Origin of the sequence: Streptococcus sp. oral taxon 431, assembly GCF_001553685.1 — a bacterium.
Taxonomy (GTDB): Bacteria; Bacillota; Bacilli; order Lactobacillales; family Streptococcaceae; genus Streptococcus.
This window is the reverse complement of the sequence record NZ_CP014264.1, coordinates 70,001-300,686: the sequence shown is the minus strand read 5'-3', so window position 1 is coordinate 300,686 and position 230,686 is coordinate 70,001. Positions and strand designations below refer to the sequence as shown.

The following is a 230,686-nucleotide window of genomic DNA, read 5'->3' as shown; positions in this document are numbered from 1 at the left end:
AATTTCTTGAAAATAAAGGCTCATAACAATAAGCATAAAGGCTTGCATAACAAATGAAATGATAAGGCTACTAATAAGATAAGACAGTTGCAAGCCCCAGCTCCCTAAGTCTGTCAAAAAGAGATCCTGATCCACTTGATTTTCACGGTCTTGTACCATCTGGGTCAAAGCTGTAAAACTGGTTGTAATCCCAGTCACAGCCAAGGTTCCACCCATCAGCCAGTTATTTAAAAGGCTCTTATTATCAGGAAGTTGGGACCAGGCATCCATCAAATTTTTCTGCAAAAAAATGATATAGAGTAGAAAGGAAATCAAAGCTCCCAGTAATGAGAAAAAGACTCCTGAACGATTACGAAAATACAACAAAAAATCACGTTTTAATAAGGCTAACATTAGCGCACCTCTCTTCCTGTAAGGGCTATGAAGGCATCATCCATAGTTCCTGGACGAAATTCAAAGCTAGCAATCTTCTCACGAACTTGGGTCAAATAATCAATAGCTTCCAATTGGCTCTTAGGATAAAGACTATACTCAAACTCATTTTCCTTTTCCACAGGCATATTTTTAGGTAAGAATTTCTCCACCTGCTTGTCTTTAAAACAAATTTTTAAAAGATTGGAAGCGTACTCACTTTTAATTTCAGCAGCAGAACCTTGGGCAATAACCTTTCCATGATCTATAATATAAAGTTGATCTGCCTCATCTGCTTCATCCAGATAATGAGTCGTTAAGATAATAGTCATCCCTTCATCTCTTTGTAGACGATACAATAAATCCCAAATGGATTTGCGAGTCTGAATATCTAGTCCAGTCGTAGGCTCATCTAGAAATAAAATATCGGGATTGGATAGGAGAGCCCGAGCAATGTCAACTCGACGTTTCTGTCCTCCTGATAAAGTTCCATAAAGTTGTTTCTGAAAAGCAGTCAACCCTAGTTGATTGATTAAATCTTCCACACGACCACCTTTAATCCCCTTATACTGCTGGGCACGAATGGCTAGGTTTTCTTTGACCGTCAACTTTTCATCCAATACACTTGCTTGAAAAACAACTCCAATCCTAGTATTGGGCGCATAGATGATTTGACCATTAGTTGCTCGTTTAAGTCCGATTAACATTGAAATCGTGGTCGATTTACCAGCCCCATTAGGTCCTAAGATTGCGTTAAAACTTCCTTTTTTAAACTCTAAATTTATATCTTTTACTGCTGTATGGTCTCCATAGTTCTTAGTGAGGCCTTTTGCTTGTAAAATCATATTTCCTTCCTCCTTTTTACACCTTCAGTTTAACAAAAAGGAAAAAGAAAAAATATAGTTTGGTGCTATGTGGTCGAAATGGATGATTATGTGGTCAATTCTACCTTAAAACTTCTGCATTTGAACATAAAAAAAGCCACCTGATTTGGTGGCTTCTTTAGGGAGATTATTATGAAAAAGAAAAGTTTAGGATTTCTATTAAATAAAGTTAGGAGGTCTTTACTTAATGATTACATGATACATGAGTAAACTTAAAGTTAACTTAAGATAAAAGAATTATTGTAAGTTTTTTCGATCCACCCAAATCATTCCTGTACAATCATAAGTAGATAAGGTTTCAAACCCCAGAGAACGGTAAAAACCCAAGTTTTTTTCTGTCTGTTCAGTCGCTAGTTGTATTTGGTAGGCATCCTTATAGTCAGCTAAGGCTTGTTTCATCAAGTTACTACCAATTCCTTGGCGCTGATAGCTAGGCAAAACAATCAAATCCTGGACAAAAACGGATGAAAAACCGTCTCCAACCAGACGCACTAAACCAACGATTTCCTCACCATCACGGGCAAGATAAGTCGCTAGCGAATGAGACAAGGCCTGCTCCAACATCTGTGGCTGATTGGTATAGTTTGTCCAACCAACTGCCTGATAGAGATGTAAAACGTCATCAATTGAAACAGAGGATTCTTTTGTAATCTTAATCATAGCAAACCTTTCTAACATTCTCTAAGAGATTTCAACTGATGGCCTTCTTCATCAAAATTCTCAGATTTTAACCACGCTTCAAAACGTGCTTTAACCTTTGGCCAGTCCTTATCGATCATAGACAACCAATCCGTATCTCTGGTGCGACCTTTATAGATAACAGCTTGGCGGAAGGTCCCTTCATAGACAAATCCCAAACGTTCTGCTGCTTTTCTAGATGGAAGATTGAGGGCGTCGCACTTCCACTCATAGCGACGATAGTTGAGTTCTTCAAAAACATAACGAGCTAGCAAATAGTGAGATTCTGTTCCCATCTTGGTCTGTTTGAGAGCCGGAGAAAAGGTCACTGCGCCAACTTCAATGGTGCGATTGGCTTGGTCAATACGCATGAGAGAAAAAGTCCCCAACGCCTTTCCAGTCACTTTATCGATAATCGTATAATAGAAGCGATCCTTGCGCTCAATCATCTGCTTCAAAGCTACGATTAATTCTTCGAGATTCTCTACTGGTGGTTGAAAGAGATAGGTCCACATCTCACGAGGACTATCTGGGCCATAGACAGCCAGCAAATCCTCTGCATGCTTTTCCACCGATAGAGCTTCTATAATCGTATATCGCCCTTCTATCCGAACAAGTGAAGGCAAAACTCCAGGTGTATCATCTACAGGTTCACCAATCATCTGACCGTATTCATTTACTGGCATAGTTTTCTCCTTATCTCACTCTTATAAGTTTAAAGATGTGAATAGTATATCACATCTCACAGGTAATCTACAAAAAATCCTCCAGATTCTACTCTGAAGGACTTTTAAATTTATTTCGTTACGATATTTACAAGCTTGTTAGGTACACTAATCACTTTCACAATTTCTTTACCTTCGATCTCTGCTTTGACTTTGTCATCAGCCAGAGCTACTTCTTGCAGCTCTTCGCGTGATAGATCTTTAGCGACCATGAGTTTAGCACGGACTTTTCCTTTGATTTGAACGACGATTTCGACTTCGTCTTCAACCAATTTGCTTTCGTCCCATGTTGGCCAAGCTACGTAAGAGATAGACTCACCTGTTGCTGCGACGGTTTGCCAGAGCTCTTCTGCCAAGTGAGGTGCAAATGGTGCGATCAATTGGATAAAGCCTTTGGCGTAGTCTACATAGAGTTTGTCTTCCTTGTTAGCTGCGTTGACAAAGACCATGAGTTGGGCGATGGCTGTGTTGAATTTCATAGACTCGATTTGCTCTGTAACAGATTTAACGGTTTCGTTGTAAACCTTGTCAAGAGCGCCATTGTTTTCCGCAACAATTTCTTTACTTGTAATCAAACGGTAAACACGGTCAAGAAATTTACGGCTTCCTTCCAATCCTTCTTCAGACCAAGCGATGGAAGCATCGAGTGGTCCCATAAACATTTCATAGACACGAAGGGTATCCGCACCGTATTGTTCCACCACATCGTCTGGGTTGACAACGTTCTTGAGGGATTTAGACATCTTGGCTGGTGCTTGCTCCAACTCTTCCCCTGTTTCCACATGGAAGAAGGAACCGTCACGTTTTTCAACCTTGTCAGTTGCCACAAGTGCGCCACGGTGGTCACGGTAGCTTGTTCCCAAGATCATTCCTTGGTTAAAGAGTTTTTGGAATGGCTCCTTAGTTGGAACAACACCGAGGTCATAGAGGAATTTGTGCCAGAAACGAGCATAAAGCAAGTGAAGAACGGCATGCTCCGCACCACCCACATAGATATCCACTGGCAACCATTGCTTGAGGAGGTCCTCATCAGCCAATTTCTCTGTGTTGTGTGGGTCGATATAGCGAAGGTAGTACCAGCTTGAACCAGCCCATTGTGGCATGGTGTTGGTCTCACGACGACCTTTAACACCATCTTCACGAGTCACTTCCAGCCAGTCTGTCAAATTGGCCAGTGGGCTTTCACCAGTACCTGAAGGGCGGATGTCCTTGGTTACCGGCAAGACAAGTGGGAGTTCACTTTCTGGAACGGCTGTTGAAGTTCCATCTTCCCAATGAATGATTGGAATTGGTTCACCCCAGTAACGTTGACGGCTAAAGAGCCAGTCGCGGAGACGGTAGGTAACCTTCTCTTGTCCACAGCCTTTTTCTTCCAACCAAGCCACAATCTTGGCAATAGCGTCTTCTTTGTTGAGTCCATCTAGGAAGTCTGAATTAACGTGAAGGCCATCCTCTGTGTAGGCAGCTTCTTCAACATTACCTCCTTCAAGTACTTCGACGATTGGAAGGTCAAATTGTTTGGCAAATTCCCAGTCACGTTGGTCGTGGGCTGGTACGGCCATAACTGCACCTGTACCGTAGCTAGCAAGAACGTAGTCGGCAATCCAGATTGGAATTTCTTTACCGTTGACAGGGTTGATTGCATAAGCACCAGTCCAAACCCCTGTTTTTTCCTTGGCAAGGTCTGTACGAGCCAAGTCTGATTTAAGGCTAGCTTGGTGTTTGTAATCAGCCACAGCCTCAGCTTGTTCAGGACTTGTGATGGCAGCTACCAAGTCATGCTCAGGAGCCAGAACGGTGAAAGTCGCACCAAAAAGGGTATCAGGGCGAGTGGTAAAGACGGTGAATTCTTTGTCAGTTCCTTTCACCTTGAAAGTGACATTGGCACCAGTTGATTTACCAATCCAGTTGCGTTGCATGTCCTTGATAGACTCTGGCCAGTCAAGGTCATCCAAGTCAGTCAGCAAGCGCTCCGCATAGGCAGTGATTTTGAGCATCCATTGGCGCATTGGTTTGCGGACAACTGGATAGCCACCACGCTCAGATGTTCCATCTGGAAGAACTTCTTCGTTGGCAATAGCTGTTCCTAGTTCCTCAACCCAGTTTACTGGCACTTCCGCTTCATAGGCCAATCCTTTTTCGTAAAGCTTGGTGAAGATCCATTGTGTCCATTTGTAATAGTTTGGATCTGTTGTGTTGACTTCACGATCCCAGTCGTAAGAGAATCCAAGCGCATTGATTTGGCGTTTGAAGTTAGCAATGTTTTCAGCCGTAAATTCCGCTGGGTCATTCCCTGTATCCATAGCATATTGCTCTGCAGGCAAACCAAAAGCATCCCACCCCATTGGGTGAAGGACGTTGTAGCCTTGGGCACGTTTGAAACGGCTGAGGATATCGGTCGCTGTATAGCCTTCTGGGTGCCCTACGTGCAGACCTGCTCCAGATGGATAAGGGAACATGTCCAATGCATAAAACTTCGGTTTTGAAGCGTCTGTTCCTGTCTTAAACGTGTGATTGTCAGCCCAGTATTTTTGCCACTTAGGCTCGATTTCTTTATGATTGTAAAAACTCATGCTGTCTCTCCAATTTTCGTGATGCTCCTATTATACCATTTTTAGGGGAATTTAGTCTCTTTCTTTTCAACTCTTTTCTCTTTTCACCTTGCCTTCCATTTTTAATACTGCTATACTTACTTTAGCAAGCTCTTTATAAGAGGTGATTTATGGCTCATTCTTTCAAACATTCTCTCCAAAAAGAGATTCTTCACCGTAGTTCTTTGGCTGCTTTAGCGACCTCGTTTTTACTCCTCATTCTCTTGTTTGGTTTTTCCTATTTCCTTCAAAAGCAACAGCTCACCAAAGACACTCAACAGATTGTCCAACATGTTCGTAATATGAAACAAGCGAACTATCAATTATTGGAGACCATGAATCAAAAAATGGTCCCAGAATTTTTAGAGGGTAAACACACTGACCGAGAACTCTTTAGTCTATTTTATGAAACAAAAGCTCAACTAAAACTCAGTTCTGATTTTATCATCCTTGATAACACAGGAGAACTGCTCTTTAGTACCAATCGCAACCATCAAGAAACTATTTTAGCTCCTTATTATTTAAAATTGTTAATTCAAAATCCGATTCAAGGAGCCATTACAGAAAAGGTTGCTTTGTCAATAGATAAGCAACATTACGCACTATTCATTATGCCTATCGTTCAAAATCAACGAGTTAAGGCTTATAGCATTTCTTTTGTAAATGAAAATGAATTTGTGTCCAGTATCCCTCTCATCAATTCAAAATACGCCATTACAGATACTTTTGGAAACATCTACTCTAGCAATACCAATCAATTTACACAATCGACTCTGGAAAAATTTGATGAAAAGTTACTCCAATCTAAAACCCATTGGTATGTTGAAAATCCACTTCTGATTGAAAAACGTAAAATTGAACCGATTTTCTCAATCTACGCCTTTCAATCTTTCTTTCCCATTCCGAGTTTACTAGGGCTTGCTTCTGTCTTAACACTCTGTATCTTTCTGTTATACTTCTGGCAAGCGAGACGAATTGCTTATAAAATTGCGACGCATAATGCCGGCCCTATTGAAAGTCTAGTCTATCAACTGCAGGAAATCCCTAAGAAAAAGGACAAGAAGCTGATCCTCCAGACAGGAGACGAATTTGAACTGATTGCTGAGAAAATCACCGATATGCTCCAAGAGTTGGATGAGCTCCATCAAAAGATGTTGACCATTGAGAAGGAAAAGTGGATCTTTGAAAGAAAGATGCTGGAAGCTCAGTTTAATCCTCACTTCCTCTACAATACCTTGGAAACCATTAAAATCACGAGTATGATTGATGCTAGTATTACTCAAGAACTTATTCAAAATCTCACGCGCATCCTGCGATATAGTGTAACTGAACTAGAAAAAGAAACGACTCTTGGACAGGACCTAGAGATTATCGAAGCTTATCTGAAAATCCATCAGATTCGATTTGAACATTTTTCTTATCAGATTGACTGTTCTGAGAATCTACATTCCCAAACTATTCCGAAACTTTTCCTATTACCACTTGTGGAAAATGCTCTAAAATACGGAAGGCAGTATCGTATCGACCTTGCCATCTCTATTCAAATCACTCAAGAGCAGGAAGCACTGACCTTTATCGTTAAGGATAATGCTGGTGGTCTAACCAAACAAGAACGTCTACATATCTTAGAATCCTTGGACAGCCCACATACACAGCACGGTATTGTCAATAGTTACAAACGATTGAATAACTTTTTTGAAAATGTAGAATTAGATTTGGGAGTCAACTCCAAAGGGGAAACCTGGGTAAAATTTGTCACGAAAGGAAGAACGCATGTTTAAGTTAATCATTGTCGAAGACGAACACCTGATCCGAAAATGGCTTGAAATCGCCGTAGACTACTCAGCCTTAGGTATTCAAGTCGTTGGAACTGCAAGTCACGGACAAGAAGGCATGGAATTGATTCAAAAAGAGAAGCCACATATCGTCCTGACAGATATTACCATGCCCATCATGGATGCTTTTATGATGTTTGAAGCGACTCGTTCACTCTCTTATGAAAAAGTGATCCTCTCAGGATATAATGATTTCCAAAATGCTAAAAAGGCTATGCAATTCGGAGCAGTGGACTTCCTCCCAAAACCCATAAATGTCGCAGAATTAACAGAGTGTTTAGAAAAAATAACTCTGCGCCTCAAGATGGATCAACACCAAACCAATCCATTTTTACAAGACTATCAGACTTTTGTAACATCTCTTCAAAAAATCAATCCTCAAAACCAATTGATCCAACAAATTCTCGAATTTGTGCACCAACACTACTCCCAACACTTTACCATTTCTACCATTGCAGAGAATCTAGGTTATAGCGAAAGTTATCTCTACAAGGTTATCAAGGAGGATTTTCCTATCACCTTGAACGAATACATTCTTCAGTATCGTTTAAAACAAGCCGTTGAAAAGATGAGCCAGTATCCTGATTCTCCTCTTAGTCAAATCTCTGAACAAGTCGGCTTCTCAGACTATAAATATTTTGGTAAAGTTTTTAAGAAATACTTTCATATCTCTCCAAAAGAGTTAAAATCCATTGGAAGAATAGTTTAGACACTATTCTTCTTTTTTGTAGAGAATTTTACCCCATTAGGATAGAATTTTAAGTTTTAAAAACGCTTTCATTGCTTTACAATAGAGGTAACAAAACTATGGAGGTATCCATCATGAAAAAGAAATGGATGTATTATGCTGCGTGTGGACTTGCTATTTTTGGGCTAACCGCCTGCTCTTCTGACGACGCTTCGGGAGAAAAGGCAACTGAAAATGGAGGAAGCGATACTCTAGTAGTCTACTCCCCAAACTCAGAAGGATTGATTGGAGCAACTATTCCTGCTTTTGAAGAAAAGTATGGCATCAAGGTTGAACTCATTCAAGCCGGAACAGGTGAACTCTTTAAGAAACTAGAATCTGAAAAAGAAGCCCCTGTGGCAGATATCATCTTTGGTGGTTCCTATACCCAATATGCTACTCACGGAGAACTTTTTGAAAATTACGTATCAACGGAAAACGATAATGTAATCAAAGAATATCAAAATACAACTGGTTACTCAACTCCTTACACATTAGACGGTAGCGTTTTGATCGTCAATCCTGACTTAACTAAGGGGATGAATATTGAAGGTTATAGCGACCTCATCAAACCAGAACTCAAAGGAAAAATCGCAACTGCTGACCCAGCCAACTCTTCTAGCGCCTTTGCTCAACTAACAAATATGTTGCAAGCACAAGGTGGCTATACAGATGACAAGGCTTGGACTTATGTCAAAGATCTCTTTACTTTGATTGATGGTAAGATTGGCTCTAGTTCATCTGGTGTTTACAAGGCTGTAGCAGACGGAGAAATGGCTGTTGGTCTTTCTTACGAAGACCCCGCAGTGAAACTTCTAAACGACGGAGCAAACATCAAGGTTGTTTATCCAAAAGAAGGTACTGTCTTCCTACCGGCTAGCGCTGCTATTATTAAAAACGCTAAGAACATGGAAAACGCTAAGAAATTTATCGATTTCATCATTTCTCAAGAAGTCCAAGACACCCTTGGTACAACAACCACTAACCGTCCTGTTCGTAAAAATGCTAAAACTAGCGAAAATATGAAACCAATCGAACAAATTAAAACACTAACTGAAGACTATGACTATGTCATCAAAAATAAATCAGATATCGTTAAAAAATACAACGAAATCTTTACAGATATTCAATCTAAACAGTAAAAGAGGTTGACCATGAGTGAGATCAAGATTATTAATGCCAAGAAAATTTACCACGATGTAGCTGTTATCGAAAACCTAAACGTTACTATTCCTAAGGGGAGCCTTTTCACCCTCCTTGGGCCTTCAGGATGTGGGAAAACAACCTTGCTTCGTATGATTGCAGGTTTCAATAGCATCGAAGGAGGAGAGTTCTACTTCGACGATACTAAAATCAATAACATGGAACCTAGCAAACGAAACATTGGGATGGTTTTCCAAAACTATGCGATTTTCCCACATTTGACAGTGCGTGATAACGTAGCGTTCGGACTCAAGCAAAAGAAAGTTCCAAAAGACGAACTCATCGAACAAACAAATAAATACCTTGAGTTGATGCAAATTGCCCAGTATGCAGACCGAAAACCAGATAAACTTAGTGGTGGTCAGCAACAACGGGTTGCCCTAGCACGTGCCTTGGCAGTTAATCCTAGCGTTCTCCTCATGGACGAACCCCTCAGTAACTTAGATGCCAAACTTCGATTGGATATGCGTCAGGCTATTCGTGAAATCCAACACGAAGTTGGTATTACAACAGTCTACGTAACTCACGACCAAGAAGAAGCTATGGCCATTTCTGACCAAATCGCCGTTATGAAAGATGGTGTTATCCAACAAATCGGACGCCCGAAAGAACTTTACCACAAGCCAGCAAATGAATTTGTCGCAACCTTTATTGGTAGAACAAACATAATCCCTGCTCGTTTGGAAAAGCAAGCTGACGGAGCTTACATCGTCTTTGAAGATGGTTACTCTCTTCGTATGCCAGCATTAGACCAGGTGGAAGAACAAGCTATTCATGTCAGCATTCGTCCTGAAGAATTTATTCGTGACGAAAATGGACCAATCGACGGTACAATTAGTGATAGTGTCTATCTTGGACTCAATACTGAATACTTCATCGAGACAGGGTTTGCTTCAAAAATCCAAGTAAGTGAAGAATCTACATTTGAAGAAGATTTGAAAAAAGGAGATCGCGTTCGTTTGCGTATCAACACTCAAAAACTCAATGTCTTCTCTGAAGATGGTTCTCGCAATCTCATAAAAGGAGTCGGCCATGGAGCGTAAAAAACTAAATATCTGGACTGCGTCTTCCTTCTTCATCTTCCTTACTTATCTTGTTTTTCTGGTCTATCCAATTGTTACGGTATTAAAACAGGCACTGGTACATGAAGGTCATTTCTCATTAGAAAATTTTGTGACTTTCTTTAGCAAGTCTTACTATTCTGAAACCCTTATCAACAGTTTCAAGGTTTCTGTAACTGCCACAATTACCTCTGTCGTTGTTGGTACCTTGCTAGCTTATCTTTTTTCTATGTATGATTTCAAGGGAAAGAAGTTTTTACAAATTTTAATCATCATTGCATCCATGTCAGCTCCCTTTGTAGGTGCCTATTCTTGGATTCTACTTCTTGGTAGAAACGGGGTTATCACAAAGTTTCTAACCAACACACTTCACTTGCCAGGTCTTGACATCTACGGTTTCAAAGGTATTGTGCTTGTCTTTACACTTCAACTCTTCCCTCTCGTCTTTCTTTACGTAGCTGGGACTATGAAGAGTATCGACAACTCCCTCTTGGAAGCTGCTGAAAGCATGGGATCTTTCGGTCTAAAACGAATTGTAACAGTCGTTTTACCTCTCTTGGTTCCAACCTTACTAGCAGCTGCACTCCTCGTCTTTATGAGAGCCTTCTCGGACTTTGGTACTCCGATGTTGATTGGTGAGGGATATCGTACCTTCCCGGTATTAATCTATACTCAGTTTATCAGTGAGGTAGGAGGCAACTCTGCCTTTGCATCAGCCTTAGCAATTATGGCGATTACAATCGCCCTAGTTATCTTCCTCATCCAAAAATACGTTTCAAATCGCTATAGTTTCAGTATGAACTCGCTTCATCCAATTGAACCTAAGAAAACGACAAAAGGGAAGATGGCTGCTATTTATGTGACAGTTTATGGCATTATCTTATTCTCTGTTTTGCCTCAAGTTTACTTGATTTATACATCCTTCCTGAAAACATCTGGTATGGTTTTCGTCAAAGGATATTCACTAAACAGCTATAAGACTGCCTTTAGCCGTATGGGATCTGCTATTTTTAATACCATTCGTATCCCTCTCCTTGCCTTGGTTCTCGTTGTTGTCTTTGCGACCTTCATCTCCTACCTTGCAGTTCGCAAACGCAACCTATTTACCAACTTAATCGATAGTCTTAGTATGGTACCTTATATCGTACCCGGAACTGTACTCGGTATTGCCTTTATCTCTTCATTCAATACAGGCCTCTTCGGAAGTGGTTTCCTGATGATTACTGGAACAGCCTTCATCTTGATTATGTCCTTATCTGTCAGAAGACTTCCTTATACCATTCGTTCTTCAGTTGCAAGTTTGCAACAAATTGCTCCTAGTATCGAAGAAGCAGCAGAAAGCTTGGGAAGTAGCCGTCTCAATACCTTTACTAAAATCACAACCCCAATGATGCTTTCAGGGATCATCTCAGGAGCAATCCTTTCATGGGTAACAATGATTTCAGAACTTTCAACTTCGATTCTCCTATATAATGTAAAAACTAGAACAATGACCGTAGCTATCTACACTGAAGTACTTCGTGGGAATTATGGTGTGGCAGCAGCCTTGTCTACTATTCTCACTATCTTAACAGTTACTTCCTTGTTACTATTTATGAAAATTTCTAAAAATAACAGCATTACGCTCTAGTTTTTTTCCTACTAAAACAGCCAATTCCCCCTGGCTGTTTTTTATATCTCCACTTTTGATTTTCCCGAATCATCACCTTCGATAAATACAGATTCCTATCAATAGGACATATCTTAGCTAGTTATATAGATGCAAGATGGGGCTTTTTATGGTAGAATATAGGAAAGTGCTTTCTCAGAAGGAGGAAAATATGGACAAACAAACCATCGCTGTTTTAGGGCCTGGTTCTTGGGGTACTGCCTTGTCACAAGTTCTTAATGACAACGGACACCAAGTACGTATCTGGGGAAATATTCCTGACCAAATTGATGAAATTAATACACAACATACTAACAAACGCTATTTTAAGGATACTGTATTAGACGAAAAAATTGTTGCCTATCATGATTTGGCAGAAACCTTGAAGGGGGTTGATGCCGTCTTGTTTGTGGTGCCAACCAAGGTGACCAGATTGGTAGCTCAACAAGTAGCTGCTGTTTTGGATCATAAAGTAGTGATCATGCATGCTTCAAAAGGCCTTGAACCCAATAGCCACAAACGTCTTTCAACCATTCTAGAAGAAGAAATCCCTCAAGAGTTGCGTAGTGAAGTTGTGGTTGTATCTGGCCCTAGCCATGCAGAAGAAACGATTGTACGTGATATTACCTTGATTACGGCTGCTTCTAAAGATTTACAGACTGCTCAATATGTTCAAAAACTCTTTAGCAACCACTACTTCCGCCTTTATACCAATACAGATGTGATCGGAGTGGAAACAGCTGGTGCTCTTAAAAATATCATTGCCGTTGGTGCAGGTGCCCTTCATGGACTTGGATTCGGGGATAATGCAAAAGCTGCTATTATCACGCGTGGTCTGGCAGAAATTACTCGTCTGGGGGTTAAACTTGGAGCAAATCCATTAACTTACAGTGGACTTTCTGGGGTTGGAGATTTAATCGTTACCGGAACTTCTGTCCACTCACGTAACTGGCGTGCAGGAGATGCTCTTGGGCGTGGCGAAGCCTTGGCAGATATCGAAGCAAATATGGGAATGGTCATTGAAGGTATTTCAACAACCAAAGCTGCCTATGAATTGGCACAAGAACTTGGAGTTTATATGCCAATCACCCAAGCCATCTACCAAGTTATTTATGAAAATGTTAATATTAAGGATGCCGTTTCTGAACTCATGAGCAATGAGTTCAAGGCAGAGAACGAGTGGTCTTAGTCACCGTTAGAAAGGAAGCTCATGAAGCAAAAAGTTAGAAAAGCCGTTATCCCTGCTGCGGGACTTGGAACTCGTTTCCTACCTGCAACTAAAGCTTTGGCCAAAGAAATGTTGCCAATCGTAGATAAACCAACCATCCAGTTTATCGTTGAAGAAGCTCTTAAATCTGGAATTGAAGATATTCTTGTGGTAACAGGAAAGTCAAAACGTTCTATCGAAGATCATTTCGACTCAAACTTCGAGTTAGAATACAACCTCAAGGAAAAAGGAAAAACCGACCTTTTGAAACTAGTTGACGAAACAACTGGTATGCGTCTTCACTTCATCCGTCAAACACACCCACGTGGACTCGGAGATGCCGTCTTACAAGCCAAAGCTTTCGTTGGAAACGAACCCTTTGTGGTCATGCTTGGAGATGACCTCATGGATATCACAAATGACAAGGCCGTTCCATTGACCAAGCAGCTCATGAATGATTATGAGAAGACTCACGCTTCTACTATTGCCGTAATGCCTGTCCCACACGAAGAAGTTTCTTCATACGGTGTTATCGCTCCTCAGGGAGAAGGAAATGACGGTCTTTACAGTGTTGAAACCTTCGTTGAAAAGCCAGCACCTGAAGACGCACCAAGTGATTTAGCTATTATCGGTCGTTACCTTCTCACACCTGAAATTTTCGGCATCCTCGAAAGTCAAAAACCTGGTGCAGGAAATGAAATTCAACTAACAGATGCTATCGACACCCTCAACAAAACTCAACGAGTATTTGCTCGTGAGTTTAAAGGTGCACGTTACGATGTCGGAGACAAGTTTGGGTTTATGAAGACTTCCATCGAATACGCCCTTAAACATCCACAAGTCAAAGACCACTTGAAGGACTACTTGATTGATCTTGGAAAAGAACTTTCAGGAGAAAAATAAACAATTTGTCAAACAGTCAGATTTAACTTAAATCTGGCTTTTTTGATATCTAAATCTCAAGACCCAATCCCTATCCAAAGCCCTGTTCTAAGCCTAATTTCTTGCAAGAGATGCTTTTATGGTATAATAATAAAGAGTGAGGAATTCTATGAACAAACATGTAACAAGAATCAAACAAAAAGGACTGGCCTTACTTGGGTCTCTAAAATTAACAATTTCTAAAATGAATACAAAGAAAAAGAGTGGAAAAAATTCTAAGAAGAAAAAGCAAACGCAAACACCATTCGATATCTGGACTTTATTTTCAAAAATTTTACTTGGAATAAAGGCAACTTTTAACACACTTTTCATCCTAGCTTTTATTGGCGGTCTCCTTGGAACAGGGGTTGCCTTGGGGTATGCTGTTTCTCTCTTTGATCAGGTTAGTGTCCCTCAAACAGAAGATTTGATCAAGCAGGTCAATAATATTTCATCCATCTCTGAAATCCGCTATGCAGATGGTTCCATGATTAGCGCTATCGAAAGCGATCTACTTCGCACATCTGTATCATCAGATGCCATTTCAGATAACCTCAAGCAAGCTATCGTTGCAACCGAGGATGAACACTTTGCAGAGCACAACGGTGTCGTTCCTAAAGCGGTTATTCGTGCCAGTCTAGGAAAATTCATCGGACTTGGCTCTTCCAGTGGAGGATCTACCCTAACACAACAGCTCATCAAACAACAAGTAGTTGGTGATGCTCCTACGCTTGCCCGTAAAGCCAGTGAAATCGTTGACGCCTTGGCCTTGGAAAGAGCCATGAGCAAGGACGAAATCCTAACCACCTATCTCAACGTTGCTCCTTTTGGTCGTAACAATAAAGGTCAAAATATCGCAGGGGCTCAACAAGCTGCCAAAGGGATTTTTGGGGTGGATGCAAGCAAACTAACCATTCCTCAAGCGGCTTTCCTAGCAGGTTTACCACAAAGCCCTATTTCCTACTCACCTTATGAGTCTACTGGGGAGATGAAGAGCGAAGAAGATATTGAACTCGGTATTAAGCGCTCAAAAGATGTTCTCTACAATATGTATCGAACAGGAGTCCTCAGCCAGGAAGACTATGAAACCTACAAGGATTATGACATTAAGCAAGATTTCTTGCCAGCAGAAAATGCCAGCGTAACTTCTAAAGGCTTCCTCTACTTCACTGCACTCGATGAGGCTACCAAGATTATGTATGATTATCTGGTGCAAAAGGACAATGTTTCTGACCAAGAACTACAGAACGAATCTATCCGAAAATCTTATCAAGAATTGGCTGAAAAAGAAATCCAAAACGGTGGTTACCGAATTACAACTACCATCGATAAAACGATTCATACTGCTATGCAAAATGCCGTAACAAACTACGGATACCTTCTAAATGATAGCTCGGGTCAACCTGAAGTCGGGAATGTCTTGATGGACAATCAAACTGGTGCGATTTTAGGGTTTGTAGGTGGACGAGATTATCAGACCAATCAAAACAATCACGCCTTTGATACCAAGCGTTCCCCTGCCTCTACTACCAAGCCACTCTTGGCCTACGGTATTGCTATCGACCAAGGGCTTATGGGAAGTGCTAGCATCCTCTCAAACTATCCAACAAACTTCTCTAACGGAACTCCGATTATGCATGTCAACAGTCCTGGAACAGCCATGATAGACCTTAAAGAAGCTCTCAACTATTCTTGGAACATCCCAGCTTACTGGACCTACAGAATGCTCCGTGAAAAAGGGGTTGATGTCCGTTCTTATATGGAAAAAATGGGTTATGAAATCCCAGAATATGGCATTGAAAGTCTTCCTATGGGAGGAGGAATTGAAGTTACTGTAGCCCAGCACACCAATGGCTACCAAACGCTAGCTAACAATGGTACCTATCATAAGAAATACATGATCTCAAAAATTGAGAAAACGAGTGGTGAGGTTCTCTATGAACATCAGGCTAAACCCATCCAAGTTTACTCTAAAGCTACTGCAACCATTATGCAGAGTTTGCTAAGAGATGTGCTTTCATCTCGAGTCACTACAAGCTTCCAAACGGATCTGACTTCTATCAATTCCAGTCTAGCAGGTGCTGACTGGATCGGAAAAACTGGTACAACCAATGAAGAAGGGGATATGTGGCTAATGGTCTCTACTCCAAGATTAACCCTTGGAGGCTGGGTTGGACATGATGATAACAGCCCTCTAGCCCAGGGAGCTTACTACCGCAATGCAAAATATATGGCTCATTTGGTAAATGCCATCCAGCAAGCATCTCCCTCTGCTTGGGGTTCAGAACGTTTCAAACTCGATTCAAGCGTCACTTCATCACAAGTCCTCAAATCAACTGGTCAAAAGCCAGGAAAGGTGACTATCAATGGGAAAGAAATTAATCTAAGCGGAGAAACGGTGACTAGCTACTGGGCTAACCAAGCTGGCGCACCGACTACCACTTATAAATTCGCTATTGGTGGAAGCGATTCTGACTACCAAAATGCCTGGAACACCATTTTAGGAAGTCTGCCAAAAGTATCTTCTTCCTCATCAAACAATAGCAGTAGCAGTAACAGTAACAATAACAACAATAATAGTAATAATCGTAATAATACTTCTAATAGTAACGGGAACAATAATAGTAGCTCTAGTTCCAATAACAGAAGTAGCAATCAACGGCGCTAACTAGCACAATCATTGAGAGTGGGAAAGAAATGATTTTCTCAACTCTCTTTTTTCTTTCTTCGTTTCATGGTACAATAGCAATATGAATAAATATCAAAAGAATATTTTTAAGGGAACCATTTATTCTCTCCTATCTGGCTTGATCTGGGGGATCTGCGGAATTTTAGGAGAGTACTTTTTTTCACATTATCAAGTATCTTCAGGGTGGATTACTTCTATGCGTCTACTCGTCGCTGGTAGTTTCGTAATCGTCTTATCTAGTATAAAACTCCGGTTCCAGCTCTTCGAGATCTGGAAAAATCGAAACAATTACCTTCCTTTTCTGGCCTATGCTATCTTAGGAATCTTCTCCGTTCAGTATTTTTTCTATCTCTGTGTGGAGTACTCCAACGCTACAACTGCAACCATCCTACAATTTATCAGTCCTGTCTTTATCCTCTTTTACAATCGCATCATCTACAAGAAAAAAGCTTCTAAAAGTGCTATTTTTTATGTCTTGGTCGCTATGGTTGGGGTCTTTTTGATGGCTACCAAAGGCGATCTCTCTAAGTTATCCATCACTCCTATCGCTTTATTAACTGGACTTCTCAGTGCACTAGGTGTCATGTTTAATGTCATCTTACCCCAACGCTTTGCTAAAAAATACGGTTTTGTGCCTACTGTTGGCTGGGGAATGATTATCGCTGGGATTTTTAGTAATTTTCTCTACCCTGTTTATAAGATTAGCTTTCAGGTTGATGCCATCAGTATCTGTATTTGTTTGACTATTGCCTTTTTGGGAACAGCCTTTGCTTTCTTCCTATCGATGAAGGCTGTCTCGCTCGTTTCTCCCTTGGTGGTGTCAGTCGTCAGTGCAAGCGAACCTTTATCATCTGCTATTCTAAGCGTTCTCTTTCTAGGTTTAGTCTTGGATGGGTATCTGCTACTGGCTATGATTTTGATTATCATCCCAATGATCTTTCTATCCATTGAAGAATCAAAAAACAAAATGAAAGAATCTTCTTTTAACACTTAAGGCTTCAAAATTGAAGCCTTTTTTGGTAGAATAGTAAGCATTACAAAGAGTGAGGAGACACCTATGACTGCTACAAAAATGAATGCACAAGAAATTATCCAATTTATCGCCAATGCTGAGAAAAAGACAAGCGTAAAAGTGACCTTTGAAGGACAACTTGCTGGAGCTATCCCTGCCTCTGTTATCAAGCTTGGGAATGTTCTTTTTGGAGACTGGAAAGATATCGCTCCACTTCTTGAAGGACTTACAGAAAACAAGGACTATGTTGTTGAACAAGACGCTCGCAACTCCGCTGTACCTCTCCTTGATAAACGCGACATCAATGCTCGTATCGAGCCAGGCGCTATCATCCGTGACCAGGTTGAGATTGGCGACAACGCTGTTATCATGATGGGGGCTGTTATCAATATCGGTGCTGAAATCGGTGCTGGTACTATGATTGATATGGGAGCTATTCTGGGTGGACGTGCTATTGTCGGTAAAAATAGCCACGTTGGTGCAGGTGCTGTTCTTGCAGGCGTTATCGAGCCAGCTAGTGCAGAGCCTGTCCGTGTCGGTGACAATGTTCTCATCGGTGCTAACGCTGTGGTTATCGAAGGTGTTCAAATCGGTAGCGGTTCTGTTGTTGCAGCAGGTGCCATCGTCACTCAAGATGTCCCAAAAAATGTTGTGGTAGCTGGTGTTCCAGCTCGTGTTATCAAAGAAATCGATAGCCAAACCCAACAAAAAACAGCGCTAGAAGATGCGCTTCGCACCTTGTAATTAGTAACAGAGGCGGAAATATTTCCAGCCTCTTTATCGTATCAGTAGAAGGAAATTAGATATGTTAGATTTAATTCAAACTCGACGCGATCTTCACCAAATTCCTGAGATTGGTTTAGAAGAATTCAAGACTCACGCTTATTTACTCAATATCATTGAGAAATTAATAGCTGGTAAGGATTTTGTTCAGATTCGTACTTGGCAAACAGGTATTTTAGTGTATTTACAGGGAAGTCAGCCAGAACGTACCATCGGTTGGCGGACAGATATCGACGGACTCCCAATCGTTGAACAAACAGGTCTTGCCTTTGCCTCTCAGCACCCAGACCGTATGCATGCTTGTGGGCACGACTTTCACATGACCATTGCTCTAGGAAGTCTCGAACGTGCTCTAGAAAACCAACCTAAAAACAATCTCCTCTTTCTCTTCCAACCTGCCGAGGAAAATGAAGCAGGTGGCATGCTCATGTATGAAGACGGCGCCTTTGGCGACTGGTTGCCTGACCAATTCTATGGGCTTCATGTCCGTCCAGACCTAAAGGTTGGTCAGATTGCGACCAATACCCATACACTCTTTGCAGGAACTTGCGAAGTCAAGATTCGCTTCAAGGGTAAAGGTGGTCACGCTGCCTTCCCACATCAAGCAAACGACGCTCTGGTTGCAGCTAGCTATTTTGTCACTCAAGTTCAATCGGTTGTCAGCCGTAATGTTGATCCTATCGAGGGAGCTGTCGTCACTTTTGGTGTTTTTCAAGCTGGGACAACCAACAATGTCATTGCTGATACAGCCTTCTTGCATGGAACTATCCGAGCTCTTACACACAACATGAGCCTCTTGGTGCAAAAACGTGTCAAAGCCATCGCTGAAGGTGTTGCAGCTGCTTTTGATATGGAAGTGGAAGTTGAACTCAAGCAGGGAGGTTATTTGCCAGTCGAAAACAACCCTGAATTAGCCCGTGAATTGATGACCTTCTTTGATGAAAAAGAGGGAATTGAACTAATCGACATCGAACCTGCCATGACAGGAGAAGACTTTGGTTATCTTCTCTCCAAGGTTCCTGGTGTCATGTTCTGGCTTGGAATTGATAGTCCCTATGCTCTTCACCATCCACAGATGAGTCCTAAGGAAGAAGCTCTGGCAATTGGAGTCGAGGCTGTATCAAGCTTTTTAGCCAAGAAAGCTGCGGAGTAAACTATGAAAAAAAGCTTACGCAAGCAGGTCTTGCAAGAACTCAAATCTCTGTCAACCGAAGAAAAGGAAGTCATGGACGTTTGGTTGACTGAGCAACTACTTCTACATCCCTTCTACAAGGAAGCAAAAACCATCGCCACTTATCTGTCTTTTCCTCATGAATTTCAGACAGCTAGACTCATTGAACAGGCTCAAAAAGATGGGAAGACACTCCTCATTCCCAAAACCTATCCACATGGGAAAATGGACTTTGTTCTATATGAACCAGAGAAACTCGAAAGAAATTCTTTTGGACTTCTTGAACCTCAAGGAGATTTCACTATCCTTGAACCCTCTCAGATTGACCTGATTCATGTTCCTGGTTTGGCTTTCAATCCTTCTGCTTATCGGATTGGCTACGGTGGTGGTTATTATGATCGCTACTTAGAGCATTTCCCAGGCCACACCATCAGTACACTTTATTCTTGTCAGATTCAGGACTTCCAGCCTGATTCACATGATATTCCCGTTGAGGAGGTACTTATCTATGAAAGAGATTTTTAATCGTCGGTATCCTGTCACGAGCTTCTTTCTACTCGTGACAAGCCTGGTTTTCATACTCATGTTTCTAACCAGTGGTTTCAACTATACCAGTGCAGCCACCTTATATCAGTTTGGAGCTATTTATCCTCCTGCTATTAAAGCCATGCCTGAGCAGATATGGCGTTTATTCTCAGCAACCTTTGTTCATATTGGCTTGGAGCACTTTTTAGTCAATATGCTATCCCTCTACTTTTTGGGGCGTCAGATGGAGCAAATCTTTGGCTCCAAACAGTTTTTCTTTATCTATCTCTTATCAGGTATGATGGGCAGTCTCTTTGTCCTAGTTTTTAGTCCTAATACCATTACCGCGGGGGCTTCAACTGCTCTCTACGGAATGTTCGCTTCTATTGTCGTTCTTCGTTATGCTTCACGCAATCCCTACCTCCAACAACTTGGTCAATCCTATCTCTCCCTCTTAGTCATCAACCTAGTAGGTAGTGTCTTAATCCCTGGAATCAGCCTTGCTGGACATGTGGGTGGTGCCGTGGGTGGTGCATTGCTGGCTATCGTCTTCCCAGTTCGAGGAGAACGAAAGATTTACAGCCCAGGCCAACGGGGGCTTGCAACCCTAGCCTTTATTGCTTTATCAGCTCTACTACTTTTTATCGGACTATTCTAAGAACAAGAAAAACCATTGGAAGTTCTCAAATTGAGAAGTTTCAATGGTTTTTTGAATCTATTTGAAAAGTAGTTTAAAACCCATTATTGTCACTGAGTTCTTTGAACCAGTGGCCTGATTTTTTCAAGCGACGTTCTTGTGTTTCTAAGTCAAGCTCGACCAAACCATAGCGGTTTTTATAGCTGTTGAGCCATGACCAGCAGTCGATAAAGGTCCAAATCAAGTAGCCTTTACAGTTGGCACCGTCTTCGATGGCACGATGAAGCTCACGAAGGTGACCTTTAACAAAGTCAATACGGTAATCATCCTGAATCATTCCATTCTCACGGAATTTATCTTCACCTTCAACGCCCATCCCATTCTCTGTCAACATCCACTCGATATTGCCATAGTTTTCCTTGATATTTTGAGCGATATGGTAAATCCCTTGCTCGTAGATTTCCCAGCCACGGTGTGGATTGATTTTACGACCAGGCATGACGTAAGGCTCATAGAAATGTTCTGGCAAGAGCGGACTGTCAGGATGCTTAGCAAAACGTGGCGCCATGACACGCAAAGGTTGGTAGTAGTTGACTCCAAGGAAATCGACTGTGTGCTCACGAATAAGTTCCAACTCTTCGGCCGTGTACTCTGGTAACAAGTCATGCTCAGCCAAAATTTCCACTAACTCTTCTGGATATGCTCCTAAAACAGACGGATCTAGGAAAGATTGTGCCTGAAAGAGGTCGGCAATGCGAGCTGCTTTGACATCCGCAGGATGTTGACTACGTGGATAGGCTGGAGTCAAGTTGAGGACAATTCCAATCTTAGAATCAGGTAATACTTCATGACAAGCCTTAACTGCAAGAGTGCTGGCTAGTTGGGTATGATAGGCAACCTTTACTGCTGCTTTGGCATCTACCTTATGAGGATAATGGGCATCATAGAAATAGCCGAACTCTACAGGAACGATAGGTTCATTGAAGGTAATCCACTGATCTACCAAGTCTCCATAAGTTTCAAAACAGAAACGCGCATAGTCTTCATAAGCTTTAATGGTTGCCTTATTTTCCCAACCATCGCCATCTTCTTGAAGGGCAAAAGGCAAGTCAAAGTGATAAAGATTGACTAAAAGACGAATGCCCTTAGCCTTGATGGCTTCAAAGACCTGGCGATAGAAAGCCACACCCTGAGGATTGACTTCCCCACGCCCCTGTGGGAAAATACGTGACCACTGGATAGAAGTTCGAAAGGCTGTGTGGCCAGTTTCTAACAATAGTTCGATATCTTTTTCCCAATTTTCATAAAAGGTCGATGTTTTGTCTGGTCCAATCCCATTGTAGTAGCGATTTGGTTCTACTTGGTACCAATAATCCCAGAGATTATCTCCCTTTCCGTCACCAGGCACTCGCCCCTCTGTCTGTGGCCCAGAAGTTGAGGAACCCCAGACAAAATCCTTTGGAAATTTTAGCATAGCACTACCTCTTTTTACGATTTTAATGTTTACTTTCTCTCATTATAAAGAAAAAACAAGGCAAAAACTAGTTACATTTTTGTCTTGTTTTTCTTCTGATTATAGATTTTATTTGTTTGTTAGGATTTCAAGAGTTTCAAGCAAGTTATCTGCGTGAACTTCGATTGTATCCCCTGTCGCCTTGATCTTGACTTCTACGATACCATCAGCTGCTTTCTTCCCAACAGTGATACGGATTGGAAGACCAATCAAGTCGCTATCGCTGAATTTAACTCCGACACGTTCGTTACGGTCATCTGTCAAGACTTCGTAGCCTTTGTTGACCAAGGCTTCTTCGATACGATTAGTCAATTCAAGACTTGCTTCATCCTTGACATTAACTGGAATCAAGTGTACATCAAATGGTGCCAATTCTTTAGGGAAGTTGATTCCCCAAGCGTAACGGTATTCACCTTTTGGAGTTTTGTTAACAAAGAGGCGAGCGTGTTGCTCCATAACTGCTGAAAGGAGACGGCTGACACCGATACCGTAGCAGCCCATGATGATTGGCACGGCGCGACCATTTTCATCCAAGACATCTGCACCCATACTTGCTGAGTAACGAGTACCCAGTTTAAAGATGTGACCAATCTCGATACCACGCGCAAAGTTAAGAACACCTTGTCCGTCTGGAGAAATTTCTCCCTCACGAACTTCACGGATATCCACATACTCGGCAGTGAAGTCACGACCTGGGTTTACACCAGTCAAGTGGTAGCCATCTTCGTTGGCACCAACAACAGCATTGCGGCTATCTTGTACCTTGCGGTCTGCGATAATCTTGACATTTTCTGGAAGATCTACTGGGCCAAGTGAACCAAAGTCCGCTCCCAACAATTCTTTCACTTCTGCCTCAGTTGCAGGTTCCAAGAAATCTGCTCCAAGGTAGTTTTTCAATTTGACTTCATTGAGCTGGTCATTGCCGACAAGTAGTGCCACAACCGGCTCCTCATCTGCGATATAAACCAAGGTCTTGATTGTTTGCTCTTCAGAGACATTCAAGAAAGCGGCAACTTCATCAATCGATTTAACACCTGGTGTTTCCACGCGAGCCACTTCATCTTCAGTCACAACACGATTGCTTGGTTTGTACTCGTTGGTTGCCATTTCCAAGTTAGCTGCATAGCTTGATTCACTTGAGTAGGCAATGGTATCTTCACCAGAAACCATCCATTTCAGCAATTCTGCCTTGATTTCTTCTTGCACTTCTGAAGGAATTTCGTCAAATGATGCGACAGACTTATCTAAAACTACCCAACGGTCAAGGTCTGTACGAGCAGGTGTGATGGCCATAAACTCTTGGCTATCCTTACCACCCATGGCTCCACCATCACCGATGATGGCTTTGAAGTCCAAACCACTACGAGTGAAGATACGCTCATAGGCTGCCTTGTACTCATCATAAGTTACATCCAAGCTATCGTAGTTAGCGTGGAAGCTATAACCATCTTTCATGATGAACTCACGCGTACGAAGAAGTCCATTACGTGGACGTTTTTCATCACGATACTTAGGCTGGATTTGATACAAGTTCAAAGGTAATTGCTTGTAAGACTTGACAGAATCACGGACAATAGCTGTGAAGGTTTCTTCGTGAGTTGGACCCAAGATAAAGTCTGACTTCTCACGGTTTTTCAATTTGTACAAGTCCTCACCGTAAGTTTCATAACGACCAGATTCACGCCAAAGATCTGCACTAAGAAGGGCTGGAGCCAACATCTCAACAGCACCAATCTTGTCAAACTCTTGACGCATGATCTTCTTAGCTTTTTCGATAACACGGTTAGCAAGTGGTAGGTATGAGTAAACACCTGCTGATACTTGACGAACATAACCAGCACGCAACATAAGGGCGTGACTGATAACTTGAGCATCGCTTGGCATTTCGCGAAGCGTTGGGATAAGCATTTTACTTTGTTTCATAATGACTCCTCTATTTCTTAAAAGAAGGTACGCATGATGTCGTTCCATGTCACGGCGAGCATCAAAACGACCATAATGACAACTCCGACCAGAGTGACATAGGTTTCAATTTCTTGTTTTAGTGGTTTGCGGCGAATAGCCTCAATAATATTGAGCACGATTTTTCCACCATCGAGCGCAGGGATTGGAATCAGATTGAAAATTCCGATATTGATGGAAATCATAGCCAAGAAGTACAAGACATTTTCCAGTCCGTTCTTGGCAGCATCGCTACTTGCCTTAAAGATAGCAACAGGACCGCCTAGTTTATTCAAATCAGGTTGGAAAATCAAGCTTTTCAAAGCATTGAGAATTCGCAAGGCTGAATCAGCTGCAGTTGTAAATCCACCCATAAACATAGACCAGATATCTGATTTGAGCCTTGGCTGAACACCCAGTATATAACGACCTTGGCTTTCTTCAGGTGTCACACTCACTTGTTTTTCAGTTCCATTTTCAGAAACCGTCACATCCAAAACGGGCGCTGTTTTGTCCTTGGTTTCTGCATCGACCGCCTGAATCAAATCTGACCAGTTTGAAATCTCATAACTGCCGACTTTAGTGATTTGGGCCGTATTTTCAACACCAACCTTAGCCAAAGCGCTATCTGGAATAATACTGAAATTGTTCGTTTGCGTATCACGAACACCACCTTGCATGAAAATCAAAATCCAAAAGACGATAACTCCTAAGATAAAGTTATTCATAGGACCAGCAAAGTTGGTGATCAATTTGCCCCAGACAGTCGCATTTTGATATTGGACGTCTAGGGGAGCGATACGGACTTCCGTTCCATCAGCTTCCACAATGGTTGCATCATGGTCAACTGAGAAAGTCTTTTCCTCTTCCAAGACCAAGCCTCTAATAAAGAGTTTATCCTCAAAATCAAACTGAGTGACCTGCATGGGTAAAGCAGTCTGGTCAACCTTTTTCCCAGAGAGATTGATACGCTTGACCTTACCATCCGCTGCCAATGTTAGACTTGCAGGGGTTCCAGTCTTAATCTCTGTCGTATCTTCACCCCAACCTGCCATCCGAACGTAACCACCCAGTGGCAGGAGACGAATAGTATAAGCAGTCCCATCTTTTCCGATATGGGCAAAGATTTTGGGACCCATTCCAATGGCAAATTCACGCACGAGAATGCCAGACTTCTTGGCAAAGTAAAAATGTCCGAACTCGTGAACCACCACGATAATCCCAAAAACTAGGATAAATGTTAGTAATCCTATCATTTAATTTCTATTTACCTTTCCTTAAAATAAGCCAAAGAGGTGCATAATCGGGAAAACAGCCAGCATGCAATCAAAACGATCCAGTACCCCACCATGACCTGGGATAAACTTGCCTGAGTCTTTGACACCAAAGTGACGTTTCATAGCACTTTCGATCAAATCCCCCAACTGACCAGCTATACTAAAGAAAATAGCAAAGACCATCATTTTGTAAATCCCATAAGGTAAAGCAACGGTACTATCAACTAGCATAAAGATTAAGGTTACGAGCATAGCAGCCAAGATACCTCCCATAGCACCCTCTATGGTCTTGTTAGGGGAAACTCTCGGAGCTAGCTTTCTCTTACCAAACTTCATCCCTACCAGATAGGCGCCACTATCGGTTGCCCAGACCATACAAAGTCCCAAAAGCGCCTTATCCAAACCTGCAATACGAGCATCGACCAAAGCATTAAAGCCAAAGCCAACATAAAAACTCATGGCAATCGGAAAAACAGCATCCTCAATGGTATAGTTCTTGCTAAAAACTGTTGCTCCTAGCAAGATGAGAATCACGACACTATAAGCAACAACGTTCCCATCCACGGGCAAAAACTTCAGGTAGTTTTCCAAAGGAATAGTCAGAAAAAAGGTTGCTAGTAAAGTCAAGAGCCCTTCAGGCGTCATGGTATTTAACCCCTTCATACGAAGCAACTCATGTACTCCCAACATAGCTACAATCCCCATGGCAATCTGGAGCCATAAGCCGCCAATCGCCAAGATTGGGATAAAGATAGCCAAGGCCAAGATAGCAAAAAGGGTTCTCTTTTGTAAATCCTGTATCATAATATCTCCTAAACTCCTCCAAAACGACGGTTGCGACGATTGTACTCGATGATAGCTTCTTTCAAGGCTTCCTCATCAAAGTCAGGCCACAAGACATCCGTGAAATAGAGCTCGCTATAAGCAGCCTGCCATGGCAAGAAATTACTCAAACGAAGTTCACCACTGGTCCGAATAATCAAATCAGGATCCCGCAAAACTTTTGGCAAATGACCCGTAAAGAGGTATTCCCCAATCAATTCCTCTGTGATATCACCATGATTAATCTTAGCATCTAAAACATCCTGTGCAATCAACTTGACCGCTTGTGTAATCTCAGCTCGTCCACCATAATTAAGGGCAAAATTGAGAATCAAGCCTGTATTTAACTTGGTCAACTCCTCTGCCTTTTTCAAGGCATCAAAAGTCTGCTTCGGCAAACGATCAGTCTCCCCAATCATTTGAATCTTCATGTTCTTCTGATGCAATTCAGGAACAAACTTATCATAGAATTCAACTGGCAGGTTCATGATAAATTTGACTTCCTGATCTGGACGTGTCCAGTTTTCAGTTGAAAAGGCATAGACTGTCAAGGCTTTGACACCCATATCACTAGCAGCAATAGCTACCTTTCTCAAAGCATCCATCCCAGCCTTATGGCCAAAGACTCGTGGCTGCATCCGTTTTTTAGCCCAACGGCCATTCCCATCCATGATCACACCGATGTGGTCTGGCACCATTGTCGGGGTTTCTGTTGCTTTATCTTTTTTTAAAAATCCAAACATGATTGTATTCCTATTCAAAAATCTATCGTTTCATTATACCATATTTTTCACTTTTCTTCTATTATTGCCTATCATTCTACGGCGAAATTTCCCATATATCTCCTATATTTCCAGTATATCAAGCCTTGCAATTCATAAAGAAAGTTGATACAATAAAACCATAGAGATTCGATCCTTGTTCAGCCACAGGGATTTTTTATTGAAAGGATTTTATCATGTCAAAGACACTCCAACGTAAAAAACAATTGAGAAACAGCCTCCGTCGCTCAGGTGCATTTTCAAACACTGTAAACAAGGTTGTCGAAGAAACAAAAAAAGTTGTAAAACATGCTGAAAAAGCAGCAAGTGATGCAGGTAAAGCTGTCTCTAAAAAGGTTGAAAAAACTGTAGAAGCAACCAAAGAGCAAGCTCAAAAAGTTGCTACTTCTGTAGAAGATTTCGCAGCCAACCTAGGTGGACTTTCAGTTGACCGCGCTAAGACTTTCTACGATGAAGGTATCAAGTCTGCTGCTGACTTCAAAAACTGGACAGAAAAAGAACTCCTTGCCTTGAAAGGAATCGGTCCAGCTACTATCAAGAAATTAAAAGAAAACGGCATTAAGTTCAAGTAATCTTTCTTGTTCCTTGCTTTTCCGTCAAAAACTTGTTAAAATAAAGCCATTAGAGGTGTTTTGAGTCCCACATTTTACAGAAAGTGGCGGTGCTGAGAAGTCCACAAATGTGTCAAAACTGGTTGCTAATGGATGAAATTTAAAAATGAAATATAAATGTCTTTTTGTTTAAAAGACGAGAGATGCGGGCATCTGCCCGAAATTGGGTGGTACCGCGGATTAACACATTCGTCCCTGTCAGATTAATGACAGGGGCGATTTTTATTTTGCACCCCTAGCAAAGGAGGTTGTCATGAAACAATCTTTTAACACCAGTAAGCTCTACTATGGTTTTCCAATTTTCATCTTGGGATATCAGGACCAGAACTTTGGGCACAATATCACGACCTGCAGTTCCTCCTATAGCTTGGGAGATTGGCTCGTCATCGGTGTTGGTGCTGAGGAAAATGCAGCAGACCAGATTAAGCATTATCAGAAATTCACTGTGAACATCCCTGACGAAAACCTCATGCTTGAGATGGAGCAGGCTGGCTTTATCAGTCATCGGGAGAAATTGAAACACCTGGGGCTTGACTATGAGATTTCTGAACGAACTCAGGCACCGATTTTAGAGGCTTGTCCAGTTGTTTTGGATTGCCAGGTAGATCGGATTATCGAGGAAGATGGCATCTGCCATATCTTCGCCAAGATTCTCGAGCGACTAGCTGATCCAGAGCTCTTGGATGACAAGGGACATTTTAAAAATGACCGTTTTGCGCCGACTTACTTTATGGGGGACGGCCACCAGCGCGTTTATCGTTATCTAGATGACCGAGTCGATTCCATGGGAAGCTTTATTAAGAAAGCGAGGCAGAAGAATGACAAGAGCAGCATTACCTGAACGAACCGAAACGGAGCGACTGGTATTGCGAGCCCGAACAGTGGCGGATGTAGAGGATATCTTTGACTATGCCAGTCGTCCAGAAGTCTCTTACCCAGCAGGTTTTCCACCTGTCAAGACCTTGGAAGATGAGATTTATTACCTAGAACATATCCTTCCCGAGCGCAATCAAAAGGATAATCTCCCAGCAGGCTATGGAATTGTGATTAAAGGGACCGATACAATCATTGGTTCTGTCGATTTCCCCCATCGCCACGAAGATGATGTGCTAGAGATTGGCTATGCCTTGCACCCAGACTATTGGGGCCGCGGTTATGTTCCTGAAGCGGCGCGTGCCTTGATTGACCTAGCTTTTAATGAATTGGGTCTTCACAAGATTGAATTGTCTTGCTTTGGTTACAACCTTCAAAGTCAACGTGTCGCTGAGAAGCTTGGTTTCACCCTCGAAGCTCGCATAAGAGACCGCAAAGATGCCCAAGGCAATCGCTGTGATGATTTGAGATACGGATTGCTGAAGAGTGAGTGGGAGGCGGATTGATGCATGTTTTCATCATTGGAGCTCCAGCCTCAGGGAAAATGACCATTGGTCAGGAACTTTCAAAACTCACCGGTGCGACTCTCTTTTTCAACCATCAACCAATAGATTTCGCACTCGAAATCTATCAGGATTTTACGGAAGAAATGTGGGAATTTGTTCGTAGCGTTAACTTTTCTTTTCTTGGAATAAGCGCCAGGCATCATCGGTCGGTGATTTTAACAGGCGTAACTGATTTTTCAAATCAATACCATCTGATGTATTTGAAGGACATTCAAGATTTGTTAAATGAGTATCATCAAGAGATTCTTTTTGTTGAATTGGAAACAAGCCTTGAAGAGCGCTTACGTCGAAATCGGACGGAGAATCGGTTAAAGTATAAACCCTTGAAACGGTATTTTGAGGTATCTGAAAGAGAGATTTTAGAGACTGATAAAACGAATCAACTTAATTCTCAAAAGCAACCGAGTGCTCTTCACCACTACCTGAAAATTGATAATACGAATCTGTCTGCAGAAGAAGTCGCAAAGCAGATTCAAGAAAAAATGAAAACAATAGAGAAAGGACAAACACATGTCTAAAGAACTTTCACCTAAATACAATCCAGCCGAGGTTGAGGCTGGACGTTACCAAAAATGGCTTGACGAAGATGTTTTCAAGCCTTCAGGCGATCAAAAGGCTAAGCCTTATTCAATCGTGATTCCACCACCAAACGTGACTGGGAAACTTCACCTTGGTCACGCTTGGGATACGACTTTGCAAGATATCATCATCCGTCAAAAACGCATGCAAGGCTTTGATACGCTTTGGCTTCCAGGGATGGATCACGCGGGGATTGCGACTCAAGCTAAGGTTGAGGAGCGCTTGCGTGGTGAGGGCATTTCCCGCTATGACCTTGGTCGTGAAAAATTCCTCGATAAGGTTTGGGAATGGAAAGACGAATATGCCACTACTATCAAGGAACAATGGGGCAAGATGGGGCTCTCTGTAGACTACTCTCGTGAGCGTTTCACGCTTGACGAAGGTTTGTCAAAAGCGGTTCGCAAGGTCTTTGTGGACCTTTACAAGAAAGGTTGGATCTACCGTGGTGAATTTATCATCAACTGGGACCCAGCAGCTCGCACAGCCCTTTCTGATATCGAGGTGATCCACAAGGACGTCGAAGGTGCCTTCTACCACATGAACTACATGCTGGAAGACGGCTCACGCGCCCTTGAAGTGGCGACCACTCGTCCTGAGACTATGTTTGGAGACGTTGCCGTTGCGGTTAATCCAGAAGACCCACGCTACAAGGACTTGATCGGTAAAAACGTTATCCTTCCAATTGCTAATAAACTCATCCCGATCGTTGGAGACGAGCACGCAGATCCTGAATTTGGTACTGGTGTCGTGAAAATTACACCTGCCCACGATCCAAACGACTTCTTGGTTGGTCAACGCCACAACTTGCCGCAAGTCAACGTCATGAACGACGACGGAACTATGAATGACTTGGCCTTCGAATTCGCAGGTATGGACCGTTTTGAAGCTCGTAAGGCGGTCGTTGCTAAGTTGGAAGAAATCGGTGCCCTTGTTAAAATCGAAAAACGTGTCCACAGTGTTGGTCACTCAGAACGTACAGGTGTTGTGGTTGAACCACGCTTGTCAACGCAATGGTTCGTCAAGATGGACCAATTGGCTAAGAACGCTATTGCCAACCAAGACACAGAGGACAAGGTTGAATTCTACCCACCTCGTTTCAACGACACTTTCCTTCAATGGATGGAAAATGTCCACGACTGGGTAATCTCTCGTCAGCTCTGGTGGGGTCACCAAATCCCCGCTTGGTACAATGCTGAGGGTGAAATGTACGTCGGTGAAGAAGCTCCAGAAGGCGACGGATGGACTCAGGACGAAGATGTCTTGGACACTTGGTTCAGTTCTGCCCTTTGGCCATTCTCAACCATGGGCTGGCCTGATGTCGACTCAGCAGACTTCAAACGTTACTTCCCAACTTCAACCTTGGTAACAGGTTACGACATCATCTTCTTCTGGGTGTCTCGTATGATCTTCCAATCATTGGAATTCACTGGCCGTCAGCCATTCCAAAACGTTCTTATCCACGGTCTTATTCGTGACGAGCAAGGACGCAAGATGTCGAAATCCCTCGGTAACGGAATTGACCCGATGGATGTCATCGAGAAATACGGTGCCGATGCCCTTCGTTGGTTCCTTTCAAACGGTTCTGCACCAGGTCAAGACGTCCGCTTCTCTTACGAGAAAATGGATGCTTCATGGAACTTCATCAACAAGATCTGGAACATCTCTCGCTATATCCTTATGAACAATGAAGGCTTGACCCTTGAGCAAGCAACTGCCAATGTCGAAAAAGTTGCTAACAAGGAAGCTGGAAATGTCACAGACCGCTGGATTCTCCACAACCTCAATGAAACCATCGGAAAAGTCACTGAAAACTTTGATAAGTTTGAGTTTGGTGTGGCTGGTCACATCCTCTACAACTTCATCTGGGACGAGTTTGCGGACTGGTATGTTGAGTTGACCAAGGAAGTCCTCTATAGCGATAACGAAGAAGAGAAAGTCATCACACGTTCTGTTCTCCTTTACACTTTGGACAAGATCCTTCGTCTCCTTCACCCAATCATGCCATTTGTGACAGAGGAAATCTTTGGACAAATCTCAGAAGGCTCTATCGTCACAGCGGAATACCCAACTGTCAACCCAGCCTTTGAAGACCTTGCGGCCCACACAGGTGTCGAAAGCCTCAAAGACTTGATCCGTGCCGTTCGGAATGCGCGTGCGGAAGTAAACGTAGCACCAAGCAAGCCTATCACCATCCTTGTTAAGACAAGTGATAGCGACTTGGAAGCTTTCTTTAACAGCAATGTCAACTACATCAAACGCTTCACAAATCCAGAACACTTGGAAATCGCATCAACCATCCCTGCGCCTGAACTGGCTATGTCAAGTGTTATCACAGGAGCAGAAATCTACTTGCCATTGGCAGACCTCCTCAATGTCGAAGAAGAACTTGCTCGTCTCGACAAGGAACTCGCTAAATGGCAAAAAGAACTGGACATGGTCGGCAAGAAGCTCTCTAACGAACGCTTCGTAGCCAATGCCAAACCAGAAGTCGTCCAAAAAGAACGCGACAAACAAGCCGACTACCAAGCTAAATACGATGCGACAGTCGCACGTATTGATGAGATGAAGAAGTTGGTGAAATAAACACAGAAACACGGTGGTAAGCCGTGTTTTTTGGTATAATGAATGTGTTAAAAAGAATAGAAAAGAGAATGTCTATGCCAGAAGGCGTTACTTTATTTCAAGATACTTTGATCAAATCTTTAAAGTTTGGCTTTATTGATAATGTAAAATTTCAAGAAGGGGGATACTCTCCTCAAATTTTAATCAATGACCCAGAGTCTAAGCGTTATGTATTGAAGGATATTCAAGAAGAATTATCAAAATGCCAAGCCTTTTATATTTCTGTAGCATTTATTACTCAATCAGGGATTGCTCTGATAAAATCCCAATTATCTGATTTAATGGATAAAGGAATAAAAGGTAAAATTCTGATCTCTCCTTATCTTGATTTTAATGATCCAGTTGCAATGCAAGAATTACTCAAGTTAAAAAATGTTGAAGTTCGACTTACTCCAGAGAGTCTACAGATGCATGCTAAATTTTATCTTTTTGAGCATGAGGGGAAACAAGTTCTTATTTCTGGAAGTTCAAATTTAACTCATAATGCATTGAAGATCAATTACGAGTGGAATATAAAATTAACTTCAACTCACAACGGGGAGTTAATTCAAGCTACTAAAAAAGAATTCGAAAAAATTTGGAAAAAATCCGATATTTTAACAGTAGAGAAGATTGATTCTTATGCTAGAAAGCGTAAGAAAACAATTCTAGTGGAGCAGATTCGAGAAGAGGAGATAGCAGAATATCAGGTATCAAGCATTGAACCTAACAAGATGCAAAAAGAAGCATTGAAAGGTCTGCAGGCTATTCGCGATTCAGGGAAAAAGAAAGCTTTAGTTATCAGTGCTACAGGGACAGGGAAAACATATTTATCAGCTTTTGATGTTCAACAATTTGAACCGAAAAGAATGCTCTTTATTGTTCATAGGGAACAAATTCTCCAAAAATCTTTAAAGGATTTCCAAAAGGTTCTACAGTTCCCGGAATCAGAAGGTTTGATTTATCATTCTGGAGCAGATTTGACAAATAAGAAGTATATTTTTGCGACGATTCAAACATTATCCCGTGATTCACATTTGAATTTATTTACAGAAAATTATTTTGACTATATTTTAATCGATGAGGTTCATAAAGCTGGAGCTGATTCATACAAAAAAGTGATGGCGCATTTCAATCCAGAATTCTTTTTAGGAATGACTGCAACACCTGAGAGAACAGACGGGCAAAATATTTATGAACTATTTGATTATAATATCGCCTATGAAATTCGTCTACAGGATGCTCTTGATAATGACATGCTTTGCCCATTTATTTATTTTGGGGTAAAGGATATTGAGATAAATGGACATCTAATCGATGAAAAGACAAATATATCAAACTTAACATCTAACGAACGTGTTAAACATATTCTTCAAAAAATTGATTTTTATGGCGTAAGCGGAGAAAAAGTAAAAGGGTTGATATTCTGTTCCTCTAAACAGGAAGCACATGAGCTATCTTTAAAATTGAATCAACATGGAAAAGCTTGTCGAGCATTGACAGGCGATGATAATATTGAAACACGAAATGAGGTAGTTTCTCAACTCGAAAAGGGTCAACTAGACTATATTTTAACAGTGGATATTTTTAATGAAGGGATTGATATTCCTTCTGTCAACCAAGTGGTCATGTTAAGAAATACTCAATCTAGTATTGTTTTTGTTCAACAACTGGGACGTGGTCTTCGTAAACATGATAGTAAAGAATATGTCACGATCATTGATTTTATTGGTAATTATAAGAATAACTATCTAATTCCAATCGCTTTATTTGGTGATAAATCAATGAATAAAGATAATTACCGAAGAGAGCTAAGAGAGCCTAATATCTTAAATGGTCTAACAACTATCAATTTTGAAGAAGTGGCTAAAGAACAAATCTTTAGGTCTATTACTAATACATCCTTATCAAATATGAAAATATTACAGGAAGCATATAAAGACTTAGAAAATAAGTTAGGTCGTTCTCCTTTGCTGGTTGATTACTTAAACTATAACAGTATTGACCCCTTAGTTTTCTTTGAGAATACTCAGTTTAAAAATTACATTGATGTTATAAATAAATTCTCTAAAAATAATATCGTTTTATCTAAAAATGAAATTACTTGGTTAAATTTTTTGACTTTTGAGGTACTGACTGGCAAACGAAAACATGAATTAATTCTCTTATGTCATTTATTGAAAGACGGTAACATATCAAAAGAACATTTTATTTCTATTCTGAGAGATGAGAATTTACCGAATGATGCAAAAACTATTTCCTCGGTAGAGTCTGTTCTAAAATTAACTTTTTTAAAAGCACAAGAAATCAAGAAATTTGGAACCGACCCACTATTAATCTGTACTGATTTTGAATATATCTTGCAAGAGGAATTTGCCCAGTTATTAAAACGAGATGAGTTTAGGCATGCTGTGGAAGACATTATTCAAGCAGGATTGCTCAAATCTATAGAGTATCCATATATATTTACGATCGGTCAGAAATATTCTCGACGTGATGTTGCAAAACTGCTCAATTGGTCAAAAGACGAACCGCCATTAAATATTGGTGGTTACAAGATTGATAAAGCAACGAATACTTGTCCAATTTTTATCACATATCATAAGAATGATGAAATCAATGATACCATTAAGTACGAAGATGAACTTTTGAATGAGTCAACATTAAAATGGTTTTCTAAGAACAAGCGAACACTAGAATCTCCAGATGTAAAGGCTATTCTAAATTCACCAACTAATGGTTTAGATTTGAAATTATTTATAATTAAGGACGATGCAGAAGGAGGAGATTTTTACTATCTAGGAAATTTAAAACTAATTCCTTCGTCAGTCGAAGAAATGGTACGTCCATTAGAAAAAGGTGATGAAAGTATTGTAACTATGCAATTTAAACTTGATAGTCCGGTTTCCGACACTCTCTATCGTTATATTACAAACAAATAAGAACATGGTTTTATTCCATGTTCTTATTTGTTTGTTAATAATTCTACAGCTGGACGGTCAACTGGAGCCCAGTTGAGAGTATCTAGTTCATCGGGAGCTAACCAAGTTGAATTTTGGTGTTCAAGCAACTCTAGATTCCCTGATATCAGCTTTGCATGATAGGTCTTCATGACAACTGTCCCAAAATCATAATCATATGAAGCTTCATTGATATAAGAAATAATTTCAATTTCAGAATTTAGCTCTTCTTTAATTTCACGGACTAAAGCTTGTTCAGGAGATTCTCCTATTTCTAATTTCCCACCCGGAAATTCCCAAAAACCTCCCAAACTTTTACCTTCAGGTCTTTGTGCACAAAATATTTTACCATCTCGTTCTATGGCTGCTGCAACAACATTTATTATTTTTTTTGACATAAGTTATCTCCGATAATTTTCCCTTTCTCTCCCCCTCACAACCAGCCTTCTTCTTCGGCAGTTTTGGCTGCTTCGGTTCGGTTGCTTGCGCCTAGTTTGGAGAGGATATTGGTCATGTAATTACGGACGGTGCCGTTTGAGAGGTAGAGCTTATCCGCAATTTCTTGGTTGGACAGCCCCTGTGCAACTCCATGCAAAACAGCGACTTCTTGCTCGGTCAAGGGATTGGGATGGGTCATCATGACTTCCATCAGCTCTGGAGAATATTCCTTGCGTCCCTCTAACACCGTATGCAGGGTTTGCATGAGTTCGGCGATGCTTCGCTCTTTCAAGACATAGGCGTCGACTCCTGCTTTGACCGCTCGTTCAAAATAACCTGGGCGTTTAAAGGTCGTAACGATGACCACCTTGGTTTCAGGCACTTCTTCTTTGATCCACTCAAGAGCTTCTAATCCCGTCTTGACTGGCATTTCGACGTCTAGGATGGCAATATCTACTGCTTCTTTCTCCAAAACCTCGATAGCCTCGGCTCCATTTTTCGCCTGCAAGACAGTCTCCACATCTGGTTGGAAACTTAAGAGCTGGCACATGGCGTCTCTAAGCATACTTTGATCTTCTGCGACTAATACTTTCATCTACTTTCTCTCCTTATAAGGCAGATGCACGCGCACCTCTGTGGGATCTTTCAAACTGATCAGCTCTACTTGACCTGAGAAGGCTGCTGCACGGTCACGGACTGTATGGAGTTCATTTCCTTTTACAGTTGCAAATCCTTTCCCGTCATCTCTAACTGTCAGGACCAATTCCTGATCTGTACGTTCCAGTTTTAGATAGGCTTTTTCAGCTCTGGCATGCTTGATGATATTGGTCGCCAATTCTAACAAAATCATAGCAGCTGTCGACTCCACATCTTGGGTCAAACTAGCCTTGTCCAATTGATTCTCAATTTGAACCTCAATGCCAGCAATTTCCAGCATCTTCTTAACAGTCTCAAGTTCTGAAGCTAGGGTCCGTGATTTCAGATTTTCCACGATAGTTCGCACTTCATTCATGGAATCCTTGCTGATCTGGTGGATTTCTTTTAATTCCTTTTCCACCTGTGGGTAAGCCTCCATCTGAAATAACTGCAAGGCTAAATCTGTCTTGACACTCAGCATAGCAAAAGTATGTCCCAGACTATCATGCAAATCCTGACCGATACGACTACGTTCATTTTCAGCAAGCAATAGATTTATCTGGGCATTTTGCTTAGCCTGAGCTTCTTTCAAATCCTCCACAATACGAATCCGAATCAAACCAAAAGTCATTAAATCTACAAAAGCAAGAATTACAAGTAGATAGAATAGAAACTCAACTTCGATTCTCTGAAAAATCAAAAGTTGGCCCACAACAAGGACTTGAGCAAGAAGAAAAGTCCAGACATGTAAAGACTTTAAACCACTTACGCTGAAATGATAACTTAAGAGATTGGATAGGAAAAAGAAAAACCAGATATAATTAACAGTAACAAAGGCAGTATTCCCAACTACATAAGTCAGCATGATCCCCCAGAAAAGCCAAGATAGGCGCTGGCTCTTAGTTGTTAAAATACCCAAATACGCCACTACAAATAGAATATCAATCAATAAATGCCAGGCAGAAAGCCACCCAGTCACTACAGGTAGGATGGGGAAAATCATAAAAATTAAACTGACCCAAAACATATAATGTATGCTTTTCAGTCTTTCAAGCATTAAGCATTCTCCTTATGACCTTGAAGGTAAATGGTCAAACCAAACAAAACAGCTGAAAAAATAAGTAGATAAACTGTGGCTGATAGATTGATGCCACCCTCATTTAAGAAGGTCTTGATCAATTCCATCAACTGATAGCTTGGTAGGCGCTTCCCGATTGCTTGCATCCAGTCTGGAAATAAAGAGACAGGCATCCAGAGTCCGCCTAAAACAGCCAAGCCAAAGTAAAGAAGATTGCCCACGACAGACATCAGCTGACTGGACGGCAAGAGAGTCAGGGTCAAGCCAAGTGCTACAAAGGCAACACTTCCTACTATCAGCAAGAACGCAGCCCCAATCCAGTTTCCAAGAGACATATCCACACCTCTTACAAAATGCCCAACTGAGAAAACAACCAGGATTGAGACCAAATAATCAACCATCATACTTGTTATCTTTGATAGATAATATTCTACCATATTTACAGGGCTATGACGTAATATTTTCTGCCAGTTGTTGATCTTGTCGGTATGTAAAACAACTGGGAATGAAAAGATAGCTGTCGACATCATGGAAAAAGCTGTCATGGAGATGAGATAGTCGCGCATAAAATTAGCCGGTCCACCTGGTGTTTCCTGGTACATGCCTGAAAAGAATAAATAGAAGGCTGTCGGCATCCCTACTGATAATAAATAATAGACTAGTTGTCGTTTGGTCAATAGAAATTCTATCTTGTTTAGTGCAATCCATCGTTTCATCTTAGTCATCTCCCTTCTGTGTTTCTTCAAAGATTGTATCTAGCAAACTACGATTATTGACTTCAATTTCTTGTATGCTACATCCTGCTTGAACTAATAGTTCCCAGAAAGAGTCTGCTTCGCGTGTGACTACTTGTAGGGCATCTTGTTTTTGTGACCAGTTTTCAACCAAGTTTGACTGTTCGATAACTTCTTTATATGCTAGAGGAAGGATAAAGTGCTTTTCAATCTCCTCACTACGCATGGCTAGAGGTGTTGTATCGCGAATCAACTCTCCCTTATTCAAGACCAAGATTCGGTCCGCTGTATGCTCTACCTCTTCGATGTAATGGGACGAATAGAGAATGGTGACTCCCTGCGCTTTTAGATCCTGAACAATTTCCCAAAAGCGTTGACGGGTTGAGGTATCCATGGCAGCAGTCGGCTCATCTAAAAAGACAAGCTTTGGTCGCCCAATCAAGGTCAAGACAAAAGAGAAGAGACGCTTTTGCCCACCTGACAATTTTTCTGCCAATTGCTCTTTTTGTTGCTGGTCAAACTGCAATAGTTGATCGATCTCCTGATTGCTCAAGGGATTTGGATAAATACTTTGAAAGAAAGCAATCAACTCTTTGACCTTTAATTTCTGAACGATGACATTTTCTTGAGGGAGATAGGATCTAGTGTAGTCTAACTGAGAACTCGTCACTGGCAAGCCTTGGATGGATACTTGACCGCTGGTGACCAGTTTATCTCCAAGCAAACAGTCCAAGAGTGTGGTCTTCCCAGCACCATTGGGACCAATCAAGGCGACGCATTCACCTTCAGCTACCTCAAAGGAAATATTCTTCAAAATAGCCTTGCCCTTGATGTTTTTATTTAGGCTTTCTACCTTAATCATGTTCATGATACTCTCCTTTCAGCCACTCCTTTCCCATCGGAAAGGCGATAAAAATCATAAATCCTAATCCCCAGGCACCGCGAATGGCTTGGTGAAGGAAGGCTTGATCAAACCACCCTGTAAACATTTCGACCAACCATACCACTAGTGACAGTCCAATAAAGAGATAGAGAATCGCTTTTTTCATTTTTCAAACTCCTTTTTCACATCTGAGACCAATTTCAAGCCTTCTCGGATCAACCAAGACATGATTCCAAAGCTTGCAAACAACTCCCAAGGAAAATGATAGAAGCTTTCATCCAATCCTGAGAACATGAGATAAGTCATGACTCCTGCTGCTACTAAACTCATTGCGACAATTACTTTATGTTTCATTTTTTCTTCCTCCATTTGATACATCTAGTATAATTCTTTGAAGGTAGAATCACTAGAAGCTTCTGTCATGAGGAGATATGACAAATGTCATTAAAAATGATGGAACAGAAATTACTAGATTGGATTGATTTTCTAGCGCCAATCAGCTACTGGGGCCAAAACTCATTGCAAACCAAAAAGATCGGGAATCTTTTCCCGACCTCTTTCGTTTTCTATTTCATTCTTATTCCACACTGAAAAGATATGGATACACGGGTTGTTGACCGTGGTGGATTTCTACTTCAACATCTTCGAATTCTTCTGCGATTTCTTGGGCGATTTGGTTAGCTAATTCTTCGCTTCCATCTTCACCGATATAGAAGGTTACGATTTCACTGTCTTCATCCAACATATGTTTCAAGGTTTCAGTCAGAGTTTGGTGCATATCAGGGTTTGATACGAGGATCTTACCATCTACCATACCTAGATTGTCATTTTCATGGATTTCCAAACCATCGATAGTCGTGTCACGAACGGCTGTTGTTACACTACCGCTGACAACATCGCCAAGAGCTGCAGTCATGCGTTCTTTATTTTCTTCGATAGACTTACTTGGATCGAAGGCAAGAAGACTAGTCAATCCTTGAGGAAGAGTACGTGCTTCTACCACTACTGCTGGTTGTTCCAATACCTCTGCAGCAGATTGTGCTGCCATAAAGATATTTTTGTTGTTTGGCAAGAAGATGATGTTGCGAGCATTCACTTGCTCTACAGCCTTGATAAAGTCTTCTGTCGAAGGGTTCATGGTTTGTCCACCTTCGATAACATAGTCCACACCTTGAGCACGGAAAATGTCTGCCAAGCCTTGTCCAGCTACTACTGCGATAAGGGCGTATTCTTTTTCTTCAGCTGGTTTGCTGACTTGAGCTGCTTCTTTTTCCACTTGTGCTTCGTGTTGGTTACGCATGTTATCGACTTTAACCTTAACCAAGCTACCATATTTAAGACCTTCTTGCATAACAAGACCTGGATCTTCTGTATGGACGTGAACTTTAACGATTTCATCGTCGTTAACAACGAGTAATGAATCCCCAAGTTCGTTCAAGTAGTTACGGAATTCTTCGTAGTCAAACTCTTTAGCATAAGTTGGGCCTTGTTTAAGAGCAACCATGATCTCCGTACAGTAACCAAAGGTGATGTCTTCTGTTGCCACATGTCCAGCTACAGACTTGTGGTGTTCAGCATTGATCATTTCACTCATATTCGCTGGAGTCGCTACAAAGTCTTCAGACGCACTATATTCACCAGTAAGAGCTGAAAGGAATCCTTCATAGATGAAGACCAAACCTTGACCACCTGAGTCCACAACACCAACTTCCTTCAAGACTGGAAGCATGTCTGGAGTCTTAGCAAGGGCTGTTTTAGCTCCTTCCAAGGCTGCACGCATAACCTCAATAGCATCGTCTGTCTGCTCGGCTTTTTTCTTAGCACCGATGGCAGCACCACGTGATACAGTCAAGATTGTTCCTTCAACTGGCTTCATAACAGCCTTGTAGGCTACTTCAACACCAGATTGGAAGGCAAGAGCTAGGTCTTTTCCTGTTAACTCTTCTTTGGTTTTGATGGCTTGTGAGAATCCGCGGAAAAGCTGAGAAGTGATAACTCCTGAGTTCCCACGCGCACCCATCAACAGACCTTTAGCCAAGATACTTGCAGCCTCACCAACTGTTGAAGCTGGTTTGTCTGCTACTTCTTTAGCACCATTTTCGATAGTCATTCCCATGTTTGTTCCTGTATCTCCATCTGGAACTGGGAAGACGTTCAATGAGTTGACATATTCGGCTTGCTTGTTCAAACGAGTAGATGCAGCCTGTACCATTTCTTGAAATAAGCTTGTAGTAATATTTGACACGATTATTCTCCTACAACTTTGATATTTTGAATATAGACATTCACAGTTTGAGCAGTGATGCCAAGTTGGTTTTCCAAACTAAAGCGTACACGCTCTTGGATGTTTTTTGAGACTTCACTAATCTTAGTTCCGTAGCTCAACACGGTATATACATCAACTGCAATGCTACCATCTTCGGCCGCTTTTACAACGACACCTTTAGAATAATTTTCCTTCCCAAGAAGGGCTTGGAAATTATCTTTGAGGGCTTTCTTACTTGCCATACCGACCACACCAAAAATCTCAGTTGCTGCACCACCTACAACGGTAGCAATCACTTCATCTGTTAGTTCGATTTGACCATCTTTTGTATTAATTTTTACAGTCATTTTTTCTACCTCAACTAGTTGATACTCTATTTTATCATATTTCAAGCCAAGTGTAAAAGCAGAATACTGTATCGGCGGATATTTGCTCCTTTGACGAGACTTTTTGAGCTTAGAGCAAAAGAAAAAGACCTGATGGCCTTTTACTCTTTATTAAACGCGTTCTACTTTACCTGATTTCAAAGCACGAGCTGAAGCCCAAACTTTTTTAGGTTTACCATCGATAAGTACAGTAACTTTTTGAAGGTTTGGTTTTACGGCACGTTTTGTTTGGTTCATCGCGTGTGAACGGTTGTTTCCTGATACAGTCTTACGACCTGTAAAGTAACATACTTTAGCCATTTGTGTTTTCCTCCTATTAGATCTAATATAGCGGATGTGCTAGCACCACATACTGTACTATGTTATCACACTTTCTCTTTTTTGGCAAGGGTATTGGAAGATTTTTTTATTTAACGTAAACAACTCCTAGTTTCCCAAAAGCTACATCTCCACGGATAATCAAAGTTTTGCTGGTTGGGGCTACAGGGGCATCTGCCTTGGCTGCTCCACAAAAAGTCTCTACCTTTAGATCTACTCTCCAGTGTTGAGGCACGTAGATAACTGCATTCCCAAAACCGACTTCGATATTCAGAGTAGCAAAATCACCTAACATCTCTGCATTGTCATAATAGATTTTGGCATTCCCAAATCCGACTTCAAACTCGTCTTCTACCAATTCTTGGTCTTGCTTGTAAAATGTACCCGCCCCAAAAGCGACTTCCTTGTCTGTCAGAATGGTCTTTTCACCGTCATACCACCATTTTTTTCCATTCCAAGTTCTGTTAGAATGAGTGAGTGCGCTGACACCCATTACGATTAAAATACTTGCCCAGAACAATGACTGATTGGGAATCGGTAAAATGTCATAAAAATGATTAGCAATCATGAGGGCCACTAGGGCTGTAAAAGTGGCTGATGTCAGATGACGACGAAGCAAAGCTTCAATTGATTGATAGGCAAAAAATCCAATACCAATCAAAGGCCAGATATGCCCTCCCAGAGAAGGGATTCCAAAATTCCCCTGTAACAACACTAAAGCTGCCAATACTAGCAACACAATACCAAATGCTTTCTTTTTCATGTTCTTACCTCATGTTTCTTAGATTTTCTTTTAGGAGGGATTGGTAGTGCCGTGACACGTGCACCTCCTTGTGGGTCTGATAAAAGGAAATAGTGCCTGTCCCTGAAAAGGACTTGTCAACCGAGTAAACTTGCCGAATATTAGCAATGGTCGACTTGGATACCCGACTGAAATAGCGGGGGAGAATGGACTCCAACTCATAAAGCTTGAGTCGAACCTCATAGGCTTCTTTCTGGGTATGAGCGTAAATCTTGCTACCTTCCGTCTCAAAAAAGAGAATTTCTGACAAGTCTAAGTAGTACTCACCCGTCCCCTTGTAAAAAATCAACCTAGGAGCCTTGGTTTCTTGCAAGAGTCGTTGCAAGTCAGCTATTTCATCTGTCAGGGCTGCAGCCTTGATGACAATCTCTGTCTCAGTTAATTCACTATCAATCTCGATTCGTAACTTCATCCTATCTCCTTTCTGCATCTACTATACCAAAGGCCAGAAGACTTTACAAGGGCAAAAAAGCAAGTGGTCACTTTTGACCCGTAAGTGGTTACGAGGCCTAGCCCACTTGCTTTGCTTTTTAGAAAATAAAGAAAAGAATTCCCCAGAGGAGGCCACAGGCGTAGCCAACTAAAACATCCTTGGGATAATGAACACCACCTAAAACCCGCACAAAGCCGAGAAGAGCTGATAAGACCAACAAAACCAACCCCACAGGCAGATTTGCATGCAGGCAAGCCATGGAAATAATGGTTGCTGAAAAGACGTGGCGACTAGGCATTGAATTCCCAGAGCTGTCCTTGTCTAATAGTGGGACAATTCCCCAAGTTTCATAAGGACGCGGTTGATTGATCCACTTACGAACTAGCGTCAATAGGACAAAGCCAAAAGCTGGCACCAAGATATAAGTATATAAGGCTTGTCCCATGCCCTTACTTATAAAGTTTGTTCCCAACAAGGCCATGTAGGCTACTGGCATTAGGACTGTCATCATGCGATTAAAAACTCGCATCAATTGTAATAGCTGTGGATGACGAAGGAGACTTGATTTCCTTTTATCGTACCACTCTTGATAGTTTTTCATATCTATTTCTCATACTTTTCTAGGACCTGCTGGACTGTTTTCCCCTTGGCAAGCCAGTCCACTAATTTGTCCAGACGGCGGATTTCCTGTAATCGCAATCCGTTTAGGTACATAAGACGGTGCCTGTCGAAAAAAATCTCCGTAGGTAAGGTCCCTATTCAGACAAGCAAGGATGGCACTCACTTCATAACCTGTCAGCCAACTGGTCACTTGGTGAACGGACTCTGCCCTTCCACCCTTTCTCTCAACCTTTGCAATCAAGGCTGGATAGACAGTTGAAAATTTCATATTGTATAATTTATGACTCATACTTTCCTCTTTCTATTATACCAGTATAAAGAAGAAAAAGAAGGCCGTCAAGCCTTCTTTGGTTTTATTCTTCTACTTCATCTTCTGTAAATTGACTATTGTAGAGGTCAGCATAGAAACCACCTTGAGCCATAAGCTCTTCATGATTGCCTTGCTCGATGATGTTTCCGTCCTTCATGACCAGAATCAAGTCAGCATTGCGGATCGTTGACAAGCGGTGGGCAATAACAAAGGATGTGCGTCCCTCCATCAAACGGTCCATGGCTTTCTGAATCAACTCCTCTGTACGTGTATCGACTGAAGAGGTCGCTTCGTCCAGAATCAAGAGTGGAGAATCTTTGAGAAGGGCACGAGCGATGGTCAAGAGCTGTTTCTGCCCGACTGACAAGGTCACTGTATCATCCAAAACAGTATCGTAGCCATCTGGTAAGGTTGTGATAAAGTGGTGGATTCCTACTGCTTTGGCTGCTTCAATCACGCGCTCTTCACTAATCCCAGTTTGATTATAAATGAGATTGTCTCGAATAGTTCCTTCAAAGAGCCAGGTATCCTGCAAGACCATTGAAAAGGCATCATGCACTTCCGAGCGTTTCATATTCTTGGTATCCACACCATCGATGCGAATGCTTCCCTTATCAATCTCATAAAATTTCATCAAGAGATTGACTATGGTAGTTTTCCCAGCTCCAGTCGGCCCAACAATAGCAACCTTTTGCCCTGCATGAGCTGTCGCTGAAAAGTCGTGAATGATCGTTTTTTCAGGAGTATAGCCAAAGGCAACTCTGTCAAAGACCACTTGACCCTTCATGTCGGTTAATTGTCTTTCCTTATGAGACTCGTCTTCCATCTCAGCTTCTCCTAGAAACTCAAAGACACGGGTCATAGCTGCACTAGCCTGTTGTAAGCTGGTAATCCCTTGTGCAATCTGTGATAAGGGTTGCGAGAAGGTTCGAACATAAACCATGAAGGCTACAATAATCCCGATACTGATATACCCTTCAAGAGCCAAGGCAGCACCGACGATAATGACTAGAACATAACTAAAGTTGCCTACAAAGACCATGGCAGGCATCATAATTCCAGAGATAAACTGAGATTTCCAGATGCTATCATGTAGATTCTGATTCAAACCTGCAAATGTATCTTTTGTTGGTTCAACAGCATTATAGCTGGTCACCACATTGTGGCCAGAGTACATTTCTTCCACATAGCCATTTACAGCTGCTAGGCTATTTTGTTGAGCTTTAAAGTAGCCCTGCGACTTGGCCATAATTACGGAAACCGCCGCAAATCCAACAAGGGTTGAAACAACGGTTACCAGTGCCAAAATCCAGTTCATACCAAACATAGTAATCAAAACAGCAATCAGTAAAAAGCCAGCTGAAAGAACTGTCCCAAGGCTTTGGTTAAGAGACTGAGCTGCTGTATCAACGTCATTAGTCACACGAGAAAGGGTGTCCCCTTGAGAATGACGGTCAAAATAAGCAAGTGGCAAGCGATTGATTTTCTCAGCAATAGCTGTCCGCAAACGTTTTGAGAAATGTTGGATACTAGTTGAAAAAATGTAAGCTTGCGTATAGTTCAGGATAATCCCAAGCACATAGAGGATAACCAAAAAGCTAGCAATACTTGAGACAGCCTCTAGGTCAATCTCTGTCATTAACCCATCTGAAATCAAATTGGTAATTTCTTTGATCTTAGTCGGTCCATAAACCGTGATAATACTTGAACAGATAGCCGCCACAACTGCGACTAGTAGAGGAAGTTGGAGACCTGCTAGAAAAGGTCTACACTGTTTCCATAAGGACATTTTCTTATTTTCCATGTTCCAATTCCTCCTTCGATAGTTGTGAATAGGCAATTTCTTGGTAAACTTCATTGTTTGCAAGAAGTTCCTTGTGGGTGCCTTGTCCCACGACTTTACCTTGATCCAAGACTAAGATCAGGTCTGCATCCATAATGGTTGAAATGCGTTGGGCAACGATTAACTTGGTCATGGATTGTGTTTTTTCAGCTAATACTTGACGCAAGATACGGTCTGTCTTGTAGTCCAAGGCTGAGAATGAATCATCAAAAATGAGAATCTCTGGTTTACGAGCCAAGGCGCGTGCAATGGCCAGACGTTGTCTCTGTCCACCTGAGAAATTAGTCCCGCCTTGAGCTACTTCTGAAGCTATACCTGCTTCCTTATCTTCTATAAAATTTTTAGATTGAGCCAATTCCAGAGCTTGCCACATGGCCGTCTCACTTAGTGGCGTTTCTTGACTCTTACCAAAGTCGAGATTGCCCTTAACATCTCCAGAAAAGAGCACAGCTTTTTGAGGGATATAGCCAACTTTATTACGCAAATCTTCTAAGTCATAATTCTGAACATTGACGCCGTCTACTAGGATTTCTCCATCTGAAACATCGTAAAAACGTGGCAAGAGGTTAACAAGTGTCGATTTACCAGAACCAGTTGAACCAATAAAAGCAATGGTTTGCCCTGCTTCTGCCTTGAAGCTGACATGCTCCACAACTGCTTCTGAGTTGTTAGAGTAGCGGAAGGTTACGTCGCGGTATTCTACTTGACCAATTACAGAAGAGTTTGCTGTCTGTGGGTGACTAGGATTTTCAATAGTGGAATGAAGGTCCAAGACTTGATTGATACGACCTGCAGAAACCAAGGTACGAGGAAGAACGATAAAGAGAGCACCCATGAGTAAGAAGCCCATTACCACTTGCATAGCATAGGACATGAAGACCACCATATCGCTAAAGAGTGGTAGACGCTCTGTCAAGCTAGCGTCGTTGATAAGATAAGCACCAATCCAGTAAATGGCAAGGACCAAGCCGCTAGAAATCGCCATCATAATAGGATTCATAATAGCCATTAAGCGACTGACAAAGAGATTGATTCGTGTGACTTCATCATTGGATTCTTCGAATTTCTTATCTTGGTATTCCTCAGCATTGTAAGCACGAACAACCCGAATCCCAGTCAAACTTTCACGGGTGATACTATTGAGTTTATCTGTCAATTTTTGGATGACAGATTGTTTAGGAAAGGCCAGAGTCATGAGAACAGTTGTCATCAGAACATTGACGATAACGGCCACCACTACTGCCCAGATCCAGTATTCTGACTTGCCAAGGATTTTCCCAATAGCCCAAAGCGCCATGATTGGTCCGCGAGTGACTACCTGAAGTCCCATGGTAAAGAGCATCTGAATCTGCGTGATATCATTAGTTGTCCGAGTCAATAGACTGGGAATTGAAAAACGTTTAATTTCTGTCTGGGAGTAATCCAAAACACGATTAAAAATATCGCTTCGTAGATGAGCCGTATAGGATGCTGCAACTCGAGCGGCAAAAAATCCAACTGTTACAGATGATAGGAAGGCTAAGAATGACAAACCCATCATCTTAGTTGCTGGCGACCAAAGGTCTCCCAACTCCGTACCTGGCGTTCCGAGTAATTCTGTTATTTTTGAAACGTAAGTCGGTACTTCTAACTCTAGATAGACCGAGCAACAGGTAAAGAGAACAGTTATTAGAATCATGCCCCACTCTTTTCCTGTGATACGCTTAGCGAGTTTCTTCATTCTTACCTCCTATTTTTTCTACATTTGCTTGTAGTTGGCCCATGACTTCTTCAAAAATAGCGAGATTCTCTTCGGAAATGCCATCAAGCAAACTACGGTTCATTCGATCAAAGAATGATTTGATTTGTTTCATCTGAGAGCGTGATTTTTCCGTCAAGTGAACAAATTTCGCCCGTTTATCACTTGGACTCACCTCCAGCTCTACCAAACCATTTTGCACCATACGCTTGACCAAATTACTAGCAACTGACTTGGTAATATTGAATTCTTGTTCAATATCCTTGATGAGTGTTAATTCTTGTTCATGCTCACGACGATCTAAAAAACGAATGACCTGCCCTTGCGGACCACCCATAAATTCAATACCACAACGCTTTGCTTCCTTTTGCACCATCAGATGTAACTGGCGACCAAAACGTTTAAAGACCAACATCGGTTTATCCATGCTATCTCCCTTCTAAATAAAAATAGTTCTCTTGAGAACAATTAAGTTCTCATGAGAACTATTTTATCATTTTCAGAAAAGATGTCAAGAAAAAAGTTTCTATGAGAACTATCTCGGTATAAATTGACATCAGCTCTTATTTTATCTATAATAAACACTATCTCACACGAACACAAATCCAGTTTACTAGAAATGAGTCATTCACAAATGAAGCAAAAAGAACAGAAAATCTTAGGAATCCTTGCCATCATCTTTGGAACCCTGGCCCTTCTTGGTTCTTGGATACCTATTGTAAACATCCTATCATTTTTCCTTGCCATTGCCTCTTTGATTTTAGGAATTTTTGGCATTGTCCTCAATCTCAGAAACCGTAAAACATTGGCTATTATTGGAACAACCTTAGGTGTTATTTCCATTGTCATTGTTTTGATAATTCAAGTTCTATCTACTAATATCTTTACTGACCTTGCCAGAACCTTTAGTCACCCCTATAGAAACATCACTTTTTCAACTAATGCTGGGGAGTATGATGAACTTCCTGATAGTAGTACAGCTGAGGAAGATGACGAAGAGGATACCGAATTCTTCACTTGGAGTCAGGAACAGTTCGATGCCTTGATAGAAGGGGACACTTCTGATAGCGGGAAGGGAGGTAGCAACTACAAAGATATTATCAGGAAACACGGAATCCCAGATTCAGAAACAGATTCAATTATGGGAGACTATGAAATAAAAAGAATCACCTATCTCTCCATCAGTTCAGATCCTAAGACAGTTGTGCTCACGTTCGTAAAACAAGAAAATGGCCAGTTTCTTCTGATCCGTAAATTCGCCATCGGACTAGATCGCAAAGAACAATCTGATTCTGGAGTGAAAGTTTAACATAACTAAAAAGGTACTGGGAATAGCAATCGGTAGACCAAGTCTCGATTTCTAAACCCCAGCACCAGGATATTTCCACAATCCATTGGATTATGGACAATTATAGATTACTAATAACGTTTTGAGCAAAAGAAATTTTTGTCTCTTTCCTGCCCCTTTTATCATCACAGGATAAACAAACCCCTTGAAAACACTGAATTTTCAAAGGGGTTATTTTTATTCTTAGAATCCATCTACGTTTGTGTAGATTTTTTGTACGTCTTCGTCGTCTTCAAGGACTCCGTAGAGTTTTTCAAATGTTTCCAAATCTTCACCTGACAACTCAACTTCTGATTGAGGAATCATTTCCAATTCAGTTACTTGGAATTCTTCAATACCAGATTCACGCAAAGCAACAATAGCCTTGTGAAGGTCAGTTGGTGCAGTGTAAACAGTGATTGTTCCTTCTTCTGCTTCTACATCGTCTACATCGACATCTGCTTCAAGCAAGAGTTCAAAGATAGCGTCAGCATCTTCACCTGCAAAGACGATAACACCCTTGTTGTCAAAGAGGTAAGATACAGAACCTGAAGCTCCCATGTTTCCACCGTTTTTACCAAAGGCAGCACGCACGTTGGCAGCTGTACGGTTAACGTTTGAAGTCAAAGTATCAACGATCAACATAGAACCATTTGGTCCGAATCCTTCGTAACGTCCTTCTGTAAAGGTTTCGTCTGTATTTCCTTTTGCCTTATCGATTGCTTTATCAATAACGTGCTTTGGAACTTGTGCTTGTTTAGCACGGTCGATAACGAATTTCAAAGCAGTGTTTAGTTCTGGATCTGGCTCACCTTTTTTAGCTGCTACATAGATTTCTACACCAAATTTTGCATATACTTTAGAGTTAGCTCCATCTTTAGCCGTTTTCTTGGCTACGATATTGGCCCATTTACGTCCCATTAGGAATCTCCTTTTTTTACATTTTAATCTTTCTTATTATAACACAAGTCTAGCTGATTTTCACTAGAGGAAATGGATTTTCTTTTGTAAAGCAAGCTAGGATTTCCCGCCGGCTGCCAAGATTTTCTTGCCTTCTTTGATCCATGGATGTTTGGAAAGTGAGAAGTAAAGTTGAGCAGTCATAACTAGCCAGAGAAGGGGCTCACATAGAATCACACCTGTATAGCCTGTCCAAGGAATAATCCAAGCCACAAACACGATTTTCCCAAATAACTCGATAAAGCTAGATACGAGAGGTAGGAACTTTTGACCTAGCCCTTGTAAGCTATTCCTATAGATCAATAAAAGACTCAAAAATGGATAGAATACAGAACTGATGCGTAGGTATAAAGTCCCATTTTCAATCAAGTAGCCGTCTGTCGAACTTGCCAGGAAAGAAACCAGAGAAGGACTTGCAAAAAATAGGAAAATACAGGCAAAGCTCGCCCAAGCCATACTGATATAACTCCCTAGTCGAAGACCGTGAACAATACGTTCTGGACGTTTTGCCCCAAAGTTTTGAGAGATAAATGTGGTCATAGAGGCTGAAATAGCCGTCATTGGCAATAAGGCAAAGGCCATGATTCGGCGTGCTGCCGTCTGAGCGCTGATAATGACTGCTCCAAAACTATTGACAGAGGATTGCAAAATAACACTTCCGACAGAGACGATTGAACCCATCAAGCCCATGGCTAGCCCCTGCTCCAAAAGATCAATATAGAGAGCCTTATTCCATCTGAAATCTTTCCACCTAGGAAGGAGCTCTGGAACACTCTTTCGGATATAGAGATAACAAAGGATAGCTGACAAGCCCTGGGAGATAATGGTTGCAAGACCAGCAGATTGAACACCTAACTGCAGTTGTGTAATAAAATATAAATCTAGAATGACATTAACAATGGCTGAAAAGATAAGAAAAGCAAGTGCTGCAAGGCTGTCACCAATCGAGCGTAGTAATCCTGCAAAGAGATTATAAGCAAAGCTAACTCCCACACAGCTGACAATCATGGAGATGTATTCATAAGACTGGGGGAGAATCTCTGTAGGAGTTTCCAGATATTGGAGAAGTGGATAGAGGCCGACAAATCCTATCGCCATAACAATCACACTTAAAAGGGCTCCTAAGATCCAAGTGGCTGCGACAGCTTCTTTAATCTTCGAAAAGTTACGGGCTCCATAATAGCGGGCAATCACCACTCCCATTCCATTGCCAACTCCGAGAGCAAAACCGATAATTAAGTCAAAGATAGCCGTTGTTGCCCCAACAGCCGCCAAGGAGTCTGGCCCTAGAAAACGTCCAACAATCAAAATATCAGCCGTATTATAAAGTTGCTGAAAGATATTGGACAGTAAAATCGGTAATGCAAAACTAATTAGCGCGGGAAGGATGGGACCATGAATCAGGTCCACCGTTGATTTTTTATTCATAAGGCTTATTATATCAGCTTTCTAGTAGGGGAACAAGAGAGTTTGGATAAGAAAGCGTTGCCTATATACAGACAATCTGGTATAATCATGACAGAAAAGGAGGTTAGGTATGACCTTAACCAGCCAGTTAATTACAGATGTATTCCCAGATCTTGAAAAAGTTGACCAATTAAACAAGGAAGCCTTTCCTGAAGAAGAAAGGGTACCTTTGGAAGAATTTTTACGTTACCAAGATAGGGATGACGCTCACTTTTTCGCTTTTTATAACGAGGAAGAATTTGTTGGCTTCGCTTTTGCTATTGCCAATCAAAAAGCATTCTACATCAGCTTTTTTGCCATTATGCCCCATCTCCGCAGTCATGGCTACGGGAGAGAAATTATTGACAAACTCATTGATTTTTACCAGCGCACCATGATTCTTGAAGTGGAGCGTTTGGACGAAGACTGCGATAACCTCGAACAGCGAAAAGCTCGCATGGAATTCTATAAACAAAACGGCTTCAAAACAGCCAATGCTTTTTTGGAGTACGAAGGTCTTAGTTTTGAGATTCTATATCGTGGTGACCATTTTGATGAAGAAGCCTACCGTGATATCTTTCAAAAATTACAAGAAGAAAATTATTTTGACTTCCACATCGAGTACCGTCGCTTTAGTGAACACTAGTCTGGATGGCAACCTTGAGTCTCCATTAAAGATTTGTAATTTTCTCTGTAACCAATATACAATCACCTGCACTACAGGTGATTTTTTGTGATTCCGAAATAAGATGAAAACTTGGAAAAAATTATCACCGCATATCACAAATAAGAGGCTAGGACTTTTGTCCCAGCCTCTTATTTGTCTTTGGATTGTCGAGCAAGACGCAGTGGTTGAGTGGGCTCTACTACGCTGATTTCATCAGCTTTTACAGCCCTACTCAACTTTGCGGAGGTGGGACGACGAAATCGAATTCTAACGAATTACCGATTTCTGTCCCACTCTCTTATCATGATTTGTCTCATAAAGATGCACTAAGTTTACGCTTCTGTTCCTGCTTCAGGCATAATAACCCATAGAATGATATAAGCGAGCACTCCTGAACCACCTAACAAAGTGAAGAGGATCCAAAGTGCACGAACCAATGTTTGGTCCATATCTAAGTAGTCAGCAAGACCTGCACAAACACCAGCAATTTTTTTATCTTGAACATTACGAACTAAACGTTTTTCCATAATAATCTCCTTATACTAATTTTTCTTTTGATTTATTTTATCATCAAATCAAATCTTTTTCAATAGTCTTTCTACTTTTTATCAGAAGATGCTAGTTTTAGCAAACCATATACTCTCATTGTTTCAGTTCTTTATACTCTTCGAAAATCAAATTCAAACCACGTCAGCTTCGCCTTGTCGTATATATGGTTACTGACTTCGTCAGTTTCATCTACAACCTCAAAGCAGTGCTTTGAGCAACCTGCGGATCGCTTCCTAGTTTGCTCTTTGATTTTCATTGAGTATTAGTCCACGATAACAGAAAAAGTGGGGATTCCTCCACCACTTTTACTTTTTAATCTTCAATTTCGATTTCAAGATCATCGCCAAGGTCAAGAGTCACTTCTTGATTAGCTACTTCTGATTCCACAGGTGCAACTTTTTCATCGGCCACTGCATCATCTTCAATCAAGCCAAACTTGACACGAACTTGGTGGTCAATCTCGTCAAAGATTTCTGGGTGATCCGCCAAGTATTTCTTAGCATTTTCAGAACCTTGTCCGATTTTTTCGTCTTTATAAGAGTACCATGCTCCTGCTTTCTTGATGATGTCAAGATCACTTGCAATCTTCAAAAGCTCACCAGTTCTTGAAATCCCTTCACCATACATGATTTCAACAAAGGCTTCTTTAAATGGTGGAGCCACCTTGTTTTTAACAACCTTAATCTTGGTTTCCTTACCTACGCTCGTATCTTTTTGGTCACCAGTTCCCTTGATTTGTGTGCTTCCACGAACATCCAAACGGACAGAAGCGTAAAATTTAAGGGCACGTCCACCAGGAGTTGTTTCTGGATTACCAAACATAACCCCTACTTTTTCACGCAATTGGTTGATGAAGATAGCAATTGTCTTTGTCTTGTTAATAGAAGCCCCGAGTTTACGCATAGCCTGGCTCATCATACGAGCTTGAAGACCAACGTGGCTATCTCCGATATCCCCATCGATTTCCGCACGAGGCACAAGAGCTGCAACTGAGTCGATAACAACAAGGTCAACCGCACCTGAGTCAATCAATTTCCCAGCAATTTCAAGACCTTGCTCCCCTGAGTCTGGTTGTGACAAGAGCAATTCATCGATATTAACTCCAAGCGCTGCTGCATAGGCTGGATCAAGAGCGTGCTCTGCATCGATAAAGGCAGCAATTCCGCCTTCTTTTTGGGCTTGCGCTACCGCATGAAGGGCTACTGTTGTCTTACCTGATGACTCTGGTCCGTAGATTTCAATGATACGTCCCTTTGGATAACCACCTGATCCAAGAGCAATATCCAGAGCCAAAGATCCTGAACTCATCACTTGGACTTTTTGCTCTGCACGTTCACCCAAGCGCATGATTGATCCCTTACCAAAGTCTTTTTCAATTAATTTAAGGGCATCATTCAAAGCTTTTTCACGATCAGCACCAAATTTTTTGCCAATTTCGTCTAATTTTTTTGTTGGTTTTTTCGCCATTTTGTTCTCCTATATTCTAATAGTCCTAAGACCTTCTTCTATTATAACAAATCTCCAGCACTTAATAAAGCTTTGCGAACTAGGTTAAAGGCATGTAGGACTGCAATTTCTCGCACATCTGCTCTACTTCTACCTGCGATATTTGCCTGGATAACTTCTGTACCCGAAGCTTGTGCCAAAGCGATAAAGACTGTACCTGCTGGATGTCCTTCTAGGCTGTCTGGTCCAGCCACTCCTGTCAAACTAATTCCAAAATCTGACTGGGTTTTGATGCGCGCCTGTTCAGCCATTTTTTCAGCAGTAAAAGCCGATACAACTCCATATTTTTCCAATTCAGCCTGTGGAATATCAAGCATTTTTGCTTTTTCTTCAAGGCTATAAGTCACAAAACCACCTTTAAAAATAGCAGATACACCTGAAAATTCTGCCAAAGTAGCTTGAAAAAGACCTGCAGTCAAGCTTTCTGCTGCAGTGATGGTTTTCTTTTGCTTTTTCAACTCTTCTACTACCAGGCTAGCCAAGCTGGTTTCTTCCCCATAGCCATAGCAAATTTCTCGAAGTAAAACACCCTCAAAGGTTTCTCTTTCAAGGATTTTTTGTTCTAGAGCATCTAGAACACGATCCGCTTCTTCTTGACTCTTAGCCTTGGTCGATAAGCGAAGGGTCACTTCCCCAGTTTTAGCATAAGGTGCTAAGGTTGGATCTGTCTGCTGGTCAATTAAATCTGATAGAATGGTTACTAACTGGCTCTCGCCAATCCCAAAGAAACGCAGCACACGTGAATAGAGTTTAGAGCCCGTTGTCAATCTCGGAAGCAGCTCATTTAAGACCATAGGTTTCAATTCACTTGGAGGTCCTGGTAGAACGACGTAGGTTACCCCAGCCACTTCAATCATGCCACCTACTGCTAGCCCTGTTTCGTTTGGTAATGGAGTTGAACCTTGAACGATTTGAGCCTGGCGTTCATTATTTGGAGTTCGAGCATAGTCTGGTCGGTGAGCAAAAAAGTCATCCAGCTTAGCCTGAGCCTGAGGATCAAAAGTCAAGTCACGTCCTAAAAATTGGGCTAAAGTTTGCTTGGTCAAATCATCTTCCGTTGGCCCCAAGCCACCTGTTAAAATAACTAGACTACTGCGATTCTGAGCAATTTCTAACAAGGATAAGAGACGAGCCTCATTATCTCCTACGGCCGTCTGAAAATAGACATCTACACCGATTTCAGCCAACTTTTCAGACAAGAATTGCGCATTTGTATTGACAATCTGACCTGTCAAAATCTCTGTTCCAACAGCTATAATTTCTGCTTTCATTTTTTCCTCCTACTTACCTATTCGGATTTCTTTGAAAAAATCGCAGGATAATTCCTACGATTTGATGAATAGTTTCCTATTATTCTAATTCTTCTACTGCAACACTAGTAGATTGAGGCAACTGACCCTGACCATAAAGATTCTCATACAAGACTACATTAGTCTCCAAATTCGTAACCTCTGGTTGCCCGAGCGAACGGCGTAAAAGATTTTGCATCTCTAACATATGCTCAGATGTCACGATTTGGTAAGATGTCCCTTGAAGCATTGCATCCTCTCCACGCAATTGTTGAGACTCAATATTTTTAAATGAATCTTGATAACCCATCAACTGAGGAATCGTTGTCGTTGTAATTTCGATATTTGTCTGCATATTATCGCTAAGAGCCTTCAGAATCTCTTGATAGTGACTCACACTATTCAAACTAAGAATCTTCTCGACAACTTTTTGAATCACTTCACGCTGACGTTTTTGACGACCATAGTCTCCTTCTGGATCCTGATAACGCATACGTGAATAAACAAGGGCTTCTTCACCATTTAGCTTCTGTTCGCCAACACCGATAGAAATCGTATTAAATGGTTCCTGATCTTGGATAGAGATTGGGAAACCTAGAGTATTGTTCACTGTAATACCACCCACAGCATCAACCATTCTTTGAAGTCCATGCATATTGACCATCACATAGCGGTCGATATGGATATTCATCATTTTTTGAATCGTTGAAATAGATAACTCTGCTCCACCATTGGCATAGGCGGCATTGAGTTTAGCCTCTATTACACTACCATCTGGTTGCTGGATTTGTGTGAGAATATCACGCTCCAAACTCATCATGACTGTCTTCTTAGTTTTAGGATTCACTGTGACCAAAATCATCGAATCACTATTACCCGCCCATGGATCTGTACGTTCAACATTCCCTGTGTCCACGCCCATAAGCAAAATCGTCAGAGGTTCGGTCGCTTCAATGACCTTGGTTTCTTCACCGATTTTTTTATAGGTTTTAGCCAAAGTCTGTGTACTCTGTTGGTAGATTGTATAGGCATAAGCTCCCACACCAAGTACTGTCACAAGAACAAAGCCTAAAAACATTCCGATTATCTTTTTTGCCATACTTTTATTCATCTATCAGTTGACCCATCAGGTAAACATCTAGAAACTCTCCTCCTTCTATACAAGCGCCACGTTCCTGTAATCCTTCTATGATAAAACCCATTTTTTCATATAGATGCACCGCAGCAAGATTTCTTTTTTGAACTGTCAATTGTAGACGTCGAATACTACCACTTGATTTGGCCCATTCAATAGCTTCTTCCATCAGGACACTACCGAGACCATTTCCCCAGTAAGCTTTTTTTATTCCTAAAAAGACATCTCCAATATGACGGACTCGCGGACGTTGATCAGCTGTTATATTGATGATTCCTACTAACTCATCATTCAAAAAAGCGAGTAGGGTAATTTGATTATCCGACTGGGCCTGCTTATCCAAAAAATGTTGCATCTCAGACCCACTCATTGCAATCCCATTTTCATCCAGACTGGTAAAATTAGACTCTTGACCAATCTGATCCAAGAGAGCAATGACTTCTGAAGCATCCTGGGTTTCCGCTTCACGGATTAAAAGATCATACTCCATCCGTCAATCCTTTCAAAAGTTCTGTTGCCCTTTGACCGTGGGTATGAAAGACAACTTCACGGCCCTCATCTTTTTTTAGGATTTCTAACTCCAGATAATCTGAAGGGAGATCCTCACCCAATAGATGTCCCCACTCAATAACCGTTACACCTGATCCAAAAAGAAATTCGTCCAAGTCGATAGAATCTGCATCCCCTTCGATACGATAAACATCCAAGTGATACAGGGGTAGACGTCCTTCATATTCTCGAACAATGGTATAGGTAGGACTCTTAATCATTTGATGAATGTCCAATCCTTTAGCTAGACCTTTTGTTAGTGTTGTTTTCCCAGCACCTAATTCACCAGTCAAAATCAATACATCATTTTTTTCTAACAAGTGCCCTAGCTTTTCCCCAAGTGCAATCAACTCATCTTCATTTTTTGTGTACATGTACTTATTATACCAAAAAGTTTTATTTTGTGATATTTCCATCAACAAAAAAAGAGGAGACTCCCCTCTTTTTTTAGTTTTTGTCATTAGTTAAGAGCCATACTGATGTAGTTCAAGATAAACAAGGCATCCAAAATCCAAATCATGACATGTACATCTTTCACTTGACCTTTGACAACCTTCGTCAAAGTATAAGTTAAGAAACCAACGGCAATCCCTTGTGTAATTGAGTAGCTGAATCCCATAAAGATAGATGTGAAGAAAGCTGGAACAGCTTCAGCCATATCATCCCAAGGAATGTTTTTCAAGTTAGAGAGCATCATGATTCCGACAATAATCAAAATTGGTGCTGTCGCTGCTGAAGGTACAATAGCAAGAAGTGGGCTAAAGAAGCTAGATAGGGCGAAACAGATAGCAACAACTAGAGCTGTCAAACCTGTACGTCCACCAGCACCAATACCTGCTGCTGATTCGATATAAGTCGTAACGTTTGAAGTACCTGCAATGGCACCTACTGAAGTTGCAACCAAATCAGAGTAAAGAGCTTTATCCAATTTAACTGATTCGTGGTTTTCACCACTTGTCGCAATGATACCAACTTTTTCACCAGTACCGATAAGAGTACCGATAGTATCAAAAATATCTGTCAATGAGAAGGCAAGAATGGCCATCAAGGTTTCTGGCAAACGAGAAGTGTTTGAAATCAGAGATCCCAATCCTTCTGAACCAAGAGCAGCACCAAACAAAGTTCCTAGATCGTTAACTGCTGATGAAAGATTGTTGCTTGCAAAGTCAATGCTAGACAAATCAACAAGACCAACAGCAATCGCAAGAACTGTCGTTGTCAAAATAGAAAGGATGATACCGCCTTTGATCCCCTTAACAACGAAGAAGATAGTAATGGCAAGACCTGCAAGAGCTACCAAGACAGCTGGAGTGTTGAAGTCTACCAATCCTGGAACAGCTGCTGAGTTTGCAGTAAGTGCTGCTTGAGCCTTATCTGCTCCTTCACCTGCTACTGTATAAGTACCCGGGTCAATCGAGAATTTCAAGAGACCAGCATTCTTAATCCCAACATAAGCAAGGAAAACCCCAATACCAGCTGAAATCGCTGAACGAAGAGTTGTAGGAATAGACTCAATGATCATTTTACGAACATTGGTCAATGTAATAATCAATGAAATAATCCCACAAATGAAGACCATCCCAAGCGCTTCTTGCCATTTATAACCCATCCCAAATACGACGGTAAATGTGAAGAAGGCATTGAGTCCCATACCTGGAGCTTGCGCATATGGTAAGTTAGCATAGAAGGCCATCATCAAAGTCCCCACAACAGAACCGATGATTGTTGCCAAGAACACACCTTGAACAGGCATTCCTGTTTGTGAAAGCATTTGAGGGTTTACAAAGAGAATATAACTCATTGCAAAGAAAGTTGTTAAACCAGCAAGCACCTCTGTACGAACATCTGTCCCGTGCTCTTTTAGTTTAAATAGTTTGTCCATTTTTAATCTCCTTTGTCATTTTACGAACAATACTACCATTATATCATCAATCATTCATCTTTTCAAGATGTTTTTTCTAGTTTTAAAAATTCTTATGAGATATTATACTCTTTATTTTCGCTTATTATCAGCTTTTCTAGTCACTTTCTGATATAATAGAAAACATCTTATCTGAAACTAGATTCGGGAGGATTTTATGACTAAAAAAATGATTGCCGTCGATTTGGACGGAACCTTGCTCAACTCTGAAAGCAAACTTTCTGATTTTACTATTGAAACGATTAAGAAAATCTCTAAAAAAGGCCACCAAGTTGTTATCGCAACTGGTCGCCCTTATCGTATGGCTAAAGATTTTTATGATCAGCTTGAACTTGAAACGCCTATGATTAACTTCAATGGTTCGCTCACTCACCTGCCTGGTAAGGTTTGGGAGCATGAAAAATGCCTGACTGTTGATAAAAAATATCTCTTAGATATGGTTCAACGAAAAGAGAAAATCGAGGCAGACTTTATCGCTGGTGAATACCGTAAAAAGTTTTACATTACGGCTCCAGACAAAGAGATTGCCGACCCTAGGTTGTTTGGTGTTGAAAACTTCAGACCTGAAAATCAATTTAATTCCGAACTTGTCACCAAGAATCCTAACTGCATTTTATTGCAGACTCGTGCAAGTGACAAATATGCACTAGCTGAAGAGATGAACAGCTTCTACAAGCACCAACTCAATATTAACACTTGGGGTGGCCCTTTGAACATTCTCGAATGTACTCCCAAAGGAGTTCACAAGGCCTTTGCCCTCGAATATCTTCTCAAGGTCATGAATATAGACAAACAGAATTTGATTGCCTTTGGTGACGAACATAATGACCAAGAAATGCTTTCTTTTGCAAGTAAAGGCTATGCCATGAAAAACGCAAATCCTGCTCTGTTACCTTTCGCAGACGAGCAATTACCATTGACCAATGAAGAAGATGGCGTCGCTCACTTTTTACAGGAACGATTTCTTTAATTTCACTCATTCTATACTTTTGGGGTAGGCATTAGCTACCTTAAGAGTATGGAATTTTTTTGAGCTCAAAGTCAATAAAAAAAGGATTTGAATCCGTCTTTTACAGATCCAAATCCCAACAAATGATGTCTATTTCTTTAAAACGATACGATCTGAAGCCTCACGGTCCATGTCATCGATAATAATCTGGTTCTCTTCTGCCACATAAATCTTGATATCGTCTCCAATAAAGACTCTCTGATTTTCTGGTTCAAAGGTCACCTTCTTCACCTCTTGATCTCCGTTCGCTTCAACTTCTGTCCACGTTCCGGTATTTCCAGTGACTACAAGAGTAATGCTATCACCCTCGTCTTGTCCCTTGTAGGTCCCATCTATATTAGTAGTTGTGTCAGTCTTTGCACTAGTAGTAGAACTAGAAGTACTGGTTTCTGATACTTGACTAGTGCTCACTTCAGAGCTAGGACTTGCTTGGGATGACGGCGCCGACTTCGTTGTTGGCGAACAAGCAACTAAGAGACTAAGACTTGCCACAGTAGCAAGAGAAAGTGTAAATTTTTTTAGTGACATAATGTCTCCTTTCTTTCAGGAGCTAAAGGCAGAAAAACTGCAGAACTATTCTACTTATACTATATCAAATAAAGGAAACAAGGTCAATCAAGCAACTATGTTTTTATAAGGTAGGCACGAACTTCAGATATAAAATAGAGGGAACCTGTAACAAACAGTAAGTCTTTCTCACCTGCAGACTTTTCAAAATCATCTATAAAGTCTCGATAGGAAGCAACTCTATGATAGTCGCTCAAATCTTTCTCCTCCAAAGATCCCTGATAGTCAAAGCTCGTCACATAGAGAGATGTATCAGGTAAATGATCTGTCAGATAACCAAGCATGCCACTGTAATCTTTACGCTTTAAAGCTCCAAAAAGGATTTGAGGTTGATATCCTTGCTGAATTTTTTCCTGGATAAATTCAACCAATCGTTCTAAAGCTGGTAGATTATGGGCTCCATCCAGATAGGTATGCTCCGTAACAACTTCTAGCCTCCCAGCCCAGCTGGTTGTTTTCATAGCAAACCGGACAGCTTTCTCATTGACCTTTTCACCTCTCTCTGTCATAAACAACAGAAATGCTTGCAAAGCAAGGGCGGCATTTTCCTCTTGATAAGCTCCTTCCAAACCTAGTTTTAGTCGGGACAAGTTCGCAATAGAAGAAGAAAAATGACCATTCTTGAAAGAAAAATCTCGGTCAGCTTGGTAGAGAGTTACATCTAAATCTTCTGCTATCTTTTGACAAACGAGCTGGGCTTCAGGAGCTAGATTGGCAACAACGGCTGTCTTTCCTGGCTTAAAAATTCCTGCTTTCTGTTCAGCGATTTCTTCCAGACTATTGCCCAAGGTCTCCTGGTGATCTAGGCCGATTGATGTAATAACTGCAATCTCTCCAGTCACCACATTAGTCGTATCAAGTAAGCCACCAATTCCAACTTCTAATAGAACTAGATCCACCCCTTGTTCTTTAAAGTAAAGCAAAGCAATCACGGTTAACATCTCAAAAAAAGACAATTGATCATGTGTCTCTAGAAGTCTTTGCTCCATTTCCTTAACTTGATTTGCCAAACGGATAAAGTCTGCGTCCGATATGGGTTGATCATTGATACAAATCCGATCATGGATGCTAACAATATGGGGTGAAGTAAAGGTCCCCACCTTCTTACCATGAGAAACAAAGAGTTCTCTCATAAAGGCAATGGTTGACCCCTTGCCATTAGTTCCTGTAACATGGATAATAGGATAGGCTTGCTCAGGGTTTTCCAGCAAGTCTACCGCTCTCTGCATACGCCCCAAACCTGATCTAAAGTTTAAACCGATTCGACTATGAAGCCATTTTTCTACTTCAAACACGCTTAATCTCCTTAATCCTTAACAAAAAAGCGAAGATTCTCTTCGCTTTTTACTTCATTAGCTAGTATTTAATTCTAGTATGGGAGAAAAATATCCCCCGGACTTACCAGTTCTCTCTTATTTCAAGGAACTGGGCTGATACAGTCTCCCAGACTTACTTACGGTCTTTATTTTTAGCGTAAGGGTAAAAATGTTCCCCGAACGTTCCTGCTTTTTCTTATTTCTAGAAGCAGGGCTAAAAACATCCCCCGGACTTACTGACGGTTTTTATTTTTAGCGTCAGGCTAAAAACGTCCACTGGACGTTCCAACTCTCTCCAGTTTCTGGGAGTTGGGGTAAAAACATCCACTGGATGTTTTTACTCCTCCATAAAGCTGTTGAAGACTTCTTCAATCATGTTCCATTCATCTTCTGAATCTTCAGGGATTGGTTGCAATTCGCCTTCTGTTCCATCTTCGTTTTCGATGAATGAGTATGCTTGGATTTCAACTTCGCCGTTTTCATCCTCTTCTGCGTTAACTGGTACAAGAAGGACATAGTTTTTACCAAATTCTTCTTTTCCGTCAATAGTCAAAAGGATTTCAAACAAGGTTTCATTTCCTTGCTCATCTACAAGTGTAATAAGTTCACGTTCTTCGTGATCGTGGTTGTGATCGTGTGACATAGTTTCTCCTCTGTCTTAAAATTTTCTATCTAAATAATTTTGCAAAATCAATTGAGCGGCTAATTTATCAATAACTTTTTTACGCTTATTGCGACTAATATCCGCTTGCTCAATCAACATACGCTCTGCAGCGACCGTAGTTAGGCGTTCATCTTGATACTCTACTGGTAGACCAAAGAGTTCTTCTAGTTTAGCACCATAGGCTTGACTGGCTTCCACGCGCGGTCCGCTGGTATTGTTCATGTTTTTAGGCAAACCAACAACAAAACGGTCTACCTTATAGGTTTCAACGAGTTCCTTGAGGCGTTCAAAACCAAACTGACCTTGATCTTCATTGATTTGGATGATTTCAAGCCCTTGTGCCGTAAAACCTAACGGATCGCTAATCGCTACTCCTACCGTTTTGGAACCAACGTCCAATCCCATAATTCTCATAGATTATAGATCGACTCCTTGTCCTTTAAGGTAGTAGCGAACCAATTCTTCAACGATTTCATCTCGCTCATACTTACGGATTTGATTTCGTGCATTGTTATAACGAGGAACGTAAGCTGGGTCTCCACTGAGAACATAGCCCACGATCTGGTTAATAGGGTTATAGCCCTTTTCATTCAAAGAAGCATAGACATCTGTCAATGTTTCACTGATTTCTTTTTTATTGGAATCGTCCAATTTAAAACGTACGGTTTCTTCAGTAAATCCCATTCTAACACCCTCTTTCCTTAGAATAGTACTATTATAGCACATTCGCGGTCGTTCTACAAATCACACAGTCTGATTCTGCTGATTTTCTCTAACTTTTTACTGGACTGTTGCCCCATTTGCAACACGATTAGCAATATAGTCCTCTGGTTCGTTTTTCAATAGATTTTCCAGTCCAACATTCTTTAAGTATTCGTTTTCACTTGCTTTTTTGAAATCCAGTGTTTGGAAATCATAGCTAGTCTTGGTTTCCATTTCTTTCTCATTTAAAAGAGTCGTTTCAATGGTAAAGCCTGAAATTTTTCGAGCCGCTTGAACAGACTCATCCTTGTCCTCAGCTTCTTTTAGAGCTTTTTTAGCTTCATCTAATCCTCGCTCAGAAATATAATTTTTTAAATCTTCTGATACAGGACGCTTTTGCTGAATGGTCAAGCTTAAAAATTGATTGCCTTTGTAGGTAATGATTTGAGTTTGCTGTGCTCCACTCTCATCAGCTGGCAAAACCAAGGTCTTGGTAACAACTGTATTCTTGCTTGCATTTTCTAATACGGGCAAGGTAGACTGTAGGGCTTCTTGAGAACTCTCAGTAGTTGAAGCTGCTGTTTCTTTTTTCTGACCACATCCAACGAGCAAAAATAGTGCTGCGAATGTTCCAATGACTAACTTTTTCATAAATCCTCACATGTTATCCAATTTAAATATTAGAGAAGGCCAGGAGTCACTCCCAGCCTTGATGTTTTATAGAGCCGCACGTAAACGCGCTTCTGCATTTTCCACATTACGGACAGAGCGTGGCAAAAAGGCACGGATATCGTCTTCTTTATAGCCAACCTGTAGGCGTTTCTCATCTACAAGAATCGGACTTTTCAAGATACGTGGTGTTTCCATGATTAGGTTGAGCACTTCATTGACACTCAAATCTTCGATATCAACACCAAGAGCCTTTGCATAACGATTTTTCGATGATACGATACTTGCAATTCCATTGTCTGTTTTTGTCAAAATATCAAGTAGTTCTTCTCTCGTGATTCCTTCCTTACCGAGGTTTTGTTCTTTATAACTTAACTGGTGGGCATTGAGCCAGGTCTTCGCTTTTTTACAGCTAGTACAACTTGAGACTGTATAAATTTTGATCATGTACCTACCCCTTTCGCTACATGTTACTATCAGTTTAGACTATTATACCATAAAAAACATCGGACTTGCGACCTATTTTTAAAAAATTTTAACTTTTTTGGCAATTTTTGAACTTTTTTCTTGACAAAATACGAACTATAACCATTCTTTATATTTCTTAATGTAAAACTTCTTAATAACTGTAACGCTAAACATATACAAGAAAATAATACAGATTAAGAATAAGAAGTAAGGACGCCCTAAGGGTGCTAGACGAAGAATATTTACTAGCGGTCCATAAGGTAGACTGGTTACGAAAAAGGCTGCAACCAGTGTCATCAAAATCACAAGCCAAGCTGGTCTGCTTTGTACAAAAGGAACTTTTGCTGTACGAAGCATATGGATAACCATGGTTTGAGACCACATAGATTCGATGAACCATCCTGTTTGGAACAAGATAATAAACTGAAGGGCAGATTCTGACCCATGAACATAATGATGGCCAGTCACCAAAGGAACAATGATAAAGTAGAGGAAGATAAAGGTCAAAATATCAAAGACAGATGAAATTGGTCCCATCCAAACCATAAATCGCGTAATGGATTTTGCTTCCCATGTATGGGGTTGTTTGAGGAAGTCTTGATCCACATTATCAAATGGCAATGCCACACAAGACAAATCATAGACTAGGTTTAGGACAATGAGATGAACAGGGGCCATTGGTAAAAATGGCAAGAAGATACTCGCAACAAGGAGTGAGAAGATATTCCCAAAGTTTGAACTAACGGTCATCTTAATATATTTGGTCATGTTGGCGTAGACCTTACGGCCTTCAACGATACCAGTTTCAAGAACCATGAGATCCTTGTCTAGCAAGATAACATCCGCTGTTTCCTTGGCGATATCGACTGCTGTATCTACAGAAATACCGACATCTGCCACCTTCATGGATGGAGCGTCATTAATACCGTCCCCCATATAACCAACACCGTGACCATTTTTCTTTAACTGTAGAATAATCCGCGCTTTTTGATCAGGTGACAATTTAGCAAAGACTGTTACTTTTTCAACCATTTCTGCCAATTCTTGGTCTGTCATTTGATCAATGTCAGCACCTAAGAGCATATGTTCAACGTCCAATCCAACCTTTTCACAGATAGCTTGGGTTACTTTTTCGTTATCTCCAGTTAAAATTTTTGTTCTGACACCATGCTCAAGCAAAGCTTGGATAGCAGGTGCTGCAGATGGTTTTGGTGGATCCAAGAAGGCAAGGTAACCCGTAAGGATCATATCACTTTCATCATCCACAGCATAGGCATAGTCTTCACGTAAACCTGATTTGTAGCCAACACCTAAGACACGCAAGCCTTGACGGTTTAATTGACCAACTTCTGCCAGTACTTCTTGGCGAATCCCCTCCGTAATAGGGATTATTTCTCCACGATATTCCACATGTGTCGAAATATTCAACATTTCTTCTAAAGCGCCTTTGGTCACCATACTAACAACATTGCTGTCATCTTTGACGATAACACTCATACGTCTGCGCTCAAAGTCAAATGGAAGCTCGTCAATTTTTTGAAAACTGATATCTAGATTTTGTAGGATAGCGTGTTCTTTGGCTTCTTTTTCAGTTCTACTGATAATGGCACGGTCCATCAAGTTTTTCAAACCTGTTTGGAAATGTGAATTTAGATAAGCTCTTCTTAAGACCGCCATATCCAAATCACCATGGATATCCAAGGGATATTCTAAGACAATCTCATCTTGCGTTAGAGTTCCAGTTTTATCCGTACAAAGGATATCGATTGCTCCTAAGTCTTGGATAGCATTGAGTTTTTTGATGACCACCTTTTCCTTGGCCATGATAATGGAACCTTTGGCCAAGCTAGCTGTGATAATCATTGGAAGCATTTCTGGTGTAAGGCCGACACCCACGCTCAAGGCAAAAACTCCTGCCTCTAACCAGTCTCCATCGGTCAATCCATTTGCGAAAAACACAATCGGAACCATGACAAGCATCAAGCGGATCAAGAGCCAGGAAATGCTGTTCATTTCACGTTCAAAAGAAGTTGGCTCATCATAGGTGTTGAGAGTTTGCTCAATAGCTCCCATCATGGTGTCATCACCAACTGCTAGAACCATAGCTGTCGCACTTCCTGAGATAACGTTTGTTCCCATAAAGGCCAAGGATTCTGCTTCTAAAAGGCTATCTATATTTTGACCAGTGGCTTTATTTAAAGCTAGCTTTTCAACTGCATCACTTTCTCCAGTCAAACCTGACTGTTGAACGAAAAAGTCACGGGATTCAAATAAGATAACATCTGCTGGAATCATATCTCCAGCGCTCAATTTCACGAGGTCTCCCACAACCAACTCATCGATTGGCAACTCTTGTTCAAGACCATCGCGAATAACAGTTGCAGTGTTGACAATCATTTTTGAAAGATTGGTTGTCGCCTTGTCGCTCCGCAACTCTTGGACAAAACGGATGCCTCCTGAAATCAAAACCAAGACAACGATAATAATAGAGGTCGTAGGGTCCTCTTGGCCAGGTTTGGCAAGCCAAACGTTTGTAACGAGAGAAATAAAGGCAATCACAAGCAAAATGATTGTGAAAGGATTGATAATGGACTCATAAATCTTTTTAAAGATGGAATCCTCTTGGCCCTTGGTGATGGTGTTTTCACCATATAAGTCACGGTTTTCTTCAACTTGTTCTGAATCTAAGCCTTTTAAACTTGTATGGTAAAAAGCTAGACTCTCTTTAAATGGAGTTTGAATAGCTGCTGCTAGTCTTTCTTTTGTAGTTTTCATTGGTTTCTCCTATCTGTATGAATGGTGATTTCATACACAGGGACCAATCACTTTATAAGGACAGAACGACACAAATCAGCGATTGGCTGTGTATGTGCGGTTCTGGATGATCGTCAATTTGCATCGTTTGTCTCCCTTCTTTGTTCTAAAACAGCAGAAAGTCCTGCCATAAAATGGCAGGACTAAAAAACTTATCATCTGTTTTCGTTCAAGCTTTAACTCCATAGGGCGATGAAATGAGCTTAGTCTTAACCTTCGCGACCAGGACTGTTGACCAACGAGTAGTGTCTCCACTGCTTTGCGGTAGTCATCCGTATCCCTATGGTAGCCTCACCTACCGTTTTCGCCTTTCAGTATAAACCTTTAACTAGTAAAAGTCAACGATTTATCTTATTTTTCTTAGATTACGATTAATTCTTTTGGAGCAAGGGTTAATAACTCACAACCTGTATCTGTAATCAGGATATCATCTTCGATACGAACCCCGTATTTACCTTCAATATAAATACCAGGTTCATCAGTCAAGACCATACCAGATTTAATAACTTCTTTAGAAGTTTGACTAAAGTAAGGTTCTTCGTGGATATCAAGTCCGATGCCGTGCCCGATACCGTGAGTAAAGTATTCTCCATAGCCTGCTTCCACAATGATATCACGAGGGATTTTATCAAAGTCACGGAAACCTAAGCCATTCTTAGCTTGGTCTATCAGAGCTTGATTGGCCTTCAAAACGGTGTTGTAGATTTCTGCTTGTTCATCACTGACATGACCTAGGTAGATAGTACGAGTCATATCACTGACATAGTGGTCGTAAAGGCAACCGAAGTCCATAGTAATAGCTTCACCTAGTTCTACTGGCTTGTGCATTGGGTGGGCATGGGGTTTAGAAGAGTTGATCCCACTAGCTAGAATCGTGTCAAAAGACAAACCAGCAGCGCCTAATTCACGCATACGGAAGTCCAGAAAGTTGGCAATTTCAATTTCTGTCTTACCTGGCTTGATAAAGTCAAGAGCATCGTGGAAAGCTTGGTCTGAGATGGAACAAGCCTTACGAATAGTCGCAATCTCTGTCTCATCCTTAATCATACGAAGGACTTCAACAAACTGTGTCTGTGGAACTAGTTCTAAACCTTCAAAGGCGGTTTGCATGCGATGGTAATAAGAAACTGAAACCTCATCTTCAAATCCGATACGAGAAAGACCCATATCTTTTGCAATCTTTGCGATAGTTGCCAACTCATCACGTTCTGCAAAAATCTCAAAACCAGTAACTTCTTGTTTGGCTGCAATGATATAGCGGGCATCTGTCACTAAGACCTGACGGTCACGACTGATAAAGACTGTCCCATTTGAACCCCAAAATCCTGTCAAATAGTAGACATTTTTAAGGTTATTGATAATGATTCCATCTAGTTCTTTTTCTTGCATTTTATCTAAAAATGCTTGCACACGTTTATTCATGATGTAACTTTCCTTTCAAATACTGTCCTGTATAGCTAGCTTCATTGGCAGCTACTTCCTCTGGTGTTCCTGTTGCGATAATAGTCCCGCCACCAACACCACCTTCTGGTCCTAAGTCGATAATATGGTCTGCTGTTTTGATGACGTCCAGATTGTGCTCGATCACGAGAACTGTATTTCCATCATCGACAAAGCGAGACAAAACGGTGAGTAATCGAGCGATGTCCTCAGTATGCAAACCAGTTGTCGGCTCATCTAAAATGTAGAAAGACTTACCTGTCGAGCGCTTGTGGAGTTCGCTAGCCAGCTTCATACGCTGAGCTTCTCCACCAGAAAGTGTCGTAGCTGGTTGTCCCAAGGTCACATAACCTAGACCAACATCTTTGATTGTCTGGAGTTTGCGTTGAATTTTTGGAATGTGTTTGAAAAATTCTACCGCATCGTTGACGGTCATATCCAAGACTTGCGAGATATTCTTTTCCTTGTAGTGAACTTCTAGGGTTTCACTATTATAGCGAGTCCCATGGCAGACTTCACAAGCTACGTATACATCTGGCAAGAAATGCATCTCAATCTTGATAATCCCATCACCCGAGCAAGCCTCGCAGCGACCGCCCTTAACATTGAAACTGAAACGCCCCTTTTTGTAACCACGGATCTTGGCTTCATTTGTCTGAGCAAAGAGGTCTCGGATGTCATCGAAAACACCTGTATAAGTAGCGGGATTAGACCTCGGTGTTCGTCCTATTGGACTTTGGTCAATGTCTATCAGACGGTCGATATGCTCGATTCCTGTAATAGTCTTAAACTTCCCAGGTTTGTCTGAATTGCGATTTAATTTTTGAGCAATGGCTTTTTTGAGAATACTGTTAATGAGGGTCGACTTCCCTGAACCAGAGACTCCTGTCACCGCAATGAATTTCCCGAGAGGGAAGCGAGCAGTGATATTTTGTAGGTTGTTTTCACGCGCTCCCGTCACTTCGATAAAACGACCATTACCGACACGACGCTCTTCTGGCACTGGAATGGCACGTTTGCCTGACAAGTACTGACCTGTGATAGACTTGCTGTTGCGAGCCACTTGCTTGGGCGTTCCTGCGGCAACAATCTCTCCACCAAAGACCCCTGCACCAGGACCGACGTCGATCAGATAATCAGCCTCTCGCATGGTATCTTCATCGTGTTCTACCACGATGAGAGTATTCCCTAAATCCCGCATCTTTTTCAGACTGGCGATCAGGCGATCATTGTCCCTCTGGTGAAGACCGATGGACGGCTCATCTAGGATATAAAGAACACCTGATAGATTAGAACCAATCTGAGTCGCCAAGCGAATACGTTGGCTCTCCCCACCTGATAATGTTCCTGCTGAACGAGAAAGTGTCAGATAGTTAAGTCCGACATTATTAAGGAAGGTCAAGCGGTCCTTGATTTCCTTGAGAATGGGACGAGCAATAATCGCTTCATTTTCAGACAAGGTCAGCTGGCTCACCAAGTCCAAGTGGTCTGCGATAGACAGGTCTGAAATTTCTCCGATATGTGGCCCTTGCTCGCCACCCACACGGACAGACAAGGCCTGGTCATTGAGGCGATAACCGTGACAAGTGCCACAAGTTAGCTCATTCATGTAGAGCCGCATCTGGGTGCGAGTGTAGTCACTATTAGTTTCATGGTAGCGACGTTTGATATTATTGACAACTCCTTCAAAAGGGATGTCGATGTCACGAACTCCGCCGAATTCATTTTCATAATGGAAATGGAATTCCTTACCATCTGAACCATAGAAAATGAGATTCTTATCCTCCTCTGACAAGGCCTCAAAAGGCGTATCCATGTCCACTCCGAAGGCTGTCATAGCTTGTTCTAGCATATTTGGATAATAGTTAGAAGAGATAGGATTCCAAGGCGCTAAGGCTCCCTCACGAAGAGTCTTGCTAGCATCTGGTACGACTAAGTCCGTATCAACCTCTAGCTTGATCCCCAAACCATCACACTCATTACAAGAGCCAAAAGGTGCATTGAAGGAGAAGAGACGAGGTTCTAGCTCTGGAACCGTAAAGCCACATACTGGACAAGCGTAGTGTTCTGAGAAGAGCAACTCAGAGTCACCCATGGTATCGATAATGACATATCCTTCAGCAATACGGAGGGCTGCTTCAATCGAATCGAAGAGACGACTACGGATACCTTCTTTGATAATGATACGGTCTACCACCACATCGATGTTGTGTTGCTTATTCTTTTCAAGGTCAGGAATTTCGGTCACATCATAGACAACCCCATCGACACGGACACGAACATATCCATCCTTTTGAATCTTTTCAATCAACGTCTTGTGTTGCCCTTTTTTCTTACGAATGACAGGCGCTAAAATCTGCAGACGCTGGCGCTCTGGTAATTCCAAAACCTTGTCTACAATCTGTTCAACAGAAGAAGCCTTGATAGCCCCATGTCCATTGATACAGTAGGGTGTTCCTACACGAGCATAGAGGAGACGTAGGTAGTCGTTGATTTCCGTCGTTGTCCCAACCGTCGAACGTGGATTTTTACTGGTCGTTTTCTGGTCAATGGAAATGGCAGGGCTGAGACCGTCGATAGAGTCCACATCTGGCTTTTCCATATTGCCCAAGAACTGACGAGCATAGGCTGACAGACTTTCAACGTAGCGACGTTGCCCTTCTGCATAAAGGGTATCAAAGGCTAAACTAGACTTTCCAGATCCAGATAGTCCCGTCACCACAACTAGCTTGTCACGCGGAATTTCCACATCTATATTTTTTAAATTATGGGCGCGTGCCCCATGGATGACAATCTTATCTTGCATATTACTTCTTTCTAGTTCATTGTTGCTTTCCATTATACCAAAAAAAGTGAAATTCTATTACCAAAAAAGCCGATTTTGTAGTATAATAGTACGGTGTCAAAAATCACTGAAACACGGATTAGATTAGGAAAGGATAAGAGATATGAAGCAGATCTTTCTCTCGACTACAACTGAATTTAAAGAGATTGATACGCTCCAGCCGGGCACTTGGATCAATCTCGTCAATCCTACTCAAAGCGAATCGATGGAAATCGCCTCAGCCTTTGATATTGATATCGCCGATCTCCGTGCACCGCTCGATGCGGAAGAGATGTCACGTATCACCATCGAAGATGAATACACCTTGATTATCGTAGACGTCCCAATAACAGAGGAAAGAAATAACCAGACCTACTACGTGACCATTCCCTTGGGGATTATCCTCACAGAAGAGGCTATTATTACCACTTGCTTGGAGCCTCTACCACTTCTTGATGTCTTTATCAATCGTAGGCTTCGAAATTTCTATACCTTCATGCGTTCGCGCTTCATCTTCCAAATCCTATACCGCAATGCGGAGATTTACCTAACCGCCCTCCGTTCAATCGAACGTAAGAGTGAGCAGATTGAGAGTCAACTTCACAAATCTACTCGAAACGAAGAATTGATCGAACTCATGGAGTTGGAAAAGACCATCGTCTACTTCAAAGCTTCTCTGAAGACAAATGAGCGCGTGATTAAAAAATTGACCAGTGCGACTAGCAATATCAAGAAATACCTTGAAGATGAAGATCTACTTGAAGACACCTTGATTGAAACGCAACAGGCCATCGAGATGGCGGATATCTATGGAAACGTCCTTCACTCTATGACAGAGACCTTTGCCTCTATCATTTCAAACAACCAGAACAATATCATGAAAACCTTGGCCCTCGTGACCATCGTTATGTCTGTGCCGACCATGATTTTCTCAGCCTACGGAATGAACTTTAAGGATAATGAAATTCCTTTAAACGGAGAACCGCACGCTTTCTGGCTCATCGTCTTCATCGCCTTTGCTATGAGTGTTTCTCTCACTCTTTACCTCATCCATAAAAAATGGTTCTAAACAGGAGTTATTATGTCACAGATTGATTTAAAAGAATTAACAAAGAAAAACCAAGAATTTATCCATATTGCAACCCAGCAATTTCTCAAGGACGGGAAAACCGATGCCGAAATCAAGGCTATCCTTGAAGAAGTCATTCCTCATATCCTTGAGGAGCAACCAAAAGGAGTGACAGCTCGTTCTATCTACGGAGCACCAACTCACTGGGCTCATAGTTTCAGCGAAAAAGAGCAATACGAAAAAGAACATCCAAAAGAAAACGACGATCCAAAATTGATGATGTTGGATTCAGCCCTTTTCATCACAGGATTATTTGCAGTAGTTAGCGCCTTGATGAGCTTCTTCTCGAACCAACCTGTGGCCTACGGATTGGTAACACTTATCAGTGTAGGAGCCTTTGGTGGAGTTGCCTTCTATCTTCTCTACCACTTCATTTACCGCTACTACGGACCAGATACTGACCGTAGCCAACGCCCACCATTCTGGAAATCACTTTTGGTTATGTTAGCAACCATGTTTGCCTGGGTCTTCATCCTCTTCTTGAGTAATTTCCTTCCACAAGCCATCAACATCAGCTTACCACCTCTTGTTTTGTTGGTGATTGGAGGAGCTCTCCTTGCCCTACGTTTCTACCTCAAGAAACGTTTCAACATCAAGAGCGCAAGTGCAGGACCAGCTAGATATTAAGATAAACAATAAAAGTAGTGTGTTTTGTAGACAGACTACTTTTTTTGTAGTTCCAAATCATTTTTCGATTCTCAAAAGAAGTAAACACATTTTCTAAAAACGTTCTAATGTAAAGTCTTTCCTTAGAATCCCGAGGTTTTGTCCTTGAATCCAAGTTGTTTTTCTGTTATACTAATAAAGTAATAAGGAGAAGTATATATGACTAAACAGAGAATTAATCAAATTGTTGGTTCAATTGGTGCCTTTATCGGAATTATTGTATTTATAGCCTACATCCCCCAAATTTTTGCCAATTTACAAGGAAATAAAGCTCAACCATTCCAACCTTTATCAGCAGCTGTTTCTTGCTTAATCTGGGTCATTTATGGATGGACAAAAGAGCCTAAGAAAGACTGGATTCTAATCATTCCAAACTCGGCTGGGGTTATCCTTGGCGGACTGACCTTCCTTACTGCTCTATAAGAATACAACTACTATAAAAAGCAACCACACGATTGGTTGCTTTTTTACTACTTTCGTGATCTAAAAGCCATTTTCTGATTCTAATTCTTGTTGTTTCTCCTCATCTTTTGTGATACAATAGCATCAATTTATTTCTAGGAGGATGAGATATGGTTTCTACTATTGGTATTGTTAGTTTGTCTAGTGGCATTATCGGAGAAGACTTTGTCAAACACGAAGTGGACTTGGGTGTCCAACGTCTCAAAGATTTGGGACTCAATCCTATCTTTTTACCCCATTCGTTAAAAGGCTTAGACTTTATCAAGGACCATCCTGAAGCGCGTGCGGAGGATTTGATGCAAGCCTTTTCTGATGATAGTATCGACATGATCCTATGCGCCATCGGTGGAGATGATACCTATCGTTTGTTGCCCTACCTTTTTGAAAATGACCAACTAGAAAAAGTTATCAAACAAAAGATTTTTCTTGGTTTCTCAGATACAACCATGAACCATCTCATGTTGCATAAACTAGGTGTTAAAACTTTTTATGGTCAATCCTTTTTAGCAGACATTTGTGAATTAGACAAAGAAATGTTAGCCTATAGCCTTCACTACTTTAAAGAATTGATTGAGACGGGAAGAATCTCAGAAATCCGCCCTAGTGACGTTTGGTATGAGGAACGAACTGACTTCAGTCCCAAAGCTCTAGGAACACCTCGTATCAATCATACAAATACTGGTTTTGACTTGTTACAAGGAAATGCCCAGTTCGAGGGAGAAATCCTCGGTGGTTGCCTCGAATCTCTCTACGATATCTTTGACAACTCTCGATACGCAGACAGCACGGAGCTCTGCCAAAAATACAAACTTTTCCCTGACTTGTCAGACTGGGAAGGAAAGATCCTCTTGCTAGAGACAAGCGAAGAAAAGCCTGAGCCAGAATATTTCAAAAAGATGTTGCAGACTTTAAAGGAAACTGGGATATTCGAGGTCATCAGCGGACTCTTGGTCGGAAAGCCAATGGATGAAACCTTTTATGACGACTATAAGGAAGCACTACTGGACATCATTGACAGTAATATCCCGATTGTCTATAATCTGAATGTCGGCCATGCGACACCAAGAGCAATTGTTCCCTTTGGAGTCCACGCGTATGTAGACGCAACGGAGCAAGTCATTCGCTTTGACTATAACAAAGAAAGCTGAGATGAATTTCTCAGCTTTTTCTCATTATCATTACTGGCATTTTCATCACATACTACTGATAGCTAAAATGATCAAGGAAAGGCTGTTGCTTAACATATGAACCAGTAAGGGATAGTAGATATTCTCCTTTTCTTTCACATAAATAATTGAAAAGGCCAGGCCACCACCTAGATAACCGACTGAACCGACCCACTCGGATAAGTTTAAATTATGCATATGACTCAGGGCAAAGATAAGTCCTACCAGAATAATGCTTAGTAAATCTGGCAACTGTTTCTGCAAGTGATGCAATAAGAGCTGACGGAAAAAGAGTTCTTCCACCAAAGGTCCAATGATGCAGGCGAAAACTGCTATCAGTAGTGGTTGCTCTTGAAAGGTAATTTGAATATTCGACTGGTTTAGACCTTGTCCGACCAGCCCGAAAAACTGCCTCAACAACTCTGATACAAATCCAAAGGCAACAGTCATCAGAATGAGAAAGAGCCATCCTGTTAAGACGCCAAAGAAGAATTTTCTTTTAGCCTTTCTAATCTCTTCCCACTTTTGGAGCAATAGGGACTTAAATAAGAAGCAACCATACACAAACATGATGGTATAGACTAAATATGTCCCTGCAGAAGAAGGTAATGGAGCATCAAATACTCGTATACCATCAAACACAAAAAGGACTGTATAGAGAATCGCAAAAATCAGAATTCCCTTATATTTGTTAGACATCATTTAATTCCCCTTCCATTCACAATCATTCTCATGGTCATCAACTAGCCCTGCAGCTTGTAGAAAGGATAAAACAGCGACTGGTCCTGTGAACTTGAAGCCACGTTTTTTGAGTTCCTTGGATATTTTTTCGGACAAAGGCGTTTTGGCTGGTGCTTGACTGTAGTCCGGGATATCATTAACTATGATTTTCCCATCTACAAAAGACCAGAGATAAGCATCAAAAGAGCCATACTCTTTCTGAACTTGTAGAAAGGCCTGGGCATTAGCTCGCGTCGCAAAAATCTTGGCGCGATGACGAATGATAGCTGGATTTTCTAACAAAGATTCCAGTTCTTCATCCGTCATGTCTGCAACAGCTTGAATTTGGTAACCATGAAAAACTTGACGGAAGGCTTGGCGTTTATTGAGTACCGTTTCCCAAGATAAGCCTGCCTGATAAGTCTCCATACAGAGCAACTCAAAAAGCGCTCGGTCATCATGGAGGGTCTGGCCCCATTCCTCATCGTGGTAGGCTACATATAGAGGGTTGTTCATTTTAACCCAACCACAGCGTTTTGGCATAGACTTCTCCTATTTCACCAACATCTTAAGGGCAGATTTGATGTAGTTTTCAGCTGTATCAGTCGTTCCTTCAAAGAATTTCTTGATTTTCTTAAGCTCGGTCGCCTTGTAGCCCAATGCCAACATGGCTTCCATGGCTTCTTCCAATTCTTGGTTGTCACTACTAGATGGAATTGTAGCCTTAGCAGGGAGGTCATCACCTGCCACAGCCACCTTACCTTCTAAGTCCAAGAGCATCTGTTGGGCTGTTTTCTTCCCGATTTTAGGGAACTTGGTCAGGTAGGTTATATTCTTGGTCTCGATGGCTTGAACAAGCCCTGCATTGTCATCAGCTGCAATAATGGCAAGAGCTGATACAGGACCAATGCCTGACACCGAGATCAAGCTGAGAAAGAGTTTTTTCTCGTCTTCTGAACGAAAGCCGTAAAGCAGGTGAGCATCTTCGCGAACAACTTGATGGACATAGATTTGCGCTTCTTGATTGACTTGTCCTGAGTAAGCATAGGGGTTAGCCACGTGCAAAATGTAGCCGATCCCGTTAGCTTCTAGAACAATGTATTTAGCAGTAATTTTGGTAATAATACCCTTTAGATATTCGTACATAATTTTCCTTTAAATTTAGTATTTCCCTAGTTCGCGTAGGCTTGTATGATTTTCTTGAATGCGACGGAACATCTTTTCCATATCTGACTTGGTAAAGTGGACCAAAACAGGGCGTCCGTGTGGACAGTTGTAGGGGTTGTCACATTGGGAAAGCTGATAGAGGAGTTGTCTAGCCGAGTGATCATCGATACGGTGGTTAGCCTTGATAGACCTCTTGCAGGACATCATAATGGCTAGTTCAGCTCGGTATTTCTTGATTGAAACTTCCTTGGTCAAGAGGAGCATGTCGCACATCTCATAGATTCCAGATTCAATTTCCTCCTCTGCCATCCAAATGGGATGTTCGCGCAAGATAAATTGATTCTCCCCGTACTCTGCTAGAAAGACGCCAACTTCCTCTAAAAGAGACATTCTTTCCTTGAGGCGAAGGGAATCATCCGCAGGAAATTCAAAGATATAGGGCACTAGGAGTTGCTGCTGGCTCTGGTCAACATTGCCAATACTTTCGCGATACTCCTCATACTTAACCCGCTCCTGAGCTGCGTGTTGGTCTATGATGTAAAGCCCATCTCTACCTTGGGCAAAGAGATAGGTTCCATGCATCTGACCGAAAAATTCCAACTCCGGAAAGCTTGAAGATTCTTCTCGCTCCAGCTTGTCATAAGCCTTATCCAAATTAGCCATATCTAACTCAGGATGATCCAGTTGGTCGTAACTGATAGACTTTCTCTCTGCAAAATGCAGTTTTGCTGGTTTGGTCAGCTGATCCAAGGTTTCCTTAGCGAAGAGGTTCAAATCCTGTCTTTCTTCAGTCAGATTCACCTGATGGTCTGCTACCTCAGCTTGAGGCGGTCTTGTCAGCTCCGTTTGCTCGTAGTAAAGATTATTTTCTTTAAGCGGGAGAATGGTTTGCTCTACTTTTTCACGATTGCGTACGGTAGACTTTGCCAGATTTTCCAAGGCATCTGGAATCAAGGTCTGTTCCTTGAGACTCTTTGCGATAGCTTCTGAAACCAGTGCCATCAGCTCTCTTTCCTTAGAAATACGCACCTCTTGCTTGGTCGGGTGCACATTGACATCTGCTAGATAAGGATCGATATGGATGTGAATAACAGCTAGCGGAAAACGCCCCACCATAAGCTTGCTGCCGTAACCATCTAAAATGGCACGATTGAGCAGGAAGTTTTTGATATAACGACCATTGATAAAGAGACTGATATAGTTACGATTAGCCCGTGTCAATTCCGGCAAGGACACAAAGCCTGAAATTTCAAAGTCTAGGTCAGAATTCTCAATCTCAACCATTTTTTTAGCACTGGCTAAACCATAAATTCCAGCAATGGCTTGGCGGAGTTGACCCGTACCAGCTGTTCGTGTCATTTCCTTGCCATCACTAATTAGACTAAAGGAAATCTCAGGATGGGCTAGCCCCAGACGATTGACAATATCGATGATATGAGACAACTCTGCCTGCTGGCTCTTCATATACTTGAGACGAGCTGGTGTGTTAAAAAAGAGATCCTCCACACAAACCTTGGTCCCAACAGGACTAGTCGCAGGGATGATTTCTTCTACTTCTCCCCCACGAGCTACTAGCTTAGTCCCGTGACTTGCACCCTCTACTGCAGTCAAAAGAGTCAGAACACTGACAGAAGCGATAGAGGGCAAAGCTTCACCACGGAAACCGAGCGTACGAATCCGAAAAAGATCTGCCTGATTCTTAATCTTACTGGTTGCATGACGACGGAGAGCCAACTCGACTTCATCGTGGGCAATCCCGTGACCATTATCGGTAATTTGGATTTTCTTAAGACCAGCTTCTTCGATCTCAACGATAATCTGGCTAGAACCAGCATCGATAGCATTTTCAACCAACTCTTTAACTACGCTGGCAGGACGTTCGATAACTTCTCCTGCCGCAATCTGGTTGGCCAAAACCTCTGGCAATTCAATAATATGAGACATCTTTCAGCCCCTTTCTTAACTGTTTTTATCTATTTCTCTGAAAATAATACTCTTCAAAAATCAAATTCAAACCACGTCAGTCTCGCCTTGCCGTACTCGAGTACAGCCTTCGGCTAGCTTCCTAGTTTGCTCTTTGATTTTCATTGAGTATAAGCTAGTGCTATTATACCATATTTCACTCGTTTCCAAAAAAGTCCAAGCAGCAACTTTCTTCCCGATTTTACTAGGTTATTTGCCAAGTTTGTGGTAAAATAGGTAGAAACAATATTTTAAAAAGGAGAAAAGACACATGCACATTTTTGATGAGCTAAAAGAGCGTGGTTTGATTTTTCAAACGACTGATGAAGAAGCTTTGCGTAAAGCCCTAGAAGAAGGTCAAGTTTCTTATTATACTGGCTACGATCCAACTGCTGACAGCCTTCACCTAGGTCACCTTGTCGCAATCTTGACAAGTCGTCGTTTGCAGCTAGCAGGTCACAAACCTTATGCGCTCGTTGGCGGTGCTACAGGTCTCATCGGAGATCCGTCCTTCAAAGATGCTGAGCGTAGTCTCCAAACAAAAGACACAGTAGAGGGCTGGGTCAAGTCTATCCAAGGACAACTTTCTCGTTTTCTTGACTTTGAAAATGGTGAGAATAAAGCTGTCATGGTCAACAACTACGACTGGTTTGGCAGCATCAGCTTCATTGACTTCCTCCGTGATATCGGAAAATACTTCACTGTCAACTACATGATGAGCAAGGAGTCTGTGAAGAAACGTATCGAAACTGGGATTTCTTACACTGAGTTTGCCTACCAAATCATGCAAGGGTACGACTTCTTTGTCCTTAACCAAGAGCACAATGTAACCCTCCAAATCGGTGGTTCTGACCAGTGGGGAAATATGACTGCTGGTACAGAGTTGCTTCGTCGTAAGGCTGACAAGACCGGTCACGTCATCACTGTCCCACTCATTACAGACGCAACTGGTAAGAAATTTGGTAAATCTGAAGGAAACGCTGTTTGGCTCAACCCTGAAAAGACTTCTCCATACGAAATGTACCAATTCTGGATGAATGTCATGGATGCTGACGCTGTTCGCTTCTTGAAGATCTTTACCTTCTTGTCACTTGATGAGATTGAAGACATCCGTAAACAATTCGAAGCAGCACCACACGAACGCTTGGCTCAAAAAGTCCTCGCTCGTGAAGTTGTGACTCTTGTCCACGGTGAAGAAGCCTACAAAGAAGCCCTTAACATCACTGAACAACTCTTTGCAGGAAATATCAAAAACCTTTCTGTCAAAGAACTCAAACAAGGACTTCGTGGCGTGCCAAACTACCAAGTACAGGCAGACGAAAATCACAACATCGTTGAACTTCTCGTATCTTCTGGCGTGGTTAACTCAAAACGCCAAGCCCGTGAAGATGTCCAAAATGGAGCTATCTACGTCAACGGCGACCGTATCCAAGACCTTGACTATGTCTTAGGGGATAACGATAAGTTAGAGAACGAACTGACTGTTATCCGCCGTGGTAAGAAGAAATACTTTGTATTGACTTACTAAATTGTTAAACATTTACCTATAAACAAAGGAGTTAACCTCGATAAAGGTAACTCCTTTTTGCTGTGAATAGTCCCCACCTATCCCTTAATAGACAGGCTACGCAGTACAATGCGTAAGGTTGTTAGATTATGTAAGATAGAAAGATTTGAAGGGCTGAGCCAGTTAAACAAGCCAAAGCCAATCAAACTACTATTTACGACAACGGTATCTTGAATATTCTTCTTGATGAGTGTTTGCAAAGATGATGATAGCGAATCCAACTCTTGGAAGAAATCCAAACGATTATCTAACAATAAGATATCGCTCATCTGCTTAGAAATATCTGCACTCTCATTCATCACCACACCGATATCTGATAGGGTTAGAGCCGCTGAGTCATTCAATCCATCTCCAACCATCAAAATAGTGTGACCTGCTTTCTGCAGTTCCTCTACTAACTCAAATTTCCCATCAGGTTTTAAGTCTGTATAGACCTGATCAAAGGGCAAGTCTTTGACTAATTCCTCTGTTCTAACCAAGGTGTCCCCTGTTGCCAGAATCAATTTTTTCCCTTGTGCCTTAAGTTTCTCCAAGGCTGCCTTTGCTTCTTTTCTCAAAGGAGTATGAATACAGAACATTCCAATCAATTCATTCTGGTAGGCTAAGAATAAGAGATTGTAGTGACTCTTGTATTCTTCAATTAAAGCATTTTGTTCTGAATTGATATGAATTTGCTCATCCTGCATCAAAACATAATTCCCAATAAGAACTGGTTGCCCATCTATATGAGATTTGATCCCCTTGCTTGCGATATATTGGAGTTTCCCATGCATTTCCTCATGTTCAATTCCCTCTATCTCAGCTTGCTTGACGATGGCATTAGCAATAGGATGATAAATGTGTTCCTCAAGACAGGCACTGATTCTGAGAATATCTTCCTCACTATAGTCCCCAAAAGGTAACACCTTTTCAACTATAGGATAACTAGTTGTGATTGTTCCCGTCTTATCAAACAAGAAAGTATCAACTTCCAGATATTTCTCCAGAACATCTCCATCCTTAATCACCATTTCACGGTTCAACCCCTCTTTGATAGCTGTCAAATAAGCTACAGGAGTAGAGATTTTCAAAGCGCAGGAGAAATCAACCAATAGGAATGAAATAGCCTTAGAAAAAGAACCTGTCAATAGGTAAGTCAGCCCAGCCCCCAAGAAATTATATTTGACGACCTTGTCCGCCATCTTGATGAAATAGCGTTGTTTCGTTTTCTTGTTTTCTTCAGATTTCTTCATCAACTCAATCAGCTGTAAAATACGGCTGTTCATCTGATTATCGGTTACACGAATGCGTAGCTCCCCAGTCTCCAAGACTGTGTTTGCACAAACCAAATCAGACTCTCTTTTTTCAACTGGAAAACTCTCTCCCGTCAAGGAACTTTCGTTGACCATACCTAAACCTGAAACTACTTGTCCATCAAACAGAATTTCATTTCCTTGAGATAGGACCAAGACATCTCCTATTTGAACATCGGAACTCTTGATACTAACGACCGTATCGCCCTGTACCAAGAATACATCGCTCTCTTTTGCAAGAAGACTCTGCTCTAAATCTGTTGCAGTTTTTTTCAAGGACCACTGATCTAAATGATTCCCCAAATCAAGCATAAACATGATGTTGCTGGCAGTCTTGGATTGGTTCATAAACAAAGACAATAAAATAGCCGAACAGTCCAAGACCTCCATCGTTAGTTCCTTACGCGCTAGTGTTTGATAGGCTTCTCTAATATAGCCAAAAGCCTGATAACAAGTCCATATATAGCGAATAGGATACGGCACAAAACTACGAAAAAGTATACGCTTAATCGCTGCACCTGAAACAATAGAATAAGCACTCTCTTCTCTACGAATGGGAAGAGTCATCAACTCAGAAACTTTCCCTTTATCAATTCTTTTTAAAAAGGCTTCTGCATTATCTAATACAGAAAAGCCTTCTTTTATGCGTAGAGTAAAGTGCTGTTGATCCATGTAAAACTGGATAGACTCAATCCCCTTTTCATCTCTCGCCAAGGAACGAAGATAGTCTTGAATATCCAAGGTGAGTGAAAAAGAAGATGATAGTCGGATATGTTGGTATCCTCTATGTAGCACTTTAAAAGACATATTATTCTCCTATAAGGCTATCTAATTGCTCTTCTTTTTTCTCTTGCTCGTACAAATATTTGGCATCTTGCAAGACATCGTCTCCATGTTGTTTCACAACAGAAACAGATGCATCTAGCCCGTCTTTCAACTTGTAAGCCTTAGCCAAAGCTTTAGAATAACCTTTTTTAGCTTCCTTACTTGCCAAGATTTTCAAACCAAGGGTACCAAATGCGACACCACCCAAAAAGAGTGATGATTTTTTCGCAACTTTTGCAACGGTTAGTACTTCTTTTAACATACTTATTCCTCCTTATCATTATTATATAGCAATTTAGATATAAAAGCAATTTTATTTTATAAATTGGAGAATTATACTCAATGAAAATCAAAGAGCAAACTAGGAAACTAGCCGCAGGCTGTACTTGAGTACGGCAAGGCGACGTTGACGTGGTTTGAATTTGATTTTCGAAGAGTATTAGTTTTATTTCTACTGAATCTCCCATCTACTTACTCCTAAAGTTGCTTTCATTTGCCTCTTTTGATACACTTAAACTATGAATACAAACCTCAAACCCAAACTCCAGCGTTTTGCTTCTGCTAGCGCTTTTGCCTGTCCCGTCTGCCAAGAAAACTTGACCTTGGTAGAATCTAGTCTCAAGTGCACCAATCGCCATTCTTTTGACCTAGCAAAATTAGGCTATATCAATCTAGCACCACAAATCAAGCAATCGGCCAACTACGACAAGGAAAATTTCCAAAATCGCCAACAAATCCTAGAAGCTGGATTTTATCAGGCTATTTTAGAAGGTATCTCCGACTTACTAGCCACTAAACCATCTGCAAAAACTGTCTTGGACATCGGTTGTGGCGAAGGCTTCTACTCTCGTAAACTCCAAGAAAGTCACTCTGATAAAACCTTTTATGCCTTTGATATTTCAAAAGATTCGGTCCAAATCGCTGCTAAAAGTGAAACCAACTGGGCAGTCAACTGGTTCGTTGGCGACCTGGCTCGTCTTCCTATAAAAGACGCTAGCATGGATATCCTACTTGATATCTTTTCGCCTGCCAACTACGGTGAATTTCGTCGCGTTTTATCTCAAAACGGTATCTTAATTAAGGTCATTCCTACAAAAAATCACCTTAAAGAAATGCGCCAAATAGTACAGGACCAGCTGACAAAGAAGGACTATTCCAACCAAGATATCAAGGTACACTTCCAAGAATATTTCAGCATCCAATCTATCCAGGCTGCTTCCCTGACCAAATCCATCACCGCAGAGCAAAGACAAGCTTTACTCAGCATGACACCCCTCCTCTTTCACGTTGACCAAAGCAAGATTGATTGGAGCCAACTGACAGAGATTACCATCGAAGCAGAGATTCTGGTCGGAAAAGCACTGTAAATAAATTTTTGAGATACTACAAAGCCCGCACCTCTTCTTGAGATGCGGGTTTAAAAAACGATTTTTCACTGTCTTTCCGAAAAGTATAAAAAATTTTTACCTCTCCATTTATTTTCGATTTGAAATGACAAATTTATCAATAAATAGCAAGTGATATAAGGCAAGTGATGTCCCATAACAACATCCATGAAAAGAGATTTCTTGATGAGTCAGTGGAAACGAAGAACTATTACCCGTCAAGAGGCATGCTCCAATTACAAAAAGAATCCAAAATAAATCAGTCCATTTATATTTTGAAAAATATTTTTTCCACATAAAAACACCCTCTTTCTTTACTATAATACTATTATAATACTATTTGTAAACGAATACAAGAAATTTGAGGTACAGCTAAGAAGAACCTTAGACTTAATCAGCCTTCTTAGTGTTCTCTAGGTTTGATTTTTAAGGCTAGAAATTATTGACAAATTATTTTTTCTTTTGAGACCAGTCAACCTCAAGTCCATAACATTAAAAAAAAAGCGAATTTCAATTGAAACTCGCTTTTTTTGCTAGATAGTGTAATAACTATTAAATTGTATATCTTAGTTCAAGTGCCAGATATCTTCGTTATACTGAGCGATTGTACGGTCAGATGAGAAGAATCCTGCTTTAGCAATGTTAACGATGACTTTATCCAACCATGCGTCACGGTCTTCGTAGTCAGCAAGCATTTGCTCTTTCACTTTGATGTAGTCTTCCAAGTCAAGAAGAGTCATGAACCAGTCTTTGTTGATTAATTCGTTATAAAGACGTTCCAAACGTTCAATCTTACCAACTGCAAGAACAGCGTCGCTCACGATAAAGTCAACCAATGGTTTGATCGCTTTACGAGCGTAGAATTCGCTTGATTTGTAAGCTGATTTTGCGTAAAGGTCGATAACAGTTTCTGAATCTTCACCAAAGATGTAGATGTTTTCGTCTCCAACCAACTCAGCGATTTCCACGTTAGCCCCGTCCATAGTACCAAGAGTCAAAGCTCCGTTCAACATGAATTTCATGTTACCAGTACCTGAAGCTTCTTTAGAAGCAAGTGAGATTTGTTCAGAGATATCACACGCTGGAATTAAGAAGCTTGCTGCAGTAACGTTGTAGTTTTCAACCATTACCACTTGCAAGTGTGGAGCTACTGCTGGATCGTTGGCAATGACTTCTGACAAGCAAAGGATCAAGTGGATGATGTCTTGAGCGATAGTGTAGGCAGGAGCTGCTTTACCACCAAAGAATACTGTGATTGGACGAGCAGGGATGTTACCAGCCTTGATGTCCAAGTATTTGTGGATGACATACAAAGCGTTCATTTGTTGACGTTTGTATTCGTGAAGACGTTTGATTTGGATATCAAAGATAGAGTTTGTATTGATTTCCACACCTTGGTGCTCTTTCAAGTGACGAGCCAATTTACGTTTGTTGTGAGCTTTGATGCTTTCCAATTTTTCTTTGACAGCAGCCTTGTCTTCGTATGAAAGAAGGTCTTCCAATTTAGAAGCTTCATGGTGCCATTCGCGTCCAAGGATTTCATCCAAGTAGTGAGACAAGCTTGGGTTAGCATGCATAAGCCAACGACGGAATGTGATACCGTTTGTTTTGTTGTTGAATTTTTCTGGGTAGATGTCGTAGAAAGCTTTCAACTCTGAGTTCTTCAAGATTTCAGTGTGAAGAGCCGCAACCCCGTTTACGCTGTATCCGTAGTGGATATCCATGTGAGCCATGTGAACACGTCCGCTCTCATCGATGATTTGAACAGCTGGGTCTTTGTATTCTGCTTTCACACGGCGATCCAATTCTTTGATGATTGGTACCAAGTGAGGAACCACTTCTTCCAAGAATTCAAGAGGCCATTTTTCAAGGGCTTCAGCAAGGATTGTGTGGTTTGTGTAAGCAGTCATGCTACGAACGATAGAGATTGCTTCATCAAGTTCGATACCACGTTCAGTCAAAAGACGGATCAATTCAGGAATCACCATTGATGGGTGAGTATCGTTGATTTGTACAACTGCGTAGTCAGCAAGGTCGTGCAAGTTGCTTCCTTTTTCGATTGCTTCATCGATGATCAATTGTGCACCGTTTGAAACCATGAAGTATTGTTGGAAGATACGGAGCAATTCACCTTGTTTGTCGCTATCGTCTGGGTAAAGGAAAAGAGTCAAGTTGCGAGCGATGTCTGTCTTATCAAAGTTAATGCCATCTTCAATGATAGATGAATCAACTGAATCCAAGTCAAACAAACGCAAGCGGTTTTTCGTAGCAGTTTTGTAACCAGGTACATCGATATCGTAAAGAGTAGATGTCAATGTAAAGTGTGCAAATGGCACTTGGTAACTACGGCTTGAGCGAACCAACCAGTTTTGGTCAGTCAACCAAGCGTTAGGAATAGTTTCTTGTTGGTTGTTTTTAAGCACTTGTTGGAAAAGACCAAAGTGGTAGTTCAAACCAACACCGTCACCGTTCAATCCAAGTGTAGCGATTGAGTCGATAAAGCAGGCTGCCAAACGTCCCAAACCACCATTACCAAGTGATGGTTCCAATTCTACTTCTTCGATTTCGATCAACTCTTTACCTGCGTCAGCAAGTTCTTTTTTAACTTCGTCATAAAGACCAAGGTTAATCAAGTTGTTTGACAAGAGTTTACCAATCAAGAACTCAGCTGAGATGTAGTAAACTTTTTTCTTACCAGTGTTCACTGGTTTTTGGCTGCTTGCAAGTTTGCTGTAGTTAAGAAGAGCAAGGTAAAGCTCCTCATTGCTACATTCTGCGATAGATTTATTGTAACGATTTTGTACAAATTCTTTTAATGGTAACATTTTTATGTCTCCTGATAATGTCTTATTTCTTTAATTCTACCAAATTTTCATTGATACGGCGATAAATTGTAGTCAAGTCAAGCAAAGTTTCTTCGACAGCAGGAGTCAATTGATCCGCTGTCATACGCCATGACCAGTTTCCACCAAGAGTAGATGGGAAGTTCATACGAGCTGAACCATCCAACTCTAGCAAATCTTGCATAGTTGCAATCGTCATGAAACTTACTGATGCGAAGGCTGTACGAAGCATAGCATGCACCACTGTTTCGTACTCTTTACGGTTTGTGTAGCGTGCCATGTACTCACGAGTTGGATCATCAATCTCATCACGGTACCAACCAAGAACAGTGTTGTTATCATGTGTTCCTGTGTACATAACAGAGTTAGCTGGTGCCAAGTGTGGGCTATCGATACTTTCGTCTTCTGGATTGAAGGCAAATTGAAGAACCTTCATTCCTGGGAAGCCAGTGCGTTCACGTAGTTCAATAACTTCATCAGTCATGAAACCAAGGTCTTCAGCGATGATGTTCAAGTCACCAAGTTCTTCTTTAACCGCTGCAAAGAGTTTGTAGTCAGGTCCTTTCACCCATTTACCAGGTGCCGCGGTTTCAGAACCAGCTGGGATTTCCCAATAAGACTCAAATCCACGGAAGTGGTCGATACGCACGATATCGTAGATTTTAAAGCTTTCACGCAAGCGTTCAATCCACCATTTGTAGCCATCGCGATCCATTGCTTCCCAGTCATAGATTGGGTTACCCCAAAGCTGACCAGTCGCAGAAAACTCATCTGGTGGGCATCCTGCGATGCAAGTTGCTTTCCCGTTTTCATCTGTTTTAAAGAGGTGTGGATTTGCCCACATATCGCTTGAATCTTCAGCAACATAGATTGGCATATCCCCAACAATCTCGATGTGGTTTTCATTAGCGTATGCTTTCAATTTCAACCATTGTTGGAAGAAGAGATATTGGGTTACTCGGTGGTAAACAAGTTTGTCAGCTAATTTCTCACGGTAGCTTTCAAGAGCAGAAGCTTTACGAGCACGAATGTCTGCATCTGGCCACTCTGTCCAAGCCAAATTATCAAAATGCTCTTTAATAGCCATATACTCTGCAAAAAGTTCAAGCCATGATTGGTTGTCTTGAGCAAATCTTTCGAAGTCTTTCACATCTCCAACTTCAAGGAAACGTTTGACTGCTTTTTCTAGAAGGGGACGACGTGCATAGTAAATTTTAGCGTAGTCAACTTCAGTTGGGTTGCTACCAAAGTCAATCCCTTCAAGATCACTAGCTTCCAAGAGACCTTGCTCAACCAAGATATCAAGATCGATAAAGTGAGTATTACCTGCAAAGGCTGAGAAAGATTGATAAGGAGAATCTCCGTAGCTGGTTGTTCCTAAAGGAAGGATTTGCCAGTAGCGTTGCTTTGTACGAACCAAGAAGTCAACGAAATCATAGGCGCTTTGACCAAATGATCCGATTCCGTATGCTCCTGGAAGTGATGAGATGTGCATCAACACACCACTTTGACGTTTCTTCATAATAGCACCTCAAGTGTTTTTTTATTAATTGTTCAAATTTGTGCGCAAACGTTTGCGCTATGTAAAGTATAACCCATTTCTAAAATAAATGCAAGCGTTTTTAAAAAAACTTTTTATTGTTTAATCTTTTTTGACAAACTTTCAAGTTACTATATTCTTATTTTTTCATCTCCTATTAAATTTCCTCTAAATCATGCAATCGTTTCCCTTCAATTATTTTTGAATCGAAATTTACACGATTACATCTTTCTCTTCTATTATACAAACAATTTTAGGAATTAGCTAGTAACAAGCTTTTTAAATTTTTTTCTAAAAAAAGACTTGCAACCGTTTTCTGTTTGTGCTATACTAAAGTCATAAGGGAAAACGTTTGCGTTTCCTCGAAATTAAAATTTGTTATTCTTTAGGAGGAATACACTATGTCAACAAAATTCATGAAGAGCGCAGCTGTACTTGGTACTGCTACTCTTGCTAGCTTGCTTTTGGTAGCTTGCGGAAGCAAAACTGCTGATAAAGCGGCTGATTCTGGTTCATCTGAAGGTAAAGAACTTACTTTATACGTTGAAGACCAATATAAAGCATTTGCTGAATCAGCTGCACAAGCTTACGAAAAAGAAGCTGGAGTAAAAGTTACTATCAAAACAGGAGACCAAATGGGTGGTCTCGATAACCTTTCTCTAGATAACCAATCTGGTAAAGCTGCTGACGTTATGATGGCACCATACGACCGAGTAGGTAGCCTTGGTAAAGACGGACAACTTTCAGAAGTGAAATTGAGCGACGGTGCTAAAACAGATGATAAAACTAAATCTCTTGTAACAGCTGCTGACGGTAAAGTTTACGGTGCTCCTGCTGTTATCGAGTCACTTGTTTTGTACTATAATAAAGACTTGATTAAAGAAGCTCCAAAAACTTTTGCTGAATTAGAAGAACTTGCTAAAGATAGCAAATATGCCTTCGCTGGTGAAGATGGTAAAACAACTGCCTTCCTTGCTGACTGGACAAACTTCTACTATGCATACGGACTTCTTGCTGGTAACGGCGGTTACGTATTTGGCCAAAACGGTAAAGATTCTAAAGATATCGGACTTGCAAACGAAGGAGCTATCACTGCTATCAACTACGCTAAAACTTGGTACGAAAAATGGCCTAAAGGTATGCAAGATACAGAAGGAGCTCCAAACCTAATCCAAACTCAATTCCAAGAAGGTAAAACAGCTGCTATCATTGATGGTCCTTGGAAAGCTCAGGCCTTCAAAGATGCTAAAGTAAACTACAGTGTTGCGACTATCCCAACTCTTCCAAACGGTAAAAACTATGAAACATTCGGTGGTGGTAAAGCTTGGATCATCCCATCAAGTACTAAGAACCTTGAAGCTGCTCAAAAATTTGTAGACTTCCTTGTTTCAACTGAAGAACAAAAAGCCTTCTACGATAAAACTAACGAAATCCCAGCTAACACTGAGGCTCGTTCATATGCTGAAGGTAAAAACGATGAGTTGACAACAGCTGTTATCAAACAGTTCCAAAACGCTCAACCAATGCCAAACATCCCTCAAATGTCAGCTGTTTGGGACCCAGCTAAAACAATGCTATTTGAAGCTGTAAGTGGTAAGAAAGATGCTAAGACAGCTGCAAACGATGCTGTAACATTGATCAAAGAAACAATCAAACAAAAATTTGGTGAATAAAAAATTTGTTCAAGGGGGGTGGAATTCAAATCCCCCTTTGAATTTATCAATAGAAAACATATATAGTTTAGGTTTTAATTAGAAACCAGTATCCTATGAAAGGAGTTATTATGGAAAAGCAACAACCTAGTAAAGCAGCACTGCTGTCTCTCATTCCTGGGTTAGGACAGATTTACAACAAACAAAAGGCAAAAGGTTTTATCTTCCTTGGTGTAACCATCGTATTTGTCCTTTATTTCCTAGCACTTGCAGCCCCTGAATTGAGCAACCTCATTACTCTTGGTGACAAGCCAGGTCGTGATAATTCCCTCTTCATGCTGATTCGTGGTGCCTTCCATTTAATCTTTGTAGTCGTTTATGTACTCTTTTATTTCTCAAATATTAAAGATGCACATACTATCGCAAAACGTATTAACAATGGAATTCCAGTACCACTTACGCTAAAAGATATGATCAAAGGAATCTATGAAAATGGCTTCCCTTACCTCTTGATTATTCCATCTTATATTGCCATGACCTTTGCAATCATCTTCCCCGTTGTCGTAACCTTGATGATTGCCTTCACAAACTATGACTTCCAACACTTGCCACCAAACAAATTGTTAGACTGGGTTGGTTTGACTAACTTCACAAATATCTGGAGCTTGAGTACCTTCCGTTCAGCCTTCGGTTCTGTTCTTTCTTGGACTATTATCTGGGCTTTGTCTGCATCAACTTTACAGATTGTAATCGGTATCTTCACAGCTATTATTGCCAACCAACCATTCATCAAGGGGAAACGTATCTTTGGTGTTATCTTCCTTCTGCCTTGGGCGGTTCCAGCCTTCATCACTATCTTGACATTCTCAAACATGTTCAACGATAGTGTTGGTGCTATCAATACCCAAGTTATCCCTCTCTTTGCTAAGGTTCTTCCATTCCTCGATGGAGCTCTTATCCCTTGGAAAACAGACCCTACTTGGACTAAGGTTGCCTTGATTATGATGCAAGGTTGGCTTGGATTCCCTTATATCTATGTCCTTACTCTCGGTATCCTACAGTCTATTCCAAACGACTTGTATGAAGCAGCTTATATCGACGGTGCAAACGCTTGGCAAAAATTCCGCAACATCACTTTCCCAATGATCTTGGCTGTTGCGGCACCTACTTTGATCAGCCAATACACCTTCAACTTCAACAACTTCTCTATCATGTACCTCTTCAATGGCGGTGGTCCTGGTAGTGTCGGTGGTGGTGCTGGTTCAACCGATATCTTGATCTCATGGATCTACCGTTTGACAACGGGTACATCTCCTCAATACTCTATGGCGGCAGCTGTTACCTTGATTATCTCTATCATTGTCATCTCAATCTCTATGATTGCCTTCAAGAAACTACACGCATTTGATATGGAGGACGTCTAAGATGAATAACTCAATCAAACTCAAACGTAGACTGACTCAAACCCTTACTTACCTCTACTTGATTGGCCTTTCAATCGTGATTATCTATCCACTGTTGATTACTATCATGTCAGCCTTCAAGGCAGGTAACGTCGCAGCCTTTAAACTCGATACTAACATCGACTTCAATTTTGATAACTTCAAAGGGCTCTTTACAGAAACCTTGTACGGTACATGGTACCTCAACACTTTGATCATCGCTTTGATCACTATGGTTGTACAAACAAGTATTATCGTACTTGCTGGTTATGCCTATAGCCGTTACAACTTCTTGGCTCGTAAACAAAGTTTGGTCTTCTTCTTGATTATCCAAATGGTGCCTACAATGGCTGCTTTGACTGCCTTCTTCGTTATGGCCCTCATGTTGAATGCCCTTAACCATAGCTGGTTCCTCATCTTCCTCTACGTTGGTGGAGGTATCCCTATGAATGCTTGGTTGATGAAAGGTTACTTTGACACCGTGCCAATGTCTCTTGATGAGTCTGCAAAACTTGATGGTGCAGGACATTTCCGCCGCTTCTGGCAAATCGTTCTCCCTCTTGTTCGTCCAATGGTTGCTGTACAAGCACTCTGGGCCTTCATGGGACCTTTCGGAGACTATATCCTCTCTAGTTTCTTGCTTCGTGAAAAAGAATACTTTACAGTTGCCGTTGGTCTACAGACCTTCGTTAGCAATGTGAAGAACATGAAGATTGCCTACTTCTCAGCAGGTGCTATCCTCATCGCTCTTCCAATCTGTACACTCTTCTTCTTCTTACAAAAGAACTTCGTTTCAGGACTTACAAGCGGTGGCGACAAGGGGTAATATACCCCCGCCACCCTTTTTCATTTTTGAACTTGTACATCGATTGTCTGGTGAGAAACAAGAGCTTACTGAGTTTTCCTTGTTAGTTAGTGAATAAATCATGACAAACATTTACTTTTACCAAGGATTCTGCTCCCCCGCTTGAAATAAAAACCATTTCTCTATATAATACTCGTATAGAAAAATGCCTATAGAAAGAGATTTATGCTACCATATCCATTTTCTTATTTTAATAGTATTTGGGGATTTCGTAAGCCCCTCTCTCATCGTTTCGGTCTAAACTGGTTTCAACTGATTTTTACCAGTGTTTTCTTGATTAGCTTGTCTATGGTTCCTATTGCCATCCAGAACAGCTCTCAGGACACCTATCCTTTAGAAACCTTCATCGATGATGTCTACGCTCCTCTGACGGACGATGTCGTACAAGATTTAGCTGCAAATACTCAGATTAATGATGGGAAGCTGAGCTATACTGGTTCAACTCCTCATCTAGCTTCTGTTCAAATCGGAGACGCTTCTAGTTCAAACTTTCCTGAAGAATTACTTCTTAACTTTGAACCTGAGCAACTCGTCATCAGTAAGCAAGGAAAAGAATTGACTAGCATTCGCTATCATGCGATCACGACCGATAGTTTCCAAAGCAAGGAAAGCTTAACACAAGACATTTCTAAAGACTGGTATCAACAGAATCGTATCTATGTTAGCCTCTTTCTTGTGTTAGGTTCTAGCTTCCTCTTCGGACTTAATTTTTTCATCGTTGCTCTAGGTTCTAGCCTCTTGCTCTACTTTACGAAAAAATCACGTCTCTTTTCATTTAAAAGCTATAAAGAGTGCTATCATTTCATCTTGAACTGTTTAGGATTACCAACCTTACTTGCCATGATTCTCGGTCTCCTAGGCCAAAATATGGCAACTTTAATTACTGTTCAAAACATTTTATTTGTTCTATACCTGGTCACTATCTTTTACAAAACGCATTTCCGTGATCCAGACTACCACAAGTAGGAGATTATTATGCCTGTTACGATTAAAGACGTGGCCAAGGCTGCAGGGGTCTCACCCTCAACCGTAACCCGTGTTATTCAAAACAAATCAACCATTAGCGATGAAACCAAAAAACGAGTTCGAAAGGTAATGAAAGAACTCAACTATCATCCTAATCTTAATGCCCGAAGCCTGGTTAGTAGTTATACGCAGGTTATCGGCCTGGTTCTTCCAGATGATTCAGACGTTTTCTATCAAAATCCTTTCTTTCCTTCTGTCCTTAGAGGAATTGCACAAGTTGCTTCAGAAAATCACTATGCTATCCAGATTGCAACTGGAAAAGACGAAAAAGAGCGCTTAAATGCAATTTCACAGATGGTTTATGGAAAGCGTGTAGACGGTCTTATCTTCTTGTATGCCCAAGAAAATGACCCCTTGGTTAAACTCGTTACTGAAGAACAATTTCCCTTCCTCATCCTTGGGAAATCACTATCACCCTTCATTTCACTTGTTGACAATGATAATATTCAAGCTGGTTTTGATGCGACAGAATACTTCATCAAAAAAGGATGCAGCCGCATTGCTTTCATCGGCGGTACCAAGAAACTCTACGTTACGCAGGATCGTCTAACAGGTTACGAGCAAGCCCTCCAAGAACACAAACTATCTCTTGATAGTCATCGTACCTTTTTCGCTGATGGATTTCTTGAAGAAAAGGGATATAAATTTAGCAAACAACTTTTTGAATACGATCCAAAAACCGATGCTGTTATCACAACAGATAGCCTCTTAGCTGAAGGTGTTTGTAACTACCTCAACGAACATCAGCTGAATGTCCCTGTTCTTAGCTTTGACTCTGTAAATCCAAAATTAAACCTAGCAGCCTATGTCAATATTAATAGTCTAGCTCTCGGCCGCACTTCGTTTGAGACTATTCTTCAAATCATCAATGATGTCAAAGAAAATCGTCAAATCTGCTATCGTCAAGTCATTGCGCATGAAATCATTGAAAAATAAGAAAAACCAGCTCTAACACTTTTGCTTAGAGTTGGTTTTTTGTAATCTATTTTTATAATTGATTAGTTTTCGACTTCGACAAATCGGCCTAGGATATGAACATTTTCTGAAACAGAAACAAAGGCTGTTGGATCAACTTGCTTCATGATCAGTTTAAAATCATTGAACTCTGCACGAGTGATAACCGTAATCAAAACAGCCTTACGTTCGTGGTTATAAGTTCCTTCAGCATCATGGATCATAGTCGCTCCACGGTGCAATTTATGATGGATTTTCTCAATGACTGCATCTGGATTGCTAGTAACAATCATGGCCTGCATGCGTTTTTGTTTGGTGAAAACTGCATCTGTCACACGACTTGAGACAAAGATAGTAATCATGGAATAAAGGGCATATTTCCAACCAAAGGTCACTCCAGCAATCAACATGATGGTACCGTTCACCAAGAAAGAGATGCTTCCGACGTTACGACCTGTCTTCTTACGAATGGTTAGGCTGACAATATCTGTTCCGCCACTGGAGATGTTATGACGTAGCGCAAATCCGATTCCAAGCCCCATGACAACACCCCCAAAAAGGGCATTGATGATTGGATCTTCTGTCAAGACCACCACCGGCACAAACTGGATAAAGAGCGAACTCATAGATACCGTGATAAAGGTAAAAATCGTGAACTTATGTCCAATTTGATACCAGGCCAAAATCATGAGAGGAATATTGATGGTATAAAATGCTACTGAGATTGGGAAATGAAACCCAAACCAGTGGTTACTTAGAGCAGATATAATCTGGGCCAAACCTGTCGCACCACTTGAATAAACGTGCCCTGGTTGGAAAAAGAAATTGACAGCTACTGCTGATAGAAAACCATATACCAGAGAAGCTGAGATTTTTTCATCGTATTTTTCTCGAGAAATACTTTGTAAAACACGCAAAATCTTTACTCGATAAGCAAAGCGGCGAAGATAATGATTCCACTTTTTAGTTAGTTTCGTTTGTTTCATCTTGTTCTACTTGTAGATTAAGTTCCTCTAATTGTTTAAGAGCTACTGTTGATGGTGCTTGCGTCATTGGATCAGTTGCTTTGTTGTTCTTAGGAAAGGCGATGACTTCACGGATATTTTCTTCTCCAGCGAGTAACATGACAAAACGGTCAAGACCGATAGCCAAACCACCGTGTGGTGGGAATCCATAGTCCATGGCTTCCAAAAGGAAACCAAACTGGTCATTGGCTTCTTCAGCTGAGAAACCAAGAGCTTTGAACATACGTTCTTGCAGTTCTTTTTGGTTGATACGAAGGCTACCGCCACCAAGTTCATAACCGTTTAGGACGATATCATAGGCAATGGCACGAACCTTAGCCAATTCACCCTCGAGCTCGTGAGCAGTTTCTGCTTGAGGAAGGGTAAATGGATGGTGGGCGCTCATATAACGGCCTTCTTCTTCAGACCATTCAAACATTGGCCAGTCAACAACCCAAAGGAAGTTAAATTTATCATTATCAATCAAGCCTAGTTCTTTAGCAATACGTCCACGAAGGGCACCAAGAGTTGCATTAGCTACTTCAAGCGTATCAGCCACAAAGAGAACCAAGTCCTTATCTTCAAGACCAAGCGCTGTTGTCAAGTCTGCTTGGATACCAGTCAAGAATTTCGCAACTGGTCCATTTAATTCTCCATCAACTACCTTGACCCAAGCAAGACCTTTGGCACCATACTGTTTAGCTACTTCTGTCATCTTGTCGATGTCTTTACGAGAGTAGTTGTCTGCTGCGCCTTGAACTACAATGGCTTTAACGGCAGGTGCTTCTGAGAAGACCTTGAAATCAACACCCTTGACAAGATCTGTCAAGTCTTGAAGCAACATTTCAAAACGAGTATCAGGCTTGTCAGAACCATAAAGAGCCATAGCATCATCATACTTCATTCGAGGGAATGGCAGTGTTACTTCGATGCCTTTTGTTTCCTTCATCACGCGCGCAATCAAGCCTTCTGTGATGTCTTGGATTTCTTGCTCAGTCAAGAATGAAGTTTCCAAGTCGACCTGAGTAAATTCAGGTTGGCGGTCACCACGCAAGTCTTCGTCACGGAAACATTTAACAATTTGGTAGTAACGATCAAACCCAGCATTCATCAACAACTGTTTTGTAATCTGCGGACTTTGAGGAAGAGCATAGAAATGCCCTTTATTAACACGAGATGGCACCAAATAGTCACGCGCCCCTTCTGGTGTTGATTTAGAAAGGAATGGTGTTTCCACATCGATAAATTCCAACTCATCCAAGTAGTTGCGGATAGAATGCGTTACCTTGGCACGAAGTTTAAGATTTTCCAACATTTCTGGACGACGAAGGTCAAGGTAACGGTAACGTAGACGCGTATCATCGTTTGCTTCAATGCCATCCTTGATTTCAAATGGTGTTGTTTTAGCTGTGTTAAGTACAGTAAGAGCTGTTACATTCAGTTCAACTGCTCCAGTCGCCAACTTATCATTGGCCTGCTCACGTGCAGCAACTTGACCAGTCACCTCGATGACAAATTCACTACGAAGGCTTTCAGCTGTTGCCATCACCTCTGCAGATACTTTTTCTGGGTTGATAACCAACTGCATGATTCCTTCACGGTCGCGAAGATCGATAAAGATCAAACCACCAAGGTCACGACGACGTGCAACCCAGCCTTTCAAGGTAATTTCTTGTCCGATGTGCTCCTCACGAACACGACCAGCATACATACTACGTTTCATGTTTTCTCTCCTCTTTTATTCTGTTACTATTTTACCATAAAAGCGCAGGCTCTTCATGAAAATCATCAGAAAAGTTGAGAAGAATCCTGCTATAAATGAAAAAATCCAGCAAAGTCATTCGCTGGATCTTATTTTACTTGGAATTTCTTTATTTTTTACGCTTTTCAGCAATCTCTGCAGCCTTTTTAGGGAGAACAATCTCCGTTGCATAGGCTGTCGCAAATCGCATAATACCTGCAATTGGTGCAAAGATAACTGCTAGATGGTTATAAAAGAAATCCCCTTTAAAAGCATAGGCAAGCGCTCCAATGATAAAGAAGAGAACAACTGCCTGAATCACTGCTAATAATATCACTCGTTTCATGACTTCCTCCTGAGTCTATTATAGCATGAGAATCATTAAAAATCCGATTAAATTATTTAAAGCATGTAAAGCAATGCTGTAAGCCAGTCCACCCTTGCTGATATAAGCCAACCCCAAGCTCAAACCGAGGGAACCATACACTAGGAATTGTTGTGGAGTTCCAGGGAAATGAACGAGGGCAAAGATGATGCTTGTTACTAGTAGAAAGAGAGCTGTCTGCTTGATGTTATCCTGTTGAGGGAAGACATAACGAGCTAGCATACCTCTAAAGGTTAACTCTTCTGTCAGGGGCGCAAAGACAACTATCATGAAGAAAGCGAAGAGAGGTTGATTATGAGTCAATTGTTCTGCCGTCTGTTGATTGACTGATGGATCATTTGGCAAAAAGAATTGAGCAACAATGACAAGGGCCCACACCAAGGCAGGCAACCAGATGTATTTGTTGAGGGCTGTTTTTTCAATCGTAACGGTTCCTGTCTTATACCACTTGTAGGTAACGAAGGTGAAAATTCCTGCTAATAAGACATAAATTGGGACAGCAACATATTCAGGCGCACCCATTTTCATGGCTTCTAAGCCTACGCCCTGAATAAAACTATAGACCATAATAAATGATAAGAAAGTAAGACTATACCAGCCAATATTTTTAAGTGTTTTCATAAGATTCTCCTATTTAAAATAACGTTTTGTTTTTCGTAAATGTGCAACATTGATATAGATATGGATGACAACTAAAAGAACTAAGGCAACCACTTGTATTTCTCGTAAAACAACTGATAATACTATCAATAAAAAATAGAGTGATGGCAGTAAAATTTGATCCAGCCTAAACAGAGTTAAAAAGGCACTCTCCATCTCTGCCTGCTTTTCTCCCTCATCATAACTGTTAAGATAATCTAAAATATCTTTTGGAGTGTAATAAGCAGACAGTTTATAGTGTCGAACGATAAAAATAGTTCGCAACAAGTAATTGGCAACAATAATGTATAAGCATAATAGAATAAGAGCTGGAAGAATTAGCAAGGTATTCTTAAATATCGGAGAAATCAGTATAATCCCACTGGTCATCATTGCTATCATCAAAACATTGGAAGAAACCGAACCATAATCCAAGTAACGATAGGCTCTTACATAAGTCTGATCACTATCTTCTTCCTCTGTCCCCCTTTGATAAAGAGTATAAACTTCTCGACTCTTACCAAGATAATACATGGCTAAGATGAAGGAAAGTCCTCCAATAACGAGAGTAAGTCCATAAATAGTAGGTAAGACTTGTGACATTTGAATCTGTTCAACTATACCTCTAAGAGTGTAAGCAAAGACTCCTACAAAAGCACTTAACATACACACTCCCACTCTCCACCATCTACGATTATTATTCATTTTCTGGCCCCTATCTAAACCAACTAATAACTTTTAGTAGTTTCAGTGATTGTTCCTATTTGAAATAACGTTTCACCATAGGTATTTGCATTACATTGATATAAATATGGACTACCGCTACGGCTAAAAGAGCTAATAACTGAATTTCTCTTGTAAGCACAGAAACGATAGTAATAAAAATATACAAACCTTGTAAAATATATTGGTTTAATTGAAATAAAATCCGAAAACTCTGTTCCAAATTAGCTTGTCGCTCTCCTTCATCGTAAGAATTGACATAATCTAACACATCCTTTGGCATGGAGAAAAATGCCAAATCAAACTGACGAACAATAGAAATTGTCTTCAAAAGATGTTTTTGAACAACAAATAGCAACATCAACCCTAGAAAAGAGAGTGCTAAAGTTAGATAACTATTACCAAGTATAAGCACTTCAGTCGCCGATATAAAAAATGCTAACAAAGTCGTAACTGAAACTATGTTAGAAGCAATTGTTCCAAACTCAAGATTTCGATACATTTGCACATAATAGGTTTCATTCAGATTATCATCCATTTCCTCTTGATACAAGGAGTGAAATTCCCTACTTTTCTTTAGGAAATTGAAAGCCAAAAGGATACTAATCAATGCCAATAATAAACTAGAGCCAGAAAACCAAGGAATCAAATCTGTTAGATTGAAACTGACTCCCATTGCCAAAGCACGTCCCATAAACATACCTGTAATAAATACTGATATAAACAATAATAAGAAATATAGCACTCGTTTCTTTTTCATATTCATACTCCCTCTAAACTAAACCAGCCAACCACTGACCAAAGGCTTTACCTGATTCAAAAATAGCTGTCAAACCTTCTGCTCCAAGCGACACCAAAAGCAAACAAACAACAAATAAGAGAATAGCTTGGTTTCTTGCTTTTTTCGCTCTATCTCCCAATGACTCTTTACCTAGCCAACCTGCTAGATAAGCATAGAGAGCCACTATTATAATCCCAATCTCCGTCGAAGAAAGAAACAAGAAGATCGTCACCAAACGAACGATATTGGTTTGGATGTTAAAATAGTTTCCTAAACCTGCACAGACACCTGCAAGTGCTTTGTCTTCAGTATCGACTTGAAAACCTGCTAAAAATTCTTTCATGATTCTTCTCCTCTTACAACTTCTACATTTTTTAATTTCTTTTCAATCCATTCAACTACTGGGATGAGGCCAAAGTAAATCCAAAAGGATTGCTCACTTTGATACAGATTAAACCAGCCTAAGTCTGTCCCAATAATTAGAAACACGCCGACCAATAGAGCTACAAGTGCTACATAATAGAACAGTTTATGTCTCAACATCATTTCTCTCCTTTTACGAGCTCTTTGAACTTTATTTTTTTCTCTACCCATCTAAAGACTAATAGTAGCACTATATTAATCCAGAAGAGATATTTACTTTCAACAATTGTAAACCAACCAAATAGGGTTCCAATCATGGCCAAAAGATTCACGATAAACACAACGATACATAGATAATAAATCACTTTATACTTGTTCATCACTCATCCTCCTCTAAGCGAAAAACTGACTCGACTGGCTCATTAAAGATCTGAGCAATCTTCAGAGCAATGACGATGGAGGGCGTGTACTCATCCCGCTCCAATAGACTGATGGTTTGCCTGGATACGCCTGCTAGCTTGGCCAGTTCAGTTTGATTCAGGCCATCGCGAGCCCGAAGCTCTTTTAGACGATTTTTTAGTTGCATGTCACACACCTACTTTCCGTCAAATTGAATCGTTTGGATATCCTCAATGCGTTGTAGTTTGAATTTTTCTTTTCCCTTTTTATCTACACGTCGTAGCTTGACCCATTCCTCATCAACATCCACAACTTCCCAGTTATCTGTTCCAAATAATTGTCCAACGATGACCGGCGTTCTCCCAATCATTTCTTTTAATAATCTTGACATTTCTGTATTACCTTTCTCTTTTCGCTCAAACTTTTTGATTTTATTCTCTAGTTTCTTGACCTTTTGAGAATGGTAGATACAAAACATAATCACAAGAGGTACAAATCCTAATGCCCACATAATTGTTCCTTTCTCCTTTTCTCTTAACTTGATTATATTGTAACACATCTTTTTCTTTTTGACAAGCATATTTGTCAAAAAGTTTATGATTTTTGTCATTTTGCAAAAGAAAACGGTCAGGAGTAAGATCCTGACCAGTTTATCTGTTATTAAAATCCTAATTTTGCAAAGATTTCTGAGAAGTTTTGGCTGATTGTTTCAAGTGAAACTTGAACTTCTTCTCGAGTTTGGTTGTTCTTGACTGTCACTTGTCCGCTTTCGACTTCGCTCTCTCCAAGAGTGATAAGAGTCTTAGCAGCAAAAACATCGGCTGACTTGAATTGCGCTTTGAGTTTACGGTTGAGGTAATCACGCTCTGCTTTGAAACCTTGTAGGCGAAGAGCTTGTACCAACTCCAAGGCTTTAAGATTTGCTCCTTCACCGAGAACGGCGATATAGACATCTAGGGCGTTTTCGATAGGGAGAGACACACCTTGCTTTTCAAGGATGAGAAGCAGACGCTCTACACCAAGTCCAAAACCAAATCCAGCAGTCTCAGGACCACCAAAATAGGCAACCAAGCCATCGTAGCGACCACCTGCACAGACTGTCAAGGCATTGCCCTCAATCTCAGTGATGAATTCAAAAATCGTGTGGTTGTAGTAGTCCAAACCACGAACCATATTGGTATCGATGATGTAATCTACTCCAAGATTTTCCAGCATCTGACGGACAGCAGCAAAGTGGGCTTGGCTTTCTTCATCAAGGTAATCCAAGATAGACGGCGCATTCTCTACTGCCACCTTGTCTTCTTTTTCCTTAGAGTCCAAAACACGGAGAGGATTTTCCTCCAAGCGACGTTGGCTATCCTTAGACAAGGTCTCCTTAAGTGGTGTCAAATAGTCAATCAAGGCTTGACGGTAGGCCGCACGACTTTCGGGATTTCCAAGAGTGTTGAGGTGGAGTTTGACACCTTGAACACCGATTGCTTTCAAAAAGTGGGCTGCCATAGCGATCGTTTCCACATCTGTGGCTGGATTACTTGATCCAAAGCACTCCACACCAATCTGGTGGAACTGGCGCAAGCGACCTGCTTGTGGGCGCTCATAGCGGAACATTGGCCCCATGTAGTAGAACTTGCTTGGTTTTTGAACTTCTGGTGCGAAGAGTTTATTTTCCACATAAGAACGAACAACTGGTGCTGTTCCCTCTGGACGGAGAGTGATATGGCGGTCACCCTTGTCGTAAAAGTCATACATTTCCTTGGTTACGATATCAGTTGTGTCTCCAACCGAACGACTGATGACTTCGTAGTGCTCAAAAATAGGCGTGCGTACTTCTGCATAGTTGTAGCGTTTGAAGATTTCACGCGCAAATCCTTCAACGTACTGCCATTTGGCAGACTCAGCAGGTAAAATATCCTGCGTTCCTTTTGGCTTTTGTAATTTCATAGGGAATCCTCTTTATAACTTAATAGTCCTATTTTACCATAAATGAAGGGATTGGGACAGTCTGAAAAGAAGACGAACACCTAAATTTCATTTTTGAGATTGAGACTTGTCAGAAGAATAGCTATCAGAGAAAGACCTACGAAAAGTATCCAAGTCAACTGTATATCCCATACCGCCACCAGTGAAAAACAGGCCGTCCCCACTGGTATGGATAGAGTAAACAACAAACCTAAAAAATTACTAGTGCGAGAGAGAACCTCTGGAGCAAGATTTTTCAGCAGCATGGAACTAATTTTAGGGGAAATTTTACCAGAGATATACATGGTAAAAAAGACGAAAAGCATCCCGAGCAAGACTTGGTTTAACAAATTAGATAGACCAACTAGACTGGCTCCTAATGTGACCCACATCATCAATTTAGGCAAAGATTGCTTCCCAAAATAATCATTTCCCGTAAGACTACTGATGATAACTGCTAATAAGGTAATCAATTGTAAGATAAACAATGCATCCTTGTAGGAAAAATTCAGTAAGGAATGATTTAAAAGGAAGATGTTATAGATACCACCTAAGGCACCACCCAAAGCATTGATAAGCAAGATAGCAAAGAGCATAAAACCAAAGTTTTTCTGTCCACTTTTAAGAAAAACGAGACGTAAGTTTCGATAAATCGTTAAAAATTGATCTTTGATAGAAAGTTTCTCATTTTTCAGTGATTTACTATCAACAAGTGGAGTTGATAAGCTTAATTCAGCCCTTCCTAAAAAGAGAATGAGAGCTGATACTAGGAAAAATATGGCATTGATTCCCGCTACGAGCGAAAAGTTCTGTGTTGACACCCCTAATAGCCAAACTCCAAAAGCTTGGCCGCCAATAGCAGAAATATAGGTAATAAACTGGGAAAATGAGTAAGCCTCCATCAAATCTTGCTCTGCTACCTTTTCTTTAACGAGAGGCATTCGCAAGCCACCAGCAAAATCACTGGCTACATCACTAAGGACATTGATGAGGCAAAGGGTCGAAAAGGCAAAGAAACTAGCTTGCTGAACAACTAGGGCTGCTAGAAAAAATAAAACCGCCTGAAATAAACCGACATAGGTCATCCATTTGACCTTGTCCCTCGTGTAATCAGCCCGAATTCCCACAAAAACTGTAAAAAGAGTTGGAAGCATCATCACAACATTCGCCATGGCAACGGCAACAGAAGCCTCTGGCAAAGTCGAGGCATAGACCACAAATACTAAATTAAAAATGGAAGCACCAAAAGCATTGAAAAATCGTGATAAGCTCAAAACTCTGTATGCTTGATTTCTTAGTAATAGTTTCATATAGATTCCTTTCTTTCTCACATTCTACTTTTATGGTAGCTCTAGTATAGCATCAAGAAGACCTTGAGAATATTTTTTGAATATATGCAACAGATTAAACGAATAACGAAAACGCTAGAATTTTCTACTACTAATAAGTATCTTCACAGTCCTATCGTTTCAATTTAATTTACCTAGTTGCAAATATTCAACACTCCCTGGCACTTCTATAATAGTCTGCAGATTTGCTACAACCAATCATTTCAAAAATACGGACAGCGTCCTCCATCTTTCTCTGTCCTTCCTCCACTCTTCCTTGCTTACTATCAAGCAAACCTTCTGCCCATAGGTAGACTATTCGAAAATAGGTTTCATTTTCTTCAAAGAAGTTCTTTTCAATTTGTTTTTTGAAATAAAGGGCATTGGTAAAATCATCAACTTCAATGCAGGCCATAAAACCATTGAGGAGCAAGGTGTGCATCATATTCCGATTTTTCCCAACTCCTTGCAAGAAATCTGACTTCCGCAACATTTCCCGAGTATACTTTGTCAAAAGCTGGACTGATAAAAGAGGAGAGCAGGAAGAAAAGAACGAAAGTTCATAGAGCCCCCAAATTTCAACAGAAAATAGATAATCATGTAGGACTCTTTCTTCCTCAGAGATCAATGTAACCGTCTCATCAATAGCTTTCATATAGGATTTTATCAAAATAGCTTTGAGAATGTGTTGCTGTTTATCCTTTGAAAAAGGAAGTTGTTGATATTCTCTCTGGTAGAGAGTACGCAAGGATGTCAAATCTTGTGGGTCGATAGCCTCGACTATTCTGTTTCTAAATTCAGAATAGGCATCCTGATGAAAACCTCTCGCCAAAAATAACAATTCTTCCATACTCACATGAATATTCTCCAAAGCTGTGATTAACTTTGGAGCAGATATTTCACTCTGACCATTTTCAAAACGTGATAATAAGGATGCTGAAAAGCGTCCACCTGTTGCTTGTCTCAAGGAGATTTTTCTGGACTCCCTTAACTCTTTAAAAACTTTTCCTAAATTCTTCATCCTCTTACCACTCGTCTTTTATTTTTTCTTATTTTACCACATTTCCTAATAAATACTAGTTCCAAGCTAGCATTTACAATCTGCCACAGGCATGATACAATGAATAACATCAGATATACGAAGGAGAACTTATGAAAAAGAATATCTTGACAACCCTTGTAGCCGCTCTTGTCTACTTTCTCTGTATCGGAGTGGGGGTTCTACTAGGGAACCTTGTCGACCACACTGGAAATATGTTTTACGCCCCTGCCTTTTCTGCTCTTGTGGGTGGTAGCGTCTATATGATCCTTTTAGCAAAAGTGCCTCGTTTTGGAGCGATTACTTCGATAGGACTTGTGATTGCTCTCTTTTTCCTCGGGAGTAAGCATGGTGCTGGAGCCTTTCTGCCAGGTATTATCTGCGGTCTTGCAGCAGATGACATCGCTCACCTAGGCCACTACAAAGATAAGGTCAAGAACCTTCTTTCCTTCCTAGTTTTTGCTTTTGGTACTACTGGTCCCATTCTACTCATGTGGTTGACCCCTCAAGCCTATATAGCAACTCTAGTCACTCGTGGAAAATCTCAGGACTATATCGATCGCATTATGGTTGCACCGAATCCTGCTAATATCCTCCTCTTTATCACAAGTGTTCTCATCGGCGCTTTACTTGGTGCCCTGATTGGACAAGCACTTAGTAAAAAATTTGCAGATAAAATGTGATAGAAAAAAGAGCCACACGGCTCTCAGTAGGTAGACAAACCCTTTCGGTAATTAAAGAAGCTTGGTTACTACATCTTGAAAACTCTTAGAAATGCTGTTCTATGCTCTTTTTATACTCAATGAAAATCAAAGAGCAAACTAGGAAACTAGCCGCAGGCTGTACTTGAGTACGGCAAGGCGACGTTGACGTGGTTTGAATTTGATTTTCGAAGAGTATTAAGAGTTTTTTATTTTCTCTAATAATAGAAAAAGATTGAAGAAAATTGTCCAAAATTGACTTTTTCTTCAATCTGAGAGCCACAGGGCTCTTTTATTTATGACTTAATTTCTTGGTCAAGAAGTCTCCCAAGAACTGAATCGTAAAGATAATCAAAATGATAATAATGGTTGCCAAGATGGTCACATCGTGATTGTAACGGTTAAAACCATAAGCGATAGCTACGTTACCAATACCACCTGCTCCGACCGCTCCCGCCATAGCTGTTTCACCGACTAGTGAGATCAAGGTCACAGTTGTCACACGGATCAAGTCTGGTAGACCTTCCGATAGGTAAACACCTACGATGTCCCAGAAAGTAGCTCCACTGGCTTGAGCTGCCTCGATGACACCACCATCTAGCTCAGCCAATACCACCTGTACTTGACGGGCAAAGAAGGCAAAGACTGCAAAAGATAGCGGAACGATAGCCGCATTTGGACCAATGCTTGTTCCTACGATTAGATGAGAGAAGGGTGACAAGACTGCCAAGAGAATGATAAATGGTACCGCACGGAAAATAGAGGTAATCTTATCCAAAATCCAGAAAACAACTTTATTTTCCAAGACACCACCTGGAGCTGTCAAGACAAGGAAAAGCCCTGCAACCAGTCCTAGGAAACCTCCGATGATAAAGGAAAGAACCGTCATATAAAGAGTCAAGTAGATAGCTGTTCCCCAGCCAGCTTGACCAGACCAACCCATCTTGTAGACGTTTGGTAAGTATGCTTTAATCAATTCTGCCATCTTACTGTCCTCCCTTCAATACTATTAGTTGCACACCAGCCTGACGGATGGCCTCTTGAGCGCTTGCCAAGGCTTCTTTTTCCCCTGACAAGACAACCACAAGCTCACCAACAGGAGTACCATCCAAAATTTCGATGTTTCCATAGAGAATATTTGCTGTTACTTGGTAGTGCTTATATAATTCATTTAAAAGTGGCTCATCTGTAGAAGCTCCTGCATACTTGAGTTGTACCAGAATACTCTTGTCAGATAAGTGCTCTACGATTTCTTGTTTCTCAATCTTGACCATAGCTTCGTCAATACCTGTGGCTGTTGAGATGAAGTCTTGAGTCAAAGGTTGTTTAGGATCTGAGAAGATTTCAAGAACGCTACCCTCTTCAATCAAGCGACCATCTTGCATAACGGCTACACGGTTAGCAATGTCTTTGACAATCTGCATCTCGTGTGTAATCAAGACAACGGTCAAACCTAGTTTTTGGTTCAAATCTTGCAGCAAAGCTAAGATTTGCTTGGTTGTCTTAGGGTCAAGGGCAGAAGTTGATTCATCTGAAATCAAGATTTTTGGATCATTGGCCAAGGCACGCGCAATAGCCACACGTTGTTTTTGACCTCCAGAAAGCTGTGAAGGGTAGTTTTCGGCACGGTCCGCAAGACCAACCAAGTCAAGCAGTTTAGCTACTTTAGCCTTCTTTTCTTCCTTGCTGAGTCCAGAGTGTTTAAGGGCAAAGGCTACATTCTCCTCTGCTGTCTTCTGGCTCATCAGGTTGAAATGCTGGAAAATCATCCCGATATCCTGACGTTTACGACGCAACTGCTCTGCCGTCAAGGTCACCTTGCCATCAAAAATCACATCGTCGTCAATGGTAATTTTGCCTGCAGATGGCTTTTGTAAGAGGTTAATAACACGAACTAGGGTTGATTTCCCTGCTCCAGAATATCCAACGATTCCGTAGATATCCCCTTCTTGAATGTGAATGGTCACATCCTTGACCGCTGTAATGGTTCTTTTCTTTTGGTGAAACGTCACATCGATCTGATCTAACTTAATAATATCTCTACTCATAGCTTCTAATCAGCTCCTCTACTAATTCAATATGGGTATAATAATCGGCGATTCGCACATTTTCATCTCCACCATGGTCTCGGCTATTAGCATTTCCAAGCCCAAAGGCAACCATGGGTACTTCTAAGGCATCAAAGACCGTATGCATAGGTCCTGTCCCAGCTGTAGTCGGCAAGACTGAAACGCCCTGTGGATAGAATTTCTTGGCCAACTCGATCACATTGAGAATGGCTGGCGCACTCATATCGCTCCGATAACTCATCTCACCCAAGGTATAGTACAATTCTACCTTATCAAAGCCGTTTTTGTCTAGTTGTTTCCGGATTTTATCCAAAACATCATGTGGTTCCAAGCCTGGAACCAAGCGGACTTCTAGCTTGGCACTAGCCTCAGCCGGTAGAATCGTTTTAACTCCTTGCCCCTGATAACCAGACTGGATCCCTTCGATATTGAGTGCTGGTTCAAAGAAGAAACGTTTGAGAAAGGCTGTACGTTCCTCTTGTAAAAGTGGCAATTCCAAGCCATAAATCTGGCTGATTTCCTCTGGATTGCGTTGAGCATAGGTTTCAACCAAGGCCAACTCACGTTCGTTCGGCTCCTGCACATCATCGTACAAGCCCTCAACTAAAATACGCCCATCTGCAGCTCGCAAACTGGTCAAGGCTTGAATGAGATACCATGGAGCTGACTCCACAATACCACCATAGCTGGAGTGGATATCCACATCAGCGCTTTTTACCTTGGCATCAAAGGTCACAATTCCCTTATTTCCGCCAGAAATTTCTAGCTGTTCCAAGGCATTTTTAGTTCCTTGTTCCCAGACCAACAAATCTGCGCCACGGAGTTTGTCCGCATGCTTTTCCAGATACTTATCCAGGTCTGTCGAAGCCGATTCCTCCGCTCCCTCCATAATAAAACTGATATTGACAGGCAGGTCATCGTGGTGCTGCATGTATTTTCTCAAAGCACTCAAACGAGCTGTGATATGACCCTTGTCGTCGTCAACCCCGCGTCCATACATGATGCCATCACGCACAGAAAGCGTAAAAGGATCCTCGGTCCAGACTTGGTCGCTATCCGCAGGTACTGTGTCATAGTGGTTGTAGAAAATGATAGTCTTGGCATTTGGGCGTGAACTTTTAAAGTGCGCCATGACAAAGGGTGCCGTATAACTCTCATCAATCTCGACCTCTGCACCTACACGCTTGAAAATCTCGCCTAGATAACGAGCCACCTCTTTAAGGCCGACTTGTTGGGCAAAGACTGATTTTTTAGAAATCAGGGTACGCAAAACCTCAAAGTAATGCTGGGCTACATGATCCTTTTCAAATTTTTCAATTTGTTCTTCTTGGCTAGGAAAAACCATTTTCTCTCTACCTTTCTACTAGGACTTGTACCTTTGGAATCAATACAAGTGGATATTCCTTTTCTTTAGTCTCTATATAAAAGCAAGAGGTGGAAAAATCTCTCCCACCTCCCTGTGTTTATTACCAAACTGGTTGATCCAAGCCGTCTGAAGTTTCTTCGATAACTTTTTTCACTTCATCAGTGTGGTAAGCTGCGATAATTTTCTTGATTGCATCAGCTTTAGGTGATGATTCCCAATCTTTTTTCGCAACGATGATGTTGTACCATTGTTTTGAGTTTTCGTCAGCTTGCTCTTTAAAGAGTGCTTTCTTGTAGTCCAATTTTGCTTCTGTAACAAAAGTGTTGTTGACAACAGCCGCATCAACGGATGACAATGAACGAGCTGTTTGACTTGCGTCTAATTCAGTAATTTTCAAGTTCTTTGGATTTTCTGTGATGTTTGCGATTGTCGCAAGCGCAGTTCCTGAAACGTCCAATTTGATCAAACCAGCTGATTGAAGAAGGTAAAGAGCACGACTTTCGTTAGTAGCATCGTTAGGTACAGCGATTTCTCCGTTTGCTGGGATTTCTTCCACTTTAGTGTACTTGTTTTCTTCTCCGTTTTTACCTGAGTAAAGGCGGATTGGTGAGATATAAGTATCTGCAATCGCTACAAGATCTTTACCGTTTTCTTTGTTCCAGTTGTTCAAGAAGTTATAGTGTTGGAAAGCGTTCAAGTCTACTTCACCATCAGCAGTTGCTTTGTTTGGTTGTGAGTAGTCTGTAAACTCTGTGAATTCCAATTTAATTCCGTCTTTTTCAACCAATTCTTGAACTTTGTCCCAGCGTGCTTCTTCTGAACCGCTACGGTTAACAGTCGCAATTTTAACTGTAGTTGCATTGTCTGCTTTCTTTTCTGAATTTCCGCAAGCTGCAAGTGCAAGTCCTGCTACTGTAGCGATAGCTGCTACGCCTAACCATTTTTTGATTTTCATGATTCGTTCTCCTTTAAAAATAATACTGTAATAGTATCTCATACTTTATTTGATTTAGCAAATTGTTTTAAGATAGGTAGACTTATAGTTTAAAACTATATACTCAAAGAGGACAAAATCATCCACCTACGAGAGAATGGATGATTTACAAACTTATTTAATATCAGCTTCTGCTGGGAGGTAAGAACCACCAAAGAATTGTTGAGATAATTTTTCAAGAGTTCCGTCTTTGTATAGTTCTTGGATGCGTTTGTCAACAAATGATTTCAATTCATCTTGACCTTTGGCAAGAAGTGGGTAAACGTAAGGTTGTTGGTCGCTTGGAAGTTCGATGACTTTCAAGTTATCCAAACCTTGGTTTTTGATAACTGTTTCTACACCGATTTTATCAAAAATCTTGTAGTCAAACTGGCCATCGCTCAAGCGTCCCATGATTTGTTGGAAGTCAGCTTTTGTGTAGTTAAGGACAGTTGGGTTATCTGCGTGTTGTTTGTTGTATTCTTCCAATTGTTTAGCTGATGTTGTTCCTTGAACGACTTCAGTAGATTTTCCACCGATATCATCAAGCGACTTGATACTGTTATCATCTTTCTTAACTACGAGAACATTAGGGTTTTTAGCAGTTGGTGCTGCGTAAAGGTACTTTTCTGCACGTTCTTTAGTGTAGCTGATGTTGTTAACTGCCATTTGGTAACGATCTGCGTCAAGACCTGCAAATATACCTGACCATTCTGTCTTTTCAAACTTGACAGTATACTTGTCTGAGTCTTTAAAGATGGCGCGAACGACCTCAATCTCAAAACCAGTTAACTCACCGTTTTCTTCATAGTTAAATGGTTTTGGTGACGCGTTAGTTGCTACAACGATTTCTTTCTTATCAGATGTTGCTTCACCAGATGCTGCCTCTTTCTTTTCACCACCTGAGCAAGCTGCCAATACACCTGCGGCTACAAGCCCTAGGGCAGCAAGTGATGAATATTTAACGATTTTTTTCATGATATTTCCTCCAAAATAGAATACAATCTTATCTTAACAGAAAAAAAGGAATTACGCTATTATATGATTTCTATATTTGTGATAGGTTTTCTTTATGGCTGATTAAAAGACCAAACGTAGGACTGCTATCAAGACCACCCCAAAGAGAACAGTCCCTACCAGATTGCGATAGCGAAAGGCTACAAAAGCCGTTGGAAAGACTGCTAAAAAGTCTAACCACTTTATCTGTGGAAGGCTTCCAACTTTTCCTGCCACAACACTTGAAAGAATCAAGGCAAAGATAATAGAAACTGGTAGAAATTTCAAAAAGCGCTCGACAATAGGTGGCAAACCCTTGTACTTGGCTAGGATAAAAGGAATCATTCTTGGAATCCAGGTCACCAAGCCAGAAAAGACAATTGCTACTAAAATATACTTACTGACCATCCAAAACCACCCCCATGGTACAACCTAGCAAGGTCGCAAACAAGACAGCTAATGACTGAGACACCACCGTCAAGAGCAAAAAGAAAGATACAGCTACAACTGCTAAAATTATGAAGAGATTGCGCAAAGGAATCCGTTTTTGCATAATCTGAAACTGGGAAGTAAAAATCCCAATAAACATCCCCACTAGGGCAAAATCTAAGCCAAAAATTTCTGGATTTGGTAGAAGTCCACCTAGAGCAGTTCCGACAACAGTTCCGACAAACCAGGCTAGATAGCTGTTAAGGTTGTTCCCGTGCATCCACATGGGGTTAACCTTATCCGTATGCACCAACTCGCCCATCAAAACGCCATAGGTCTCATCAGTCAAGAGGCTAGACATACCGATGTTTTGCCAAAGACTGGTATGACGGAAATAAGTCGACGCATGTAAGCTCAACAAAAAGAGACGCAGATTAATCAAAAAGACCGTCATAGCAATAGCTGCCACAGGGGCTTGAACTGCTATCAAGGCTATCATAGCAAACTGGGCACTTCCAGCATAGACAAAGAGACTCATTAGGCCCATTTCTACTGGTGTCACATAGGGCGAACCGATAATCCCACAGGCAAGGCCAATACTAACATAACCCAGAGCCGTCGGCATGGCTGCCTGCACACCTTCCCAAAATCCTTTTTCTTTCATAAACTTCCTCACTAATCATTCCTTCAGCAACTGCTTTTCAAACAGTCACAGCAAACATTATTATAACATATTCGTAAAATAGAACAAAGTCTGCTGATTGACAAGAACAGAAAAAGACTGGGAGGCCAGTCTTACGATGCAACTTATAAACTATTTTAGATTTAGTACCCAAATACCAATAAACTGGCAATGATTAAAAATGTATTCCACAAGATATGAAAAGCCATTGACCAATACACTGAATGAGTATAACGAAATAGCATAGAGAGTAACAGACCTGCACCTGCATAAACGATGAAGTCTGTTAACACCCATCCATATTGTAAAACATGGATGAGACTAAAGAGTGTGGAGGAAACGACGACATCAACATAATACTTTTTAAATTTGGACAACGCTGTCATTAGAAGCCCACGAAAAACCAACTCTTCAACGATAGGAGCAATGAGACTGCCATAGAGAATGCGCATTATAAAGTAGCTAATTCCTGTCAAATTGGCAACTTCTTTCATCATTTCGCTCCCATTTTGCGTGCTAGGAAAAATCAGAGTCGTTATATTTACCCACACAAACATCAGTATAAAGAAAAGAAAGAAGACACCCAGATAAGCCCAACGAAACTGGTAACGACCGCATTCTTTCCAACCTTGACTCTTTACAAGAACCACAGTAGCAGTAATCCCCTCAAGAACTATCAATAAAATTTGCAAGCCATAAAACCCAGAATCTGATAATTGATTAACAAATTCTAACCTTGCTACAAAATTAAAAATTAAGTAATAGGTGGCTATGATCAAAACAGTTGTCAAGTAAAATTTCGTTTCTTTCCTTTTCATCATTGATCCTTTAAAGTTTTAGTTACACCATCTTCCAGCTAAACTTCCCCAAATCCATCTCATCCAATCATAAGCACTACGATTAGGACTCATCCCTTGATTTATGATTCTTAAAAACCTCTAAAACAACAATGGTAGAATTTGAGGAATGGCGTTATTGACTATATGCAATCCAATAGGCCAATAAATAGACTTTGTCACTCTAAAAAAGACTCCCATTATTAGACCGCCACCCATATATACGAAAAAGTCTGTCAGAACCCAACCATGATTACTGATATGCAGAATTCCAAATAAAGCAGCCGAACCAAGTACATCCAGTCCCCATTTCTTCCCTTTTTCCAAAGCGGTCATCACCAATCCACGATAGATCATCTCTTCAAAAATGGGACCTGCAATCACAGGATAGAAAAAATACATCAAAAATGCCGTAGCGCCTGTAAAAGTAGGAAGATCCAGTTGATAAGAAATTTCATTTTGGGTAGATGGGAAAATAAAAAATGTAATGAAATTCCAGACCAAAAAAGCAAGAAGAGCTAAAAAAGAATAGAAAAGATAGGACCCTTTAAATTTTCTACTATTGATTTTTTGCCATTTTCCTGACCAAATCATTACAATCGTAGCAAATAGAACTACAAGAAAATGCAGCATCATATCCGAAAAATAATAGCTAAAGTCAGATAGGCTAGCAGCAAAGTCGCTGTGTAAAATTAGACCACTGAAGTACTGGTAAGCATTGACAAGTAGAATGGCTACAAAAAAGTAGTAGCGTGAGATGATCTTTTTCATATATTACCCTTCTAAAATCCAAACACCAATAAACTGACAATGATTAAGAAGATATTCCATGAAGCATGTAAAGCTATGGCCCAATAAATAGATCGTGTATATCGAAACATCATGCAAAATATCAAGCCCATTACAAAGTAGAGTATGAAATCCGTCGTTATCCAACCATGCTGTAAAACATGCATAGCGCCAAATATGGCAGCAGAAACAAGAACATCAATATAGTAGTTTTTAAATTTAGACAGGCTTGTCATCAAAAAACCACGACACACGATTTCTTCTGCTACAGGTGCGATAAGGCTACCGTAAAGTACACGCGTAATAAAATAGCTAATTCCTGTCAAACTGGTGGCTAATTCCACTACCGTACTTCCATTTTGCGTACGAGGAAAGATACGAGTTGCTAGATTTGCCCACACAAATAATAAGAAAAAAGAAAGAAAGAAAACACCTAGGTAAGACCAACGAAACTGGAAACGACCATACTCTTTCCAATGTTCACTTTTGACAAAAATAATTGTAGATACAGTTCCCAGAATAAGTACCAATAAAACCTGGAACACATAGTAGATCTCATCAGACAAAGCCACAGTAAAATCTAAGTCTGGTATGACATTAAAAATGAGGTAATAGGTCAAAAGTAACAAGCCAGTTGCTAGGTGAAATTTCATTTCTTTCATTTTCTTCATTTAATCAACTCCTATAGTATCCTATCTTCTACTACGCTTAAACAACTCATCTGTTGGATCTACAACCCAAGCAAAAGCACCACGACGAGGATTCTTCCCTTGATTTATGATTCTCAAAATCCTCTAAAACAGCAACGGGAGTATATGCCCGATACCGTTATAGACTATATGCAGTCCAATAGGCCAATAAATAGACTTTGTCACTCTAAACAAGACCGCAAATATAATACCACCGCCCATATATACGAAAAAGTCTGTCAAGACCCAACCATAATTACTGATATGCAAAATTCCAAATAAAGCAGCAGAACCAAGCACATCCAGTCCCCATTTTTTCCCTTTTTCCAAAGCGGTCATCACCAATCCACGATAAATCATCTCTTCAAAAATGGGACCTGCAATCACAGGATAGAAAAAATACATCAAAAATGCCGTAGCGCCTGTAAAAGTCGGAGCAGCGAGTTGGTAAGCAAGGCCATTTTGAGTAGGTGGAAATAGAAAAAATGTAACGAAATTCCAAATAAATAAAGCAAGAAAAGCTAAAAAGGAATAGAAAAGATAGGTCCCTTTAAATTTTCTACTGTTGATTTGTTGCCATCTTCCTGACCAAATCATAGCAAGAAGAGCAAATAAAACCACAAGAAAATTCAACATCATATCCGACAGATAAAATGCAAACCCAGATAGACTAGCAGCAAAGTCACTGTATAAAATTAGACTACTGAACTCCTGGTAAGCAATGACAAGTAGAATGGCTACAAAAAAGTAGTAGCGTGAGATGATCTTTTTCATTCTTTTTTCTCCTATACTATGGAATGAAGACAGTATAACACGAAAAATTCCATATTTTAAAAAATCGCATATTTGACATTTTTTCTGATAGGAATTTCACATTTGCGATTTCTAACTAATCGATAAGTGCTTTGTACTGCTGGAAGCGTAATTCAAAAAGGGCTGTTAATTGTGGATTTTCTAATATTTGCAGAGATTGGATAAAGTGTTCAATCTCTTTTCGATTACTTCCCTTTGTTTGAAGGAAAACACTCAATTTCTTTAAAAATTGCCATGATACTTTCTCAAAAACATCATACGGACGGAGCATACTCTCCAACTCAGCTTCAAAGATTGGAATGTAGGAGAAAAGTTTGCGCTCCATGAACTCTGAGATGATATTGAGATAGCCACTTTTCATATACAGTCGATTGTGGACTAACTCTTTAAATTCCTTAGATTTTTCGAGTAAGGAGGTTGATAAAAAGATCAAATCTTGGTTGCTCAAAAAAGGCATAGTATTGCAAAAGATATAGAGTTCAAACCAGGTCCAAGACTCAATAGCATAGAGGTAGCTAGTCAAAAACTCACTATCCTCTTCTTCTAGCGGATAGTTTTTATCCAAGGAATGGATAGCATCTTTGATCACAATAGCATTCAAACGACGATAGGTCTGCGCCATCTGTTCTTGCTCGACTTCCTCTAACAGTTGCTCTAAACCAGCGATATCTTGATGGGCAAAGCGATCCACAATCCTTCTACCAATTCGCATATGTGGAGATTCTTGGTAGTTGTTGAGTTTGTGCCCAAACTCATCAAAGGTCATATTTATCCCTTGAATAGCTAATATAAGCTTATCTGCAGACAACATGGACTGCCCTAGTTCAAACTTGGATAGCTGAGAGGCTGTTAGTCCAGCACAAGCTACGTCTGACTGCTTAAGCTTTCTAGCTAGGCGCAATTCCTTGTAAAATTCTCCTAATTCCTGTTTTTCAATCATGGTCAAACTCCCTTTTTTAAGATTCCCTTTACTATTCTATTCGTAAAAACTTTTACTTTTTTAATATATTATAAAATATTTTAGCAAAAAAGCCAGCCTAAAGCTGACTCTTTATTCTATGGTATCAAAAGCGAGACTTGGCTTGGCATTTAGCTCCAAGCCTGCAAAGTTTTCTTTATTCCACTCGCTAACACTAGCATAAGCAATCATACCCGCATTGTCTCCGCAAAGTCGCAGAGGTGGAATAATAACCTTGACGTCTGTGATTTCAGCTGCTAGGCGTTCTCTGAGACCTTTATTAGCTGCTACACCACCAGCCACGACAAGGGTTTTAACAGGGTATTTCTCCAAAGCCTTCTTAGTTTTGGCCATAAGAATATCCATCACTGCTGCTTGGAAGGAGGCACACAAGTCCTCTGTGGACAAGTTTTCTCCCTTTTGCTCGGCATTGTGGTGAAGATTGATAAAGGCAGACTTCAAACCTGAGAATGAAAATTCCAGATTATCCTCCTTAATCATAGCACGAGGGAAATCATAAACATCCTGACCTTGATGGGCCAACTCGTCAATCTCCCGACCTGCTGGATAGGTCAAGCCCATGACTCGACCGACCTTATCGTAGGCCTCACCAACCGCATCATCACGTGTTTCTCCAACTATCTTATAATCTCCAGCCTCAGAAACATAGACCAACTCAGTATGTCCACCACTGACTAAAAGGGCCAGCAAGGGAAACTCCAAAGGTTCGACACTCTGGGCTGCCATGAGGTGGCCAGCCATGTGATTAACGGGAATTAGAGGTAATCCATGTGCCCAAGCAAAGGCCTTGGCAGCTGACAAACCAACTAGCAAGGCTCCGACTAAGCCAGGACCATAGGTAACCGCAACTGCTGTCACATCTTCTTCGCTAATCCCTGCTTCTACCAGTGCCTCCTCGATACAGGCTGTAATGACCTCGACGTGGTGACGACTGGCTACTTCTGGAACTACGCCACCAAAACGTTTGTGACTCTCAATTTGACTAGCAATGACATTGGATAAGAGCTCGTCGTCGTTTTTTAAGACGGCGACACTAGTCTCATCACAGGATGTTTCAAATGCTAAAATATATCTATCCTTCATCTATTTCTCTCTTCATGATAATGGCATCCTCAACTGGATCATGGTAGTAGGCCTTGCGCTCAGCGATGATCGCCATCTTTTCTTTCTTGTAAAATGCTTGCGCTATGTGATTTGACTTCCTGACTTCGAGGAAAATCTCCTTATCTGTCGGCAATGTCGCAAACAAGGCTGACGCAATTCCCTGACCCTGATAGGCTTCTTTGACAGCGATTTGCAAGACTTCTGCTTCAAAGAGATTCTCCTGAAGAGCTAAAAAACCAATCACTTCTTCCCCATCATAAGCTAGAGCATACCAGGTCTGGTCTTGGGACAGGTCTGCTTGGATTTGTTCCAGAGTCCAAGGGCTGACTGGATACACATCTACCATAACAGCGTAGATGGCTTGGGCCAAGTCAGGTCGCTGTTGGATTCGTTTAATCTCTATCATAGGCGTTTAATGTAAGACTCGCCAGACTCGGTGTGATTCTTGAGCCAGTTTTCCTCAGCTTCGACACGCTTAAGGTAATTCGGCACAAAATCATGCAAGGAGTCTGCTTCCTTGTCCCAGGCCCAAAGAGCAAGATTCGCTGCGTTTGGTAAGGTTTCTTGGTAATTAGCCTGTGGCAGTTGTTCTTGGATTTGTTCCACAAAGGCTCCCACTTCACCGACAAAAGTGACTTGTTCAGCATCCTTGACTTGCTCTAAAACTTCCGCAAAAGATAGGTGCGCTTCTGGCATGACAGGTTTGGCATTTTCATAAAATCCTGCATACACATTATTGCGACGCGCATCCATCAAGGGGACGAACAAACCTTCTTGTTGGTAAGGCACCAGAGCCAAGAGGCTAGACATGCCAACTAACTCGATGTTCAGAGTATGAGCCAAAGTCTTGGCAGTCGCTACTGCGATTCGCAAACCTGTGTAGCTACCTGGCCCCTCTGCCACTACGATTCGATCCAAATCCTTGGGTGTCAAATCCAAACTTGCCATCAAAAAATCGATAGCAGGCATCAGAGTGATACTGTGATTTTTCTTGATATTAATAGTCGTATCGGCAAGAAGCTGCTTGTCCTCTAAAATAGCTAGAGAAAGAGCCTTGCTGGACGTATCAAAAGCTAATACTTTCATAACACATTCCTATCTTTTTGTCTGCTTACTATTATACTACAAAAGAAGGCACATGGGAATTTTCTTTGTTTTGTATCAAAAATCACAGTGAAAAGAAATCTTCAAAAACATTGCAACTTTTCCTTTTCGTTTCCGAATATAAAAGTGAACAAGAAAAAAGGAGGAAAGTTCAATGACAAATTTCGAAAATATTGACAATCAATTTGTATCGCTATCTGAAAATGAATTATCAGATATTGATGGTGGTCTCGCTCCCTTGGTTATCTTTGGTGTAGCAGTTTCTTGGAAAGCTGTTGCTGGCGGAACAGCACTTGTAGGCTCTGGCTTAGCAGCTGGTTAGTTTTTAGGAGGTTAGTATGATTAAAGATTTAGACAAATATCATGAAATTTCTAATAAAGAATTGCAAGAAATCAAGGGTGGTTTTGGTGTAGGTGTTGGTATAGCTTTATTTATGGCAGCTTACACCATTGGAAAAAATCTCCGTAAAAAGTTTGGATAAGTCATGCTAGATAAAAGATACATTTATAGAAGGATGAATTTTATTTTCTTCATCTCTTACAGTTTGATCAGTATTCTCAACGATTTAAGCATTACTACTATACCATTGCCAATTGATTTATCTGTTTGTATTGTTTTATTTTTATGCTTCAACTCTATTTTTGAACAGAACAATCACTACTGTAAAAATAAGGATAAGGCCTGAAAATATGACCTTCGTTTGAGGGAAAATTGGACACCGAATTTGAAAAATCCACCCTATCTTAATAGTTGGGGTGGATTTTTTGTGCAGCTGAGTTCGCTATTTTTTTATAACCTATTTTAAAGATATGCATTCGTTCAATCAGCAGATATAAATAAACAACTGAAGCTAAGCATTCAAACCAAAGTAAAATACAAGCCAGACCACATAGGTCACCAGAAGAAGGAAAATGGAATACAGTGTTACAAAGACAATTTTCCAATATACAGCTAGTTTTCTATGTTCTAGACGAAGAAATAGTAGATTGCCACCATAAACACAAGCAACAAATACCGCAAAGACCAGAAGACGAATGACAATAGCTAGTTGAAACATATCGTGCCCTCCTTCATAAGGAAAAACCTCTTTTCTAACTTTATTATAGCACTTGCATCTGATGTCTTCAAATACTTATACAAGGTAAAATGAAACGCATTTCAAGCTCCTTACTTTCATGTTTCCTGCTTTTACTAATTCCCCTTTTTATGTTATAATTGAGATAATTGTAACGAATCAAGGTCAATAAAGACAAAAAATGAACTGGAATCAAACCAGCTTCAAACTGAGCATTTTTGAATATAGCTGACCTGAAAGCAGAAAGGAAACATATGATTTACAAAATTTTTTATCAAGAAACAAAAGAACGCAGCCCACGTCGTGAAACAACACGCTCACTCTACTTGGACATCGATGCTAGTTCAGAACTTGAAGGACGTATCGCTGCTCGCCAACTTGTCGAAGAAAATCGTCCAGAATATAATATCGAGTTTATCGAACTCTTGTCTGACAAATTGCTAGACTACGAAAAAGAAACTGGCGCATTCGAAATTACGGAGTTCTAATATGGCCTACACTCTTAAACCAGAAGAAGTCGGCGTTTTTGCCATTGGTGGTCTAGGAGAAATCGGAAAAAACACATATGGTATCGAATATCAAGATGAAATCATCATCGTTGATGCAGGGATTAAATTCCCAGAGGATGACCTTCTCGGTATCGACTACGTTATCCCTGATTACTCCTACATTGTAGAAAATATCGACCGCGTTAAGGCTCTTTTGATTACACACGGACACGAGGACCATATCGGAGGGATTCCTTTCTTGCTTAAGCAAGCCAATATCCCTATCTATGCAGGTCCACTGGCCCTTGCCTTGATCCGTGGAAAACTCGAAGAACATGGACTTTTACGCAACGCTACACTTCACGAAATCAACCACAACACGGAGTTGACTTTTAAAAATCTTAAAGCAACTTTCTTTAGAACAACCCACTCGATTCCAGAGCCATTGGGAATTGTCATCCATACACCTCAAGGGAAAATCGTCTGTACAGGTGACTTCAAGTTCGACTTTACACCAGTTGGTGAACCTGCAGACTTGCACCGTATGGCAGCCCTAGGTGAAGATGGAGTGCTTTGTTTGCTCTCTGACTCGACCAATGCTGAGGTTCCAACCTTTACAAACTCTGAAAAGGTTGTCGGCCAGTCGATCATGAAGATTATCCAAGGTATCGAGGGACGCATCATCTTTGCATCCTTTGCCTCAAATATCTTCCGTCTCCAACAAGCAACTGATGCTGCTGTTAAAACAGGGCGTAAGATTGCTGTCTTTGGACGCTCTATGGAAAAAGCCATTGTCAACGGGATTGAACTAGGTTACATCAAGGCTCCTAAGGGAACCTTTATCGAGCCAAATGAAATCAAAGACTACCCTGCGGGTGAGATCCTTATCCTCTGTACAGGTAGTCAGGGCGAACCTATGGCAGCCCTCTCTCGTATCGCTAACGGAACTCACCGTCAAGTGCAACTCCAACCTGGTGATACCGTTATCTTCTCATCTAGCCCAATTCCAGGAAACACCACTAGCGTCAACAAATTGATTAACATCATTTCTGAAGCTGGTATTGAAGTCATCCATGGTAAGATTAACAATATCCATACATCTGGACACGGTGGTCAGCAAGAGCAAAAACTCATGCTCCGCCTCATCAAGCCAAAATACTTCATGCCTGTTCACGGTGAATACCGCATGCAGAAAGTCCACGCTGGACTAGCGGTGGATACTGGGGTTGAGAAGGACAATATCTTTATCATGAGCAATGGTGATGTGCTTGCCCTTACTGCAAATTCTGCCCGTATCGCAGGTCATTTCAACGCTCAGGATATCTACGTCGATGGTAATCGTATCGGTGAAATCGGTGCAGCTGTGCTTAAAGATCGCCGAGACCTATCTGAAGATGGTGTTGTACTGGCTGTCGCAACCGTTGACTTCAAGTCTCAGATGATTCTATCTGGACCAGATATTCTCAGCCGTGGATTTGTCTACATGAGAGAGTCCGGCGACTTGATTCGCCAAAGCCAACGTATCCTTTTCAATGCCATTCGTATCGCATTGAAAAACAAAGATGCCAGCGTCCAGTCTGTCAATGGCGCTATCGTAAACGCCATTCGACCATTCCTTTACGAAAATACTGAACGTGAACCAATCATCATTCCGATGATTCTCACACCAGATGAAGAATAAGAAAAAATTCTCTGAAGTCATAAGACTTCAGAGAATTTTTATTATTTCACGACAAGTTATGTCAAGTATTTTTCTTTAATCAACTATTCTATAAGACTTATAACTCTTACCGCTGCTTACTCTCAATAGCTTTTTTCACCAAAATCTGTTGATAAGCTTCCATATCTCCGCGTTTCAATGATTCTTCTTCATGAATGGATAATCGCCATTTATAAGCCTGAATTTCCTTATCCAACAACTCCTGAGGTGCCCCAATCAGATTCAAAATAGTCAGACGCTCTTCAATACTCTTTAAAGGATAAACATCTGCAAGATTAACTGTTCTAGTCACACTTGTGGAGCGTTTTCTATGAATATAAATGGCTTTATTCATATAGGCTATCTTATCTGCTTGAAGGTAAACCTTATAGGTCGTATAATCGTCCTCTACCTTCTGATCCGTTGGATAGACAATATCCTTGAAAAGCTCTGCTTTATAGAGTTTTGCCCACGGAACTGTAAAACATTGACTAAGATTATACTTTCCATCATATTGATGATGGAACCAATCGAAAGGGCTGAACACTTGTTCAAAATAGTTGTCTGCACCTACATGGATTAAAAAACTCCCCTGATCTTCAATAAACTGAGTGAAATTACCAATTGCAATATCTGCATCCGTTTTTTTCAATAAATCATAAAGGCTTTGGATATGGTCTAACTCTAGCCAATCATCATTATCAACAAAGACAATGTAATCACCTGTCACAGCTTCCAAGGCACGATTGCGACTGGAAGCAACTCCTCCATTTGGCTTATGGTAAACTTTAACACGCGCATCTTGATTTTTATATCGCTGACAAATAGTTGCCGAACCATCAGTTGAGCCATCATTGATTAAAATAACTTCAAGATTTTGATAAGTTTGTTGAAGAATGCTATCTAAACATTTTTCAAGATAGGCCTCTGACATATAAACAGGGACAATAACACTTATTTTTTCCATTTTTATTTCTCTCTTTATTCAATTTTTAGTCTAAGTTCTTCAAATATTGCTGGATTGAGGCAATCATATCCTCAACTTTATCTACACTGAAACAGTAAGCATTATTTTCATTCTCACTATGACTATGTTGGGTAACATCAAAAGAAAAGATAGGTTTTTCCAGTGCAGTTACCTTGTTAATAATATCGTAAATTTCTTCATGGTAATTAATATCCAGATAAAAATCCATATGCTCTAACGCTACCTGAGCGTTATAAAGAGTAAATCGAGGGTAGAGAGAAACGTTTGGATAAGACTCCAAAGCAATGACACCTGGTGCAAAATTTGTATGTGCTAAAATTTCAAACTGAACATCAGGTAGTGCTTCTATCAAAGTTTCAAGTTGTTCCATCGCAGCTGAATTTGTGAATATCGCTGTATGATAACGAGGCCTCTTTACCAGATCCTTAAACCCATGTTTGAGAACACTCTTTCTAAGTAAGACTTCAGACCATTCTAATCCATAATAGAACCACCAAATATCGCGACAACGATTCAAATTCCACTGATTCCATGGCTTATCTCCTGCATAATGAATGATAACCGCTTCCTTTTCTAACTGATTCGCTCGATCATACCACTCAAAAGCATTAAAAGTATGAGCAAAGGTATCCATACCAACCATCACATTATATTTTTCTGGTAATTTTTTCCAGCGTCCTTTAAAATGTCGATTTAAGATCCCTTGATCACCAAATTCTTCCTCATGATAACGATTGGTTAACTCCAATAGTTGCTGACAGACATTTTCTTCTCTCCAAAGAGCAGTATCAATCAGTAAAACACCTGCATTGAATTTATTCACATCTAAACCATCAGTTACAGCTGCTAAAGCATATCCTTCTAAATCCATCTCAAAGAGAGGAGTTAAATCGCCTGTAACAACGATATCTGCATCTATATAAAGAGCTCGATTCTCTGCGACTACTTCACCAATAAAATAGCGATAAAAAGTTGCATAAGAAAGATGATCCATAGGCAAGGAATAGCCCTTTATCTGATCGGAAGAAATTTTAACATTCTGAATTTCTGACTGAACAGACTCTAAGCGATTATTCATCAACCAGAACCACTCCTGAGGAAGATTATCATTGATAACATAAAAATTAATATGACTGTTTGTTGCAACAATAGATTTTATGGCAACTTCTAACTTCTCCATATAACCATTATCACCTGCAAGTACGATTGCCCTTCTCACTACCCCATTCTCCTTTTCTTTTCTCAATTATCCTATCTATTAAATACTTATTTATTTTTAAACGAATAAAGTAAACTTGAACCCTACGAATACATATCGGACAAGATCTAGATTTTATTTAGTACTATTCTTCTATATTATCCCCAGTATAACAATAGATGCCATAAACATATTTGGAATTCACGATACTTCCCTTATTTATTCGTCATTTAAAGAAGTAACTTCAATTCTTCCCTGGTCACTAAGTACGGATTCATCTTTTGTTTATCATAAGCAGATTGATATTTTTCTGGATTTGCAAGTTGGGATAGTTCGTCAATCATATCTGCGATACAATCCCTTGGAAACACATGGTCAGTGGCATAAAACTCTGGCTGGTGGCACGTTTCCTTAAAAGCATAAAGGATCATGCCATTTTCAAGAGCTGCACGGTTGCCATCAAGTATTTCCTGCGCATGAGAAATATCCAGATAAATGCTACACGTTTGTAAAAGTTTCTCATATATCTCTCTAGACAGACCTGGGTAGAGATGAACATTTGCATGACAATCCAGATCTAGCAGGCGCCCTCCCATTACTGTTAAAGCAGCAATATGAAATTCAAAATCTGGTAGGGCAGATACAAGGACTTCAATTTGCTCTAGTTCTTGCGTATCTGTCAAAATTAAAATATGCGGACGAAACTCCCTAAAGGCACCAAGAAACGTTGGCAGATAAATCAGGGGAAGATTCATATTGTCTGTCTTTAATTTCAAATCTCGGGTCAGTAATTTCCCACAACGCTCTTTTAGATATGAAATATCTTTCGCGGATAACTCTTCTCTCATATAAAATACTAACTGATTAGATGAGAGGTTAGGCATATCCCTAAGTAAGCTTATATCTGATAATACTAAACAATCACCTGTAGATAATTGTTTATCTAAAATCAGTTTTCTTGCTTCATCAATTGAAGAAAAGCCCTGTTCCCGACCATTTGCTTCTCGATAAAGTGCACGATCATGAGATGAAAAAAGATAGAGTTGCTCTTGATTTTCCTGACCATAAATGTCTATCTCTTTTTTTCCACCACTCCAAATTTCTCTATGAAAACAAGTTCCCGATAAATCGTAATGATCTCTTGCACAACAAACACCTTTGTTATCATACCATTCGACTACCTCCACCATTTGTGGCCACTGAGGATAGCAGTAAATCTTCCCTTTTTTATTTCCTTCCGCTATGATATCTCCTGAAGAAAGAACCTCCCAAAATCGAGGTAAGGGAAGTTGGGTCATGTGTAAGGGACTTGAATTTTCATGATTAGAAAAAAAACTAGTAAAAATATTGTTAATCGTTAATAGTTTCAGTTCCATCCCCATAAGTTCTAAATCTTTTTTTAGGCGATCGTCATCTGAAGACCATTCCCTCGTCAGATAATAATACATCATTTCTTTTTTTATTCCCATTCTCTAGTCAACAATTCATACCATTGTTTTGTTATGCAGTCTGATAAATATTCTTCAGCCAAGCGATAAGAGCCTTCCCTGAACTGTTTGATTTGTTTGAAGGCTTTCTCTAAAGCTTTTGTTAAATCAACCACAATTTCCTCATCCGAACGAGCATCAAAAGGAACTAAATAACCATTTTTACCCTCCTGAATAAAGGTCTGATTTCCATATGGTACATCTAGACCAACAAGAGCTTGTCCAGAACCAATTGCTTCTAACAAAGTTATACCAAAAGTTTCCCATTCCGAGGTAGCCAGGTAAAGCTCATACTCTTTGAAGCGATTCTTAATTGTCTGATGCCCCTTAAGTTGAATATAATCTTGCGCTCCTAGATTGGCAATCTCTGCTTCAATATCCTGCCACAGCATCCCTTGACCATATATGTCTAAGTTGACGTCTGGACAAATTTCATGAAAAGCAACGATTGCTTTAATTGCTAGGTCTAATCGTTTTCGACGTACAAATCGAGCGGCGAGCATCACAGAATATGGTTTTCGTTCATCAGCTAGTTGCAACTGGTATAGGGCAGCTACTGGAAGAACGCGAACTTGACCAGTTTTTCCTAGTAATGCTAAATGTTTTTCCAATTCATCCTTCTGTGCTTGCGTTGATACTAAAATACCATCAAATTCTTCGGCATATTGAAAGAGGTAATAATATTCAGAATTAATCTGATCTCCCCAATAATGGATAGAGTGCACAACACAGGATACTTTCGCTTCACCTTTTAAACGTAAAAGAGGGGATGTAAAGGGAAGACCCCCTATACGATCAAGAAATACATGATCCTCTTTACTAAACTGCAACTCTGATAAGACTCGCTCTAAAAATTCAGACTCACTATAGAACCATTCTGCTCCGCACCGATAAACTGCTTCAGTATCCTCACCTGGTTCTTTCTTAATCTCTTCAAAGGCTACTGAACCATCTCTATTATGAAACAGTCGGCGAACAACTCTAGCTACTAGACCAAATCCAGCATCCACTGCTGTGAAAAATTCTGTGAACAGTTTTTTCTTACCATAATGTTCTCTACGAAGTAAACGACCAAATGCATAATAATCTACATAATCCACATAATCCGGTTTTAGACTATTTTTATGCAGAATGGTAATGATACCATCTTGTTCCTGAAAAATCAATTCACAATTATTTTCCTTATATTCAGCAGTCAAATGTAAGAGCTGTTTCATATCATCTATACGGATTCCCAAGCTCATATCACGCTGATCTGTCAACAACATATGTGCTAACAGGATTTCTTCCTCAAGATGACCCAAAGATAGGTAATAGTCCCATTTAAATCGAGGAGGGACTTGTGTAAAAACAAAACAGGCAGGGAGGCCCAAGTCGCGAAAAACCTTCCCACGATATGCTTGAGCAACATCTACACCATTTGGTTCTAAACCAACCATAAGATTAAAAGTGTAAAGCATTCTTTAACTCCAAACTAAACTCTAATCACAAGCATCAAAGCATGGACTCCATAAAAGAAGTGAACTAGCGGATGATTAGATTATCTACTAAAAATATCTCATTTATCTAACGAATTGAGGTAAGCTTTTATCGCCACTACCATCGTTTCAGGAGCTTGCGAAGAAAAAATCTGACTTTCTCCCGTTTGATCCTTACTGGTATTATCAAAAGCAAAGATCGGTTTCCCTAAATTATGAATTTCCTGAGTGATATTCATAATTTCATTAAAATGATTGATATCTAAATAAAAATCGATTTTACTAAGAACATTTTCAAAATTATAAGGATTGAACTGTGGGTAAATGGACACATTTAAATATCGTTGTAAATCGACCACTTGAGAAGCAAAACTAGTATGAGCCAAAATATGAAAATGAACATTAGGTAGTGCTTTTATCAAAAACTCCAAGTGCTCCATCTCGCAAGCATTTGTAAAGATTGCAGTATGATATTTTTCTTTTTCTGTAAGCTCCTCTAAACCATGTCTGATAATCTCTTTCCGCAAGATAATATCTGACCAATCTAAAGCATAGAAGAACCACCATCTATCTCCCAAGCGATTCTTATATATAGCTGACCATGGTTTCCCGTCTGTATAATGAATAACAGAAACCGCTGACTCATATTGATTCGCTTTTACATACCATCCATCTTTTTGAAAACGTGTCGCAATAGTATCCATTCCAACCATAAAATTGTAATTGACATCTAGCTCTTTCCATTGCCCTACAAAAAATCGATTTAAAATTCCTTGATCACCAAACTCAACCTCATGGTACTGATCCGCTAATTCAAACAATTTTGTTGAAATCGCATGCTCTCTCCAATGGGCATTATTTATCAATAAAACTCCTGAATTGAAATTTGTTTGCTGCAATTCATCTCTAACTGCTGCGACTGGGCTATCACCTAGATCTATTGCAAAAAGGGGTGTTAAATCTCCATTAACAATAATATCCGAATCAAGATATAAAACCTTATCTTCCTTCAGTATGTCTGGAATAAAAAAGCGAAAATAAGCTGCGTATGATAAATGCGCCGTTGGTAAATTATATTTTCGGAGATGATTGTCAGAAATCTTTACATTAATAACTTCCGAATCAAGGGGCTTTAACCGCTGATTCATGACACGAAACCACTCAGACGGCAGATCATCATTAAATATATAAATCTTGAATTGATCATTAAAGGCAGCTATTGATTTAATCGTTGTCTCTACCTTACTCATGTAGCCATTATCGGCTCCCATAGCAATTATTTTATGCATTTTTCTAATTTCTTTCTATTGTAGCTAGATGGCTTCTAATATCTTCAATCATTTGCATCACTTCAGAAACTGCATACACTTTATTCTGTCCGCTGTCATCATGATTGGTAACATCAAATGAATAAATTGGTTTCCCTAATGCATGTACTTTATGGATAATGTCAGCAATCTGATTTCCATTATTGATATCCAAATAAAAATCTAGCTTATTCATCACCTCATCGAAATTGAAAGGAATAAAACCAGGGTACACAGATACATTGGTAAAACGTTGCAAATCAATAACTGATGAAGCAAATGAAGTATGGGCAAGGATTGAAAAATGTATCTGCGGAAACTCTGTTAACAGTTTTTCAATCTGCTCCAATTCACATGAATTTGTAAAAATTGCAGTATGAAAGCGAGGAGGTTCAATCAGAGTGTTAAAATCCCCTGCTTTTTGAGATTTTATTGGGTTCTTTCTCAAGAGAATATCTGACCAGTCAACACTATTATAAAACCACCACGTAGATCGATAACGATTCTTTGATAGATGATACCAAGGCTTCTCTCCTGTATAGTGAATAATTACAGGAAAAACACCATCTGGAAGAGCAGACTGATACCAAGATTGGTCATTGACAACTTGAGCCAAGGTGTCCATTCCAACCATAAAATTATAAATGCGTCCTAGTTTTTTCCACTTATCCTTGAACAAGATATTTAAGATCCCTTGATCTCCAAAAACTGTTTGATGATGTTGTTCTGTTAATTGTAATAGCTGAGTGGATACATCATTATCCTTCCACTTTTTAACAGGAATCACCATCATACCTGAGTTAAAACCACCTGTATAGGCTCCGTCAAAGTAATCTGCTACTCCTGCCAACCAATAGTCTTCCAAATCGATTGCAAATAAATCATCCAAGCAACCTGTTACTATCGTTATCGGAATCAAGATAAATCGCTCGATCTTCCTCAACAAATTCTCCTATAAAATAGCGGAAATAAGCTGCGTACGAAAGATAACTAATCGCCAAACGGTAGTTTTTAAGGGTGTGGTCAGAAATCTTTACATTTACAATTTCTGAATGAATAGCTTTCAATCGCTGATTCATAATACGAAACCATTCCGAAGGTAGATCGTCATTAAAGACATAAAATTTTATATTATCGTTATGAGCACAAACAGACTTGATAGTAGTTTCTACCTTATCCATATATCCATTATCTGCTCCAAGTACGATTGCTTTCCTCATTTTTCAATTCCTTTTGTCTAACGTTCATTTTCTTCTCTATTTACCTGTAAAATTTGTCGAATCTCATCTACCATTTTTTGAGGTTCTTCATGAGAAAACACTTTATCACGGAGTTCTGCTCGATGGGCTACATTATCAAAGGCCAGCACAGTTTTTCCCTTAGCAATGGCACGATCGACAATCTCATCAACCTGTCCCCAGTGATTGATATCTAAGTAAATATCTGCTTTTTCCAATAAATCTTCGATAATGTCACCATGGTGAACATTTGTATAAAGAGTGACGTTGTCATAAGCATTAAAGGCCTCTAAACGATCCGAAACATTTGTTTTTGCTGCAATATGAAAGGCCACCTCAGGCAAATGTTCCACAAGATATGTTAGATTTTCTAGGGTATCCGAAGCCGTTAACGTAAACACATGGTAATCCAACTGGGGACGTTCCTTTATCACCAACTCTTCCTTACTGACTACGATTGAATTACTTGGAATATCCTTATGGATAACTGCTCCTGCACCGATGATAACATTATCACCAATTGTTACCCCTTTAAGAATGACAACATTAGAGCCAATCCAGCAGTTTTTACCAATGATAACTGGCCCTTTATTAAAACTAATTTTTTCAATATGATAATTAGAATACTGGTGATTATGATCAAAAATACGCACACCATCTCCAAACATGGTATCTTTCCCAATCTCGATATGATGTTCACAACGTATACTACAATGATTATTGAAAAAGACGCGATTTCCTAGTTTGAAAGTTGCTTCACTCCCCACTTCTAAACATACAAATGAGCGTAAAGTAACATCTTGTCCCAATTCAACCTGAGCTGTAGGAGAAATAGATATATATTGATACTCACCTGCTTTATGAAAGTCCACCATCTCTAATCCTCTCCTTTTCTAATCTTATCAATAGCCCTTGCTAGCTCTTGCCAGTTCTCTCTTTCAAAAAGTCGTTGGCCATGCTCAGTTGATTTTAAGTCTTGGAATGCCAAGATTGGTTTATGATCCTGACTAAAACGATCCAGAATTTCAATTGTTTTTTCCCCTGGATTGATATCTAATAGAACATTGCTTGTCATAACCAATTCATCATCTAGTCCATGCAATTCACTAATTCCAGAATAAACTGTTACATTAGAATACCTTATCAATCTTGCTAAACTGTCTGCTACGTGCACACGAGCTGCTATTTTAAAGTTTACTTGCGGAAGTGCTCGAATGAAGTCTTCCAAATGTGGAATCTCTGCCATGCTTGTGTAAATGAGGCAGGTAAAAGGTCTGCCATTAGGATAAATCATCGTCTCACGAAGAGGCTCTAAACCAATATTCTCTGATACTTCTGACCAATCTAATTGAGCATAAAACCACCAAACATCACGATAGGTTTGTGCGGCTAGTGGAAACCAAGGCTTTCTGTGAGATAAATAATGGATAACCTTAGGATAAGACTGCCCATTTGGGATCTGGTAGTTTGTAAAATGACTATGAAGTACCACATGATTAAAATCAAAAGGCAATTCCAACCAATTATTTTCAAATACCATATTGAGAATAGATTGGTCTGCCTGATCTACCTTATCATGCCATTTATTCGTCATCTCAATCAGATATTGACTCATTTGATGTACCTTCCAATAAGCATTATCAATGACTAAAAATCCTGCATTAAAGATCTCACGATTATAAAAAACACGTCCTCCGTAGTCTCTAACTGCCGCGATAGGATGACCTTCTAAATCAAGTGAATAGAGCTCATCTAGAGGTCCTGTTACCACCATATCACAGTCCATGTATATGACACGGTCCTCCTTAACAAAATCAGAAATAAAATAGCGAAGGAAAACTGTATAGGAGATATCCGTCTTGTACTGTTGAATCTGCTCCATACTGACTCGGCAGTTGATAATTTCACTATCCAGACCTTGTAAATGTCGATTGATTCCCGTAAACCACTCCTGTGGAAAATCACCGTTAATCAGATAGAAACGAATATTTCTATGATGATAGAGAACCGATTTAATGGTTGCTAGCACTTGATCAACATAAGGATAATTAGCTGCAAGTACAATGGCTTGTTTCTGTTCACTGTAGGCTTGTGGTCTAGTTTTTAAAAACTGTAATTTTTCCTGAACACGAGCATAAACATCTTTATCCTTCAGGCCTTGATTCTCAAGGTTTGCCAAGATAGACTCTAAGGTGGTACGATAGGCTTTTATATGTTTCTCTAATGGATAAGCCTTGCTAGCTAAAAATACTAGTCGTTCTTCCATACTATCTATCAAATCCGATATCCTATCTTCCGTCCTTTCCTCAAGAGCTCTTCCAGAATATTCACGGCAAGTATAGAGAGCTTTGTTGAGATATACTACTCTTTGACTCATAAGATAGGCTTTAAAATTAAAAAGTCCATCTCTCTCAACTCGATTATTTGAAAAAAGTAAGGATTCCAAAATGGAACGCTTATAGAGTTTTCCCCAAGCAGATGTTAAAGCAATATGTTTGTTAAATCTTGTTTCATAAAGCTCATCTAAAAGCTGATAAGGCGAATAGAGACGCTCATAATAATCAGTCTCACCTATATAAAAATAGAAAATCTTCTCTGATTCCTTAAAGAGAGAATAGTTAGCTATAGAAATGTCTGCATCATGAACTTTTAAGCTAGCATAAAGTTCTTCAAGGTAATTTTTCTCTAACCAATCTGCAGGATTTACAAAGGTCACATATTCACCAGATGCCAGTTGTAGTCCAACATTTCTTGTGCCAGAAATACCAGAATTTTCCTTAATATGATAGGAAATTCGTGCATCTTTTTCAAGATATTCTCGACAAATCGCATCACTTCCATCAGTTGAGCCATCATTGATGATCAGGATCTCTAGATTTTGATAGGTTTGTCTTAGAATGCTATCCAGACATTGTCTCAGGTATTTTTCAACGTTATATACGGGTACAATTACACTAATTTTTTCTGTCATTTTTTTATATTTCTATTTGTACTTTTCTTAAATTAGGGGGAAACAACTCTCCAATAGATTGCCAACTCACTACTAGCTTTCTCTAGTTTGTGGAAGAAATTCTTTGATGAAAGCTGAAATATCTTTACTCATGATTTTGTCCAGCCTCTCAGCAATCAATTCCTCTGACCAGTTCCACCAGGCAATTTCTTGCATTTGCTTACGGGCAGTAGAATCTGCTATGCGATAACGAATAAGCTTAGCAGGATTTCCTCCAACAATAGCATAGGGTTCCACATCTTTAGTCACTACAGCACCTGTTGCTATCACCGCTCCATCTCCAATAGTTACCCCTGCCATAATCTGAACATTGTTTCCAATCCAAACATCATTTCCAACACGAGTAGGATTCTTCAATATGTGGTCATCCGTCATATCCAGGGGCTTGTCTGTGTAAAACAACTCCAAACTCTTAAATGGATAAGTAGTAATCAATTCCACATCATGATTTGCTGTTACAAATTGAACATTTTGTCCAATAGAACAATAATCACCAATAATGACCTGTCCTCCATGGTCATAGTCAACTAATTGAGGAATACCATAAGTATGATTGCCCACTGTTAAGGCCCCGTAGTCAATCAAATAGCGACTAGTAAATTTCGTAAGGTAATCAAACAGATCCGAACGCGAATCATAGACACGAATTTCCAGAGGAATCGTTCCCTGATGCAAACCTTCCCAATAGGAATAGCCGACTTCCTCATAGCAACAGTCAAAAATCGCCGTCAATTCTTTCGAGCTAGAAAATAGTTGAATTTTATTCTCCTGCATATGCCAAAACCGCTCATTATCATGACCGGTTCCACCAATATCCTTGATTTGACCATCGGGTAACAGTTGAAAAAAGCGCTGATGTTGCTTATTTTTATGTGAAAATATACAGAATTTTCCAGATACTGATACCATTGCTAATCTTCCCCTTATAACTTCGACCAAGAACACGAGTCTCTATAGAGAGTTTTTTTCCAAAAATCTTTATAAAAATCTAGTATTTTTTAGTCAAAAGCCTAGATTTATTCCATTTTAATTATACCTTATTTTTAGCAAAAGAGCTATCATATAAATATATCTATTAGATATTATTGACGCATTCAACTATCAATATAAGTCAATCATCTTTATTCAGTAAAAATATTTGATATATAGAATTATCTTCTAAACTTGAGATTATTTCCTTATTTTTCAAGAATCAAAAAACCTAGATTCTAACAGCTAGTAAATAACTAACGGTTAAAGTCTAGGTTTACTCAGAAAACAATCATTATTTCACAACAAGTTCGTAACGAGTTTTGCTGGTGAAAGTTTCACCTGCTTTGAGAATGACTTGGTCTTTAAGGTCACTATGAATAGCATCTGGTAAAGCTTGCGCTTCTAGAGCAATCCCATTGTGCTGAATCATTGGCTGACCAGCGATAATGACACTCTCATCCACAAAGTTTGCTGTGTAGACCACAAAGCAAGGAGCCTCTGTCTTGAAGAGCAAGAAGCGACCTGAACCTTGGTCATAGAGGAATCCAGCATTGTCATGTCCTGCAGGAAGAGCAAATGGATGGTCCAAACCAGATACGAGTTGGATTTGCTCATCTTCTTCTGCAAAGATATCTTTCAACAAGGCACCATTATAGATATGTTTGACCACATCACGATTAGCATCTGGGGTTTTAGCTGGAACACCGTCAGGAGCGATTGGATAGATACCTTCTGTGTTTAATTGGAAGACATGACGGTCAATCGTCTGAGTGAAATCACCAGACAAGTTGAAATAGCTGTGGTTGGTTGGATTGACCAAGGTATCCTGGTCTGTCGTTACCTTGTAACTAACTTCGTAGGCACCACTTTCTTCCAAGTTGTAGCTAATCCAAATCTTAAGATTTCCAGGGAAACCTCCAGTCCCATCTGTTCTTTCTGTGTAAAGAGTCAAACCATGATCATTCACTTCGACTAGCTCAAACAAGCTAGAATCCCAACCAGTTGAGCCACTGTGATTACAGTTGCTTGCGTTGTTGACTTCGAGTTCATAGGTCTTCCCATTGAGTTCAAATGTTGCACCTGCGATACGACCCGCAACTGGACCTACACTTGCTCCATGTTTAGGGCTATTTCCCACATAGCTTTCGAAATCGTCAAAACCTAGGATAACATTGGCAAAATTGCCAGCCTTATCTGGAGTTACATAGCGTAGAATTGTTGCTCCATAGGTCATAATTTCCAGTTGGTAGCCTGCCTCCGTTTCAAAACGGTAAGCGAGGACATCTTTGCCATCAACTTTCCCAAATACACGTTCTGTGTATGCTTTCATCCTTCTCTCCTTTTTCTATTTCAACTAAGTAAACAAACCATAGAAAGCGCATTCGCTCTCTATGGTTTTATTGTATGATTTACAAACACCTTTGTCAAGAAACCATAGATATTTTATTAACAAAAGTCGTTTCTTCTATTTCTGATCTATGCTTCTACACGTTCAGTCCATGAAGTAGCTGTTGTTTGAAGTACTTTATTGAGTTCATCAATGTTTTCAAATCCAGTTGTACGAAGCCATTCGCGAGCTGCTGCTTCACCATCTTTGATGTAAGCTTCAACTGATCCTGCCCATGTAGCACGTCCACAAAGAACACCATTGAAGTTTGCGCCTGATTCATGGGCAAAGACAAGAGTTTTTTGGAAGAGTTTAGCGGATACACCTGCACTCAAGTAGATGTATGGAAGGTTAGTTGCTTCGTCTTGCGCTTTGAAGAAAGCAGCTGCTTCTTCACGTGTATGAACGATTTCGCCATCACCAAAACCTTCAACGTATTTCACGTTAACTGGAACTTCTACTTTCAAGACATCGATGTTGAAACGTGGATCTGAGAAGACTTTCATAGCGCCGATAACCTTGTGTGGTTTTACTTTAGCGTATTCAGCAGAACCTGCGTCAGCAATTTTTTCATCATAGGCAAGGATTTCAAGGAAGAATGGAATATCTTCAGCCACACACTCAGAACCGATACGTTCGATGTAAGCTTGTTTTTGTTGGTTAAGTTCGTCAGAGCTATCTACGTCATAGTAAAGCAAGAACTTAACAGCATCTGCACCTTGTTCTTTGATACGTTTTGCAGACCAAACATCCAAGCAGTCTGGCAAACGTTTTGTACTTGTTGTGTCGTATCCAGTTTTTTCATAAGCAAGGAGAAGACCAGCTTTTGGATCAAGAGCTTTTGTAGCTGGAAGTCCGTACTCAGGGTCAAGAAGCATAGATGAAGCGTATTTTGTCAATTCATCCGCTACCAAGACTTTAAGTTCTTCCATTTGAGCTACTGTTGGCTCTTCTGTTTGGTATTGAGCCATGAGGCGTTTCAAAGCACCACGTTGGTCAAAAGCAAGAGCTGAGATGATACCATTCTCGTCTGAGAGTTTTTGCATGCAGGCATGTTTATTTGGGCTTAATGTTAATTTACTCATAAATAACTCCTTATTTTTCAAACTCGTGAATAATGACACCTTGAACGACACGGTTAACTGTACCTGTAGGTGATGGTGTATCTGGTCTGTTACCAACTTTAAGTGAAGTCAAGAGAGCAAATAACTGACCATAAACGATGTAAGGGAAGACACGGTAAACATCATTCAGAACCCCACCGCATCCAAGTGCTACTTCCTTCACATTTTCAAGTCCAAAGGCTTGATCACTCAAGAGAACAACTCGACGAGCAATTTGGTCGCCAGCAACTTCGCGAACCAAGTCTAAGTCATACTTACGAGTGTAATCTGTTGTAGTACCAAATACCAAAACGACTGTATCTTCGTTGATAAGAGATTTTGGACCGTGACGGAAGCCAACTGGACTTTCATACATAGTCGCGACTTGACCAGCAGTCAATTCCAAAATTTTAAGCTGGGCTTCGTGAGCAAGTCCGAAGAATGGGCCCGCACCTAGATAAATCACTCGGTTAAAGTCTAGGTCAACCAACTCTTTGACATCTGCCACATTGTCAAGAACTTTGCGAGCTAAACTAGATAGCACGTCGAAACGTTCAGCTTTAACAGCAAAGTCTGTTGGATCAAATACCAAGAGTGCGGTCAACATCATTGAAGTGAAGCTTGAAGTCATAGCAAAGCCAGCATCGTTAGAAGCAGCTGGTTGCAAGAGCAAGAGGTTGCGGTCATCACCATGCGCTTGGAGAGCCAATTTCCCTTCAGCTGCACATGTGATGGTCACTTGATAAAGCTCATCAACCAAAGCCTTGGCCAAGTCAACTGTTGCCACACTCTCAGGTGAGTTCCCGCTACGCGCGAATGATACCAAAACAGTTGCCACATCTTTTTTCAAATAAGTTTGTGGGTTTGCTACAATATCAGTTGTCGCGATAGCATTGAAATTCCATTTACGTTCATCATAAACTTCTTTAAAGTAAGGAACCAGAGTATCACCTACATAAGCAGAAGTTCCAGCACCAGTCAGGATAACTTTGATGTAGTCATGTTTGTCAGCAATTCCTTGTAAGAAGGCTGCAATTTCATCACGTCGTGCTTGATAAGCTTCAAAAGCTTCTTTCCAAACGTCTGGTTGTTGGTAAATTTCGCGAGTTGTGATTTCTGCTCCCAACTCAAGCAAATCTTCTTTTGTATAATCTAGCATTGAAAACCTCTAATCTAATATTGTTTCATGATTGAAAACATGGGAATGGGAGCCGCTCCCATTCCCATGTATATTTTTTATAAGATGATTTAACGTTTTAACGCAATCACATCTTATACTCAATGAAAATCAAAGAGCAAACTAGGAAGCTAGCCGAAGGCTGTACTCAAGTACGGCAAGGCGAAGCTGACGTGGTTTGAATTTGATTTTTGAAGAGTATTATTCATCTTCATCGTCGTCGAAGCTTGCCAATAAATCATTAACTTTGACAATGCTCTCTGAAGCACGATTTTTATAATCTGCATCAGCGCCTGTTAGGCTTGCATTGATAAACTCAATGACCATTGGAAGGTTCATTCCTGCATAAAGTTCAATGTCACGACCTTCCATAATCAAACGGCTCACCACGTTACATGGAGTTCCACCAAGAAGATCCGCAAAGACTAGGAAATCATCCAACCCTTCAACAGCAGCTTCAAATTTTGCAGTAAATTCTTCTGGCCCATCTTCTGGAAGAAGAGCTACCGCATGGATGTTGTCTTGTGGACCCATAATCATTTCTGTACTACCTTTAAGTTCTTCACAGAAACGACCGTGACTCACTAAAATCAATGATCTAGTCATAAATTATGCGCCCATTCCAAGTACAAATTTACCGATGAATGAAAGTCCAACTGCAAGAGCAATGATGATACCGATTGCTTTAGTTGAGTTCATACCTTTCTTACCAAGCAACCAGAAGATGAATGCTGTGAAGATTGCTGGAAGCAAGCGTGGGAAGATTGAGTTCAAGATGTCTTGGAAGTCAATCATCTTTTCACCGATTGGCAATTTGTATGAAATTTCAAAGTTGATCATTGTTGCTACAAGAGCACCCATCATGAACACACCAAGTACAGATGCAGCTTCAATCAAAGCTGTCAAAGTACTTTGCATGTTGTTGATAAGGTTAACCCCTTCTTTGTAGGCAAATTCCAACTGTTTCCAACGGAAGATGTCATACGCTACTGCAACTGCGATCCAAAGGAAGATACCCCAAGGTTGACCAGCGATAGCCATTGTTGCAGCGATAGATCCCATGATAGCAGGAACAAGTGAACCAAAGATAGTATCTCCAAGAGGAGCGAATGGTCCCATCAAACCTGTCTTGATACCATTAACCGCATCTTTTGAACCAACGCCATCTTTTTCTTCCATGGCAAGGTCAAAACCAGCGATGATTGTGTGGAAGAATGGTGAAGTGTTGAAGAATTGAGTATGAACTTTCATCATTTCTTTCAACTCAGGAGTTCCATCTCCATACATTTTACGCAATTGTGGCAAGATCATGTAAAGGTAACCTGATGCTTGCATACGTTCGTAGTTCCATCCCAATTGGAAAGTGAACAAGCTACGTTTGTTAATTTGATTAAAATCTTCTTTTGTTAATTTGTAATTAGAATTCGTCATCTTCAATTTCCCCACTTTCTGATGGTGTAGAAGGTGCTGCTACAGCAACTTTCTGGCTGTTCTTGAAGTGAACAACTGCAAGGAAGATACCTACGATAGAGACACCGATCATAGACAAACCTTTGAAGTTGTTGGCAAAGCCAATTTTTTCAGCAACGTCAGCAGGAAGAGTGCCAATGAGACCAGCAACTGCTCCACCAAGACCTGTTACGTATGAGTAAAGTACAGTCAACATAGCTGTCAAACCGAATCCCATAGCAAGGTAGTGAAGGTTACGTTTAACTGGAAGGTAACGAAGCAAGATAGCGAATCCAAGACCTGGAAGCATACGACCTGCAAGAGTCAAACCGTCTGCAACCCATTGGTATTCTTTAACAAGGTTTACAACACCTTGTACGAATTCTCCACCGAAAGCAAGCGCGAAGAATACTGGAAGGGCACGAGAAGCAGCCCATGGAAGCGCACCAAGAAGGTAGTTACGTTCGATAGCTTTATAGTCAAAGCGTTCGATCGCAGCATCAATACGGTGTGCGAAGAATGTAGTAGTCATACGACCAAGTACGTCGAAGTAAGTCAAAAGTGCCGCTACTGGTACAGCGATTGTAGTGATCGCAAGATCTGTTTCGATACCTTGTGAAACTGAGAAAGCTGTCGCAAGAACCGCACCAGAAGTTGCGTCGATACGAGAAGCACCACCGAAGGTACCTACCCCAAGGACAAACAACTGCAAGCTACCACCGATAAACAAACCAGTTGTCAAATCTCCCATGATCAAACCAGTAATGAAACCAGCGAATACAGGGGAACCTGCAGAAGAAACGATCGTCAACTCATCACAGATTTGATAAGCTGAGTACAGAGTGAGAAGTAAAATTTGCCACCATTGTATCATAACAATGACCTCCTAAAAATTTTTTCCTATTTTAATAAGCTCAAAAAGTCTGAAACTGGATCATTTGGAACCATTTGAGCAGTAAGTTTAACACCTTTTTCCGCCAATTTGTGGAAATCTTCTACGTCTTTATCTACAACGTTGATTGAACGTGTAATAGAACGTGTTTCTGGTGTTTGAGACATATTACCAACATTGACTGCTTCAAGCGGTACCCCTGCTTCCACTAATCCAAGGAAGCGGTCTGGTTTACGAGCAACGATAAACAAACGTTGGCTATCATATTTTCCAGCAAGGATATTGGCTGCAGCTTTTTCAACTGGCAAAATACTAAGTTTTACACCTGGTGGTGTTGCAAGTTTCAACCCGCTCTTTTCAACATCGTTGTTAACAACTTCATTGTCAACGACCATGATACGTGAAACATTAAGTTTAGCAGACCAAAGGTTTGCTACTTGTCCGTGGATCAAACGTCCATCGATACGGCATCCTACAATTGTCATAAATTTTCCCCCTTTATATGTTTTAGTGTAGGTTTACGAGTTAAGTGTATGTGATCTTCATATTCCCCTTCAGTTTCAAAGATAATGATGCGGTTAGCACCTTCTTTGAGATAGCTGTGCGGAATATAAAGCGATAAGGTTGGACCAACATTCCAGAAACGTCCGAGATGATGGCCATTGACATAGGCAATCCCTTTACCAAACTCAGATAGTTCTAAGTAGGTGTCCTTCGGAGCCTCAACTTCAAAGTCATAGGCGTAAAAGGCAGGTTGTCCTTCTGTCCATCCTTTTGAGAAATCAATCTTTTCAGGATTATCTAGTGGAAGCGGATAGTGTTCCCAGTTCAACATGAAGTGTAGATCTTTGCAGACACCTGTACGAATCCCTTTTCGTTGTGTATCTGCTAGGAACTTATGCCCGTAATTGACACGCCCCATATTTTCTACCAGGACATCAAAACGAGAGAGCGCTTTCTTTTCTCCTTGATAGAAGATGTCCTCACCAATTTCTGTCTGGTATTGAGTTGCAACCCATTTACCATCTACAAATAGCTGAGCTCTGTCTCGACCGTCAATGATACGGATACGTTCTTCTTCTGCATCCCAACTAGCTTCTGTACGATAGAGTAGATAGCCGTAGCTTTGTCCCAACTCTTCCATTTTCTTAGGATAGAGACTTTCAGTTGGACTTGTTAGGCTATCCAAGGTTTCAAAGAGAGAAACTTTCTCGACCAGTGGAATGTTTTCAACTTCCATGCTCTCTTTGTAAAGCGGTTCTAATTGTGGATACTCAGGATAGTAAGTCGCCATCATTTCCTTAACTGCCATGTATTTAGCAGTTGGATTTCCAGCTTCATCAAGAAGAGCGTCATAATCATAAGATGTTACTTGTGGTAAATCGATGGTTCCTCGAGCTGAACAACCATTCATAAAACCAAAGTTAGTTCCACCGTGGAACATGTAAAGGTTGATAGAGCCTTGCTCTAGAACCTCGTGAACAGCTTCTGCCAACTCTTCTGCATCACGCGTGATGACTGGCTCTCTCCAACGATTAAACCATCCATCCCAGAATTCCATACACATGAGTGGCCATTTCTTACCATACTCATCAAAGAACTCTTGCATTTGCGAGAAGTTGAAGTTAGCTTTCGAGCCAAAGTTCCCTGTTACAAAGAGATCATCTTCAATCAAGGTTCCAGCTTTCAAAGTAGCTCTCCATGGTCCATCAGATGTAAAGAGCGGACAAGTAACTGAACGTTCTTCCATCAATCGGCGAATCTCACGCAAGTATGTCTTGTCTTCACCATAGGAACCGTACTCATTTTCAACCTGCATCATAAGGATGTTACCACCATTATCCAACAATCTTGAAACAAGACGTGGAAGTAAATGATCATAGTAGCGTCCTACCATTTCTATAAAGGCTGGATCAGAGGAACGGATTCGCATGTCTTTATTTAAAAGCCAAGCTGGTAAACCACCGAATTCCCACTCTGCACAGATAAAGGGAGATGGTCGAACAATAGCATACAAGCCTAAGTCCTGAGCTGTCTGAAGAAATTTTTCAATATCAAGATTGCCTTCAAAATTGAAGTTTCCTTCAGTTGGCTCATGTAAATTCCAAGCGACATATGTTTCAACAGTGTTAAAACCTAAAGCCTTGAGATTGTACAATGAATGATACCAGTCTTCTTCAGGAATTCTAAAATAATGAATGGCACCAGATAAAATTTTGAATGGTTTCCCATCTAGGTAAAAATCATCCTCAATTTTAAACCTTGTCATTTTACCACCCCATACTTTTTCGTTTGCGCTTTCATTTGTTGTTATATTAAATGATAAACTAATGAATCCATCTTGTCAATAGATTTTTCGAAAATTATTTAAAATTTTTCTTTTTTTTACTGAATTGTTTTCTAAAATTCTTGTAAAAAAAATTTTTTTCTTAAATATTTTCGATCTAGATAGCATAAATGTATGAGTTTATAACCGTAAATAATATGTAAGTCAATCACTTAGAATATTATTTTATTTTTTTACATTATTTACTATCATTTTCAAACTATTTATGGTAAAATCGAAGATGGAGAAGGAAAATATGAGGTGAAAATATGGCAATTCCAAAGTATCAATATATCAAAGATGAATTGAAAAACAAAATCATTTCAGGTCAATTTGCAAGTGGCGACAAGTTCTACACTGAAGCAGAATTGATTGCAATGTATGACGTAAGTTCGATCACTGTTGTTCGCGCCTTAAACGACCTTGCTAAAGACGGTTATATTGTCCGCCAACAAGGAAAAGGAACCTTTGTGGCTCGCGCTCGCAAGCACAAACTCGTAGAATTTTCTGATGTAGAAATTTTTGAAACCAAGGACGATAAAGTCACTGTTCTTTCCATTGAACGCGGTAACGATCTTAAATACTTAGAAAAATTGGGATTGCGTGGCGATCAATTTTATTACAAAATCGAACGTATCCGTGAATCTAACGGTGTTACTTATATCTACCACACATCTTATATCCCTGAACAATACATCAATGCAAACTATCCAAATCTTGAATACTATAGTTCTATCTATAATCGTTTCAAATTGGACTACCACATTCACATGAATGACGAGCATTTTGAAGAAATCAATGAAATTGTATTTCCAACTCCAGAACATGCTGCTTCTATCCTAGGAATCGACGCTAAGTTCCCAACTGTTCTCCAAACCAAGACAACTAAACTTGAGTCAACTGGCCAAGTGTTGGAATACATTGAAACATACAAACGTTCTGATTTCTATAAGATTAAATTTATCTCATGTGATCGCGATCACTAAACATTAAAAAGTCTGAGACAATTGTTTCAGGCTTTTCTGTTTTTCATTATAGCACGCCAGCTTTTAGTAGGAAATATCAAATGGCTTTAAACTATAATTTGGAGAAATTTTACTAAAAACAGAGTAAAGATTGAAAAGCAGTTCAAATTAAATAACTTCTTATATTTTTTATAGGTATTTTATTAAAATACTTGACTTTACTAGATTCAGATAATACAATGGAATCAGTTTGTGAAAACGCTACCAAAACAATAAATTAGGAGGTTATTTAATGAAACCAGAAAATAAACAGCGTTTCTCTATTCGTAAATACGCAATCGGAGCAGCTTCTGTCTTGATCGGCTTTGCCTTTCATGCGCAAGCTGTTGCCGCTGATGGAGTCGTACCTACTACAACAGAGAATCAACCTACTATCCAAGCCGCAGGAGAATCGTCTCCACAGGCCAGCGAAGAAAAACTTGAAACTAGTCCTACACCAGAAGCCGTAGCTCCTGCAGCTCCAGTGACACCTGTAACAAACACTGAAGCACCAAAAGTTGAAGCTACTCCTGCACCTATCGTAGAAAAAACTGTTGCAACTGAAGAAACTCCAACAAAACCAGAAGTAACTGAAGAAGCTAAGCAGCCAGAACCAGAAAAGGCAGAAAACAAAGAAGTTGCTAAAGTTGAAGCTCCTGTAGTCGCTACAGAGAAAGCAGCTCAAGTCAATGAAAAACTAGCTAAAAAGAAAATCGTTTCAATCGATGCAGGGCGTAAATACTTCTCTCCTGAACAACTGAAAGAAATCATCGACAAAGCCAAACACTATGGCTATACTGATCTTCATCTCCTAGTCGGAAATGACGGCTTGCGCTTTATGCTAGATGATATGTCCCTAACTGTAGGAGACAAGACTTATGCGAGCGACGATGTCAAACGCGCTGTTGAAAACGGAACAAACGCCTACTACAACGATCCAAACGGCAATCATCTAACTGAAAGTCAAATGACCGACTTGATTAACTATGCTAAGGATAAAGGTATTGGACTTATCCCATCTGTTAACAGTCCTGGCCACATGGACGCTATCCTTAATGCCATGAAAGAACTAGGTATTGAAAAGCCTAACTTTAACTATTTTGGTAAAGAATCAGCACGTACTGTTGACCTTGACAATGAAAAAGCTGTTGCCTTCACAAAAGCTTTGATTGATAAGTATGCAGGCTACTTTGCTGGTAAGTCTGAAATCTTCAACATCGGTTTGGATGAGTACGCTAATGATGCTACTAATGCCAAAGGATGGAGCGTTCTTCAAGCCTATAAATGGTATCCAGAAGATGGATTCCCAGACAAAGGCTATGACAAATTCATCGCCTATGCTAATGACCTAGCTCGTATCGTCAAATCTCACGGTCTGAAACCAATGGCCTTCAACGACGGTATCTACTATAATAGCGACACTACTTTTGGTACTTTTGACAAGGACATCATCGTCTCTATGTGGACTGGTGGCTGGGGTGGTTACGATGTCGCTTCTTCTAAGTTACTAGCTGAAAAAGGACACGAAATCCTCAATACTAACGATGCTTGGTACTATGTTCTCGGCCGTAATGCTGACGGACAAGGTTGGTACAACCTTGATCAAGGATTGAACGGCATTAAGAGCACACCGATCACTTCTGTACCAAAAACAGAAGGAGCTGACGTTCCTATTATTGGTGGTATGGTAGCAGCTTGGGCTGATACTCCATCTGCTCGCTACTCTCCATCTCGTCTCTTCAAGCTTATGCGTCAATTCGCAAACTCAAATGCTGAATATTTCGCTGCTGATTACGAGTCTGCTGAACAAGCTCTGAAAGAAGTTCCAACAGATCTTACTCGCTACACAGAAGAAAGTATTGCAGCCGTTAAAGAAGCTGAAAAAGCCATTCGCTCTCTTGATAGCAACCTCAGCCGTGCTGAACAAGATACCATTGACCAAGCTATCGCAAAACTCCAAGAAGCTGTTGCTAACTTGACCTTCACTCCAGAAGCTCAAAAAGAAGAAGATGCTAAACGCGAAGTTGAAAAACTAACTAAAAATAAGGTTATCTCTATTGATGCTGGTCGTAAATACTTCACGCTAGACCAACTTAAACGAATCGTTGACAAAGCCAGCGAACTTGGATACTCTGACCTTCATCTCCTCCTTGGAAATGATGGACTTCGCTTCTTACTTGATGATATGAGTATCTCAGCAAACGGCAAGACTTATGCAAGCGACGATGTAAAAAATGCCATCATCAAAGGAACAAAATCTTACTACGATGATCCTAATGGAACTACTTTGAATCAAGCCGAAATCACTGAGCTTATCCAGTATGCTAAAAACAAAGGTATTGGACTAATCCCAGCTATCAATAGCCCAGGTCACATGGATGCTATGCTTGTTGCTATGGAAAAATTAGGCATCGCAAACCCTCAAGCTAACTTTGACAAGGTTTCAAAAACAACTATGGACCTTGAAAACGAAGAAGCAATGAACTTTACAAAAGCCCTTATTGGCAAGTACATGGACTTCTTTGCAGGCAAGACTAAAATCTTCAACTATGGTACAGATGAGTATGCCAATGACGCTACCAATGCTCAAGGTTGGTACTACCTCAAATGGTATGGACTCTACGGTAAATTTGCTGAATACGCTAATAGTCTAGCTGCCATGGCTAAAGAAAAAGGTCTTCAACCAATGGCCTTTAACGACGGCTTCTACTATGAAGACAAGGATGATGTTGAGTTTGATAAAGACGTTATCATCTCTTACTGGTCTAAAGGATGGTGGGGTTACAACCTTGCATCTCCTCAATATCTAGCAAGCAAAGGTTATAAATTCCTTAACACGAATGGAGATTGGTACTACATTCTCGGTCAAAAACCAGAAGATGGTGGTGGCTTCCTCAAGAAAGCTATTGAAAATACTGAAAAAACTCCATTTAACCAACTAGCATCAACTAAATATCCTGAAGTTGACCTACCTACTGTTGGTAGTATGTTAGCTATCTGGGCTGATCGACCAAGCGCAGAATACAAGGAAGAAGAAATCTTTGAACTCATGACTGCCTTTGCAGACCACAACAAGGACTACTTCCGTGCTGACTACAAAGCGCTACGCGAGGAACTTGCTCAAATCCCTGAAAACTTAGAAGGATATAGCACAGAAAGTCTCGATGCTCTCAAGGCTGCTAAAGACGCTCTTAACTACAACCTCAATCGTAACAAACAAGCTGAATTGGACACACTTGTAGCTAATCTCAAAGCTGCTAGACTTGGTCTTAAACCAGCTGCCACTCACTCAGGAAGCCTCGATGAGAGTGAAACTGCTGCTACAGTTGAAAACCGACCAGAGCTTCTTGTTAAGACAGAAGAAATTCCGTTTGAGATCGTTAAGAAAGAAAATCCTAACCTTCCAGCAGGACAAGAGAAAGTCATCACTGTTGGTGTCAAAGGAGAACGTACTAAGTATCTTTCAGTTGTGACTGAAAATGGCAAGCAGACAGAAACAGTTCTTGAAGATCAAGTAACGAAAGAAGCTGTCAATCAAGTTGTCGAAGTTGGAACATTAGCAACACATGTAGGAGACGAAAAAGGTCAAGCTCCTGTGCTAAACAAACCTCGTGTAGTCATCGAAGATGAAGAAATTCCATTTACAACGATCACTCGCGAGACTCCTTCGCTACCTAAGGGACAAACTCGTCTAGTAACTGCAGGTGTCAACGGTCGTCGTAGCCATTTCTACTCTGTGACTACTGCTGCTGATGGATCTGAAGTTAAAACATTGGTTACTAGCGTTGTAGCTCAAGAACCAGTCGCTCAAGTGATTGAAGTTGGCAACCCTGTCACTCACCTTGGCGATGAACATGGTCAAACTGCTATCGCTGAAGAAAAACCAAAACTAGATATTCCAAATGCGACAGCTCCTGTTACAGAAGAAAAACCAAAACTAGATATTCCAAATGAACCAACTCCAGCAACTGTTCCTGCAGAGGAGAACAAAGCCCTTCCTCAAGGCCCAGCTCCTGTAGCAAAAGAAAATAAACTTCCTGAAACAGGAAGCCAAGGCTCAGAATGGTTAATTGCTACTGGTCTTATGACTGCTCTCACAGCTTACGGACTTAGCAAGAAAAAAGATTAAGCACAAATAAAAAGCGGGATTAAATCTCGCTTTTTATTGTTATCATTAATCACCCAAACCGATGCGTTCGAAGATCTCATCCACACGTTTGGTATAGTAAGTTGGGTTAAAGATTTCGTCAATTTCTTCTTGAGTGAGACGTGAAGTCACTTCTGGATCTGCTTCAAGAAGTGGTTTGAAGTCGACTTGGTTATCCCATGATTGGGCCGTCTTCGGTTGAACAAGGTCGTAAGCTTGTTCACGCGTCATACCTTTTTCAATCAAAGCCAACATAGCACGTTGACTGAATATTAAACCAAATGTAGAGTTCATGTTGCGGATCATGTTTTCAGGGAAAACTGTCAAGTTTTTAACGATATTTCCAAAACGGTTGAGCATGTAGTCGATCAGAATAGTCGTATCTGGTGTGATGATGCGCTCAGCTGATGAGTGAGAGATATCACGTTCGTGCCAGAGAGCAACATTCTCATAGGCCGTAATCATGTGACCACGGATAACACGCGCAAGACCTGTCATATTTTCAGAACCGATAGGGTTACGTTTGTGAGGCATTGCTGAAGACCCTTTTTGACCTTTGGCAAAGAATTCTTCCACTTCGCGTTGCTCAGATTTTTGCAGACCACGAATCTCAGTCGCCATACGCTCGATAGAAGTCGCGATGCTCGCAAGAACCGCAAAGTACTCAGCGTGAAGGTCACGAGGAAGCACCTGTGTAGAGATTTCTTGAGCACGGATACCCAATTTGTCGCAGACGTATTTTTCAACGAATGGTGGGATGTTGGCAAAGTTCCCAACCGCACCAGAAATCTTACCAGCTTCCACACCAGCAGCCGCATGCTCGAAACGCTCGATGTTGCGTTTCATTTCGCTATACCAAGTTGCCAATTTAAGACCAAAAGTTGTCGGCTCAGCATGCACACCGTGGGTACGCCCCATCATGATGGTGAACTTGTGTTCCTTAGCCTTGTCAGCGATGATGTTGGTGAAGTTTTCAAGATCACGACGGATGATGTCGTTGGCTTGCTTGTAAAGGTAACCATAGGCCGTATCCACCACGTCGGTAGAAGTCAAACCATAGTGGACCCACTTGCGCTCCTCACCAAGCGTCTCAGAAACCGCACGTGTGAAGGCAACCACATCGTGGCGAGTCTCCTGCTCAATCTCCAAAATACGATCGATGTTAAAGTCCGCTTTTTCACGAATCAAAGCCACATCTTCCTTAGGGATTTCTCCCAACTCAGCCCATGCCTCATCAGCCAAGATTTCCACCTCAAGCCAAGCACGGTATTTATTTTCTTCACTCCAAATATTCGCCATCTCAGGGCGAGAGTAACGGTTGATCATTTTTTCCTCCTTTAATCTAATTCACTTCTTCATCTAAGATTAAATTTTCCCAACGCTCTATTACATGTTCATCTTCCAAAATCCTATAAAGATCATTAAAGTCATTAATAAATACTTCTCTTAAAATCTCATTACTCAGATATTTATTAGCATTATCAATGATAGATTTTATAACCTCTTGAATTTCACTATCATCAATATAACAATTAGCATCTTGTAACCTTGTTATTATTTCTATGCTAACATCCTCCCTCTTTTTTATATCTTGCAGGAGTGTGTAAATTTTCTTTTGATAAGGGAAATCAAATAGACATTGCATATTATCTTTTGTCATTAAATCTAAATGCTCTATTCTTTCGCGTATATTAATTTTTTCTTTATCGTAGATATATTCAATTTCATCAATTAAATATTGAGGAGCTCTATTTTCCAGCAAGAATACAGATAAGTATCTACTAATTTCCATTTTATCAAAATTTAGAGGAGATATTTCTTCAATAAATTTTAAATACGAGGATTTATCAGTTGTATTTCGTAAATAAACAAGAATTTCACTTATGGCTATTCTTTCATCTATTTTGATAGAACTTAAGCCCCTACTATTTTCCGTATGTAAAAATATTTTCTGAGCCTTTGAATCATTTCTAAGCTCATATGAATAAGTACCCGATTTTTGGCTTCCCTCCTTAACGAGTTTATAATAATAATTTACTACTTTGAAAACTACTCGTCCAATCAGTTTCCTTATGCTATCATTAATTGGAATAATACTTGAGTTAGAAATCAATCTTTCATAACCAATATAATTGTCAGCTAAAAATTTATGAATTAGCCTATATTCCCAACTATTTCCTACCTCTGCAAATCTATCATATCTTGCATTAGAATAGAAGTTCTTTACAAGCTCTAAAAATTGATATTCTTGTTTATTAAAATTAGCTTTTTTACCTACTGCTTTTTCAATCCTTCTATTCAATTCTACATGATTATGAATCTTAATTCTTTCCGAGAACTTCTCAATAGGTTCTTTTTCATCAAATTCCCATAGTACTAAAATTATCTTTTGTAATCTTTCAATTCCTACAGAAATATTATATAAAGCTAAAAATAATTCTGTTGGCATCTCTGAATCAATTGAATTCATATTGTTAACAATAGATATACCATTATAGATAAACTCTCCTGAAATATCTAACTCAGAAACCATGTTAAAATTTTTATAGTACCACTTTTTATTTACCATTTTTTACTCTCCAAACTCAACCACACTATCTGGCACTTCACTAAGCAAAGTCACATGCCCCATCTTGCGGTTGTGCTTCGCTTCTATTTTACCATACATGTGAAGGTGGGCGCTTGGATTTTCTGTGACATATTTTTCAGCGGCCTCAACATGCTGGCCGAGGACATTGAGCATAACAGCAGGTGCATGTAGTTGGATAGCTGGCAATGGTGCTCCCAGAACACCTAAAATATGGGTATCAAACTGCGAGAAGTCGCAGGCTTCAATAGAGTAGTGCCCTGAGTTATGTGGACGTGGGGCAATTTCATTGACGATGATATCATCAGCTGTTGCAAACATTTCCACGCAAAGGGTTCCAGACAAGTTCAGTTGTTCTGCAATTCGTACTGCCATGGCTTTGGCTTTATCTGCTAGACTATCTGAAATGCGAGCAGGGACAATGGTTTTCGAAAGAATGTTGTTGCGGTGGATATTTTCCTGAACGGGGAAAACCGTCACATCCTTACCATTCCCAGACACGATGACAGAAATCTCCAAGTCGAAATTGACAAATTCTTCCAAAACGCAGTCGGCTGAATCCGCTAGTGCATAGGCTTCTTCTAAATCTTCCGCTGAACGAATAACCTTTTGACCATGGCCATCGTAGCCACCTGTCGCTGTTTTGAGGACATAGTTTTTCGACAGGTCAATATCTGCCAAGTCTGGGCTAGAAGTCACGACCTTGTAGGGTGCCACGGTGACTTGTGCCTTGTTTGAGAGAAAGTCCTTTTCAAAAATACGATTTTGAGAAATACGGAGCAAGTCAGTTCCTTGAGGGAGTTGTCCCTCCTTGATGACAGCATCCAAACCGTCGGCATCGACATTCTCAAACTCATAAGTGAGGACATCGCAAAGCTCCGCCAACTGACGAAGGGCGTCCACATCATTATAAGGCGCCACGATAATTTCCGCCACGCGAGAGGCCGGGCAATCCGCCGCAGGATCCAGCGCGATGACCTTGTGCCCCATGTAGATAGCAGAAATGGCCATCATCTGACCCAACTGACCGCCACCGATAATTCCGATTGTTTTAGATGAGCTCATTTGTCGACTCCTCTGCGATTTTTCCTTGTTCTTCTGCATAATCTGCCAAAGCTGTCGCAATAGCCTGATCCTCTACTGAAAGGAGACGGAGGGCAAAGAGGGCCGCATTGGTCGCACCTGCTTCACCAATAGCCATTGTCGCAACAGGCACGCCACCCGGCATCTGAACAATCGAGTAAAGCGAATCCACGCCACTAAGCGCACGTGATTTGACTGGTACACCGATGACAGGAAGGGTTGTTTTGGCAGCTACCATACCTGGCAAATGGGCTGCGCCACCCGCACCTGCGATGATAACCTTGATGCCACGGCTACGGGCTTCCTCCGCATGTCTAAACATGAGGTCTGGTGTACGGTGAGCGGAAACAACTTTCTTTTCGTAGACTACACCGAAGCGGTCTAGGACTTCTGCTGTTTTTTGCATGGTTGCCCAGTCGGATTTTGAGCCCATAATAATGGAAATTACTGGTTTCATTTCTTCTCCTTTTTTTGATAATCGTCTAATGTAGTGCGGACGTAAGCGACCGCCTAGGGCGTTCCATTACTAAAACTGGAGCCTGAGTCTCCAGTTTTCCGCTCCTAGTAGCTTTGCTACTAGGAGTTCCACTACTGTGACGATTATCCTATACTAGCTCGCTAACGCTCGCAAGTTACGCGACCATTATCGGTTTTGGCGACTCAGTCGCTTTTGAAATTTTATTTGTTCGCCTTGCTACCGATATCCGTACGGTAGAAGAGGCCTTCTGTGTTTTGTTTGTTGAGTTCGTTGTAGATAATGTTTTGGCCGTCTTTGACAGTATCAGCTGTGGTGACCAACATGTAAACACGTCCTCCGTTTGAGAGGAGGTCTTGGTCGTTTTCAGCGAATTTTGCACCGGCATAGTAAGTGATGATGTCACCTTCTGTCTTGGCTGGAAGCTTGACACCCTTCTCATAAGCGAGTGGGTAGCCGTTTGAAGCTACAACCACGCCTAGTGTCACACCCTTGTCCGTCCAAGTGATGGCTGGCTCTTTACCATCTAGGATATCCGTAATATTTTGCGCAAAATCAGAAGTCAAACGAGGCAAGATGATTTGCGTTTCAGGATCTCCGAAACGAGCATTAAACTCAATGACTTTGGGTCCGTCAGCTGTCAGGATAAGCCCCGCGTAAAGGACACCAAGATATGGACGCCCTTCTTTGATCATCCCCTCAAGGACTGGCTTGACAATGGTATCAACCGCTGTGGCAACCACGCTCTCTGGCAAGTGAGGAACTGGCGCATAGGCACCCATACCACCCGTGTTAGGACCCTTATCGCCATCATAGGCACGTTTGTGATCCTGTGCCGTTGGCATGATGTAGAACTTGTCCCCATTAACAAAGGCAAAGAGAGAGAATTCCTCACCATCAAGAAACTCCTCGATAACCACACGTGCACCTGAGTCGCCGAATTTATTGTCCAATAGCATCTCGTGAGCGGCTTCGACCGCTTGCTCAACCGTTTCAGCAACGACGACACCTTTCCCAAGCGCCAAACCGTCTGCCTTGACTACGATTGGAGCGCCTTTTTCTTCGATATAGGCCTTGGCTTCCTCGAAATCTGAGAAGGTCCCATAGGCTGCTGTCGGAACTCCGTATTTGACCATGATTTCCTTAGCAAAATCCTTGGACCACTCCAACTCAGCCGCAGCTTTAGTCGGACCAAAAGCCTTGAGACCAGCTTTATTAAAATCATCCACGATACCAGCCGCAAGGGCATCATCTGGTCCGATAAAGGACCAAGCAATATCGTTGACCTTTGCAAAGTCAATCAATTTAGAATGTTCGGAAATAGAGATATTTACCAATTCCAGACCATCCAGAGTCATCCCGTCATTCCCAGGAGCTACAAAGACTTTTTCAACGTCTTTTGACTCAAGCAACTTCTTAGCAATGGCATGTTCACGACCACCCGAGCCGACAACTAACAGCTTCATCTTTCAACCTCTTTTGCGAATTATTTACTAATATTATACCATAAACGTTCGTTTTAATCTTGTTTCGTTTCGCTTTTAAAGTAAAAAAAGGAAAGAAACTGTTTTCTTCCCTTCTATTTTCTTAATATCTAAAATGTCTTACTCCGTTATATATTCCTCTTTCAACACTTTAGCAATGTTCGGTTCCAATAAATTAATAAAATACTTTTTCAAATTTAAAATATTATCAACTTGTCCTTTATCTAACCTAAAAGAACGACCTGTTTGAGGCTCCTTTAATGTACGCAATAAATCTTTGCCAGTTGGCCACACTAATTTTCTTGCCTGAGGTTGAAAAGGGTTTACTCCCGTTCCTGGTATTGTTCCCTCAATAAATCCATTTAAATTTACCGTACTTGAACTTTTGTTTATTAATGTAACAGTAGCAAATCCTAACGAATCTTCGCCAAATACAACAATAATGAACGGACGAATATCGTACTCTGATTCACTATTAGAATAATAATTAAGTTCTTTTTCAATTCCATATTCATACTTGTTATCTTTAAAAATATTTTTCTTTAGTTTAACAACTGTTAAATCATCATTTAACGAATGTTCTTTACTATTAAAATCTATTAGATTGTCATTCTTTGAAAAAAGCATAAATACATCTGGATTTGATCCAAATTCTCCTTCGAATGCTATCGAAGAGAAGGCATAAAAACCATGCTTGTAATCACCTCTAAGTTCCAATGACATAGTACTTTGACCTGCAAGAGAAAAATGTATATTTTCAATCCTGCTTTTTTTGATATATCTTCTTTTATTGATAACATTTATTAATTCTCCAAAATCTGGACTAATTCCAATGGTTGGTCCTGACAACGACATTCCCACATTTAATTTTATATATGACATCTTAACTTCTCCATTCTATTGATTTACCCAATTATATAATGATAGTAATCACTCATATAAAACTCTTTTTCTTAATGTCTAAAAATCTACTCAAAGTTTTAATTAATCCTATATAATTTCCACATATAATAAAGGCTAGTTGAATGTCAAACAACATTTTCTTTTCAAGTAGTCATTCAAGCACTCGGGCGTGTCTGCACAATTAGTAAACACGGTCATTATGGCTCTATCATCAATAAAAAATTGTCTTTTCAGAATACCTCCACTCTTATCTTCTACGGATAATATAAACTCTTTTAAAAACCATAACAACTGTTTACCTCTAGAATAATCCTCTATGTGAACACGGTATTCCTCTATATCATTTTCGAAAGTGTAGCGTATGTGTTCTCGTCTATCTCTAAAAATAGATAACTCCGAGACATAATCTCTGCCATTCTTTTCACTACCTTTTTTAATTTTCTCACTTAGCATTTTCTCATACATACTTTCAAAAAAATTAAAACTTATATCTTCCACTAATAATTCTATCTTTTTTTCATGCTTGATTTTAACTATTTTATCTGCATTATTTTTTAACCCCAACAAATCAAAGTCTATTTTGACTCCATTTAATTGACAACAAATAGCCCATAGATTCATATCCGTCAGATGTTGAATAAATTCTTTATATCTTTCATTAAAAAAATCTAATACTATACTAAATTCTGGATCATCCTCATTTATCCCAAAATGTGTTTTCAATATTCTCTCGATTGCTGTATGGCTGACGTAAAAGTTTTCAACTGCATATTTTGGAGTCATATATACATCCGAATCTAGCCGGTGTTTTTCATAGTCTTTATCTATAAAAAATACTTTATTCTTTAATTTATAACCCACCTCATGAGTAAATTTATCAACTAATTGCAACACTTTACTCTTACCACCAACCTCATATGCATTATAATTTTTAGTGAAATTTCGTATTCGACAATCGTAATATTGCCTATCTTTTCCTTCATAAAACACAAAATATCTATTAGGATTAATCTTAGCATCTCTCGTATACTTTTCCCAAACAACTGAAGGTTCCGTTAAACTTTCTAGGTGATTTTTTATTGTTACTGATTTCAAATTATTCTCCCCTTACTTAAAAAGGTGACCCATCATTGCCTTCATTTTCTAATTGGAACATGATTTCATTCTTGTGAATTTGTTTAGATTCTACAATATACTTATCAATTTCCTCTGCATAATCTAACATCTTACTATAAATAAATGGAGAGTGTGTTACTGCGACTAGAAATGCACACTTTTGAGCTTGAGAAATATCATAGATAAACTCCTCTTGCCAAGGTACTGATAAAGATATTTCTGGTTCATCAAATAGAATTATAAGTTCCTTTTCATCCTCTAAGAAAATTTTGGAAAAAGTTGAAATTAATTGTTTCTCTCCTGATGAAAGATTTCTTAACTTAATAAAACTATCAGTACTTTCTCCTTTGTTATTAGTTCTTTTTATTCCCAACTCTAATAACTGTGGGTTGTAAAAATATTTTTTTCCAAAGAAATATTTATTCACTCTCTCAGTAAATTCATTAATTCTGCTGTCAATATTTTCTAAAGCTTTATAATTATCAATAATACTCGTGACTAAGTAATTTAGATATACATCTCTATTCAATTCTCCGTTTTTGATTCTATCTAAAATATTAGATTTAGTTTCATCAGTGATTTTTTCTCCTAATCTAGAAAGTGCTATTTCAACTTTATGTGAATCAAAATTCTTGCTAGGTATATCTTTTCCTTTATCGGCATTAGCAAATAGCTCTAACAAGCTACTAATCATGATATCGTAGCTTTTATTGGTTTCCTTGCTAATTTTATTTAATAAACTATCTATTTTTTCTTCAACATCTTCCATACCGAAATGTATTAATTCTCCGCTAGATTTATTATTAAACGCCCTTATACCTGGTTCTTCTCTAGAAATAATATTGAATTCTTTTAAATCTTCCTCAATTCTTCTATATGTTGGGAAATATAAAATCTTATATTTATTTTTTACATTTTCTATCTCATTTATTACTTTTACGTATTCCTCCGGATTAATTTTATAAAGAATTTCATTAACTGCCGCTGAAACTAGTGGAAAAGGATATTTTTTAAATAAATCATATTTTCTATACAATACTCTAACTTTTATATCAAAATTTGAATCTCTTGTTTTGCATAATTCTAATAATTCTCCCATCAAAATTTCATCATGTTGTATTCCAGTGAGTAAATCATCAACCACAGGTTTAGGAATATATCTTCTGCTATTTCTTTGATCTATATTAATCTGTCTAATATCTTCTTTACTAATCTTTAAAAGATCTCTACCCTCTATTTTAATCTCGATACTTTCAAAAATAAAACTCAATAACTTTTCATAATTTAAATCAAGCAAATAATAAAGTATAGAAAGAATTGTTGTCTTACCAATACCATTTTCTCCAATATAAATGGTATTGTCATTCTTAAAATTCAATTCAACATCATAATAATTATGAAGATTATTTATTTTAAATTTCTCAATTAAAGGCATGCATATACTCCTTGATAGCTTTATTTATTATAATTATACCAAAAAGCAAGCCTTACGGCTTACTTTTTAAAAATATTATTATAATCAATTTTTGTTTATATTGAAACTTTATCTTTTTAATGTCTAAAATGTCTCACGCCTGTGAAGACCATAGTTAAGCCGTATTTATCAGCAGCTTCGATGGATTCTTGGTCACGGACTGAACCCCCTGGCTGGATGATGGCCTTAATACCTGCTTTAGCGATTTCTTCCACGTTATCCGCAAATGGGAAGAAGGCATCCGAAGCAAGGACAGCACCGTCAAGGCGATCTTTAGCTTGGTCAATAGCAATACGGACGGAAGCCACGCGGTTGGTTTGACCAGGGCCAACGCCAAGTGTCATGTGATCATTAGTCACGATGATACCGTTTGATTTGACATACTTGATGGCTTTCCAAGCAAACTCAAGGGCAGTCGCTTCTGTCTCAGTTGGTTGGCGTTTGGTTACCACTTGCCAGTCAGCTGGGCTTTCTTTGATCACGTCTTGGTTTTGAACGAGGAGTCCACCGACAACACCTGTGTATTCTGCTTCCACTTCACTAGCATCTTGTGCGTCAAATGGCAAGGCAAGGATCCGCAAGTTTTTCTTTTTGTTGGTCAAAATGGCTAGCGCTTCATCTGTATAACTTGGTGCAATGATGATTTCAAGGAAAACACCGTGCATCTTCTCAGCTGTCGCAGCATCTACCTCACGGTTGAGAACGACGATACCACCAAAGATAGACACCGGATCAGATTCATAAGCGTAGTCCCAAGCAGTCTCGATGTCATCAGCTTGACCGATTCCACATGGGTTCATGTGTTTCAACGCCACAACGGTTGGACGTTCTTTGAAATCACGGATGATACGGATAGCGGCATCAGCATCACGGATATTGTTGAAGGATAATTCTTTCCCATTCAACTGTTTAGCTGAAGCAATCGAATAGTCCGTTGGCAAGGCTTTTTGGTAGAAATCTGCATCCTGTTGAGGATTTTCACCGTAACGCATAGCTTGTTTAAGGTCATAAGTCAAGGTCAGTTTTTCTGGCTTACTTTCTCCGACTTGAACTGTGAAATACTCTGCAATCAAGGCGTCATAAGCTGCTGTGTGACGGAAAACCTTGGCTGCCAAACGTTGACGAGTTTCGTAGCTTGTTTCGCCATTAGCTGCCAATTCGTCAAGAACAACAGCATAGTCAGCAGGGTCTACCACAACCGTCACGCTTGCATGGTTTTTAGCTGCTGAACGAAGCATAGATGGCCCGCCGATATCGATGTTCTCAACCGCATCCGCATAGGTCACATCTAGTTTAAGAATGGTTTCCTTAAATGGGTAAAGGTTGACCACAACAAGGTCAATCAATTCGATTTTGTTATCCTTGGCTGCTTCTAAATGACTATCCAAGTCGCGACGAGCAAGGAGACCGCCATGGATATTTGGGTGGAGGGTCTTCACACGACCGTCCATCATTTCCGGGAAACCAGTCACATCATCGATAGCAATGGTATCAACACCGGCATTATCAAGGGCAACTTTGGTACCACCTGTTGAGATGATATCCCAACCAAGTTTTTTAAGTTCTTGGGCAAATTCAACAATGCCCGCTTTGTCTGAGACTGAAATAAGCGCTCGTTTAGTCATGTTCTTTCTTTTCCTTTTTAAAAAAGTTCTTTCTCTGCTACAGTCGAAAATTCCCTTTCATCTCTAGCACTTCCTTATTTGCGTGCTACTCCCAAACTATCCAAGACTTCTGGATAAAGTTTGTACTCTGTTTCGTGGATGCGAGTCTCGAAAGTATCAAGGGTATCACCTTCAAGGCGTGGCACACGGACTTGTTTGATAACCTTACCAGTATCCACACCAGAATCCACCCAGTGAATAGTTACACCAGACTGGTCAACACCTGCATTCCAAGCATCCTCAATACCATGAGCGCCTGGAAATTCAGGGAGATAAGCTGGGTGAATATTGATGATACGGCCTTCATAAGCTGCTAACAAGGTTGGACCGACGATTTTCATGTAACCTGCGAGACAAACCAAGTCAATCTGGTGTTCATCTAAGAGCTCAACAATGGCTCCTTCGTAGTCTGTCTTGTTCTCAAACTCCTTGAGTTCGAAGGCATAGGATAAAACTCCAAGATTTTTTGCACGCTCAAGTACATAGGCATCCCGGTGATCTGAAAAGACAAATTCTACTGGAAATTGCTCTGCAATGACCTGAAAGTTTGAACCGTTTCCAGAAGCAAAAACAGCAATTTTTTTAGCCATTATTTTATCACCACACTTGCATCTGTCTTCTTGACAATCCGACCGATTTCATAAACAGGTTCGTCGAGAAGTTCTTTGACACGTTCCACATGTTCTGGTTTCACTGCAAGCATAAGCCCCACACCCATGTTGAAGATTTCAAACATTTCTTCGTGTTTGATTTGACCATATTTTTCAAGGGCTTTGAAAATTGGAAGAACAGGGACTTTGCTTTCGTCAATTTCAGCTGCCAAGTCATCTGAGAACATACGTGGCACATTTTCAATGAATCCACCACCTGTGATGTGGGCAATACCGTTAACCAACTCTTCTTTGATGAGTGGTAAAGCTGCTTTGACGTAGATACGTGTTGGTTCCAAAAGAACGTCTTTAAGTTTCTTGCCTTCTAACTCAGGCAATACTTCTTCACCTGTGTAATCTGCAAAGACACGACGCACAAGTGAGTATCCATTTGAGTGGATACCGCTTGAGGCAAGTCCAAGAATCACATCGCCTTCTCCTACTTTTGAACCATCGATGATTTGAGATTTTTCTGCAACACCGACAGCAAATCCAGCCAAGTCATAGTCGTCTTCACCATACATACCAGGCATTTCAGCAGTTTCCCCACCGATAAGGGCTGCACCTGCTTGTACACAACCTTCAGCCACACCAGCAACCACTTGTTCTAGCTTAGCTGGTTCATTTTTCCCAGTCGCCACATAGTCTAGGAAGTAGAGGGGCTCTGCACCTGCAGCGATGATATCGTTGACACACATAGCCACACAGTCTTGTCCGATAGTATCGTGTTTGTCGTACTTGATAGCAAGCATGAGCTTGGTTCCAACACCGTCAGTTCCTGAAATCAAAACTGGCTCTTTAACACCTGTTTTTGAAAGGTCAAACATACCACCGAAACCACCAAGAGCTCCCATAACACCCGCACGCTCCGTACGTGCTACGTGTTTTTTGATGCGTTCAACAACTTCATAACCCGCTTCAACATCCACACCAGACTGCGCATAAGCATTCTTATTTGTCATTTTATTCATTCCTTTTCTTTTTTTGAGAAAGACTGCGACGTATTTTTAGATAATGCTCAATGAAAATCAAAGAGCAAATTAGGAAGCTAGCCACAGACTGTACTTAAGTACGGCAAGGCTACGCTGACGCAATTTGAATTTGATTTTCGCAGAGGATAAACCATCATTTTATCTAAAATTACCAGTCAGGTCTCTAGCTTTGGTCCCATAGGAGAAAGCGTCTACTGACAAATGCTTTAGCTTTTAGTCAGTAGTGAGACGTGGCGCGTAAGCATTTTTATTTGTCATTTGTTTTTTCCTTTTCCTTTCCTTTAATGGGGAATTTTATTTGTAAAAACTCGTTTTTTCTTCCAAACTTCTACGATATTCTTCTTCATAGTCATAGAGAGGAGTTGGATATTTCCCATCAAAGTAAGCCACACAGAGACCACCATTTGGCGCATCTGTTTCAATCCCAATAGAGTCAATCAAGCCATCAATAGAAAGATAAGTCAGACTATCCGCACCTATGATTTGGCAAGTTTCCTCAACGGTATGATTAGCCGCAATCAACTCCTGACGTGTTTGGATATCAATCCCGTAAAAACATGGATAGGCAAGAGCAGGACTACCAATGGCGACATGAACTTCTGATGCCCCCGCTTCTTTCAAAAGTTGGACAATACGACGAGATGTCGTGCCTCGTACGATAGAATCATCAATCATGACCACGCGTTTGCCTTTAACGACACCAGAAACGGCAGACAATTTCATACGAACCCCTTGCTCGCGCAATTCTTGAGTCGGCTGGATAAAGGTCCGTTGGGTATATTGGTTCTTGATGAGCCCCATTTCATTTGGTAGACCTGATTCTTCCGCAAATCCCATAGCTGCGCTAAGAGAGGAGTTTGGCACCCCGACTACGATATCAGCTTCATACTTGAACTCACGTGCCAGTTGAGCTCCCATTCTCTTACGAGCCGTATGGACATTGACTCCGTGGATATTGGAGTCAGGACGTGCGAAGTAGATATACTCCATGGAACAGATAGCCAACTGAGTATCGTTTGTATAGCTGTCATACTGGATGCCATTATCATCAATAATGACAATCTCGCCTGGTTTTACGTCGCGAATCCACTCAGCACCGATTACTTCAAAGGCACAGGTTTCAGATGAAACCACTACAGCTCCATTAGCCATTTTCCCGATTGACAGAGGTCGGAAGCCATTTGGATCAAGCGCTGCAATTAACTTATCTTCAAACATCAAGAGATAAGCAAAACCACCTTTGACAAGACTGAGTGCTTCCTTGATTTTACCCATCAAATTTGGATTGTGGCTACGGCGAATGAGATGAGCCAAAATTTCAGAATCTGAAGTTGAGCTAAAAATTGCTCCTCTTTGTTCCAATTCTTGCTTGAGAGATTCTGCATTGGTCAGATTCCCATTATGAGCCAAACCAAACTGCATATCGTGAAAGCGAAAGAGGAAAGGTTGGATATTGTCTACAGAAGCTTCTCCCGCAGTCGCATAACGCACGTGCCCAATCGCTCCAGTTCCTGTCAATTTATCCAAATTCGCAGGATTTTTGAAGACTTCTGATAAAAGCCCCATATCACGATGACGCTTCAATTTCCCTTGGTCATTGGAGAGGATTCCTGCCCCCTCCTGACCACGGTGCTGAAGACTATGGAGTCCAAAATAGGTCAATTTGGCAGCGTCTGGGTGACCCCAGATACCAAAAACACCACATTCCTCATTAAGAGATTTTACTTCGTATGTCATTTTATATACCTAATTTTTATTTGTGTATCATTCCTTAACGATACTAGAGCGGAATGATACGGCAGAAGCTCGTTTTACTCGCAACAACAAATCATTTGCAATTATCGCAAGTTAGATCTACTTGATTTTACATTTACTGATGGTTATCTATTAGAAAATCTGCAAAGCCTATTTCCCAGTAAAGTATTTAACCGCTGATGCAAAGAGATATTGGTCTTTATTTCCTGGAATATTTTGGAAGAGACCGTCTTCGAAACGTTCTGAGTGCCCCATCTTCCCAATAATTTGACCGTTCTTACTTGTGATACCTTCAATCGCATTGACAGATCCGTTAGGATTGTATTTTGAATCCATGCTTGGTTTTCCTTCGAAGTCAACGTATTGGCTAAAGATTTGACCATTATCACGGAGCTCCGCAAATTCCTCAGCAGTCACGACAAACTTACCTTCACCGTGTGATACTGGAATGGCATGGATGTCACCAACTTCCACTCCAGCAAGCCATGGCGAGTTCGTGTTGGCAATCCGTGTTTCAACCATCTTAGCCACGTGTTGGTTAGCATCATTGTAGAAGAGGGTTGGACTGGTACTGCTTGCATCTTCAAAGTTACCGTATGGAAGAAGACCTGATTTGACAAGAGCTTGGAATCCGTTACAGATACCGATAATCAAACCACCACCTTCGATGAAGCTATCAATGGCTGCACGCACTTTTTCGTTAAGCAAGATATTAACGATAAATTTAGCAGATCCATCTGGTTCATCTGCTGCTGAGAAGCCTCCTGCAAAGAAGATAATATTAGCTTTTTCGATATTGTCAACCATGGTGTCAACAGACTTGACAATAGCCTCTTCGTTAAGTGTGACAAATGGTACTAAGTTGACTTTTGCACCTTCTTTTTCAAAGGCCTTAGCTGAATCGTACTCAGAGTTAGTACCTGGGAACACTGGGATGTAAACCACTGGTGTCTCAACTGTTTCTTTCGCTTTGATAACAGCATCTGATGCCACCGCAGGTACTTCTTCCAACTCAGTTGCCTGTGCAAATTCCGTTGGGTAGACCTCTTCCAATTTACCTTGGAAGGCACTGTCAAGTTTATGTCCATCAAGCGTTACACCATTGACAGTAAGTGTAAAGTCAGCTGCTGTTTGTCCAATCTTGGCAACACCTGAAATCTCTTCAGGAGATGTGAAGACGAATCCACCCAATTGAGCTGTCAAGGCAGTCTCAAGATTTTCAAGGGTTACAGTGACACCGATATGGTTACCAAATGTTGCAAGAGCAAGAGCTTCAAGGACACCTCCATATTTGACAGCTGATGCAGATGTCACTTTATGGTCAGCTTGGATGGCTTCAAATTGAGCAAAGTTAGACTTGATAAGATCAAAGTCAATTTCCTGTGCCAAAACTTGACCTGGGATGTAATAGATATTTTCACCAACAGCTTTAAATTCCGGAGAAAGGACCTTACGGCTATCTGCGGTTGTCACCCCAAAAGCAACTAAAGTTGGTGGTACTGTCAATTCTTCAAAGGTACCAGACATAGAGTCTTTACCTCCGATAGATGGCAAACCAAGTTGAATCTGAGCTTCAATTGATCCAAGAAGAGCTGCTACTGGCTGACCAAAACGCTCTGCTTGTTTATCCATACGCTCGAAGTATTCTTGATAAGAGAAACGAGCCTTAGACCAGTTTGCACCAGCAGCAACCAAACGAGCAGTTGCTTCGATGACCGCATAAGCCGCACCATGATATGGAGACCATTCTGCTACATAAGGGTTGAACCCTTGCGCCATAACAGAAGCAGTTGTTGTCACACCATGTTGGACTGGCAATTTCTGTACAGAAGCTTCCGTTGGTGTAATTTGGTAGCGACCACCAAGTGGGTGATTGACTGTTGAACGACCAACTGAGCTATCAAAGATCGTTTGCAACCCTTTTTGACTGGCATGGTTAAGGTCAGCCAAGACTTCAAGAGTATCAGCTTCAAGGGTTTCGGCAGATGTTTGGCGTTCTTCTGGAAGCTTGACATCCTTGTCAACCACCTTAGCATCTACAACCACACGTACACCGTTTGTATCAAGGAAACGACGTTCCAAATCAACGATGGTTTCACCATTCCAGTGCATAACAAGATTTGGTTTTTCAGTCACTGTCGCAACGACAACTGCGTCAATATTTTCTTTGTTACATGCTGCAATGAAGGCATCTACATCTTCTGGACGAACTACCACAGCCATACGCTCTTGAGATTCAGAGATGGCAATTTCGGTACCGTTCAAGCCTTGATATTTCAATGGCACTTTGTCTAGATCAATTTCAAGTCCATCAGCCAATTCACCGATCGCTACGCAGACGCCACCAGCACCAAAGTCATTTGATTTCTTGATAAGACGTGTCACTTCACCATTACGGAAAAGACGTTGAATCTTCCGTTCTTCGATGGCATTCCCTTTTTGAACCTCAGCACCAGCTGTTTCAACAGATTCAACCGTTTGAACTTTAGAAGAACCTGTCGCACCACCGACACCGTCACGTCCAGTCTTACCACCGAGCAAGATAATCACATCACCTGCTTCAGGTTTTTCACGGACAACATTTTCCTTAGGAGCCGCACCGACAACTGCACCTAGCTCCATACGCTTAGCAACGAAACCTGGGTGGAAGTATTCACGAACATAAGTTGTTGCAAGACCAATTTGGTTACCGTATGAAGAATAACCGTGAGCCGCTGTTTTAGAAATCACTTGTTGTGGCAATTTACCAGCACGAGTTTCAGCAATTGGTGTTGTAATATCACCAGCACCTGAGATACGCATGGCTTGGTAAACGTATGAACGCCCTGACAATGGGTCACGAATGGCACCACCGATACAAGTAGCCGCTCCACCAAATGGTTCAATCTCAGTTGGGTGGTTGTGAGTTTCGTTCTTGAACATGAGAAGCCATGGTTCTTTGACACCATTGACATCCACTTCAATTTCAACTGAGCAGGCATTGATTTCATCAGACACTTCCATGTCATCCAAACGACCATTAGCACGCTCATAACGACCAAAAATAGTCGCCATATCCATCAAGGTTTGAGGTTTTTCTGTACGTCCCAACTCATCACGCATGGCAATATACTTGTCATAAGTCGCTTGCAATTGTTTTTCAAATTTAGAAGCTGAGAAGTCGATGTTTTTCAACTCAGTCTCGAAAGTTGTGTGACGGCAGTGGTCAGACCAGTAAGTATCCAACACCTTGAGCTCAGTCTCAGTTGGTACACGTCCAATGGACTTGAAGTAATCTTGAATGAAGAGAAGGTCATCCACTTCCATGGCCAAGCCTTGCTCAGCCTTATACTGTGCAAAATCTTCTGCTGTAAAAATTTCAAAGAAATCCAAGTTTGGAATGGTCTTGTCAGACTCAGAGAAACCCTGTTTCGCAATGCCAACAGTGATATCTTTGAAACGAGAATCCACTGGGTTCAAGAGGTAGTTTTTGACAGCTTCCAACTCATTCGCATCAATATCCTTGTTAACCAAGTAAAGTTGCGCTGTATTCACTGTTACATCATTTGAACTACCAAGCAAAAGCAAAGCTTCTTGTGAAGATGCCGCACGTTGGTCAAATTGACCAGGCAAACTTTCGATAGCAAAGAAAGCATAATTATCAAGATCAGCCTTAACCGCAGCTTCATCTAAAACAGTATCGGTCACTTGCTCAGAGAAGATGTGTTTTTCCGCACGCGCAAACAAGTCCTCTGCCAAACCAAAGACATCGTAAACCTGAACAATACGAAGATCCTTCAAAGTTTTCAACTGAAGATTATGCTGTAATTCTTTTACTAAAGACTGAGATTTTACACGAAAATCAGCTTTTTTCTCAACGAAAATACGTTTATCCATTTTATTTCCTTTATTTCTATTCAAATAGGTTATCGAAGACGAAGGTTTTCCGTTTCAAACAAGTTACTTCAATCCTTGCAATTTTTCCAATACAACTTCATAAACATCTGTCAAGCTACCAAGATCACGACGGAAAACATCCTTGTCCATATGGTGCCCTTCAGCATCCCAAAGACGACAGTTATCTGGAGAGAATTCATCTGCCAAGATGATCTTGCCATCCTTATCAAAACCAAATTCCAATTTGAAGTCAATCAAGCGAAGATCAATTTGTGCAAACCAATCTTTCAGCAATTCATTGATACGACGCGTTTCTTCCTTGATATAAGCAATTTGCTCATCATTGGCAATATCCAAGAACTTGACATGCTCATCATTGATAAATGGATCATCCAACTCATCGTTCTTGTAGTAGAATTCAACGATTGGAGTTTTCAAGTCCAAACCTTCTTCCACACCAAAACGTTTTGAGAAAGAACCTGCAGTTACGTTACGAAGCACAACCTCCAAAGGAATGATTGTCACTTTTTTATTCAATTGTTCTGTGTCAGAAATACGTTCGATAAAGTGTGTCGCCACACCAGCAGCATTCAATTTTTCAAAAATAAGAGACGAAATCTGATTATTCAGCACACCTTTACCCTCAATGGTCTCTTTACGAGCTCCATTCAGCATGGTTGCCTGGTCCTTGTAGACCGACTTAATCACATTTTCGTCTTCTGTAGTATAGATATCTTTAGCTTTTCCCGTATAAATAAGTTTACTGGACATTTTCTTGTTCGCCTTTCGTATTACTTTACATCATTCTAACACAACAGATACTAAAAATCAAATATTTCACGAACTATATTTGATATCATATCTGAAAAAGTACAGAAAAATCGCAAACGAATTTTCATTTGCGATTTTCTAAAATTGATTTGAGTTAGAATGCGAACCTTATTCTTGTTTCAAAAAACGATCCAGATAGTAGCGTAAAAAACTCTTCCTACCTGTAATCATAGTCAAACGACCTTCAAGTCCATAACGAAGTTTTTCTGCTTGTTCAGCATTCAAATCCGTCTCTGCCTCTAATTTAAAGAAATTGCCCTTTTCTGTCTGAGTTGCACTGGTATCGATATTGGTAATCTTGGATGTCAACACTAGCTGCTTATTGGCATCCGTTACCGTTGTAAATCTTACCTCATTTCCATGCTTGAGATCAGCCACTTCCTTAGAACTGATATAAGCTGTCAGCTTTGCCTTTCTCTCTCTAGTCAACTGTGGAAAAAGGTGAGCGAGGATAGTTCCTTCTGGAATGATGGTAGATCGACTATACTCAGGATTCAAATGTAGAACACCATCTTCTGTTGCTGTAATTTTCCCCTTCTCTAAAAGATTTCCTTGAATCTTTTTACCTGACTCCACTTCAAGAATTTTCTGATCCAAGAGCGTTAATTCCTGGCCTACCTTGGCTAGTTGCTGAGATTTTAATGACTCCAACTGACTTCCTAATCCAGATGCATAAGCTTGCTGGGCTCCTGAACCTGCATACTGTACTCGATAACCTGCAAGAGTTGACTCCAACTGAGTGATGTGAGCATCTAGCTGAGATAAGGCCTGCTGTTTGGCTTCCGATCCCTGCTCTTTTGTTGACTGATAAGACTGATAAATGGCATAAGCTGGATGATCACTCTCTAAGACTCTATCAGCTTGAATAGCAGACTTGGCTTGCTGATATTCTTTAATTTTGGACTGGGTTTCACCGATGAGATTGCCTAACTCTGTCTGACTACCACTGGCTGCTGCATTTTGAGATGATATACTAGCATTTTGCTGCTCAACCTGACTTCGCAGACTAGCAGCTTGATTTAGATAATCTAAAAAACTATGCTGATAGCCAAATTTATCTGCTTCAGGAAATTGATCACTTCCTGCTTGAAGGCTTGCTTTTAAATACTCTAGTTGAACCTTCTGATCCTTGAGCATTTCCAACTGACTAGCATAATTCTCAGCCTGAACTGCTTCTGCTCCCTCTTGGTATTGAACGAGAAGATCCCCTTGCTTGACAAACTTATTTTCAGCCAAATGGTTCGCAACAATCTTACTATTACTACTAGACTGAATGGTGGCAATGATACGAGCAGGTTCTACCGTAGCTCCAGCTGTCAAGCTTATCTCCTTTTGTGCAAAGATTGAAAAAACGATCAGGAACAAAAACAAGATAAAACTTGGAAAAATCACATAACTAGAAAAATTATGGTAACGACGATTGTAAAACTCAGCACTTTCTAAAAATTCTGATTGCATCTTTTCTCCTCTCTAACTATTCACCAAGTGGGCATAAAAACCACCCTGAGCCAGTAAATCCATATGTGTACCCTCTTCGACAATCTTGCCTTGATCCAAAACGACAACCTTCTCTGTCCGCTCAGCAATGGTTAAACGGTGGGCGATGAAAATCAAGGTCTTATCCAAAGCCATGAGATTATCGACAATTCGCTTCTCGGTCAAAATATCTAGACTGCTAGTCGCCTCATCCAAGATCAAGACAGGCGCATCGGTCAAGAGAGCACGCGCCAAAGCGATCCTCTGACGTTGCCCACCTGAAATGCCCGCTCCATCCGAAGTCAATTCTGTCTGGTAATTCAGTGGCATGCGCTCAATATCCTCCCGAATCTCTGCCAACTCCACTGCTCTCAAGATATCCTCCTGGGTCGTCCCCTCCTTAGCTCCGAGGAGAAGATTCTCCAAAATCGTTCCGTTAAAGACGTAGGGCTGCTGAGGCAGGTAGTTGATATACTGGCGCAGAGCCTTTTTATCAATCCGATTAAGATTGACACCACCCAGACTAATCTCCCCCTGACTAGGATCATAAAAATTAACCATCATCTTAGCCAAGGTCGTCTTACCCGATCCTGAAATCCCTACAAAAGCCACTTTAGAGCCTTGCGCAATGGTTAGATTGATGTCCGACAAGACATCTCGACCATAGCCATATTTGTAGTGAACCTGCTTAAAAGTCATATCTCCTTCTAGCAAGCTCAAATCCGAGACTGTTTTCTTTTCCTCAAACTCAGATGCAACCAGATAAACTTCATTGAGACGGTTATTGGCTACCTGCGCTGTCTGAAGTTTGGTTTGCAGATTGATGATATTTTCCAATGGATTTGTAAAGTAAATAAGCAAGGTATTATAGGTAATCAACTGGCCCAAACTCATCTTATTGTCCATGACTAGGAGAGCCCCCATCCAGAGAATGGCAACATTGAGCAAGAGTTGGGCAAGCTTTTTCAGAGCCTTTTGCTGACTTTCTGCCCGACTGTAAGTAAAAGATTTTTTCAGATAATCTACAAATTCCTTGTCAATCTTTTGGTAGCGTGAACTTTCGCTAGTTAAGGACTTGATGGTCTCAATACCATTGATGTCCTCAATGATAGAAGAAGACAGAACCGCATTGGCTTCCATAGTTTCCCGATTCATCTTTTCAAAGGGCTTCATAAAAGCAAAGATAATCACTGTGTAGATAGGAAGGGCTAGTAAACTCATGAAAAAGAGATTGCTATTCTGCGAAAATAGAACTACTGAAATAATCAAGACAGTAGATACATCCAAAAAGATTGACAGAATAGTTGAAGCCAGTGCATCGATGATACTATTCGCATCCGTGAAACGAGACACGATTTCCCCTGTCCGTCGTGTCGCAAAAAAGGACATAGGTAAATGAAAAACATGCTTGATATAAGACAAAATCACATCAATCGACAAGCGTTGCCCCAAAACAAGTAAAAGATACTCCTGGGCATAAGATAAGATTTGCTGAAGGACATAAACGATGACTAGCCCTATCGAAATAATTCCCAGTGTCGAGTGCATCTGATCTGGTACATAAGTGTCAATGATAGACTGCAGATAATAAGAACCCACAATGTTAATCAAGGTCACCAAGAGGGTCGCCAAAACGATATTGACAATCAAGCCACGCTGTTTCACTAATATAGGGATAAAGGAGAGAAGCCCATTTTTTTGTTCCTTATGAGGCTTATAACTCGGAGATGGAGCCATAAAAATAGTGATTCCTGTCCACTCCTTGGCAAAGCGCTCACGAGAAATCTTGGTCAGCTTAACACTAGGATCTGGATCAGCAATATGAATGTTGTTCTTGTCCTGGCCAGTCACCACATAATAATGGAGCAATTTCCCTTCCTTAAGCACATGAGCCACAAAAGGAAAAGTTACATCCGGCAAATCAAACAAGGTCATGTCCGCCTTTATTGCTCGCGTCTCAAAACCTATCTCCTCAGCAACCTTGACTAAACCTAAAGCCGTAGTCCCATCCATGGTCGTCTTGGCCAACTCTCGCAAGTGAGCCAGAGAATAATAACTACCATAATAACCAAAGACCATGGCTAATGAAGCCACACCGCAGTCCATCTGGTCTACCTGAGGACGATAATGCCGTTTACTAAATTTCATATCCTACTCCTTTTCCTAACAATCTCCAAAGAAAACTTTGTAAGATTATTTTATCCAAACAAAGAAGCAAAAAGAAAATTATTTCTAAAAAAACAATAACTGCACCTGAACAGCACTTTTTCCTACATAAAAATAGGTAGAACAAACGTCCTACCTAGAAAATATAATGATTAATATTTCTTACCTTTTCCAATTTTTTTGTCAATCATATACAAAACTATAAATGAAAACAAGGATGGTACAAGATAACTTTTTTCACTCATTATCATCTGAAATCCAAGTGTTGTTAGTATCTTGAAAATAAACATATTCATCAGAAATAAGAAAAGGAATGTTAGAAAAAATTTTAAAGTCTTATTCATTTCCATCCTGATTATCTTCTTTATCTCTTATTTTCTGGATAGCATGATATTTTACCGCTATGTAAATGATTAAAAAAAGTAGGGGATAAGAGAATAAATCTGAAAGTTCCATGAAATTTACACTATACTTTCCTAGCAATAATTTATAGTCTATTAAAACTTGCATGATAGAAAGTACAATACGTACTAGTAGAAGCAGCCCTAATAATATCACTTCTTTTTTAAACATACGAATATCTTTCTAACTAAAATCAGACTACAGTTCATCAGCTTAACACCCCAACATTCCCCAAGATTGCCCTAATACTGGAGCCACAAAGTTCAAATTCATTTTATCAACCTTTATCATATTTTTCTTCACTTCTATAAAGTAAAATAAATGCTATCAAGAATAGTGAAATTGTAGGCATGTCAAAATTTTCAAACCATGTAGGTAGATTTATTTTGTTTACATCAGCGACTATTCTAACAATGATATAAACCATCGAACTGCAGCATACAGTAAACTCTAGCCAAACTTTTTGTAACACTTGAACGACTTTAATCTCAAACCCCAATCTAATGTTCCATCAATTTCCAATCTTACTTCCTTTTATTTGATACTTGTATCCTACATAAAACAGACCAAGCAGAATTGGATAGTTTTCTGGATAAAACAAGGTATTGATCGGTTTTTTCAAAATCAAATACGTTGCGATATAGATAATGACTGACACTATAAAATAACCTTCAGCAAATCCCAATAAAAATTTTTTCATAACAGACTCCTATTTATCTGGCAAGAATGGCAGAGTTTTTTCGCCATTCACACGCACAAAATCCTTTTCATTCAGATTCATCATTTATAGTTTGGATTATGTTTTGACAAATCCTTGCAAAAAATCCCAAAATAGCCTGAAGCAATCAATCCAACTAAATACCATTTCCAATCAAAGTATAATAAAGAACCTGTACGAATTACATGGAGCACGAGATTGAGACCTATTGCTACTAAAGGAACTATAGTGGCTAGTTTAGGTAACAATGTATTGAGATCAGTGTTGCGATTCATAATTGATTTCCTTTTACGATTTGCCACAAATTTTTAAATTAACGCCTACTTCCCAGATGACGCCCATACATATAGGTAACGACTCCTAAAACACCCCAGGCTACTGCTGTAGAAGTAGTAACAACGATGCCTCCTTCAGTAACAGACAAATCTGCATCTGTCATGATTTCAAATTTTTCAGATAGTTTCTTCATCTTTCATATACTCCTTTTTAAATAATACTAGCTAATCCAATAGCTACTCCAGACAAAAGTCCTACTATTCCTGAAGTCGATATAATAATAGCCGCAAATTCGTTTGAAAAATTCATTGATTTCTCCATTCTTTTTTAGTTCTTATGTCATTGATAGTAACTAAAATATGATTATTCAATAGCATTTGCCACACACTAATAATAGTTCTCTTTAAACCCTGTCTTTACCTGAATCCAAATAACTCATCATCAAAATTAGCATCGGAACAAATAATTCTGTTTGGAAATATTTTTCAACATTAAAGGTGATTACATTTAAATCCCCCAATACGCAAAATATTCCAAAAATAATTAAAATTGCTCCCATTACATTTTTTAGATTTTTCATACAAGTCCACTTTTATCCAAATTTACGTTTTAAATCTTGACCAATTAATCGACCACCAAGGAAAATTGCTACTCCTGCACCAACCATGGCTATGGTAATTGATCCACCTTCTGTATTCATCAATTCTTCTTCTGTCAATTCTGTCCATTTATTTAAATTCATTTTTTCTCTCCTTATTATTACATAAAATAGCCCCAAGCAATACCACCAATTAGTAAGAGACCTCCTACAACTACAGCGGAAACTGCTCCCCCATCCACTTCCATCAGCTCTTCTTCCGTAAGAGCTACAAAGTTCTGTTCCATTTTGTCAAAGTTTGTCATTTGTTTCCTCCTTTATTTTTATAGTTTTTTGTTTATAATTTTTAACCTTTAAACCATTTTAAAAGCCAAATTGGATAAATAACTGAAATAATCATTTCTAATCTCCTTCCTTTTCTTCTCACTTGTCTATTCGAGAAATCATTTTAAAATTAATGAATAAATTTAATTTATTTAAAATACAATTTGATAAACCATGGAAGTAAAATTGGTAAATACATTGATCAGACTCCTTTCCTTTTCTTCTTACTTATCTATTCGATAAAATAATTTTAAAATAAACAATTAAATCAAATTTATTTTAAAAACCACTTGATCAACCACGGATAAAGACCTGTCACATACATCAGTAATCCTCCTTTTTTGTTCTCATCTCTTTATTCGTAAACTCAACTGTAAAATTTCAACATTTTATCTGTTTTCGAGAAATAAAAAAACAACATGACTTGCATGTTGCTATATGTTAGATTTTATCTTTAATGGCTTTCAATACATCTGCCACACTTTGAAGATGGTCAATTTCTTCATCGCTGATTTCAATTCCAAATTCATCCTCAATGGTTAGTACGAATTCCATCAAATCTACCGAATCAGCATCCAAATCATCCTTCAAACTCAAGGCCTCTGTGACTACAAAGTCATCCCCTTGACGTTCTTGGATAATGGCCACGACACGATCAAAAATTTCTTTTTCTGTCATATATATTATTCTCCTGAAAATTCACGCGCAGTTTGAGCAACTACGTCTGTTTCTAGCATGGTACGAATCTGACGAATCGTACTGTACACAGCCTTGGCATCACTTGAACCATGAGTCTTGACAACAGGCGCCTTGACACCAAACAAGACTGCACCCCCAACATCTGAATAGTTAAGCTGCTTTTTCAAACCTTTAAGGCTATCCTTGAGAAGAAGAGCACCAAGTTTTGCTCGAAGTCCACCACCTGTAATAGCATTTTTAAGTAAGCCCATGATTCCCATGGCTGTACCTTCAATGGATTTGAGCACAGCGTTTCCCGTGAAACCGTCTGCCACGACAACATCTGCAACACCCTCCATCAAATCACGCGCTTCCACATTACCGACAAAGTTCAAACTCTCATCAGCTGCTAGCAAGTCATAAGTTTCCTTGCGGAGTGGATCTCCCTTGCTGCTCTCTGTCCCGTTATTAAGCAAACCAACTCGTGGTTTTGCAATTCCACGAACATTTTTAGCGTAGAAAGAACCTAGGATGGCATATTGATGAAGGTGATGGGCTGTGTTTTCTGCATTGGCACCGAGGTCTAGCATATCAAAACCTCTTCCATCCACTGTTGGTAGGGTTGACATAAGCCCAGGTCGATCGATATTCTTGATGCGGCCAACGATGAAAAATCCTGCCGCTAGCAAAGCACCTGTATTTCCTGCAGAGAGCACAGCATCAGCCTCACCGTCCTTGACAGCCTTAGCAGCCAATACCATACTGGCTTTTTTCTTCTTACGAATGGCTTTTGTTGGTTCATCATCCGAATCAATTTTTTCATCTGTATGGATAATGCTGACGCGTTCTGTAGCTGTTAGATATTGCTTAATCTTGCTCTCATCTCCGTAAAGTTGAATCTCAATATCTGAAAAGTCAGCAAGGGCTTGATTGACACCCTCAACGATGGCTTGAGGTGCGTTATCGCCACCCATTGCATCTACTGCGATTTTTTTCATTTGTCTTCCTCTTTTAGTAATTGTCCCCAATCAGCTAGGGAATCAATAAATTTCTTTGATTTTAGGTGAATTCCTACGTATTCTTCATAAATTTGATCCATGAACTGACGCAATTCTTGCTTGATTTCAGACTTGAGAGAAATAGTCTCTAAAGTCTCAAAGTTAATAGCTTGAAATTGATTGAGCAGATAGGGAATGTTTGGATTCAGATGACAACGTTTCTCATCCTCATGATAATGCTCAGGACATAAGCAAGCGCCATATTTGAAAGAAAAATCAAAGGCCTGACCCACCCGATGGCAAAAAATACACTCATTAAAGTTAAGACTGATCCCAAAACGTGTCAAAATCTGAATTTCAAAAATATTAGTCAAAACTTGATAATCCAGACCCTCTTCCATCAACTCTAAAGTCCTTTGTAAAAAAGCAAACAAGGGAGCATCCTGTTGATTGTCCTGCAAACTAGCATCTGCCAGAGCTGCCACATAGGTCGCATAGGCCATGACAAAGAGATCACTATTGATTTTTGGAAAGGTCATCACCTCATGGTAGTCTTCAATATAACTAAGCCCATCATCATTGATTCGTAAAAGAAAACGAGCCAGCACCAAAGGTTGAATAACTGGAGCCAGTTTGGATTGACCGGCATGTTTGACAAAAAACATGCGCTTACCGACCTGCTCTGTAAAAATCTTGACTAGCTTGTCACCCTCACGAAAATTACGATTGTAGAGCACCAACCCCTGACTCGTAATAGACTGAATCATGCTTCTCTCATGTACTCCTCAAGACGTTTCATAGCCTCTCTGATAGTTTCCATACTAGCCGCATAAGACAAGCGCACATAACCTTCTCCATATTGACCAAAAGCTGCACCAGGGATAAAGGCAACAGCCTTCTTCTGAGCAAAATCCTTCAGAAAAGCAAAGGAATCTTGATTATAGCCTGCTGGAATCTTAGCAAAGATATAAAAAGCCCCATCTGGTTTGATAATCTCAAAGCCAAGGTCAGTCATCTTGTCGATAATGTAGTCCCGACGTTGGATATATTCCTTCTTCATGGGTTCTGCATCGTTCTTACCAGCTGTCAATGCTTCCACAGCAGCATGTTGCGCCATGGTGTTTGCAGCAGTTACCAAGTACTGATGACTCTTGATTAACTGGGCTGTGAAATTTGCTGGAGCAAAGATAAAACCTAAACGCCAACCTGTCATAGCATGGGATTTGGATAGACCGTTAATGATAATGGCCTGATCTCTCAGCATCGTGCCTAGTGATACATGATTTTCCCCTGTATAAGTTAATTCTGAGTAGACCTCATCACAGACAACGAAAACCTCATACTTACGTAAAACGTCTGCCAAGGCTTCCAACTGTTCGCGACTATAAGTAATTCCTGTAGGGTTAGCTGGATAGTTGAGAATGACTGCCTTGAGCTTATCACCTTGCTCGATAATAGCTTTCTCTAGCATTTCAGGAGTTAAGACAAAACCGTTCTCAGTCGTATCAATCTCGACAATCTCTGCACCAACTAGATTAACAATTGGTTCATAACCAGGATAGGCAGGAGCTGGCAAGAGAACCTTGTCACCCTCTTCTAAAATAGCTGTCAAAGTAGCTGATAGAGCCTCTGTCGCACCAATTGTGACCAAGATTTCATTTTCAGGATTATAGTTTAGCTGGTATTTTTCTCTTACAAAATCACTAGCTGCCTGGCGCAAGGTCAACAAACCACTCATCCCTGTATAGTAGGATTGATTTTGGTCAATGGCGCGCTTGGCCGCCTCCTTGACATGGTCTGGAGTTGTGAAGTCAGGCTCTCCCAATGTCAGACGTAGAACCCCAGGAATCTCTGAAATAGCCTGGTCAAACTGACGAATCAAGGAAACTTGAATCTTATCTAATTGTTTATTAAAGCGCTTGGTTAAGTCCATAGATACCCTCCTTGCTTAAAGGACATATGTCTATTATACTACAAAAGCTCTCTGACCGCAAAATCACACTAGCATAAGCAACTGATGTATGTTCATTTAAATTCATTACAACACTATGTTTTTAGAATACTCAATGAAAATCTCATGAAACTAGGAATCGAGGTGAAAGCATAACTAAAGTTAGGTAAGCCGAAGATGACAACGTGTTAGGAGATTTTCGACGAGTATTGAGAAGTTATGTAAGGAAATAAATCGGATAGGGGTCAATATAAATCAGATCACAAAAAAAGTAAACGAAGATAATCAGGCTAGTCTAAATGAATTTAGTCAGATTCTTGAATTGCAGAAACATTTGAAAGATACTGTCAGACAATTTATTCAAAAACAAGAAAATCAAACAAAGGTAGAGGACAGATGGTTGTAATAAGAATTATTGTTGACATTCTCTCTTATTTGTCCTAAACGATAACTAAGGATAGGATGATGTCGGATGACTGGTAACAGTTTTCTCAAAGGTTGCTGATGATTCAGCTTCAGGTTTGGCACTACCTTCAGCTTTAGGCTGTAAAGAACCCGCTCCACCACTGGTTCTATTCGTTTCACTCTTGGATTATATTCAAGAGTTTTTTTCTTGCAAAAAAAGTTCAAAAAACATATACTGGATATACACGATATAGAACGGAGATATACCATGACTACATCACTTGTTAAGCAATATAATTTTAAAATCAATGAGTTAGCAATGGAACAAGCTAGAGCCATTATCAAGGAAAAAGGAATGACCATGACGGATGCTATCACTCTTTTTATAGAGCAGATTGTCCTCGAACAGGACTTGCCAATCAAGACTGCAGAAGATTTACACCGTGAACAATTGATTGAGGAATTACAAGCTCAATCCGAACGAGCCTTAAGAGAATATGAAGCAGGAAAAGGGACTTCCCTAGACAGTATGAGGGCACGCTATGGCTTATAAAGTAATTATTTCTGATGAAGTGAGCCAAGCTATTGACAGTATTCATGATTACATCACTACTGTTCTTTTATCACCTCAGTCTGCTAAAAATACTGTGAGTAAAATTTTAGATGGCTTAAAAAGTTTAGAAGTCTTTCCTGAGGCTGGTTTTGACGCCGATGAAAAAATTGGTATAAAGATTAACAGTAAGTACCCTACACGAGGAAAAATTATCGGTCAGTATGTCTTACTCTACTTCATCGACCAAAAACGAAACACTGTTTTTTTATCTCACCTATTCCACACAAAAAGCGACTATGTCACTTTGCTACAAAATGGTACTAAAAAAAGCTCAACTGATTGAGACATCTTTCTTTATTTTATAAGCTCCAAAACCTTAATTTTTGGTACCGTCTTGGTTTAACAATACGCTGTATATATAATATTTTACAGCTACTTTTTCTTTAGAAACGTTGATTTAATAAGGATTTAAATATTACAGAGTATACCTTTGTAAAATACGGTTTTGCTAATCTTCGTTACAACTATTCTAGCACCATTATTGATTACTAGATCGGTAATGTCATTTCTGAGTGGGTAGTCAGAAAGTGGCTAGACAAGCGCGACAAAAAAATATAACCTGAGTTTAGTTTTAATATGACTAGACAAACAGAAATACCAGAGCTTCACCTCTGGTATTTCTGTTTTTGCCAAGACTTCGTTACAGTTCTAATCACATAATGAGAGAAACTTGTCAAATAATTATTAAACTTTACTTTTCTTCGAGATAAGATTATAATAAGGAGTATTTATTTTCGGAGGTTTTTATGTCATTTCTATCAAAAAATTGGGCTGGACTTTTGGTCTGTCTTATCATATCTATCATTTCTTGGATTTTAGGAGGCTTTCTTCCTGTTGTGGGAGCACCTGTCTTTGCCATCTTTATTGGCATGATTCTCCACCCATTTCTCACTTCCTATAAACAACTAGATGCTGGTTTGACTTACAGCTCCAAGAAATTGCTTCAGTATGCAGTTATCTTGCTTGGTTTTGGGCTCAATATCTCTCAAGTTTTTGCAGTAGGAAAATCTTCGCTCCCTGTCATTCTATCTACCATTTCTATAGCCTTGATTATAGCCTACCTTTTCCAGCGCTTTTTTGACCTAGATACAAAGCTAGCTACCTTGATCGGTGTTGGTTCCTCTATCTGTGGCGGTTCTGCCATTGCAGCGACTGCTCCTGTCATCCATGCCAAGGAAAAAGAAGTCGCACAAGCCATTTCTGTTATCTTTTTCTTCAATGTCTTGGCAGCTCTTATCTTCCCAACTCTAGGTTCTTGGCTCCATCTTTCCAACGAAGGTTTTGCTCTCTTTGCAGGAACTGCGGTCAATGATACTTCCTCTGTAACAGCCACTGCCAGCGCCTGGGATAGTCTTTACCAGTCCAATACTCTCGAAGCTGCCACCATTGTCAAATTGACCCGTACCCTAGCTATTATCCCTATCACTCTCTTCCTCTCTTACTGGCAAAGTCGTCAACAAGGAAACAACCAAGGGGTAAAACTAAAAAAAATCTTCCCTGTTTTCATTCTCTACTTCATCCTAGCTTCTCTGCTAACCACCGTCCTTACTTCCTTCGGTGTCAGCAATAGCTTCTTTTCACCTCTCAAACAACTCTCCAAATTCCTCATCATCATGGCTATGAGTGCTATTGGTCTCAAAACCAACCTCATTGCTATGATTAAGTCCAGCGGTAAATCCATTCTTCTTGGTGCCCTCTGCTGGATTGCCATCATCCTGACTAGCCTCGGGATGCAGACCCTTATCGGTATTTTCTAATACTCTTCGAAAATCTCTTCAAACCACGTCAACGTCGCCTTGCCGTACTCAAGTACAGCCTGCGGCTAGTTTCCTAGTTTGCTCTTTGATTTTCATTGAGTATAACACAAAAGGTAGCCCGCAAGCTACCTTTTTATTGTTCAAGTATTAAGCGTGTATGTTCTCTCTTAATACAACGATTCATCACGATATCATCGCAACCTCCAGCACGCAAGATTTCTTCCGCTTCTCGACTTTCAAGTCCTAGTTGCGCCCAGAAAATCTTAGCATCTGCCTTGAGAAAATCACGCGCTACATCAGGCAGAAACTCACTTCGACGATAGACATTGACAATATCTACAGGAAAAGGAATCTCAGCTAGACTGGCATAAGCCTTTTCTCCCAAGATTTCCCCACCTGCAGCCTTAGGGTTTACTGGTATGATTTTATAGCCACGAGCCTGCATTTCCTTGATCACTCGATTGCTAGTTGTTTCTTCACGATCAGACAAGCCTACTACTGCTAGAGTCTTACTGTTTGCTAGATACTGACGGATCACGCCATCACTTGGATTGATAAATTCTTGAGTCATAAAAACCCTCCTTTTTCATCAGTATAGCATATTTTGAAAGGGTTTGCAGAAATTTACTATAAAAACAAAAATCAAAAATCCTCCCAAAATTAAACTATTTCATTTAATTTGAGGAGGATTCACAAAGTTTTTGTTTAAAGATTATTCTCTTGTTGGTTTATATTTAAGTTCTTCACCATGTTGTTTGACAAAGTCACTCATCTCTGAATCAGGAATTTGTCGCAGATAGAGATTTGCACGAATCGTGTCATCCTCTTCACGACAAGTAGAAAGAACAAGATATTTATCCTTAGCTGATACCTTAACATTTGGTTTCTTAACCTCTGCAGTATCATAAATAATACTTAGCTGTTTCTCGAAATCCTTGTCATCATCAAAAGAAGTACGGTAAAAAGCTGTTTCTTCTGGAACAATAATCATAGCAACAGCTTCATAATAATACTTTCTCTCTGGAGTTTCAATGACTACATAGGGATGCTTATCAAAATAATCTTGCCGACTGTAATAGTTCACATCATTAAACATACGATGATCTTGAACTTTACTACCACGAGCGTGACCAAATAGCCAAGTCAAGCGATCACTAAAATCCTTCTTGTTATCAGCGTCCATAAAGACTGCTCCCATTAGAGGTTCGATAACGCCATCAAAACGCTTATCTAAATAAGTCGCATTATCCGTTGTTTGAACAACCGGCTCATCTAACTCTGTTCCTGGAGCGTATACATAAGCGATTGCTTCAGAGTTTGTTGCAAGCAAGCCTTTAAATTTATTAGCGAGATATTCTTTTTCTTCTTTACTCGCAGTATAGGCTTGCTTTGGAGCTTCCTGGGTAACCTTAACATCATTTTGTTTATCTGCTGTCGGAGCTAGGAAGCTACTATAGATAAAAAAGCCTCCCAAAGCAACGATAGCTACTGCAACAATAGAAGCAATTATTTTACCAATAGGTGATTTCTTTCTTGTAGAACGTCTACTCATCTTTTCCTCCCTCATTTTTTACCAAAAAAATCACTGAAACCAAGTTTCAGTGATTGGCTACTTTTTAAATAAAATTATTTAGCAGCGTGTGTTTTTGGAAGGGCTTTTTGACCTGATTTAGCGTCTACACCAGCTTTTTTAGCAGCGTCGTCTGCTTTTTTAGCTTGGTCTGTAGCACCTGGTTTACCAGGTTCTGGTTGAGTAGCTGCTTGACCAGCATTGTTAGCGGCTTGTTGAGCTGAACCATCACCTGTTGTTGCAGCTGGTTTACTTGGATGAATTGTAGGGCGGTTGTTTTCAAGTGTTGCTGGACGAATTGAGAATGTCGCAGGAACATTACCAGCAACTGCTTTAACATGACCAACGAATGAGTCTTCTGCGTATCCAGCTGGAACATTCAAACGATATGCAACATCTGTACCTGGTTCAACACCTTCCAATGTAGCAACACCATTAGCACCTGTTGTTGATGATGAGTATTTGCCACCAGCATTGAAGTCTACAGTAGCACCTTCTACTGGTTTACCAGTTGAAAGATCAACAACTGTTACAGTAACGGTACCTTTTACAAGTGATGGAGCACCATAACCATTGTCATTTTCAGGATGGCGTGGGTCTTTCACTGGTTGAGCTGGTTTGTATTGTTTATCAGCTGGTACTACACCGTTGTCAGCTGAAACAGCTTGGAAAGCACTAAATACTGTAAGTGCTACCACTGATGATAATAAAACTTTTTTCATTGTTTTATCTCCTCTTTAAGTTTAATTTTAATTATAAGGATAACCCTTATTAACTCAAATTATATCACATATATTAGAGTTGTCAAGCTTTTTCTTAAAGTATTTTTAAAATTTCTGGTAAAAAACGAGTAAAATTTATTATATTCTTAAAAAATAAGCAATATTCTCGAAGAATTAAGGAAAAAAATGGACTAAAAAACGAACAATTAGTGAAATTTTCACATTTTTCTGATCTAATTAAGAAAACTCCCAACAAGGCCTATCACTTTGTTAGGAGTTTTGTCTAATCCAACGAATTCGTTAGATTTTCTTCTCAATACTAAATAATGGAGATAGAGGACGTTTTTCGTGGATACGGATGATAGCATCCGCCAAGAGATGTGCAATAGAGATTTGCTCAATCTTATCAATCAATCGCTCTTCTGGTAGGTAGATAGTATCCAAAACAACTAATTTTTTAATAGCTGATTTCTGGATATTATCCATAGCAGGCCCTGAAAGAACTGGGTGCGTACAGCTTGCGTAAACTTCGACAGCACCAGCTTCAGCAAGAGCATCTGCTGCATGACAGATTGTACCAGCTGTATCGATCATATCGTCAATCAAGATACAAGTCTTGCCTTCTACCTTACCAATGATGTTCATCACTTCACTGGTATTCATCTTGTCTACGCTACGACGTTTGTCAATAATAGCAATTGGAGTTTTCAAAAACTCTGCCAATTTACGTGCACGAGTCACCCCACCATGGTCTGGGCTGACAACCACATAGTCAGAACCAACCATGCCACGACGCTCAAAGTAATCTGCAATCAAAGGAGCACCCATCAAGTGATCGACAGGAATATCAAAGAATCCCTGAATCTGCGCAGCGTGCAAGTCAATCGTCAGCAAACGATCCACTCCAGCTACTTCAAGCATATTTGCTACAAGTTTTGAAGTGATTGGCTCACGCGCTCTCGCCTTTCTATCCTGACGTGCATAACCATAGTAAGGCATAACAACGTTGACAGATTCTGCACTGGCACGTTTCAAAGCATCTACCATAATCAAAATTTCTAGCAGATTGTCATTTACAGGTGAGCTAGTTGATTGTAGGATAAAGACATGTTTCCCACGAATCGATTCTTCGATATTAACTTGAATTTCTCCATCTGAAAATTGACGTACAGTCGATTTTCCCAACTCTATCCCAATCTCTTGCGCCACACGCTCTGCCAATTCTCTATTTGAAGAAAGGGCAAACAGCTTTAAATCAGAAAAAGACATGATTTCCTCCAGTATTTATGTATCACTTGTGTTTTTTCACAACATTTTTCCAACTACCATTGTAGCGCTTTTTTCTTGATTTTTCAATAAAAAATAAGACAAGAATGGACATTTATCCCCTTGTCTTGTGCTCATTTATATTCCTTATATTCAAGCTGAAATGTGATAACTTAGACATTCTATCTCATAGGAAGATAGGAACTCACAAGGGAAAAGTTAGTATACCTCTCTCATACTTCCTGTATCCACATCATAAACAGCCCCTGAAATAACCACATCATCTGGAATCAATGGGCATTCTCGAAGTAACTGCATATCCTCACGAACACTCTCCTCAACGTCTTGAAAAGGGAGAAAATCTTGACCCGAGACATCAACCCCTAATTCAGTTTTTAAATGTTCTTGAAACTCTTCGTTTTGAAATGTCTGAGCACCACAGTCTGTATGATGAAGAACCACAATCTCTCTTGTTCCCATTTGTTGCTGAGAAATCACGAGTGAGCGAATCATATCGTCTGTCACTCGACCTCCCGCATTCCGTAAAATGTGAGCATCTCCAAGTGCTAACCCCAAAGCTTGTGCAACGTGCAGACGTGAGTCCATACAAGTCACAATGGCTACTCTTGTTTTCGGCTTGATTGGCAGATTTAACTGCCCATGCAGGGCAACATAAGCCTGGTTGGCTTGCATAAACTGTTCAAAATACGACATGACAACACACTTTCTTACTTTTAAGATAATTTGAACACCAAATTATTTATCTTCTATCTTACCATCTTTTCTTTGTCTTGTCAGCTGTCAACCTCCTTATTAAAAAACCAGGACAGAGACATCCAGCTTCTAGCTTGGGTTTCTGCCCTAGTTTTTTTATTATTATGAACCTTTTTGAATATACTTGTTAAGAGAGCCTGCAAAGCTTTGAAGATTGAGACTTTGTACATAGACCTCACCGGTACCTCGGAAGGTATTCACCACTCCTTCGCCTGTACCAATAGACTGCCAGAAGCCATTTTCTAAGTGGATATGATAGTCCAAAGATTGACTCCAAGCTATCACATGGGCATTGTCGATGGTTATTTCTTGGTTTTGTAGCTCAATTTTCTTGATAGAGCCAAAAGCATTGGCCAAGAGAGTTCCCTGACCTTGAGTAGTCATTACGAAAAGACCACCTTGACCCCCGAAAAGTGCTTTCCCAATAGATTGGTGCTCCATTGTATAGAAAGCCGTACCATCAAGAGCCAGAAAGGCCCCATCATTCAATCTGTACTGATTTTCACCTAACTCAAGAGCAATCACTTGACCAGGAGTATCTGGTGCTAGAGCAAGGTTGCCGTTGTCAGACTCCGCAACAGCTTGAGTAATAAAAGTACTTTCGCCAGAAACCATGGAACGTCCCACGGCTTTGACAAATCGTCCTAAACCAGAACCGCTAGCATTGAGCTGGGTATTGAGACTTACATTGGGTGTGTGGTAGACCATGCTACCCCGCTGGATATAGACGGTTTCTCCTTGATTGAGTGAAAACTCTACCAAAGGAAATTGCATTTGACTATCCATAGAAAATTTCATCAGAAATTCCTCCTTGTTTTTAATAAATATTGGCTATAAAGTGTTTTGCAATCTAAAACTGAGTAAGACTATTAGGAAAATACTTTTTTCAAGACTTCTCCGATAGTCGTCACTCCGATCACCTGAATTTCCTTAGGCGGTTTGATTCCAGGCAAGGAATTTTTCGGTACATAGATTTTTGTAAATCCAAGTTTCGCTGCTTCATTGATACGCTGCTCGATACGATTCACGCGCCGAATTTCTCCAGTCAAACCTAATTCTCCTACAAAACATTCCTGAGGATTGGTTGGCTTGTCCTTATAGCTCGAAGCTATAGCAACCGCAACTGCCAAATCAATAGCAGGCTCATCTAATTTGACACCTCCAGCTGATTTAAGATAAGCATCCTGATTTTGAAGGAGCAAGCCTGCCCGTTTCTCCAAAACAGCCATAATCAAGCTAGCACGATTGAAATCAAGGCCTGTTGTAGTCCGCTTGGCATTTCCAAACATAGTCGGTGTCACCAAGGCTTGAACCTCCGCCAAAATCGGACGTGTCCCTTCCATAGTTACCACGATTGATGAACCAGTGGCCCCATCCAAACGCTCTTCTAGAAAAACTTGACTCGGATTGAGCACCTCAACCAAGCCACCTGATTGCATCTCAAAAATCCCAATTTCATTTGTCGAGCCAAAACGGTTCTTGACTGCTCTCAAGATACGGAAGGTATGGTGGCGCTCCCCTTCAAAGTAAAGCACCGTATCCACCATATGCTCCAACATACGAGGACCCGCCAAGGTTCCTTCCTTGGTCACATGCCCTACGATAAAGATAGCAATGTTATTGGTTTTGGCCAGCTGCATGAGTTCTGCAGTCACCTCACGCACCTGAGACACAGAACCTTGAACTCCAGAAATCTCAGGAGACATGATGGTCTGGATAGAGTCGATGATGAGAAAATCTGGCTGAATTCTCTCTATTTCTGCCCGCACGCTCTGCATATTGGTCTCTGCATAGAGATAAAACTCGCTATCAATATCACCTAAACGCTCTGCACGGAGTTTGATTTGCTGAGCAGACTCCTCCCCACTGACATAGAGAACTGTCCCTACTTGAGACAGCTGGGTTGAGACTTGTAAGAGAAGCGTAGATTTCCCAATCCCAGGATCCCCACCGATAAGGACAAGACTTCCTGGTACCACTCCGCCTCCAAGCACACGATTGAACTCCTCCATCTCGGTCTTTGTTCGATTGACATTGATGGAGGTCACTTCAGCCAGTTTCATGGGCTTGGTTTTCTCCCCTGTCAAGGACACACGCGCATTTTTGACCTCGGCAACCTCAACCTCTTCTACAAAAGAAGACCAAGACCCACAGTTTGGACAGCGCCCTAGATACTTGGGTGAATTATATCCACAATTTTGACATACAAATGTCGCTTTTTTCTTTGCGATGATAAACCTCTTTCTATATCTCTATCTCACACTCAATCACTTGGCAAAAATCAATCTTCTCATTTGCCACAAACTGCCGTATCAGCATTCGATGAGTGACAACAACGACTGTCTGATAGTCTCGATACTTGCCCATAGATTCTAGAAACCGAGACCTCATTTCCTCAGCTGTCTCATATTGAACAGGAGAATTTGGGAGCAACTCCCCCTTGTTTTCTAAAAACAGACATCTAGCTGTTTCAAAGTTCTCTATACCTGTTTCATAAACCTGCCATTCATGCAATAATGGCTCTACCCTCAAAGGAAGGCCAGTAGCACAGGATACATAAAAAGCCGTTTCTAAAGCTCGCGTCACTGCAGAAGACACCAGGATATCAGCTGAGCCAAACAAAGGATTTTTGCAAAGTTCCTGAGCTTGTTGTCTTCCTTTCTCAGATAAGGGTGCCAAATCTATCCCGAATCTAGTATAGGAACGCTCCTCTAACTCACGGTAATTTGGCTCCCCGTGACGGATAAAAATAATTTTCATATTAAGATCCCCATAAAACTATCCAATCTTGATTCCGAAATCTTGCCACTGCTTCAGTGTTTTAGAGAATTTCTTCTGGTTGGCAACTCCGACAGCAGACAAATCGACAGAAATCTGATAATTCTCCTTGGTAGCTGCCAAAACGGAAGCCTTAACACAGCCATTGCCATCTACCCCTATAAATTCTATGCTTTTAGCACCGTTTTCCTCTAAAAAATCTTTTAAATCTGGATTAGTAAAACAAGAAGCCCGACGCTTCTCAAAGATACGAGAAGATACAAGCAACAAGCCGGTCGCAAATTTCTTCTTTCTGTCTTTTCTCCCCTGTCAAGGACACACGCGCATTTTTGACCTCTGTAACCTCAACTTCCTCAACAAAAGAAGACCAAGCTCCACAGTTGGGGCAACGTCCCAGATATTTAGGGGAATTATACCCACAATTTTGACATACAAATGTCGCTTTTTTCTTTGCGATGATAAACCTCTTTCTATATCTCTATCTCACATTCAATCACTTGGCAAAAATCAATCTTCTCATTTGGTACAAACTGGCGCATGAGCATTCCGTGAGTTACAATGATAATAGTTTTATAATTTTTATATTTTTCCAAAGTTCTTAAAAAACGATGACGCATCTCCAGAGCAGTTTCATAGCGACAAGGAGAATCTTCAGGTAAACCTCCTTGATGTTTTAGATAATATTCATGAGCTACCAATACACTAGTTAAATCAGAGTTAGTGCCATCTAAGTCTGGACGCCACTCATGAAAAAACGGCTCCACAAATAAGTCCAATCCTGTTTCAACCGCTATATAATGTGCTGTTTCTAAAGCCCTCGTCACAGACGATGAAATAATAATCTCTGCCTTTCCAAAACATGCGGTTTTAGCAACTTCTTTTGCCAGACTGCGACCTTTTCCTGTCAATGGTGCTAAATCACGACCAAAACCACTATAGAGTTGCGGATTTTCAAGTTTATCAAGCATACTATAATCTGGCTCCCCGTGACGTACAAAGATAATCTTCATCTTAGTGCCCTGTTGATCCAAATCCACCAGTCCGCACGCCATCTGCCTCATCTCCATCTGCAATTAAGAAAGGAGCAAAGACAGCCTGAACCACACGTTCCCCAACTTCAAGAACAACCTCTTGGTCGGTAATATTCTTCATCTGTGCAAAGATATGTCCTTCATTCCCAGGATTCCCATAATAGTCCCCATCAATGACACCAACCGAGTTGATTAAGACTAAGCCCTTCTTACGAGGGTTTGAAGAACGATCATAGAGGTAGAGAACCTCTGTCGGCTGCATATAGGCCTTGACCCCAGTTGGGACGAGGACGATTTCTCCTGGAGCAATGACTGTACGCTCCGCAACCTTTAAATCATAACCAGCCGCATGCGCTGTCTCACGCTTTGGTAGCAAATTTTCATCTGTAAAACTAGAAACTAGTTCAAAACCACGAATTTTCATAATCTTCTCTTTTCTATTATCATCTATTCTAGGCTATTTTATCTTATTTATTCGAAAAAAGCACGAAAAATCTTCTATATAAAATAAAGAAAAGTGTCTTATCAAAAAGCAAACAATAAAATCATACAAAAAAATTTAAAGATATTTCAAATATCCCTTATTTTCCCTTTTATTAACAAACTCATTCCTATTTCGCCATACTTAAACTATTTTCTTTAAAGCACAAAAAAAGAGCACACAACAGTTATAGGCGATACTATAATTTACACTGTTTCACAATACGTTGAAATTTAGAGAGTTAAAGCGAGGGTAAAGTTGATTTTCTACATCGTTTTACAGAGGTTTACGACATTTTTGCCCCTTTTTTGCCCCTCACTTTTTTCAAAACTTCAGAACAAAATAAAGATATTCAAGCGAAAAAGAGTGCTCCTAACCCTCTATCTATAAAGGATTTTCAGGGACTTCAAGCGATTATCAAGCGTATTTCAGGCCAAACAAAAAACCGCAAGCTACTGCCTGCGGTTAGTGTACAATATTTTTGAGTCTTTCTATTTTATTTTGTGGTAATCAAACCGTCAGGCTCGACTGTGAACTCTGGCTTATCTGCCATTGTTCCGTCTGATTTAAGATAGTACCAACCAGAACCATCTGCTGACTTAATGAACTGCTTGGATTTCATGTCGCCATCCTTGGCATCGAGGTAGTACCAGTGGTCTTTATATTTGACCCATCCAGTGGCCATGGCTCCAGTTTCTTTGAAGTAGTACCACTTGTTAGCAATGAGTGCCCAACCAGTAGCCATGGCTCCACTTGGGAGCAAGTAGTACCAGTAGCCGTCTGTGTGCTTGTGCCATGAGTTAGCCTTCATGTATCCGTTGCTATCAAAGTAATACCAGACATCGTCAATCTTCTGCCAGCTATTAGCAGGATAAGAACCATCCGAGTTAACATGCCACCAGCCAGTAGCATTTTTCTTCCAACCTTCCTGAACATCATCGCCACCAAGCATTTCTTGAACAGTTGAGCCGAGCGATTGATAATGCTTAATCTTAGCAATCACATAGTTACGCAAGCTGTCATTGGAGCCACCGTGTAATTCAAGTGAACGAGCAGGGCACGAGGTGCTTGAAAACTCATTGTGGAACTTGATATTTGAATAGTTTGGAGTATCACCGTAGTAAGTCATGTCCTCTGCCATTTGGCGCAATACCATGTTTTCATTTTCGATAAACTCGGCATCTGATGCACTTAACTGCTGACATACTTCGTAGCTAAGAGAGTTCATGTTAGCATCGTAGTTAGCAGCAGACCATGAGCCGTTATATGTGTCTTCAACTCGCACAATTGCATCTCTTGTGATGTAGTAATGTGCGAAACCAAGTTCAGCTTGACCATTGTCGTATCGTGATTGGAGCCATTCGATGTAGGCCTTTGCGTTTTTTGAGCCTGCATCGTTATGCAAAACGTAATATTTTGGACGTTCAGTTGGTCGGGATCCTGAAATCCCATTAAAAATTGTATGGTTAATAATTTCGACCATTGCTATTCCCCTCTCCACGCATCATTCATCTGCTTAACTGCTGACTCTACGAAGGTATCAAGATCACGGTCAGTCATGCTGATATTGTATTTGCTAAGCTCAGCACGAATCTTAATACGTGCCTGTTCTAGCTTCTCTTCGCCCTTGTAGCCAGTTTCAGCAGATACTTGTTCTACTGCGTTTACTGCATTCTTAGCAAGGATTTCAACAATCTTGATTGTTTTTTCTCCACCCTTCTTGATCAGGTATTCTTTAACAGTTTTAACTGCTACCCCTACCAAGATAACAAGGATGCTAATCGCTCCGTTTGTGATGATTTCAGTAATTTGTTGCATGTTATTTCTCCTTTTCGTCAAATTTGTCTTTCTGGTCAATGTTTACTAATAATTGACCAAGTTTTCTAGCATTGTCTTTTTTGATTTGGTTGATATATGGTTTTAAGAATTCTGGGAATGCCCAACCAATCGCTTCCCAATTCTCAAGTACAGAGCCTAAATAGTTAGCAATGAAGAACATCGTCCAGGTAATTCCTAGTGGACGAACACCAAGCGAACGAGCATACATCGCAACAAGTAAGATGACCGTGAATACTACGAAATGACGAATCAATCCCATAGTACCGATCTTACTATCAAATCGCTTGGTTTTAAAAGCCTTGACATATCCCGTTACAATATCCAAAATCATGAGCCAAAAAAAGATATGAATGTAAGGACTGGATGAAAGATTCTTCAGATGTTCAATAAGTTCATGTAGTGGTAAGTCTCGCATACACTCTCCTCTCTACTCAATCCGTGGCATAACAACAGTCAAGATGCCTTTTTGAAGCATTTCAGAAAGATCCTGCTCCTTGTAAGTATAGCCTTCTTTTTCCTGCATCTGGAACTTGAAGATAGTCAGCGTACCTTTAGGCCACTTAGCATTAGTTTCAAATGGATAAGGCATGGCAATAATGTCACCATTCGCATATCGTGCAGTCTTGACAAGAGGCTTAACAAATGCAGCTACCTTAGAATAAGCATAAGTAGGCATGCCTCCGTTTTGAGAGATAGCAAGAGCAATCAAGACTTCAGTAATTGCTGAAACAGACTCAAGATACTCTTTGTTAGCAGTCAAATCTTCCTTGGCCTTGTTAAGTTGCTCCTGAGCTTGCACGATTGCGCTAGACGGATCAATTTCAGTCTTAACAATGTCTAATACCGATTTAATTAAAACATCGTCAGAATCTCCTGTACGGTCTCCTGAGAGCTCACGCATGTTGGTGCTGTAGCGAGTCCCATCTTCTAAACGGATTTCAACCACTGTTCGGATATTATCACCCGAACCACGAAGATATGGTTTGGTTGCTAATTCATAATTACTGATTGCCATTTGTCATTTTTCCTTTCACTTCTTCAAATAGCTCTTTTAGAGCAGGGTCGTATTCCAAAACTTCATTCATCTTTTGCAATTCACTTGCAGCAAAGAGATAGAATACTTCGTTTTGCGCGGCTTGTATTTCTACTTGTGCTAATTTCTTAGATAGCGACTCCATAACTAATTGATTCAATGTTTCGTTCATGCTGTTTTCTCCAATTTTTCTATTTTTTGATTTAATTCTTGGATGGCCTTAATTAGGTAAGGCACAAGTTCAAATGTGCGATATGAGTATGCGCCGTCTGGATTCTCAAAGAAAGCCTCTGGGATATACTTTTGAACATCTTGCGCCATGATACCGCAAGAAATATACTCAAGTTTTCCATCGTATTCTTTGCGGTAGCTGTACGTCTTCAGACTTTCGACTACACCTAGCCCAGAAACTGTACTAGCTTCGATATTGTGCTTGTATCGACGGTCAGATACGTCTTTGTTCATCGGTATCCAGTCGTAACCTCCGCCGGAATAATATAAATATAAAGAGCCGCCAGAGGGCTCAATTCTTGAGTATCTTGGTGATGAAATCCAGTAACCTGAACCACCGCCTGACGCCTTATTGTTGTAGTAAATATCCCCTGTGACACGCAAATCTCCGTGAATAACAGGTGTGTTCCAAAATTCGGCACGATTGTAACAAAACATTTGACCATTGTTCTTCACGTACCAAGCTTTGTCTCCGACTCGATCCCAACGGTTCCCCCAATTCACCCAGAGAGCTGTAGACCCTTCGTCTCCTTCGCCATCGCCCATACCGACAGAAAAATGGTTCTTGCCTGTCAACCATCTACCAGAGCCTGAATCGTGTGTCCCGATTTGAAAACCACCAATCCAGCCTTTATACCCTTCTAGCAAAGTTGCGGTAACAACAACAGACCGAAGTTTGTTGATAAAGGCTTCTTTAGCAGCAAGCGTATCCGTGAAGATATCACTTGAGACGAAACGTCTTGCCATTGCCATATCCATGACCAGCTTATCAGCTGTGATAGAGTTAGCTCGCAAAATATCTGTGTTAAGAGTCGCGAACGTACCTTCACCAACGAACAAGCGTTTGAAATAACCTTGAATAGCCGTCAGCTCATCAAGTAAGGTCTTACCCTTCAATCGAATCTTTTCAGCTTCAATCAAAATTTGATTGTTGGTCGCATTGATTTGCGAAACGATTGAGCCTGCGCTTGTCAGATTTTGAACCGACCATGAGTCATTTAATTGAGTTTGTACTGTTTTAACAGCTTCAAGGGCATCATTTGGTGCTACTGAGTAATCAGATGGAACTGAACCGTGTTCTACTTTTATCAAACCATCATCATACATACGAGCTGAGAATCTGACGAAATAAGCATTCGCTGGTACAGTGATTTGATTGATGTTGTGTTGTTTGCCTACAGTTGTTTTGTAAGCATTTAAGCCTGGTTTGCGGTTATCAATAGGATTTTTGTTTTTATCAAAAAATTGCCAAGCGGTCCAAGCCATTCCATTCTCAGGAAGAGTTACCCAGTGCTGGAAAATAATTTTTTCATTTGGATCCACTGAAATGAAATCGGATGTAACCTCCTTTTGTGTAGCGTTCGCTACGTTAATGATTCCATTATTCCCTAAAAATCCTTTAGTGAGCGTTGAGATTAAGAATAAATTCTGATGTTCCGCAAAGGCCTTCCCAACTTCAACCTGGAACAGCTGATTGGTCATAGCCATACGAGCCACATTATTAACAATCCCATTTTCAGTATTGCCCAGAATACGCTCGTAAAGCTGACTAGTTTCCTTAACTCGCTGGAAGTCTGTCTGATTAGCCTTACCAGAAATCAGTGAGGTGATTTCAGTAAATCGTCCATCCACTGCTGTTTTGTAGTTGGCAATCTGATTCGCTATCGTGCCACTTTGTGGGTTGGTGATAGTTTCGAACTTGCGTTCAAGACCTCTCACGTCCTCTTGATAAGTAGCCTTACCAACGAAATCACGATTGACCAGCTCACGAACTGCCGTTGCTTGTTTTGCACTCTCTTCACGAGCGTAGCGTTGTAAGACTTCCTGTCGCTGACCGTCTTTATTTACATATTCCTGAATAGCTGATAAGTCAGTCCGCAAGCCCTGAGCCGTTCGCTCGAAGGTAGCCTTGGCTTCTGTGATAAGGCCGTCAATATCTTCAGGCGCAGGACTCCAGTCGGTCGGGATAGTACCATATTCAACTTTTATTTTAGTTTTTATAACGCTTCCGATTTCAAAATCAGAACCTCCACACCCAAAACGCAGGCAGATGAATGAGACTCCTTTCACTTCTTCAAAAGGGATTAGAAAGGAATTTGTCGCATATTTCTTATAAGATTTCACAGTATTCCCATTTTTATCAAAATACGAAATGTAATTTTTGATAAAAATTGGATTTGAAACTGTTATATAGATTGCTTTCCCCAAAACAACAGGAATTCTAACACCATTTCGTTCGCTTGCTACTTTTGGATGAACTGTGGCTTCGCCAAAATACGGATCTGATCCAGTTGCTTGAAATGAAATTTCGCCAGATGAAATATCAAATTTCAAATCTGTTAAATGGATACTGCGAGAGATATCCTTATTATTACTTAATATATAAAGGTTCGTTCCACCGACCCGCATCTTAGCAAATGTCTGAGTCAGCCCATCAATGCCTTGTTTGACCTCTGATTTCGTCGCAAATCCGTTCATCTGGCCAGTCATTCGACTAAGAGCCTCAGTGGTCGTTCTGCGATGTTCGGACGCTTGGTTGACTTCATTGTTGACCGTCTGTTTTAGAACATCCAAATCACCCGACAAAGCTGTTTGAGCGCTTGTAGCCTGTATCTTGAATTCTTCAAGTTTAGCAACAGAATCCAACCAAATCCGCTTGGCTTCCTGAGCGAGTAAGCTGCTTGCGCCAGCGTTTCTCAAGGCTTCTATAGCCCTACGTTTAGCATCTTGTAAAGGACCATTTTCAAAGCTGTCGAAACGCTGATTGATAGTGTCAGACAGTTCTTGCTTGACTTCTTCGGATTTAGCTCTGGCAAGTTTGACTTGATCGCTAAAATCATTTTTGATTTTTTCAACCTTCTGGTCAAAACCTTTATCTGCTTCTTCAAGTTGACTTTGGATTTGAGCTTCAATTTCATTAAATTGTTCAATCTTTTTGGTAATTGTACCTGCATACGAATACTGCGCATCATTACCAGCCTTACTATCTGCACTAATACGACCACGCAAACCGCCTTTAAATGTGAATGATTGGCTCAATACTGGCGATTTGAAGGTTTCGCCCGTATTTGTCTTAATGGTCACCCACTGACCGACGTCCAGCAATAAATGGCCTTGGTAATTCAAATTAAACGGATAATAACGAATATCTTTGATGTTGTGATAAAGGTTGTCTAAGGCAGATTGAGACATTAATAGATTTTCAATCTCAAGTGAGCGACCAGTTCTCAAACCAACAGTGAGTATCTCTTTGTTTTTTTTACAAGATATCCCAGCTATCTGATACTCAATTTCACTCTTGGTTAATCCGTGCATGAAGTAACTATCTGCTGTAATCGTGATACCTGAATCAGTCAATTCCTTGATTTCGAGTTTACCTTCTCGATTAAAAAAACAAGACATCCCGAGCATCTGAGTAGCTAGACTCAAAACATCTCTGAATGTCATTTTTTTATCTTTCGGAATCTGCTCGATTCTGTAATTCATGGATGTAATATCCATGTATTCATTTGCTAACTCTATACCAGTCTTTAGACAAATTTCTTTGATAACATGTCGAATTTCAGCCGGATAGGTTAAATCAGTGATGTGCTCACGATTTAGCTTGAACATCCCATCCATGAGATCAAGTTTAGTCATGTTACGATTGCGGTCAATCTCAATATCATTGATAAAGTATTCACCCATCTTAACCCATTCGTAGGTTCCGTCTACCAAAAGACCGATTTCAGGATAAACCTTATCTAATTTATTGAAAGTAGTAATAACGCTCGTAAAGACGATTTTAGCACTACCTGCGCACGTTCCACCAGGTTTATAAGTATCACCTTTGATATAACCATAATCAAAACTTGCTTCTTTGATGTCGCTCGACTGATACTTCCCTACTCTAATAGCGAGAGTTCGATTTTTGGAGAACATTGCTTGATTAAACTTTTGTTTTCTGAGTGCGTCCATTTTTCTACCTCTCTACTAAGTTAAATTTAGCACCTGTCCAAGGTTTGAACTTCTCAGTAAACGAGTAGCTTGGCGCTGTCCTGTCGCCAACATAGAAAGTCTTTGTGACTTGCCCATCCATAGGGTCTGGATAAGACACTTCAAAGAATTCAGGCGATACGGCATTTAAAAGCTGACTCACTTCATCTTGAGTCAGCATGCCCCATTCACAATCTAACTTACGCTTAGTGGTGATACGGTCACGCACCATGTCTCCATTAGCATTTCGTCCAGTCTCTCCGTCAATATCTTGGATACCGACTTGAAAAGATTTGGGAGGCTTCACAGCCACCCCATTTATTATTAAGTGTGCCATTTTACCTCCCTTTAGATGTTAAGCAAGACTTGTCCTGCACGTTCTTGTTCTCGATTGATTTCTTGGATGGCTACACGTCCAAATTCGTGCCCACCGATTTGAATAACGATATCACCATCACCAGAGAACCCACCTTGTGGGCTAACACCAGCCATGGCATTTACTACAGCACCGCTAACAACTCGGCCTAATGTTTGTATAAATCCAGTATTCTCAAGTGGTACAACCGCCTCTTTACCAGCTTCACCAATCATGGCTATAGTTGGGCTATCAACGATACCACCACGGGCTAATCGAGGTAGACTTACGTAGCCAACGCTACCAACCCATCCAAGCCCTGGAAGACTTCTGACAGCATCTAAAACTCCGTTAATCATACCAATAAAGCCATTGACTACATTTTCAATCGTTCCAAGAACTGCATTGACTGCACTTCTGAAAGCTCCACCTACTGCATCACCGACCATTTGACCAGCGTTAACAAAGATATTTTGAACCGTTGACCAAACACCGCTGAAGAACGAACCGATAGAGCTAAAAGCATTTTTAACCGCATTATATGCACTCGTAAATGTATTACCAAACCAAGAAGATACATTCGCAAGCGCATTTTTTACATCGTTCCATCTTTCGCCAAACCAAGAACCTAACTTGCTGAATATGTTGGTAAGCCCAGTCCACGCTTTTTGAAACATGTCTGTGAACCATGCTCCTACGTTTGCTAAAGCATTAGTCACATCCGCCCAACGTTCTCCGAACCATGAGCCGATTGGCGTGAAGATATTAACGATAGCATCCCATGCACCTTGGAATACACCAGAGAACCACTCTCCAATACCAGAGAAAATGTTTACAATTGCGTCCCACGCTTGCTGGAACTTCTCGCCAAACCATTGACCTATCGGCTCAAAGATTTCTTGAAGCTTCGCCCATAAACCGCTGAAAAATTCGCCAATTGCTTGACAAATCACACTGATAAAATCACATAGTTCTTGCCATGCTGTTTTAGCAAACTCAACAACAGTGTCCCAGTTTTGGTAGAGCAAGACACCGATAGCAATTAAGGCTGCAATTGCTGCAATAACCAAGGTTATCGGACTGGTCAATACCGCAATAGCTCCATTGAGTGCCCATGTTGCAGCTGCTGCGACTCCTGCTGCAACTGATTGAGCGATCTCTGCCGCTGTTGCAAGTCCCATTTGTGCCGCATTAGCACCCCACGCTAGCGCAGATTTACCAAGTTCTAAAGCAGTTTTTCCTAACTCTACAATCAATTTACCTGAATTGACCACAAAGTCTTTTGCATACAAGGTATTCAAATACACACTTTCTGCAAAAGATTTTATCTTATCAACTGTTAATCCTTTTACCGCACCAACTAAATCAGTGAAAGCTCCGCTTAATTTACCAATTCCTGCCGCAAGACCACCAGCTTGCTCAGCCCAGGACAAGAATTTAATACCTTGCCAAGCTGTCGATACAAGACCAATTGCAGTTGCCATGGCTGAAACTATCTCTCGGTTATCCTTGCACCAATCAGAAAAAGCAATGAAAGCATCGCTAACAGCTTTTACTGTATCGGCTAGAATTTTTAAAGCCTCTAAAATAGCTCCGCCTAGTAGATCGACAACTCCACCAATGCTGATACCGAATGTATCGGCTAAGAACTCAGCAAAAGGTTGCATATTATCTTCCCAGACTTGTTTGAGAACATCAACCAATCCCCCGAAAGCTTGACTCAAAGAATCAATTGCTGGACCGATATGATTGCTATAGGCATCTTCAAATCCATCAGAGAATCTTTGAAGTGCTGGAGTAACATTGTTATCAAAACTATCTAGAAAGACTGAAACAATTTGAGAAATACCACTAGAAAGAGTTGTTATAAATGGACTAACATGTTCATCATACACACGGCTAAATGCATCACCAAAACGGTTCACTGCTTGCTCTATTGTTTCAAACACTGGAGCAATCGCATCCAAAGCTCCTTGTAAGGAACTTGATAACTTCGGAGCGTTATCTGTCACAATTCGCTCTAAACCTTTGAATAAATCACCACCAAGTTTGCTTCCAATCTCAACAACTTTTGAACTCAAACTCAAAAATGTTGACACAATAGCACTACCGATACGAACCGCACCAGTTGATGTAATGACATCGTAGAAAGCACTAGAAAAGGCCTGAGCAATGTTTCCTACAGCCTCTGCAACATTACCGATATTATCAAACAAAGCAACTAGCGCCCTGATAATGCGTTCTTTTTGCCTTCCAAGACCATTTGCGATACTTTCAGCAAGAAAAACACCAATACCCAAACCGATAGTGGCTATTGAGCCTACCACTTGCCCTAATGCATAAGCGATTTTTTCGGTCATGCGGTTAAAGGCATTCACAACCCTTGGGTCAGTGGCTATTTCTCCCAGTGTCTTAGCTATTTGGTCTAAAGCGATCTTGATACGTTCTATACCTTCTGGTCTAAACGCTGCATCAAAACCTTTTTTGAAAAGGTCAAACAACCCCTTTAACTTATCTCCAAGACCATCGAAAATGCTCTTGAATTGGTTACCCATGTCAGTCAACTCGACTTCTGGCAAGATGTCTTTGAAAGGTCCGCCACCGCCTCCCTTTCCTTTACCACCTTTGCCTCCGCCACCGCCTCCACCGCCAGAACCTCCTGCATCGTCGTCTTTTGGTTTTTGCAAGATGTTAATCTCATCAAATCCCATTAGACCAAGCAATTCTTTAGCAGCCTTCTTAGCGTTTTTGGCTGAGTCTCCAAGGTTGTCAGCAAGTCCTCCTGCTGAATCTCCAGCGTCGTCCACTGCATCAGCAAGGTCTCCTGCTCCGCCTGCAGCATCCTTCATGGCATTACCCATGTTTCCAACTGCTCCACCAACACCATCTTTAACTGTTGCTTTCTTGTTGAACATCAAAGCGATAAACTCAGCGAGTTTAGCAGTTACGTTCTTCAATACCATCGCAAAAGAGTTCAAGACGGGCATAATTGCATTAATAATAGGTAGCATGGAATTCCCAAGATTTAACGCAGTGTCCTTCATCAAGGACTTAAACAAACTAATACTGCCATTAACTGAATTGGATAAAGTGTCGCCATACTTGGCAGTGGCTTGCTCTAGGATAGCCATCAAACGTATTTGTTGCTGGGTTTGATAATCCAACTGTTGCCAGCTTTGACCATTTGCAAAACGCTTAAAAGCTTCAGTGGATTCAATCATAGCCACATTGACGTTGATTCCTAGGTCCTCAATTGCTTCGGTGTTTCCTAGTAAACCAGAGCGAATCCGCTCCATAACGTCTGTAATGCTACGACCTGTACCCTCTGCGACTACTGCTGATGTCTGAAGCATCTTAGCAGTATAGGCGCTTAACTTATTGGTGTCTTTGATAAATCCAGAAAATAGGTTTGAGTAAACCGCACCGTAGTTAGTAGCCTCACCCACACCCATATTCATAGCATTAGCGTTATCGTTAACCCATTTTAAGAAAGATTGCGAACTCTCGCCCATCTGGCGCTTGATTTGGTTCATAGACGCTGACACTTCAAGAGCCGTCTGCGTTGAATACATCCCAACATCAAGCAATTTCTTGCCAAGAATTGCAAAACCAGCGAACTTAGCTAGCTTTCCAAACGCACTACCGATAGAGTTCGACTGTTCACGAACTTTAGCAGTGGCATTCTTCACTTGGTCAGATGTTCCTTTGACCTGATTCTCGACTTCTTTCATCTTCTTCCTGAAAGGCGCTATCTCAGCGTCAATCATGACTTTCAATTCATCAAGAGTCGCCATTTACTTCCTCCTTTCTTTTTTGATTGTGTCTTTCTGCAAATTCACGCATCCGTTCCTTATGTAACAAAAGCGCTTGTCTTTGTTGTTCCTGTTCTACCGCTTGTTTCTCTTCTACAAACAAATCAGGCGCATACTCCCAGAACTCTAAAACCTTAGCATCCTTGGATAACAATAAGGAAACGTGATTGGATATCATTTGCGAAAGTCTATATGAGTCAATAATCTTCTCTTTACGCTCTTGGATTTTGACACGGTTGTAACTTTCAATCATTTCCCTGATTTCAAGCACCGTCAAATCCCAAAAATCGAGAGGTTTACCTCCGATGTCCAAAAACATCGGGTAAAGCCTCTCAACAAGCTGCGTTACCGTTAAAATTACTCGACTACTGTCATTTTCTTCTTGGAAGTTTTCTTGCCCTTGCTTCCTCGTGGAGTAAAACCCGATACTTCAAAAAGTGGCATTAAAACCTCTGTCATGAAGGTCGTTTGGTCTCCACAGTTGTCCACGTATTCATCGTATAGATCATAGACATCCTCAAGAGAATACCCATTCTCATACTTTTGCAATGCTCCGTGAACTAGTAACAACATAACTTTTAAAGGTGGTAAAGTAAATTCCTCACCAGATTCAGGCATGAAGATTTTCAATAGGTTCATACCGATTTTTTCTTCAACTTTTGTCGCTTGATGAGATGAAAGTCGTAGTTTCAACTCTTTCTCATCGTTAATCTTCCAAATTGAGTAAGGTAACGCCATTTAATTAACCTCCAATACCATCAATGAATGTAAGATCAGACTGCAAAGCAATCTTCAAAGTGAATTCGATAACGGCATTGACACCGCCGCCTCCAAGCTTAACAGATACTTGACCTTCAAAATCGACCTTAGTACCGTCTGGATAAGCTTGTTCAAAATATAATTTCTTCTTGCTATCTGCTGCTTTACGCAAAACACGATAAGGAGCATTCTCACTATCATTTTTGTAAGAAAATTTGTATTCTAATTCCCCTGCATCACCAATACCAAATTCATACTTCTTCACCGTATCTTCCAGGGTAGTATTCTCTACTTTTTCAGGCTCAATACCGAATTCAGGGACTTCTTTCAATCCCGCAAGTTTGGTATAAGTTCCTTTTGATTCGCCATAAGAAAGCGTAATTCCGTTTGCTAACATGTTTAATTCTCCATTCTAAATTGAAAAACAAGCTCTGAATTTAAGTCAACGACACCTTCAAAACGCATGACCTTGTGCCTCAAATGAGACGGGTCCGGTACGTCTTGACAGTCGGTTCTTCGTAAACCTAAAGATTCAAAAATCTGATTGATTTTAACAGCTAACTCACTAGTGCTGGCATCATCAAAGATATCCACCTTGTAGCGGATAGAGGATTTTTGTTCCTTGTCGTCAAACCAATCTCCCGGCTTGTTCTGTTCTTCCAAAAAAATAACGACTGGGAAGTTCTCCCAATCGCTAGGGTAAGTATCAGTCACATTATCTGCGACCTTTTGCAATTCTTTATAAATAACAGGCTTGATATTAATCATTTTATTTGTTCTCTTATCTTTCTACGGACATAATTCGAAATACTCTTAGACACACGTTCCTGATTATCTCTCAAAGCTGGATAGAGATAAGGCTGGGCAGGTTGACCATACATCTTGTAGAACTCCCCAATCTTTTGAAAGTGGTAAGGACCTATGTCAATTTGATCTTCATGCACGTACCAAGGACTAGACCGATAAGACACACTAACTTCTGGAGAGATACCAGAATGGCTTGCTTGTCCTTTGGGTCCTGTTCCAAACTCAACATAAGGAGCATAGTGTAGATTTGTGTAAACCTCTCCTATGACCTTATCTCCGTCCATTTTAACTCTGGTTTTGATGCTATTTCTAAGTTCTCCATTGTTGCCTGGTGCTAGTCTCTTCGCATCAGCTTGAACAATGGTTTTAGCTGCATGATGAACAGCTTTCGAAACAATATCTCGTTGTGAAACATCTGACAACTTCCTGAACTTAGCTATTAACCTATCTGCCCCTAGTAGCTCTGACACGTTCTAACTCCAATACTTGATGCTGACTATATACCTTCTTTGAGATAACCCGATGTGTGACCTCCGTCTTGATATCAATACAGACACCGTCTTTCACGTTGATATCTGCATCCTTACTCGCATTCGCATTTAGGATATCATTCAAGCGCTCGCCGTAAATCTCAGATTGTAGCTTACTTGTCGCTGGCCACAATTCAAGTCGCACTTCTTCAAGCTTATCTGAATATCCTTCCTTAGTGACTCCCTCATCTGTCACGGTCTTCTTGAATCGTTTCAGAGAATAAGGCTTCAGTCTACTCTTTTTCAAAAACATGACCTGCCACCCTCGCTAACCGATGCATCCGAATACGCTGTAAAAGGCCCATAGACAGGCCGTTTTCTCCGTAGGTAACAGATATACCACCTTCGCTTCTAGATTGCTCTCCTTCACTTCCTGAGCGATTGTAGAGCTCGATTACGAGTTCAGGTAGTAACCTATCAAGCGCCGGCGTTAGCTTGTCTCGATTCGTCTCAGATAAAATGATATTTTCAGCTCTTAAAAGTAGAGGTAATAGGACTGCGCTATCATTCTCACCCGTTAATTGTTTTAATTTCTCAAGTCCCATAAGACCTCCTAATCATAAGGAGTCGTCTCGTCTCCTTGTATTTTGGTTTCGTCAATGATTTCAACTACATCTGCGATATCAACCGAGAACCCTTCCTCAAGATTATGCGACAGTTCGTCAAAACGTTCTTCTGTCATCTCAAAGACTTCGTTCTCTTGTCGAACCACATTTTCCTGCCAATCATTAAAAGCTTGTTTAACTCTGACTTTCATAGGTCAGACCTTATTTCTTGATTTCAGCAAGTACGACCTTAGAATCGTCTGAAACGGCCACTGTGTAGAATTCGTCGATTGAGATTTCAGTAGTACGTTTCAAAGACTTACGGTCTACTTCAACGTTTGGATCGCGTTTGAGATAGACTGTCAATGCTGCAGTGTCTTGTTCAGTTTCATCATCATGAGTAAGTTTGATGATAGGGCAAGTGTAAAATGCGCTAGTTGTATCAAGTTTAACTTTCTTAGTTGGAACGATGCGAGTGTTAGCGATTGTACCAATCTCACCAGTCATGACGACTTGGTTTGGATATCTATCAGCTGAGATAAAGTTAGGATCCTTGCGCAAAGTAGTTACTTGTTTAGGATTAACAAACATAACTTTTTCTGTGTTGATTTCTTCTTCAAACAAATCAATAGCGTCAACGATTACATCATAGCTGATTGCTTTAGTTTTAGAGTCGTGTTTGCGTGTGTTTGTTCCCAAAAGAGCATCTAAGGCATCATTGTCGATTTTAGAAGCAACTGCAAGTGCAAGCTGGTTCTCAGCATTACCAACTGGATCACCATAACCAGAAAGAACAGCTTCATCTGTCAATTCAACAGCTTTCATAGCCTTCTTAATTGTAGCAGTCTTAGTAGATGTCCCGAGAACAACAACGCCAGCTTCAACGCCTTCGTTTACATCTTCAGCATCACCGATATATGTGTAAGATGGGACTGTGATTGTGTTTCCTGGCACGCCTTCAAGCGTACGGTCGATTGCTGCAAATGGAATTACTTGCAATTTCTTTGGTAGTTTAGCTGCAATCATATCTCCCATTACCTCAGGGTTTACGAGATTTGCAATTTTAGTTTGTGTCATGTTTTAAATTCCCCTTTTTTAATTAATTCAAAAACGAGTTATACAATTCAGGGTTTGACTGCTTCAATGCAGCCTTCTCTGAATGACTCATTTGGAAAAATTGAGCTTTTGAAAGCCCTGTTGATTGTTGTGGCGCAGTCTTAATAGGTGCGCTACCCTTCATGCGTTCGGATACACCTTTTTGAACTGCATCCTCCCACGTTTTCTGAATGCTTCCGACTGATTCAGCCACGGCTTCAGCGTTTGACAAATCAACCACGGATACTAATTCAACTGGTAAGCCACGTTCGCTTAACATTGTTTTAGCTTCTGCGGTCAATTCCTTGCGAGCAATAGCCTTTTCACGGTCAGCCAGTTCTTGCTCACGCTGATCCAACTGATATTTCTGTTTCTCATCAGCGTTCATCTTGGCGAGTTTCTTAGCTTCGTTTTCCTTGGCTTCTTGCTCAGCTTCCCATTTAGAGCGTTCGGCAGATAGCATCTTACCGATTTCAGCACGAGTGAAAGTTCGTTCGTGCTTTTCTTCCTGCACTGTATCAACATTTCCTTGAGTGTCGACAGTCTCAGTTGATTCAGTAGATACAGTTGCATTGATTTCTTCTGACATAATTGTCCTCCAGCGATTACGTCGCCACTCGATAATCTCGCTTTACGTCCGGCGACGGAACAGTACAGCTTTTAATGTCATCGGTACAGTTTGGACAATATAAAAACCGCCTCGATTTCGATGCGGTTAGGGCTTAATTAAATAAATAGTAGTCTAAAGGTTTCACGGCCTTTAGGTGTAATGAGTGTCTGTGTTCCAGACCATTGTGTTTTTTCGTTGATTGTTTCCTTGACCTCAAATAAACCATCATTTTTATTGGCTGTTGGTTGGAGCTTACCTTTCTTATCTCGGTAGATGTATTTTTTCTCCATCAAGAAGTCAATAAACTTGCGTTCTTTGATTTTTAATTGTTTGGCTGTTTCTCTGAAGCTGGTCAGTAAGTTTCTATCTACTAGTTCATCGAAATAGTCTGCTTTCGGCTTCATTATGGTATTTTCAACGGAAAGTACAGCTTTTTCAGCTTCCAAGTTTTTAATAACTGCTTCTTTTTCTTTTAGTTGATTACCAGCCATAAGGAGCAAGTCTGCTAAGGCTTGTTTGTTGTGCGTGATATTATAGGCCACTTGGTCGGTCATATAAGCGCCATGCTTACGAATAGAGGGCAGAACCTCGCTAGTGACCCAATCAGCAAATTTCTCTGCTTCTGGTTTGCGAGATTGAAAAACAAGTTTATAGAAATTCGCTTCGTTGATGAAGTTGGCTTGTTGGACTCCTCCGTTTGTAAGGATGTCACTACTAGTTACACCCTTTGGATTGAGTCTTTCTAGTGTTTTTCGTGGATTGCTTAAATCCAGAATTTGACAACAATCATTCAAATTAAAGAATGGCTCGCCTTTAATTTCTACTGTTCTTACTTCTCCGAATTGTTCATTTTTAAAAATTTGTAGTTCCATTTTTATGCTCCTAGTTAAAAATTTTACTTCCTAAGATTTCTGCTTTATCTGTTGAGTTCATCAAAATAAAAGCAATTTCATCTAGTGTTGAATGAAGCAAACCGAATTGTTCATTAAAAGTATCAAAAAACTTTTTAGACATCTCTTTAAAAGCTGTCTCATCCTTAAGTTGAACCCAAGCCAAGGTTTCTGTCATATTTGTTGCCATTTCAACCGTTCTTCGAATATCTGCAAGCTCGTAGCCTAGATGAGTCAATTGTTCTTCTGTTAATTCAATTTTTGCCATTATAAAAACTCCTTTGCGGTATGACAAAGAAGCTCTTTTCTGATATAATGATTTCAGAAAGAGTTTCTTTCGTGCGATAACGTATAATCACAACTTTGGCGAGGAGGATTATGCGTTATTTATTTTTTTCAAGACCTAAAACTAATTTTATGCCTTTTCTAACCACTTCTGTACGAGTGGTCTTTTTTTGTAAGCAATAATCTTCCAAATGTTTATTCAACTCTGAGTCGATTCTTGCTTTAACTTCGACATTCAACGGTTTTTCGCTTTTTGGTCTTCCGGTTCGTGGACTCATTTCATCACCTACTTTCTGTGCCACAACAATATATTACAACTTGTGCCACAAAAAGTCAAGAGGTTTTTTGAAAAAAATTAAAAATAAGAAAAGCACTTAGATTTCTCTAGGTGCTTTGGTACGTTATACTGCATAATCAAAACCGATTTTTAATTTAATAGCATCAAATAAATCTAAAACAGACTTAGGAGTGTTCTTCTTAAAAGATACACGAGGCATATCTTTGTCTGGATAAACTTGGTCAACCCATTCATCGATTTGATTATAAAAAATTAACAACTCTTTACTTGGTACAGCCATTACTTCCATTTCAATACCTCCTTCACTTTTTTCAACAACACTTTATCAGTTACGTTGTCACCTATTACCCCGATTTCTGCTACTAGTTCATTGATATTATTATGATACAAAAACGCATTATAAGCATTCAAACTAATATCTTTCAAATAGCTTCGGTCAAGAGATTGCTGTTGTTTGACATATGCAATTAGACCTGAATTTAATTCCATCATTGCTTGTTCAATACTATTATAGCGCTTTTTATTTGCTTTGTAAAACGCTTTTGCAGAAACCCAGTGTTGTTTATGCGTCAACTCATGAACTATTGCATCTTTAATGTCTTTTGCAGCAAAGAATCCGTCTGATAAAATATCTTTGAATTCTTTTTCTGAACTAAGAGCATCACTTATAAACAAAATATCCTGCTTATAGTCATATCCAGCTAGACCAGGCAGCTTTGATTTTTTTAAAAACACAACAGTTGGTTTTGAATAATCAGGCAATTGGCGGAAAACTCCTTGGACATTTGCTACAGCATCTCTAATTTTCTTAGTACGATCCTGAGTCCAAAAATCAAACTCTGTTCCGATAAATTCCTTTGCATTCACTCGAATATCGTCCCCGACAACGAAAGAACGCTGTTTTGCCATTAAATCAATTGAACTCATATCCTGATTATACACCTTTTCCCCGTCTTTAGCAACGTACCTAGAATACCAGTCTTTATAACTCATATCAGCAGATACGTACTCAACTTTGCCTGTTTCTGGATTTCTAGCCCTACGCTCTAGTTTACTGTAATCGATATCGTCATCATGGGCGATAGTCGTAGACCTGCACCATGGATGTAAAGGTGGATAGTTCACACCAGGAACAGCCTTGTCCGTATCGTAGACCTTGTTGTCGTGCTCCTGGCAAATGTGAGACGTGCGCTTGTCTAAGACCGCTATGAAGCGATACTTTGTAATCTCAGCATCTTCGTAGCTGAGCAGTTCCATCTGGTTATGAAAGAACGCTGATTCTGTCCGTACCAAGCGCCTTGCATTATTTTGACCTACTTCGAACCGTTCTGCGATTGCTTGAGATGTATTTTTAACACTTCGGCCAGTCATAAGACTTACCAAAAGCTCGTCTTTCACGCTTGAAGCGAGCGCCCCTGTATTTTCCCATATCCTATCTGAATAGGCCTCTCCTGTCCATTTTAGACCTTGTAGACGTTTGATTTCTGTTTCAGGTAAGTTAGAGAAGCTATAAGCAAGTCCTGTTTGCTGTTGCAAGTCAAAAGTAGCCTTGTAGTAGCTATCCTTCATCAAGTCGTTGTAAAAGACATCTGAGCTTGATTTCTCAGAATGATAGATAGACTCACGCATCGAATCCAAGTCAGCGCTTAACCGTTCAAGTCGCTTCATGCGATAAGCATAAGCTGGACTGTCCAAATCAGCAAGTAATCGTTGAATATTCGGGTCGTCTGGCCTTGCTTCAAGAACCTTACGAAGTTCGTTTAGGTCTTTCTGGTCCTTCATGTTCTTCAAGACATGACGAGCATCACGCTCACTCAAACCATAATCACGTTGGAATTTGTCAAAGACCTTGTTGATTTGCTTGTCTAAATAGGCTTTAGATTGCTTGTAAATCTCGTCAAACTTGTCTGCTTGCTTTTCAGCCTTGTCCATCTGTTCATAGATGAGATTAGCCTTCCTCTTGGTCCAGTAGTCCTTGTTCTTCATCTGCTACCTCATCGTCTGGCTTCGTGTTAGCCTGGTTAAAGAATGACACACGTTCCATATTATTCTCTTTCTCCTCTTCCAAAGCTTCCAGTTCAGCATCAGGATCTTCAACGAATGGCAAGAGCGAAATGAGCTGACGAAGTGAGACCTTGCCTTCAAGATTATTGATAATCTGTGACAATTCAAGCAAGTTCTTAGGAAGTCCACGACTAAACTGTGGCACAATCGAATGAGCTTCAAGCGCAATCTGCTGCATGCCCAAATAATGCGCAAAGATAGCAATACGCTGACGCAATCCTCGCTTGTAATTCGCTTCTTTTGTCTTAGTAATCATCTCAAGGCCTAGCAGCTTGAATTCCATGGCTACGCCTGAGCTATTGCCTGCAAAATTCTCATCTGTCAGATTCGGCACATGGCTGAATGTGTAGATGTCTTCTTTCAAGGCCTTTCGCAAAATTTCAGTCGCGTTTTCGTCCAGAGCGTTCTTTAAGAAGTCAGCCTTGGCATCTGTTGGCAACTCCAAAAGACCTTCTTCAGCAAGGATATTCATTGCCTCTCTAGCATCTTCCAAATTGTCAGCCAACTGTGCTCCGTACAATACGAGAATAGACTCAACTGCTTGTTCTTTGTCATTTACACGATTGCCCATCAGTGAGTTGTAAGCATCGATTAAACTAATCTGTTGTTCATAATCACCAATCGCAAAATGATTGTTTCGGTATTCAATGATTGGAACCTGGCCAAGATTGTGAGGTTCTACTTGCTCGTTTTGTGTTGTCCCTGTGCTTGAATCACGCAGCACAATGTGGTAATGCAGATTTTGAGTAAAGACCTCTGCTTGATACTTAGTAGCATTTTTCGTGTCATCTTTAATTTCGTAGTAGTAGACTGCAAACAAAGCCTTGCGTTCAATACTGTCATCGTATACAAGAAATACATTCTCAGGATCTACGCTAGTAGAATCAAGCTCAGTCAATCCCTCCTTCGCATAAATGTACTCGTAAGCACGTCCGTAGATAGACATGTTCAATGCATTCTGCGCATCCACCTGGTCTATTTCAGCACCGTCAAAAGCTACAAGCAAGGGGTCAAGGTCACCTTCCGCAGTGTTGTTATATTTAATAGCATTGCCCATAAAGTAACCTGTGGCCGTGTCTGCAATGTCCTTAGCATGATTGGCTACTGTTTTAAAGTTTGGAGCGTTCTTATTTCGTCGCTCATGCTTCAAAATAGCATGTTCACCCATGTAGTAGCTTTTAAGTTTCTTCAAGCGCTGGCGTTCTTGTGCGTGCTTCTGGATCAGCTTATAAATCAATTCCTTATTCAAAGCTGTTTCGTCATATCCCTCTCTCGGATAAGTTAAAATCTGATACATTTAATCCCTTTCTATAAACCAAAGTCTGAACGTCTACGTACAGTAGCTTTAACCCCTTCGATACATTGAAGGCTATATCGTAGTGCGTCCATCAAGTGGTTATTCTTATCTTCTGGTTTATTCAACCAATTACCTTCTTTATCGCGTTGATAACAGTAACTATAAAATTCATCCATGATATGCTTACAATTCGGATGCACATAAATAGCGTATCCTTGTAATTTGGACACGCCTGCCATGATACTATCCTTTCCTTTCCTACTTTCTTTAATTCGAGATATGCCATGCTCTGACCTGAGCTCTTCGATTAGACGAGACTCTGCACTATCTGCGATGATTGTCGAGCGATGATACCCTTTATCCTTTATCATCTTAGCGACTTCTTTAGTTATCAATCCGACTCTGTATGCTTCGTCAAAGATGTGTATCTCTTTTGTTGTGTCATTTATCAACGAGCAACACAAAGCAGTTGGATCGTGAGTGAAACCAAAGTCAAGACCGATACATAACTTGTTAGCAGGATTTTGCAACAACTCATCTTTGTCAAAGTCCTTGACAGTCACGTTGTTGTAAATTAGACCTTCAGCCACGCCCCACTCACCATCACAGACGATTCTAGCCCGTCTAGGGTTCGTGTGATATAAATCCTCATAACGTTTGATATCGACTTCATCCAACCACTCATTGCATCGATAGGTAGTCGTCATCGAGAGCGTGTCAGCACGTTTAGTCTCTTCATCAAAAAAGACACGTTTAAGCCAGTGTCTCTCGTTCCACGGGTTAAACGTGACTGTAATTTGTTTAAAGAAATCAGGCACGTCTAAACTACCACGGATTGACTCAACAACAGTACTGAACTTATCTTCAGTCTCTATTTGATACGCTTCTTCAAACCATGCCCAGCACAAGATGCCTACATCAACCGTGATAGATGTGATTTTTAACTCATCGTCCAAACCACGAAATAAAATCTTCTGCCCTGTCTCTTTGACAGTTATCTCAGGTAAGGATTCATTGAATTTGAATTTATGAGCAACCTTTAACTGATTAGCAGCCCACTTAAAATCTGTATAGGTTGATTGCTTGTTTGTGTTAGAGTATCTGCGTACTACAAGTAAGTTCGCCCAGGGATATTTCAAAATACGTGTGATGAAGTTAAGAGCCGTAGTCTTTGACTTCTTCGAACCACGAGATCCTTTTACTACTCGATAGAGATTTCTCGAGCGCCAGAACTGGCCGTATCCACTACCCACTATCTTAGGCAAGTCAACAACAATATCGTTCTGTTTAATCTGGTATGTTTGACTCATTCGCAAACACCACCGTTCCAGAAATATCAGCCTCTACCTTGTCTGTCCAAAGCCTATGACGTTTCCCTAATAGTTCAGCTGCCTTGATTCTATCCTTCGCTCCGACATCGATATCTGTAATCGTCTGGCCTAATTCTCCAATACTAATCAAGGTTTGTTCTTGCGTTTCTCCTCGCATGACTGAAGTTAGGTAAGTGAGCACCTCTTCCTGCGTTGCAATCTTCTCAGACGCAAGTTGAGTCAGTCTTTCGTCAATATAAGATTTGATTGTAGTATTTTGTAGTAACTTAGATGCGTTTGTATTAGCATATTTAGAACTATACCCTGCCTTAATAGCTGCATCTGTCGCATTTCCGCTGATGATGTACTCGTCAGCGAATCTCTGTTGTTTTAAAGTTAATTTAGCGATTTTCCATCACCTCCATTTTCTACATAACAAAAAGCCACACGCTTGTGTGACTTAATGAAGACCTCTCACAGGCTTTGTAGGAATCGAACCCACGATAACAGATTTGGAGTCTGTTGTGTTACCGCTACACTAAAAGCCTCTTTTTACTCTTAAATGCAAGGCGACTACTACCTTGCTTGTTAATTACGTTAGATTATTTATAAACAACAACATACGTGAGTTTATTCTTAATCATTACAGGTTCTTTGATACACAACAATTCTTTTACAGTTTTCGCAAATTGTTTTGCATCTTCCAATTTATTAAACATTGCTTGCTTCATTTTAAATACCTCGTTATAAAATACAATATTAACGGCAGCGTTCGGAGTCGAACCGAATAAAAAAGTTTATAAATTAAAGGAGATAAAACCACTTGCCCATCGCCGCCAGAAAGGGCACAAGGCCCTTAAAAATTACAGGAGTCATCAATCCGTTTTATCGTACTTGCTGACAATACCATAATATCACTTTTAAAATTCCAAAGAGTTCCATTAGTTCCATTTTTTAGAAATCTTTTTCAAAGCGCTCTCTCTAGCCCGATGAATCGTTCCGCGCCCACAACGTAGCTGAGCTTGAATTTGATTCCACGACAATCCATCAATGTACAACAAACGCATGATAATATTTTCTACAGGGTCGTCCAATGACTCAATCACTTGCACAAGCTCGTCTCGTTCTTGATAGAGTTCTTGGATTTCCTGATACAGTTGTTCTGACTTATCAATAATCAGCACGTTCAATTCTTCGGAGCGATTAGACGAGCTTTCTGACTTTGGCATATTATTAAACTGCTGTCCTCGCAAGATGCTCGATTTCAGGCTGATAATTTCCTGGTGCTTTGACTTCGCTTTGATATCGATGTACTGTAAGGCCTTTAGTCGTTGTTTGATATTGATCGTCAATCGTCCACCTCCTCAATCTCAATTCCCGGACAATCGAATACCCAGCCAAAACCAGCTTCTTCTAGTTCTTTACTGGTAAATTCAGCTCTAAACGAATGCCACTCACCGCACCAAAACATTTTGCCATCTTTCTCACACAATATCTGAGCGTGGTTCTTGTAATTTCTCGCTTTTGGCATGGAAATCCGATACCGCTTCTCTTTCTCGACCTCGTAGCCAAACTGGTGCATGTTGACGAGAGTCTGAAATGATTTTGTGCCAACAATTAGAAACCACTTTTCAAACTCATTAAGTTTAGCACCGTCAAAAATTGATGTAATATTATGGACACATCGAAGCAAATTCCCTTCAAAATCATCCTTATTCTCTTCATACCAATCCGCCACAAACGGCGGAACTTTGACTGGTTGCGGTTCGTCTAGTTGTTCCAAGTCTTGTAGAAAAATTTGGCGAGCTAGTTCTGCTCCTTCGGCATTCCATACTCCTTCAAGTCTTTTATACTTCTCAATCAATCGTTGTACTTTCATCTTCCAACTCCTTCACTTTCTGTCTCAGTTCTTCATTCTTCTTTCTCAACAAATCGCGCTCAAGCGCTCTAATCCGTCTCTTGCGTGCATCGCACGGCTTCGAATACTCGATTATCTTCTCTTCGTTTTTCCTGATTGATTGCTTGTATCCTTCGAGTAACGTCTGTTTACTATATTTCATAGTTTAACCTGCTTGTTTTTCTAGCCAGTTAAAGAGCAGACTGAACTGCTCCGTCACCAACTCATCATCATTGTATTGTTTACAAATTTCTCCGATTGACGACACTGCCCATAGCCAGTAAGCATCTGAGCCAAAACCGACCTCTTGGCTCTTCTGATTACTGCGCGCCATCCATTCCGGAATAACTCTGCTAAAGAAATCAATATAATTGATTTTCATGGCAATTCCTCAATCTTGATATAGATTCCGACAGTATCTGCCCAGAACTTTTCTGCTATTTCGCTGGCCACTTGGGCATCATCTTGCCAGTAGCCAAGTTTTGTCATGCAATCCTTGAGCAACTTCTGCAAATTGTCCGTATCTGGCTTTGTGGTCTTGTACTGGCCGTCATAGCTTTTTTTGATACGAGGGAAGCACCACTTGACCGTCAGACGAATCGCTCCTTTGATTTTATTTGGAGGAACATGCTGCGCGAGCAAGCTCTCGAATTTCATCCTGGCATTTTTTAAATCAGTCGGCTCGTAAAAGATTGGTTTTCCAAATTGGACATTTACCTTTTTTTGTTGGTGAGTTGTTGTTGGAATTTTTTGCATCGGTAAAAAGAATTCAATTAACATTTTTAAAAATGCACTTCCTTTCTTTTTTAAATTTCGCGCTTAGTCCATGATCCTTGTATATGACAGGGTGCGTTTTAAGCAACCCTGTCTATACAGGTATGGACATGATGGACGACAGGACATTATCTATATATATAATATATAGGTGGCTGTCCCGGACACGACCATAATTTTATGGTGTTGTCTTATTCGGACACGACCATAATTTTATGGTGTTGTCTTATTCGGACACGACCATAATTTTATGGTGTTGTCTTATTCGGACACGACCACGTTTTTATGGTCTTGTCCTTTTTCTTTTATTGAATTTGAGTTCTTGTCGAACCAATATTTTTTAGACGAATTCAATCTGCGAGTAACTGTTTTTACAGAAATTCCTAAATACTCAGCTACGTCTTCTTTCGAGGGTGGCTCGCCAAAATTTGCATTTTCGATAGCTTCATCAAACTCTATGAGTTTTTGTTTTTTATCTTCCTTCGCGTTCTTTTTGCGAGTTTCTTTAGCTTTCATCCACCCTGGTTTATCATCTTCCAATTGTATATCTGCCAGCACTCCAGATTCATCAAGCGCATGTACTGGATAACTGAACCACATATTCACCGGCTTGAACTTAGCAAACTCTCGAAGCGTACCTTCGACACGCCATGCAGTAGCTATTTGGATTTGCTTGCGTACTTCTTCGAGCTTATCTACATAAGGCGCCCGAGCCATTACATCGTCGATACCTTTTTCAAAGTGTGTCCGCATCTGCGCAGGACTCAATAGATCGTCTAAGCCTACATTTTGTTGGTAATAGGCATTGTTTCGCTCTTGCAAGGCTTGTTTGTACACTTCGCACGCTGCTTGATTCAGCCTTTGAGTAAGCAATTCTTCTGACACTTCCAACTCTACTAAGTCGATAAGCGCGTCAGGATCCCGAGCGAATACACCGGAACCACTGGCGCGGTCCATAGACTTCTTGCCACCTTGTGAGCCTTTCGAGTGGTGGTGACAATAGATAACGCTAGAGCCTAACTCTGTGGCCACTTTGTCGAATTGATTGGTAAAATGTGCCATTTGGTCTGCGCTATTCTCGTCACCAGTAAGCACCTTGTAAATCGGATCAATGATGATTGCGATATAATTCTTTTTCAAAGCTCGGCGAATGAGCTTAGGTGCTAACTTATCCATCGGTACGGTCTTCCCACGAAGATTCCAGATATCGATATTTTGGATATTTTTAGGTAGCAATCCCATAGCTTGGTAGACATAACGGAAACGATGTAAGGCAGACGGTCGGTCTAGCTCCAGATTGACATACAATACTCGTCCTTGGGTACAATCCCAACCAAGCCACTTCTTGCCTTCAGCAATCGCAATCGACATCTCAATCAAAACGAATGACTTGCCAGCTTTTGACGGTCCAGCAATCAGCATCTTGTGGCCTTGACGAAGGACGCCCTTAATCAATTCAGGCGCCAATTCTGGCAAGTTATCCCAGCTGTCGGCCAATCCTTCGGGATCCGGCAGGTCATCGTTCAAGTCTTCGATGTATTGGTACCATTCATCCCAGTCGGTTTTGCCGATATTTGTGTCTACCAAGAATTGCTTCTGGCCATTTCGGATAAAACCTGGCATTCGAGATAGCCTACTTGGGTTTCGGTTCTGCGTGTCGACGATGATTCCGTTTTTTTGACAAATCTTATAAAGATAGTCAACACGGTTTCGATACTCTTCGTAATTCTTAGCATCTACCTTAACGATAGCATGTAGCGATTTATTCCCACTATGAACCAGAGCAACAATTGGCAATTCAAGTTCTTTGTAGATAGCGTTTTGTTTATCGATTGGCATGCTGTCGGATTCGACCAGGGCATATCTGAAATCTGTTACGTTTTCATTTTTTGCGCCTTTTCCATCCATTGGATTGAAGCGAACCCATGCGCCAGCTTCTTCGTGGTAGTCACCCAGCACTGCACCGATATCTCCATTACATTTGCTAAGAGCTTCAATCAATTGTCCAGCAGTACGGTCGTAAGCCCCCTTAGTTGGCAGCCATTTGACAATCTCACCTGTTTCGTCGTCAGTCTTTGGATAACATTCAGTAACGTACCCAACATTTTCGCTTGCTTCAAAGAGCGTTTCAAGGTATTTGATAATTTCTTGAACTGGATTCCAAATTGTCGGCTCGTGGATTTCCTTTCCTTCAATCCAGTCCTTGTCGATGACGCGATAGTCACGGTCAATTGTATCTGTCCAACCTAGCTCATGAGCATTCTCACTATCGTAACTAGACTGCGACACCCAGCCATTTTCTTTTGCCAGCTGGGTAATAGTAGCACCTGTTACAATCGTTCCTGCTTCTTCGTTGAAGGTATCCCATTTCTTGAAGCATTCAAATTTCTTATACCGACTATCATTTTGCGACCAGTTATCCCAGTCAGACGCCGTGTATCCTTCGTGTTTAAGGGCCATACCCACATTCACCCAAGTCTGGTAGTCTACCGTGGCAGGATTGATGTAATCCAGCAACGGCAATAAGTTAAAATCATTCTCTGCCACTGTTTTCTCCTTTAAAATAATAATAATTGCTTCTTTGGTTGATAGTTCATCCAAAGAATTTCTGTTCTCGGTAGCCCTTTCTCTGCAGTCGCCGAGAACTCCACCCTTTCCCAATTCGACAAACGTTTATTATACAAGTCGCTATCATATCCGCTCAGAAGAATATTGGCCTTGGATTGATTCAAAACCTCTAACAACTCTTCGTGGTCACAATCATCCATTTCTACCGAATATTGTTTTCTCGTCCTCGTACTGAGAACATAGGGAGGATCTACATACATACAGACATCTTCCCGACTGTATTTCTCTATTAGTTCAATGGCTGGCCGACATTCAATCTGAACCTGCTTTAATCGCAATGTCATTTCTTGGACCAACTCTGGTAAATCATTCCAATGTTTGACTGCGTAAGCTCGTTCTCTGCCGTTAATATCCATTTTCCAACCAGATTTTTCAATATTTCGAAAGCCGTGGCTCATAACAGAACGTATGACAAAATTCAGAGCTTTATCAATCTCATTCTCTGACCGAACTTCCCAAGCATTGTCATAAATCCTTCTACTGTAAGGAGTCAGAAAGATTTTTTCGGCCAGCGCTTCAGGTTCCTGTTGTATCACCTGAAAAAGATTGACTACATCATCATTTAGATCGTTGACTGTCTCAATAGCGCTTGGCTGTTTGGTAAACAGTATCGCACCACTACCGAAGTAGGGTTCTAAGTAAGTTTTGTGCTTCGGCAATAGTTCTACAATCCTGCCAGCAAGATTCCATTTACTCCCTGGATATCGTAAAAGAGATTTCATACATCACCCCGGTACATATTCAGCTGGTCGCACGCCTGCTGGCAATCTCCAACCGTTGGCCGCAATGCGATCAATCATATTTTTAGCGTGGTCAAATTGCCACATACCGACATCTTTGAATCCACGGCCTTCCAGGAAGCGGATTTGCTTTGGAGTCGTCAAGCCTTCTGATTGTCGTTTGTGCAATCTATCCAACAAGAGATTGGCTTTTCCAGCATTACCTACTTCGTCAGTAAAGATTCCATATTTTTCAAGCGCTTTGATTTGTTTGTCGCTAGGTGGTGCCATCTCCCATCCGAAGTTGGGCACATAGTTCGATAAATCTTCAGCATGGATAGACATTTCGAATTGCAATGGATCGACTAACTTGCGTTTACGCTTACGCATTTCTTCTAATTGTTTAGCTAAGGCTTCCTCGCGTTGAGCGACTACGTCTTCTGCTGCCTTCACTTCCATATCTTCAAGGTCAAGCATGACTCCGGTTTGCTCTTCCATATTCTCAACCATTTTCTGAGCAACTTCTGGAGTCTCGCAGATCAAGTGTGCTGGTCGGCATAGCTCGTGGCGTTCCGTGTGCCAGAGGAAGTCAAGTAAGAGTAATTCTTCTTTACCTGGGTGCAAGCGAGTCCCACGCCCTACCATCTGGCTATACAAAGCACGTACTTTAGTAGGTCTCAACACGACCACGCAGTCTACTGACGGGCAGTCCCAGCCTTCTGTTAATAACATCGAATTGCAAAGAACGTTGTACCGATCTTTCTCGAAGTCTTCTAAAACTTCTGTACGGTCCTTGGACTCTCCGTTGACTTCAGCAGCACGAAAACCTTTTGAGTTTAGGATGTCGCGAAACTTCTGCGAGGTCTTTACCAAAGGCAAGAATACGACCGTTTTGCGGTCTGCACATTGCTTGACCATTTCATCCGCTATCTGCTCCAGGTATGGATCTAATGCCGTCCCGACATCGCTCGCCTTGAAATCGCCCGCTGACATGCTGACATTTGTCAAATCCAAGCTAAGCGGAATTGTTAGAGCCTTGATTTTAGATAGATATCCTTCTTGAATAGCTTGAACTAGCGAATACTCATAAGCCAAGCTATCGAAGTAAGAGCCAAGGTTCTTCATATCTCCACGATCTGGTGTGGCAGTCACTCCCAGTACATTCGATTGTTCAAAATAACCAAGGACGCGCTGATAACCATCTGAAATAGCGTGATGGGCTTCATCAACGACAATCGTATCGAACCAGTCAGGAGGAAATTGACTAAGTCGCTTCTCTCTCTGCATAGTCTGAACCGATCCTACTACAACCCGATACCAAGAGCCGATAGAGGTATTCTCTGCTTTCTCTAAAGCCGTGCCGAGACCTGTCGCAGTCTTGAGCTTATCGCTAGCCTGCTCTAACAATTCAGACCTATGAGCAAGGACAAGCACACGCTTGCCCTCTTTCACTTGGTCTTCAATGATTTTGGAAAAGACGATTGTCTTTCCACATCCTGTAGGCAATACTAAGAGCGTGCGCTTGCGACCTTTAGCCCATTCAGCTTGAACAGCTTCCCGTGCTTCCTGTTGATAAGGTCTTAATTGCATCCATTACCTCCTAGAACTGCCCAGCTTGGTATCCAGCTTGTGGCTGTTGTGGTTGTTGCGCAAAATTCGGTTGCTGTGGTTGCTGGTAGGCTGGTTGCTGATAGTTTTGGTTACTTCCATTTTGAGGATAACTATTTTGGTTAAGCAGATTAGGACGAGTATTTAGTTGTTTTGTTACATCAACTTCATCTGCATATACCATAAAGCCTATATCGTTGTATTCATTCCCATTGGTAGAAATAGCTTTTTTTACATTACATACCCCTACAGAATTCAATGCTGCATTCCAGTCCATTTTTAAAGGCTCTCCATGTTTTTTTAAACCAATTGCACCAAAGAATGCAGATAACATACCTTCTGTGCGAGAATGAAGGAATAAATTATAAGTTATTTCCTTTTTATCTCCTTCCATATTCAAAATACTCAAAGTTACAACCGCTTTGTTACATGGAGGGAGTGGATTTTTACTTCTCGAATTCGGATTCGGTATATGTCGCTGACGTTCAATTTTAGTTACCGTAAACCAGTATTCTCCGGGTTCTAAAAGTACATATGAAGAATCTTGGACGATTTCATCTTCCCATCCGAATTCACGCTCAAAATTATTGTATTGTTGTGTCATGTTGTTTTCTCCTTTAAGCTAAAATAGTAATTTTTTTGTTGATAGCAAGTTCATTTTTTAAATAATTTGCGATGTTTTCGACGGCTTCTAATTTCCATTTACCACCATCTGCTTCGAAAAGTGCCAGATTCGCCAACTTGTTGATTCGGAAGACGAATTGACTAGCAGGCTGTTCTACTTCGTTGAAGGTACGATACGGTCGCAAAGTTACTGGATTTGGAGTCTTAGCTTGTGCTAAGCTTGCTACACCATCGCGAACTGTCGCCATTTGACTGATGCCATTATCCTGTACTTCTGCGCCTTTTTCGATTTTTAAATGGCTAGCAAAATCCAAAACCAAATTGCGATCTGCATCATTGATGAACATAGACTGCAGCATAATATTGAATTCTTCCTGGTCGCGCCAATTACTGAACGGAATAATTGGAACAGTTGCTTTTACAGATACGAGCTGAGGACGTTTACCATTTTCAAAATCAACTTGATCATATACAGATACTTTTTGGTAACTGTCCACGACAACTACAAGTTTACGATCACTGATGAGATCGTTATCTGATTTGAGATAGTCAACTAGACTTTTGAGTGTCTGAAGCTCAAGGATAGGTGCGTACTTACGAGGGTTAAGTTCCTGTAAGTCATATTCATCGCTGTCAAAATATTCCTTCCCAGTTTCTGAACGAATGATTTTGTTTTCTTTACCTGCTAATTCGACTGCGTATGATAATGCATCTTTAATATTTTCTGTCATGGTTAGTTACCTGCTTTCTTTTGATTGTAATCAATGATTTTAGATTTTTCCTGTTGTTCCACTTTTTCGATGAGATCGCCAGTATCGGTCCGCATGTCTCCGTTGTCATCAAAGTATGTCTGACCAGGGATGCCACTTTTGAGCTCATTTGCGTGAATTTTACCAGTGTCATCACGACCGACAATAACAGTTGTTGCAACACCTTTCTGCGGTGCTAAAGTAGATTTGACTTCCATGCCTGTCTTAACGACTGTACGTTCATCGTCTGTTGACATCGTTAGTATGATAGTAACCTTGCGAGTCGCTTTAGCTTCTGTATTGAGATCCAGAATATTCTCAAGGACTTTTTCAAGTTCTTTGTCAACCTTTTCTTGTAGGGCTGTATTTGCGATTTTTGACAAATCAATTTTAATAGTTTTATCTTTCATAGATACTCCTTATTATATTTTGCTATGATTTCTAATTCCCAGAATCTACATCGTGAAGGGCAGTTCAGGGTCTGCTCGTACTTGATTTTGAATAACTTCCATAGTAGCCTGCCAATGTGCCACAATCATATCCCAATAATCATTAGGGAAGTTTTCGATTGGCGTTCCTAACGGGAAGTGCCCACGGATGTAAGCTACTTTTTGGAGCTCTTCTTCCGTCACGTTGCCTTGCGTCATGAGGTCCGTCAAACTCTTTGGCAAGTTTGCATGATATTGCTCAAGTGGTGTCTGCGGTGTGCTAGGAGCTTCATTTTGAGGCTTTTCAGCCACCTGCGACATATCGAGAGGCAACTCCTCTTGGACTGGTTCAGGGGTTTGCTGTACCATTTGCTGAGGTTCTGGAGCGACTGTCTGCGGTTGTGGCTGTTGTGTATGCACTTGCTGATTCGCGAAGATATGAGCGATTCCATCATAGTTGAACGGCATTTCATCTGGTAATCCGTGACGATTTTTGGCATCCCAAGCCGGTCGATGATTGGTATACATCACACGTTCACCGCCCTGGGCTTTCTTTTTGCCGTTATCAGTCGTCATGACCAAGGTCTTGTAATTGGCAAATAGAACCATGTCTGCCCATTCTTTTACAAGGGGCGCGGTCTTAGACCCTGTCTTTTGACCAAGCTTTAATTCATATCGATCGTACGAACCCATCTCGTCTGGTTGCTCAAATTTCTTAATTTGAGCGTGCGCAGTCAATACCACGTTGATACCCATATCAACCAAATCAGACAAGCTATTCAAGAAACGCCCCATTTCTTCTTGGACATAAGTGTAACCTTTGCCCCAACCGAAATCTTCGATCCCTTGCTTACCATGTTGCGAACAGATGTAATTAACTGCCAAAGCTTCTGCCCAATCGATCGTGTCGATAACGAGCGTTCCACACTCAGTCGGATTTGCTTTGATAAAAGCAATCTCATTGATGAGCATGGTCCAGCTGGTCGGTTTGTCGAGTCGTGCCACATCCATGTTGTCTGTCGAACCTTCTGTATCGATGAAGACAGCATTTGGAAATTCAGCAGCAAACGTGGACTTGCCGATTCCTTCAGGACCATAAATAACAACTTTTTGAGCTCGTGCTCGTTTTCCTCTAGTGATTTGCATTATTCACCTCCAAAAATTCCTTCAACCAGCGAGCGTAAAAAACTTTTCTTTATTGATATCATCGACATTCTGAAGCGGTTCGTTAGGTTCTTTTCCGTCTAATGTTCCAATTAAGAATTCAGCCTTTACACGAATCAACTCGGCTTCAAAAATACGAGCCATTCCTTTGTATCTATTTTCTTCTTTAATCAAGTAATCTTCTGGAATAATTAAAGCATCGTTTACACATTCTACCCAGCTTGCTTCATAAGCTAGACGACCTGTCCGATTTTTATAATCTGATAAAAAATATCCTGTTTTTTTGTTACGTAATACGATAAAAGTTTTTTGCTGTTTCATGATTGTTCTCCTTTATTTTTTAAAATCCACCTTGCCATGTTTTTGGGGTTTGTGCCACATCTGGCTTCACACTATAACCGTCTTCAATCAGAATGCTACATTCGTCTCCTGTTGATACCCGTGTCGCGATTGCTTGCAAGCCTTCTTGCTCAAGCCACGCGCCAAATTCTTGAAGAGTCAACTGATCCATTTGCTCTAACTTATCGATTAGCACGAAACCACATTCCGGCTTCAATTTACGCACGATAGCAGTTGCTACTTGTAATTGCTGACTACCAGACATGTTATCCCAGCGCTGACCAAGATAGAGTAATTCGCCATCATCCACGAACAAACCAGGCAACGGCAAGTCTGCATTTGTGAGTAAGTTTGTCTTCTGCTTACGGATATCATCAATCACATTATCAAGCTCCTTGTATTGCTCGCGATACCCCTTAGCATCTTCTTCGGCTTTATCCTTGTCCAGATTAGCACGTACTTTACGATTGATTTCATCGATCTCTGCGATGTTACGTTCGATTTCTTCAGTAGATTCATCGATAAGATCCATAGCGTCGGTATTTGCGATAGCTAAGTCTTGAGCCAATTGTTCTTCTTTTGTTCTCGCGTCAGCCAACAATTGCTCCAGTCGTTCAACTTCTGCAGTTGCTGAGTCGTGTTGATTTCGGATAGCTACTAAATTCTGGCGCTTACGGGCATTCTCGCCATTCTTAGCAAGGATGGCTTGCTGTTGTTGGATAAGTTCAGAGATAGAGACCAGCTCTTTCGGTGCATCTGGGTAGTACGGTTGTTCTTTCGCAAACTTTTCTTTCTGGTCAGCAATCACACCGATTGCGTGGCGCTCGTCATACTTGGATTTCTCTTGCATTTCAAGTTCAGCCAACTGTGGACCAACTCCGATGATTTGTAGTAATGTCTTCGCTTTTTCTTTGCTAGTCTGCTCCATGAATTTTGGCAAATTGATAGCCAGCTCTTCCACGAAGCTATCAAGCAAGTTTTGTCCAGCCTTGTTACCACTTGGATCAATGACCTTGAGAGTGCTGTTCTTCCCGCTACGCTCTACAATCAGGCCGTTTGATAGCGTGATTTTTAAATTTGGTGGGATTGTGCTGCCTTCACGTTGCGCTTGGCTCGGTTTATACTTGTTGCCCCCTAACGCCCAAGCTATCGCGTCTAATACGCTTGTTTTCCCTTGATTGTTATTTCCGCCAACAATCGTCAAACCAGTCGCTGACGGCTCTAATTTGACCGCTTTAACCCGCTTAACGTTTTCAATTTCTAATTTGTTGATCGTTACCATTTGTTACTCCTGTTGTTTTATTTTTCTACTTAATTTTGTGATGCCTGCTCCTAACTTAGTCAATTCCGGATCTGAACTAAAGTAATTATTCTGATTCATTCGAGCAAGTTCTTCATTCGATAAAAGAATAAGGTTAGAGATATCATAATTGGTCTTATCTCTGTCTAGGAAGCAAACAGAATACCCTTTTGGTATCGGGCCATGATGTTCCTCCCAGACCTTGCGGTGTTTCAACACCCATTTATTAGGTTCTCCGATTTTTTCTTTCGGGTAGCCATCGGTTGTGTAGTTGATTGTACCGACTGGTACATAATTAGGAGGCTTGTTTCCTTTTTTGAACTGCCCGCTATTTCTGGGCATATTGGGTAGTTTTTTCCCTTTATTGTAAGGAACTCGACCTTTCTCGAATCTTCCTGTCAAGCCACTATTCAGATTATTATTTCTTCGATAACTCTTAATCTGTTTCTCAGTTAGTGATAATCCAAATTTTTGATTCATTTCATTCGCGACATCGCGAGAAGTCTTATTTTTTTGGATTGATACAAGATAATCATGTTGTTCTTTTGTCAACAATTTACCTTGATAGATTTTCCCAACCGGTAATCCAAGACGTTTGCGTACCCCACCGATTTGACTCTTGTTGTAATTCGTACCAAATTTCTCATTCAGTAATTTGGTTACTTCAGGAGTTAATCGACCAGGGCAAATCTCATGCATATATTCGGTATATTCATCCTTCCAGCAAAGCGATCGGGGCATTGACTTCACCTACCTTATCTTTGAACTTCTCAGCATCCAAGGCCAATTGACCTGCTTGTAAGATTTGTCCTGATATGGCAACCATTTGTTTCGAGCGCTGCAATTCCACTTTTAATTCATCTGCTGTAAGATCCCTGTCGTCCAATGTTTCTAGTTGGGCAAACAAAGTATTGGTTAAATCTGTCAATTTATTTCGGACCATTTTAAGCTCCTTCTTCTACACCTTTCGCAAGTCCCACAGGCGGCTCTACATCATAAGTAAATTGCTTGTCTGAGTTTCTCAGATTCATGCGTGCGACATTACTTGCCATCAGCTGACGTTCTTTCTGCTTCATTTCAGCGTGATCATCTAGTTTATTTACTAGTGACCACAGAGTAATTCCTACGATTGTTACCAGGTAAATGTATTCCATCATCTCGCTTTCTCCTTTTCTTCATAAATCGCCACAATATTTTCAAGATCAGCTATACGTTGATTCGCTTGTTGGTATTTTTCTTGAAGGTCAATCAACGCTCTGTTTAAATCCAAAGCTACGATTCTCCAGTCAGTATTTATTTCTTTTTCCAACCAGTTTTTTATTTTTGTTAAAAAGTTCATCCGACTGACCTCATTTTCTTGCTTTTCACCATTTCTTTTTTCCAAGCTTGAGTCCCACGATATTGCAGATATTCGTCAAAACCTTTGATTGTGACAAGCTGACCATCATTCCTAAGATGCTTCTGTTGGCTAGGTAGCTTCTTCATCTCGCGTCTCATGTCTCCCGCTTGCCGTTTTGAGCATCCGAAGATGTGTTCTAATTCTTCATCATTAGCCGAAACCTTCTCGATGATCACATCTTTAATTCTTACAATTTCAACTGCTTCCATTTTTGCTCCTTTCGTGTTATAATTTAAGTGAATTTTTTGGTAAGCGCCTAACTTCGTTAGGTGCTTTTTTTGTATTTAGTCGCATACAGTAACCGTATAAACTATCTTGCTTGTTCCATCGCTAGAATGAACGGTTGATTTTTCTACTGTTATGTCTTGCGTATCACTGTTCATTTTGAAGAATAAATACAACAAACATTCTCGTAAAATTTTTAATTTCAAAGGAACATGTAGAAAACGATTAAGTTCCTGTTCAACTTTACATGTTTCCATCTTCTTCTTGGCTAGTTCTACTTCTTTTTTTGCGTCCTCTATAGAAATTAGGGTTGGGTTATCGAACCAATCTTTTTCTAAATAATACTTTTTCTCATGCTCAGACATATAATCAACCAATGACTGAAAATGCTTTATGCGTTCATGAAGATGTTCTTTATTTTCTTTCATCCGTCCTCCTTTCTATTTCTAATCTCCATTTCTGCTATAATATAAGCAGAAAGGAGGTGAATCCTATGTCTTTTAAGATAAAAGGAATGGATGGGTTTGAGAAAAAACTCAAACAGTTATCTAAAAACGCTCAGTCAGTTTCAGGAACTCACAAATATTCTTTTGATGAAATATTTTCTGAAAAATTTATGCGCGAAAATTCGAATTTCACCAGCATAGAAGATTTCTTGAAATCAAGTCCTGAAAACATTTCTACCGCAGAAGAACTTGAAAAAGCAGATGAAACAACCTTAGACACATTCGTTTCAAATCAAACCAAATTCTCCAGCTGGAAAGAGATGCTGACCGAAGCTCAAAAAGCTTTACTTATCAGTCGCCTTGGTTTTTAATTCCAGTTCCATTTCATTTAGCCGTTGAACAGCAGCTTCTAGTTCTTCGGCTTTCTTTATGACCTCTTTAGCGGATTCTATAAAATCTGATAAATTTTCAATTTCGATAAACATCACTAAGGTCGTTCCTTTCTTATTTTTTTGTTTAACTTGTTAAACGTTTGCTTTAAAAAAAATCTTTCACCTGCTTATTAAAAACTACTGCTAATTTTTGAAGTGTTCGAATTTTCACTGTTGACGACTGACCTGATTCAATCAAGTGTATTGTTGTTCGAGAAACATTTGACTTCTCTGCGAGTTCCTCTTGAGACATTTTCTCTTTCTCGCGCCATTTTCTTAAACGTTCTCCTTGCACGTTCCTACCTCCTTATTTTTCTTTTTCTCTCCTCGCTTTCTGCTATAATAAAACTAGAAAGGAGGTGATTTTATGAAATCCTTTAAAGAATTTCGAGAATCTTTAACAGCTGAAGATATGCAAGCTATCGCTGCTAAAGCTAATGAAGCTACTAAACAGATTGACCATACAGACGGATTGCAACTTGGGATGGTCAGTAGTTTAATTTCTGCAATAACTACTATTGAGTTACTTGAGAAGTATCATGAATGGCTTCATAGCTAAGACGCTTGAATTTTTCTAAGTCTATCTGAAAATTGATAGACTTTTTTATTTTTCCACTATACGGATATCGTCTTGGTCTCATTTCCTCACCCCCTTTCAAATATGGTATAATCAAAATAAAATGATTGGAGAAAAACATGACTGAAAAAATTTGTTTTATTGTAACTGCTATCGGTGAATCTGGAACAGAAACTAGAGATAGAGCAGACGAGGTTTTTTCTTACCTGATAGCCCCAGTCTGTGAGGAATTAGGATATAAACCAGTACGAGTTGACCAAGTAGATGCAGTTGATAATATCAATGAAACTATCATCAGCTACCTCAAGACTGCTCCTATGGTTGTAGCAGATATGACAGGACACAATCCGAATGCATTTTATGAATTAGGATTTCGACAAGCATTAGAACTCCCTTTGGTCCCTATTATACAAATGGGAAACAAACTTCCTTTTGATGTCATATCCCAAAGAACTGTTTTCTATAACCTTTCTGTTGGAAAAATCGAGCAATCCAAAAAGGATTTAAAAGCTAAAATGAAAAGCTTTGAAAACTTCGAAATGCCTGAAAGTCGTATTGATAAAAGCGTTACATTAGAAGAGCTTGATGACAAGTTAACTAAAAAACTAAACAAGATACTAAGTCTGTTAGAAAAGCAACAGTCTCATTCTTCTCTCGTACACACTTATGATTTTAATGCAAAACCAATAATAGGTGATCAGCAGTCAATTCTACAAGAAGTTCAAGATAGAATCAAACAGGTCCAGAGCCATCCATTATTCCCCGCAGATAAGAAATAGCTAGCTCTTGTTGACTTTGAAGTTCATTAACCTCAGCGACTTTTTGATTTATAAGTCTAACCGTCCTCAACACATCGTCGAGGGCTTTTCTTTCTAATTCGTTCATTTGCCTACTCCTTTCTTTTTTGCTCTTGGTTTTTGTTATTTCCTTAAGCTTGATTATAGTTTAACACGTTAAACAAGAAATGTCAAGCGTGTTAAACAAAAAAATTTACTTTTTTTATTTAAAGGTGTATAATGGATTAAACAATATATAGAAAGGAGCTTTTTATGAAGTTAGGAGAATTACTAAAATCGTATAGAACGGAGCACAAGTTATCAATGGATGCTTTTTGTGAATTGTCCGACTTAACGAAGGGATATATTTCTATGCTTGAAAAGAATGAACATCCGAAGTCAAAAAAGCCCATTATCCCATCTTATGAGACGATAGAAAAAATTGCAAAAGGTATGCAAATTTCTGTAGAAGCTTTAATTGATAAGCTTGATGATGATCAAGAAATTCAAATCAATTCTACTCCTCCTCATCTAAAATCCATAGCTATCACCCACCCCCTCCCAGATGCTCCAGATTCGCTCACACAGCAGATAACGGATAAGGTAGTGCAATTAACCACTTCAAACAAAAAAATCGTTCTACGGACGTCTGAGGAGCTTCTGGAGAGTCAAGAAAACGAAGAAAAAACGAAGGGAAACGAAGTGTCGGAAAACCTCATCAGCTTGTATCAAGTCGAGATAGTGTCTGAAACGGCAGCAGCTTGTGGATTTAACTATGGATTTGGTTACGATGATACAGATAGAGAGACAATAGAGGTTGACGAGCAACCACCACGTCATGACATTGCAACTAAGGTAAGTGGAGACTCCATGCAACCTGACTACCAAGACGGAGACATTCTCTATTTAGTAGACAAAGGACTGACTACCTACAACGGAGATTTAGCAGTTATCGCATATGGAGACCGTTCTTACTTCAAGAAGATATATACCGAAAACGGACGCTTACGCCTAGTGTCGCTCAATGACAAGTATGAAGACATCATCCTAGACTTCCCACCAGCCGAAGATACACACATCAAGATCTATGCAGTTGTTGGGGTGTATAGAGGGGAATAAAACCAACTGTTTCCATTTTGGAAACAACTCAAAAAAAGCCCCACGCTCTCAAAACTTTGGCGAGTCTGAGCGTGAGGCGATCATGTATAGTAAAAGGCATTAAATGGCCTGTTTTACTATACCCATTTTATCAAAAAAGTGAGGTAAAATCAATGTGGATGGAAGAATTGCCAAACGGCAAGTTTAAATATTTTGAGCGATACAAAGACCCATATACTGAGAAATTGAAAAAAGTCTCAGTCACGATGGAGAAGAAAACTCCCCAGGCAAGAAATCAAGCTGCGATTTTACTGCAGGAAAAGATAAAACAAAAGTTAGGAGAAAAACAACATTTTGTTTCTGATATAACTTTTGAAAAACTATACGAGGAATTTGAGGAGAACTGGAAACACGGTGTTAAAAATTCAACCGTCTACGCTTCAAAAAATGTTAAAAAAGAGATTTTAAAGCAGATAGAGGGCGACTATTTGGTTAGAAACATTGATAGACGATTATTACAAAAAGTGATAGATCAGCTATTACAAGATGGAAGGTCTCATAACTATGTTTCTAAAATAAAGTTCAAGCTTAATCAGATAATGAAATTCGCGGTCAGGATGAATTACATCGATACAAATGAAATGCTATTTGTTGAAATGCCTAGAAAGTTAATTACAACTGACGATCTCAGAAAGAAAAATACAAAATACTTAGATCAGAAAGAATTTAAGTTATTCATTCAAAACTTAAAAGAAGAGGCCCTTTGTGATTATCGAATCACAAAGTATATCCGAATAGCTAAAGTTCTTTTTCTTACCGGCATGCGGTATGGAGAGCTTGCTGCCTTAAATTACAAGGAGGATATAGATTTTTCTAAAAAGACCATTCACATCAAGCATACATACGATTTCAGACAAAAAGAGAGAACTACACCAAAGACAGTCAAATCTGATAGGGTTATAACAGCACCTCAAAAAGTGTTAGACATTATCAAAGAGCAAATAATAGAGAATGCAACAAATGGATTTAATACAGATTTTATTTTCATCAACACTCTAGGAGAGCCGATAACAAATGTCCGGGTGATTGCAGCCTTGAAAAGACACGGACAGAAAATCGGCATAGATAAGAACATCACTACACATATGTTCAGACACTCCCATATATCCCTACTTGCTGAATTAGGTATCCCCTTGACTGCTATCATGGATAGAGTAGGACATAGCGACTCAAAGACCACGCTAGAGATTTATTCCCATGTCACTCAAAAAATGGTATCAGACATATCTAGCAAGTTAGACAAGATAAAATTTTAAATTCTGCCCCTCGACTGCCCCTTTTCCTTACACAAGACAAACAAAAGCCCCTTAAAGCGTTGATATTAAAGGGCTTTTTAAGTGCACGAAAAAAGAGCACACAATTCACATCGCTTAGGGCTGCTGGATTCCTCCCCTGACCCGCTTCACGCAGAACTGTTGCTCCATTAGTTATTATACCACATTTCCAAAGATTTTAAAAGAGAAATTATTTTTTCCGTCGATTTCTGAAAAATTCCTGCATAATACCTGCACATTCACTCTCTAAAATCCCTGTTTCAACCTCTACACGATGATTTAGGCGCTCATCTGTTAAGATATCGTAGAGGCTGCCCGCGGCGCCAAATTTCTGATTTTTAGCCCCATAAACTACCTTAGGGATACGAGCAAGCCCAATCGCCCCACTACACATAACGCACGGCTCAATGGTCACAAAAAGTGTGCAGTCGAGCAAGCGCCAGCTCTCTTCCCTCAGATTAGCATTCTCAATGGCCATAATTTCCGCATGCATGACCGCACGTTGCAACTCCTCACGTGCATTGTGCCCCCGACCAATGATTTCTCCATCCTTGACAATCACACAACCAATTGGGATTTCATCATGCTCTAAAGCAATCTCCGCCTCCTTTAAGGCCTCTCTCATAAAAACTTCTTTTTCTTCAATTGTATAATCCATAACTTCTCTCTTTTCTCGCCTATCAATTCTATCATTATAGCATGTTTTCCTAGACAAAAAAAGACCTCTATAATATTTGCAGAAACCAACTTTAGATAGTATTCAATCTCTGGTTTGTAGAAATAATGTTATAAAAAGAGTATAATAGTAGCAAAATTCAGAGAAACATTAGAAATCATGAACTGAGAGTAATGGAGACAACTGATACAGAATGTCCAGATCTGTCGGAAGATTTTTAACTATAAGTCTCCAAGAGATGATTATCCTGAGATTTAAATAATAAACAAGATGAAAGGGTAAATAATGAAATTAGAATTTTTACAGGATGAACCAAAACTTACCTTGATGTTTCCATATAAAGATACATTTAATAGAGTATGGGGCCCATCCATGATATCTATATCTGTTATGATTCTCTGGATTCTAAAGCGTCTGATGACTTACAATACTGATTTTGCAGACAAGATTGTTATGGCGGTAGCGCTGATTTATGCTCCACTTCTTATATGGTTTTTAGGCTTTTCTTTCTTCATAAATGGAGTAAAAGTAGAGATTTTTAAAAACAATACTGTTCAGTATTATACCTAAATGGAGTAAAAGTAGAGATTTTTAAAAACAATACTGTTCAGTATTATACCTATAGCAGTAGAGGTCACAGCCTATTACATTATCAATTTGGCCTTCAAGATATCGAACAAATAACCATTAAAAAGCGTCCTTTTAATTGCGTAAAGTTAAGCATAAAAATTAGAAATCCTATTTTTTTAGAAGGACATGAAAAAAAACTAAATAAGCTAGTCAGTGTCAGTATCATCACAGACAAACTAAAAGCAGATGCTTTTATGCACGAAATACAGCAATTTCAAAGTGATAAATCAGATAATCAAGTAAGCTGATTCAGAAAAAAATTCAAGTTTGTCTAACTTACAAATTCTCAAGAAAATAGTTCACTGAAGAGGCTGGGATCAGAAATCCCAACCTCATTTTTTCTTAGTTATGCGCCTTTGATGTGATGGCAAATTGAACGATTTGTTGGTATTTGAGAATTCAAAAAGCTTCTTTTACCAAAACTTCTTTTCTCAATTCACAACTTTAAGCAATTTACCCAAATGTTGAAAACTCGTAGATCTGGGGCTACCAAATCAAGACTTAATCTAGAGACTTAATACCCACTGTTTTTTTCTTCAACTGAAAAAAAAGCCACCGAATGCGGTGACTTTATAGGGAGATTATTATGAAAAAGAAAAGTTTAGGATATTTGTTACAATAAGTTAGGAGGTCTTCTTGTAACTGTCTATAGTATAGCTGAACTATCTTAAACAAATCTTAAAAAATCTCTTATGACCAAACACTTTCTAAAATATTTGTTTGTTCACGACCAGGACCTACTGAAAAAGTAGAGATACGAACGCCAACCAATTCGCTAACACGACGAACATAGTTACGTGCATTTTCAGGAAGGTCTTCCAAAGTACGTACTCCAGTGATATCTTCTGACCAACCAGGTAATTCTTCATAAATAGGTTTACAACGTTTCAATTGTTCAAGACTAGCTGGATAGTAGTCAATACGTTGACCATCAAGATCATAAGCTACACAGATTTTAACTGTATCCAAACCACTCAAAACATCGATAGAGTTCAAAGAAAGATTCGTAATTCCAGAAACACGGCGACTATGACGCATCACAACTGAGTCAAACCAACCTACACGACGTGGACGACCTGTTGTCGTACCATACTCATGACCTACTTCACGAATGCGTTCTCCCACTTCATCAAACAATTCAGTTGGGAAAGGCCCATCTCCTACACGACTTGTATAGGCCTTACATACACCTACAACCTTGTCAATCTTGCTTGGACCAACACCTGAACCGATCGTCACACCACCAGCAACAGGGTTTGATGACGTAACAAATGGATAAGTACCTTGGTCAATATCTAGCATGACACCTTGGGCACCTTCAAATAGGACACGTTTGCCATTATCAAGCGCATCATTTAAAATAACAGAAGTATCTGTGACATATTGCTTAATTTGTTGACCATACTCATAATATTCTTCAAAAATATCATCAAATGAAATAGGTTCGCTATCATACAATTTTACAAATTGACGATTTTTCTCAGCAAGGTTACGTTCTAAACGCTCACGGAAAATATCTTTATCTAAAAGATCCGCAATACGGATTCCAACACGAGCAGCCTTATCCATATAAGCTGGTCCGATACCCTTGATAGTAGTACCAATCTTATTTTCACCCTTAGCTTCTTCTTGCAGACGGTCTAACTCGATGTGGTACGGCAAAATAACATGCGCACGATCAGAAATACGTAGATTATCTGTTGTAACACCTTCATCATGAAGATAGCTCAACTCTTTCACAAGTGACTTAGGATTTACAACCATCCCATTCCCAATGACAGAAATTTTTTCAGGGAAGAAAATCCCAGATGGAATCAAGTGCAACTTAAATTTCTTACCATCAATCACAATTGTGTGACCAGCATTATCACCACCTTGGTAACGCGCAATCACTTCTGCATTAGCTGAAAGGAAGTCTGTAATCTTCCCTTTACCTTCATCACCCCACTGGGTACCTACAACAACAACTGAAGTCATAATCTTGTCTGAGCCCTTAGGCTCTTCCTTTCTCACATACATGGCAGGAATCTCACCTACAATTATATCTTACAATTTATTATAATAAAGATTCTCAATTTTTTCAAGACCAAAGACCAGAAACATTAGGGAATTAGAGAAAACTAGAAAATTAATATTAAAAAAATATTGTAAATTTATATTTTGAAAAGAAAAAACTATGAAATCGTTCGGAAATATGGAATTTATAAATTATCTCCCAACCCAATCATTTGAAATCAATAACTGTTCAATGTACAAACGGTAGCAAGCTCTATAGTGGTAAGAAAATAAAGGATGCATAATATCAAGCTTGTACCTAACTAAATAATAGAGTAAAAATCGAAGATGAAAAACTTCCCATTCTAAATCATTATCTACTAAATAACTATATTCCTTTTCAATAACATCATAAAAATCAAGATATTGTTCATAAATCTGTTCAATCATTTTATTTGACTCCATTTCTATTGATAAAATGAGTATAACAAAAAAATAGAAGAAACAGGGAAGATACTTCTATCATGTACTATAATGAATATTCAAATAAATAACAGATAAAAAAATTAACAAATCAGGTGGACAATCCTACATTTCAAAAAAGATCTAAAATTTCTGTAATGAAAAAAATACTGTAGGAATTATGCTAGTATACTTTATAATCCCAATTTGTAAAATTAAGCTAGACAGAAAAAGCCATCTTTGTTAGGCTCAGATAAACTACCACATTTGTCTGATA

The 230,686-nt window shown here is 40.3% G+C and carries 238 protein-coding genes, 1 tRNA gene, 1 other RNA gene, 4 pseudogenes and 1 riboswitch (1 of these 245 only partly in view); of the genes and pseudogenes, 50 read left to right on the top strand and 194 right to left on the bottom strand.

The window, feature by feature from the left end:
* The 5 genes from AXE83_RS01530 to leuS form a co-directional block, all read right to left on the bottom strand.
* Positions 1-393: the 5' portion of an ABC transporter permease gene (locus AXE83_RS01530; RefSeq protein ID WP_060955162.1), read on the bottom strand. It extends 462 nt beyond the left edge of the window; the window shows 393 of its 855 coding nt (coding positions 1-393); it begins with the start codon at positions 391-393; its stop codon lies beyond the left edge, outside the window.
* Entirely contained in the window at positions 393-1,256 is an 864-nt protein-coding gene (locus tag AXE83_RS01525; RefSeq protein ID WP_060955161.1) for an ABC transporter ATP-binding protein, read from the bottom strand. Before AXE83_RS01525 ends, AXE83_RS01530 begins: the two co-directional genes overlap by 1 nt.
* Before the next feature lie 276 nt (positions 1,257-1,532).
* On the bottom strand, positions 1,533-1,955 hold the full coding sequence (locus AXE83_RS01520; RefSeq protein WP_060956350.1) for a GNAT family N-acetyltransferase: 423 nt from the start codon (positions 1,953-1,955) through the stop codon (positions 1,533-1,535).
* Between the two features lie 11 nt (positions 1,956-1,966).
* A complete protein-coding gene (locus AXE83_RS01515; protein WP_060955160.1) occupies positions 1,967-2,659 on the bottom strand; it encodes a GNAT family N-acetyltransferase in 693 nt (230 codons plus the stop codon).
* A gap of 110 nt (positions 2,660-2,769) precedes the next feature.
* Entirely contained in the window at positions 2,770-5,271 is a 2,502-nt protein-coding gene (gene leuS / locus AXE83_RS01510) for a leucine--tRNA ligase (RefSeq protein ID WP_060955159.1), read from the bottom strand.
* Positions 5,272-5,420: 149 nt separating this feature from the next.
* On the opposite strand from leuS, the gene AXE83_RS01505 reads away from it, so the two are divergent.
* The 13 genes from AXE83_RS01505 to AXE83_RS01445 all read left to right on the top strand — a co-directional run bounded on the left by AXE83_RS01505 (position 5,421) and on the right by AXE83_RS01445 (position 20,729).
* Positions 5,421-7,070: a sensor histidine kinase gene (locus AXE83_RS01505; protein WP_060955158.1), complete on the top strand. Its 1,650-nt coding sequence runs from the start codon at positions 5,421-5,423 to the stop codon at positions 7,068-7,070.
* Entirely contained in the window at positions 7,063-7,833 is a 771-nt protein-coding gene (locus AXE83_RS10380) for a response regulator transcription factor (protein WP_083500965.1), read from the top strand. Before AXE83_RS01505 ends, AXE83_RS10380 begins: the two co-directional genes overlap by 8 nt.
* A gap of 113 nt (positions 7,834-7,946) precedes the next feature.
* Entirely contained in the window at positions 7,947-8,993 is a 1,047-nt protein-coding gene (locus tag AXE83_RS01495; protein WP_060955157.1) for an ABC transporter substrate-binding protein, read from the top strand.
* Between the two features lie 12 nt (positions 8,994-9,005).
* On the top strand, positions 9,006-10,097 hold the full coding sequence (locus tag AXE83_RS01490) for an ABC transporter ATP-binding protein (protein ID WP_060955156.1): 1,092 nt from the start codon (positions 9,006-9,008) through the stop codon (positions 10,095-10,097).
* Complete coding sequence (locus AXE83_RS01485) at positions 10,087-11,745, top strand: ABC transporter permease (protein ID WP_060955155.1); 1,659 nt, start codon at positions 10,087-10,089, stop codon at positions 11,743-11,745. The genes AXE83_RS01490 and AXE83_RS01485 overlap by 11 nt, the downstream gene beginning before the upstream one ends.
* A 190-nt stretch (positions 11,746-11,935) precedes the next feature.
* A complete protein-coding gene (locus AXE83_RS01480; RefSeq protein WP_060955154.1) occupies positions 11,936-12,952 on the top strand; it encodes an NAD(P)H-dependent glycerol-3-phosphate dehydrogenase in 1,017 nt (338 codons plus the stop codon).
* Between the two features lie 21 nt (positions 12,953-12,973).
* Positions 12,974-13,873, top strand: coding sequence for a UTP--glucose-1-phosphate uridylyltransferase GalU (gene galU / locus AXE83_RS01475; protein WP_060955153.1), 900 nt, complete (start codon positions 12,974-12,976; stop codon positions 13,871-13,873).
* Between the two features lie 148 nt (positions 13,874-14,021).
* On the top strand, positions 14,022-16,559 hold the full coding sequence (gene pbp1b / locus AXE83_RS01470) for a penicillin-binding protein PBP1B (protein ID WP_083500964.1): 2,538 nt from the start codon (positions 14,022-14,024) through the stop codon (positions 16,557-16,559).
* Between the two features lie 82 nt (positions 16,560-16,641).
* Positions 16,642-17,574: a DMT family transporter gene (locus AXE83_RS01465; RefSeq protein ID WP_060955152.1), complete on the top strand. Its 933-nt coding sequence runs from the start codon at positions 16,642-16,644 to the stop codon at positions 17,572-17,574.
* Positions 17,575-17,637: 63 nt separating this feature from the next.
* Positions 17,638-18,336: a 2,3,4,5-tetrahydropyridine-2,6-dicarboxylate N-acetyltransferase gene (gene dapD / locus AXE83_RS01460; RefSeq protein ID WP_060955151.1), complete on the top strand. Its 699-nt coding sequence runs from the start codon at positions 17,638-17,640 to the stop codon at positions 18,334-18,336.
* Between the two features lie 61 nt (positions 18,337-18,397).
* Complete coding sequence (locus AXE83_RS01455; protein WP_060955150.1) at positions 18,398-19,528, top strand: N-acetyldiaminopimelate deacetylase; 1,131 nt, start codon at positions 18,398-18,400, stop codon at positions 19,526-19,528.
* A 3-nt stretch (positions 19,529-19,531) separates the two neighbouring features.
* Complete coding sequence (locus tag AXE83_RS01450) at positions 19,532-20,071, top strand: 5-formyltetrahydrofolate cyclo-ligase (protein WP_060955149.1); 540 nt, start codon at positions 19,532-19,534, stop codon at positions 20,069-20,071.
* Positions 20,055-20,729, top strand: a complete 675-nt coding sequence (locus tag AXE83_RS01445) for a rhomboid family intramembrane serine protease (RefSeq protein WP_060955148.1) — start codon at positions 20,055-20,057, stop codon at positions 20,727-20,729. Before AXE83_RS01450 ends, AXE83_RS01445 begins: the two co-directional genes overlap by 17 nt.
* A gap of 73 nt (positions 20,730-20,802) precedes the next feature.
* On the opposite strand, the gene AXE83_RS01440 is transcribed toward AXE83_RS01445, so the two are convergent.
* The 5 genes from AXE83_RS01440 to AXE83_RS01420 form a co-directional block, all read right to left on the bottom strand.
* Complete coding sequence (locus AXE83_RS01440; protein WP_060955147.1) at positions 20,803-22,182, bottom strand: glycoside hydrolase family 1 protein; 1,380 nt, start codon at positions 22,180-22,182, stop codon at positions 20,803-20,805.
* 108 nt (positions 22,183-22,290) lie between these two features.
* The gene (locus AXE83_RS01435) at positions 22,291-24,144 is read right to left on the bottom strand and encodes a proline--tRNA ligase (RefSeq protein ID WP_049528423.1); all 1,854 of its coding nucleotides are present in this window, start codon (positions 24,142-24,144) and stop codon (positions 22,291-22,293) included.
* 17 nt (positions 24,145-24,161) lie between these two features.
* Positions 24,162-25,418, bottom strand: coding sequence for an RIP metalloprotease RseP (rseP, locus tag AXE83_RS01430; RefSeq protein WP_049502881.1), 1,257 nt, complete (start codon positions 25,416-25,418; stop codon positions 24,162-24,164).
* A gap of 21 nt (positions 25,419-25,439) precedes the next feature.
* Positions 25,440-26,243 carry a phosphatidate cytidylyltransferase gene (locus tag AXE83_RS01425; protein ID WP_000613843.1) on the bottom strand — a complete coding sequence of 268 codons (804 nt, stop codon included), beginning with the start codon at positions 26,241-26,243 and terminating at the stop codon, positions 25,440-25,442.
* A gap of 8 nt (positions 26,244-26,251) precedes the next feature.
* Positions 26,252-27,004 (bottom strand): isoprenyl transferase, encoded by a 753-nt coding sequence (locus tag AXE83_RS01420; protein WP_049528428.1) that lies wholly within the window; start codon positions 27,002-27,004, stop codon positions 26,252-26,254.
* Between the two features lie 215 nt (positions 27,005-27,219).
* Between AXE83_RS01420 and AXE83_RS01415 the strand changes: the two genes are divergently transcribed.
* The 6 genes from AXE83_RS01415 to AXE83_RS01390 all read left to right on the top strand — a co-directional run bounded on the left by AXE83_RS01415 (position 27,220) and on the right by AXE83_RS01390 (position 35,215).
* Positions 27,220-27,615, top strand: coding sequence for a helix-hairpin-helix domain-containing protein (locus AXE83_RS01415; RefSeq protein ID WP_049509840.1), 396 nt, complete (start codon positions 27,220-27,222; stop codon positions 27,613-27,615).
* A gap of 292 nt (positions 27,616-27,907) precedes the next feature.
* On the top strand, positions 27,908-28,495 hold the full coding sequence (locus AXE83_RS01410) for a flavin reductase family protein (protein ID WP_049528432.1): 588 nt from the start codon (positions 27,908-27,910) through the stop codon (positions 28,493-28,495).
* Positions 28,473-29,033: a GNAT family N-acetyltransferase gene (locus AXE83_RS01405; RefSeq protein WP_049528434.1), complete on the top strand. Its 561-nt coding sequence runs from the start codon at positions 28,473-28,475 to the stop codon at positions 29,031-29,033. Before AXE83_RS01410 ends, AXE83_RS01405 begins: the two co-directional genes overlap by 23 nt.
* Positions 29,033-29,611 carry an AAA family ATPase gene (locus AXE83_RS01400; RefSeq protein WP_060955146.1) on the top strand — a complete coding sequence of 193 codons (579 nt, stop codon included), beginning with the start codon at positions 29,033-29,035 and terminating at the stop codon, positions 29,609-29,611. Before AXE83_RS01405 ends, AXE83_RS01400 begins: the two co-directional genes overlap by 1 nt.
* Positions 29,604-32,255, top strand: a complete 2,652-nt coding sequence (locus tag AXE83_RS01395) for a valine--tRNA ligase (protein ID WP_060955145.1) — start codon at positions 29,604-29,606, stop codon at positions 32,253-32,255. The genes AXE83_RS01400 and AXE83_RS01395 overlap by 8 nt, the downstream gene beginning before the upstream one ends.
* A gap of 74 nt (positions 32,256-32,329) precedes the next feature.
* Positions 32,330-35,215: a DUF3427 domain-containing protein gene (locus tag AXE83_RS01390; RefSeq protein WP_060955144.1), complete on the top strand. Its 2,886-nt coding sequence runs from the start codon at positions 32,330-32,332 to the stop codon at positions 35,213-35,215.
* A gap of 23 nt (positions 35,216-35,238) precedes the next feature.
* Here the strand turns inward: AXE83_RS01390 and AXE83_RS01385 are convergent, their stop codons facing one another.
* The 17 genes and pseudogenes from AXE83_RS01385 to AXE83_RS01305 form a co-directional block, all read right to left on the bottom strand.
* Positions 35,239-35,631, bottom strand: coding sequence for a (deoxy)nucleoside triphosphate pyrophosphohydrolase (locus AXE83_RS01385; protein WP_060955143.1), 393 nt, complete (start codon positions 35,629-35,631; stop codon positions 35,239-35,241).
* 35 nt (positions 35,632-35,666) lie between these two features.
* Complete coding sequence (locus AXE83_RS01380) at positions 35,667-36,266, bottom strand: response regulator transcription factor (protein ID WP_060955142.1); 600 nt, start codon at positions 36,264-36,266, stop codon at positions 35,667-35,669.
* On the bottom strand, positions 36,267-37,364 hold the full coding sequence (locus AXE83_RS01375; RefSeq protein WP_060955141.1) for a sensor histidine kinase: 1,098 nt from the start codon (positions 37,362-37,364) through the stop codon (positions 36,267-36,269).
* Positions 37,364-38,101, bottom strand: a complete 738-nt coding sequence (locus tag AXE83_RS01370; protein ID WP_060955140.1) for an ABC transporter permease — start codon at positions 38,099-38,101, stop codon at positions 37,364-37,366. The genes AXE83_RS01375 and AXE83_RS01370 overlap by 1 nt, the downstream gene beginning before the upstream one ends.
* A gap of 1 nt (position 38,102) precedes the next feature.
* A complete protein-coding gene (locus tag AXE83_RS01365; RefSeq protein ID WP_060955139.1) occupies positions 38,103-38,987 on the bottom strand; it encodes an ABC transporter ATP-binding protein in 885 nt (294 codons plus the stop codon).
* A complete protein-coding gene (locus AXE83_RS01360; RefSeq protein WP_006154913.1) occupies positions 38,974-39,168 on the bottom strand; it encodes a hypothetical protein in 195 nt (64 codons plus the stop codon). Before AXE83_RS01360 ends, AXE83_RS01365 begins: the two co-directional genes overlap by 14 nt.
* Positions 39,165-39,371 (bottom strand): hypothetical protein, encoded by a 207-nt coding sequence (locus AXE83_RS01355; RefSeq protein ID WP_060956347.1) that lies wholly within the window; start codon positions 39,369-39,371, stop codon positions 39,165-39,167. The genes AXE83_RS01360 and AXE83_RS01355 overlap by 4 nt, the downstream gene beginning before the upstream one ends.
* Positions 39,372-39,579: 208 nt before the next feature.
* Positions 39,580-41,247, bottom strand: a complete 1,668-nt coding sequence (locus AXE83_RS01350) for a DAK2 domain-containing protein (protein WP_060955138.1) — start codon at positions 41,245-41,247, stop codon at positions 39,580-39,582.
* A gap of 2 nt (positions 41,248-41,249) precedes the next feature.
* Complete coding sequence (locus AXE83_RS01345) at positions 41,250-41,615, bottom strand: Asp23/Gls24 family envelope stress response protein (protein WP_000216431.1); 366 nt, start codon at positions 41,613-41,615, stop codon at positions 41,250-41,252.
* Positions 41,616-41,765: 150 nt separating this feature from the next.
* Entirely contained in the window at positions 41,766-41,954 is a 189-nt protein-coding gene (rpmB, locus tag AXE83_RS01340; protein ID WP_001140948.1) for a 50S ribosomal protein L28, read from the bottom strand.
* 106 nt (positions 41,955-42,060) lie between these two features.
* On the bottom strand, positions 42,061-42,735 hold the full coding sequence (locus AXE83_RS01335) for a LiaF transmembrane domain-containing protein (RefSeq protein WP_060955137.1): 675 nt from the start codon (positions 42,733-42,735) through the stop codon (positions 42,061-42,063).
* A gap of 4 nt (positions 42,736-42,739) precedes the next feature.
* A complete protein-coding gene (locus AXE83_RS01330) occupies positions 42,740-43,186 on the bottom strand; it encodes a LytTR family DNA-binding domain-containing protein (RefSeq protein WP_000776599.1) in 447 nt (148 codons plus the stop codon).
* Between the two features lie 118 nt (positions 43,187-43,304).
* Entirely contained in the window at positions 43,305-43,808 is a 504-nt protein-coding gene (locus AXE83_RS01325) for a phosphatase PAP2 family protein (RefSeq protein WP_060955136.1), read from the bottom strand.
* 2 nt (positions 43,809-43,810) lie between these two features.
* Positions 43,811-44,117: pseudogene (locus AXE83_RS01320) on the bottom strand (DUF2200 family protein).
* Positions 44,118-44,181: 64 nt separating this feature from the next.
* Positions 44,182-45,942: an ABC transporter ATP-binding protein gene (locus AXE83_RS01315; RefSeq protein ID WP_060955135.1), complete on the bottom strand. Its 1,761-nt coding sequence runs from the start codon at positions 45,940-45,942 to the stop codon at positions 44,182-44,184.
* Entirely contained in the window at positions 45,932-47,701 is a 1,770-nt protein-coding gene (locus AXE83_RS01310; protein WP_060955134.1) for an ABC transporter ATP-binding protein, read from the bottom strand. The genes AXE83_RS01315 and AXE83_RS01310 overlap by 11 nt, the downstream gene beginning before the upstream one ends.
* Positions 47,685-48,146, bottom strand: a complete 462-nt coding sequence (locus tag AXE83_RS01305) for a MarR family winged helix-turn-helix transcriptional regulator (protein ID WP_060955133.1) — start codon at positions 48,144-48,146, stop codon at positions 47,685-47,687. The genes AXE83_RS01310 and AXE83_RS01305 overlap by 17 nt, the downstream gene beginning before the upstream one ends.
* Before the next feature lie 207 nt (positions 48,147-48,353).
* Between AXE83_RS01305 and AXE83_RS01300 the strand changes: the two genes are divergently transcribed.
* Positions 48,354-49,028, top strand: coding sequence for a hypothetical protein (locus AXE83_RS01300; RefSeq protein WP_060955132.1), 675 nt, complete (start codon positions 48,354-48,356; stop codon positions 49,026-49,028).
* A 222-nt stretch (positions 49,029-49,250) separates the two neighbouring features.
* Here the strand turns inward: AXE83_RS01300 and AXE83_RS01295 are convergent, their stop codons facing one another.
* Both AXE83_RS01295 and AXE83_RS01290 read right to left on the bottom strand, forming a co-directional pair.
* On the bottom strand, positions 49,251-49,967 hold the full coding sequence (locus tag AXE83_RS01295) for a YebC/PmpR family DNA-binding transcriptional regulator (protein WP_045762594.1): 717 nt from the start codon (positions 49,965-49,967) through the stop codon (positions 49,251-49,253).
* Positions 49,968-50,063: 96 nt separating this feature from the next.
* On the bottom strand, positions 50,064-51,434 hold the full coding sequence (locus AXE83_RS01290) for an MATE family efflux transporter (RefSeq protein WP_060955131.1): 1,371 nt from the start codon (positions 51,432-51,434) through the stop codon (positions 50,064-50,066).
* A gap of 109 nt (positions 51,435-51,543) precedes the next feature.
* Between AXE83_RS01290 and AXE83_RS01285 the strand changes: the two genes are divergently transcribed.
* Positions 51,544-52,098 (top strand): GNAT family N-acetyltransferase, encoded by a 555-nt coding sequence (locus AXE83_RS01285; protein WP_060955130.1) that lies wholly within the window; start codon positions 51,544-51,546, stop codon positions 52,096-52,098.
* A 353-nt stretch (positions 52,099-52,451) separates the two neighbouring features.
* Here AXE83_RS01285 and AXE83_RS01280 read toward each other — a convergent pair whose 3' ends face one another.
* The 7 genes from AXE83_RS01280 to AXE83_RS01245 all read right to left on the bottom strand — a co-directional run bounded on the left by AXE83_RS01280 (position 52,452) and on the right by AXE83_RS01245 (position 59,029).
* Positions 52,452-52,646 carry a PspC domain-containing protein gene (locus AXE83_RS01280; RefSeq protein WP_060955129.1) on the bottom strand — a complete coding sequence of 65 codons (195 nt, stop codon included), beginning with the start codon at positions 52,644-52,646 and terminating at the stop codon, positions 52,452-52,454.
* Positions 52,647-52,980: 334 nt separating this feature from the next.
* Positions 52,981-54,135, bottom strand: coding sequence for a recombinase RecA (gene recA / locus AXE83_RS01270; protein ID WP_049502853.1), 1,155 nt, complete (start codon positions 54,133-54,135; stop codon positions 52,981-52,983).
* Positions 54,136-54,176: 41 nt separating this feature from the next.
* Positions 54,177-55,445 carry a competence/damage-inducible protein A gene (locus tag AXE83_RS01265; RefSeq protein ID WP_060955127.1) on the bottom strand — a complete coding sequence of 423 codons (1,269 nt, stop codon included), beginning with the start codon at positions 55,443-55,445 and terminating at the stop codon, positions 54,177-54,179.
* 79 nt (positions 55,446-55,524) lie between these two features.
* Positions 55,525-56,562 (bottom strand): glycopolymer--peptidoglycan transferase LytR, encoded by a 1,038-nt coding sequence (gene lytR / locus AXE83_RS01260; protein ID WP_049502894.1) that lies wholly within the window; start codon positions 56,560-56,562, stop codon positions 55,525-55,527.
* A 4-nt stretch (positions 56,563-56,566) separates the two neighbouring features.
* Positions 56,567-57,088, bottom strand: coding sequence for a GNAT family N-acetyltransferase (locus AXE83_RS01255; protein ID WP_060955126.1), 522 nt, complete (start codon positions 57,086-57,088; stop codon positions 56,567-56,569).
* Positions 57,078-57,521 carry a tRNA (adenosine(37)-N6)-threonylcarbamoyltransferase complex ATPase subunit type 1 TsaE gene (gene tsaE / locus AXE83_RS01250; RefSeq protein WP_060956346.1) on the bottom strand — a complete coding sequence of 148 codons (444 nt, stop codon included), beginning with the start codon at positions 57,519-57,521 and terminating at the stop codon, positions 57,078-57,080. The genes AXE83_RS01255 and tsaE overlap by 11 nt, the downstream gene beginning before the upstream one ends.
* Positions 57,522-57,607: 86 nt before the next feature.
* Complete coding sequence (locus AXE83_RS01245) at positions 57,608-59,029, bottom strand: NCS2 family permease (RefSeq protein WP_060955125.1); 1,422 nt, start codon at positions 59,027-59,029, stop codon at positions 57,608-57,610.
* 196 nt (positions 59,030-59,225) lie between these two features.
* Between AXE83_RS01245 and AXE83_RS01240 the strand changes: the two genes are divergently transcribed.
* Entirely contained in the window at positions 59,226-60,038 is an 813-nt protein-coding gene (locus AXE83_RS01240) for a Cof-type HAD-IIB family hydrolase (protein ID WP_060955124.1), read from the top strand.
* A gap of 129 nt (positions 60,039-60,167) precedes the next feature.
* Here the strand turns inward: AXE83_RS01240 and AXE83_RS01235 are convergent, their stop codons facing one another.
* From AXE83_RS01235 to uvrA, 10 genes are all read right to left on the bottom strand, one after another.
* Positions 60,168-60,605: an SP_0198 family lipoprotein gene (locus AXE83_RS01235; protein ID WP_060955123.1), complete on the bottom strand. Its 438-nt coding sequence runs from the start codon at positions 60,603-60,605 to the stop codon at positions 60,168-60,170.
* 95 nt (positions 60,606-60,700) lie between these two features.
* Positions 60,701-61,939, bottom strand: coding sequence for a bifunctional folylpolyglutamate synthase/dihydrofolate synthase (locus AXE83_RS01230; RefSeq protein ID WP_060955122.1), 1,239 nt, complete (start codon positions 61,937-61,939; stop codon positions 60,701-60,703).
* A gap of 358 nt (positions 61,940-62,297) precedes the next feature.
* Positions 62,298-62,603 carry a DUF1292 domain-containing protein gene (locus AXE83_RS01225; protein ID WP_000017624.1) on the bottom strand — a complete coding sequence of 102 codons (306 nt, stop codon included), beginning with the start codon at positions 62,601-62,603 and terminating at the stop codon, positions 62,298-62,300.
* Between the two features lie 15 nt (positions 62,604-62,618).
* Entirely contained in the window at positions 62,619-63,038 is a 420-nt protein-coding gene (gene ruvX, locus AXE83_RS01220) for a Holliday junction resolvase RuvX (protein ID WP_049502846.1), read from the bottom strand.
* 3 nt (positions 63,039-63,041) lie between these two features.
* Entirely contained in the window at positions 63,042-63,308 is a 267-nt protein-coding gene (locus tag AXE83_RS01215; protein ID WP_000507060.1) for an IreB family regulatory phosphoprotein, read from the bottom strand.
* Between the two features lie 96 nt (positions 63,309-63,404).
* On the bottom strand, positions 63,405-63,977 hold the full coding sequence (locus tag AXE83_RS01210) for an SP0191 family lipoprotein (RefSeq protein ID WP_060955121.1): 573 nt from the start codon (positions 63,975-63,977) through the stop codon (positions 63,405-63,407).
* Positions 63,978-64,043: 66 nt separating this feature from the next.
* Positions 64,044-64,442 carry a transcriptional regulator Spx gene (gene spx / locus AXE83_RS01205; protein WP_000591165.1) on the bottom strand — a complete coding sequence of 133 codons (399 nt, stop codon included), beginning with the start codon at positions 64,440-64,442 and terminating at the stop codon, positions 64,044-64,046.
* 135 nt (positions 64,443-64,577) lie between these two features.
* A complete protein-coding gene (mgtA, locus tag AXE83_RS01200) occupies positions 64,578-67,238 on the bottom strand; it encodes a magnesium-translocating P-type ATPase (protein ID WP_060955120.1) in 2,661 nt (886 codons plus the stop codon).
* Between the two features lie 192 nt (positions 67,239-67,430).
* Positions 67,431-67,584, bottom strand: a riboswitch (M-box (ykoK) riboswitch).
* Between the two features lie 53 nt (positions 67,585-67,637).
* On the bottom strand, positions 67,638-68,699 hold the full coding sequence (locus tag AXE83_RS01195; protein ID WP_060955119.1) for a M24 family metallopeptidase: 1,062 nt from the start codon (positions 68,697-68,699) through the stop codon (positions 67,638-67,640).
* Positions 68,692-71,523 carry an excinuclease ABC subunit UvrA gene (gene uvrA, locus AXE83_RS01190; RefSeq protein WP_060955118.1) on the bottom strand — a complete coding sequence of 944 codons (2,832 nt, stop codon included), beginning with the start codon at positions 71,521-71,523 and terminating at the stop codon, positions 68,692-68,694. Before uvrA ends, AXE83_RS01195 begins: the two co-directional genes overlap by 8 nt.
* 142 nt (positions 71,524-71,665) lie before the next feature.
* Here uvrA and AXE83_RS01185 point away from each other — a divergent pair, with 142 nt between their 5' ends.
* The 4 genes from AXE83_RS01185 (at position 71,666) to AXE83_RS01170 (ending at position 74,946) form a co-directional block, all read left to right on the top strand.
* Complete coding sequence (locus AXE83_RS01185) at positions 71,666-72,610, top strand: magnesium transporter CorA family protein (protein ID WP_060955117.1); 945 nt, start codon at positions 71,666-71,668, stop codon at positions 72,608-72,610.
* Positions 72,611-72,622: 12 nt separating this feature from the next.
* Positions 72,623-73,297: a DUF1129 domain-containing protein gene (locus AXE83_RS01180; RefSeq protein ID WP_006146142.1), complete on the top strand. Its 675-nt coding sequence runs from the start codon at positions 72,623-72,625 to the stop codon at positions 73,295-73,297.
* 198 nt (positions 73,298-73,495) lie between these two features.
* On the top strand, positions 73,496-73,759 hold the full coding sequence (locus AXE83_RS01175) for a SemiSWEET family transporter (protein WP_004250486.1): 264 nt from the start codon (positions 73,496-73,498) through the stop codon (positions 73,757-73,759).
* A gap of 149 nt (positions 73,760-73,908) precedes the next feature.
* Entirely contained in the window at positions 73,909-74,946 is a 1,038-nt protein-coding gene (locus tag AXE83_RS01170; RefSeq protein ID WP_060955116.1) for a S66 family peptidase, read from the top strand.
* A gap of 45 nt (positions 74,947-74,991) precedes the next feature.
* Here the strand turns inward: AXE83_RS01170 and AXE83_RS01165 are convergent, their stop codons facing one another.
* The 4 genes from AXE83_RS01165 to mutL are packed head-to-tail and all read right to left on the bottom strand — an operon-like array spanning position 74,992 to position 78,795.
* On the bottom strand, positions 74,992-75,666 hold the full coding sequence (locus AXE83_RS01165) for a CPBP family intramembrane glutamic endopeptidase (protein WP_060955115.1): 675 nt from the start codon (positions 75,664-75,666) through the stop codon (positions 74,992-74,994).
* On the bottom strand, positions 75,667-76,227 hold the full coding sequence (locus tag AXE83_RS01160) for a DNA-3-methyladenine glycosylase I (RefSeq protein ID WP_060955114.1): 561 nt from the start codon (positions 76,225-76,227) through the stop codon (positions 75,667-75,669).
* A gap of 9 nt (positions 76,228-76,236) precedes the next feature.
* Positions 76,237-76,830 carry a Holliday junction branch migration protein RuvA gene (gene ruvA, locus AXE83_RS01155; protein WP_060955113.1) on the bottom strand — a complete coding sequence of 198 codons (594 nt, stop codon included), beginning with the start codon at positions 76,828-76,830 and terminating at the stop codon, positions 76,237-76,239.
* A gap of 15 nt (positions 76,831-76,845) precedes the next feature.
* Positions 76,846-78,795 carry a DNA mismatch repair endonuclease MutL gene (gene mutL, locus AXE83_RS01150; protein ID WP_060955112.1) on the bottom strand — a complete coding sequence of 650 codons (1,950 nt, stop codon included), beginning with the start codon at positions 78,793-78,795 and terminating at the stop codon, positions 76,846-76,848.
* A gap of 289 nt (positions 78,796-79,084) precedes the next feature.
* Here mutL and tyrS point away from each other — a divergent pair, with 289 nt between their 5' ends.
* On the top strand, positions 79,085-80,341 hold the full coding sequence (gene tyrS / locus AXE83_RS01145) for a tyrosine--tRNA ligase (RefSeq protein WP_060955111.1): 1,257 nt from the start codon (positions 79,085-79,087) through the stop codon (positions 80,339-80,341).
* Between the two features lie 77 nt (positions 80,342-80,418).
* On the opposite strand, the gene AXE83_RS01140 is transcribed toward tyrS, so the two are convergent.
* Together AXE83_RS01140 and AXE83_RS01135 are read right to left on the bottom strand one after the other, a co-directional pair.
* Positions 80,419-82,479, bottom strand: a complete 2,061-nt coding sequence (locus tag AXE83_RS01140; protein WP_060955110.1) for a heavy metal translocating P-type ATPase — start codon at positions 82,477-82,479, stop codon at positions 80,419-80,421.
* 1 nt (position 82,480) lies between these two features.
* Positions 82,481-82,759: a DUF6110 family protein gene (locus tag AXE83_RS01135; protein WP_000910910.1), complete on the bottom strand. Its 279-nt coding sequence runs from the start codon at positions 82,757-82,759 to the stop codon at positions 82,481-82,483.
* A 256-nt stretch (positions 82,760-83,015) separates the two neighbouring features.
* Here AXE83_RS01135 and AXE83_RS01130 point away from each other — a divergent pair, with 256 nt between their 5' ends.
* Positions 83,016-83,864, top strand: a complete 849-nt coding sequence (locus AXE83_RS01130; protein ID WP_060955109.1) for a putative RNA methyltransferase — start codon at positions 83,016-83,018, stop codon at positions 83,862-83,864.
* 108 nt (positions 83,865-83,972) lie between these two features.
* Here the strand turns inward: AXE83_RS01130 and AXE83_RS11340 are convergent, their stop codons facing one another.
* The 3 genes from AXE83_RS11340 to malQ all read right to left on the bottom strand — a co-directional run bounded on the left by AXE83_RS11340 (position 83,973) and on the right by malQ (position 88,247).
* Complete coding sequence (locus tag AXE83_RS11340; protein WP_045762560.1) at positions 83,973-84,179, bottom strand: hypothetical protein; 207 nt, start codon at positions 84,177-84,179, stop codon at positions 83,973-83,975.
* Positions 84,180-84,448: 269 nt separating this feature from the next.
* Positions 84,449-86,707 (bottom strand): glycogen/starch/alpha-glucan family phosphorylase, encoded by a 2,259-nt coding sequence (gene glgP, locus AXE83_RS01120; protein WP_045762559.1) that lies wholly within the window; start codon positions 86,705-86,707, stop codon positions 84,449-84,451.
* A gap of 22 nt (positions 86,708-86,729) precedes the next feature.
* The gene (gene malQ / locus AXE83_RS01115; RefSeq protein WP_060955108.1) at positions 86,730-88,247 is read right to left on the bottom strand and encodes a 4-alpha-glucanotransferase; all 1,518 of its coding nucleotides are present in this window, start codon (positions 88,245-88,247) and stop codon (positions 86,730-86,732) included.
* Between the two features lie 419 nt (positions 88,248-88,666).
* Here malQ and AXE83_RS01110 point away from each other — a divergent pair, with 419 nt between their 5' ends.
* The 5 genes from AXE83_RS01110 to AXE83_RS01090 all read left to right on the top strand — a co-directional run bounded on the left by AXE83_RS01110 (position 88,667) and on the right by AXE83_RS01090 (position 94,186).
* Positions 88,667-89,938, top strand: coding sequence for an extracellular solute-binding protein (locus tag AXE83_RS01110; RefSeq protein ID WP_006146133.1), 1,272 nt, complete (start codon positions 88,667-88,669; stop codon positions 89,936-89,938).
* A 110-nt stretch (positions 89,939-90,048) separates the two neighbouring features.
* Positions 90,049-91,341: a carbohydrate ABC transporter permease gene (locus AXE83_RS01105; protein ID WP_060955107.1), complete on the top strand. Its 1,293-nt coding sequence runs from the start codon at positions 90,049-90,051 to the stop codon at positions 91,339-91,341.
* Position 91,342: 1 nt separating this feature from the next.
* Entirely contained in the window at positions 91,343-92,185 is an 843-nt protein-coding gene (locus tag AXE83_RS01100; RefSeq protein ID WP_049531176.1) for a sugar ABC transporter permease, read from the top strand.
* A gap of 204 nt (positions 92,186-92,389) precedes the next feature.
* Positions 92,390-93,190 (top strand): DUF1189 domain-containing protein, encoded by an 801-nt coding sequence (locus AXE83_RS01095; RefSeq protein WP_060955106.1) that lies wholly within the window; start codon positions 92,390-92,392, stop codon positions 93,188-93,190.
* Between the two features lie 9 nt (positions 93,191-93,199).
* A complete protein-coding gene (locus AXE83_RS01090; protein ID WP_060955105.1) occupies positions 93,200-94,186 on the top strand; it encodes a LacI family DNA-binding transcriptional regulator in 987 nt (328 codons plus the stop codon).
* Positions 94,187-94,248: 62 nt separating this feature from the next.
* On the opposite strand, the gene AXE83_RS01085 is transcribed toward AXE83_RS01090, so the two are convergent.
* From AXE83_RS01085 to AXE83_RS01020, 14 genes are all read right to left on the bottom strand, one after another.
* Positions 94,249-95,190 (bottom strand): YitT family protein, encoded by a 942-nt coding sequence (locus AXE83_RS01085; RefSeq protein ID WP_060955104.1) that lies wholly within the window; start codon positions 95,188-95,190, stop codon positions 94,249-94,251.
* Positions 95,168-96,931, bottom strand: coding sequence for an aspartate--tRNA ligase (aspS, locus tag AXE83_RS01080; RefSeq protein ID WP_060955103.1), 1,764 nt, complete (start codon positions 96,929-96,931; stop codon positions 95,168-95,170). The genes AXE83_RS01085 and aspS overlap by 23 nt, the downstream gene beginning before the upstream one ends.
* Positions 96,932-97,079: 148 nt before the next feature.
* Positions 97,080-97,295 carry a hypothetical protein gene (locus AXE83_RS01075; protein ID WP_060955102.1) on the bottom strand — a complete coding sequence of 72 codons (216 nt, stop codon included), beginning with the start codon at positions 97,293-97,295 and terminating at the stop codon, positions 97,080-97,082.
* An 18-nt stretch (positions 97,296-97,313) separates the two neighbouring features.
* Positions 97,314-97,955, bottom strand: a complete 642-nt coding sequence (locus tag AXE83_RS01070) for a CPBP family intramembrane glutamic endopeptidase (protein WP_060955101.1) — start codon at positions 97,953-97,955, stop codon at positions 97,314-97,316.
* Positions 97,956-97,964: 9 nt separating this feature from the next.
* Positions 97,965-98,639, bottom strand: a complete 675-nt coding sequence (locus AXE83_RS01065; protein ID WP_045762549.1) for a DUF3169 family protein — start codon at positions 98,637-98,639, stop codon at positions 97,965-97,967.
* Positions 98,640-98,733: 94 nt separating this feature from the next.
* The gene (locus AXE83_RS01060) at positions 98,734-99,462 is read right to left on the bottom strand and encodes a DUF3169 family protein (protein ID WP_075227014.1); all 729 of its coding nucleotides are present in this window, start codon (positions 99,460-99,462) and stop codon (positions 98,734-98,736) included.
* A 7-nt stretch (positions 99,463-99,469) separates the two neighbouring features.
* Complete coding sequence (locus AXE83_RS01055; protein WP_045762548.1) at positions 99,470-99,820, bottom strand: PspC domain-containing protein; 351 nt, start codon at positions 99,818-99,820, stop codon at positions 99,470-99,472.
* On the bottom strand, positions 99,817-100,020 hold the full coding sequence (locus AXE83_RS01050; protein ID WP_060955099.1) for a hypothetical protein: 204 nt from the start codon (positions 100,018-100,020) through the stop codon (positions 99,817-99,819). The genes AXE83_RS01055 and AXE83_RS01050 overlap by 4 nt, the downstream gene beginning before the upstream one ends.
* Positions 100,020-100,220, bottom strand: a complete 201-nt coding sequence (locus AXE83_RS01045; protein ID WP_060955098.1) for a hypothetical protein — start codon at positions 100,218-100,220, stop codon at positions 100,020-100,022. Before AXE83_RS01045 ends, AXE83_RS01050 begins: the two co-directional genes overlap by 1 nt.
* Entirely contained in the window at positions 100,220-100,426 is a 207-nt protein-coding gene (locus AXE83_RS01040) for a helix-turn-helix transcriptional regulator (RefSeq protein WP_001176235.1), read from the bottom strand. The genes AXE83_RS01045 and AXE83_RS01040 overlap by 1 nt, the downstream gene beginning before the upstream one ends.
* A 9-nt stretch (positions 100,427-100,435) precedes the next feature.
* Complete coding sequence (locus AXE83_RS01035) at positions 100,436-100,900, bottom strand: hypothetical protein (RefSeq protein WP_060955097.1); 465 nt, start codon at positions 100,898-100,900, stop codon at positions 100,436-100,438.
* Entirely contained in the window at positions 100,900-102,180 is a 1,281-nt protein-coding gene (hisS, locus tag AXE83_RS01030) for a histidine--tRNA ligase (protein WP_049526407.1), read from the bottom strand. Before hisS ends, AXE83_RS01035 begins: the two co-directional genes overlap by 1 nt.
* An 80-nt stretch (positions 102,181-102,260) precedes the next feature.
* The gene (locus AXE83_RS01025) at positions 102,261-103,508 is read right to left on the bottom strand and encodes a hypothetical protein (protein WP_060955096.1); all 1,248 of its coding nucleotides are present in this window, start codon (positions 103,506-103,508) and stop codon (positions 102,261-102,263) included.
* Positions 103,509-103,695: 187 nt separating this feature from the next.
* Positions 103,696-104,547, bottom strand: coding sequence for an Rgg/GadR/MutR family transcriptional regulator (locus AXE83_RS01020; protein ID WP_060955095.1), 852 nt, complete (start codon positions 104,545-104,547; stop codon positions 103,696-103,698).
* Positions 104,548-104,678: 131 nt separating this feature from the next.
* On the opposite strand from AXE83_RS01020, the gene AXE83_RS01015 reads away from it, so the two are divergent.
* Positions 104,679-105,248, top strand: coding sequence for an MptD family putative ECF transporter S component (locus tag AXE83_RS01015; RefSeq protein ID WP_060955094.1), 570 nt, complete (start codon positions 104,679-104,681; stop codon positions 105,246-105,248).
* A 310-nt stretch (positions 105,249-105,558) separates the two neighbouring features.
* Here AXE83_RS01015 and AXE83_RS01010 read toward each other — a convergent pair whose 3' ends face one another.
* From AXE83_RS01010 to tsaB, 15 genes are all read right to left on the bottom strand, one after another.
* Positions 105,559-106,251 (bottom strand): methionine ABC transporter permease, encoded by a 693-nt coding sequence (locus tag AXE83_RS01010; RefSeq protein WP_049495467.1) that lies wholly within the window; start codon positions 106,249-106,251, stop codon positions 105,559-105,561.
* 1 nt (position 106,252) lies between these two features.
* Positions 106,253-107,314 carry a methionine ABC transporter ATP-binding protein gene (locus AXE83_RS01005; protein ID WP_060955093.1) on the bottom strand — a complete coding sequence of 354 codons (1,062 nt, stop codon included), beginning with the start codon at positions 107,312-107,314 and terminating at the stop codon, positions 106,253-106,255.
* Entirely contained in the window at positions 107,307-108,680 is a 1,374-nt protein-coding gene (locus tag AXE83_RS01000; RefSeq protein ID WP_060955092.1) for a M20 family metallopeptidase, read from the bottom strand. Before AXE83_RS01000 ends, AXE83_RS01005 begins: the two co-directional genes overlap by 8 nt.
* Before the next feature lie 121 nt (positions 108,681-108,801).
* Positions 108,802-109,656 carry a MetQ/NlpA family ABC transporter substrate-binding protein gene (locus AXE83_RS00995; RefSeq protein WP_060955091.1) on the bottom strand — a complete coding sequence of 285 codons (855 nt, stop codon included), beginning with the start codon at positions 109,654-109,656 and terminating at the stop codon, positions 108,802-108,804.
* A 153-nt stretch (positions 109,657-109,809) separates the two neighbouring features.
* Positions 109,810-110,652 (bottom strand): amino acid ABC transporter substrate-binding protein, encoded by an 843-nt coding sequence (locus tag AXE83_RS00990; protein WP_060955090.1) that lies wholly within the window; start codon positions 110,650-110,652, stop codon positions 109,810-109,812.
* A gap of 102 nt (positions 110,653-110,754) precedes the next feature.
* Complete coding sequence (locus tag AXE83_RS00985) at positions 110,755-111,078, bottom strand: AzlD domain-containing protein (protein ID WP_060955089.1); 324 nt, start codon at positions 111,076-111,078, stop codon at positions 110,755-110,757.
* Complete coding sequence (locus AXE83_RS00980) at positions 111,068-111,763, bottom strand: AzlC family ABC transporter permease (RefSeq protein ID WP_148130252.1); 696 nt, start codon at positions 111,761-111,763, stop codon at positions 111,068-111,070. The genes AXE83_RS00985 and AXE83_RS00980 overlap by 11 nt, the downstream gene beginning before the upstream one ends.
* A 161-nt stretch (positions 111,764-111,924) precedes the next feature.
* The gene (locus AXE83_RS00975) at positions 111,925-112,599 is read right to left on the bottom strand and encodes a CPBP family intramembrane glutamic endopeptidase (RefSeq protein WP_083500961.1); all 675 of its coding nucleotides are present in this window, start codon (positions 112,597-112,599) and stop codon (positions 111,925-111,927) included.
* A gap of 120 nt (positions 112,600-112,719) precedes the next feature.
* Positions 112,720-113,388: a CPBP family intramembrane glutamic endopeptidase gene (locus AXE83_RS00970; RefSeq protein WP_060955087.1), complete on the bottom strand. Its 669-nt coding sequence runs from the start codon at positions 113,386-113,388 to the stop codon at positions 112,720-112,722.
* A gap of 11 nt (positions 113,389-113,399) precedes the next feature.
* Entirely contained in the window at positions 113,400-114,077 is a 678-nt protein-coding gene (locus tag AXE83_RS00965; RefSeq protein WP_060955086.1) for a CPBP family intramembrane glutamic endopeptidase, read from the bottom strand.
* 123 nt (positions 114,078-114,200) lie between these two features.
* Positions 114,201-114,869 (bottom strand): CPBP family intramembrane glutamic endopeptidase, encoded by a 669-nt coding sequence (locus AXE83_RS00960; RefSeq protein WP_060955085.1) that lies wholly within the window; start codon positions 114,867-114,869, stop codon positions 114,201-114,203.
* Positions 114,870-114,984: 115 nt separating this feature from the next.
* Positions 114,985-115,848, bottom strand: a complete 864-nt coding sequence (locus tag AXE83_RS00955) for an XRE/MutR family transcriptional regulator (RefSeq protein ID WP_060955084.1) — start codon at positions 115,846-115,848, stop codon at positions 114,985-114,987.
* 111 nt (positions 115,849-115,959) lie between these two features.
* Positions 115,960-116,970: a tRNA (adenosine(37)-N6)-threonylcarbamoyltransferase complex transferase subunit TsaD gene (gene tsaD, locus AXE83_RS00950; protein WP_060955083.1), complete on the bottom strand. Its 1,011-nt coding sequence runs from the start codon at positions 116,968-116,970 to the stop codon at positions 115,960-115,962.
* Positions 116,960-117,397: a ribosomal protein S18-alanine N-acetyltransferase gene (rimI, locus tag AXE83_RS00945; RefSeq protein ID WP_060955082.1), complete on the bottom strand. Its 438-nt coding sequence runs from the start codon at positions 117,395-117,397 to the stop codon at positions 116,960-116,962. Before rimI ends, tsaD begins: the two co-directional genes overlap by 11 nt.
* On the bottom strand, positions 117,394-118,077 hold the full coding sequence (gene tsaB, locus AXE83_RS00940) for a tRNA (adenosine(37)-N6)-threonylcarbamoyltransferase complex dimerization subunit type 1 TsaB (RefSeq protein ID WP_060955081.1): 684 nt from the start codon (positions 118,075-118,077) through the stop codon (positions 117,394-117,396). The genes rimI and tsaB overlap by 4 nt, the downstream gene beginning before the upstream one ends.
* Before the next feature lie 172 nt (positions 118,078-118,249).
* Between tsaB and AXE83_RS00935 the strand changes: the two genes are divergently transcribed.
* The gene (locus tag AXE83_RS00935; protein ID WP_060955080.1) at positions 118,250-118,417 is read left to right on the top strand and encodes a class IIb bacteriocin, lactobin A/cerein 7B family; all 168 of its coding nucleotides are present in this window, start codon (positions 118,250-118,252) and stop codon (positions 118,415-118,417) included.
* 16 nt (positions 118,418-118,433) lie between these two features.
* A complete protein-coding gene (locus AXE83_RS00930) occupies positions 118,434-118,577 on the top strand; it encodes a bacteriocin (RefSeq protein ID WP_060955079.1) in 144 nt (47 codons plus the stop codon).
* A gap of 369 nt (positions 118,578-118,946) precedes the next feature.
* Here the strand turns inward: AXE83_RS00930 and AXE83_RS00925 are convergent, their stop codons facing one another.
* Positions 118,947-119,153 carry a hypothetical protein gene (locus AXE83_RS00925; RefSeq protein ID WP_060955078.1) on the bottom strand — a complete coding sequence of 69 codons (207 nt, stop codon included), beginning with the start codon at positions 119,151-119,153 and terminating at the stop codon, positions 118,947-118,949.
* 272 nt (positions 119,154-119,425) lie between these two features.
* On the opposite strand from AXE83_RS00925, the gene AXE83_RS00920 reads away from it, so the two are divergent.
* The gene (locus AXE83_RS00920; protein WP_060955077.1) at positions 119,426-119,659 is read left to right on the top strand and encodes a DNA-dependent RNA polymerase subunit epsilon; all 234 of its coding nucleotides are present in this window, start codon (positions 119,426-119,428) and stop codon (positions 119,657-119,659) included.
* Position 119,660: 1 nt separating this feature from the next.
* Positions 119,661-121,340 (top strand): ribonuclease J1, encoded by a 1,680-nt coding sequence (rnjA, locus tag AXE83_RS00915; protein WP_060955076.1) that lies wholly within the window; start codon positions 119,661-119,663, stop codon positions 121,338-121,340.
* A gap of 106 nt (positions 121,341-121,446) precedes the next feature.
* Here rnjA and AXE83_RS00910 read toward each other — a convergent pair whose 3' ends face one another.
* From AXE83_RS00910 to AXE83_RS00830, 17 genes and pseudogenes are all read right to left on the bottom strand, one after another.
* Positions 121,447-122,325 (bottom strand): glycosyltransferase family 2 protein, encoded by an 879-nt coding sequence (locus AXE83_RS00910; protein WP_060955075.1) that lies wholly within the window; start codon positions 122,323-122,325, stop codon positions 121,447-121,449.
* Between the two features lie 25 nt (positions 122,326-122,350).
* Positions 122,351-123,565 carry a glycosyltransferase gene (locus tag AXE83_RS00905; RefSeq protein ID WP_060955074.1) on the bottom strand — a complete coding sequence of 405 codons (1,215 nt, stop codon included), beginning with the start codon at positions 123,563-123,565 and terminating at the stop codon, positions 122,351-122,353.
* 209 nt (positions 123,566-123,774) lie between these two features.
* A complete protein-coding gene (locus AXE83_RS00900) occupies positions 123,775-124,995 on the bottom strand; it encodes a hypothetical protein (protein ID WP_060956344.1) in 1,221 nt (406 codons plus the stop codon).
* Between the two features lie 8 nt (positions 124,996-125,003).
* Positions 125,004-126,491: a glycosyltransferase gene (locus AXE83_RS00895; RefSeq protein ID WP_060955073.1), complete on the bottom strand. Its 1,488-nt coding sequence runs from the start codon at positions 126,489-126,491 to the stop codon at positions 125,004-125,006.
* Positions 126,492-126,589: 98 nt separating this feature from the next.
* Positions 126,590-127,798: a glycosyltransferase family 8 protein gene (locus AXE83_RS00890; RefSeq protein WP_060955072.1), complete on the bottom strand. Its 1,209-nt coding sequence runs from the start codon at positions 127,796-127,798 to the stop codon at positions 126,590-126,592.
* A 4-nt stretch (positions 127,799-127,802) separates the two neighbouring features.
* Positions 127,803-129,036, bottom strand: a pseudogene (locus tag AXE83_RS00885) (glycosyltransferase family 8 protein).
* A 17-nt stretch (positions 129,037-129,053) separates the two neighbouring features.
* Entirely contained in the window at positions 129,054-129,929 is an 876-nt protein-coding gene (locus AXE83_RS00880) for a DapH/DapD/GlmU-related protein (RefSeq protein ID WP_060955071.1), read from the bottom strand.
* A 2-nt stretch (positions 129,930-129,931) separates the two neighbouring features.
* Positions 129,932-132,025 (bottom strand): glycosyltransferase, encoded by a 2,094-nt coding sequence (locus AXE83_RS00875; protein WP_060955070.1) that lies wholly within the window; start codon positions 132,023-132,025, stop codon positions 129,932-129,934.
* 72 nt (positions 132,026-132,097) lie between these two features.
* Entirely contained in the window at positions 132,098-132,973 is an 876-nt protein-coding gene (locus AXE83_RS00870) for a CatB-related O-acetyltransferase (RefSeq protein ID WP_060955069.1), read from the bottom strand.
* Positions 132,974-133,328: 355 nt separating this feature from the next.
* Positions 133,329-134,366, bottom strand: a complete 1,038-nt coding sequence (locus AXE83_RS00865) for an aldose epimerase family protein (protein WP_060955068.1) — start codon at positions 134,364-134,366, stop codon at positions 133,329-133,331.
* Positions 134,367-134,512: 146 nt separating this feature from the next.
* Positions 134,513-135,508 carry a tagatose-bisphosphate aldolase gene (lacD, locus tag AXE83_RS00860; RefSeq protein WP_060955067.1) on the bottom strand — a complete coding sequence of 332 codons (996 nt, stop codon included), beginning with the start codon at positions 135,506-135,508 and terminating at the stop codon, positions 134,513-134,515.
* Positions 135,509-135,518: 10 nt separating this feature from the next.
* A complete protein-coding gene (locus AXE83_RS00855; protein ID WP_060955066.1) occupies positions 135,519-136,685 on the bottom strand; it encodes an SIS domain-containing protein in 1,167 nt (388 codons plus the stop codon).
* A 219-nt stretch (positions 136,686-136,904) separates the two neighbouring features.
* Positions 136,905-137,309: a PTS sugar transporter subunit IIA gene (locus AXE83_RS00850; protein ID WP_083500960.1), complete on the bottom strand. Its 405-nt coding sequence runs from the start codon at positions 137,307-137,309 to the stop codon at positions 136,905-136,907.
* 3 nt (positions 137,310-137,312) lie between these two features.
* Complete coding sequence (locus AXE83_RS00845; protein ID WP_049509363.1) at positions 137,313-138,134, bottom strand: PTS system mannose/fructose/sorbose family transporter subunit IID; 822 nt, start codon at positions 138,132-138,134, stop codon at positions 137,313-137,315.
* Positions 138,121-139,026 (bottom strand): PTS mannose/fructose/sorbose/N-acetylgalactosamine transporter subunit IIC, encoded by a 906-nt coding sequence (locus AXE83_RS00840; protein ID WP_060955065.1) that lies wholly within the window; start codon positions 139,024-139,026, stop codon positions 138,121-138,123. Before AXE83_RS00840 ends, AXE83_RS00845 begins: the two co-directional genes overlap by 14 nt.
* Positions 139,027-139,052: 26 nt before the next feature.
* Positions 139,053-139,529 (bottom strand): PTS system mannose/fructose/N-acetylgalactosamine-transporter subunit IIB, encoded by a 477-nt coding sequence (locus AXE83_RS00835; RefSeq protein WP_000156977.1) that lies wholly within the window; start codon positions 139,527-139,529, stop codon positions 139,053-139,055.
* The gene (locus AXE83_RS00830) at positions 139,526-141,313 is read right to left on the bottom strand and encodes a glycoside hydrolase family 35 protein (protein WP_060955064.1); all 1,788 of its coding nucleotides are present in this window, start codon (positions 141,311-141,313) and stop codon (positions 139,526-139,528) included. Before AXE83_RS00830 ends, AXE83_RS00835 begins: the two co-directional genes overlap by 4 nt.
* A 326-nt stretch (positions 141,314-141,639) precedes the next feature.
* Here AXE83_RS00830 and AXE83_RS00825 point away from each other — a divergent pair, with 326 nt between their 5' ends.
* The gene (locus AXE83_RS00825; RefSeq protein WP_060955063.1) at positions 141,640-142,356 is read left to right on the top strand and encodes a GntR family transcriptional regulator; all 717 of its coding nucleotides are present in this window, start codon (positions 141,640-141,642) and stop codon (positions 142,354-142,356) included.
* Between the two features lie 271 nt (positions 142,357-142,627).
* Positions 142,628-146,503 (top strand): LPXTG-anchored beta-N-acetylhexosaminidase StrH, encoded by a 3,876-nt coding sequence (strH, locus tag AXE83_RS00820; RefSeq protein WP_060955062.1) that lies wholly within the window; start codon positions 142,628-142,630, stop codon positions 146,501-146,503.
* Between the two features lie 45 nt (positions 146,504-146,548).
* Here strH and purB read toward each other — a convergent pair whose 3' ends face one another.
* The 27 genes from purB to AXE83_RS00685 form a co-directional block, all read right to left on the bottom strand.
* Positions 146,549-147,847, bottom strand: a complete 1,299-nt coding sequence (gene purB / locus AXE83_RS00815; protein ID WP_060955061.1) for an adenylosuccinate lyase — start codon at positions 147,845-147,847, stop codon at positions 146,549-146,551.
* Positions 147,848-147,863: 16 nt separating this feature from the next.
* Positions 147,864-149,090 carry a hypothetical protein gene (locus AXE83_RS00810; RefSeq protein ID WP_060955060.1) on the bottom strand — a complete coding sequence of 409 codons (1,227 nt, stop codon included), beginning with the start codon at positions 149,088-149,090 and terminating at the stop codon, positions 147,864-147,866.
* Positions 149,091-149,093: 3 nt separating this feature from the next.
* Positions 149,094-150,173 carry a 5-(carboxyamino)imidazole ribonucleotide synthase gene (gene purK, locus AXE83_RS00805; RefSeq protein ID WP_060955059.1) on the bottom strand — a complete coding sequence of 360 codons (1,080 nt, stop codon included), beginning with the start codon at positions 150,171-150,173 and terminating at the stop codon, positions 149,094-149,096.
* Positions 150,160-150,648 carry a 5-(carboxyamino)imidazole ribonucleotide mutase gene (purE, locus tag AXE83_RS00800; protein ID WP_060955058.1) on the bottom strand — a complete coding sequence of 163 codons (489 nt, stop codon included), beginning with the start codon at positions 150,646-150,648 and terminating at the stop codon, positions 150,160-150,162. The genes purK and purE overlap by 14 nt, the downstream gene beginning before the upstream one ends.
* 221 nt (positions 150,649-150,869) lie before the next feature.
* Positions 150,870-152,132, bottom strand: coding sequence for a phosphoribosylamine--glycine ligase (gene purD, locus AXE83_RS00795; RefSeq protein WP_060955057.1), 1,263 nt, complete (start codon positions 152,130-152,132; stop codon positions 150,870-150,872).
* 138 nt (positions 152,133-152,270) lie between these two features.
* Positions 152,271-153,032, bottom strand: coding sequence for a hypothetical protein (locus AXE83_RS00790; RefSeq protein ID WP_060955056.1), 762 nt, complete (start codon positions 153,030-153,032; stop codon positions 152,271-152,273).
* 135 nt (positions 153,033-153,167) lie between these two features.
* Positions 153,168-154,148, bottom strand: coding sequence for a DUF4435 domain-containing protein (locus AXE83_RS00785; protein WP_060955055.1), 981 nt, complete (start codon positions 154,146-154,148; stop codon positions 153,168-153,170).
* A gap of 16 nt (positions 154,149-154,164) precedes the next feature.
* Complete coding sequence (locus tag AXE83_RS00780; RefSeq protein WP_060955054.1) at positions 154,165-155,604, bottom strand: AAA family ATPase; 1,440 nt, start codon at positions 155,602-155,604, stop codon at positions 154,165-154,167.
* 116 nt (positions 155,605-155,720) lie between these two features.
* Complete coding sequence (gene purH / locus AXE83_RS00775; protein ID WP_060955053.1) at positions 155,721-157,268, bottom strand: bifunctional phosphoribosylaminoimidazolecarboxamide formyltransferase/IMP cyclohydrolase; 1,548 nt, start codon at positions 157,266-157,268, stop codon at positions 155,721-155,723.
* 74 nt (positions 157,269-157,342) lie between these two features.
* Complete coding sequence (gene purN / locus AXE83_RS00770) at positions 157,343-157,897, bottom strand: phosphoribosylglycinamide formyltransferase (RefSeq protein WP_060955052.1); 555 nt, start codon at positions 157,895-157,897, stop codon at positions 157,343-157,345.
* Entirely contained in the window at positions 157,897-158,919 is a 1,023-nt protein-coding gene (gene purM / locus AXE83_RS00765; protein ID WP_060955051.1) for a phosphoribosylformylglycinamidine cyclo-ligase, read from the bottom strand. Before purM ends, purN begins: the two co-directional genes overlap by 1 nt.
* Before the next feature lie 324 nt (positions 158,920-159,243).
* Positions 159,244-160,686 (bottom strand): amidophosphoribosyltransferase, encoded by a 1,443-nt coding sequence (purF, locus tag AXE83_RS00760; RefSeq protein WP_060955050.1) that lies wholly within the window; start codon positions 160,684-160,686, stop codon positions 159,244-159,246.
* Between the two features lie 168 nt (positions 160,687-160,854).
* A complete protein-coding gene (locus AXE83_RS00755) occupies positions 160,855-164,580 on the bottom strand; it encodes a phosphoribosylformylglycinamidine synthase (RefSeq protein WP_060955049.1) in 3,726 nt (1,241 codons plus the stop codon).
* Positions 164,581-164,643: 63 nt separating this feature from the next.
* On the bottom strand, positions 164,644-165,351 hold the full coding sequence (gene purC / locus AXE83_RS00750) for a phosphoribosylaminoimidazolesuccinocarboxamide synthase (protein ID WP_060955048.1): 708 nt from the start codon (positions 165,349-165,351) through the stop codon (positions 164,644-164,646).
* 168 nt (positions 165,352-165,519) lie between these two features.
* Complete coding sequence (locus AXE83_RS00745; RefSeq protein ID WP_060955047.1) at positions 165,520-166,869, bottom strand: bacteriocin secretion accessory protein; 1,350 nt, start codon at positions 166,867-166,869, stop codon at positions 165,520-165,522.
* 12 nt (positions 166,870-166,881) lie between these two features.
* A complete protein-coding gene (gene comA, locus AXE83_RS00740) occupies positions 166,882-169,035 on the bottom strand; it encodes a peptide cleavage/export ABC transporter ComA (RefSeq protein ID WP_060955046.1) in 2,154 nt (717 codons plus the stop codon).
* A 354-nt stretch (positions 169,036-169,389) separates the two neighbouring features.
* Positions 169,390-169,626: a hypothetical protein gene (locus tag AXE83_RS00730; RefSeq protein ID WP_060955045.1), complete on the bottom strand. Its 237-nt coding sequence runs from the start codon at positions 169,624-169,626 to the stop codon at positions 169,390-169,392.
* Positions 169,627-169,966: 340 nt separating this feature from the next.
* Positions 169,967-170,155 carry a hypothetical protein gene (locus tag AXE83_RS00720; RefSeq protein WP_060955044.1) on the bottom strand — a complete coding sequence of 63 codons (189 nt, stop codon included), beginning with the start codon at positions 170,153-170,155 and terminating at the stop codon, positions 169,967-169,969.
* An 80-nt stretch (positions 170,156-170,235) separates the two neighbouring features.
* The gene (locus AXE83_RS11325; protein ID WP_060955043.1) at positions 170,236-170,448 is read right to left on the bottom strand and encodes a hypothetical protein; all 213 of its coding nucleotides are present in this window, start codon (positions 170,446-170,448) and stop codon (positions 170,236-170,238) included.
* A 38-nt stretch (positions 170,449-170,486) separates the two neighbouring features.
* Positions 170,487-170,642: a hypothetical protein gene (locus AXE83_RS11140; protein WP_190279316.1), complete on the bottom strand. Its 156-nt coding sequence runs from the start codon at positions 170,640-170,642 to the stop codon at positions 170,487-170,489.
* A 210-nt stretch (positions 170,643-170,852) separates the two neighbouring features.
* A complete protein-coding gene (locus AXE83_RS11135; RefSeq protein WP_190279315.1) occupies positions 170,853-171,029 on the bottom strand; it encodes a hypothetical protein in 177 nt (58 codons plus the stop codon).
* A gap of 12 nt (positions 171,030-171,041) precedes the next feature.
* On the bottom strand, positions 171,042-171,191 hold the full coding sequence (locus AXE83_RS11490) for a class IIb bacteriocin, lactobin A/cerein 7B family (RefSeq protein ID WP_060955042.1): 150 nt from the start codon (positions 171,189-171,191) through the stop codon (positions 171,042-171,044).
* A 17-nt stretch (positions 171,192-171,208) separates the two neighbouring features.
* Positions 171,209-171,352: a class IIb bacteriocin, lactobin A/cerein 7B family gene (locus AXE83_RS11485; RefSeq protein ID WP_060955041.1), complete on the bottom strand. Its 144-nt coding sequence runs from the start codon at positions 171,350-171,352 to the stop codon at positions 171,209-171,211.
* A 460-nt stretch (positions 171,353-171,812) separates the two neighbouring features.
* A complete protein-coding gene (locus AXE83_RS00700) occupies positions 171,813-172,049 on the bottom strand; it encodes an acyl carrier protein (protein WP_060955040.1) in 237 nt (78 codons plus the stop codon).
* A gap of 5 nt (positions 172,050-172,054) precedes the next feature.
* Positions 172,055-173,047: a phosphate acyltransferase PlsX gene (gene plsX / locus AXE83_RS00695; protein ID WP_060955039.1), complete on the bottom strand. Its 993-nt coding sequence runs from the start codon at positions 173,045-173,047 to the stop codon at positions 172,055-172,057.
* Complete coding sequence (gene recO, locus AXE83_RS00690) at positions 173,044-173,814, bottom strand: DNA repair protein RecO (RefSeq protein WP_060955038.1); 771 nt, start codon at positions 173,812-173,814, stop codon at positions 173,044-173,046. The genes plsX and recO overlap by 4 nt, the downstream gene beginning before the upstream one ends.
* Entirely contained in the window at positions 173,811-174,980 is a 1,170-nt protein-coding gene (locus AXE83_RS00685) for a pyridoxal phosphate-dependent aminotransferase (RefSeq protein WP_060955037.1), read from the bottom strand. Before AXE83_RS00685 ends, recO begins: the two co-directional genes overlap by 4 nt.
* 226 nt (positions 174,981-175,206) lie before the next feature.
* Here AXE83_RS00685 and mobC point away from each other — a divergent pair, with 226 nt between their 5' ends.
* From mobC to AXE83_RS00670, 4 genes are all read left to right on the top strand, one after another.
* Entirely contained in the window at positions 175,207-175,404 is a 198-nt protein-coding gene (gene mobC / locus AXE83_RS10345; RefSeq protein WP_223299871.1) for a plasmid mobilization relaxosome protein MobC, read from the top strand.
* Between the two features lie 267 nt (positions 175,405-175,671).
* Positions 175,672-175,956: a type II toxin-antitoxin system RelB/ParD family antitoxin gene (gene relB, locus AXE83_RS00680; RefSeq protein ID WP_000213598.1), complete on the top strand. Its 285-nt coding sequence runs from the start codon at positions 175,672-175,674 to the stop codon at positions 175,954-175,956.
* Positions 175,946-176,299, top strand: coding sequence for a type II toxin-antitoxin system RelE/ParE family toxin (locus tag AXE83_RS00675; protein ID WP_060955036.1), 354 nt, complete (start codon positions 175,946-175,948; stop codon positions 176,297-176,299). The genes relB and AXE83_RS00675 overlap by 11 nt, the downstream gene beginning before the upstream one ends.
* 463 nt (positions 176,300-176,762) lie before the next feature.
* Complete coding sequence (locus AXE83_RS00670) at positions 176,763-177,773, top strand: YeiH family protein (protein ID WP_060955035.1); 1,011 nt, start codon at positions 176,763-176,765, stop codon at positions 177,771-177,773.
* 133 nt (positions 177,774-177,906) lie between these two features.
* Here the strand turns inward: AXE83_RS00670 and AXE83_RS00665 are convergent, their stop codons facing one another.
* The 59 genes and pseudogenes from AXE83_RS00665 to AXE83_RS00380 form a co-directional block, all read right to left on the bottom strand.
* The gene (locus AXE83_RS00665) at positions 177,907-178,344 is read right to left on the bottom strand and encodes a CoA-binding protein (protein ID WP_060955034.1); all 438 of its coding nucleotides are present in this window, start codon (positions 178,342-178,344) and stop codon (positions 177,907-177,909) included.
* Positions 178,345-178,485: 141 nt separating this feature from the next.
* Entirely contained in the window at positions 178,486-179,325 is an 840-nt protein-coding gene (gene srtB / locus AXE83_RS00660; RefSeq protein ID WP_060955033.1) for a class B sortase, LPKTxAVK-specific, read from the bottom strand.
* A 74-nt stretch (positions 179,326-179,399) separates the two neighbouring features.
* Positions 179,400-180,065 (bottom strand): LPKTxAVK-anchored surface protein, encoded by a 666-nt coding sequence (locus AXE83_RS00655; RefSeq protein WP_223299865.1) that lies wholly within the window; start codon positions 180,063-180,065, stop codon positions 179,400-179,402.
* Between the two features lie 300 nt (positions 180,066-180,365).
* Positions 180,366-181,334 (bottom strand): ribose-phosphate diphosphokinase, encoded by a 969-nt coding sequence (locus AXE83_RS00650; RefSeq protein WP_000010179.1) that lies wholly within the window; start codon positions 181,332-181,334, stop codon positions 180,366-180,368.
* Positions 181,335-181,550: 216 nt separating this feature from the next.
* Entirely contained in the window at positions 181,551-182,045 is a 495-nt protein-coding gene (locus AXE83_RS00645) for a beta-class carbonic anhydrase (protein WP_006147430.1), read from the bottom strand.
* Positions 182,046-182,207: 162 nt separating this feature from the next.
* The gene (locus tag AXE83_RS00640; RefSeq protein WP_060955032.1) at positions 182,208-182,903 is read right to left on the bottom strand and encodes a TIGR00266 family protein; all 696 of its coding nucleotides are present in this window, start codon (positions 182,901-182,903) and stop codon (positions 182,208-182,210) included.
* A gap of 71 nt (positions 182,904-182,974) precedes the next feature.
* On the bottom strand, positions 182,975-184,339 hold the full coding sequence (gene radA / locus AXE83_RS00635; protein WP_083500959.1) for a DNA repair protein RadA: 1,365 nt from the start codon (positions 184,337-184,339) through the stop codon (positions 182,975-182,977).
* 10 nt (positions 184,340-184,349) lie between these two features.
* Positions 184,350-184,865: a histidine phosphatase family protein gene (locus AXE83_RS00630; protein WP_060955030.1), complete on the bottom strand. Its 516-nt coding sequence runs from the start codon at positions 184,863-184,865 to the stop codon at positions 184,350-184,352.
* An 18-nt stretch (positions 184,866-184,883) separates the two neighbouring features.
* Positions 184,884-185,186 (bottom strand): annotated as a pseudogene (locus AXE83_RS00625) (isochorismatase family protein); the annotation flags it as partial.
* Positions 185,182-185,343 (bottom strand): annotated as a pseudogene (locus AXE83_RS10785) (DNA repair protein RadA); the annotation flags it as partial. The pseudogenes AXE83_RS10785 and AXE83_RS00625, both read right to left, overlap by 5 nt.
* 10 nt (positions 185,344-185,353) lie before the next feature.
* A complete protein-coding gene (locus AXE83_RS00620) occupies positions 185,354-185,893 on the bottom strand; it encodes a histidine phosphatase family protein (protein ID WP_060956340.1) in 540 nt (179 codons plus the stop codon).
* 1 nt (position 185,894) lies between these two features.
* Positions 185,895-186,338: a dUTP diphosphatase gene (locus AXE83_RS00615; RefSeq protein WP_000701981.1), complete on the bottom strand. Its 444-nt coding sequence runs from the start codon at positions 186,336-186,338 to the stop codon at positions 185,895-185,897.
* Between the two features lie 553 nt (positions 186,339-186,891).
* The gene (locus tag AXE83_RS00610) at positions 186,892-187,878 is read right to left on the bottom strand and encodes an N-acetylmuramoyl-L-alanine amidase (protein ID WP_060955029.1); all 987 of its coding nucleotides are present in this window, start codon (positions 187,876-187,878) and stop codon (positions 186,892-186,894) included.
* A 2-nt stretch (positions 187,879-187,880) separates the two neighbouring features.
* Positions 187,881-188,213, bottom strand: a complete 333-nt coding sequence (locus tag AXE83_RS00605) for a phage holin (RefSeq protein ID WP_060955028.1) — start codon at positions 188,211-188,213, stop codon at positions 187,881-187,883.
* A gap of 1 nt (position 188,214) precedes the next feature.
* Positions 188,215-188,649: a phage holin family protein gene (locus tag AXE83_RS00600; protein WP_060955027.1), complete on the bottom strand. Its 435-nt coding sequence runs from the start codon at positions 188,647-188,649 to the stop codon at positions 188,215-188,217.
* Positions 188,650-188,661: 12 nt separating this feature from the next.
* Positions 188,662-189,249, bottom strand: coding sequence for a hypothetical protein (locus tag AXE83_RS00595; protein ID WP_060955026.1), 588 nt, complete (start codon positions 189,247-189,249; stop codon positions 188,662-188,664).
* On the bottom strand, positions 189,236-189,439 hold the full coding sequence (locus tag AXE83_RS00590) for a hypothetical protein (RefSeq protein WP_060955025.1): 204 nt from the start codon (positions 189,437-189,439) through the stop codon (positions 189,236-189,238). Before AXE83_RS00590 ends, AXE83_RS00595 begins: the two co-directional genes overlap by 14 nt.
* Complete coding sequence (locus AXE83_RS00585; protein WP_083500958.1) at positions 189,436-193,455, bottom strand: tail fiber domain-containing protein; 4,020 nt, start codon at positions 193,453-193,455, stop codon at positions 189,436-189,438. The genes AXE83_RS00590 and AXE83_RS00585 overlap by 4 nt, the downstream gene beginning before the upstream one ends.
* A 4-nt stretch (positions 193,456-193,459) precedes the next feature.
* On the bottom strand, positions 193,460-193,810 hold the full coding sequence (locus AXE83_RS00580) for a DUF6711 family protein (protein WP_060955024.1): 351 nt from the start codon (positions 193,808-193,810) through the stop codon (positions 193,460-193,462).
* Between the two features lie 11 nt (positions 193,811-193,821).
* Positions 193,822-197,622: a phage tail protein gene (locus AXE83_RS00575; RefSeq protein ID WP_060955023.1), complete on the bottom strand. Its 3,801-nt coding sequence runs from the start codon at positions 197,620-197,622 to the stop codon at positions 193,822-193,824.
* A complete protein-coding gene (locus tag AXE83_RS00570; RefSeq protein ID WP_060955022.1) occupies positions 197,609-197,959 on the bottom strand; it encodes a hypothetical protein in 351 nt (116 codons plus the stop codon). Before AXE83_RS00570 ends, AXE83_RS00575 begins: the two co-directional genes overlap by 14 nt.
* A gap of 38 nt (positions 197,960-197,997) precedes the next feature.
* On the bottom strand, positions 197,998-198,378 hold the full coding sequence (locus AXE83_RS00565; protein ID WP_060955021.1) for a DUF6096 family protein: 381 nt from the start codon (positions 198,376-198,378) through the stop codon (positions 197,998-198,000).
* A 4-nt stretch (positions 198,379-198,382) separates the two neighbouring features.
* Complete coding sequence (locus tag AXE83_RS00560) at positions 198,383-198,796, bottom strand: phage tail tube protein (RefSeq protein ID WP_060955020.1); 414 nt, start codon at positions 198,794-198,796, stop codon at positions 198,383-198,385.
* A gap of 2 nt (positions 198,797-198,798) precedes the next feature.
* Positions 198,799-199,167, bottom strand: coding sequence for a hypothetical protein (locus AXE83_RS00555; protein WP_060955019.1), 369 nt, complete (start codon positions 199,165-199,167; stop codon positions 198,799-198,801).
* Positions 199,164-199,676 carry an HK97-gp10 family putative phage morphogenesis protein gene (locus AXE83_RS10335; RefSeq protein ID WP_083500957.1) on the bottom strand — a complete coding sequence of 171 codons (513 nt, stop codon included), beginning with the start codon at positions 199,674-199,676 and terminating at the stop codon, positions 199,164-199,166. The genes AXE83_RS00555 and AXE83_RS10335 overlap by 4 nt, the downstream gene beginning before the upstream one ends.
* Positions 199,651-199,989 (bottom strand): hypothetical protein, encoded by a 339-nt coding sequence (locus tag AXE83_RS00545; protein WP_060955018.1) that lies wholly within the window; start codon positions 199,987-199,989, stop codon positions 199,651-199,653. Before AXE83_RS00545 ends, AXE83_RS10335 begins: the two co-directional genes overlap by 26 nt.
* On the bottom strand, positions 199,970-200,281 hold the full coding sequence (locus tag AXE83_RS00540) for a phage head-tail connector protein (RefSeq protein ID WP_060955017.1): 312 nt from the start codon (positions 200,279-200,281) through the stop codon (positions 199,970-199,972). The genes AXE83_RS00545 and AXE83_RS00540 overlap by 20 nt, the downstream gene beginning before the upstream one ends.
* 8 nt (positions 200,282-200,289) lie before the next feature.
* Complete coding sequence (locus AXE83_RS00535; RefSeq protein ID WP_060955016.1) at positions 200,290-200,493, bottom strand: hypothetical protein; 204 nt, start codon at positions 200,491-200,493, stop codon at positions 200,290-200,292.
* A gap of 10 nt (positions 200,494-200,503) precedes the next feature.
* On the bottom strand, positions 200,504-201,358 hold the full coding sequence (locus AXE83_RS00530) for a N4-gp56 family major capsid protein (protein WP_060955015.1): 855 nt from the start codon (positions 201,356-201,358) through the stop codon (positions 200,504-200,506).
* A gap of 22 nt (positions 201,359-201,380) precedes the next feature.
* Positions 201,381-201,965: a DUF4355 domain-containing protein gene (locus tag AXE83_RS00525; RefSeq protein WP_060955014.1), complete on the bottom strand. Its 585-nt coding sequence runs from the start codon at positions 201,963-201,965 to the stop codon at positions 201,381-201,383.
* Positions 201,966-202,102: 137 nt separating this feature from the next.
* Entirely contained in the window at positions 202,103-202,858 is a 756-nt protein-coding gene (locus tag AXE83_RS00520) for a phage antirepressor KilAC domain-containing protein (protein WP_060955013.1), read from the bottom strand.
* A 10-nt stretch (positions 202,859-202,868) separates the two neighbouring features.
* Positions 202,869-203,144: a hypothetical protein gene (locus AXE83_RS00515; RefSeq protein ID WP_049549226.1), complete on the bottom strand. Its 276-nt coding sequence runs from the start codon at positions 203,142-203,144 to the stop codon at positions 202,869-202,871.
* Positions 203,145-203,259: 115 nt separating this feature from the next.
* Positions 203,260-203,463: a CopG family transcriptional regulator gene (locus AXE83_RS00510; RefSeq protein WP_223299864.1), complete on the bottom strand. Its 204-nt coding sequence runs from the start codon at positions 203,461-203,463 to the stop codon at positions 203,260-203,262.
* 99 nt (positions 203,464-203,562) lie between these two features.
* Positions 203,563-203,748 carry a hypothetical protein gene (locus AXE83_RS00505; protein ID WP_060955011.1) on the bottom strand — a complete coding sequence of 62 codons (186 nt, stop codon included), beginning with the start codon at positions 203,746-203,748 and terminating at the stop codon, positions 203,563-203,565.
* Positions 203,739-205,445 (bottom strand): minor capsid protein, encoded by a 1,707-nt coding sequence (locus tag AXE83_RS11315; protein WP_223299863.1) that lies wholly within the window; start codon positions 205,443-205,445, stop codon positions 203,739-203,741. The genes AXE83_RS00505 and AXE83_RS11315 overlap by 10 nt, the downstream gene beginning before the upstream one ends.
* Positions 205,408-206,820, bottom strand: a complete 1,413-nt coding sequence (locus AXE83_RS00495) for a phage portal protein (protein ID WP_060955010.1) — start codon at positions 206,818-206,820, stop codon at positions 205,408-205,410. The genes AXE83_RS11315 and AXE83_RS00495 overlap by 38 nt, the downstream gene beginning before the upstream one ends.
* 11 nt (positions 206,821-206,831) lie before the next feature.
* A complete protein-coding gene (locus AXE83_RS00490; RefSeq protein WP_060955009.1) occupies positions 206,832-208,130 on the bottom strand; it encodes a PBSX family phage terminase large subunit in 1,299 nt (432 codons plus the stop codon).
* On the bottom strand, positions 208,108-208,539 hold the full coding sequence (locus AXE83_RS00485) for a terminase small subunit (protein WP_060955008.1): 432 nt from the start codon (positions 208,537-208,539) through the stop codon (positions 208,108-208,110). The genes AXE83_RS00490 and AXE83_RS00485 overlap by 23 nt, the downstream gene beginning before the upstream one ends.
* Before the next feature lie 68 nt (positions 208,540-208,607).
* Positions 208,608-208,678 (bottom strand) — tRNA-Trp (locus tag AXE83_RS00480).
* Between the two features lie 54 nt (positions 208,679-208,732).
* A complete protein-coding gene (locus AXE83_RS11520; RefSeq protein WP_257721054.1) occupies positions 208,733-208,861 on the bottom strand; it encodes a hypothetical protein in 129 nt (42 codons plus the stop codon).
* Positions 208,862-209,071: 210 nt separating this feature from the next.
* Positions 209,072-209,482, bottom strand: coding sequence for a DUF1492 domain-containing protein (locus AXE83_RS00475; RefSeq protein WP_060955007.1), 411 nt, complete (start codon positions 209,480-209,482; stop codon positions 209,072-209,074).
* Positions 209,479-210,009, bottom strand: a complete 531-nt coding sequence (locus tag AXE83_RS00470; protein ID WP_060955006.1) for a DUF1642 domain-containing protein — start codon at positions 210,007-210,009, stop codon at positions 209,479-209,481. Before AXE83_RS00470 ends, AXE83_RS00475 begins: the two co-directional genes overlap by 4 nt.
* Before the next feature lie 184 nt (positions 210,010-210,193).
* Positions 210,194-210,409 (bottom strand): hypothetical protein, encoded by a 216-nt coding sequence (locus AXE83_RS00460; RefSeq protein ID WP_060955004.1) that lies wholly within the window; start codon positions 210,407-210,409, stop codon positions 210,194-210,196.
* Positions 210,406-210,807 carry a RusA family crossover junction endodeoxyribonuclease gene (locus AXE83_RS00455; protein ID WP_060955003.1) on the bottom strand — a complete coding sequence of 134 codons (402 nt, stop codon included), beginning with the start codon at positions 210,805-210,807 and terminating at the stop codon, positions 210,406-210,408. The genes AXE83_RS00460 and AXE83_RS00455 overlap by 4 nt, the downstream gene beginning before the upstream one ends.
* A gap of 255 nt (positions 210,808-211,062) precedes the next feature.
* Complete coding sequence (locus AXE83_RS00450) at positions 211,063-213,348, bottom strand: AAA family ATPase (RefSeq protein WP_060955002.1); 2,286 nt, start codon at positions 213,346-213,348, stop codon at positions 211,063-211,065.
* Positions 213,349-213,359: 11 nt separating this feature from the next.
* Positions 213,360-214,151: a DNA adenine methylase gene (locus AXE83_RS00445; RefSeq protein ID WP_060955001.1), complete on the bottom strand. Its 792-nt coding sequence runs from the start codon at positions 214,149-214,151 to the stop codon at positions 213,360-213,362.
* 3 nt (positions 214,152-214,154) lie between these two features.
* Complete coding sequence (locus AXE83_RS00440) at positions 214,155-215,738, bottom strand: DEAD/DEAH box helicase (RefSeq protein WP_060955000.1); 1,584 nt, start codon at positions 215,736-215,738, stop codon at positions 214,155-214,157.
* A 10-nt stretch (positions 215,739-215,748) separates the two neighbouring features.
* Positions 215,749-216,360 (bottom strand): hypothetical protein, encoded by a 612-nt coding sequence (locus AXE83_RS00435; RefSeq protein ID WP_060954999.1) that lies wholly within the window; start codon positions 216,358-216,360, stop codon positions 215,749-215,751.
* A 13-nt stretch (positions 216,361-216,373) separates the two neighbouring features.
* On the bottom strand, positions 216,374-217,111 hold the full coding sequence (locus AXE83_RS00430; protein WP_060954998.1) for a hypothetical protein: 738 nt from the start codon (positions 217,109-217,111) through the stop codon (positions 216,374-216,376).
* A 2-nt stretch (positions 217,112-217,113) separates the two neighbouring features.
* Positions 217,114-217,539 carry a hypothetical protein gene (locus AXE83_RS00425; protein WP_060954997.1) on the bottom strand — a complete coding sequence of 142 codons (426 nt, stop codon included), beginning with the start codon at positions 217,537-217,539 and terminating at the stop codon, positions 217,114-217,116.
* A 45-nt stretch (positions 217,540-217,584) separates the two neighbouring features.
* Entirely contained in the window at positions 217,585-218,703 is a 1,119-nt protein-coding gene (locus AXE83_RS00420; protein WP_060954996.1) for an ATP-binding protein, read from the bottom strand.
* A 21-nt stretch (positions 218,704-218,724) separates the two neighbouring features.
* On the bottom strand, positions 218,725-219,042 hold the full coding sequence (locus AXE83_RS00415; protein ID WP_060954995.1) for a hypothetical protein: 318 nt from the start codon (positions 219,040-219,042) through the stop codon (positions 218,725-218,727).
* Between the two features lie 19 nt (positions 219,043-219,061).
* Entirely contained in the window at positions 219,062-220,342 is a 1,281-nt protein-coding gene (locus AXE83_RS00410; protein ID WP_060954994.1) for an AAA family ATPase, read from the bottom strand.
* Positions 220,343-220,345: 3 nt separating this feature from the next.
* Entirely contained in the window at positions 220,346-221,059 is a 714-nt protein-coding gene (locus tag AXE83_RS00405; RefSeq protein WP_060954993.1) for an HNH endonuclease signature motif containing protein, read from the bottom strand.
* 13 nt (positions 221,060-221,072) lie between these two features.
* The gene (locus AXE83_RS00400) at positions 221,073-221,303 is read right to left on the bottom strand and encodes a hypothetical protein (RefSeq protein WP_049524821.1); all 231 of its coding nucleotides are present in this window, start codon (positions 221,301-221,303) and stop codon (positions 221,073-221,075) included.
* A gap of 1 nt (position 221,304) precedes the next feature.
* Complete coding sequence (locus AXE83_RS00395; protein ID WP_060954992.1) at positions 221,305-221,517, bottom strand: hypothetical protein; 213 nt, start codon at positions 221,515-221,517, stop codon at positions 221,305-221,307.
* Positions 221,514-221,699 (bottom strand): hypothetical protein, encoded by a 186-nt coding sequence (locus tag AXE83_RS00390; RefSeq protein ID WP_060954991.1) that lies wholly within the window; start codon positions 221,697-221,699, stop codon positions 221,514-221,516. Before AXE83_RS00390 ends, AXE83_RS00395 begins: the two co-directional genes overlap by 4 nt.
* A complete protein-coding gene (locus tag AXE83_RS00385) occupies positions 221,696-221,968 on the bottom strand; it encodes a hypothetical protein (protein ID WP_054380428.1) in 273 nt (90 codons plus the stop codon). The genes AXE83_RS00390 and AXE83_RS00385 overlap by 4 nt, the downstream gene beginning before the upstream one ends.
* A 75-nt stretch (positions 221,969-222,043) precedes the next feature.
* The gene (locus AXE83_RS00380) at positions 222,044-222,412 is read right to left on the bottom strand and encodes a hypothetical protein (protein WP_060954990.1); all 369 of its coding nucleotides are present in this window, start codon (positions 222,410-222,412) and stop codon (positions 222,044-222,046) included.
* 65 nt (positions 222,413-222,477) lie between these two features.
* On the opposite strand from AXE83_RS00380, the gene AXE83_RS00375 reads away from it, so the two are divergent.
* Entirely contained in the window at positions 222,478-222,801 is a 324-nt protein-coding gene (locus AXE83_RS00375; RefSeq protein ID WP_060954989.1) for a hypothetical protein, read from the top strand.
* Here AXE83_RS00375 and AXE83_RS11130 read toward each other — a convergent pair.
* Positions 222,775-222,918: a hypothetical protein gene (locus AXE83_RS11130; RefSeq protein WP_223299878.1), complete on the bottom strand. Its 144-nt coding sequence runs from the start codon at positions 222,916-222,918 to the stop codon at positions 222,775-222,777. The two genes, AXE83_RS00375 and AXE83_RS11130, sit on opposite strands and share 27 nt — an antisense overlap.
* 49 nt (positions 222,919-222,967) lie before the next feature.
* The gene (locus tag AXE83_RS00370; protein WP_001161207.1) at positions 222,968-223,156 is read right to left on the bottom strand and encodes a helix-turn-helix transcriptional regulator; all 189 of its coding nucleotides are present in this window, start codon (positions 223,154-223,156) and stop codon (positions 222,968-222,970) included.
* Between the two features lie 72 nt (positions 223,157-223,228).
* On the opposite strand from AXE83_RS00370, the gene AXE83_RS00365 reads away from it, so the two are divergent.
* The 4 genes from AXE83_RS00365 to AXE83_RS00350 all read left to right on the top strand — a co-directional run bounded on the left by AXE83_RS00365 (position 223,229) and on the right by AXE83_RS00350 (position 226,628).
* Complete coding sequence (locus tag AXE83_RS00365) at positions 223,229-223,420, top strand: hypothetical protein (RefSeq protein WP_060954988.1); 192 nt, start codon at positions 223,229-223,231, stop codon at positions 223,418-223,420.
* A gap of 137 nt (positions 223,421-223,557) precedes the next feature.
* On the top strand, positions 223,558-224,217 hold the full coding sequence (locus tag AXE83_RS00360) for a hypothetical protein (RefSeq protein ID WP_060954987.1): 660 nt from the start codon (positions 223,558-223,560) through the stop codon (positions 224,215-224,217).
* A gap of 270 nt (positions 224,218-224,487) precedes the next feature.
* The gene (locus AXE83_RS00355) at positions 224,488-225,333 is read left to right on the top strand and encodes an XRE family transcriptional regulator (RefSeq protein WP_060954986.1); all 846 of its coding nucleotides are present in this window, start codon (positions 224,488-224,490) and stop codon (positions 225,331-225,333) included.
* A 152-nt stretch (positions 225,334-225,485) separates the two neighbouring features.
* A complete protein-coding gene (locus AXE83_RS00350) occupies positions 225,486-226,628 on the top strand; it encodes a tyrosine-type recombinase/integrase (RefSeq protein ID WP_060954985.1) in 1,143 nt (380 codons plus the stop codon).
* A 78-nt stretch (positions 226,629-226,706) separates the two neighbouring features.
* On the opposite strand, the gene ffs is transcribed toward AXE83_RS00350, so the two are convergent.
* An RNA gene (gene ffs, locus AXE83_RS00345) (signal recognition particle sRNA small type) lies at positions 226,707-226,804 on the bottom strand.
* A gap of 32 nt (positions 226,805-226,836) precedes the next feature.
* Complete coding sequence (gene tadA / locus AXE83_RS00340; RefSeq protein WP_060954984.1) at positions 226,837-227,304, bottom strand: tRNA adenosine(34) deaminase TadA; 468 nt, start codon at positions 227,302-227,304, stop codon at positions 226,837-226,839.
* Positions 227,305-227,607: 303 nt separating this feature from the next.
* On the opposite strand from tadA, the gene AXE83_RS11310 reads away from it, so the two are divergent.
* Positions 227,608-227,892: a hypothetical protein gene (locus AXE83_RS11310; RefSeq protein WP_223299862.1), complete on the top strand. Its 285-nt coding sequence runs from the start codon at positions 227,608-227,610 to the stop codon at positions 227,890-227,892.
* A gap of 750 nt (positions 227,893-228,642) precedes the next feature.
* On the opposite strand, the gene AXE83_RS00330 is transcribed toward AXE83_RS11310, so the two are convergent.
* Both AXE83_RS00330 and comW read right to left on the bottom strand, forming a co-directional pair.
* The gene (locus tag AXE83_RS00330; RefSeq protein ID WP_060956337.1) at positions 228,643-229,929 is read right to left on the bottom strand and encodes an adenylosuccinate synthase; all 1,287 of its coding nucleotides are present in this window, start codon (positions 229,927-229,929) and stop codon (positions 228,643-228,645) included.
* 231 nt (positions 229,930-230,160) lie between these two features.
* On the bottom strand, positions 230,161-230,397 hold the full coding sequence (gene comW / locus AXE83_RS00325; protein WP_049530063.1) for a sigma(X)-activator ComW: 237 nt from the start codon (positions 230,395-230,397) through the stop codon (positions 230,161-230,163).
* Positions 230,398-230,686 lie beyond the last annotated feature (289 nt).

What these genes read in the sequence shown, in the direction of transcription:
- AXE83_RS01525 (WP_060955161.1), bottom strand. Translation starts at nt 1,256, where the DNA reads ATGATTTTACAAGCAAAAGGCCTCACTAAGAACTATGGAGACCATACA.
- AXE83_RS01520 (WP_060956350.1), bottom strand. Translation starts at nt 1,955, where the DNA reads ATGATTAAGATTACAAAAGAATCCTCTGTTTCAATTGATGACGTTTTA.
- AXE83_RS01515 (WP_060955160.1), bottom strand. Translation starts at nt 2,659, where the DNA reads ATGCCAGTAAATGAATACGGTCAGATGATTGGTGAACCTGTAGATGAT.
- leuS (WP_060955159.1), bottom strand. Translation starts at nt 5,271, where the DNA reads ATGAGTTTTTACAATCATAAAGAAATCGAGCCTAAGTGGCAAAAATAC.
- AXE83_RS01505 (WP_060955158.1), top strand. Translation starts at nt 5,421, where the DNA reads ATGGCTCATTCTTTCAAACATTCTCTCCAAAAAGAGATTCTTCACCGT.
- AXE83_RS10380 (WP_083500965.1), top strand. Translation starts at nt 7,063, where the DNA reads ATGTTTAAGTTAATCATTGTCGAAGACGAACACCTGATCCGAAAATGG.
- AXE83_RS01495 (WP_060955157.1), top strand. Translation starts at nt 7,947, where the DNA reads ATGAAAAAGAAATGGATGTATTATGCTGCGTGTGGACTTGCTATTTTT.
- AXE83_RS01490 (WP_060955156.1), top strand. Translation starts at nt 9,006, where the DNA reads ATGAGTGAGATCAAGATTATTAATGCCAAGAAAATTTACCACGATGTA.
- AXE83_RS01485 (WP_060955155.1), top strand. Translation starts at nt 10,087, where the DNA reads ATGGAGCGTAAAAAACTAAATATCTGGACTGCGTCTTCCTTCTTCATC.
- AXE83_RS01480 (WP_060955154.1), top strand. Translation starts at nt 11,936, where the DNA reads ATGGACAAACAAACCATCGCTGTTTTAGGGCCTGGTTCTTGGGGTACT.
- galU (WP_060955153.1), top strand. Translation starts at nt 12,974, where the DNA reads ATGAAGCAAAAAGTTAGAAAAGCCGTTATCCCTGCTGCGGGACTTGGA.
- pbp1b (WP_083500964.1), top strand. Translation starts at nt 14,022, where the DNA reads ATGAACAAACATGTAACAAGAATCAAACAAAAAGGACTGGCCTTACTT.
- AXE83_RS01465 (WP_060955152.1), top strand. Translation starts at nt 16,642, where the DNA reads ATGAATAAATATCAAAAGAATATTTTTAAGGGAACCATTTATTCTCTC.
- dapD (WP_060955151.1), top strand. Translation starts at nt 17,638, where the DNA reads ATGACTGCTACAAAAATGAATGCACAAGAAATTATCCAATTTATCGCC.
- AXE83_RS01455 (WP_060955150.1), top strand. Translation starts at nt 18,398, where the DNA reads ATGTTAGATTTAATTCAAACTCGACGCGATCTTCACCAAATTCCTGAG.
- AXE83_RS01450 (WP_060955149.1), top strand. Translation starts at nt 19,532, where the DNA reads ATGAAAAAAAGCTTACGCAAGCAGGTCTTGCAAGAACTCAAATCTCTG.
- AXE83_RS01445 (WP_060955148.1), top strand. Translation starts at nt 20,055, where the DNA reads ATGAAAGAGATTTTTAATCGTCGGTATCCTGTCACGAGCTTCTTTCTA.
- AXE83_RS01440 (WP_060955147.1), bottom strand. Translation starts at nt 22,182, where the DNA reads ATGCTAAAATTTCCAAAGGATTTTGTCTGGGGTTCCTCAACTTCTGGG.
- AXE83_RS01435 (WP_049528423.1), bottom strand. Translation starts at nt 24,144, where the DNA reads ATGAAACAAAGTAAAATGCTTATCCCAACGCTTCGCGAAATGCCAAGC.
- rseP (WP_049502881.1), bottom strand. Translation starts at nt 25,418, where the DNA reads ATGATAGGATTACTAACATTTATCCTAGTTTTTGGGATTATCGTGGTG.
- AXE83_RS01425 (WP_000613843.1), bottom strand. Translation starts at nt 26,243, where the DNA reads ATGATACAGGATTTACAAAAGAGAACCCTTTTTGCTATCTTGGCCTTG.
- AXE83_RS01420 (WP_049528428.1), bottom strand. Translation starts at nt 27,004, where the DNA reads ATGTTTGGATTTTTAAAAAAAGATAAAGCAACAGAAACCCCGACAATG.
- AXE83_RS01415 (WP_049509840.1), top strand. Translation starts at nt 27,220, where the DNA reads ATGTCAAAGACACTCCAACGTAAAAAACAATTGAGAAACAGCCTCCGT.
- AXE83_RS01410 (WP_049528432.1), top strand. Translation starts at nt 27,908, where the DNA reads ATGAAACAATCTTTTAACACCAGTAAGCTCTACTATGGTTTTCCAATT.
- AXE83_RS01405 (WP_049528434.1), top strand. Translation starts at nt 28,473, where the DNA reads ATGACAAGAGCAGCATTACCTGAACGAACCGAAACGGAGCGACTGGTA.
- AXE83_RS01400 (WP_060955146.1), top strand. Translation starts at nt 29,033, where the DNA reads ATGCATGTTTTCATCATTGGAGCTCCAGCCTCAGGGAAAATGACCATT.
- AXE83_RS01395 (WP_060955145.1), top strand. Translation starts at nt 29,604, where the DNA reads ATGTCTAAAGAACTTTCACCTAAATACAATCCAGCCGAGGTTGAGGCT.
- AXE83_RS01390 (WP_060955144.1), top strand. Translation starts at nt 32,330, where the DNA reads ATGCCAGAAGGCGTTACTTTATTTCAAGATACTTTGATCAAATCTTTA.
- AXE83_RS01385 (WP_060955143.1), bottom strand. Translation starts at nt 35,631, where the DNA reads ATGTCAAAAAAAATAATAAATGTTGTTGCAGCAGCCATAGAACGAGAT.
- AXE83_RS01380 (WP_060955142.1), bottom strand. Translation starts at nt 36,266, where the DNA reads ATGAAAGTATTAGTCGCAGAAGATCAAAGTATGCTTAGAGACGCCATG.
- AXE83_RS01375 (WP_060955141.1), bottom strand. Translation starts at nt 37,364, where the DNA reads ATGCTTGAAAGACTGAAAAGCATACATTATATGTTTTGGGTCAGTTTA.
- AXE83_RS01370 (WP_060955140.1), bottom strand. Translation starts at nt 38,101, where the DNA reads ATGAAACGATGGATTGCACTAAACAAGATAGAATTTCTATTGACCAAA.
- AXE83_RS01365 (WP_060955139.1), bottom strand. Translation starts at nt 38,987, where the DNA reads ATGAACATGATTAAGGTAGAAAGCCTAAATAAAAACATCAAGGGCAAG.
- AXE83_RS01360 (WP_006154913.1), bottom strand. Translation starts at nt 39,168, where the DNA reads ATGAAAAAAGCGATTCTCTATCTCTTTATTGGACTGTCACTAGTGGTA.
- AXE83_RS01355 (WP_060956347.1), bottom strand. Translation starts at nt 39,371, where the DNA reads ATGGAGGAAGAAAAAATGAAACATAAAGTAATTGTCGCAATGAGTTTA.
- AXE83_RS01345 (WP_000216431.1), bottom strand. Translation starts at nt 41,615, where the DNA reads ATGACTGTAAAAATTAATACAAAAGATGGTCAAATCGAACTAACAGAT.
- rpmB (WP_001140948.1), bottom strand. Translation starts at nt 41,954, where the DNA reads ATGGCTAAAGTATGTTACTTTACAGGTCGTAAGACTGTATCAGGAAAC.
- AXE83_RS01335 (WP_060955137.1), bottom strand. Translation starts at nt 42,735, where the DNA reads ATGAAAAAGAAAGCATTTGGTATTGTGTTGCTAGTATTGGCAGCTTTA.
- AXE83_RS01330 (WP_000776599.1), bottom strand. Translation starts at nt 43,186, where the DNA reads ATGAAGTTACGAATCGAGATTGATAGTGAATTAACTGAGACAGAGATT.
- AXE83_RS01325 (WP_060955136.1), bottom strand. Translation starts at nt 43,808, where the DNA reads ATGAAAAACTATCAAGAGTGGTACGATAAAAGGAAATCAAGTCTCCTT.
- AXE83_RS01315 (WP_060955135.1), bottom strand. Translation starts at nt 45,942, where the DNA reads ATGGAAAATAAGAAAATGTCCTTATGGAAACAGTGTAGACCTTTTCTA.
- AXE83_RS01310 (WP_060955134.1), bottom strand. Translation starts at nt 47,701, where the DNA reads ATGAAGAAACTCGCTAAGCGTATCACAGGAAAAGAGTGGGGCATGATT.
- AXE83_RS01305 (WP_060955133.1), bottom strand. Translation starts at nt 48,146, where the DNA reads ATGGATAAACCGATGTTGGTCTTTAAACGTTTTGGTCGCCAGTTACAT.
- AXE83_RS01300 (WP_060955132.1), top strand. Translation starts at nt 48,354, where the DNA reads ATGAAGCAAAAAGAACAGAAAATCTTAGGAATCCTTGCCATCATCTTT.
- AXE83_RS01295 (WP_045762594.1), bottom strand. Translation starts at nt 49,967, where the DNA reads ATGGGACGTAAATGGGCCAATATCGTAGCCAAGAAAACGGCTAAAGAT.
- AXE83_RS01290 (WP_060955131.1), bottom strand. Translation starts at nt 51,434, where the DNA reads ATGAATAAAAAATCAACGGTGGACCTGATTCATGGTCCCATCCTTCCC.
- AXE83_RS01285 (WP_060955130.1), top strand. Translation starts at nt 51,544, where the DNA reads ATGACCTTAACCAGCCAGTTAATTACAGATGTATTCCCAGATCTTGAA.
- AXE83_RS01280 (WP_060955129.1), bottom strand. Translation starts at nt 52,646, where the DNA reads ATGGAAAAACGTTTAGTTCGTAATGTTCAAGATAAAAAAATTGCTGGT.
- recA (WP_049502853.1), bottom strand. Translation starts at nt 54,135, where the DNA reads ATGGCGAAAAAACCAACAAAAAAATTAGACGAAATTGGCAAAAAATTT.
- AXE83_RS01265 (WP_060955127.1), bottom strand. Translation starts at nt 55,445, where the DNA reads ATGAAAGCAGAAATTATAGCTGTTGGAACAGAGATTTTGACAGGTCAG.
- lytR (WP_049502894.1), bottom strand. Translation starts at nt 56,562, where the DNA reads ATGGCAAAAAAGATAATCGGAATGTTTTTAGGCTTTGTTCTTGTGACA.
- AXE83_RS01255 (WP_060955126.1), bottom strand. Translation starts at nt 57,088, where the DNA reads ATGGAGTATGATCTTTTAATCCGTGAAGCGGAAACCCAGGATGCTTCA.
- tsaE (WP_060956346.1), bottom strand. Translation starts at nt 57,521, where the DNA reads ATGTACACAAAAAATGAAGATGAGTTGATTGCACTTGGGGAAAAGCTA.
- AXE83_RS01245 (WP_060955125.1), bottom strand. Translation starts at nt 59,029, where the DNA reads ATGGACAAACTATTTAAACTAAAAGAGCACGGGACAGATGTTCGTACA.
- AXE83_RS01240 (WP_060955124.1), top strand. Translation starts at nt 59,226, where the DNA reads ATGACTAAAAAAATGATTGCCGTCGATTTGGACGGAACCTTGCTCAAC.
- AXE83_RS01235 (WP_060955123.1), bottom strand. Translation starts at nt 60,605, where the DNA reads ATGTCACTAAAAAAATTTACACTTTCTCTTGCTACTGTGGCAAGTCTT.
- AXE83_RS01225 (WP_000017624.1), bottom strand. Translation starts at nt 62,603, where the DNA reads ATGTCACACGATCACAACCACGATCACGAAGAACGTGAACTTATTACA.
- ruvX (WP_049502846.1), bottom strand. Translation starts at nt 63,038, where the DNA reads ATGAGAATTATGGGATTGGACGTTGGTTCCAAAACGGTAGGAGTAGCG.
- AXE83_RS01215 (WP_000507060.1), bottom strand. Translation starts at nt 63,308, where the DNA reads ATGGGATTTACTGAAGAAACCGTACGTTTTAAATTGGACGATTCCAAT.
- AXE83_RS01210 (WP_060955121.1), bottom strand. Translation starts at nt 63,977, where the DNA reads ATGAAAAAGTTAGTCATTGGAACATTCGCAGCACTATTTTTGCTCGTT.
- spx (WP_000591165.1), bottom strand. Translation starts at nt 64,442, where the DNA reads ATGATCAAAATTTATACAGTCTCAAGTTGTACTAGCTGTAAAAAAGCG.
- mgtA (WP_060955120.1), bottom strand. Translation starts at nt 67,238, where the DNA reads ATGAAAACTACAAAAGAAAGACTAGCAGCAGCTATTCAAACTCCATTT.
- AXE83_RS01195 (WP_060955119.1), bottom strand. Translation starts at nt 68,699, where the DNA reads ATGAATAAACGTGTGCAAGCATTTTTAGATAAAATGCAAGAAAAAGAA.
- uvrA (WP_060955118.1), bottom strand. Translation starts at nt 71,523, where the DNA reads ATGCAAGATAAGATTGTCATCCATGGGGCACGCGCCCATAATTTAAAA.
- AXE83_RS01185 (WP_060955117.1), top strand. Translation starts at nt 71,666, where the DNA reads ATGAAGCAGATCTTTCTCTCGACTACAACTGAATTTAAAGAGATTGAT.
- AXE83_RS01180 (WP_006146142.1), top strand. Translation starts at nt 72,623, where the DNA reads ATGTCACAGATTGATTTAAAAGAATTAACAAAGAAAAACCAAGAATTT.
- AXE83_RS01175 (WP_004250486.1), top strand. Translation starts at nt 73,496, where the DNA reads ATGACTAAACAGAGAATTAATCAAATTGTTGGTTCAATTGGTGCCTTT.
- AXE83_RS01170 (WP_060955116.1), top strand. Translation starts at nt 73,909, where the DNA reads ATGGTTTCTACTATTGGTATTGTTAGTTTGTCTAGTGGCATTATCGGA.
- AXE83_RS01165 (WP_060955115.1), bottom strand. Translation starts at nt 75,666, where the DNA reads ATGATGTCTAACAAATATAAGGGAATTCTGATTTTTGCGATTCTCTAT.
- AXE83_RS01160 (WP_060955114.1), bottom strand. Translation starts at nt 76,227, where the DNA reads ATGCCAAAACGCTGTGGTTGGGTTAAAATGAACAACCCTCTATATGTA.
- ruvA (WP_060955113.1), bottom strand. Translation starts at nt 76,830, where the DNA reads ATGTACGAATATCTAAAGGGTATTATTACCAAAATTACTGCTAAATAC.
- mutL (WP_060955112.1), bottom strand. Translation starts at nt 78,795, where the DNA reads ATGTCTCATATTATTGAATTGCCAGAGGTTTTGGCCAACCAGATTGCG.
- tyrS (WP_060955111.1), top strand. Translation starts at nt 79,085, where the DNA reads ATGCACATTTTTGATGAGCTAAAAGAGCGTGGTTTGATTTTTCAAACG.
- AXE83_RS01140 (WP_060955110.1), bottom strand. Translation starts at nt 82,479, where the DNA reads ATGTCTTTTAAAGTGCTACATAGAGGATACCAACATATCCGACTATCA.
- AXE83_RS01135 (WP_000910910.1), bottom strand. Translation starts at nt 82,759, where the DNA reads ATGTTAAAAGAAGTACTAACCGTTGCAAAAGTTGCGAAAAAATCATCA.
- AXE83_RS01130 (WP_060955109.1), top strand. Translation starts at nt 83,016, where the DNA reads ATGAATACAAACCTCAAACCCAAACTCCAGCGTTTTGCTTCTGCTAGC.
- AXE83_RS11340 (WP_045762560.1), bottom strand. Translation starts at nt 84,179, where the DNA reads ATGTGGAAAAAATATTTTTCAAAATATAAATGGACTGATTTATTTTGG.
- glgP (WP_045762559.1), bottom strand. Translation starts at nt 86,707, where the DNA reads ATGTTACCATTAAAAGAATTTGTACAAAATCGTTACAATAAATCTATC.
- malQ (WP_060955108.1), bottom strand. Translation starts at nt 88,247, where the DNA reads ATGAAGAAACGTCAAAGTGGTGTGTTGATGCACATCTCATCACTTCCA.
- AXE83_RS01110 (WP_006146133.1), top strand. Translation starts at nt 88,667, where the DNA reads ATGTCAACAAAATTCATGAAGAGCGCAGCTGTACTTGGTACTGCTACT.
- AXE83_RS01105 (WP_060955107.1), top strand. Translation starts at nt 90,049, where the DNA reads ATGGAAAAGCAACAACCTAGTAAAGCAGCACTGCTGTCTCTCATTCCT.
- AXE83_RS01100 (WP_049531176.1), top strand. Translation starts at nt 91,343, where the DNA reads ATGAATAACTCAATCAAACTCAAACGTAGACTGACTCAAACCCTTACT.
- AXE83_RS01095 (WP_060955106.1), top strand. Translation starts at nt 92,390, where the DNA reads ATGCTACCATATCCATTTTCTTATTTTAATAGTATTTGGGGATTTCGT.
- AXE83_RS01090 (WP_060955105.1), top strand. Translation starts at nt 93,200, where the DNA reads ATGCCTGTTACGATTAAAGACGTGGCCAAGGCTGCAGGGGTCTCACCC.
- AXE83_RS01085 (WP_060955104.1), bottom strand. Translation starts at nt 95,190, where the DNA reads ATGAAACAAACGAAACTAACTAAAAAGTGGAATCATTATCTTCGCCGC.
- aspS (WP_060955103.1), bottom strand. Translation starts at nt 96,931, where the DNA reads ATGAAACGTAGTATGTATGCTGGTCGTGTTCGTGAGGAGCACATCGGA.
- AXE83_RS01075 (WP_060955102.1), bottom strand. Translation starts at nt 97,295, where the DNA reads ATGAAACGAGTGATATTATTAGCAGTGATTCAGGCAGTTGTTCTCTTC.
- AXE83_RS01070 (WP_060955101.1), bottom strand. Translation starts at nt 97,955, where the DNA reads ATGAAAACACTTAAAAATATTGGCTGGTATAGTCTTACTTTCTTATCA.
- AXE83_RS01065 (WP_045762549.1), bottom strand. Translation starts at nt 98,639, where the DNA reads ATGTTAAGTGCTTTTGTAGGAGTCTTTGCTTACACTCTTAGAGGTATA.
- AXE83_RS01060 (WP_075227014.1), bottom strand. Translation starts at nt 99,462, where the DNA reads ATGAATATGAAAAAGAAACGAGTGCTATATTTCTTATTATTGTTTATA.
- AXE83_RS01055 (WP_045762548.1), bottom strand. Translation starts at nt 99,820, where the DNA reads ATGAAAGAATTTTTAGCAGGTTTTCAAGTCGATACTGAAGACAAAGCA.
- AXE83_RS01050 (WP_060955099.1), bottom strand. Translation starts at nt 100,020, where the DNA reads ATGTTGAGACATAAACTGTTCTATTATGTAGCACTTGTAGCTCTATTG.
- AXE83_RS01045 (WP_060955098.1), bottom strand. Translation starts at nt 100,220, where the DNA reads ATGAACAAGTATAAAGTGATTTATTATCTATGTATCGTTGTGTTTATC.
- AXE83_RS01040 (WP_001176235.1), bottom strand. Translation starts at nt 100,426, where the DNA reads ATGCAACTAAAAAATCGTCTAAAAGAGCTTCGGGCTCGCGATGGCCTG.
- hisS (WP_049526407.1), bottom strand. Translation starts at nt 102,180, where the DNA reads ATGAAATTACAAAAGCCAAAAGGAACGCAGGATATTTTACCTGCTGAG.
- AXE83_RS01025 (WP_060955096.1), bottom strand. Translation starts at nt 103,508, where the DNA reads ATGAAACTATTACTAAGAAATCAAGCATACAGAGTTTTGAGCTTATCA.
- AXE83_RS01020 (WP_060955095.1), bottom strand. Translation starts at nt 104,547, where the DNA reads ATGAAGAATTTAGGAAAAGTTTTTAAAGAGTTAAGGGAGTCCAGAAAA.
- AXE83_RS01015 (WP_060955094.1), top strand. Translation starts at nt 104,679, where the DNA reads ATGAAAAAGAATATCTTGACAACCCTTGTAGCCGCTCTTGTCTACTTT.
- AXE83_RS01010 (WP_049495467.1), bottom strand. Translation starts at nt 106,251, where the DNA reads ATGGCAGAATTGATTAAAGCATACTTACCAAACGTCTACAAGATGGGT.
- AXE83_RS01005 (WP_060955093.1), bottom strand. Translation starts at nt 107,314, where the DNA reads ATGAGTAGAGATATTATTAAGTTAGATCAGATCGATGTGACGTTTCAC.
- AXE83_RS01000 (WP_060955092.1), bottom strand. Translation starts at nt 108,680, where the DNA reads ATGGTTTTTCCTAGCCAAGAAGAACAAATTGAAAAATTTGAAAAGGAT.
- AXE83_RS00995 (WP_060955091.1), bottom strand. Translation starts at nt 109,656, where the DNA reads ATGAAAATCAAAAAATGGTTAGGCGTAGCAGCTATCGCTACAGTAGCA.
- AXE83_RS00990 (WP_060955090.1), bottom strand. Translation starts at nt 110,652, where the DNA reads ATGAAAAAAATCGTTAAATATTCATCACTTGCTGCCCTAGGGCTTGTA.
- AXE83_RS00985 (WP_060955089.1), bottom strand. Translation starts at nt 111,078, where the DNA reads ATGGTCAGTAAGTATATTTTAGTAGCAATTGTCTTTTCTGGCTTGGTG.
- AXE83_RS00980 (WP_148130252.1), bottom strand. Translation starts at nt 111,763, where the DNA reads ATGAAAGAAAAAGGATTTTGGGAAGGTGTGCAGGCAGCCATGCCGACG.
- AXE83_RS00975 (WP_083500961.1), bottom strand. Translation starts at nt 112,599, where the DNA reads ATGAAAAGGAAAGAAACGAAATTTTACTTGACAACTGTTTTGATCATA.
- AXE83_RS00970 (WP_060955087.1), bottom strand. Translation starts at nt 113,388, where the DNA reads ATGAAAAAGATCATCTCACGCTACTACTTTTTTGTAGCCATTCTACTT.
- AXE83_RS00965 (WP_060955086.1), bottom strand. Translation starts at nt 114,077, where the DNA reads ATGAAGAAAATGAAAGAAATGAAATTTCACCTAGCAACTGGCTTGTTA.
- AXE83_RS00960 (WP_060955085.1), bottom strand. Translation starts at nt 114,869, where the DNA reads ATGAAAAAGATCATCTCACGCTACTACTTTTTTGTAGCCATTCTACTT.
- AXE83_RS00955 (WP_060955084.1), bottom strand. Translation starts at nt 115,848, where the DNA reads ATGATTGAAAAACAGGAATTAGGAGAATTTTACAAGGAATTGCGCCTA.
- tsaD (WP_060955083.1), bottom strand. Translation starts at nt 116,970, where the DNA reads ATGAAGGATAGATATATTTTAGCATTTGAAACATCCTGTGATGAGACT.
- rimI (WP_060955082.1), bottom strand. Translation starts at nt 117,397, where the DNA reads ATGATAGAGATTAAACGAATCCAACAGCGACCTGACTTGGCCCAAGCC.
- tsaB (WP_060955081.1), bottom strand. Translation starts at nt 118,077, where the DNA reads ATGAAAGTATTAGCTTTTGATACGTCCAGCAAGGCTCTTTCTCTAGCT.
- AXE83_RS00935 (WP_060955080.1), top strand. Translation starts at nt 118,250, where the DNA reads ATGACAAATTTCGAAAATATTGACAATCAATTTGTATCGCTATCTGAA.
- AXE83_RS00930 (WP_060955079.1), top strand. Translation starts at nt 118,434, where the DNA reads ATGATTAAAGATTTAGACAAATATCATGAAATTTCTAATAAAGAATTG.
- AXE83_RS00925 (WP_060955078.1), bottom strand. Translation starts at nt 119,153, where the DNA reads ATGTTTCAACTAGCTATTGTCATTCGTCTTCTGGTCTTTGCGGTATTT.
- AXE83_RS00920 (WP_060955077.1), top strand. Translation starts at nt 119,426, where the DNA reads ATGATTTACAAAATTTTTTATCAAGAAACAAAAGAACGCAGCCCACGT.
- rnjA (WP_060955076.1), top strand. Translation starts at nt 119,661, where the DNA reads ATGGCCTACACTCTTAAACCAGAAGAAGTCGGCGTTTTTGCCATTGGT.
- AXE83_RS00910 (WP_060955075.1), bottom strand. Translation starts at nt 122,325, where the DNA reads ATGGAAAAAATAAGTGTTATTGTCCCTGTTTATATGTCAGAGGCCTAT.
- AXE83_RS00900 (WP_060956344.1), bottom strand. Translation starts at nt 124,995, where the DNA reads ATGATGTATTATTATCTGACGAGGGAATGGTCTTCAGATGACGATCGC.
- AXE83_RS00895 (WP_060955073.1), bottom strand. Translation starts at nt 126,491, where the DNA reads ATGCTTTACACTTTTAATCTTATGGTTGGTTTAGAACCAAATGGTGTA.
- AXE83_RS00890 (WP_060955072.1), bottom strand. Translation starts at nt 127,798, where the DNA reads ATGCATAAAATAATTGCTATGGGAGCCGATAATGGCTACATGAGTAAG.
- AXE83_RS00880 (WP_060955071.1), bottom strand. Translation starts at nt 129,929, where the DNA reads ATGGTGGACTTTCATAAAGCAGGTGAGTATCAATATATATCTATTTCT.
- AXE83_RS00875 (WP_060955070.1), bottom strand. Translation starts at nt 132,025, where the DNA reads ATGACAGAAAAAATTAGTGTAATTGTACCCGTATATAACGTTGAAAAA.
- AXE83_RS00870 (WP_060955069.1), bottom strand. Translation starts at nt 132,973, where the DNA reads ATGGTATCAGTATCTGGAAAATTCTGTATATTTTCACATAAAAATAAG.
- AXE83_RS00865 (WP_060955068.1), bottom strand. Translation starts at nt 134,366, where the DNA reads ATGAAAGCATACACAGAACGTGTATTTGGGAAAGTTGATGGCAAAGAT.
- lacD (WP_060955067.1), bottom strand. Translation starts at nt 135,508, where the DNA reads ATGAGTAAATTAACATTAAGCCCAAATAAACATGCCTGCATGCAAAAA.
- AXE83_RS00855 (WP_060955066.1), bottom strand. Translation starts at nt 136,685, where the DNA reads ATGCTAGATTATACAAAAGAAGATTTGCTTGAGTTGGGAGCAGAAATC.
- AXE83_RS00850 (WP_083500960.1), bottom strand. Translation starts at nt 137,309, where the DNA reads ATGACTAGATCATTGATTTTAGTGAGTCACGGTCGTTTCTGTGAAGAA.
- AXE83_RS00845 (WP_049509363.1), bottom strand. Translation starts at nt 138,134, where the DNA reads ATGACGAATTCTAATTACAAATTAACAAAAGAAGATTTTAATCAAATT.
- AXE83_RS00840 (WP_060955065.1), bottom strand. Translation starts at nt 139,026, where the DNA reads ATGATACAATGGTGGCAAATTTTACTTCTCACTCTGTACTCAGCTTAT.
- AXE83_RS00835 (WP_000156977.1), bottom strand. Translation starts at nt 139,529, where the DNA reads ATGACAATTGTAGGATGCCGTATCGATGGACGTTTGATCCACGGACAA.
- AXE83_RS00830 (WP_060955064.1), bottom strand. Translation starts at nt 141,313, where the DNA reads ATGACAAGGTTTAAAATTGAGGATGATTTTTACCTAGATGGGAAACCA.
- AXE83_RS00825 (WP_060955063.1), top strand. Translation starts at nt 141,640, where the DNA reads ATGGCAATTCCAAAGTATCAATATATCAAAGATGAATTGAAAAACAAA.
- strH (WP_060955062.1), top strand. Translation starts at nt 142,628, where the DNA reads ATGAAACCAGAAAATAAACAGCGTTTCTCTATTCGTAAATACGCAATC.
- purB (WP_060955061.1), bottom strand. Translation starts at nt 147,847, where the DNA reads ATGATCAACCGTTACTCTCGCCCTGAGATGGCGAATATTTGGAGTGAA.
- AXE83_RS00810 (WP_060955060.1), bottom strand. Translation starts at nt 149,090, where the DNA reads ATGGTAAATAAAAAGTGGTACTATAAAAATTTTAACATGGTTTCTGAG.
- purK (WP_060955059.1), bottom strand. Translation starts at nt 150,173, where the DNA reads ATGAGCTCATCTAAAACAATCGGAATTATCGGTGGCGGTCAGTTGGGT.
- purE (WP_060955058.1), bottom strand. Translation starts at nt 150,648, where the DNA reads ATGAAACCAGTAATTTCCATTATTATGGGCTCAAAATCCGACTGGGCA.
- purD (WP_060955057.1), bottom strand. Translation starts at nt 152,132, where the DNA reads ATGAAGCTGTTAGTTGTCGGCTCGGGTGGTCGTGAACATGCCATTGCT.
- AXE83_RS00790 (WP_060955056.1), bottom strand. Translation starts at nt 153,032, where the DNA reads ATGTCATATATAAAATTAAATGTGGGAATGTCGTTGTCAGGACCAACC.
- AXE83_RS00780 (WP_060955054.1), bottom strand. Translation starts at nt 155,604, where the DNA reads ATGCCTTTAATTGAGAAATTTAAAATAAATAATCTTCATAATTATTAT.
- purH (WP_060955053.1), bottom strand. Translation starts at nt 157,268, where the DNA reads ATGACTAAACGAGCGCTTATTTCAGTCTCAGACAAAGCGGGCATTGTT.
- purN (WP_060955052.1), bottom strand. Translation starts at nt 157,897, where the DNA reads ATGGCTAAAAAAATTGCTGTTTTTGCTTCTGGAAACGGTTCAAACTTT.
- purM (WP_060955051.1), bottom strand. Translation starts at nt 158,919, where the DNA reads ATGACAAATAAGAATGCTTATGCGCAGTCTGGTGTGGATGTTGAAGCG.
- purF (WP_060955050.1), bottom strand. Translation starts at nt 160,686, where the DNA reads ATGACATACGAAGTAAAATCTCTTAATGAGGAATGTGGTGTTTTTGGT.
- AXE83_RS00755 (WP_060955049.1), bottom strand. Translation starts at nt 164,580, where the DNA reads ATGGATAAACGTATTTTCGTTGAGAAAAAAGCTGATTTTCGTGTAAAA.
- purC (WP_060955048.1), bottom strand. Translation starts at nt 165,351, where the DNA reads ATGTCCAGTAAACTTATTTATACGGGAAAAGCTAAAGATATCTATACT.
- AXE83_RS00745 (WP_060955047.1), bottom strand. Translation starts at nt 166,869, where the DNA reads ATGCAATCAGAATTTTTAGAAAGTGCTGAGTTTTACAATCGTCGTTAC.
- comA (WP_060955046.1), bottom strand. Translation starts at nt 169,035, where the DNA reads ATGAAATTTAGTAAACGGCATTATCGTCCTCAGGTAGACCAGATGGAC.
- AXE83_RS00730 (WP_060955045.1), bottom strand. Translation starts at nt 169,626, where the DNA reads ATGTTTAAAAAAGAAGTGATATTATTAGGGCTGCTTCTACTAGTACGT.
- AXE83_RS00720 (WP_060955044.1), bottom strand. Translation starts at nt 170,155, where the DNA reads ATGAAAAAATTTTTATTGGGATTTGCTGAAGGTTATTTTATAGTGTCA.
- AXE83_RS11325 (WP_060955043.1), bottom strand. Translation starts at nt 170,448, where the DNA reads ATGAATCGCAACACTGATCTCAATACATTGTTACCTAAACTAGCCACT.
- AXE83_RS11140 (WP_190279316.1), bottom strand. Translation starts at nt 170,642, where the DNA reads ATGAAGAAACTATCTGAAAAATTTGAAATCATGACAGATGCAGATTTG.
- AXE83_RS11135 (WP_190279315.1), bottom strand. Translation starts at nt 171,029, where the DNA reads ATGAAAAATCTAAAAAATGTAATGGGAGCAATTTTAATTATTTTTGGA.
- AXE83_RS11490 (WP_060955042.1), bottom strand. Translation starts at nt 171,191, where the DNA reads ATGAATTTAAATAAATGGACAGAATTGACAGAAGAAGAATTGATGAAT.
- AXE83_RS11485 (WP_060955041.1), bottom strand. Translation starts at nt 171,352, where the DNA reads ATGACAAACTTTGACAAAATGGAACAGAACTTTGTAGCTCTTACGGAA.
- AXE83_RS00700 (WP_060955040.1), bottom strand. Translation starts at nt 172,049, where the DNA reads ATGACAGAAAAAGAAATTTTTGATCGTGTCGTGGCCATTATCCAAGAA.
- plsX (WP_060955039.1), bottom strand. Translation starts at nt 173,047, where the DNA reads ATGAAAAAAATCGCAGTAGATGCAATGGGTGGCGATAACGCACCTCAA.
- recO (WP_060955038.1), bottom strand. Translation starts at nt 173,814, where the DNA reads ATGATTCAGTCTATTACGAGTCAGGGGTTGGTGCTCTACAATCGTAAT.
- AXE83_RS00685 (WP_060955037.1), bottom strand. Translation starts at nt 174,980, where the DNA reads ATGGACTTAACCAAGCGCTTTAATAAACAATTAGATAAGATTCAAGTT.
- relB (WP_000213598.1), top strand. Translation starts at nt 175,672, where the DNA reads ATGACTACATCACTTGTTAAGCAATATAATTTTAAAATCAATGAGTTA.
- AXE83_RS00675 (WP_060955036.1), top strand. Translation starts at nt 175,946, where the DNA reads ATGGCTTATAAAGTAATTATTTCTGATGAAGTGAGCCAAGCTATTGAC.
- AXE83_RS00670 (WP_060955035.1), top strand. Translation starts at nt 176,763, where the DNA reads ATGTCATTTCTATCAAAAAATTGGGCTGGACTTTTGGTCTGTCTTATC.
- AXE83_RS00665 (WP_060955034.1), bottom strand. Translation starts at nt 178,344, where the DNA reads ATGACTCAAGAATTTATCAATCCAAGTGATGGCGTGATCCGTCAGTAT.
- srtB (WP_060955033.1), bottom strand. Translation starts at nt 179,325, where the DNA reads ATGAGTAGACGTTCTACAAGAAAGAAATCACCTATTGGTAAAATAATT.
- AXE83_RS00655 (WP_223299865.1), bottom strand. Translation starts at nt 180,065, where the DNA reads ATGAAAAAAGTTTTATTATCATCAGTGGTAGCACTTACAGTATTTAGT.
- AXE83_RS00650 (WP_000010179.1), bottom strand. Translation starts at nt 181,334, where the DNA reads ATGTCTTTTTCTGATTTAAAGCTGTTTGCCCTTTCTTCAAATAGAGAA.
- AXE83_RS00645 (WP_006147430.1), bottom strand. Translation starts at nt 182,045, where the DNA reads ATGTCGTATTTTGAACAGTTTATGCAAGCCAACCAGGCTTATGTTGCC.
- AXE83_RS00640 (WP_060955032.1), bottom strand. Translation starts at nt 182,903, where the DNA reads ATGAAATTTTCTATGGATAGTCAAATGCAATTTCCTTTGGTAGAGTTT.
- AXE83_RS00630 (WP_060955030.1), bottom strand. Translation starts at nt 184,865, where the DNA reads ATGAAAATTATTTTTATCCGTCACGGGGAGCCAAATTACCGTGAGTTA.
- AXE83_RS00620 (WP_060956340.1), bottom strand. Translation starts at nt 185,893, where the DNA reads ATGAAGATTATCTTTGTACGTCACGGGGAGCCAGATTATAGTATGCTT.
- AXE83_RS00615 (WP_000701981.1), bottom strand. Translation starts at nt 186,338, where the DNA reads ATGAAAATTCGTGGTTTTGAACTAGTTTCTAGTTTTACAGATGAAAAT.
- AXE83_RS00610 (WP_060955029.1), bottom strand. Translation starts at nt 187,878, where the DNA reads ATGGTCGAAATTATTAACCATACAATTTTTAATGGGATTTCAGGATCC.
- AXE83_RS00605 (WP_060955028.1), bottom strand. Translation starts at nt 188,213, where the DNA reads ATGCAACAAATTACTGAAATCATCACAAACGGAGCGATTAGCATCCTT.
- AXE83_RS00600 (WP_060955027.1), bottom strand. Translation starts at nt 188,649, where the DNA reads ATGCGAGACTTACCACTACATGAACTTATTGAACATCTGAAGAATCTT.
- AXE83_RS00595 (WP_060955026.1), bottom strand. Translation starts at nt 189,249, where the DNA reads ATGGCAATCAGTAATTATGAATTAGCAACCAAACCATATCTTCGTGGT.
- AXE83_RS00590 (WP_060955025.1), bottom strand. Translation starts at nt 189,439, where the DNA reads ATGAACGAAACATTGAATCAATTAGTTATGGAGTCGCTATCTAAGAAA.
- AXE83_RS00585 (WP_083500958.1), bottom strand. Translation starts at nt 193,455, where the DNA reads ATGGACGCACTCAGAAAACAAAAGTTTAATCAAGCAATGTTCTCCAAA.
- AXE83_RS00580 (WP_060955024.1), bottom strand. Translation starts at nt 193,810, where the DNA reads ATGGCACACTTAATAATAAATGGGGTGGCTGTGAAGCCTCCCAAATCT.
- AXE83_RS00575 (WP_060955023.1), bottom strand. Translation starts at nt 197,622, where the DNA reads ATGGCGACTCTTGATGAATTGAAAGTCATGATTGACGCTGAGATAGCG.
- AXE83_RS00570 (WP_060955022.1), bottom strand. Translation starts at nt 197,959, where the DNA reads ATGTTTTTGGACATCGGAGGTAAACCTCTCGATTTTTGGGATTTGACG.
- AXE83_RS00565 (WP_060955021.1), bottom strand. Translation starts at nt 198,378, where the DNA reads ATGGCGTTACCTTACTCAATTTGGAAGATTAACGATGAGAAAGAGTTG.
- AXE83_RS00560 (WP_060955020.1), bottom strand. Translation starts at nt 198,796, where the DNA reads ATGTTAGCAAACGGAATTACGCTTTCTTATGGCGAATCAAAAGGAACT.
- AXE83_RS00555 (WP_060955019.1), bottom strand. Translation starts at nt 199,167, where the DNA reads ATGATTAATATCAAGCCTGTTATTTATAAAGAATTGCAAAAGGTCGCA.
- AXE83_RS00545 (WP_060955018.1), bottom strand. Translation starts at nt 199,989, where the DNA reads ATGTTTTTGAAAAAGAGTAGACTGAAGCCTTATTCTCTGAAACGATTC.
- AXE83_RS00540 (WP_060955017.1), bottom strand. Translation starts at nt 200,281, where the DNA reads ATGGGACTTGAGAAATTAAAACAATTAACGGGTGAGAATGATAGCGCA.
- AXE83_RS00535 (WP_060955016.1), bottom strand. Translation starts at nt 200,493, where the DNA reads ATGAAAGTCAGAGTTAAACAAGCTTTTAATGATTGGCAGGAAAATGTG.
- AXE83_RS00530 (WP_060955015.1), bottom strand. Translation starts at nt 201,358, where the DNA reads ATGACACAAACTAAAATTGCAAATCTCGTAAACCCTGAGGTAATGGGA.
- AXE83_RS00525 (WP_060955014.1), bottom strand. Translation starts at nt 201,965, where the DNA reads ATGTCAGAAGAAATCAATGCAACTGTATCTACTGAATCAACTGAGACT.
- AXE83_RS00520 (WP_060955013.1), bottom strand. Translation starts at nt 202,858, where the DNA reads ATGGAACTACAAATTTTTAAAAATGAACAATTCGGAGAAGTAAGAACA.
- AXE83_RS00515 (WP_049549226.1), bottom strand. Translation starts at nt 203,144, where the DNA reads ATGGCAAAAATTGAATTAACAGAAGAACAATTGACTCATCTAGGCTAC.
- AXE83_RS00505 (WP_060955011.1), bottom strand. Translation starts at nt 203,748, where the DNA reads ATGGAAGTAATGGCTGTACCAAGTAAAGAGTTGTTAATTTTTTATAAT.
- AXE83_RS11315 (WP_223299863.1), bottom strand. Translation starts at nt 205,445, where the DNA reads ATGAAGAACAAGGACTACTGGACCAAGAGGAAGGCTAATCTCATCTAT.
- AXE83_RS00495 (WP_060955010.1), bottom strand. Translation starts at nt 206,820, where the DNA reads ATGTATCAGATTTTAACTTATCCGAGAGAGGGATATGACGAAACAGCT.
- AXE83_RS00490 (WP_060955009.1), bottom strand. Translation starts at nt 208,130, where the DNA reads ATGAGTCAAACATACCAGATTAAACAGAACGATATTGTTGTTGACTTG.
- AXE83_RS11520 (WP_257721054.1), bottom strand. Translation starts at nt 208,861, where the DNA reads ATGAAGCAAGCAATGTTTAATAAATTGGAAGATGCAAAACAATTTGCG.
- AXE83_RS00470 (WP_060955006.1), bottom strand. Translation starts at nt 210,009, where the DNA reads ATGAAAGTACAACGATTGATTGAGAAGTATAAAAGACTTGAAGGAGTA.
- AXE83_RS00460 (WP_060955004.1), bottom strand. Translation starts at nt 210,409, where the DNA reads ATGAAAATCAATTATATTGATTTCTTTAGCAGAGTTATTCCGGAATGG.
- AXE83_RS00455 (WP_060955003.1), bottom strand. Translation starts at nt 210,807, where the DNA reads ATGTTAATTGAATTCTTTTTACCGATGCAAAAAATTCCAACAACAACT.
- AXE83_RS00445 (WP_060955001.1), bottom strand. Translation starts at nt 214,151, where the DNA reads ATGAAATCTCTTTTACGATATCCAGGGAGTAAATGGAATCTTGCTGGC.
- AXE83_RS00440 (WP_060955000.1), bottom strand. Translation starts at nt 215,738, where the DNA reads ATGCAATTAAGACCTTATCAACAGGAAGCACGGGAAGCTGTTCAAGCT.
- AXE83_RS00435 (WP_060954999.1), bottom strand. Translation starts at nt 216,360, where the DNA reads ATGACACAACAATACAATAATTTTGAGCGTGAATTCGGATGGGAAGAT.
- AXE83_RS00430 (WP_060954998.1), bottom strand. Translation starts at nt 217,111, where the DNA reads ATGACAGAAAATATTAAAGATGCATTATCATACGCAGTCGAATTAGCA.
- AXE83_RS00425 (WP_060954997.1), bottom strand. Translation starts at nt 217,539, where the DNA reads ATGAAAGATAAAACTATTAAAATTGATTTGTCAAAAATCGCAAATACA.
- AXE83_RS00420 (WP_060954996.1), bottom strand. Translation starts at nt 218,703, where the DNA reads ATGCAAATCACTAGAGGAAAACGAGCACGAGCTCAAAAAGTTGTTATT.
- AXE83_RS00415 (WP_060954995.1), bottom strand. Translation starts at nt 219,042, where the DNA reads ATGAAACAGCAAAAAACTTTTATCGTATTACGTAACAAAAAAACAGGA.
- AXE83_RS00410 (WP_060954994.1), bottom strand. Translation starts at nt 220,342, where the DNA reads ATGGTAACGATCAACAAATTAGAAATTGAAAACGTTAAGCGGGTTAAA.
- AXE83_RS00405 (WP_060954993.1), bottom strand. Translation starts at nt 221,059, where the DNA reads ATGCATGAGATTTGCCCTGGTCGATTAACTCCTGAAGTAACCAAATTA.
- AXE83_RS00400 (WP_049524821.1), bottom strand. Translation starts at nt 221,303, where the DNA reads ATGGTCCGAAATAAATTGACAGATTTAACCAATACTTTGTTTGCCCAA.
- AXE83_RS00395 (WP_060954992.1), bottom strand. Translation starts at nt 221,517, where the DNA reads ATGATGGAATACATTTACCTGGTAACAATCGTAGGAATTACTCTGTGG.
- AXE83_RS00390 (WP_060954991.1), bottom strand. Translation starts at nt 221,699, where the DNA reads ATGAACTTTTTAACAAAAATAAAAAACTGGTTGGAAAAAGAAATAAAT.
- AXE83_RS00385 (WP_054380428.1), bottom strand. Translation starts at nt 221,968, where the DNA reads ATGGAAGCAGTTGAAATTGTAAGAATTAAAGATGTGATCATCGAGAAG.
- AXE83_RS00380 (WP_060954990.1), bottom strand. Translation starts at nt 222,412, where the DNA reads ATGAAAGAAAATAAAGAACATCTTCATGAACGCATAAAGCATTTTCAG.
- AXE83_RS00375 (WP_060954989.1), top strand. Translation starts at nt 222,478, where the DNA reads ATGTCTTTTAAGATAAAAGGAATGGATGGGTTTGAGAAAAAACTCAAA.
- AXE83_RS00365 (WP_060954988.1), top strand. Translation starts at nt 223,229, where the DNA reads ATGAAATCCTTTAAAGAATTTCGAGAATCTTTAACAGCTGAAGATATG.
- AXE83_RS00360 (WP_060954987.1), top strand. Translation starts at nt 223,558, where the DNA reads ATGACTGAAAAAATTTGTTTTATTGTAACTGCTATCGGTGAATCTGGA.
- AXE83_RS00355 (WP_060954986.1), top strand. Translation starts at nt 224,488, where the DNA reads ATGAAGTTAGGAGAATTACTAAAATCGTATAGAACGGAGCACAAGTTA.
- AXE83_RS00350 (WP_060954985.1), top strand. Translation starts at nt 225,486, where the DNA reads ATGTGGATGGAAGAATTGCCAAACGGCAAGTTTAAATATTTTGAGCGA.
- tadA (WP_060954984.1), bottom strand. Translation starts at nt 227,304, where the DNA reads ATGGATTATACAATTGAAGAAAAAGAAGTTTTTATGAGAGAGGCCTTA.
- AXE83_RS11310 (WP_223299862.1), top strand. Translation starts at nt 227,608, where the DNA reads ATGAAATTAGAATTTTTACAGGATGAACCAAAACTTACCTTGATGTTT.
- AXE83_RS00330 (WP_060956337.1), bottom strand. Translation starts at nt 229,929, where the DNA reads ATGACTTCAGTTGTTGTTGTAGGTACCCAGTGGGGTGATGAAGGTAAA.
- comW (WP_049530063.1), bottom strand. Translation starts at nt 230,397, where the DNA reads ATGATTGAACAGATTTATGAACAATATCTTGATTTTTATGATGTTATT.